This window comes from Streptomyces ferrugineus (assembly GCF_015160855.1).
Lineage (GTDB): Bacteria > Actinomycetota > Actinomycetes > Streptomycetales > Streptomycetaceae > Streptomyces > Streptomyces ferrugineus.
Map to the genome: position 1 here is coordinate 8991195 of NZ_CP063373.1, position 230686 is coordinate 9221880.

At 70.6% G+C, this 230686-nt stretch carries 193 protein-coding genes, 1 tRNA gene, 1 pseudogene and 1 riboswitch (2 of these 196 only partly in view); of the genes and pseudogenes, 53 read left to right on the forward strand and 142 right to left on the reverse strand.

Features of this window, described 5'->3' with window-relative positions; all coding sequences use genetic code 11:
• Positions 1 to 1873, forward strand: the 3' portion of a protein-coding gene (locus IM697_RS39915) for an SAV_2336 N-terminal domain-related protein (protein WP_194041741.1). The gene continues 1472 nt to the left of window position 1, outside the view; only the last 1873 of its 3345 coding nucleotides appear in the window; its start codon lies off the left edge, out of view; its stop codon occupies positions 1871 to 1873.
• Between the two features lie 65 nt (positions 1874 to 1938).
• Here the strand turns inward: IM697_RS39915 and IM697_RS39920 are convergent, their stop codons facing one another.
• The 5 genes from IM697_RS39920 to IM697_RS39940 form a co-directional block, all read right to left on the reverse strand.
• Positions 1939 to 2928, reverse strand: a complete 990-nt coding sequence (locus IM697_RS39920; RefSeq protein ID WP_194041743.1) for a malate dehydrogenase — start codon at positions 2926 to 2928, stop codon at positions 1939 to 1941.
• Between the two features lie 346 nt (positions 2929 to 3274).
• Positions 3275 to 4519, reverse strand: coding sequence for a helix-turn-helix domain-containing protein (locus IM697_RS39925; RefSeq protein ID WP_407699579.1), 1245 nt, complete (start codon positions 4517 to 4519; stop codon positions 3275 to 3277).
• Positions 4520 to 4926: 407 nt separating this feature from the next.
• Complete coding sequence (locus tag IM697_RS39930; protein WP_194041748.1) at positions 4927 to 5400, reverse strand: helix-turn-helix domain-containing protein; 474 nt, start codon at positions 5398 to 5400, stop codon at positions 4927 to 4929.
• A 207-nt stretch (positions 5401 to 5607) separates the two neighbouring features.
• Entirely contained in the window at positions 5608 to 6093 is a 486-nt protein-coding gene (locus IM697_RS39935) for a DUF3017 domain-containing protein (protein WP_194041749.1), read from the reverse strand.
• Positions 6083 to 6937: a bifunctional methylenetetrahydrofolate dehydrogenase/methenyltetrahydrofolate cyclohydrolase gene (locus IM697_RS39940; RefSeq protein ID WP_194041751.1), complete on the reverse strand. Its 855-nt coding sequence runs from the start codon at positions 6935 to 6937 to the stop codon at positions 6083 to 6085. Before IM697_RS39940 ends, IM697_RS39935 begins: the two co-directional genes overlap by 11 nt.
• A 269-nt stretch (positions 6938 to 7206) precedes the next feature.
• On the opposite strand from IM697_RS39940, the gene IM697_RS39945 reads away from it, so the two are divergent.
• The 5 genes from IM697_RS39945 to IM697_RS39965 all read left to right on the forward strand — a co-directional run bounded on the left by IM697_RS39945 (position 7207) and on the right by IM697_RS39965 (position 12515).
• A complete protein-coding gene (locus IM697_RS39945) occupies positions 7207 to 7842 on the forward strand; it encodes a hypothetical protein (RefSeq protein ID WP_194041753.1) in 636 nt (211 codons plus the stop codon).
• Positions 7843 to 7995: 153 nt separating this feature from the next.
• A complete protein-coding gene (locus IM697_RS39950) occupies positions 7996 to 8745 on the forward strand; it encodes an FHA domain-containing protein (RefSeq protein ID WP_194041755.1) in 750 nt (249 codons plus the stop codon).
• A complete protein-coding gene (locus tag IM697_RS39955) occupies positions 8742 to 10301 on the forward strand; it encodes a protein kinase domain-containing protein (RefSeq protein ID WP_194041757.1) in 1560 nt (519 codons plus the stop codon). Before IM697_RS39950 ends, IM697_RS39955 begins: the two co-directional genes overlap by 4 nt.
• A gap of 133 nt (positions 10302 to 10434) precedes the next feature.
• The gene (locus IM697_RS39960; RefSeq protein WP_194041759.1) at positions 10435 to 11175 is read left to right on the forward strand and encodes a helix-turn-helix domain-containing protein; all 741 of its coding nucleotides are present in this window, start codon (positions 10435 to 10437) and stop codon (positions 11173 to 11175) included.
• Complete coding sequence (locus IM697_RS39965) at positions 11172 to 12515, forward strand: serine/threonine-protein kinase (protein ID WP_194041761.1); 1344 nt, start codon at positions 11172 to 11174, stop codon at positions 12513 to 12515. The genes IM697_RS39960 and IM697_RS39965 overlap by 4 nt, the downstream gene beginning before the upstream one ends.
• 15 nt (positions 12516 to 12530) lie before the next feature.
• On the opposite strand, the gene IM697_RS39970 is transcribed toward IM697_RS39965, so the two are convergent.
• Positions 12531 to 13199, reverse strand: coding sequence for a hypothetical protein (locus IM697_RS39970; RefSeq protein WP_194041763.1), 669 nt, complete (start codon positions 13197 to 13199; stop codon positions 12531 to 12533).
• Positions 13200 to 13391: 192 nt separating this feature from the next.
• Here IM697_RS39970 and IM697_RS39975 point away from each other — a divergent pair, with 192 nt between their 5' ends.
• Positions 13392 to 14111 carry an ALF repeat-containing protein gene (locus IM697_RS39975; protein ID WP_228044360.1) on the forward strand — a complete coding sequence of 240 codons (720 nt, stop codon included), beginning with the start codon at positions 13392 to 13394 and terminating at the stop codon, positions 14109 to 14111.
• Positions 14112 to 14176: 65 nt separating this feature from the next.
• On the opposite strand, the gene IM697_RS39980 is transcribed toward IM697_RS39975, so the two are convergent.
• Positions 14177 to 14605, reverse strand: coding sequence for a hypothetical protein (locus IM697_RS39980; RefSeq protein ID WP_194041767.1), 429 nt, complete (start codon positions 14603 to 14605; stop codon positions 14177 to 14179).
• A gap of 156 nt (positions 14606 to 14761) precedes the next feature.
• On the opposite strand from IM697_RS39980, the gene IM697_RS39985 reads away from it, so the two are divergent.
• The 8 genes from IM697_RS39985 (at position 14762) to IM697_RS40020 (ending at position 23720) form a co-directional block, all read left to right on the forward strand.
• Positions 14762 to 16948 carry a glycoside hydrolase domain-containing protein gene (locus IM697_RS39985; protein WP_194041769.1) on the forward strand — a complete coding sequence of 729 codons (2187 nt, stop codon included), beginning with the start codon at positions 14762 to 14764 and terminating at the stop codon, positions 16946 to 16948.
• An 11-nt stretch (positions 16949 to 16959) separates the two neighbouring features.
• The gene (locus IM697_RS39990) at positions 16960 to 17577 is read left to right on the forward strand and encodes a hypothetical protein (protein ID WP_194041771.1); all 618 of its coding nucleotides are present in this window, start codon (positions 16960 to 16962) and stop codon (positions 17575 to 17577) included.
• Between the two features lie 136 nt (positions 17578 to 17713).
• Positions 17714 to 18091: a peptidase inhibitor family I36 protein gene (locus IM697_RS39995; protein WP_194041773.1), complete on the forward strand. Its 378-nt coding sequence runs from the start codon at positions 17714 to 17716 to the stop codon at positions 18089 to 18091.
• Between the two features lie 4 nt (positions 18092 to 18095).
• Positions 18096 to 19001: a hypothetical protein gene (locus tag IM697_RS40000; RefSeq protein WP_194041775.1), complete on the forward strand. Its 906-nt coding sequence runs from the start codon at positions 18096 to 18098 to the stop codon at positions 18999 to 19001.
• A gap of 237 nt (positions 19002 to 19238) precedes the next feature.
• Positions 19239 to 21089: a serine/threonine-protein kinase gene (locus IM697_RS40005; protein WP_194041777.1), complete on the forward strand. Its 1851-nt coding sequence runs from the start codon at positions 19239 to 19241 to the stop codon at positions 21087 to 21089.
• 121 nt (positions 21090 to 21210) lie between these two features.
• Positions 21211 to 21966: an FHA domain-containing protein gene (locus IM697_RS40010; RefSeq protein ID WP_194041779.1), complete on the forward strand. Its 756-nt coding sequence runs from the start codon at positions 21211 to 21213 to the stop codon at positions 21964 to 21966.
• Entirely contained in the window at positions 21963 to 23390 is a 1428-nt protein-coding gene (locus tag IM697_RS40015; RefSeq protein WP_194041781.1) for a serine/threonine-protein kinase, read from the forward strand. Before IM697_RS40010 ends, IM697_RS40015 begins: the two co-directional genes overlap by 4 nt.
• A gap of 192 nt (positions 23391 to 23582) precedes the next feature.
• Positions 23583 to 23720 carry a hypothetical protein gene (locus IM697_RS40020; protein ID WP_194041783.1) on the forward strand — a complete coding sequence of 46 codons (138 nt, stop codon included), beginning with the start codon at positions 23583 to 23585 and terminating at the stop codon, positions 23718 to 23720.
• A 48-nt stretch (positions 23721 to 23768) separates the two neighbouring features.
• Here the strand turns inward: IM697_RS40020 and purH are convergent, their stop codons facing one another.
• Complete coding sequence (gene purH, locus IM697_RS40025; RefSeq protein ID WP_194041785.1) at positions 23769 to 25346, reverse strand: bifunctional phosphoribosylaminoimidazolecarboxamide formyltransferase/IMP cyclohydrolase; 1578 nt, start codon at positions 25344 to 25346, stop codon at positions 23769 to 23771.
• Positions 25343 to 25957, reverse strand: coding sequence for a phosphoribosylglycinamide formyltransferase (gene purN, locus IM697_RS40030; protein ID WP_194041787.1), 615 nt, complete (start codon positions 25955 to 25957; stop codon positions 25343 to 25345). The genes purH and purN overlap by 4 nt, the downstream gene beginning before the upstream one ends.
• A gap of 291 nt (positions 25958 to 26248) precedes the next feature.
• On the opposite strand from purN, the gene IM697_RS40035 reads away from it, so the two are divergent.
• Positions 26249 to 27061, forward strand: coding sequence for a hypothetical protein (locus IM697_RS40035; protein ID WP_194041789.1), 813 nt, complete (start codon positions 26249 to 26251; stop codon positions 27059 to 27061).
• Between the two features lie 12 nt (positions 27062 to 27073).
• Here the strand turns inward: IM697_RS40035 and IM697_RS40040 are convergent, their stop codons facing one another.
• Positions 27074 to 28918, reverse strand: a complete 1845-nt coding sequence (locus IM697_RS40040) for a cell division protein PerM (protein ID WP_194041791.1) — start codon at positions 28916 to 28918, stop codon at positions 27074 to 27076.
• Positions 28919 to 28963: 45 nt separating this feature from the next.
• Between IM697_RS40040 and IM697_RS40045 the strand changes: the two genes are divergently transcribed.
• The gene (locus IM697_RS40045) at positions 28964 to 29893 is read left to right on the forward strand and encodes a SigE family RNA polymerase sigma factor (RefSeq protein ID WP_194041793.1); all 930 of its coding nucleotides are present in this window, start codon (positions 28964 to 28966) and stop codon (positions 29891 to 29893) included.
• A gap of 114 nt (positions 29894 to 30007) precedes the next feature.
• On the opposite strand, the gene sucD is transcribed toward IM697_RS40045, so the two are convergent.
• From sucD to IM697_RS40080, 7 genes are all read right to left on the reverse strand, one after another.
• Positions 30008 to 30892: a succinate--CoA ligase subunit alpha gene (gene sucD, locus IM697_RS40050; RefSeq protein WP_194041795.1), complete on the reverse strand. Its 885-nt coding sequence runs from the start codon at positions 30890 to 30892 to the stop codon at positions 30008 to 30010.
• A gap of 27 nt (positions 30893 to 30919) precedes the next feature.
• The gene (gene sucC / locus IM697_RS40055) at positions 30920 to 32098 is read right to left on the reverse strand and encodes an ADP-forming succinate--CoA ligase subunit beta (protein ID WP_194041797.1); all 1179 of its coding nucleotides are present in this window, start codon (positions 32096 to 32098) and stop codon (positions 30920 to 30922) included.
• A gap of 501 nt (positions 32099 to 32599) precedes the next feature.
• Positions 32600 to 34867, reverse strand: a complete 2268-nt coding sequence (locus IM697_RS45260) for a hypothetical protein (RefSeq protein ID WP_228044361.1) — start codon at positions 34865 to 34867, stop codon at positions 32600 to 32602.
• Between the two features lie 287 nt (positions 34868 to 35154).
• The gene (locus IM697_RS40065) at positions 35155 to 36264 is read right to left on the reverse strand and encodes a hypothetical protein (protein ID WP_194041799.1); all 1110 of its coding nucleotides are present in this window, start codon (positions 36262 to 36264) and stop codon (positions 35155 to 35157) included.
• Between the two features lie 272 nt (positions 36265 to 36536).
• Positions 36537 to 37700 carry a vWA domain-containing protein gene (locus IM697_RS40070; RefSeq protein WP_194041801.1) on the reverse strand — a complete coding sequence of 388 codons (1164 nt, stop codon included), beginning with the start codon at positions 37698 to 37700 and terminating at the stop codon, positions 36537 to 36539.
• A gap of 151 nt (positions 37701 to 37851) precedes the next feature.
• A complete protein-coding gene (locus IM697_RS40075) occupies positions 37852 to 40545 on the reverse strand; it encodes a DUF5682 family protein (protein WP_407699580.1) in 2694 nt (897 codons plus the stop codon).
• A 191-nt stretch (positions 40546 to 40736) separates the two neighbouring features.
• Positions 40737 to 41867, reverse strand: coding sequence for an ATP-binding protein (locus tag IM697_RS40080; RefSeq protein WP_194041803.1), 1131 nt, complete (start codon positions 41865 to 41867; stop codon positions 40737 to 40739).
• Between the two features lie 155 nt (positions 41868 to 42022).
• On the opposite strand from IM697_RS40080, the gene IM697_RS40085 reads away from it, so the two are divergent.
• The gene (locus tag IM697_RS40085) at positions 42023 to 43378 is read left to right on the forward strand and encodes an SWIM zinc finger family protein (RefSeq protein WP_194041805.1); all 1356 of its coding nucleotides are present in this window, start codon (positions 42023 to 42025) and stop codon (positions 43376 to 43378) included.
• An 84-nt stretch (positions 43379 to 43462) separates the two neighbouring features.
• Positions 43463 to 45100, forward strand: coding sequence for a DUF5691 domain-containing protein (locus IM697_RS40090; protein ID WP_194041807.1), 1638 nt, complete (start codon positions 43463 to 43465; stop codon positions 45098 to 45100).
• 17 nt (positions 45101 to 45117) lie between these two features.
• Here the strand turns inward: IM697_RS40090 and IM697_RS40095 are convergent, their stop codons facing one another.
• A complete protein-coding gene (locus IM697_RS40095) occupies positions 45118 to 45534 on the reverse strand; it encodes a coenzyme B12-dependent isobutyryl CoA mutase small subunit (RefSeq protein WP_194041809.1) in 417 nt (138 codons plus the stop codon).
• Positions 45535 to 46117: 583 nt separating this feature from the next.
• Here IM697_RS40095 and IM697_RS40100 point away from each other — a divergent pair.
• Together IM697_RS40100 and IM697_RS40105 are read left to right on the forward strand one after the other, a co-directional pair.
• Entirely contained in the window at positions 46118 to 46978 is an 861-nt protein-coding gene (locus IM697_RS40100) for an esterase/lipase family protein (RefSeq protein WP_194041811.1), read from the forward strand.
• A 236-nt stretch (positions 46979 to 47214) separates the two neighbouring features.
• On the forward strand, positions 47215 to 48717 hold the full coding sequence (locus IM697_RS40105) for a M23 family metallopeptidase (RefSeq protein WP_228044362.1): 1503 nt from the start codon (positions 47215 to 47217) through the stop codon (positions 48715 to 48717).
• A gap of 69 nt (positions 48718 to 48786) precedes the next feature.
• Here the strand turns inward: IM697_RS40105 and pcrA are convergent, their stop codons facing one another.
• Entirely contained in the window at positions 48787 to 51273 is a 2487-nt protein-coding gene (pcrA, locus tag IM697_RS40110; protein WP_194041815.1) for a DNA helicase PcrA, read from the reverse strand.
• 313 nt (positions 51274 to 51586) lie between these two features.
• Positions 51587 to 51753: riboswitch (cyclic di-AMP (ydaO/yuaA leader) on the forward strand.
• A gap of 8 nt (positions 51754 to 51761) precedes the next feature.
• Here pcrA and IM697_RS40115 point away from each other — a divergent pair.
• Both IM697_RS40115 and IM697_RS40120 read left to right on the forward strand, forming a co-directional pair.
• Positions 51762 to 52946: a C40 family peptidase gene (locus tag IM697_RS40115; protein ID WP_194041817.1), complete on the forward strand. Its 1185-nt coding sequence runs from the start codon at positions 51762 to 51764 to the stop codon at positions 52944 to 52946.
• Between the two features lie 167 nt (positions 52947 to 53113).
• Positions 53114 to 54142, forward strand: coding sequence for a tellurite resistance/C4-dicarboxylate transporter family protein (locus tag IM697_RS40120; RefSeq protein ID WP_194041819.1), 1029 nt, complete (start codon positions 53114 to 53116; stop codon positions 54140 to 54142).
• On the opposite strand, the gene IM697_RS40125 is transcribed toward IM697_RS40120, so the two are convergent.
• Entirely contained in the window at positions 54120 to 54473 is a 354-nt protein-coding gene (locus IM697_RS40125; RefSeq protein WP_194041821.1) for a hypothetical protein, read from the reverse strand. The two genes, IM697_RS40120 and IM697_RS40125, sit on opposite strands and share 23 nt — an antisense overlap.
• 489 nt (positions 54474 to 54962) lie before the next feature.
• On the opposite strand from IM697_RS40125, the gene IM697_RS40130 reads away from it, so the two are divergent.
• Positions 54963 to 56033 carry a C40 family peptidase gene (locus IM697_RS40130; RefSeq protein WP_194041823.1) on the forward strand — a complete coding sequence of 357 codons (1071 nt, stop codon included), beginning with the start codon at positions 54963 to 54965 and terminating at the stop codon, positions 56031 to 56033.
• Positions 56034 to 56072: 39 nt separating this feature from the next.
• Here IM697_RS40130 and IM697_RS40135 read toward each other — a convergent pair whose 3' ends face one another.
• Both IM697_RS40135 and IM697_RS40140 read right to left on the reverse strand, forming a co-directional pair.
• The gene (locus IM697_RS40135) at positions 56073 to 56792 is read right to left on the reverse strand and encodes a LuxR C-terminal-related transcriptional regulator (protein ID WP_194041824.1); all 720 of its coding nucleotides are present in this window, start codon (positions 56790 to 56792) and stop codon (positions 56073 to 56075) included.
• A complete protein-coding gene (locus IM697_RS40140; protein WP_194041826.1) occupies positions 56789 to 58114 on the reverse strand; it encodes an ATP-binding protein in 1326 nt (441 codons plus the stop codon). Before IM697_RS40140 ends, IM697_RS40135 begins: the two co-directional genes overlap by 4 nt.
• Positions 58115 to 58257: 143 nt before the next feature.
• Here IM697_RS40140 and IM697_RS40145 point away from each other — a divergent pair, with 143 nt between their 5' ends.
• Together IM697_RS40145 and IM697_RS40150 are read left to right on the forward strand one after the other, a co-directional pair.
• The gene (locus tag IM697_RS40145; RefSeq protein ID WP_194041828.1) at positions 58258 to 59691 is read left to right on the forward strand and encodes a PspC domain-containing protein; all 1434 of its coding nucleotides are present in this window, start codon (positions 58258 to 58260) and stop codon (positions 59689 to 59691) included.
• A complete protein-coding gene (locus tag IM697_RS40150) occupies positions 59678 to 59929 on the forward strand; it encodes a hypothetical protein (RefSeq protein WP_194041830.1) in 252 nt (83 codons plus the stop codon). The genes IM697_RS40145 and IM697_RS40150 overlap by 14 nt, the downstream gene beginning before the upstream one ends.
• Before the next feature lie 12 nt (positions 59930 to 59941).
• Here the strand turns inward: IM697_RS40150 and IM697_RS40155 are convergent, their stop codons facing one another.
• Positions 59942 to 60472 carry a DoxX family protein gene (locus IM697_RS40155; protein ID WP_194041832.1) on the reverse strand — a complete coding sequence of 177 codons (531 nt, stop codon included), beginning with the start codon at positions 60470 to 60472 and terminating at the stop codon, positions 59942 to 59944.
• A 272-nt stretch (positions 60473 to 60744) separates the two neighbouring features.
• On the reverse strand, positions 60745 to 62025 hold the full coding sequence (locus IM697_RS40160; RefSeq protein WP_194041834.1) for a hypothetical protein: 1281 nt from the start codon (positions 62023 to 62025) through the stop codon (positions 60745 to 60747).
• 299 nt (positions 62026 to 62324) lie between these two features.
• On the opposite strand from IM697_RS40160, the gene IM697_RS40165 reads away from it, so the two are divergent.
• Positions 62325 to 63209, forward strand: coding sequence for a DUF4429 domain-containing protein (locus IM697_RS40165; protein ID WP_194041836.1), 885 nt, complete (start codon positions 62325 to 62327; stop codon positions 63207 to 63209).
• 24 nt (positions 63210 to 63233) lie between these two features.
• Here the strand turns inward: IM697_RS40165 and IM697_RS40170 are convergent, their stop codons facing one another.
• Positions 63234 to 64040 carry a class II aldolase/adducin family protein gene (locus IM697_RS40170; protein ID WP_194041838.1) on the reverse strand — a complete coding sequence of 269 codons (807 nt, stop codon included), beginning with the start codon at positions 64038 to 64040 and terminating at the stop codon, positions 63234 to 63236.
• Positions 64041 to 64192: 152 nt separating this feature from the next.
• Between IM697_RS40170 and IM697_RS40175 the strand changes: the two genes are divergently transcribed.
• The gene (locus IM697_RS40175; protein WP_194041840.1) at positions 64193 to 64666 is read left to right on the forward strand and encodes a pyridoxamine 5'-phosphate oxidase family protein; all 474 of its coding nucleotides are present in this window, start codon (positions 64193 to 64195) and stop codon (positions 64664 to 64666) included.
• A 21-nt stretch (positions 64667 to 64687) separates the two neighbouring features.
• On the opposite strand, the gene guaA is transcribed toward IM697_RS40175, so the two are convergent.
• On the reverse strand, positions 64688 to 66265 hold the full coding sequence (guaA, locus tag IM697_RS40180) for a glutamine-hydrolyzing GMP synthase (RefSeq protein ID WP_194041842.1): 1578 nt from the start codon (positions 66263 to 66265) through the stop codon (positions 64688 to 64690).
• Between the two features lie 332 nt (positions 66266 to 66597).
• On the opposite strand from guaA, the gene IM697_RS40185 reads away from it, so the two are divergent.
• Positions 66598 to 66885, forward strand: a complete 288-nt coding sequence (locus IM697_RS40185; RefSeq protein WP_194041844.1) for a chorismate mutase — start codon at positions 66598 to 66600, stop codon at positions 66883 to 66885.
• A gap of 535 nt (positions 66886 to 67420) precedes the next feature.
• On the opposite strand, the gene IM697_RS40190 is transcribed toward IM697_RS40185, so the two are convergent.
• The 3 genes from IM697_RS40190 to IM697_RS40200 form a co-directional block, all read right to left on the reverse strand.
• Complete coding sequence (locus IM697_RS40190; RefSeq protein ID WP_194041846.1) at positions 67421 to 68602, reverse strand: hypothetical protein; 1182 nt, start codon at positions 68600 to 68602, stop codon at positions 67421 to 67423.
• Positions 68603 to 68694: 92 nt separating this feature from the next.
• The gene (locus tag IM697_RS40195; RefSeq protein WP_194041848.1) at positions 68695 to 69249 is read right to left on the reverse strand and encodes an SMI1/KNR4 family protein; all 555 of its coding nucleotides are present in this window, start codon (positions 69247 to 69249) and stop codon (positions 68695 to 68697) included.
• Positions 69197 to 79792, reverse strand: a complete 10596-nt coding sequence (locus tag IM697_RS40200) for a LamG-like jellyroll fold domain-containing protein (RefSeq protein WP_228044363.1) — start codon at positions 79790 to 79792, stop codon at positions 69197 to 69199. Before IM697_RS40200 ends, IM697_RS40195 begins: the two co-directional genes overlap by 53 nt.
• Positions 79793 to 80097: 305 nt before the next feature.
• Between IM697_RS40200 and IM697_RS40205 the strand changes: the two genes are divergently transcribed.
• Complete coding sequence (locus tag IM697_RS40205; RefSeq protein WP_194041853.1) at positions 80098 to 81111, forward strand: LPXTG cell wall anchor domain-containing protein; 1014 nt, start codon at positions 80098 to 80100, stop codon at positions 81109 to 81111.
• An 87-nt stretch (positions 81112 to 81198) separates the two neighbouring features.
• On the opposite strand, the gene IM697_RS40210 is transcribed toward IM697_RS40205, so the two are convergent.
• The 8 genes from IM697_RS40210 to IM697_RS40245 form a co-directional block, all read right to left on the reverse strand.
• Positions 81199 to 82989, reverse strand: a complete 1791-nt coding sequence (locus IM697_RS40210) for a GMC oxidoreductase (protein ID WP_194041855.1) — start codon at positions 82987 to 82989, stop codon at positions 81199 to 81201.
• A 69-nt stretch (positions 82990 to 83058) separates the two neighbouring features.
• Entirely contained in the window at positions 83059 to 84672 is a 1614-nt protein-coding gene (locus IM697_RS40215) for a succinic semialdehyde dehydrogenase (RefSeq protein WP_194041857.1), read from the reverse strand.
• Positions 84673 to 84803: 131 nt separating this feature from the next.
• Positions 84804 to 86981: a protein kinase domain-containing protein gene (locus IM697_RS45265; RefSeq protein ID WP_228044364.1), complete on the reverse strand. Its 2178-nt coding sequence runs from the start codon at positions 86979 to 86981 to the stop codon at positions 84804 to 84806.
• 38 nt (positions 86982 to 87019) lie between these two features.
• Positions 87020 to 88699, reverse strand: a complete 1680-nt coding sequence (locus tag IM697_RS40225; protein WP_194041859.1) for a serine/threonine-protein kinase — start codon at positions 88697 to 88699, stop codon at positions 87020 to 87022.
• Between the two features lie 92 nt (positions 88700 to 88791).
• Positions 88792 to 89955 (reverse strand): serine/threonine-protein kinase, encoded by a 1164-nt coding sequence (locus IM697_RS40230; RefSeq protein ID WP_194041861.1) that lies wholly within the window; start codon positions 89953 to 89955, stop codon positions 88792 to 88794.
• Positions 89956 to 90049: 94 nt separating this feature from the next.
• The gene (locus IM697_RS40235) at positions 90050 to 91753 is read right to left on the reverse strand and encodes a serine/threonine-protein kinase (protein ID WP_194041863.1); all 1704 of its coding nucleotides are present in this window, start codon (positions 91751 to 91753) and stop codon (positions 90050 to 90052) included.
• 162 nt (positions 91754 to 91915) lie between these two features.
• Positions 91916 to 94801 (reverse strand): protein kinase, encoded by a 2886-nt coding sequence (locus IM697_RS40240; RefSeq protein WP_228045131.1) that lies wholly within the window; start codon positions 94799 to 94801, stop codon positions 91916 to 91918.
• Between the two features lie 164 nt (positions 94802 to 94965).
• Entirely contained in the window at positions 94966 to 97101 is a 2136-nt protein-coding gene (locus tag IM697_RS40245) for a serine/threonine-protein kinase (RefSeq protein WP_194041865.1), read from the reverse strand.
• 209 nt (positions 97102 to 97310) lie between these two features.
• Between IM697_RS40245 and IM697_RS40250 the strand changes: the two genes are divergently transcribed.
• Positions 97311 to 98396, forward strand: a complete 1086-nt coding sequence (locus IM697_RS40250; RefSeq protein ID WP_194050081.1) for a serine hydrolase domain-containing protein — start codon at positions 97311 to 97313, stop codon at positions 98394 to 98396.
• Between the two features lie 61 nt (positions 98397 to 98457).
• Here the strand turns inward: IM697_RS40250 and IM697_RS40255 are convergent, their stop codons facing one another.
• A complete protein-coding gene (locus IM697_RS40255) occupies positions 98458 to 100164 on the reverse strand; it encodes a glycerol-3-phosphate dehydrogenase/oxidase (protein ID WP_194041867.1) in 1707 nt (568 codons plus the stop codon).
• Between the two features lie 263 nt (positions 100165 to 100427).
• Here IM697_RS40255 and IM697_RS40260 point away from each other — a divergent pair, with 263 nt between their 5' ends.
• Positions 100428 to 101636: a nucleotide sugar dehydrogenase gene (locus IM697_RS40260; RefSeq protein WP_194041869.1), complete on the forward strand. Its 1209-nt coding sequence runs from the start codon at positions 100428 to 100430 to the stop codon at positions 101634 to 101636.
• A 680-nt stretch (positions 101637 to 102316) separates the two neighbouring features.
• On the opposite strand, the gene IM697_RS40265 is transcribed toward IM697_RS40260, so the two are convergent.
• The 4 genes from IM697_RS40265 to IM697_RS40280 all read right to left on the reverse strand — a co-directional run bounded on the left by IM697_RS40265 (position 102317) and on the right by IM697_RS40280 (position 106738).
• A complete protein-coding gene (locus IM697_RS40265) occupies positions 102317 to 103441 on the reverse strand; it encodes a GuaB3 family IMP dehydrogenase-related protein (protein ID WP_194041871.1) in 1125 nt (374 codons plus the stop codon).
• Positions 103442 to 103546: 105 nt separating this feature from the next.
• On the reverse strand, positions 103547 to 105055 hold the full coding sequence (gene guaB, locus IM697_RS40270; protein WP_194041873.1) for an IMP dehydrogenase: 1509 nt from the start codon (positions 105053 to 105055) through the stop codon (positions 103547 to 103549).
• 154 nt (positions 105056 to 105209) lie between these two features.
• Positions 105210 to 105797, reverse strand: a complete 588-nt coding sequence (locus tag IM697_RS40275) for a sigma-70 family RNA polymerase sigma factor (RefSeq protein ID WP_190072542.1) — start codon at positions 105795 to 105797, stop codon at positions 105210 to 105212.
• 329 nt (positions 105798 to 106126) lie between these two features.
• Positions 106127 to 106738: a response regulator transcription factor gene (locus tag IM697_RS40280; RefSeq protein ID WP_003948568.1), complete on the reverse strand. Its 612-nt coding sequence runs from the start codon at positions 106736 to 106738 to the stop codon at positions 106127 to 106129.
• Between the two features lie 382 nt (positions 106739 to 107120).
• Between IM697_RS40280 and IM697_RS40285 the strand changes: the two genes are divergently transcribed.
• Positions 107121 to 107450, forward strand: a complete 330-nt coding sequence (locus tag IM697_RS40285; RefSeq protein ID WP_194041875.1) for a WhiB family transcriptional regulator — start codon at positions 107121 to 107123, stop codon at positions 107448 to 107450.
• 68 nt (positions 107451 to 107518) lie between these two features.
• Here the strand turns inward: IM697_RS40285 and IM697_RS40290 are convergent, their stop codons facing one another.
• Positions 107519 to 108415: a LysR family transcriptional regulator gene (locus tag IM697_RS40290; protein WP_194041877.1), complete on the reverse strand. Its 897-nt coding sequence runs from the start codon at positions 108413 to 108415 to the stop codon at positions 107519 to 107521.
• Positions 108416 to 108495: 80 nt separating this feature from the next.
• Here IM697_RS40290 and IM697_RS40295 point away from each other — a divergent pair, with 80 nt between their 5' ends.
• The 4 genes from IM697_RS40295 to IM697_RS40310 all read left to right on the forward strand — a co-directional run bounded on the left by IM697_RS40295 (position 108496) and on the right by IM697_RS40310 (position 112416).
• A complete protein-coding gene (locus tag IM697_RS40295; protein WP_194041879.1) occupies positions 108496 to 109164 on the forward strand; it encodes an MOSC domain-containing protein in 669 nt (222 codons plus the stop codon).
• Positions 109165 to 109312: 148 nt separating this feature from the next.
• Positions 109313 to 110809, forward strand: a complete 1497-nt coding sequence (locus IM697_RS40300; RefSeq protein WP_194041881.1) for a multicopper oxidase family protein — start codon at positions 109313 to 109315, stop codon at positions 110807 to 110809.
• 43 nt (positions 110810 to 110852) lie between these two features.
• Complete coding sequence (locus IM697_RS40305; RefSeq protein WP_194041883.1) at positions 110853 to 111626, forward strand: SDR family NAD(P)-dependent oxidoreductase; 774 nt, start codon at positions 110853 to 110855, stop codon at positions 111624 to 111626.
• A gap of 82 nt (positions 111627 to 111708) precedes the next feature.
• Positions 111709 to 112416, forward strand: a complete 708-nt coding sequence (locus IM697_RS40310; RefSeq protein WP_194041885.1) for an ester cyclase — start codon at positions 111709 to 111711, stop codon at positions 112414 to 112416.
• A gap of 67 nt (positions 112417 to 112483) precedes the next feature.
• Here IM697_RS40310 and groL read toward each other — a convergent pair whose 3' ends face one another.
• The 4 genes from groL to IM697_RS40330 form a co-directional block, all read right to left on the reverse strand.
• Positions 112484 to 114112 (reverse strand): chaperonin GroEL, encoded by a 1629-nt coding sequence (groL, locus tag IM697_RS40315; protein WP_194041887.1) that lies wholly within the window; start codon positions 114110 to 114112, stop codon positions 112484 to 112486.
• A 120-nt stretch (positions 114113 to 114232) separates the two neighbouring features.
• Positions 114233 to 114541 (reverse strand): co-chaperone GroES, encoded by a 309-nt coding sequence (groES, locus tag IM697_RS40320; protein ID WP_055493212.1) that lies wholly within the window; start codon positions 114539 to 114541, stop codon positions 114233 to 114235.
• Positions 114542 to 114741: 200 nt separating this feature from the next.
• The gene (locus tag IM697_RS40325) at positions 114742 to 115557 is read right to left on the reverse strand and encodes a polysaccharide deacetylase family protein (RefSeq protein ID WP_228044365.1); all 816 of its coding nucleotides are present in this window, start codon (positions 115555 to 115557) and stop codon (positions 114742 to 114744) included.
• Complete coding sequence (locus IM697_RS40330; protein ID WP_194041889.1) at positions 115554 to 116561, reverse strand: polysaccharide deacetylase family protein; 1008 nt, start codon at positions 116559 to 116561, stop codon at positions 115554 to 115556. Before IM697_RS40330 ends, IM697_RS40325 begins: the two co-directional genes overlap by 4 nt.
• 90 nt (positions 116562 to 116651) lie before the next feature.
• On the opposite strand from IM697_RS40330, the gene IM697_RS40335 reads away from it, so the two are divergent.
• Positions 116652 to 117815, forward strand: a complete 1164-nt coding sequence (locus IM697_RS40335) for a class I SAM-dependent methyltransferase (protein ID WP_194041891.1) — start codon at positions 116652 to 116654, stop codon at positions 117813 to 117815.
• On the opposite strand, the gene IM697_RS40340 is transcribed toward IM697_RS40335, so the two are convergent.
• Both IM697_RS40340 and IM697_RS40345 read right to left on the reverse strand, forming a co-directional pair.
• On the reverse strand, positions 117812 to 119092 hold the full coding sequence (locus IM697_RS40340) for an RNA polymerase sigma factor (protein WP_194041893.1): 1281 nt from the start codon (positions 119090 to 119092) through the stop codon (positions 117812 to 117814). The genes IM697_RS40335 and IM697_RS40340 overlap by 4 nt on opposite strands.
• Positions 119093 to 119138: 46 nt before the next feature.
• Complete coding sequence (locus tag IM697_RS40345) at positions 119139 to 119492, reverse strand: YciI family protein (protein ID WP_194041895.1); 354 nt, start codon at positions 119490 to 119492, stop codon at positions 119139 to 119141.
• Positions 119493 to 119599: 107 nt separating this feature from the next.
• Here IM697_RS40345 and IM697_RS46120 point away from each other — a divergent pair.
• A pseudogene (locus IM697_RS46120) lies at positions 119600 to 119745 on the forward strand (DUF6624 domain-containing protein); the annotation flags it as partial.
• An 11-nt stretch (positions 119746 to 119756) separates the two neighbouring features.
• Here IM697_RS46120 and IM697_RS40350 read toward each other — a convergent pair.
• Positions 119757 to 120806 (reverse strand): LCP family protein, encoded by a 1050-nt coding sequence (locus IM697_RS40350; protein ID WP_194041897.1) that lies wholly within the window; start codon positions 120804 to 120806, stop codon positions 119757 to 119759.
• A 160-nt stretch (positions 120807 to 120966) separates the two neighbouring features.
• Positions 120967 to 122109: a LacI family DNA-binding transcriptional regulator gene (locus IM697_RS40355; protein ID WP_194041899.1), complete on the reverse strand. Its 1143-nt coding sequence runs from the start codon at positions 122107 to 122109 to the stop codon at positions 120967 to 120969.
• A 122-nt stretch (positions 122110 to 122231) separates the two neighbouring features.
• Between IM697_RS40355 and IM697_RS40360 the strand changes: the two genes are divergently transcribed.
• Positions 122232 to 124547: a beta-xylosidase/alpha-l-arabinosidase gene (locus IM697_RS40360; RefSeq protein ID WP_194041901.1), complete on the forward strand. Its 2316-nt coding sequence runs from the start codon at positions 122232 to 122234 to the stop codon at positions 124545 to 124547.
• On the opposite strand, the gene IM697_RS40365 is transcribed toward IM697_RS40360, so the two are convergent.
• From IM697_RS40365 to tsaB, 4 genes are read right to left on the reverse strand one after another with little or no spacing between them, the layout of a single operon-like run.
• The gene (locus IM697_RS40365; protein ID WP_194041903.1) at positions 124541 to 124795 is read right to left on the reverse strand and encodes a hypothetical protein; all 255 of its coding nucleotides are present in this window, start codon (positions 124793 to 124795) and stop codon (positions 124541 to 124543) included. The two genes, IM697_RS40360 and IM697_RS40365, sit on opposite strands and share 7 nt — an antisense overlap.
• On the reverse strand, positions 124792 to 125889 hold the full coding sequence (gene tsaD, locus IM697_RS40370; RefSeq protein ID WP_194041905.1) for a tRNA (adenosine(37)-N6)-threonylcarbamoyltransferase complex transferase subunit TsaD: 1098 nt from the start codon (positions 125887 to 125889) through the stop codon (positions 124792 to 124794). The genes IM697_RS40365 and tsaD overlap by 4 nt, the downstream gene beginning before the upstream one ends.
• A complete protein-coding gene (gene rimI / locus IM697_RS40375; protein WP_228045134.1) occupies positions 125882 to 126376 on the reverse strand; it encodes a ribosomal protein S18-alanine N-acetyltransferase in 495 nt (164 codons plus the stop codon). Before rimI ends, tsaD begins: the two co-directional genes overlap by 8 nt.
• 5 nt (positions 126377 to 126381) lie before the next feature.
• Complete coding sequence (gene tsaB, locus IM697_RS40380) at positions 126382 to 127038, reverse strand: tRNA (adenosine(37)-N6)-threonylcarbamoyltransferase complex dimerization subunit type 1 TsaB (RefSeq protein WP_194041907.1); 657 nt, start codon at positions 127036 to 127038, stop codon at positions 126382 to 126384.
• Positions 127039 to 127168: 130 nt separating this feature from the next.
• Here tsaB and IM697_RS40385 point away from each other — a divergent pair, with 130 nt between their 5' ends.
• Positions 127169 to 127723 (forward strand): L,D-transpeptidase, encoded by a 555-nt coding sequence (locus tag IM697_RS40385; protein WP_194041909.1) that lies wholly within the window; start codon positions 127169 to 127171, stop codon positions 127721 to 127723.
• A 144-nt stretch (positions 127724 to 127867) separates the two neighbouring features.
• Here IM697_RS40385 and IM697_RS40390 read toward each other — a convergent pair whose 3' ends face one another.
• From IM697_RS40390 to IM697_RS40410, 5 genes are all read right to left on the reverse strand, one after another.
• Positions 127868 to 128053: a hypothetical protein gene (locus IM697_RS40390; RefSeq protein WP_194041911.1), complete on the reverse strand. Its 186-nt coding sequence runs from the start codon at positions 128051 to 128053 to the stop codon at positions 127868 to 127870.
• 152 nt (positions 128054 to 128205) lie between these two features.
• Positions 128206 to 128721: a tRNA (adenosine(37)-N6)-threonylcarbamoyltransferase complex ATPase subunit type 1 TsaE gene (gene tsaE, locus IM697_RS40395; RefSeq protein ID WP_194041913.1), complete on the reverse strand. Its 516-nt coding sequence runs from the start codon at positions 128719 to 128721 to the stop codon at positions 128206 to 128208.
• The gene (locus IM697_RS40400; protein ID WP_194041915.1) at positions 128693 to 129928 is read right to left on the reverse strand and encodes an alpha/beta fold hydrolase; all 1236 of its coding nucleotides are present in this window, start codon (positions 129926 to 129928) and stop codon (positions 128693 to 128695) included. The genes tsaE and IM697_RS40400 overlap by 29 nt, the downstream gene beginning before the upstream one ends.
• Positions 129929 to 130115: 187 nt before the next feature.
• The gene (alr, locus tag IM697_RS40405) at positions 130116 to 131318 is read right to left on the reverse strand and encodes an alanine racemase (RefSeq protein WP_194041917.1); all 1203 of its coding nucleotides are present in this window, start codon (positions 131316 to 131318) and stop codon (positions 130116 to 130118) included.
• Positions 131319 to 131391: 73 nt separating this feature from the next.
• Complete coding sequence (locus tag IM697_RS40410; RefSeq protein ID WP_194041920.1) at positions 131392 to 132300, reverse strand: L,D-transpeptidase family protein; 909 nt, start codon at positions 132298 to 132300, stop codon at positions 131392 to 131394.
• A gap of 127 nt (positions 132301 to 132427) precedes the next feature.
• Here IM697_RS40410 and IM697_RS40415 point away from each other — a divergent pair, with 127 nt between their 5' ends.
• Entirely contained in the window at positions 132428 to 132799 is a 372-nt protein-coding gene (locus IM697_RS40415) for a holo-ACP synthase (protein ID WP_194041921.1), read from the forward strand.
• Between the two features lie 31 nt (positions 132800 to 132830).
• Here the strand turns inward: IM697_RS40415 and IM697_RS40420 are convergent, their stop codons facing one another.
• Positions 132831 to 133994, reverse strand: a complete 1164-nt coding sequence (locus tag IM697_RS40420) for a hypothetical protein (protein WP_194041923.1) — start codon at positions 133992 to 133994, stop codon at positions 132831 to 132833.
• A gap of 142 nt (positions 133995 to 134136) precedes the next feature.
• Between IM697_RS40420 and IM697_RS40425 the strand changes: the two genes are divergently transcribed.
• Complete coding sequence (locus tag IM697_RS40425; RefSeq protein WP_194041925.1) at positions 134137 to 135573, forward strand: NAD(P)H-hydrate dehydratase; 1437 nt, start codon at positions 134137 to 134139, stop codon at positions 135571 to 135573.
• Positions 135574 to 135608: 35 nt separating this feature from the next.
• Here the strand turns inward: IM697_RS40425 and IM697_RS40430 are convergent, their stop codons facing one another.
• Both IM697_RS40430 and IM697_RS40435 read right to left on the reverse strand, forming a co-directional pair.
• Positions 135609 to 136520, reverse strand: a complete 912-nt coding sequence (locus IM697_RS40430) for a hypothetical protein (RefSeq protein ID WP_194050084.1) — start codon at positions 136518 to 136520, stop codon at positions 135609 to 135611.
• Between the two features lie 104 nt (positions 136521 to 136624).
• Positions 136625 to 137035 carry an ATP-binding protein gene (locus IM697_RS40435; protein ID WP_194041927.1) on the reverse strand — a complete coding sequence of 137 codons (411 nt, stop codon included), beginning with the start codon at positions 137033 to 137035 and terminating at the stop codon, positions 136625 to 136627.
• A gap of 200 nt (positions 137036 to 137235) precedes the next feature.
• On the opposite strand from IM697_RS40435, the gene IM697_RS40440 reads away from it, so the two are divergent.
• Together IM697_RS40440 and IM697_RS40445 are read left to right on the forward strand one after the other, a co-directional pair.
• Entirely contained in the window at positions 137236 to 138090 is an 855-nt protein-coding gene (locus IM697_RS40440; RefSeq protein ID WP_194041929.1) for a helix-turn-helix domain-containing protein, read from the forward strand.
• Positions 138091 to 138100: 10 nt separating this feature from the next.
• The gene (locus tag IM697_RS40445) at positions 138101 to 138322 is read left to right on the forward strand and encodes a DUF397 domain-containing protein (RefSeq protein WP_194041931.1); all 222 of its coding nucleotides are present in this window, start codon (positions 138101 to 138103) and stop codon (positions 138320 to 138322) included.
• On the opposite strand, the gene glmS is transcribed toward IM697_RS40445, so the two are convergent.
• The 5 genes from glmS to IM697_RS40470 all read right to left on the reverse strand — a co-directional run bounded on the left by glmS (position 138283) and on the right by IM697_RS40470 (position 148032).
• On the reverse strand, positions 138283 to 140130 hold the full coding sequence (gene glmS, locus IM697_RS40450; RefSeq protein ID WP_194041933.1) for a glutamine--fructose-6-phosphate transaminase (isomerizing): 1848 nt from the start codon (positions 140128 to 140130) through the stop codon (positions 138283 to 138285). The genes IM697_RS40445 and glmS overlap by 40 nt on opposite strands.
• 135 nt (positions 140131 to 140265) lie before the next feature.
• The gene (locus IM697_RS40455; RefSeq protein ID WP_194041935.1) at positions 140266 to 140946 is read right to left on the reverse strand and encodes a hypothetical protein; all 681 of its coding nucleotides are present in this window, start codon (positions 140944 to 140946) and stop codon (positions 140266 to 140268) included.
• A 10-nt stretch (positions 140947 to 140956) separates the two neighbouring features.
• Complete coding sequence (locus tag IM697_RS40460) at positions 140957 to 145603, reverse strand: RICIN domain-containing protein (RefSeq protein ID WP_407699667.1); 4647 nt, start codon at positions 145601 to 145603, stop codon at positions 140957 to 140959.
• A gap of 603 nt (positions 145604 to 146206) precedes the next feature.
• Positions 146207 to 147022 (reverse strand): ABC transporter permease, encoded by an 816-nt coding sequence (locus IM697_RS40465; protein ID WP_194041939.1) that lies wholly within the window; start codon positions 147020 to 147022, stop codon positions 146207 to 146209.
• On the reverse strand, positions 147019 to 148032 hold the full coding sequence (locus IM697_RS40470; protein WP_194041941.1) for an ATP-binding cassette domain-containing protein: 1014 nt from the start codon (positions 148030 to 148032) through the stop codon (positions 147019 to 147021). Before IM697_RS40470 ends, IM697_RS40465 begins: the two co-directional genes overlap by 4 nt.
• Positions 148033 to 148244: 212 nt before the next feature.
• On the opposite strand from IM697_RS40470, the gene coaA reads away from it, so the two are divergent.
• Complete coding sequence (coaA, locus tag IM697_RS40475; protein ID WP_194041943.1) at positions 148245 to 149213, forward strand: type I pantothenate kinase; 969 nt, start codon at positions 148245 to 148247, stop codon at positions 149211 to 149213.
• Between the two features lie 204 nt (positions 149214 to 149417).
• Positions 149418 to 151088, forward strand: a complete 1671-nt coding sequence (locus IM697_RS40480) for a hypothetical protein (protein ID WP_194050085.1) — start codon at positions 149418 to 149420, stop codon at positions 151086 to 151088.
• A gap of 78 nt (positions 151089 to 151166) precedes the next feature.
• Here IM697_RS40480 and IM697_RS40485 read toward each other — a convergent pair whose 3' ends face one another.
• From IM697_RS40485 to rplM, 9 genes are all read right to left on the reverse strand, one after another.
• A complete protein-coding gene (locus tag IM697_RS40485) occupies positions 151167 to 151808 on the reverse strand; it encodes a cutinase family protein (protein WP_194041945.1) in 642 nt (213 codons plus the stop codon).
• A gap of 132 nt (positions 151809 to 151940) precedes the next feature.
• Positions 151941 to 153149 (reverse strand): PucR family transcriptional regulator, encoded by a 1209-nt coding sequence (locus IM697_RS40490; protein WP_194041947.1) that lies wholly within the window; start codon positions 153147 to 153149, stop codon positions 151941 to 151943.
• A gap of 122 nt (positions 153150 to 153271) precedes the next feature.
• Positions 153272 to 154234, reverse strand: coding sequence for an alpha/beta hydrolase (locus IM697_RS40495; RefSeq protein ID WP_194041949.1), 963 nt, complete (start codon positions 154232 to 154234; stop codon positions 153272 to 153274).
• A 22-nt stretch (positions 154235 to 154256) separates the two neighbouring features.
• Positions 154257 to 158282, reverse strand: coding sequence for a type I polyketide synthase (locus IM697_RS40500; RefSeq protein WP_194041951.1), 4026 nt, complete (start codon positions 158280 to 158282; stop codon positions 154257 to 154259).
• Positions 158279 to 160258, reverse strand: a complete 1980-nt coding sequence (locus tag IM697_RS40505; protein ID WP_228044367.1) for a fatty acyl-AMP ligase — start codon at positions 160256 to 160258, stop codon at positions 158279 to 158281. The genes IM697_RS40500 and IM697_RS40505 overlap by 4 nt, the downstream gene beginning before the upstream one ends.
• Before the next feature lie 158 nt (positions 160259 to 160416).
• Positions 160417 to 161943: an acyl-CoA carboxylase subunit beta gene (locus IM697_RS40510; protein ID WP_194041953.1), complete on the reverse strand. Its 1527-nt coding sequence runs from the start codon at positions 161941 to 161943 to the stop codon at positions 160417 to 160419.
• Positions 161944 to 162125: 182 nt separating this feature from the next.
• On the reverse strand, positions 162126 to 163484 hold the full coding sequence (gene glmM, locus IM697_RS40515) for a phosphoglucosamine mutase (protein ID WP_194041955.1): 1359 nt from the start codon (positions 163482 to 163484) through the stop codon (positions 162126 to 162128).
• 261 nt (positions 163485 to 163745) lie between these two features.
• Positions 163746 to 164258, reverse strand: coding sequence for a 30S ribosomal protein S9 (gene rpsI, locus IM697_RS40520; RefSeq protein WP_194041957.1), 513 nt, complete (start codon positions 164256 to 164258; stop codon positions 163746 to 163748).
• Between the two features lie 42 nt (positions 164259 to 164300).
• Entirely contained in the window at positions 164301 to 164744 is a 444-nt protein-coding gene (rplM, locus tag IM697_RS40525; protein ID WP_010036634.1) for a 50S ribosomal protein L13, read from the reverse strand.
• Positions 164745 to 165794: 1050 nt separating this feature from the next.
• Here rplM and IM697_RS40530 point away from each other — a divergent pair.
• Positions 165795 to 166679: a hypothetical protein gene (locus IM697_RS40530; RefSeq protein ID WP_194041959.1), complete on the forward strand. Its 885-nt coding sequence runs from the start codon at positions 165795 to 165797 to the stop codon at positions 166677 to 166679.
• A 70-nt stretch (positions 166680 to 166749) separates the two neighbouring features.
• Here the strand turns inward: IM697_RS40530 and IM697_RS40535 are convergent, their stop codons facing one another.
• From IM697_RS40535 to IM697_RS40555, 5 genes are all read right to left on the reverse strand, one after another.
• Positions 166750 to 167826, reverse strand: coding sequence for an NlpC/P60 family protein (locus IM697_RS40535; protein WP_194041961.1), 1077 nt, complete (start codon positions 167824 to 167826; stop codon positions 166750 to 166752).
• Between the two features lie 17 nt (positions 167827 to 167843).
• Positions 167844 to 168326, reverse strand: a complete 483-nt coding sequence (locus IM697_RS40540) for a poly-gamma-glutamate biosynthesis protein PgsC/CapC (protein ID WP_019753111.1) — start codon at positions 168324 to 168326, stop codon at positions 167844 to 167846.
• Between the two features lie 69 nt (positions 168327 to 168395).
• Positions 168396 to 169955: a poly-gamma-glutamate synthase PgsB gene (pgsB, locus tag IM697_RS40545; protein WP_194041963.1), complete on the reverse strand. Its 1560-nt coding sequence runs from the start codon at positions 169953 to 169955 to the stop codon at positions 168396 to 168398.
• A 6-nt stretch (positions 169956 to 169961) separates the two neighbouring features.
• Entirely contained in the window at positions 169962 to 172229 is a 2268-nt protein-coding gene (locus tag IM697_RS40550) for a HAMP domain-containing protein (RefSeq protein WP_194050086.1), read from the reverse strand.
• A 208-nt stretch (positions 172230 to 172437) separates the two neighbouring features.
• A complete protein-coding gene (locus IM697_RS40555; RefSeq protein ID WP_407699581.1) occupies positions 172438 to 173607 on the reverse strand; it encodes a CapA family protein in 1170 nt (389 codons plus the stop codon).
• Positions 173608 to 173810: 203 nt separating this feature from the next.
• Between IM697_RS40555 and IM697_RS40560 the strand changes: the two genes are divergently transcribed.
• Entirely contained in the window at positions 173811 to 174623 is an 813-nt protein-coding gene (locus tag IM697_RS40560; protein ID WP_322734539.1) for a hypothetical protein, read from the forward strand.
• A 3-nt stretch (positions 174624 to 174626) separates the two neighbouring features.
• Here the strand turns inward: IM697_RS40560 and truA are convergent, their stop codons facing one another.
• From truA to IM697_RS40770, 42 genes are all read right to left on the reverse strand, one after another.
• Positions 174627 to 175487, reverse strand: a complete 861-nt coding sequence (truA, locus tag IM697_RS40565; protein WP_194041965.1) for a tRNA pseudouridine(38-40) synthase TruA — start codon at positions 175485 to 175487, stop codon at positions 174627 to 174629.
• Between the two features lie 167 nt (positions 175488 to 175654).
• Positions 175655 to 176149, reverse strand: coding sequence for a 50S ribosomal protein L17 (gene rplQ / locus IM697_RS40570; RefSeq protein WP_194041967.1), 495 nt, complete (start codon positions 176147 to 176149; stop codon positions 175655 to 175657).
• A 97-nt stretch (positions 176150 to 176246) separates the two neighbouring features.
• Positions 176247 to 177269, reverse strand: a complete 1023-nt coding sequence (locus tag IM697_RS40575) for a DNA-directed RNA polymerase subunit alpha (RefSeq protein WP_003966937.1) — start codon at positions 177267 to 177269, stop codon at positions 176247 to 176249.
• A gap of 145 nt (positions 177270 to 177414) precedes the next feature.
• Positions 177415 to 177819: a 30S ribosomal protein S11 gene (rpsK, locus tag IM697_RS40580; RefSeq protein ID WP_017949643.1), complete on the reverse strand. Its 405-nt coding sequence runs from the start codon at positions 177817 to 177819 to the stop codon at positions 177415 to 177417.
• A 65-nt stretch (positions 177820 to 177884) separates the two neighbouring features.
• The gene (gene rpsM / locus IM697_RS40585; protein ID WP_194041968.1) at positions 177885 to 178265 is read right to left on the reverse strand and encodes a 30S ribosomal protein S13; all 381 of its coding nucleotides are present in this window, start codon (positions 178263 to 178265) and stop codon (positions 177885 to 177887) included.
• Positions 178266 to 178453: 188 nt separating this feature from the next.
• On the reverse strand, positions 178454 to 178567 hold the full coding sequence (gene rpmJ / locus IM697_RS40590; protein ID WP_003998809.1) for a 50S ribosomal protein L36: 114 nt from the start codon (positions 178565 to 178567) through the stop codon (positions 178454 to 178456).
• 29 nt (positions 178568 to 178596) lie between these two features.
• Positions 178597 to 178818 (reverse strand): translation initiation factor IF-1, encoded by a 222-nt coding sequence (gene infA, locus IM697_RS40595; protein WP_003948620.1) that lies wholly within the window; start codon positions 178816 to 178818, stop codon positions 178597 to 178599.
• A gap of 164 nt (positions 178819 to 178982) precedes the next feature.
• Positions 178983 to 179819 carry a type I methionyl aminopeptidase gene (gene map / locus IM697_RS40600; RefSeq protein WP_194041971.1) on the reverse strand — a complete coding sequence of 279 codons (837 nt, stop codon included), beginning with the start codon at positions 179817 to 179819 and terminating at the stop codon, positions 178983 to 178985.
• Positions 179820 to 179970: 151 nt separating this feature from the next.
• Positions 179971 to 180633, reverse strand: coding sequence for an adenylate kinase (locus IM697_RS40605; protein WP_194041973.1), 663 nt, complete (start codon positions 180631 to 180633; stop codon positions 179971 to 179973).
• A complete protein-coding gene (gene secY / locus IM697_RS40610; protein WP_194041975.1) occupies positions 180633 to 181946 on the reverse strand; it encodes a preprotein translocase subunit SecY in 1314 nt (437 codons plus the stop codon). The genes IM697_RS40605 and secY overlap by 1 nt, the downstream gene beginning before the upstream one ends.
• Before the next feature lie 245 nt (positions 181947 to 182191).
• Positions 182192 to 182647, reverse strand: a complete 456-nt coding sequence (rplO, locus tag IM697_RS40615) for a 50S ribosomal protein L15 (protein WP_194041977.1) — start codon at positions 182645 to 182647, stop codon at positions 182192 to 182194.
• A 2-nt stretch (positions 182648 to 182649) separates the two neighbouring features.
• Positions 182650 to 182832, reverse strand: coding sequence for a 50S ribosomal protein L30 (gene rpmD / locus IM697_RS40620; RefSeq protein WP_003974250.1), 183 nt, complete (start codon positions 182830 to 182832; stop codon positions 182650 to 182652).
• Between the two features lie 2 nt (positions 182833 to 182834).
• Positions 182835 to 183440, reverse strand: coding sequence for a 30S ribosomal protein S5 (rpsE, locus tag IM697_RS40625; RefSeq protein WP_009190144.1), 606 nt, complete (start codon positions 183438 to 183440; stop codon positions 182835 to 182837).
• 40 nt (positions 183441 to 183480) lie between these two features.
• On the reverse strand, positions 183481 to 183864 hold the full coding sequence (gene rplR, locus IM697_RS40630) for a 50S ribosomal protein L18 (protein WP_071364959.1): 384 nt from the start codon (positions 183862 to 183864) through the stop codon (positions 183481 to 183483).
• 3 nt (positions 183865 to 183867) lie between these two features.
• Positions 183868 to 184407 carry a 50S ribosomal protein L6 gene (gene rplF / locus IM697_RS40635; protein WP_194041979.1) on the reverse strand — a complete coding sequence of 180 codons (540 nt, stop codon included), beginning with the start codon at positions 184405 to 184407 and terminating at the stop codon, positions 183868 to 183870.
• A gap of 24 nt (positions 184408 to 184431) precedes the next feature.
• Entirely contained in the window at positions 184432 to 184830 is a 399-nt protein-coding gene (gene rpsH, locus IM697_RS40640) for a 30S ribosomal protein S8 (RefSeq protein WP_129799270.1), read from the reverse strand.
• Positions 184831 to 185042: 212 nt separating this feature from the next.
• Positions 185043 to 185228 (reverse strand): type Z 30S ribosomal protein S14, encoded by a 186-nt coding sequence (locus tag IM697_RS40645; RefSeq protein WP_003948630.1) that lies wholly within the window; start codon positions 185226 to 185228, stop codon positions 185043 to 185045.
• A gap of 5 nt (positions 185229 to 185233) precedes the next feature.
• A complete protein-coding gene (gene rplE / locus IM697_RS40650; protein WP_016434630.1) occupies positions 185234 to 185791 on the reverse strand; it encodes a 50S ribosomal protein L5 in 558 nt (185 codons plus the stop codon).
• Complete coding sequence (rplX, locus tag IM697_RS40655) at positions 185791 to 186114, reverse strand: 50S ribosomal protein L24 (protein WP_053674523.1); 324 nt, start codon at positions 186112 to 186114, stop codon at positions 185791 to 185793. The genes rplE and rplX overlap by 1 nt, the downstream gene beginning before the upstream one ends.
• A gap of 2 nt (positions 186115 to 186116) precedes the next feature.
• Entirely contained in the window at positions 186117 to 186485 is a 369-nt protein-coding gene (gene rplN / locus IM697_RS40660) for a 50S ribosomal protein L14 (RefSeq protein WP_003998823.1), read from the reverse strand.
• Positions 186486 to 186752: 267 nt separating this feature from the next.
• Positions 186753 to 187040: a 30S ribosomal protein S17 gene (gene rpsQ / locus IM697_RS40665; protein WP_194041981.1), complete on the reverse strand. Its 288-nt coding sequence runs from the start codon at positions 187038 to 187040 to the stop codon at positions 186753 to 186755.
• A complete protein-coding gene (gene rpmC, locus IM697_RS40670; protein ID WP_007494763.1) occupies positions 187040 to 187264 on the reverse strand; it encodes a 50S ribosomal protein L29 in 225 nt (74 codons plus the stop codon). Before rpmC ends, rpsQ begins: the two co-directional genes overlap by 1 nt.
• A complete protein-coding gene (gene rplP / locus IM697_RS40675) occupies positions 187264 to 187683 on the reverse strand; it encodes a 50S ribosomal protein L16 (RefSeq protein WP_030967307.1) in 420 nt (139 codons plus the stop codon). Before rplP ends, rpmC begins: the two co-directional genes overlap by 1 nt.
• Before the next feature lie 5 nt (positions 187684 to 187688).
• Positions 187689 to 188510, reverse strand: a complete 822-nt coding sequence (gene rpsC / locus IM697_RS40680; protein ID WP_194041983.1) for a 30S ribosomal protein S3 — start codon at positions 188508 to 188510, stop codon at positions 187689 to 187691.
• Entirely contained in the window at positions 188510 to 188857 is a 348-nt protein-coding gene (rplV, locus tag IM697_RS40685; RefSeq protein WP_019753093.1) for a 50S ribosomal protein L22, read from the reverse strand. Before rplV ends, rpsC begins: the two co-directional genes overlap by 1 nt.
• A gap of 43 nt (positions 188858 to 188900) precedes the next feature.
• A complete protein-coding gene (gene rpsS / locus IM697_RS40690) occupies positions 188901 to 189182 on the reverse strand; it encodes a 30S ribosomal protein S19 (RefSeq protein WP_019753092.1) in 282 nt (93 codons plus the stop codon).
• A gap of 12 nt (positions 189183 to 189194) precedes the next feature.
• Positions 189195 to 190031 (reverse strand): 50S ribosomal protein L2, encoded by an 837-nt coding sequence (gene rplB / locus IM697_RS40695; protein WP_189933359.1) that lies wholly within the window; start codon positions 190029 to 190031, stop codon positions 189195 to 189197.
• A 40-nt stretch (positions 190032 to 190071) separates the two neighbouring features.
• A complete protein-coding gene (rplW, locus tag IM697_RS40700) occupies positions 190072 to 190491 on the reverse strand; it encodes a 50S ribosomal protein L23 (RefSeq protein ID WP_194041985.1) in 420 nt (139 codons plus the stop codon).
• A complete protein-coding gene (gene rplD, locus IM697_RS40705; protein WP_062706770.1) occupies positions 190491 to 191147 on the reverse strand; it encodes a 50S ribosomal protein L4 in 657 nt (218 codons plus the stop codon). Before rplD ends, rplW begins: the two co-directional genes overlap by 1 nt.
• 8 nt (positions 191148 to 191155) lie before the next feature.
• Positions 191156 to 191800: a 50S ribosomal protein L3 gene (gene rplC, locus IM697_RS40710; protein WP_194041987.1), complete on the reverse strand. Its 645-nt coding sequence runs from the start codon at positions 191798 to 191800 to the stop codon at positions 191156 to 191158.
• A gap of 17 nt (positions 191801 to 191817) precedes the next feature.
• Positions 191818 to 192126, reverse strand: coding sequence for a 30S ribosomal protein S10 (gene rpsJ, locus IM697_RS40715; RefSeq protein ID WP_003948644.1), 309 nt, complete (start codon positions 192124 to 192126; stop codon positions 191818 to 191820).
• A gap of 430 nt (positions 192127 to 192556) precedes the next feature.
• Positions 192557 to 193000, reverse strand: a complete 444-nt coding sequence (locus IM697_RS40720) for an FAD synthase family protein (protein WP_194041989.1) — start codon at positions 192998 to 193000, stop codon at positions 192557 to 192559.
• Positions 193000 to 194517 carry a fibronectin type III domain-containing protein gene (locus tag IM697_RS40725; RefSeq protein ID WP_228044368.1) on the reverse strand — a complete coding sequence of 506 codons (1518 nt, stop codon included), beginning with the start codon at positions 194515 to 194517 and terminating at the stop codon, positions 193000 to 193002. Before IM697_RS40725 ends, IM697_RS40720 begins: the two co-directional genes overlap by 1 nt.
• A gap of 94 nt (positions 194518 to 194611) precedes the next feature.
• Complete coding sequence (locus IM697_RS40730; RefSeq protein WP_194041993.1) at positions 194612 to 196156, reverse strand: oligosaccharide flippase family protein; 1545 nt, start codon at positions 196154 to 196156, stop codon at positions 194612 to 194614.
• Positions 196153 to 197736 (reverse strand): hypothetical protein, encoded by a 1584-nt coding sequence (locus IM697_RS40735; protein ID WP_194041995.1) that lies wholly within the window; start codon positions 197734 to 197736, stop codon positions 196153 to 196155. The genes IM697_RS40730 and IM697_RS40735 overlap by 4 nt, the downstream gene beginning before the upstream one ends.
• Positions 197711 to 199171, reverse strand: coding sequence for a hypothetical protein (locus tag IM697_RS40740; RefSeq protein WP_228044369.1), 1461 nt, complete (start codon positions 199169 to 199171; stop codon positions 197711 to 197713). Before IM697_RS40740 ends, IM697_RS40735 begins: the two co-directional genes overlap by 26 nt.
• Before the next feature lie 7 nt (positions 199172 to 199178).
• The gene (locus IM697_RS40745; RefSeq protein WP_194041997.1) at positions 199179 to 200387 is read right to left on the reverse strand and encodes a glycosyltransferase family 4 protein; all 1209 of its coding nucleotides are present in this window, start codon (positions 200385 to 200387) and stop codon (positions 199179 to 199181) included.
• A 28-nt stretch (positions 200388 to 200415) separates the two neighbouring features.
• Positions 200416 to 201396: an NAD-dependent epimerase/dehydratase family protein gene (locus IM697_RS40750; protein ID WP_194041999.1), complete on the reverse strand. Its 981-nt coding sequence runs from the start codon at positions 201394 to 201396 to the stop codon at positions 200416 to 200418.
• Between the two features lie 108 nt (positions 201397 to 201504).
• On the reverse strand, positions 201505 to 202617 hold the full coding sequence (locus tag IM697_RS40755; protein WP_194042001.1) for a glycosyltransferase: 1113 nt from the start codon (positions 202615 to 202617) through the stop codon (positions 201505 to 201507).
• On the reverse strand, positions 202614 to 203162 hold the full coding sequence (locus IM697_RS40760; RefSeq protein WP_228044370.1) for an LbetaH domain-containing protein: 549 nt from the start codon (positions 203160 to 203162) through the stop codon (positions 202614 to 202616). Before IM697_RS40760 ends, IM697_RS40755 begins: the two co-directional genes overlap by 4 nt.
• Positions 203163 to 203198: 36 nt before the next feature.
• Positions 203199 to 203903 carry a CDP-alcohol phosphatidyltransferase family protein gene (locus IM697_RS40765; RefSeq protein ID WP_194042003.1) on the reverse strand — a complete coding sequence of 235 codons (705 nt, stop codon included), beginning with the start codon at positions 203901 to 203903 and terminating at the stop codon, positions 203199 to 203201.
• 159 nt (positions 203904 to 204062) lie between these two features.
• Positions 204063 to 205535, reverse strand: coding sequence for an exopolysaccharide biosynthesis polyprenyl glycosylphosphotransferase (locus IM697_RS40770; RefSeq protein ID WP_228044371.1), 1473 nt, complete (start codon positions 205533 to 205535; stop codon positions 204063 to 204065).
• A 520-nt stretch (positions 205536 to 206055) separates the two neighbouring features.
• On the opposite strand from IM697_RS40770, the gene IM697_RS40775 reads away from it, so the two are divergent.
• Positions 206056 to 206457 carry a hypothetical protein gene (locus tag IM697_RS40775; protein ID WP_194042005.1) on the forward strand — a complete coding sequence of 134 codons (402 nt, stop codon included), beginning with the start codon at positions 206056 to 206058 and terminating at the stop codon, positions 206455 to 206457.
• Between the two features lie 98 nt (positions 206458 to 206555).
• On the opposite strand, the gene tuf is transcribed toward IM697_RS40775, so the two are convergent.
• From tuf to IM697_RS40855, 16 genes are all read right to left on the reverse strand, one after another.
• The gene (tuf, locus tag IM697_RS40780; RefSeq protein WP_194042007.1) at positions 206556 to 207749 is read right to left on the reverse strand and encodes an elongation factor Tu; all 1194 of its coding nucleotides are present in this window, start codon (positions 207747 to 207749) and stop codon (positions 206556 to 206558) included.
• Between the two features lie 154 nt (positions 207750 to 207903).
• On the reverse strand, positions 207904 to 210030 hold the full coding sequence (gene fusA, locus IM697_RS40785) for an elongation factor G (protein WP_194042009.1): 2127 nt from the start codon (positions 210028 to 210030) through the stop codon (positions 207904 to 207906).
• Positions 210031 to 210069: 39 nt separating this feature from the next.
• Positions 210070 to 210540, reverse strand: a complete 471-nt coding sequence (gene rpsG, locus IM697_RS40790) for a 30S ribosomal protein S7 (RefSeq protein ID WP_003998848.1) — start codon at positions 210538 to 210540, stop codon at positions 210070 to 210072.
• A 2-nt stretch (positions 210541 to 210542) separates the two neighbouring features.
• Positions 210543 to 210914, reverse strand: coding sequence for a 30S ribosomal protein S12 (rpsL, locus tag IM697_RS40795; RefSeq protein ID WP_003948652.1), 372 nt, complete (start codon positions 210912 to 210914; stop codon positions 210543 to 210545).
• Positions 210915 to 211242: 328 nt separating this feature from the next.
• On the reverse strand, positions 211243 to 211794 hold the full coding sequence (locus IM697_RS40800) for a DUF1707 and DUF4190 domain-containing protein (RefSeq protein WP_194042011.1): 552 nt from the start codon (positions 211792 to 211794) through the stop codon (positions 211243 to 211245).
• A 307-nt stretch (positions 211795 to 212101) separates the two neighbouring features.
• Entirely contained in the window at positions 212102 to 216001 is a 3900-nt protein-coding gene (locus IM697_RS40805; protein WP_194042013.1) for a DNA-directed RNA polymerase subunit beta', read from the reverse strand.
• A 98-nt stretch (positions 216002 to 216099) separates the two neighbouring features.
• Positions 216100 to 219585: a DNA-directed RNA polymerase subunit beta gene (gene rpoB / locus IM697_RS40810; RefSeq protein ID WP_194042015.1), complete on the reverse strand. Its 3486-nt coding sequence runs from the start codon at positions 219583 to 219585 to the stop codon at positions 216100 to 216102.
• A 584-nt stretch (positions 219586 to 220169) separates the two neighbouring features.
• Positions 220170 to 220511 carry a 50S ribosomal protein L7/L12 gene (gene rplL / locus IM697_RS40815; RefSeq protein ID WP_265582759.1) on the reverse strand — a complete coding sequence of 114 codons (342 nt, stop codon included), beginning with the start codon at positions 220509 to 220511 and terminating at the stop codon, positions 220170 to 220172.
• A 152-nt stretch (positions 220512 to 220663) separates the two neighbouring features.
• Entirely contained in the window at positions 220664 to 221194 is a 531-nt protein-coding gene (gene rplJ / locus IM697_RS40820; RefSeq protein WP_194042017.1) for a 50S ribosomal protein L10, read from the reverse strand.
• Between the two features lie 279 nt (positions 221195 to 221473).
• On the reverse strand, positions 221474 to 222286 hold the full coding sequence (locus IM697_RS40825) for an SCO4651 family lipoprotein (protein ID WP_194042020.1): 813 nt from the start codon (positions 222284 to 222286) through the stop codon (positions 221474 to 221476).
• Positions 222287 to 222416: 130 nt separating this feature from the next.
• A complete protein-coding gene (gene rplA, locus IM697_RS40830; RefSeq protein WP_194042022.1) occupies positions 222417 to 223142 on the reverse strand; it encodes a 50S ribosomal protein L1 in 726 nt (241 codons plus the stop codon).
• 78 nt (positions 223143 to 223220) lie between these two features.
• Positions 223221 to 223655, reverse strand: coding sequence for a 50S ribosomal protein L11 (rplK, locus tag IM697_RS40835; protein WP_028805116.1), 435 nt, complete (start codon positions 223653 to 223655; stop codon positions 223221 to 223223).
• A gap of 226 nt (positions 223656 to 223881) precedes the next feature.
• Entirely contained in the window at positions 223882 to 224409 is a 528-nt protein-coding gene (locus IM697_RS40840; RefSeq protein WP_194042024.1) for a hypothetical protein, read from the reverse strand.
• Between the two features lie 285 nt (positions 224410 to 224694).
• Positions 224695 to 225546 carry a transcription termination/antitermination protein NusG gene (gene nusG / locus IM697_RS40845; protein WP_194042026.1) on the reverse strand — a complete coding sequence of 284 codons (852 nt, stop codon included), beginning with the start codon at positions 225544 to 225546 and terminating at the stop codon, positions 224695 to 224697.
• Between the two features lie 81 nt (positions 225547 to 225627).
• Positions 225628 to 225915, reverse strand: a complete 288-nt coding sequence (gene secE / locus IM697_RS40850) for a preprotein translocase subunit SecE (RefSeq protein ID WP_062706824.1) — start codon at positions 225913 to 225915, stop codon at positions 225628 to 225630.
• A 109-nt stretch (positions 225916 to 226024) separates the two neighbouring features.
• Positions 226025 to 226097 (reverse strand) — tRNA-Trp (locus IM697_RS40855).
• 284 nt (positions 226098 to 226381) lie between these two features.
• Between IM697_RS40855 and IM697_RS40860 the strand changes: the two genes are divergently transcribed.
• Both IM697_RS40860 and IM697_RS40865 read left to right on the forward strand, forming a co-directional pair.
• Positions 226382 to 227608 carry a pyridoxal phosphate-dependent aminotransferase gene (locus tag IM697_RS40860; protein WP_194042028.1) on the forward strand — a complete coding sequence of 409 codons (1227 nt, stop codon included), beginning with the start codon at positions 226382 to 226384 and terminating at the stop codon, positions 227606 to 227608.
• A 136-nt stretch (positions 227609 to 227744) separates the two neighbouring features.
• The gene (locus IM697_RS40865; protein ID WP_194042030.1) at positions 227745 to 228773 is read left to right on the forward strand and encodes an adenosine deaminase; all 1029 of its coding nucleotides are present in this window, start codon (positions 227745 to 227747) and stop codon (positions 228771 to 228773) included.
• Between the two features lie 13 nt (positions 228774 to 228786).
• Here the strand turns inward: IM697_RS40865 and IM697_RS40870 are convergent, their stop codons facing one another.
• Positions 228787 to 229383: a TetR/AcrR family transcriptional regulator gene (locus IM697_RS40870; RefSeq protein ID WP_194042032.1), complete on the reverse strand. Its 597-nt coding sequence runs from the start codon at positions 229381 to 229383 to the stop codon at positions 228787 to 228789.
• Between the two features lie 118 nt (positions 229384 to 229501).
• On the opposite strand from IM697_RS40870, the gene IM697_RS40875 reads away from it, so the two are divergent.
• Positions 229502 to 230137, forward strand: a complete 636-nt coding sequence (locus IM697_RS40875) for an NAD(P)-dependent oxidoreductase (RefSeq protein ID WP_194042034.1) — start codon at positions 229502 to 229504, stop codon at positions 230135 to 230137.
• Positions 230138 to 230159: 22 nt separating this feature from the next.
• Here the strand turns inward: IM697_RS40875 and IM697_RS40880 are convergent, their stop codons facing one another.
• Positions 230160 to 230686, reverse strand: the end of a protein-coding gene (locus IM697_RS40880) for a UDP-N-acetylmuramate dehydrogenase (RefSeq protein ID WP_194042036.1). It continues 529 nt past the right edge of the window; the window shows 527 of its 1056 coding nt (coding positions 530-1056); its start codon lies beyond the right edge, outside the window; it ends in the stop codon at positions 230160 to 230162.

Sequence of the window (230686 nt, forward strand, 5' to 3'; positions counted from 1 at the left end):
ACAACTCGCGGGCAACTCGCCCGACTTCCCGGCCTGGCTGGCGCATCCGGACGGATCCGCTCAGCTTCCCGGCTCGCACCGTCCGTTCACCAGCGTGGAACGACGGCTCCTGACCCGGTTCGGGGTGTCGTTCGACCCGGAGGTGCACGGGCTGGAACGCGGACCGGAGCAGAGCGCCGCCGCCGCGGACGGCTGGCAGCCACTGACCGACGACGACCCCCGGCAGCTCGGCCCGTACCGGCTCCGCGCCCGGCGACGGCTGCGGCGGACGGTGGAGTACGACGGCGTCGGCCGACGGGGCCTGGCGGCCCGGGTCCGCGTCGCGCGCTCCGATCTCCTCTTCGACACCTCCGAGTTGATCACGCTGGAGGCCGAGGCGCTGCGCCGACTGGACGGACAGTACGCGCCCGCCCTGCTCGCCGAGGAGCGCGGCGCCGACAGCGGCGGACACGGGCAGTGGGTGGCGACGGCTCCGGTCCACGACGGCTCCGGGCAGCCGACGCCGCCCCGGCTCGCCGAGATCTTCAACCAGGCCCACCGCACCGGCACCGCCCCCTTCGACAAACTCACCGCGCTGGTCGTCGGCTGGCATCTGGCGAGCGCGCTGGCCCTGTGCCACCTCCACGAGATCGTTCCCGTGGACCTCAGCGCCGAGAACGTCTTCGTGCTGCGCCGCACCGTGATGCTCGCCGACCTGTCCGACTGCGCGGTGGCCGGCCAGTACGTGGGCGCGGGCCCCATGCCGACCTCCGAGGACAACGTGCGCGCGCTGGGCGAACTGCTCCAGCTCGCCAGCAGCAAGGCGGGCTGGGAACTGCCCGGCCAGCCGGAGGGCATGCACCTGTGGCAGGGCGACACGTGGGCACGGCTGCGCCGGATCGTGCTGCGCTGCCTCGACCCGGACCCGGCCGAGCGCCCGACCGCCGGCGAGGTCGCGGACTCCTTGGCCCACTACATCGCCCACGAGCACGTCCCCACGCGGCGGCCCAAGTCCACCGTCGAGCGGCCGGCGCGGGCGCGACTCGTGCTCCCGGCGACTGCCGTGCCGCCCACCACCGGCCCGCCGATCCGCCCGCCCCGGTTCCCCGCCGCCCGCCGCGAGCGGGAGGCCCGGCTGGCCCGCCTGCGGCGACCACTGCGGCACGCCCGGCGCGTCACCCTGGTCGGTGCCTACCACTACAGCGGCCGGGCCACCACGACGGTGGCGCTCGGCTCGCTGCTGGCCGCCGTCCGGGGCGAGCCCGTACTCGCCCTCGACGGAGCGGCCGACGAGGGTGCCCTCGGCGCCTTCCTCACCGACCGGAACCCGGCCACCGTGCGCGATCTGGCCGACCTGCCGGCCGACGCCTCGTACCAGGAGGTCAGCGCCCGCACCACGCGCCTGTCGTCGGGCCTGGAAGTGGCGGCGCACCCGCCGGGCCACGTCCCGCCGAACCCCGCCCACGCCGAGGCGTACGCGCAGGCGCTGGCGCGCACCGAGCCCTACTACTCCTTCGTCCTCACCGACTGGGCCCCGCTGCGGTTCGACCGCTCGGCGGACACCGTCCTCGATCTGACCGACCGGCTGATCCTGTGCTGCGGCAGCGCCGGCTGGTTCCTCGACGCCGCGTGGCGGGTGCTGGACCGGCTGCGCGGGAGTGGACGCCGACGGCTGGCGGACGAGGCGATCGTCGTGGTGGCCCCGGTGGACGGGGTCACCGGCCGGCCCGTGCCGGACGGCCTGCCGGCGCGCTTCGACATCGGCGCGGACCAGGTGGTCGCCGTCCCCTTCGACAGGTCCCTGCACTTCCCGGGCTTCCGGGGGCTGGACCAGCTGCGGACGCGGACGCTGAACGCGTTCGTGGACCTGGCCGAGCTGCTCGTGAGGGAGTGAAACGCACCGATCCCCGGGCGGCTGCCGCCGCCCGGGGATCACGGGTGAGAGCCAGATCGGATCCGTCAGATCAGGCCGAGGGAGCGGACCGCCTCGCGCTCCTCCTCGAGCTCCTTGACGGAGGCGTCGATACGGGCGCGGGAGAACTCGTTGATCTCCAGGCCCTGGACGATCTCGTACTTGCCGTCCTTGGTGGTGACCGGGAAGGAGGAGATCAGGCCCTCCGGGACGCCGTACGAGCCGTCGGACGGGATGCCCATGGAGACCCAGTCGCCGTCGGCGGTGCCGTTGACCCAGGTGTGGACGTGGTCGATGGCGGCGTTGGCGGCGGAGGCCGCCGAGGAGGCGCCGCGGGCCTCGATGATCGCCGCGCCGCGCTTGGCGACGGTCGGGATGAAGTCCTCGGCGAGCCACTTCTCATCGTTGACGACCTCGGCGGCGTTCTTGCCGGCGATGCTGGCGTGGAAGATGTCCGGGTACTGGGTGGCGGAGTGGTTGCCCCAGATGGTCAGCCGCTTGATGTCGGAGACGGTCGAGCCCGTCTTCTTCGCGAGCTGGGTCAGCGCGCGGTTGTGGTCGAGGCGGGTCATCGCGGTGAAGCGCTCGGCCGGTACGTCCGGCGCGGCGGCCTGCGCGATCAGCGCGTTGGTGTTGGCCGGGTTGCCGACGACCAGGATCTTGACGTCGTCCGCGGCGTGGTCGTTGATGGCCTTGCCCTGCGGCTTGAAGATGCCGCCGTTGGCCTCCAGGAGGTCACCGCGCTCCATGCCCTTGGTGCGCGGGCGGGCGCCGACGAGCAGGCCGACGTTGGCGCCGTCGAAGGCGACGTTCGGGTCGTCGGTGATGTCGATGCCCTGAAGGAGGGGGAAGGCGCAGTCGTCGAGCTCCATGGCCGTGCCCTCTGCGGCCTTCAGCGCCGGCGTGATCTCCAGGAGTCGCAGCTTGACCGGCACGTCCGCGCCGAGCAGCTGGCCGGAGGCGATGCGGAAGAGCAGGGCGTAACCGATCTGGCCGGCCGCGCCGGTGACGGTGACGTTCACGGGAGTGCGGGTCATGGCGTTCTCCGTATGACAGCTGGCGGTGGGGCGTCTCTGCCCCCGGGGTGCGGGACGCAGAGATGATCCGTCTCGTGGTGCCGAGATGATCGATCTCTTGGCGTCGAGAGATCCACCGGTCAGGCTATCGCGCATCCGGGATCTCGCACGGCCGGGTCCGTGTGGCCCACCCCACAGAATGACCACGAGTACGGCGAAAGGGGGCGGCCGCCCGGTCCGGGAGAGGGAAACTGGGCGGCCGCCTGGTGGGGGTACCGATGCCGGACTCCCGTGGGGGTACCGGTGCGCGTGCCCATTCTGCGGCCGCCCATTCATCACCGTCGGGATTCTTTGCCCGAGGCTGTCGCTACTGCGTGCAGCCCTCCTGGCCCGCGGCCAGCGTCGCGCAGGCGATGGCCTCGCCGGCGTCCTTCACGGCCACCATCGGCGTGTAGGCGATCGTGTCGCCGGCCGCGGTGATCGGCCCGGACTCCTCCTTGGCCTTGCCGGCCGTCACGACGACCTCGTCGCCCTGGGCGGCCTGTGTGACCCGTCCCCACGCGGCCCCGCAGGTCTCGCTGTAGCGCACCTCGACCACGGCCGTGCCGACGGTCGCGGTCTTGGCGGTCGTCACGAGGTCACCGCTGCACCCCATGGCCTCCGCGTCCTTGCCGGTGCAGGAGTCGCCGCTGCACTTCACGCCGGCCGGCAGATCGGGGTCGGTCGAAGCGGTCGGCGAGGGCGACTTGGCGACGTCGTCGCCCTTCTTGTCGCCGCCGGGGTCGATGAGGAAGAACACCGCCGCGATCACGACCAGCACACCGACGACGCCCGCGAGGAACATCGTCAGCCGCCGCTTCGCACCCCCGCCGCCCGTGGCGCCGGCGCCCGGACGGGGCCCCTGCGGGGGTTCGCCGTACGGACCGGGCGTCCCCGGCGACCACGCCGGCCCCGGCTCCGCCCCGGAAGCCCGCGGCACACCTGGCGTCTCCGCCGTACGCCCCCCTGCCGGCGACGGCCCCCGGTACCCCGCCAGCCCCCACGAGTTGCCCTCGGAGGTCCCGCTCTCGCGGACGTCACCCCCGTCGGCTCCCCGTACCGGAGCGTCCTGGACCGTCGCGTCCCGTACCTCCGGCGCCTTCGGCTGGACCGGCACCGCCGGCGGCACGGTGGGTGCCACGCCCGCCGGGCCCGCGACGCCGGGCGTGGGCGCCGCCGTGGCGCTGCCGCCGCGGCGCGAGCCCTTGCCCGTCCTGGCGCCGCCGCCCTTGGCGTTGGCCGGCGGCGCGCCGAACTCGCTCAGCGCCGCGCGGGCCTGGGAGATCCGGATCGCCTCCATGGTCATGTCGTGACGCATCTCCGAACGGCTCCACGCCCGTTCGGCGAGCTCCCACATGGTCGTCAGGTGGACCGGATTGGTGCCCGTGACCTCGGCGAGCGCCACGATCGCGCCCTTGGGCGCGAGCAGTCGCCCGTTCAGATACCGCTCCCAGGACGTCTTGCTGTATCCCGTGCGGTCGGCCAGCGCCGCGACGCTCAGGCCGCTGCGGTCCACGAGCCGACGCAACTGGCTCGCGAACTCCCTGACCTGCGGATCGAGTTCATCCGGCAAGGCCCTCCAACGAGGCATTGCTTCCCCCCTCTTCCCCCCGGTTCGTGCTGGTGTTTCTCGCGTTCCCCCGCGCGTGACGCCCGCTGCCGAGTCCCCGATGTGGCTACCCACAGGGATGCGCCCAGTAAGGATCTCAGTTCCCGGGGTGGGGGCGCACGGGAGCATCGGGACCGCGTCCAGTGTTCCACCAGCCTCCGGCTACCGCCGACACAACCCTGGCAGTAAGCCCTTGCAGAAAAAGCGGGACGCCCCGGACGTCCCGATCGGCCACGCTAGCCCGCTTACCGAACGACTTCCTTGCAAATCCGCGAACTTGTCAACACATCGACACACAGAACGCACATAAATGATCACTGGTGTCACACATGCTCTATCCGGGCAAGTCAGACACGGCGGTCACCATGACCTCATCCCAGCGCAACGGCCCCGACCACCGCCGCCAGCACCAGCGTCACGGCGAGCACCACGGCCACGACCAGCAGCCGGCGCGACGGCGGCCCCGGCTTCCTCGGCGGCGCGTCCCACCAGGGCAACGTGGGATCGTCCTCGTACTCCTCGCCCTCGGCCGGCGCCGCGCCCTCCGGCTTCCCCGGCACCGTGACCGGCTTCGGCCAGGCCCGCACCGCGAGTTCCCACCGCACCTCGAAGCGCTCGGCCTCCTCCTTCTCCACCCCCGCGACGCGGCACAGCGCGGCCACCGCCTGGCGGGGCGGGGGCTGGGTGGCGTTGAGGTAACGCTGCCAGGAGGACTTGCTGTACGCGGTGCGCGCGCCCAGCGCGACCAGACTCAGGCCCGTACGGTCCTTGAGCTGCCGCAACTGCTCCACGAAGTGCCGCACCTCCAGCGGCAGATCGCCGGGCAGCGGCTGCCACGCACCCATCGCTCACCTCCGAACCAGACCCGATCGGGTGACGACACGACACGGCGCGTCGGTTCCACGACGTGCGCGACGTAGCGGAACGGTCACCTCCGTGCCACAGCGCACTGACAGCCGTTGAACAGCCCCTTCACCGTGCCCGAGGGTTGACGCGGACGGCGGTCCGTCCTTCCTCGGGGGAGAGGACGGGCCGCCGTCAGGTGCGGTGCCTCAGCTCTCCACCGTGAAGTGCAGCGCGTCCTTCAGGAACGGGAGTTTCAACAGCGGGTCCGGCTGCGCCATCAGCGCCAGCAGCACGATCGTGAGGCCCAGTACGCCGTACGTCACTATGTCGGTGAAGCGGGAGCGCACCGCGAGCATGCCGACGCTCGGCAGCAGCCAGCGCATCACCGCGCCGGCCAGCAGGGCGCCGCCGATCAGCAGGATGCCGACCCGGAACACGTCGAGCGCGGTGACCAGCAGACCGACCCCGACCAGCCCGAGGACCACCAGGACCGGCCACTGCCGGGCCGGGGCCGGCAGGTCGCCGGGCGCCGCGCGGCCGCCGCCCTCGGGGCGCGCGGTGTCCTTCGTGAACAGCGGGAAGCGGCGGGTGGTGCGCCGGGGCGTGCCCTCCGCGTCCGGCGCGCTCACCGGATCCCGGACCTCGATGTCCTCGATCTCCTCCGCCTTCTCGGAGCCCGCCTCAGCCGACACTGCGCTCCGCCGCCTCGACCACGTTGACCAGCAGCTGCGCCCGGGTCATCGGGCCCACGCCACCGGGGTTCGGGGAGATCCAGCCGGCCACCTCGGCGACGCCGGGGTGGACGTCGCCCACGATCTTGCCCTCGGCGTTGCGCGAGACACCGACGTCGAGGACGGCCGCGCCCGGCTTCACGTCCTCGGGACGGACCAGATGGGCGGAGCCCGCGGCGGCGACGATGATGTCGGCGCGGCGCAGGTGCGAGGCCAGATCGCGGGTGCCGGTGTGGCACTGGGTCACGGTCGCGTTCTCGCTGCGCCGGGTCAGCAGCAGCGGCATCGGCCGGCCGATGGTGACGCCGCGGCCGACGACCACGACCTCGGCGCCCTTGATCTCGACGCCGTGCTGACGCAGCAGGGTGAGCACGCCGTTGGGGGTGCAGGGCAGGGGCGCCGGCTCGTTGAGGACCAGGCGGCCCAGGTTCATCGGATGGAGCCCGTCCGCGTCCTTGGCCGGGTCCATCAGCTCCAGGATGCGGTTCTCGTCGATGCCCCTGGGCAGCGGCAGCTGGACGATGTAACCGGTGCAGGCCGGGTCCTCGTTCAGCTCGCGGACGACGGCCTCGATCTCCTCCTGGGTCGCGGTGGCGGGCAGTTCGCGCTGGATGGAGGCGATACCGACCTGGGCGCAGTCGCGGTGCTTGCCGACGACGTACTTCTGGCTGCCGGGGTCGTCCCCGACCAGGATCGTGCCGAGGCCGGGCGTGACGCCCTTCTCCTTCAGCGCCGCCACGCGGGCGGTCAGGTCGGACTTGATCGCGGCTGCGGTGGCCTTGCCATCGAGAATCTGGGCGGTCATGACTCCCATCTTCCTGGATGACGCCCTCGCGGTTCCAATCCGGGTCGGCCATGGGCCCACGGCAGCTGATCTACGCCCGTATCCGCCCATGATCAGCGATGTTGCACTTGCACAACACATAGGGAACGCGGCTGGACAAGTAAGAGCTGATTAAAGAACGATGTGACGGCAGTGCCGCGGGCAGTACCGGGGGGACAAACCGCATCAGTAGACCTTCCTCCGAACCGTGCCGCGCGTCCCCGCACTCGGACAACGGAGGAAAGACCGCCATGAGTTTCGGCGACCCGAACAACCCCTACGGCCCGCCGCCCCAGGGCCAGCAGCCCGGCTACCCGCCCCAACAGCCGCAGGGCCAGCCGGGCTACGGCTACCCGCAGCAGCCCCAGCAGGGGCAGCCCGGTTACGGCTACCCCGCGGCCCCGCCGATGCAGCAGCCGTACGGCGGCTACCCGGCCGGACCGACGCAGATGCCGGGCGGTGTGAAGGCCGCGCGGGTGATGCTGTTCATCCTGGGCGGCTTCCAGGCGCTCGGCGGTGTGCTGATGATGGTGGCCAGCGCCTGGTTCGCCGACCTGATCTCGGAGGCCGCCGAGTCCGACAGCAGCGTCTCCTCGCAGGACGCGGACACCATCGCCGACGTCGGCGCGGGCGTCATGATCGTGCTCGGCGTCATTGTGCTGGCCTTCGCGGCCTGGGCCATCCTCACCGGCATGAAGTTCGCCTCCGGCCGCGGCGGCGTGCGGGTCTCCGCGATCATCTACGGCTCGGTCGTCACGCTGTTCAGCGTCATCAATCTGCTCGGCGCCAACATCTTCGCCTTGATCAGCCTGGTCCTCGGCATCCTGATCATCGTCTTCTGCGCCAACAGGAACGGCGGCGCGTGGTTCAACCGCCCCCGCTACTGACGCACACCGGACCTTCACCGAAAACGCGGTAGTCAGGGTCCGGTTCACGCCAATAACTGCCGAGGGCCGTGTCTCACCTGTTCGAGGGGGACACGGCCCGGCCGCGTCGCCCTACTCTGGCGTGGGTAGCCGTCAGGCACGGGGAGACGCACCTTGTACAGCATCATCGTGGTACCTCCGCCGACCACGGAGGACGAGAACCATCCCACCCAGATCCGGCTGGCGCCCGGCGAGCGGCTCGGCTTCGGGCGGTCCGTTTCCGACAACGGCCTCGCCATCGGGCACGACGGGGTGTCCCGCAGAGCCGGTGAGATCACCGCGCAGGGCGCCTTCTGGATACTGAGCAACCTCAGCCGGGAGCAGACGTACGTCGTCGAGAACCCGGAGGGTGCGGGCGAGCACATCAAGGTCGGGCCGGGGCGGCTGGACGCGCCGATCCCGTTCGAGTTCTCGCGGATCGTGCTGCCCGCGGCCGGCGATCTGCTGGCGATCCAGGTGTGGGCGCCGCGCCACGACTACCTCAGCTCCGAGGGCAGCCTGGACGGGGCGACGACCGCGCCGGCCTTCTCGGTGGACCGTACGAAGCGGTACTTCGCGGTGCTGGCCGCCCTGTGCGAGCCCCGGCTGCGCGGCGAACCGCACGCCCCACTGCCCACCGTCGACCAGGTCGTGGACCGGCTGCGCCCGACATGGCCCGCGGCCTCGCGCACCTCGGTGCAGTGGAACATCGACTACCTCGCCGTGAAACTGCGCCTCAAGCCCGGCCCGGAGACCGCGGACACCGGCCCACGGCTCAACGGCAAGAAGGAGTCCCTGGTGTCGCTGGCGCTCCGCTTCGACCTCGTACGGGAGGACGACCTCGTCGTCCTCCGGGAGCCCGCCGCCGGCCGGGTCGCGCGGTGACCGAGCCGTACGCCGTGCCGGTGCCCCGGGGGTACCGGGTGGGCGCCTGGGAGGTGCGGGAGCCGATCGCCACGGGGGCGTTCGGGAGCGTGTACGAGGCGCGGCGCGTCGAAGGGGACGCCCTCCCCGGGTCCGCGGCCCTGAAGTTCCTGCCCACCGGCACCGGAACCCCGCGCCAACTCACCCACCTGCGCGAACTCATCGAGCGCGAGGTCGAGTTGCACCGCCGGCTCAAGCAGCCGCGGCTGATCCGGATGTACGACACCCTCGTCGTCGACGACCCGGCCAGCCCCACCCTCGACGGCGCCACCGTCCTCGTACTGGAGAAAGCGGAGGGCTCCCTGTCGACGCTGCTGGCGGCGGACCCGCGCCCCGACGCCGGTCCCGCGCTGCTCGCGCAGATCTGCGAGGGGCTGGCGCAACTGCACCACGCGGGCTGGGTGCACGGCGACCTCAAGCCGGCCAACGTGCTGCTGATGGCGGACGGTTCGGCCCGGCTGGCCGACTTCAACATGGCGGCGGAACTGGAGGGCACGCACGCGTACACGCCCGCCTTCTCCACGCCCGACTACACGCCGCCGGAGCTGCTGTGGTCGGAGATCGGCGAGCGGGGCCGACGTATCCGGCCCTCGGCGGACGTCTGGGCGTTCGGCGTCCTGGCCCATCTGGTCCTCACCGACTCCTTCCCGCTGCCCGGCGCCACGCCGACGGCCCGCCGCGACGCGGCCGCCGCCTATGCGCGCGGCACCGACGAGCTGCGGCTGTCGCCCGAACTCCCGGACGTCTGGCGGGAGATCGTCCGCGACTGTCTGACCCGTACGCACGAGGACCGCGTCTCCACCCAGGACCTGCTGCGCCGGGTGGAGGCCGCGGCCGGCACGGGTCGCTCGCCGCGGCTGCCTCGGGCCCTGCTCCCCCGCCGCCGCTCGCGCCGTACGACGGTGCTGGCCGCCGCGACCGCCGTGGTGGCGGTGTCCTCGCTCGGCTACGGCATCAGCACCTGGGCCGACGGCGGTGGCACCGGCGGCCGCGAGAGGGAGAAGGTCACGGCCGCCACCTACGGCGCCGCCGAACTCCGCACCGACAAGGGCGTCCCGGTGGCCTACCGCCGGCTCATCGTGGACTCCGCCCACGACTGCGTCCACGCCGAGGTCACGCCCGCGCTGATCGCCGCCCTGCTGAAGGCGGAGAGCAACTTCGACCCGGACCTCTCCGACCCGGGCGCGGGCGGGGAGGGCGAGTACGGCATCGCCCGCTGGACGCCGAGCATCCTGCGCTGGTACATCCGCGCGGACGGCCTTCCCGCGTCGGAGACCCCCAGGCCTCCCCTCACCCCCGAAGAGTCCATCCCGGCCGTCGGCCGCTACCTGTGCTTCATGGAACCCCGCCTGAACAAGACCGGACTGGCAGGCGACCGCCGGGTCCTGCTGGCGGCCGCCTACCGCACCTCGACCAAGGTCGTGAACAACGCGGGCGGTGTTCCCCCGAAGTACCGCGACTACGCCACCCGCGTCGCCCACTACCTCAAGGAGTACACCCCTGCGGGCAAGAGGTGACCCTGTGACTTCACAGGTACCGTTCGAGGCCGCGACGCGCCATGGCGGCCGAAAGCTTCGGAGTCGGGCTCAGGCGCCCCTTAATCTGCCGATGTTGAGCGTTGAACTGGGGATATGGAGGGGGACCGACTCCATGTACAGCGTCATCGTCGTACCGCCGTCGTGCGCACGTGTGGACGACCAGATCCGGATCGCCGTCGGCGAGCGGCTGATGTTCGGCAGGGCCACGCCGGACGGCGGCCTGGCCATCGCGCATCAGGGGGTGCCCCGGGTCGCCGGGGAGATCACCGCACACCGCTCCTTCTGGCTGCTGAGCAACCTCAGTGAGGACCAGACCTACGTCGTGGAGAACCCGGAGGGCGCGGGCGAGCATCTCAAGGTCGCGCCGGGCCGTCTGGAGGCTCCCGTGCCGTTCGAGTTCGCGCGGGTGGTGCTGCCCGCCGCCGGAGACCTGCTCACCTTCGACGTCTGGGCGCCGCGCCACGCCTTCCGCAGCGCCGACCGCCGGGGACTGCCCGGCCCCGCGACGGCACCGGCGTTCGCCCTGGACCGCACCAGCCGCTACTTCGCGGTGCTGACCGCCCTGTGCGAGCCCCGGCTGCGCGGCGAACCGCACGCCCCGCTGCCCACGGTGGAGCAGCTGGTGGAGCGACTGCGCCCGTCCTGGCCGACGGTCAGCCGCTCGACCGTCTACTGGAACATCGACTACCTGGCCCTCAAGCTGCGGCTGCGCCCCGGCCCGGACACCGCCGAGCCCGGCCGGCGCGTCAACGGCAAGAAGGAGTCGCTGGTCTCACTGGCGCTGCGTTTCGACCTGGTGTGCGAGGACGACCTGACGGTGCTGGCCGCGGCCACGAGCGGGGCGCTGCGGTGACCGGGGGGACGCCGTGCCCGGTTCCGGTCCCGAAGGGCTACCGGATCGGCCCGTGGGAGGTGCGCGAGCCCCTCGGCTCCGGCGCGTTCGCCACGGTCTACGCGGCCCGGCGCACGCAGGCACAGGACCCGGAGCTGCCGCCCGTGGCCGCCCTGAAGTTCCTGGCCACCGGCACCCGCACCCCACGCCAGCTGCGCCACCTGCGCGATCTGGCCGAAAGGGAGGTGGAGCTGCTGGGGCGGCTGCGCGCACCCCGGCTGATCCGGATGTACGACACCCTGACGGTCGACGACCCCGGGCACCCGGAGCTCGACGGCGCCACCGTCCTCGTACTGGAGCGGGCGGAGGGATCTCTGGACGCCGTGCTGGAGCACAGCCCGAAGCCCGAGTCGGGCCCGGCCCTGCTGGCGCAGATCTGCGAGGGCATGCACCAGCTGCATCACGCGGGCTGGCTGCACGGCGACCTGAAGCCGGCCAACGTGCTGCTGCTGAAGGACGGTTCGGTACGGCTGGCCGACTTCAACATGGCCGCGGAGCTGGAGGGAACCCACGCCTACGCCCCCGCCTTCGCCACGCCCGACTACACCCCGCCGGAGCTGCTGTGGCCGGAGGTCGACGAGCGCGGCACGCGGATCCGCCCGACCGCCGACATCTGGGCCTACGGCGTCCTGGCGCACGTCGTCCTCACCGGGACCTTTCCCCTCCCGGGCAGCTCGGCGGAGGCCCGCGCGGACGCCGCGACGCGCTACGCCAGGGGCACGGAGGAGCTGCGCCTGTCCCCCGAACTCCCGGCGGCCTGGCGGGAGATCGTGACGGACTGTCTGTCCCGCACCCACCGGGACCGCATCGCCCACGACACGTCATCACTCCTGCGCCGTGTGGAGGAGGCGGCGGGCACCTCCCGCTCCGCCCGGCTGCCGAGGCTGCGGCCCCGGCGGTGGCGTCCGGCGCTGGTCGCCGCGATGGTGGCGGCGACGGTACTCGGCGGCACGGCGGTGACGTACGCACTCCGCGACTCGCCTCCCGCCGCCTCCGCACCTCCCACCTGCAAGAAGCCCGTGGTGTACGAGGACCAGACCCACGGCCGCGGTTACACCGCCGGTTCGAGCGGCACCTGGGACTTCGTCATCAAGCGGGGTGACGGCGGCAGCCAGGTCCGCGAGGCGCAGTGCCTGCTGCGCTATCTGCACGGCATCACGGAAGTCGGCGAGGTGGACGGCGACTTCGGCCCGCTCACGCACGGTGCCGTGGTGACGTTCCAGAAGCGGACGGGACTGGACGCGGACGGGGTCGTGGGGCCGGGGACGTGGAGCGCGCTGCGCAAGGGCGGGCAGTTGTGAGCGGGCAGGGCCCCGCTAGGAGCCGGACGGGGCGGCCTGAATATCGGCGAACAGGTCCGCGTACGCTTCCCATTGAGGATCGGTGTAGAAAGGCCCCGTCTCTTTCGCTCCGATGACGTATGGGCACTCCATGTCACCCCTCACCGTGTCCCTGCCGACCAGGTCGCCGGTGCGTGCTTCGACAACGGTGACGGTGTAGACGCCCCGGGAGAACTCGACCGGGCCCACCATGCTGTACGAGCAGGTGAACTCCGTACCCGGCACCGATCCGGTCGGCTCCGTACACGCCACCAACTCCACTGTGTCCGGGTCCGGTTCCTCTTCGATCGACTCTGACTCCTTCGTCTCCGTGCCCTGGGCGGAGGACAGAGCCCCGCCGTTGTGTATCGCCACCCACGGATGCGGCCCGGGCCCCGGCTCGTAGGAGGCCGCGCGTGGGAACGGCTCGCCATTGCGGTCGTCCTCGCAGATGCGCTCGAAGTCCCATATGTTGCGCGGCAGATCGCCGAGGACGGCATCGTTGACGGGCGGCAGCAGCATCAGCCCCCACGACACCAGGCCGACCGCCGCCATGGTGCCGACGAGCCGCAGTGCGATCCGGCCCGGCTCCACCGGGCCGTACAGCAGGACCCGGCGCACGGCGACCACCGCGCCCACCAGCACACACCCGACGATCAGCGTCATGCCGGCGAATCTACGGCCGGGCCGACGGGACCCCTCCCGCACGTGAGCCAAGACGCGCACGCAACGACGGACGGCCGAAAACTGCTGGGTTCCGGCAGTGAACTCCGGTGCGACGTAAGGGAACATGTGTTCACTGGTAATCCTGGGAAGAAAGGCTCACCCGTGAGACCGACCCGTGCTGCCCTGGCCCTCGTGGCAACCGCCCTGACCCCGGCCCTTCTGCTGGCCACCCCGGCCGTAGCCGCGTCCTCGGCCACCACCGTGGCGACCGCGTCCGACGCGACCACCTCGAACGTCGACGAGATGTCCGACGACGACGTCCGCGTCGCGATCATGCGCATCATCGCCGACCCGAGCACCGGCAAGGCCGTCTACGCCGCCGCGCAGAAGGCCATGGACGGCACCATCGAGGACCAGCGGTACTTCCTGGAGACGGGTCGCTGGATCGCCCAGTTCGAGGACGACATGGTCGCCACCGCCCGCATCCTCCATATCGCCACACAGAACGGCGACAAGGCGGTCATCCGGGAGGCCAACAAGGCCCTCGACGCGGCTACTCCGGAGGCGGTGCGCGCCTTCCTGGAGACCGGCTACCGCCTCGCCCAGTTCGAGGACGACCGCGTCGCCACCTTCCGGATCCTGCACATCGGCCAGGAGAACGACTACAAGGCGGTCGTCCGGGAAGCCACGAAGGCCCTTGAGGTCGGCACCCCGGAAGCCCTGCGGGCCTTCCGCGAGACCGGCTACCGCCTCGCCCAGGCCGAGGACGACCGCGTCGCCACGTTCCGCATCCTGGCCGACCCGGACATCAGCGACGCGCTGCGGGCAGCGGCGGAGGCCGCCCTTGAGGACGGCACGCCCGAGGCACTGCGGCACTTCATCGAGGTGGGGCAGTACGAGGTGGACGGCTAGGCGCTGTCCTCAGTCGTGATCAAAGGCCGCGGTGGCCCCGCTGCAGTCGGGGCCACCGCGGTGCGTCAGTCGACCTTCGGGTTGTCGATGAAGCCGGAGCGGCTGCAGGAGTCGCTGCCCGCATCATCGACACACGCGTACACGCGTATGCCGGTGATGTGGTTGCTGGCATCGAACCTGAGGTCCTTGTAGTCCACGGCGGTGCCGCAGCCGGCGGAGTTGTAGCGCTTCGAGGTGTCGGTCCCGTCCTGGTTGAGCTTGGTGTAGACGCGCATCCTCGCGTACACGTCGTTGGCGTCGCAGCGCGTGTCCTTGACGGAGTAGTCCACGTCCTTGAGCGAGTTCGCCGACCAGTCCCAGCTCGCCGACACACTGACGCCCGTGCGGCTGACGCTCTTGCTCGCCGCGTGCGCCGCGCCCGCCGTGGCGACGATGAGCACCCCGCTCGCCGCCACCCCCATGGCCGCCGTGGTCAGCCGTCTCTTCAGCTTCATGAATCGTCCTTTCCCCCAGCTCGGCATGGGCGGTCTGCCATGCACGGCCAGTCTGGGGAGCGAGCGCAGCTGGGGGTACCTGCAAATCTTGAGGTACCGCCGCGCTCGGCCCCCGGCCACGGTGAGCCTCCCTACCCCTCCGGAAAGGGACGTCACGTGGCAGACGAGATGGTCCGCAGGGCCCAGAGATTCGTGAACACCGTCTACGGCGAAGACAAGATCGGTATGGAGGTCGAGACGGACGGCATCACCAGCTGGCAGCTGATGTATGCCCTGACCCGCGCCCTCCAGTACGAGCTCGGTATCACCGGCCTGTCGAACAACTTCGGTCCGACGACGCTGTCCAGGCTGGAGTCGGCCTGGCCGAGCATCGGCTTCGGCGACACCCCCGCCAACGTCACCATGATCATCCAGTCCGCGCTCTACGCCAAGGGCTACGACGGAAGCGGCATCAACGGAATCTACGACGAGCGCACCGCCGACGCGGTCGCCCTCATGAAGGCGCGGATGGGCGTCGGCGGCGCCTACCCCGGTTCGGACCTCGTCCCCAAGGTCTTCAAGGCCCTGCTGACCATGGACGCCTACGTGGTGGTGAACAACGGATCAGAGACGATCTGTGACATCCAGCGGTGGCTCAACGGCCGCTACGTCAAGCGCCGCGACTTCTTCATCATGCCGTGCGACGGCCACTACTCCCGCACCGTCGCCACCGCCATGATCTACGCCGTCCAGTACGAACTGGGCATGGCCGACGGCGTCGCCACCGGCTGGTTCGGTCCGAAGACACTGAATGGGCTGAAGGACCACACCCTGGCCGTCGGATCCACGGGAAACTGGGTACGCCTGTTCTCCGCAGCCCTCTGCTTCACCAAGCGCTCCACCACGTTCACCGAGACCTACGGCCCCAGCACGGCCGAGGCCGTCCGCGCCTTCCAGCGGTTCGTCGCGCTCGACGAAACCGGCAGGGCGGACGCCTCGACCTGGGCATCACTGCTGGTCTCCTTCGGCGACCAGACCCGCAAGGGAGCCGGCTGCGACGGCGTCACCAAGATCACCAACGCCCGCGCCGCGACCCTCGAGTCCGAGGGCATCGAGATCGTCGGCCGCTATCTCAACCCTGGGGGAAGCGCGCTGCCGGAAAAGCAGATCCAGCCCGGCGAACTGGAGACCATCGCCGCCAACGGCCTGCGCTGTTTCCCGATCTACCAGACGTGGAACCGCGCCGTGGGCGACTTCTCCTACGATGCGGGGGTGCGCGCCGCGCTGTCGGCCATCGAGTGGGCGAAGCGCCACGGCTTCAAGAACGGCACCACCATCTACTTCGCCGTCGACTACGACGCCGTCGACTGGGAAGTCACCGAGCACATCATCCCGCACTTCAAGGGCGTGCACGGGACAGTCGGCGAGAACTCCTCCTACAACGTGGGCATTTACGGCGCCCGGAACGTGTGTCAGCGCGTCTCCGACCAGGGGTACGCCGTCACGAGCTTCGTGTCCGACATGTCGGCCGGATTCTCCGGGAACATCGGTTATCCCCTCCCCCGCAACTGGGCCTTCGACCAGATCGTCACCAAGACCATCGGCTCCGGGGACGGACGGATCGAGATCGACGTCAACATCGTTTCCGGCCGCGACCGGGGCCAGAACTCCTTCGCCCCGGCCCTGGACACCTCCGGTCTCGACACCGACTTCGACACCAGCCTCCGCAGCACCGCCCTCGATGAGGTCCAGAGGTACCTGGAGGAGATCGGGGTTCCCGAGACGGGCGGCGACGGCTGGACCGACGACGACTGGGCCACCATAGGCGGCAACTCCACCACCGACGCCTTCGACGACGTTCTCAGCATGGACTGGCTGTTCACCGACCTCGCCAGGCTTCTCCGCCTCCGCAAAGCCCTGGTGCAGGCTCCCGTGCTGTGGGAGCTGCGCAAGTGGAACGTCCTGGACAAGGTCGCCGACGAAGAGGTCAAAGCCGGCCGCAGGGACGACTCCAGCACCGGCTGGGGGCAGATCTTCGCCTGGGTGGCCATCGCGGCCCGCAACTACTGCATCGACAAGGGGATCATCAACGGCGACCGCCTCACCGAGGACGACAGGCGGGACGTGTGGAATCGCCTGCACGACGACCCGATGTACAACATCACCACCGCGGCCTACCTCACCATCTTCAACGCGTACCAAACCAACGTCCCGCGCCCCGGCCTCAATACGAGCGACAGCGACACCCAGGAGATCCTCGCCCGCTACAACGGCGTTGACGAGGGGGCTCAGAAGTACGGGCGCGAGCTGATCGGCCTGTACCAGGTACTGGAGCGGTACAACCGGATCAGCCGGACGAACTGAAGGGCTTCGACATGAACGGACACCTCAACCGACGTACCGTCCTGGCCGTCGGCACCGCGGCCGCGGCCGCGCATCTCCTTCCGTCCGGCACGGCCACGGCAGCCGACCGCACCGCGCCGAAGTCCGGCCCACGGCCGACGAAGATCCCGCTGTCGCAGAACGGCTGGGAGATCCAGCACCAGGCCAACCACGTCTCGACGGTCTGGACCCGCTCCGTGTCCGGAACCGGGCTCAGCGTGGAGGTACGGATCGGGCTGCCGGAACTCCTTCTCCTCCACATAGCGCGCCGGTTCCACTACGAGGTCCAGGAACTCCGCGCCGGCGACATCCTGGGCTGGAGCGGAATCGGCCGCACGCCGTTGACGAGCCCCGCCTCCAACCTGTCGTCCGGCACCGCCCTGCGGATCGTCCCGGGCGCCAGATCCCGGGGCAGCTACTTCCCGCAGCAGGTTCACAGAATCCGGGACATCGTCGCGGACTGCGCGGGAACGGTCCGCTGGGGCGGCGACGACGACTCCGTGGACGAGTCCCTCTACTACCTGGCGACCGGGCCGGACAGCGCAGGGCTGACGCGCGTCGCCCCGAAGTTCCAGGAGTGGTCCGGGCGACTGGGAGCCGCTACGCGTTGAGTCCGATCCACTCATCCTGTGACGCGGAGCAGCCAAGGCGAACCTGGAACATTTCAGGTACCGCTCCTCCTTCGCCGCACCCAGGGTGATGGGTGAGCCGTCAGGGAAGGCGGTCATCGCACGAGGAGGACGTCACATGATCAGGAAGAAGATCGCGGCCGTGGTCGGTACGGCGATGCTCGCGGGACTGGGCATTGCCGCCACCGCCACGCCGGCCAACGCCGCGTGGAGCGACTGCAGCTCCGGCGCGCTGTGCGCGTACCTCTCCGACAACGGTGCGGGGGACCCGGGCGAGGTGTTCGGCGACAACAGCAACCTGCTCCAGTACCACAAGTTCGACAACGCGGAGTCGGTCTACAACAACGGCAACAACTGCAACGTCCGCATCCACGACGGACTGAACTACACGGGCGACTCGTTCGTCCTGCCGCGCGGCGCCAGGGTCTCCAACCTGGACGGATTCCGCAACGGCGACTTCGCCGACGACCTCGCGTCCAACAACTGGTGCGTGTGACGCGATGCGCAGGCTGCTGTGGCTGACCGCCGCAGCGCTCCTCGTGGCCGGGTGCTCCACGTCACCCGGCCACGAGGCCGCGGCGGAGGACCAGCCCGACCCTCACCCCCTGGGCGGCGCGCTCCGCTACACCGCGGCCGAGTCCGCCGCGCTGCACCGTGCCGAAGAACGAGAAGTCCGGAAATGCATGGCGGACCGGGGATTCGGCTACAGCGTGGTGCCGGTCGGCGACACCCGGGGGACGACGGCGGCAAGTCCTTATGGTCTGCTGACGCGAAGCCAGGCGGCCCAGAACGGCTACGGCCTGACCGTGCAGCGGTTGCGGGAGCCGCCCGCCGACCCGAACGCCCAGCGCCTGTCAGCACTGTCCGAGCGCGATCGCCGTGCTTGGGAAGAAGCGCTCAAGGGGACGGCGGACGGGCCACGCGAGGAGATCGAACTGCAGGACGGGCCGACCGTGTCGATTCCGACCGATGCCTGTGTGTACGTCGCGCGCAAGGCGCTGTACGGCACTTCCTGGGATCGGAACTACTACACCCTGCAGCACCTCCGCGGCTCCATCGTGAAGGACACGCTCGATCACGCCCTCGTAAAGGCGGCAGAGCGGAAATGGGCTACGTGCATGCGGGACGAGGGCTTCCGGTATCAGGGCCGCAAGGATCCGCTCAAGGCGGTGAAGAAGCGGCTCGACTCCGCGAGGTCGGACAGGGCCGCCCTCCGCGCAACGGGGAAAGAGGAGCTGAGGATCGCCGTGCGAGACGCCGCGTGCCAGGCCGAGGTCGGTCTTGCCGAGCAGATCGCCCGAGCCCAGAAACGGGTGGAGAAGGCGCTTCCGCAGGCTGGCACTTCCATGCTGAAGGACTTCCGCGGGGCGCGGCAGGCCGCGTTGAAGCGCGCCCGAGCGCGGTAGACCACCATGGCCCCGTGCCGTCCCCGGGGGGAGGCGGCACGGCCGGCGGAGGAGACCGCTCAACAGGGATGGGCGGTCGATCCCGTACGCGGCCGCGGTGAGCGTCAGGTTTCCCCCGCTCACCGCGGCCGTCCCGATTCCGGCGCCGCCGGACCCCTCCCCCGCCCCGGACGATAGCGTTGTGCCAACCGACGTGAGCCAAGAGTTCGTTGGGTCAGAAAGGCACTCGGGGGATCCATGACAGACCAGCCGCAGCCCCGTCCGTCCTACACTCCGGCGTCCGGCGAAGCCGCGCTGAGGCAGGCGGGCGCGAGGCCGCTGCGGGCCGCCGACCCCACGCGGATCGGACCGTACGTCCCGCTCGGGCTGCTCGGCAGCGGCGGCATGGGCCATGTCTACCTGGCCCGCCCCGCCGACGACAGCCCCGGCCTCGCCGCCGTCAAGGTCATCCGGCCCGAGTACGCCGAAGACCCCCGGTTCCGGCGGCGGTTCGAGCGCGAGGCCGCCGTACACGCCCAGGTGCACACCCCGCGCGCGCCCCAGCTGCTGGGCACCGGGTTCGACGACTCGCTGCTGTGGATGGCCACGCAGTACCTGCCCGGCCTCGACCTCGCCGAAGCCGTCCGCGAGTGCGGCGTCCTGGGCCCGGCCGGGGTGTGGCGGCTGGTCGCCGACCTCGGACAGGCCCTGTCGGCGATGGCCGCCGCCGGGGTCGTACACCGTGATCTCAAGCCGTCCAACGTGATCCTGTCCCTCCAGGGCGCACACGTCATCGACTTCGGCATCTCGCAGGCCGCGGACAGCAGCGCCATCACCACGACCGGCTCCCGGGTCGGCACCCCCGCCTACATGTCGCCCGAGTATCTGCGCGAGGGCCGCTGCGACACCGCCTCCGACGTCTTCTCGCTCGCCTGCAGCCTCGTCTACGCCAGCACCGGCAACGCCCCCTTCGGCGACGGAACCGGCGTGGACGTGATGCACCGGGTCGCCTTCGAGGAGCCGAAGCCGGAGGTCATGACCGAACTCTCGGCGGCCGACCCCGGGTTGGCCGCACTCCTGTCGGCCTGCCTCGCCAAGGACCCGGCCGCGCGGCCCACCCCGCGGCAGCTGATCGACGCGGCCACGGCCGCCGGGCACGGTCACGCACCCTCCTGGCAGGAGCCCCTGGGCGGCCGGCTGCGCTCCCGGCAGCAGGCCTGCGAGGTGCTGGAGAGCGCCTCCGTGGAGCAGACCGTCCACCTCCGGGCCCCCACGGAGCGCGGGGTCTCCCCTGCTCCCGGCCCGTACGGCACCCCGTCGTCGACCCCGCCAGGTGCGTACGGCACCGCCACGCCGCCAGCGCCGTACGGCATGGTCCCGCAGGGCCCGCCCGCCACCGGGAACGGCGAGAGCGGCACGCGACGGTCGCGACGGAAGCCGTACCTCGCAGCCGTCGCGGGCATCGCCGTGGTCGCCGTGGCCGTCGGCGCCTTCCTCCTCACCCGCCCCGAGCTCGGCGAAACGGCCTCCGCCCTCCCGACGACCTCCAGCACCTCCAGCGGCACCGCCTCCGAGGACGAGCCGGCGTCGGCCTCTCCCAGCCCCTCCGCCTCTCCCTCCGACGAGGAGAAGGAGACGGAGAAGGACAATGAGCCGGACAAGGAGAAGGGCGAGAACCGGGGCGAGGACGGACAGACCACGGGCGGAGCGGCCGTCGACGGCGGCGATGCGTCCGGGTCCGGCGGCGGCGCGGGCGGCGCGCAGCCCACGGTCACCGTCACCGCCACCTCCGGCGACGCAAGCGGCGGCGGCGGCACCGGCACCTCCCCGACCGAGACCCCCACGACGCCCGCCGAACCACCGTGGAACGCCCAGTGCACGTACTACTCCGGCACCGAGCTGACCCGGCACGGTGACAAGAACCGCCGCGTCACACAGGTGCAGTGCATGCTGGACAAGCGCGGTTACAGCCTCGGCGGCGCGGGCGTGGACGGCCAGTTCGGCGACGCCACCCTGGCCGCGGTCAAGAAGTTCCAGAGCGCCAAGGGCCTGGACGTCGACGGTCTCGTGGGCCCCGACACCTGGGCCGCGCTGCGCAGTTCCACATGACGGCGCGCCGCTCAAAGGCTGAGTTCCCGGCTGCTGCGCCCATTACCCTGACCGTCAGCCGGAGGAATCGGAACGACACGGGACGGTCCAGGACGGCTCCGGCGTGGGGAGGGGGGACTCCATGCACACCATCATCGTCGTGCCGCCGGACGCGCGCGGCACCGAGGACCACAGCAGGCTCGCATCCGGTGAGAAGCTCGCCTTCGGCAGGAGTGCGGCGGGCGGCGGTCTGACGATCGCCCACGAAGGAGTGTCCCGCGCCGCCGGTGTGATCACCGCGCACGGTGCCTTCTGGACGCTCAGCAACCTCAGTGCCCACCAGACCTACGTCGTGGAGAACCCGGAGGGCGCGGGCGAGCACATCAAGGTCGTGCCCGGCCGGGTGGACGCCCCGGTCCCCTTCGAGTTCTCCCGAGTGGTGCTGCCTGCCGCGGGCGACCTGCTCGCCTTCGATGTCTGGGCCCCGCACCAGGAGATCCTCGACACCAGCGGCTGGTCCGGCGGCGGCGCCCTGACCGGAACGACCACGGCACCGGCGTTCTCCCTGGACCACACCAAGCGGTACTTCGCCGTGCTGGTCGCCCTGTGCGAACCCCGCCTGCGCGGCGTGCCGCACGCCCCGCCGCCCACCGCCGAAGCGCTGGTGGAGCGCCTGCGCGCCACCTGGCCCACGGTGACCAGAGCCACTGTGCAGTGGAACATCAACTACCTCGCGGTCAAGCTGCGGCTGAAGCCGGACCCGGACACCACCGCCGTCCCGGCGGCACGCCTCAACGGCAAGAAGGAGTTGCTGGTCTCGCTCGCGCTGCGGTTCGACCTCGTACGGGAGGACGACCTGGTCGTGCTCGCCGCCGCTCCCAGCCGGGTGACGTCATGACGGGGCGGCCGCACGCCGTTCAGGTGCCGGCCGGCTACCGCGTCGGCACCTGGGAGGTCCGTGAGCCGATCGCCTCGGGTGGCTTCAGCACCGTCTACGCGGCCCGCGCCACGTCCGGGAACGCCGCGCGGCCGCAGAGCGTGGCCCTGAAGTTCCTGCCCACCGGCACCCACACCCCACGACAACTCGCCCACTTACGCGACCTCGCCGAACGTGAGGTGGACCTGCTCAAGCGGCTGCGCGCACCACGCCTCATTCGGATGTACGAGGCCCTCACCGTCGACGACCCCGGCCACCCCGAACTCGATGGCGCCACCGTCCTCGTACTGGAGCTGGCGCGGGGCTCACTGGACACGCTGCTGTCGCGGCGCCCGGCGTTCGACGCAGTGTCCGCGCTGCTCCTACAGGTCTGCGAGGGCCTCGACCAACTGCACCGGGCCGGCTGGGTGCACGGCGACCTCAAACCCGCCAACGTCCTGCTCATGGACGACGGCACCGTACGCCTCGCCGACTTCAACACCGCCGCGGAACTCCACGGCACCCACGCCTACGCCCCCGCCTTCTCCACCCCCGACCACACCCCGCCCGAACTCCTCTTCCCGGAGTTCGGCGCCCGCGGCCTGCTGATCCGCCCCACCGCGGACATCTGGGCCTTCGGCATCCTCGCCCACCTCGCCCTCACCGGCACGCACCCACTGCCAGGCGCCAGCCCGGCCACTCGCCGGGACTCGGCGGTGCGCTACGCACGCGGCGCCGAGGAACTGCGCCTGAGCGCCGAACTGCCGCCCGTCTGGCGACAGATCATCACCGACTGTCTCGCCCGTACGCACGAAGAACGCGTCGCCCACGACACGGCGGCCTTGCTGCGCCGCGTGGCCCGGGCCACGGGCACCGATCGCGCCCCCCGCCTGCCGCGGCTGCGCCCTCGCCCGCGGGGCCGCGTCATGCTGGCCACCACCACGGCGACGGCACTGCTCGCGGGCCTCGGCCTCGGCATCACGGCCCTGGTGGAAGACGGCCGGTCACCGGGGCCCGGTCTCCAGGCGGACACCGCCGCCGACGCCGCACCCACCTCCGCCGGCGCGTCCGCCACGGCCACCGGCTACGGTCGCTGCCCGCCCGGCGACATCTGCTTCTTCACCGAGCCTGCCGGTCAGGGCGACATGTGCTCCTGGTGGGGTGACGACGTCGACTGGGCGCGGGGCGAGAACGTCTGCAGTTGGGCCGGCCGCGCGGACGCCCGGTCGGTCTTCAACAACGGGCTCGACACCGACGCGGGCGAGACGTTCGTGAACGTCGTCTACTACGGACAGCGTGCCCTGCGGGACCGCCAGGGCTGTGTGGAGGTCGGCACGAGGCGCGACCTGCCCGCGGGCGTCCGCCCCCTGTCCCACACATGGGCGCAGGCCTGCCCTCTCACGTGAGAGGTTCCGCCGCGCCACGCCGGAAGCCATGGTGAGTGCGCCGCCGAACGGCGGGGCTCGACCGCCATGACCGGCTGCGCACAGCAGCAACACGGGGCAGCCCCGCGACCACGGGCCCACGCGGGCCCGGGCGACTGGAATGACAGCAGTGGCGCCTTCCGGGGCTCCGACACCAACAGGGCCTCGTCCGTCATGAACAGCGGGTACATCGGCGGCCTCGGCATCGTCGCCTTCTACAACGCGTACAACTACCGCGGCGGCTACTCCTGCCTGGCGCCGGGCGAGTACTACGCGGACAACCTCAGCGACAACACCTTCACGAGCGCCTGAGCCCATCCCCGCAGCGGTGCCCCCTCGGAGGGGGCACCGCTGCACGGCTCAGTGGAAGAAGTGCCGCGTCCCCGTGAAGTACATCGTGACGCCGGCCTTCTTCGCCGCCTCGACCACCAGCTCGTCGCGGACCGAACCGCCGGGCTGGACCACGGCCTTCACGCCGGCCTGGGTCAGGATCTCCAGGCCGTCGGGGAAGGGGAAGAAGGCGTCGGAGGCGGCGTAGGCACCCTGCGCGCGCTCGGCGCCGGCCCGCTCGACGGCCAGCTTCGCGGAGTCGACACGGTTGACCTGCCCCATGCCGACCCCGACCGACGCGCCGTCCTTGGCGAGCAGGATGGCGTTGGACTTGACGGCCCGGCAGGCACGCCAGGCGAAGGCCAGCTCGGCGAGTTCGGCGGCGGACAGCGCTTCGCCGGTGGCCAGCGTCCAGTCCGCCGGGTCGTCGCCCTCGGCTTGGAACACGTCGGTGATCTGGGCGAGCCCGCCGCCGTCGATCGGCTTGAACTCCGCGGACGCCTCGGGCGCCTCGGGGCAGCGCAGTACGCGGATGTTCTTCTTCTTCGCGAGGACATCGACAGCGCCCGGCTCGTAGTCGGGGGCGACGATGACCTCCGTGAAGATCTCGGCGACCTGCTCGGCCATCTCCTTGCTGACCGGGCGGTTGACGGCGATCACCCCGCCGAAGGCCGACAGCGGGTCACAGGCGTGCGCCTTGCGGTGCGCCTCGGCGACATCGGCACCGATCGCGATGCCGCACGGATTGGCGTGCTTGATGATCGCGACGCAGGGCTCGTCGTGGTCGTACGCGGCACGGCGGGCGGCATCCGTGTCGGTGTAGTTGTTGTACGACATCTCCTTGCCGTGCAGCTGCTCGGCCTGGGCCAGACCGCCGCAGCCACCCGTGTAGAGGGCGGCGGGCTGGTGCGGGTTCTCGCCGTAGCGCAGGACCTGCTTGCGCTGGTACGTCACACCGAGGAACTCGGGGAACTCCGCGCCGTCGCCCGCGTAGTCCGCGGCGAACCAGGCGGCGACCGCCACGTCGTACTCGGCGGTGTGCCGGAACGCCTCGGCGGCGAGCTTCTTGCGGGCGCCCAGGTCGAACCCGCCGGAGGCGACCGCGGTGAGGACGTCGGCGTAACGGTCGGGGCTGGTCACGACCGCCACGGACGGGTGGTTCTTGGCGGCGGCGCGCACCATGGAGGGGCCGCCGATGTCGATCTGCTCGACGCACTCGTCGGGTGAGGCACCGGAGGCGACGGTCGCCTCGAACGGATAGAGGTTCACGACGACGAGGTCGAACGGCTCGACCCCCAGCTCGGCGAGCTGCCGCTGGTGGTCCTCCAGGCGCAGATCGGCGAGGATGCCGGCGTGCACGCGCGGGTGCAGGGTCTTGACGCGGCCGTCCAGGCACTCGGGGAAGCCGGTGAGCTCCTCGACCTTGGTGACGGGGACGCCGGCCTCGGCGATCCTCGCGGCCGTGGAGCCGGTGGAGACGAGTTCGACGCCCGCCTCGTGCAGGCCGCGCGCGAGGTCTTCGAGACCGGTCTTGTCGTAGACGCTGACGAGCGCGCGACGGATGACCCGCTTGGTGCTCTCGGCCGTGACATTGCTGTCGGCGGTCACTGGATAACTACCTTTCGTCCCTCAATGCGATAGCCGTTGCGGGCGAGCCGCCCCACGACCTCGACGAGCAGCCTTCGCTCGACTTCCTTGATGCGCTCGTGCAGAGCGCTCTCGTCGTCCTCGTCCCGGACCTCGACCACGCCCTGAGCGATGATCGGCCCGGTGTCGACGCCGTCGTCGACGAAGTGGACGGTGCAGCCGGTGACCCTGGCTCCGTACGCGAGGGCGTCACGGACGCCGTGGGCGCCGGGAAAACTGGGGAGCAGGGCCGGGTGGGTGTTCACGAAACGGCCGCCGAAGCGGGCGAGGAACTCCTTGCCGACGATCTTCATGAACCCGGCGGACACCACGAGGTCGGGCTCGTAGGAGGCGACGGCCTCGGCGAGCGAGGCGTCCCACTCCTCACGTGTCGCGAAGTCCTTGACCCGCCGTACGAAGGTCGGCAGCCCGGCGCGCTCGGCGCGGGCGAGCCCCTCGATGTTCTCGCGGTCGGCGCCGACCGCGACGATCTCGGCGCCGTACGCCGCGCTGCCGGTGGCGGCGATCTCGTCGAGCAGCGCCTGCAGATTGGTGCCGGATCCGGAGACCAGCACGACGAGGCGCTTGGCCACGGTGGTGCCCTTTCTCGGGTGAACGACTCTGGAACGACTTTGTATGGTCGTACGAATGCTTCGCGCCCCCGGATACGGGGAAGTCTACGAAGCGGCCGACCGTCAGCAACGATACCGGCACACCGGGCGGCCCCCACGGGACGGGGGCGTGGCCGGAAGGTAGCGTCTGGGAGGGGCGGACTCGGGAACGCGGGTGGTGTGCGGTGCGTTCACGAGATGACGGCTCACACCAGAACAGTCGTAATCCAACTCGTAATCCGATTCGGAATCCAAGGGGAAGACGCTCACTTGATGTCGGACCGCAGCCTGCGACTCCTCACGCTCCCCCCGCAGTCCCTGCCGGGAGGGGTGCACAGCGGCATGCTGCTGCGGGAGCGCCCCGCCTCGCCGCCCGACGCCCCCTCGGGCGGGCAGCACGGCGACCAGCGGGGCGGTGACGGCAAGGGGCAGGAGGACAACCCGTTCGCCCCGCCGCCGGAGGGCACACCGGACCGCCCGTGGCAGCCCCGGCGCCCGTCGGACGACGACGGCTCGCAGGGTTCCGACCAGGGCGGCGGCCCGAGCGGCGGTCAGGGTGGTGGCCCGTCGCCCTGGGGCAACCAGTGGAGCGACCGCCAGCCGGGCCGCTCCAGCGGCGGCTTCGGCGAGCAGCCCCGAAGCGGCCAGAACGGCCCCGGAAGCGGCGGCCCCGGCACGAACATGCGCTGGGACCCGACCGACCCCGCCCAGCGCCGGGCCCGTTACGCCCTGCTGTCCGGCATGTGGGCCTTCTTCTTCGCCCTGTTCAGCTGGCCGTACGTGGCACTGCTGCTCGGCGCGCTGGCCCTCTACTGGGGCATCGGCAGCCTGCGCACCAAGCCCCGCACCGCCGACCCCGACACCCCGGCCCCGCAGAACTCCGGCCGCCCCCAGACGACGGCGGCGGTGAGCGGTCTGGTCACGGCGTCCCTCGCGATCGCGGTGGTCGCGGCCGGGTTCGCCGCGAAGGTGGTCTACAGCGAGTACTACACGTGCCGCAGCGACGCCCTGACGAACGCGGCGAAGCAGTCCTGCGAGCGGCATCTGCCGGAGGAGCTGCGGGGCGTTCTGGGCGAGGACGGCTGAGGGGCGTTCCGGTCAGGTCGGGGGCTGTGGTTCTTCGGGCGGGTTCGGTGGGGGCGGTGCCTCGGGGTCGTCCGGTGCGTCGAGGGTGAGCTGCGCGTGCGCGGCATCGGAATCCGCATCGTCATCGGCGTCGGCATCGGCATCGGCATCGGACGAGGCGCCGGTGCTCGGTGATTCCGTGGCGGCCGGCGGGTCCGGTGGCTCCGGCGTCGGGGCGGTGGGTGAGAAGTCGTCCGGCTCGAAGGTCGTGTCGTGGTCGTACGTCCCGTACGGAACGGCCGGATCGTAGGACGCGTACTGAGGGTCCTCGCCGTACGCCGTCACCGCGGCGCCCTCGACGTCGGCCTGCGGCGCGGTGTCCGTCGCCCCGGCACCGCCCGCTCCCGCCTCCGCGGGCTCGCCCGACTCCGCCACCGCCGGGCCGTCCTCCCCCGGCCCCGCCACCCGGGGCTTGCCGATCCGCGCCCCCCGCGTATCGCTCACCGGTTCCGCCCGGCGCCCCCCCATCCAGCACCGCCAGCCCCGTACCACCACCGCCACCGGAACCGCCACGAACGCGACCCACCCCAGCGTCGCCGCCCCCGTCTGCCACCACACCGGCCCGAACCGAGCGAGCAGCCCCACCCCCAACGGCCCACCCGACAGCGTGGCCAGCACGGCGACCAGGACCGCGCAGAACACGGCGGCGAGTACGGCGGTCCCGGCGGTCCGCCCGGGCGACCAGGTCACGGGAGCCACCGGCCGGGGTTCGGACCGGGGTTCGGACCGGGGTTCGGACCAGATCGTCGCGCCCGCCTCCCCGCCCCCCAGCCCATCCCCCCACCTCGCCGCGAACCACCCCACCACCATCCCCACCACAACCGGCAGCACCCCGACCACCCACCGCAGCGGCCCCGCGACCGCCGTCTCCGGCACGGCCTCCAGCAGGGGAAACGGCGGGAGCAAGGGGGCCGGTGCCGAGGACAGCGGCCCCACCACATGTCCCGTCCCGAGCACGAACCCGGGACCGAGGGCATAGGACGCCGCCCACATCGCCGCGTTCGGCACGAGCGCCGCGCACAGCAGCAGTACCGCGAACCGCCCCGACCACCCCTGGGTCAGCTCCAGGAAGGACGTCCGTACCGCCCCGCCGTGCCACACCAGCGACCCGGCCACCAGCAGCGCCCCACCCCCGGCCAGCGCAGCCACCCCGGCCCCCGCCGCCCGCGCCGCCGCGCCGACCCGGGCCCGTCCCTCCACCCCGGGCACCAGCCGCCGCACCCGCGCCGGCAGTACGACCAGCAGACCGTCCACCGTCTCGGGCCGCCGTTCGCACGCCGCCCACACCCCCACCCCGGCGGCCCCCATCGCGACCAGCGGCACCCGCACCGCCGTCCACCACCACGCCGGCCGCAGCTCACCCCCGGCCGCGTACACCGCGGCGGCCGCGCCGACCGCGAGGTAGCCGAGCACGACGCCCGCCCACGCCGTACGGATCGACGCCAGCGGCACCCCCTCGCCGCCGTCCGCCGCCGCGTCCCGCGCCGCCCGGTGCACCAGCCACACCGGCAGCGCGAGCAGCAGCAGCGGGGTGACACCGACCGGCGCGGGGACGCCGGAAAGCGTGTCGGTGCGGACCAGTTCGGCGCCGTGCGCCAACAGCCACAGCACGGAGGCGATCCGCAGCGCCCCGCCCGGTCCGCTGTCCGGGTACGGCGAGCTGATCCACAGCACGATCACCACCACGGCGAACACACCGAGCCCCAGCCCGGCCGCCACCGCACCGCTGAAGAGGCTGGCGCCCAGCCCGGGCGTCCGGCGGCGCACGCGTGTGAGCAGGGACGTTCTGCGAGCGGTCATCTCGATCACACGCGCCATGCTCCCAACGACACGCGCTTTTGCCTCGTAACAGGCGAACCTCCGATGTGTCGCTCAATATATGTTTATGTTCTTTTTCGTACGAAAGGGTGTCACGTGTACCTGGTCGAGGAGACGGAGGTTCAGAACCCCGCAGAGGAGCCCGAGGTGACGGCAGATCAGCCCGTCGAGCGGACCCGCCTGACACCCGCCCAGGCCTTCGACGCGCTCTACGCGTTCTGCGCCCCGGCCCTCGTACGGCAGACCTATCTGCTCACCGGGCGCCGTGAACTCGCCCGCGAGTCGGTCGAGCGGGCCTTCCAACTCGCCTGGCAGCGCTGGCCGGAGGTGGCCCGCGACCCGGATCCGGCGGGCTGGGTGCGGGCGACGGCGTACGACTTCGCGCTCTCCCCCTGGCACCGGTTCCGCCCCCGCTACCGGCACCCCGAACCGCCGCCCTCGGACGCCTTGAACCGCGCCCTGCTGGACGTACTGCTCCAACTGCCGGCAGCCCAGCGCCGCACGCTCGTCCTCTACGACGGTGTGGGCCTCGACCTGCCCGAGACGGCGGCCGAGACGGAGGCGAGCACCCCGGCCACCGCCAACCGCCTGATGCACGCCCGCACCGCGGTCGCCACCCGCCTGCCGGACCTGTCCGACCCCACGGAACTCCACCGCCGCCTGGCCGAACTGGCCGCGACGGAACGTCTGCGCGCCGCCAAGCCGACGACGGTCCGCGAGGGCAGCGAACACCGGGCCCGCTTCTGGACCCGCGCCGCCATCGCGTTCACGGTGACCCTCATCGGCACGACGGCGCTGACCCTGCGGACCGCGCCGACGCAGTACGAGGCACCGGTGCCGCCGGGGTCGACGGTGCGGGGGGTGCCGCCGAGGATGGCGCCGGGGCCGCTGTCGGACAAGGAGCTGAAGCTCCGGGAGAAACTCCGCGCGGAGATCGCCCACGGCCCGGAGCGGCTGAGCCCGCGGGCCGGCTAGCGACAGCCCGGCGCCGGAGACAACGCCGTGGGCCCGCGCCCGCACGACAACGCCGTGGGCCCGCCCCCACGCGGGGGACGGGCCCATCAACGTTCAGCCGAGTGCCGTAGAGACTCAGCCGCCCAGGATCTCGCGCGCCAGCTTCGCCGTCTCGGTCGGCGTCTTGCCGACCTTGACGCCCGCGGCCTCGAGGGCCTCCTTCTTCGCCTGGGCGGTGCCCGACGAACCGGAGACGATGGCGCCGGCGTGACCCATGGTCTTGCCCTCCGGCGCGGTGAAGCCCGCGACGTAGCCGACGACCGGCTTGGTCACGTTCTCCTTGATGAAGGCCGCGGCCCGCTCCTCGGCGTCGCCGCCGATCTCACCGATCATCACGATCAGGTCGGTGTCGGGGTCGGCCTGGAACGCGGCGAGCGCGTCGATGTGCGTGGTGCCGATGATCGGGTCGCCACCGATGCCGACGGCGGTCGAGAAGCCGATGTCGCGCAGCTCGTACATCATCTGGTACGTCAGCGTGCCGGACTTCGAGACCAGGCCGATACGGCCCGGCTTGGTGATGTCGCCCGGGATGATGCCGACGTTCGAGCCGCCCGGGGTGATGATGCCGGGGCAGTTCGGGCCGATGATGCGGGTCTTGTTGCCCTTCTTGCCGGCGTACGCCCAGAAGGCGGCCGAGTCGTGCACGGCGATGCCCTCGGTGATCACGACGGCCAGCGGGATCTCGGCGTCGATGGCCTCGACGACCGCGTCCTTGGTGAACTTCTCCGGCACGAAGATGACGGAGACGTTGGCGCCGGTCTTCTCGATGGCGTCCTTGACGGTCCCGAAGACGGGTACCTCGGTGCCGTCGAAGTCCACGGTCTGACCCGCCTTGCGCGGGTTGACGCCGCCCACGACGTTGGTGCCGTCACCGAGCATGAGCTTGGTGTGCTTCATGCCGGTGGCGCCCGTCATGCCCTGGACGATGACCTTGCTGTCCTTGTTGAGCCAGATAGCCATGGTGTTTGGTGTCCTCGTCCTGAGTGCTTACTTGGCGGCGTGGGCCAGCTCGGCGGCCTTGTCGGCCGCGCCGTCCATGGTGTCGACGCGCTGGACCAGCGGGTGGTTGGCGTCGGTGAGGATCTGTCGGCCGAGCTCGGCGTTGTTGCCGTCGAGACGGACGACGAGCGGCTTGGTGACCTCCTCGCCGCGGTCCTCCAGCAGCTTCAGGGCCTGGACGATGCCGTTGGCGACCTCGTCACAGGCGGTGATGCCACCGAAGACGTTGACGAACACGGACTTGACGTCCGGGTCGCCGAGGATGATCTCCAGACCGTTGGCCATGACCTGGGCGGAGGCGCCACCGCCGATGTCCAGGAAGTTGGCCGGCTTGACGTTGCCGTGGTTCTCACCGGCGTACGCGACGACGTCCAGGGTCGACATGACCAGACCCGCGCCGTTGCCGATGATGCCGACCTCGCCGTCGAGCTTGACGTAGTTGAGGTTCTTCTCCTTGGCGGCGGCCTCGAGCGGGTTGGCCGCGGCCTTGTCGTGCAGCTCGTCCCAGTCGTGGCGGAACTCGGCGTTGTCGTCGAGCGACACCTTGCCGTCCAGGGCGATGACGTCACCGGAGGCGACCTTCGCGAGCGGGTTGACCTCGACGAGGAGGGCGTCCGACTTGATGAAGGTGTCCCACAGCGTGACGAGGACGTTCACGACCTTGTCGGCGACCTCGGCCGGGAACTTGGCGGCCTCGACGATCTCGCGGGCCTTGGCCTCGTCCACGCCGTCGATGGCGTCGATCGCGATCTTGGCGACGGCCTCCGGACGGGTGGCCGCCACCTCCTCGATCTCCACGCCGCCCTCGACGGAGGCGATGGAGAGGAAGGTGCGGTTGGCACGGTCGAGGAGGAAGGAGACGTAGTACTCCTCCAGGATCTCCGGGGCCGTCTCGGCGATCATGACCTTGTGGACCGTGTGGCCCTTGATGTCCATGCCGAGGATGTCGGTCGCCCGGGCGACGGCCTCGTCCGCGCTCGCGGCGAGCTTGACGCCGCCGGCCTTGCCGCGGCCGCCGACCTTCACCTGTGCCTTGACGACGGACTTGCCACCGAGGCGCTCAGTGGCTGCGCGGGCCGCCTCAGGCGTGTCGATGACTTCACCGGCCAGCACCGGTACATCGTGCTTGGCGAAGAGGTCCCTCGCCTGGTACTCGAACAGGTCCACGCGCTTCCGTCCCTATCAGTGATCTCGCGGTTCGTTGTCTGCGTGGGCGTGCCGCGAGGGCAACGTGACGTCCGCTGTCTGTCACAAGGGAGGCGCACACGGTGTCCGAGCGCGCGGCATGTCCGTCTCGCAGGTTATCGCTGCTTGCGGGGGGCCTCTAAATCGCGGGTCACACCTGAGCGGTGATACCTGTCACACGATGCCGCCAGCAGCGGGGATCACTGGCACGGCGTGCCGACTGTGAGGTGTCCGGAGGGCGACATGGCAGGACCTCACCGGGTTGGGGTTGACCCGGTGAGGTCCTTTGAACAGCCCTGAGGGGCACGAATGGGCCGCCCCTTCGGGCTCTGGGCGGGCGATCCCCACCCCAATGGGGATCACCGCGCCCTTCCGCGGGGTTCCGGCCGGAGCGGCCGACGGCTTTCGGCCGCCCGGGGTCGTCTGCCCCGCGGAGTCGGCTGGCCTCACCCAGTGGCCCGGGTGGCGTGGGTGAGGTGGGAATCAGATGCCGTGGGTGCCACCTTGGTGGAGGTCCTGCGCGTAGCCCGGGGTGGCCGAGTGGGCCACGCCCCGCACGCCCGCGGCGGCGTTGCCCGCCAGCGGGCCGGCCGAGCCCTGGACCGTGCCGGTCACGTCCGCGGCGAAGGGCGCGGCCTGCCCGGCGACCCCGTGCACGAAGGGGTCGACCTCGCCGACGACCCCGCCCGCGAACGGCTGCACATCACCGGTCACGCCGTACGCCAGGGCGGTGGCGCTGCCGCCGACGCCCTGCGCGACCGGCTGGACGGTGTCCACGACCGCGTCGACGACGGGCCGCACAGCGCCGGTGACGCCGTACTCGAACGGCTGCACCTGCGCGGCGACCCCCTCGGCGAAGGGAACGGCCTGCCCGGCCACCCCCTGCGCGAACGGGTCGACCTCGCCGACGACCCCACCCGCGAACGGCTGCGCATCACCGGTCACGCCGTACGCCAGGGCCGTGGCGTCCGCGCCGGCCTGCCCGGCGACCGGCACGACGCCGTGCACGGCGGTGTCGACGACGGGCGGCAGGACCGTGCCGGTGCCCTCCGCGGCGACCTGGCCGACCAGACCGGTGGCGTAGGACGGCACATCGGCGGCGAGGCCCTGCGCGACCGGCTGTACGTCGGCGACGGTGCCGGAGGCGATGGGCTGTACGTCGGCGACGGTGCCGTGGGCGATGGGCTGTGCGTCCGTGACGGTGCCGTGAGTGAAGTGGTGTACGTCCGCGACGGTGCCGGAGGCGAAGTGGTGTACGTCACCGACCGCGCCGTGGGCCACCGGCTGCACGCCCTGCACGGCCCCGCCGGCGACCGGCTGGACGCCGGCGATGGCACCGGTGGCCACGGGCTGGACATCGGCGACGACGCCGTACGCCAGCCCGGTCGCGGCGCCGACCGTGTGCCCGGCGGTCCGGGCGACCCCGCCCACGGCGCCGTGCGCGACCGGAACCACACCGTCCACCGCCTGGCCGACGACGGGCCGCACACCGGTCACCGCACCGCCGGCCGCGGACTGAACGCTGTCCACCGCGTTCACGGCGACCGGGGTCACCCCGGCCACGGTGTCGTCGGCGACGAGGCCGACACCGGCGACGGCGTGCCCGGCGGCCGGGACCACACCCTCGACCGCATGCCCGGCAACCGGGACGACGCCGTGCACGGCCTCGGTGGCGAGGGGCGGGACGACCGCGTCGGTGGTCTGCTGCACGACGGGGGTGATTGTGCCGGGGACGGAGGCGACCGTGCGAGTGACGTGCTGCTGGGCGCCGGTGACTGCGTCGGTGGCGTGCTGGTGGACTCCGGTGACCGTGCCGGTGACCTGCTGCTCCACGCCGCCCACCGTGCCCACGACCCGCTGCTCCACGCCGCCCACCGTGCCGGTGACATGGCTCGGGACGGCGGAGACGGAGGCCTCGGCGGCCGATGTGACGGCGGTGGCCCGGTCGGTGGCGAGGGACTGGGCGGTCGATGCCGCGTGCCCGGTCCTGCCGTCGGCGTGGGCGACCGCGGCATGCGCGACGTCACCGACGCCCGCCGCGGTACGCCCCGCACCGGCCACGGCGTACTGCGCCTTCGTCCGTACGACGCCCTCCACGCCCTGCGCCTGCGAACGCGCCGCCGCCTCCGTGCCCTGCAGCTTCGTCTGGGCCGCGGCGAGCGCCTGCTCCAGCTCGGGGGCGAAGGCGGCGAGGGGGCCGAAGAGGTAGTCGACGGTGCCGGGGGTCTCGGGGGCGTCCTGAGGGAGCCGGGCCGTGTCCCCGGCGTGGGCGGCGGCATCGGCGGCCGCGGAGACGTCGGCCTCGGCGTGCGCGCCGGCCTGCGCCGCCGCCTTGTCCGCGCGGGCGGCCTTGGCGCCCTGGATGACCTGGGCCGCGCCCTTGGCCTTGGCGGCCTTCGCGGCGGAGGGCACCGTGACCTTGGCGTCGACGTAACTCCGGGCCTGGTCGGCGGTGTTCGCGGGCGTGGTCTTGGCCGTACGGGTGGTGTCGTCGACCGTGTCGGTGACGCCGGCGACGGTGTCCGTCACCCCGGAGACGACGCCGTTGACGGTGTCGGTGACGCCGCCGAGGAGGCCGGAGGCATCGGCGCTGTCGGCCGCGTCGGTCACTTCGGTCCCGTCAGTGGGCTGGTCCGGTACGGAGAGGGTGGAGGCGGGCAGCTCGTCCGCGCTGGCGGCGGCCGAACCGAGCGCCCACGCGCCGGTGACGCCGGCGGCTATGACGATCGAGCGGCGGATGTTCTTGTTCATGCGTGCGTCGGATCCCTAGATCTTGGGGCTCCGAAGGTCCCGGAGCGTCGGAGAAGGAAAGCTCCGGGACTTCGGATGGTTTGGGGACATTCCGGCGCCGTTTCCGGTCGCGGTCCGGGGAGTTGGGGACCAGCGGACCGGAAACGACCCCAGCGGCGTCCATCCGGGACCGGGAAGGCGTTCGGACGGACGGGCGGACCTGTTTCCGCCCCCGCGCGGCAGGTCGGCGGCGGGGAGGGCGGCCCGATGACCCAATGACGTCGGGCCTCGGGCCTCGGGCCCGCTCCCTACGCGGGGGAAACCGGAATGTCCCGGTGCCGGTCCTTGATCTCGTCCGCTTCGACACGCGCCGGGGCGCCGGGCACCAGTCCCAACGCCACCCGCCGGCTCAACGAGACCGCGTGCGCGTCCCCGTGCCTCGGCCCACCGTTGTCACCCGCCGCGTGGTTGCCCAGCACACCGCCCGGGTTTTCGGACGGCGCCTGGTAGGCGGGGGCGGAACCGGAGGGCGCGGTGCGGTGTGCTCCGCCGAGCGCCGGGGTGTGGGACGCGGTGGCGTCGGCGATGAAGTGGGGGCCGTGGGCGAGGGCTGTCTCCTTGCCGGTACGCCCCGTGGCGGCGGGTTCGTCACCGGACCCGGGCAGGTCCGGCCCCGGCTGCGGCGTCCCGGTGACGGGAGCCGGCAACGTGTGCCCGGGCAGCGCGGGAACCTCGGCGCCCGGAAAGTCCGGGAACCCGGGAAGCACGGGAAGCTCGAACCCGGGCCAGCTCGGCCAGTCTCCGGGCGACTCGGGCGCCGTCGGCAGCACGGGCAAGGACGCCAACGGCGGCACCTTCGCCCGCACCTCGGCCAGCCCCTCGGCAAGCCCCTCGGTCACCGTCCGCACGACATCGCCGACCGGCCGCACGACGTGGGTGCGGATGGGCTGGGTGCCGTGGTCGGTCACGGGGTCGAGGAGCCGACCGCCGTTGGGCTGGGGGTCCTGGGGCTGAGGAGCCGGGTCCTGGGGTGCCTCGGGCTGAGGAGCTCGGTCCTCGTGGTTCGGGGGAACCGCCGGCTTGGCCGACGGCCCCGCCGACTCACCCTGCGCCCCGGGCTGGGCGGGCGGGCTCAGGAGCCGCTCGACCGTGCCCTCCGCCGACGACCGGAGCACGCCCGACGCTTTGGCCGCCGTGTCCGAGGCAGCCGAGGTAGCCGACGCAGCCGACGTGATCGACTTTCCCGACGCGGACGAAGCCCCCGCCGACACCCCGTCCGCCGCATACGCCCGTTCCCCGCAAAGGAACCCAAGAGCGAGCAGACCACCCACCACCAGCGCCAGTCGCAGCGCACGCCGCCCGGCCGCGATGCGCAGGACGCGCACGGCGGCACCGGGCGAGGTGGCTGGCCAGGTCAAGACGGGGTGGTCCTCCCATGCGGCGGAACGAAGTACAGGTGACGAGCGGCGAGTCGGCTGGACACGCTCGGTACGGGCGGCGCGACGGCGCACCGTTGAAGAGACATCGATCCTTGCACGCCCCTCCTGCGGTCGCGCAAGCCCCCCGCTACCGATGCGTACTCATGTCCGTTTTGCTGGCGCAAGTCGGTCGTCACCACGTCGACAAATCACCGGTAATTCCTGGCCAATCCCCCTCGCCGTCGCCTCGCCATCGCCTCGCCGCTCCCTCGTCACACCGCGTCCGGCACCGGGATCGGCCGCTTCTCGATGGCCGCCGCCATCACCTCCGGGAACAGGTCGGGCGTACACGCGAAGGCCGGTGCCCCCAGCGCGGCGAGCGCGGCCGCGTGATCCCGGTCGTATGCCGGCGCCCCCTCGTCCGACAGCGCCAGCAGGGCCACGAACTGCACCCCCGACGCCTTCATCGCGGCCACCCGCTTGAGCATCTCGTTCCGTATACCGCCCTCGTACAGATCACTGATCAGCACCACCACCGTCTCCGCGGGCCGGGTGATCTGCGACTGGCAGTACGCGAGCGCCCGGTTGATGTCCGTGCCGCCGCCGAGCTGTGTGCCGAAGAGCACGTCGACCGGGTCGTCGAGCTGGTCGGTGAGGTCGACGACCGAGGTGTCGAAGACGACGAGCCGCGTGTTGATGGACCGCATGGACGCGAGCACCGCCCCGAACACCGAGGCGTACACCACGGACGCCGCCATCGACCCCGACTGGTCGATACAGAGGACGACTTCCTTCTTCACCGACTGCGACGCCCGCCCGTACCCGATGAGCCGCTCCGGCACGACCGTCCGGTACTCCGGCAGATAGTGCTTGAGGTTGGCCGCGATCGTGCGGTTCCAGTCGATGTCGTGGTGGCGCGGCCGGCTGATGCGGGCACTGCGGTCCAGGGCTCCGGTGAGCGTGGCCCGGGTGCGGGTGGCGAGCCGCTTCTCCAGGTCCTCGACGACCTTGCGCACGACGGCCCGCGCCGTCTCCTTCGTGCTCTCCGGCATCGCCTTGTTGAGCGACAGCAGCGTGCCGACGAGATGCACGTCCGCCTCGACCGCCTCCAGCATCTCCGGCTCCAGCAGCAATGTGTTCAGCCCGAGCCGGTCGATGGCGTCCCGCTGCATGACCTGGACGACGGACGAGGGGAAGTACGTCCGGATGTCCCCGAGCCACCGCGCCACGGACGGCGCCGACGCCCCGAGCCCCGCCGAACGGTCCTTCCCCGACTGCCCCTTGTCCCCCTTCCCGTAGAGCGCGGTCAGCGCCCCGTCCATCGCGGCGTCCTTCCCGGAGAGCGCGCACCCGGTGCCGTCGGCGTCGTCGCCACCCAGCACCATCCGCCACCGCCGCAGCCGCTCCCCGGCCGGATCCATCGCCTCGGTCGTCATCGGCACGCTCCCTCTCGAGGCCGCTCCCACAGCGGGATCACCGGCACGGTCGTGGTCGTCTGCCGCCCCCGCGCCGCGAACCCGTGCGGCTGTCTCCCGGCACTCACCACTCCGGCCCGCTGCTTGCTCGACTCCCTCACTCCACCTGTCGTCATCCCGCCGCCCCCACAAGGCCGTTGTCCGCGAGGCCGCTTGCCGCGTCCTCTCCCACTTCCACCGGGTCCAGCCCCAACAGCAGCCGCACCACCGGCAGCACCGCGTCCGCCCGCTCGAGGTCGACCTCGGCCCCGAATCCGGGTATGCCGGAACCGCCGACCGCCGCACGCCCCCGCTCCCCCGGCCCACGCCGAACCAGTTCCCCCAAGGTCCGGCGCACCCCCGGCTCATACGCCGAGAAGGTCCGCCGCAGCAGTGGCAGCACGTCCGTGAACGCCTCCGCCGGCACCCCCGTCAGCCACGCGTCGACCAACCCGAGCAGCCGCTCGTCGTGCACGAGCAGCATCCCGCCGCCCGAACCCCCACCGACGAACCCCTCGATCCACGCGGCCGCCTCCCCCGGCGGCGTCCCCGGCGACAACGCGAGTCCCATCAGCCGCGCCGCCTCGTCCTGCGCCAACTCCCCGTCATCCAGCAGCAACCGCACGGCCCGCCCCCTGATGACACCGGGCACGCTGTCCCGCACGGACAGCACTCGAAGCACCACATGCCAGCGCTTGCGCAGGTCGCCGTGGCCGAGGGCGGTGGGCGTGCTGCCGGGGGCGCCGTGCCCAAGAGACTCCGACGGGCTGCCCTCATCCCCCTGCCCGGGCGCGAGACCCGCCTCCCGCGTGTCGGCCCCCGAACTCACCGCATCGCCCAGCAACCCCACCGCCCCATGCACCGCATCCACATGGCGCCGCATCTCCTCGGCCGCGTCCGCGTCCAGCGAGGCGCAGGCCGGTGGCAGGCCGACGAAGACGCGCTCGGCGAGCCCCGCGGCGACCTCGGCGAGCGCCCCGGTGTCCGTGCCCCGCACATCTCCGTACCGCAGGGAGCGGACCAGCGCGGGCAGCGCCTGGGCGAGGTGGCCGACGTCGGCGTCGAGGGCGGCCCGGTCGGCGAGGACCCGCATCACCGTGGGCAACGCGTCCGGCAGTTCGGCCAGCAGGCAGCGCTCGGCCAGGGCGGTGACGTCGGCGAGGCCCTGAGCGGCGACGGCATCGGACTCCGCCTTGGCGGTCGCCGCGGCGTACACCGTGGTCCCCCACACCCCGGCCTCCGCGACCCGCACGGACAGCTCGGGCTCCCACCGCAACCGCCACGTCTCCCGGAACGTCCCCGTGCTCCCCCGTGACGCCACCGGCTCGCCCCACTCCACGCGCAGCAGCCGCAGCCGATGCAGCAGCCTGCTGCGCTCGGCGTCGTTGTCCTTGCGCAGGTCGAGCTCCAACTCCCGCTCCAGCGCCTCCGGCTTGAGCCGCAGCCGACGCTGGATCCGGTCGAGGTCCCGCTGCAACGGCACCGCCGGCGCCGACCGCGGCACCTCCCCCAGCACGTCCCCCACGACCAGCCGGTCCCTCACCAGCGCCAGCGGCACGTCGGAGCCCTCGCACATCACCGCCCGCACCGCGTCGGTCGTCTCGCTCAGCCCCGGCAACGGCCGCCCGCGCATCGCCGCCAGCGTCTCCGCCAGCCGCACCGCCTCGATGACATGCGCCGAGGACACGATCCGGTCCTCGTCCCGCAGCAGCCCGGCCACCTTGGTCATCCACCGCTCGACCGGCCGGTCCGGCGCGCCGAACAGATGCCCGTACCACCCCGGCGAGTCGATCCCCGCCCCGTACCCGCTGACCCGGGCCAGCCGGCGGTATGTCCACGGCACCCAGGTCATGTCGGCCTTGACCTTGGGCAGCCCCTTCAGCAGCGCCTTGTCGGCGGCCACGGTGCTCTTCTGCCGGAGCGCGGGCACGTGCCACGCCCCGCACACCACGGCCACGTCGTCCCCGAACTCCCGCTGCGCGGCCCGCACCTGGAGCCGCATATGGGCCTCCCGCACCAGATCCCGCTCATGTCCCCCGCACCCATATGCCTCCCGCAACGCCCCCATGGCCTCTTCAAGCCCGAGAAACGGCGCGAACACGTCCCCGTCCCCGACCCCCCGGTGCTCGACGACGTCCTCCCACCACCGCTCGGGATCGTCATAACCGGCGACATCGGCGAGCACGGCGAGGGGATCCACCCAGACGTCGGCGCGAGGCCCGCTCGCATCGCCCGCGTCGGCATCGGCGTCTGCGTCTGCGTGGCCCTCCTCACCACCTCCGCTTCCCTCGGTCCCGGGCTGGGCCTCGTCCTGCTTGCCCCACGCCAACGTGTGCGTGGCCGGCAGGTCGATGAAGCGGGCCGGGACCCGGTGCTCCACGGCCCAGCGGATCGCGACCCACTCCGGGGAGAACTCGGCCAGCGGCCAGAAGGCCGAGCGGCCGGGCTCGTCCACGGCATGGGCGAGGAGGGCGACCGGCGGCCGCATCGCCTCGTCACCGGCGAGCGGGATCAGGGCATCGGCCTCCGGCGGCCCCTCGATCAGCACGGTCCGCGGCCGAGCCGCGTCCAACGCCGCCCGCACGGCCCGCGCCGACCCGGGCCCGTGATGCCGCACCCCGAGCAACAACGGCCCCGACGGCTTCACAGCCGGGGCGGAGACGGTCGACGGGTCCGACCCCGCCCGTCCCTCCACCGGCCCCGCACCCGCCCGCACCGCGCCGACGTCAGCCGACGGTCCCTCGACGACGCCCGCGTCCAGTCCCCGGCTCACAGCCGCGTCAACGCCTGTCACTTCGGCCCCCTCGCCTTCGCCGCCATCACACATCGCCCCGCTCACACCGTCCGCGCTCACACCGTCCCCGCTCACACCGTCCGCGCGGCCCACACGTCCGCGTCAGCTCCGCGGCCACCCCGAGTCGTCACCCGTCACCGCCCCGACCGCATGGCCCACCGCCGCCACCGATCCCCTCGCCGTCGACCCGCCACGCGGGCGCCCCCACCCGAGGTCGTCGTCGTTCACGCGCTCACCTCCCGGCACGCGCGGTAGAAGTCCGTCCAGCCGTCGCGCTCGCGCACGACCGCCTCCAGGTACTCCTGCCAGATGACACGGTCGGCCGCCGGGTCGCGGACGACGGCGCCGAGGATGCCCGCGGCGACGTCCCCGGGGCGCAGGACTCCGTCGCCGAAGTGCGCGGCCAGAGCGAGGCCGTTGGTGACGACGGAGATCGCCTCCGCCGTCGAGAGCGTGCCGCTCGGCGACTTCAGCTTGGTGCGGCCGTCGGCGGTGACCCCGTCGCGCAGCTCACGGAAGACCGTGACGACCCGGCGGATCTCGTCGATGCCGTCGGGCGCCGCCGGCAGGTCGAGGGAGCGGCCGATCTGGTCGACGCGGCGGGAGACGATGTCCACCTCGGCCTCCGCGCTCTCCGGCAGCGGCAGCACGACCGTGTTGAAGCGGCGGCGCAGGGCGCTGGAGAGGTCGTTGACGCCCCGGTCGCGGTCGTTGGCCGTGGCGATCAGGTTGAAGCCGCGGACCGCCTGCACCTCCTGCCCCAGTTCCGGTATCGGCAGCGTCTTCTCCGACAGGATCGTGATCAACGTGTCCTGCACATCGGCCGGAATACGGGTCAGCTCCTCGACACGGGCCGTCATGCCCTCCGCCATGGCCCGCATGACGGGGCTGGGCACGAGGGCGTCGCGGCTCGGCCCGTGGGCGAGCAGCCGCGCGTAGTTCCAGCCGTACCGGATCGCCTCCTCCGGTGTGCCCGCGGTGCCCTGCACCAGCAGCGTCGAGTCGCCGCTGACCGCCGCGGCCAGGTGTTCGGACACCCAGGTCTTGGCGGTGCCGGGCACGCCGAGCAGGAGCAGGGCGCGGTCGGTGGCAAGGGTGGTGACGGCGACCTCGACGATGCGGCGCGGGCCGACGTACTTCGGTGTGATCACCGTGCCGTCCGGCAGTGTGCCGCCGAACAGATATGTGGCCACGGCCCACGGCGACAGCTTCCAGCGGGCCGGTCGCGGACGGTCGTCCTGCGCCGCCAGCGCCGCGAGTTCATGGGCGAACGCGTCCTCGGCATGCGGCCGCAACGCCTCGGTCGATTCCGTCCCGCCCGCTTCGACGGGCTTCGGCTCTACGGATACAGGCATGGCAAAGTCCCCCTCCAGCTCGGCCGGTTCAGCCGTTCTCGGATCTGGCACCAACCGTGCACCACGCCACTGACAACGCGCTCCGACCTGCACAAATGCCCTCGCGGGAGCGTCCGCCGGACCGATTGTCAGTGGTGGGACCTACCTTCGATGGCATGACTCAGCAGGGGGTGCGCTGGACCGCGGATCAGGTGCTGGCACTGGCGCCTGACGCCGCGTCGCGCAAAGCGGGAAGCAAACTCGGGGCGGCGGGGCCGTGGTCCGAGGCGGGCAGTGCCGACGAAGGGACGGTGTGGGGGCTGTGCAAGGGCAGTGGCAGCAAGCCGTATCAGACGGTCATCGACATCGCGGACGCGTCCGGGCCCGCGTACAAGTGCAGTTGCCCGAGCCGGAAGTTCCCGTGCAAGCACGCTCTCGGGCTGCTGCTGCTCTGGGCGGGCGGGGACGGTGCGGTGCCGCCGGGGCAGCCGCCGGACTGGGCGGAAGAGTGGATAAAGGGGAGAAGGCAGCGCGCCGAGGACAAGCGGTCGGCGGACGCGTCCGGTTCCTCGACGGGCTCCGCTGATCCGGAGGCGGCACGGCGCAGGGCCGAGCGCCGGGCGGTGCGGGTCACGGCAGGGGCCACGGAGCTGGAGCAGCGTCTGACGGATCTGCTGCGCGGCGGTCTGGCCGGCGCGGAACAGTCGGGGTACGGGCTGTGGGAGGAGACGGCGGCCCGCATGGTCGACGCCCAGGCACCGGGACTGGCCGCGCGGGTCCGGGAGTTGGGTGCGATCCCGGCGTCCGGCCCCGGCTGGCCGGTCCGTCTGCTGGAGGAGTGCGCCCTGCTCCACCTCCTCGACCAGGGCTGGCTGCGCCGCGAGCGCCTGCCCGCCGGTCTGGCGGACACGGTCCGCTCCCGTATCGGCCTGCCCGCCTCGGCGGACGGCCCACCCGTGCGGGACCGCTGGCTGGTCCTCGCCCAGTACGACACGGCCGACGTGAAACTGACGACCCGCCGGATCTGGCTGCACGGCGCGGACTCGGGCCGCACCGCGCTGCTCCTCTCCTACGGCGCCGCCGGCCGCGCCCCCGAGCTGACGCTGCCGGTGGGGCTGGCCCTGGACGCGGAGCTGACGGCGTACCCGGGTGCCGGCCAGCTCCGAGCGGCCCTGGGCGAGCAGTTCGCAGCGCCTGCTCCCGCGGCGATACGGCCACCGGGCCTGACCACGGCCGAGGCGACCGCCCGCTACGGCGTGGCGCTCCGCGACGACCCGTGGCTGGACTCCGTCCCGGTGACCCTGGACCGGGTCATACCGACCCCGGACGGCACCTCGTGGCAGCTCGCGGACGCCGACGCGGACACGGCCCTGCCGCTCACCCCGGCCGCCCGCGCCCGCCCGGGCCTGTGGCGTCTGGTCGCGCTGTCCGGTGGTGCGCCGGTGAAGGTGTTCGGCGAGTGCGGCCACCGCGGCTTCACCCCGCTGACGGCCTGGCCACAGGGCGCGGGCGACGCCGTACAGCTGTACTGAGCGACCACCCGGCCCACCCATGCCGCCCATCCCCCACCCCTTCCCACGGCGGCATCCAGCACTGAGAAAGAGAGGAATGACCCCATGAACAGTCCCTCCGTTCCCGTGGATTCGCCGGCGGCCAGCGCCTGGGAGGAGCTCGTCACGGCGGCGCTGCTCGGGACGGACCGGCGTACGCCACCGGGCTGTGCGCCGGGCCGGGAGGCGCCGGTGGCCCTGCTGGACGCGGCGGCCGCGGAGACCGTGCGGCGGCGGGCCGGGCTGCGGCCGGCGCCGGCGGCACAGCGTCCGCAGCCGGCGCCCGAGGATCCGCGCCCGGCGCTGCCCCCGGCGGCGGCCCGCCGGCTGGCGATGCTGCTGGCCGACCGTCCCGGCGCGGCCGGCGGCGGCCGCAGAGGCACCTCGCCCGACCTGGTGGAGCTGCTGCCGGAGTGGCTCGCGAGGGCGAACGACCGGGGCCTCGCCCCACCCCCCGAGGTGCTGCCCGCGTTGCTGGACGCGGCACGAGGGCGTACGGACCTGCGCCCGGCGGCGCTGACCTTCGCGGGCCCGCGCGCGGTGTGGCTCGCCCGGCTCAACCCGGACTGGCGGTTCGCCCTGCGCGCGACTCCGGGAGGCGGCGCGGCGCTGCCGCGTCTCGACGACTCGGCCAAGGTCCGACAGTTGTGGCAGGAGGGGCTGTTCGCGGAGCGGGTCGCCCTGCTGTCCGCGATACGCGCACGCGAGCCCGGCGCCGCGCGCGAGCTGCTGACCACGACGTGGGCGACGGAGCGGGCCGAGGACCGGTTGATGTTCCTCGACTCGCTGCGGACCGGGCTGGGCCCGGAGGACGAGCCGTTCCTGGAGCAGGCGCTGGCCGACCGGAGCCGCAACGTCCGGGCGACGGCGGCGGAGCTGCTGTCGGCCCTGCCGGGTTCGGCGCTCGCGGCACGGATGGCGGTGCGGGCCGGGGCCTGCGTTGCGCTGGATCACACGGGGGACGGGCCGGCGATCGGCGTCGAGGCGCCGCACGAGTGCGACGCGTCCATGGAGCGCGACGGGGTCGTGGCCAAGGCTCCGGCGGGCCGGGGTGAACGGTCGTGGTGGTTCGGTCAGTTGGTGGAGGCGGCGCCGCTGAGCACCTGGCCGGGCCGGCTGGGCGGGCGTACGCCCCGGGAGATCGTGGCGCTGCCGGTGACGGACGACTGGCGGGGCGAGTTGCACGCGGCGTGGTGCCGGGCGGCGGTGCGGCAGCGGGACGCCGAGTGGGCCAGGGCGCTGCTCGGTTCGCCCTCGGCCCCCGAGGCCGGCGGTCCGGGGGCGGTGTCGCTGGCCGAGCGAGCGAAGCTGCTGGGCACGCTGGGCCCGGCGGAGCGGGCCGAGTGGGTCGCGGGGTTCATCGCGACGCACGGTCTGTCGGAGGCGTTTCAGCTGCTCGGGGTGTGTGCGGCGCCGTGGGCCGCGCCGCTCGGGCGGGCGGTGGTCGACGCGCTCAACATCGCGCGGGACGCGGGGAGTTATCCATGGAGTTTCAGTGGAGTGATGGGCCTGGCCGAGCGCTGTCTGGACCCGGCCGAGGCGAGCCGCCTGGACGGCCTGCTGGCCGTGCCGGACGAGCCGGAGGACGCGTCGCCGGGGGCCGGCGGGTACTGGGCGGAGGCGTTCCAGCGGCTGGTCACGACGTTGCGCCTGCGAGGGGCCATGATCAAAGAGCTGGAACCACCCGGTCCGGCCGGCTTCTGAGGGCGAGCCCTGTCGGCCTAGGCTCCCGCCGGCTGACGCACATTCGCCCGCACCCAGTCCACGATCGACTGAGTGGTGGCCCCGGGCGTGAAGATCTCCGCGACGCCCTTCTCCTTCAGCGGGGAGATGTCGTCCTCGGGGATGATCCCGCCGCCGAAGACGAGGATGTCCTCGGCCTCACGCTCCTTGAGGAGGTCGATCACCGCGGCGAAGAGGGTGTTGTGGGCCCCGGAGAGGATGGACAGGCCGATCGCGTCGGCATCCTCCTGGATCGCGGTGTCGACGATCTGCTCGGGGGTCTGGTGAAGCCCGGTGTAGATGACCTCCATACCGGCGTCGCGCAGCGCTCGCGCGATCACCTTGGCCCCACGATCGTGGCCGTCGAGTCCAGGCTTGGCCACCACCACGCGGATCGGACCGGCTGCCACACCCATCACTGCCTCCATGAAGCGACTACATCCATCCGCACCGACGAGCACCGCTCATATCCGAGTATTGCGCCGCCGCGGCACGGACGCCCCGGGCCACGCTGCCCGAAGAAGTGAACGAACGTTATCGCCAGCATCCCGCAACCGGCAGTTTCGCGGTGCAGACAGAGGGGGAAATCACACGGTGGGACACGTTCGCCGCGCACCGTTCCACATCTCTGCGGCACACGGGCCGCAGCAGTCCGCGGCACGCGCGTCACAGCGGGACCAAGCGCAACGGGAGCCGCAACGAGGTCGCCGCACCACCGCGCCGCAGGGCCGCGCGACGTGGGGGTGCGGCGCATCGACGGTGGCACGAAGGGCACGTAGGGCAGGTAAGGCACGACAGCGGGGAAGCCTCGTCGCCACACCGGCAGGGAGCCCCGCCAGGTCATGGGCGCACCAAGGCCACCAGGGCCGGCTCACGCAGCGCGCGCCTCGCTTGCCCCACGCGCCCTCTTCATGCCCCCGCCGGCACCTCCGCCGCGACTTCCCACGAGGGCACACGGGGGCCGGAGCCGTCCTCCTACGTGCCGCAAGGAGGTCGGCCATGAAGGTCACCGGGGCAGCACTCCCCTTTCTCCCGCTCTACCGGCGCCTGCTCCCGAGCAGGCTCGCCGGCCTCTCCCTGGCCCTGCTGAAGGCGACCGCCCTGGAGATCGCGATCCTCGCCGGCCATCTCCTCCTCTACCCCTCCGGCATCACCCAGGAGCGCCGGACCACCCCCGCGCTCCCCCCACCGGACGCCACTCAGCTGCCGACCGAGACCAAACCCCCCGTCGTCCTGCTGCACGGCTTCATCGACAACCGCTCGGTCTTCGTCCTGCTGCGCCGCAGCCTGGCCCAGCACGGCAGGCACCAGGTCGAGTCGCTCAACTACTCCCCGCTGACCTGCGACATCCGCACCGCCGCCGAACTGCTCGGCCGGCACATAGAGGGGATCTGCGAGCGCACCGGCAGCCGGCAGGTCGACGTCGTCGGGCACAGCCTCGGCGGGCTGATAGCGCGCTACTACGTGCAGCGCCTCGGCGGTGACCGCAGGGTCCGCACGCTTGTCACGCTCGGCACCCCGCACTCCGGCACCCGTGTCGTCCCACTGGCCAACGCGCACCCCATCGTGCGCCAGATGCGCCCCGGCTCACCGATCCTCGAGGAGCTGGCCCGCCCCGCGCCCGGCTGCCGTACGCGTTTCGTGAGCTTCTGGAGCGACCTCGACCATCTGATGGACCCGCTGGAGACGGCCTGCGTCGACCACCCGGACCTGCTGGCGCAGAACGTCCGCGTGAGCGGCGTCGGCCATCTCGCCCTGCCGGTGCACCCCGCCGTCGCCACCGGAATCCGGCAGGCCCTCGACACCACCGGAACCGGAGCCGAGACCGCCGCCAAGGCCGACGGACTGACCGTGGCGTAGCCACCGATCACACGAGCCCCGACGGCCGTCCAACTTCGAACAATCTTCGAACACAAGACCAAACTCGCGCCCGCAGTCCGCCAAAACACGGCCGAATGCCCGTTTCCTGCGCGCGCGAAACCTGCCGAAGATTGTCGTGCCCGCGTACCGCCGGGTACAGTCGCCGCACTGCTCTGGCAGCCCCTGTTGTCGAGGCGAGAGAGAAGTTGGTGAACGATCGTCACCCGTCGGGGACCATGACGTCTCCGGCTTCGGCTTCCGATGCCGCCCAGGCGCACTACGCGTCGTACGGCGCCCAGGAAGCCCACTACGGTGACTCCACCACGTACGCCGGCTACGACTCCAACGGTTTTGCCACCGCCGGCCACGCCGCCCCCACCTTCGACGCGGACCCCCTGTTCGGCAGTCTCCCCGGCGAGAGCACGGGCGCGTACGACGCCACGCAGTGGTCCACGGGCAACCACCACACCCCGAACTACGACGCCTACGCGGCCCAGCACCACGCCGGCTACGACAGCGGCGCGTACGACACCGCGGCCTGGACGACCGACCACGAGCGCCTGGCCTTCGTTCCGCAGCAGGCCAACGGCCATGACGTCTCCGGCCAGTGGGACGCGAACGCCTGGCTCCAGACGGACCAGTCCGGCGCCCCGGCCGACCGGACCCAGCACTGGGAATGGGGCACGCAGACCTTCGACACCGGGGCGTACGACGCCACGCAGTGGAACTCCGACGGCGCCACCGGGCACACGACCGGCGACTACGAGCAGCCAGCAGAATCCTTCGACCAGCAGGCCACCGCGCACTTCGAGCAGATCGAGCACACCGGCCCCACGGGCTACGACGACCCGTCGCCGTACGACGATCCCGCCGCGTACGACCACCCGGCCCAGCACGACGCCGAGTTGACCACCACCGGCGAACTCCCCGCCCCGGCTCCCCTCCTCGACGGCCAGGAGGAGTCCACCCCGGCCCCCTCGCCGCGCGCCGCCTCCCGCAGCGGGGCACGTTCCCGTCGCCGTACGCCCCCCAAGCGCTCCGCGCTGCTGACGGTCGCCGTGCCCTCGGCGTGCGTGATGGGCGTCGCGGGCATCGCCGCCGCCTCCGTCGGCAGCCTGACCGACGACAAGGACGCGTCCACGCTGGCCTCGGACGGCGAGGCCGTGAAGCCGTCCACCGCGAACAACAAGCTGGACACCCAGCTCGAGAGCCTCTCCGCCGGCGCCGACGACTTCGCCGACCGTGCCAGCCGTACCCAGGAGCGCATCGACCTCAAGGCCCAGCAGGCGGCCGAGAAGCGCAAGGCCGCCGAGGAGGCGGCCCGCAAGGAGCGGCTGCGCCCCAAGTTCGCGATCCCGGTCGCGAACCACGGCCTGAGCGCCTATTTCGGGCAGTCCGGAATCAACTGGATGTCCGTGCACACCGGCATCGACTTCCCCGTCTCGTACGGCACGACCGTGATGGCCGCGACCGACGGCACCGTGCGGACGCAGTGGAACAGCGCCTACGGCAACATGATGATCGTGACCGCGAAGGACGGCACGGAGACGTGGTACTGCCACCTCTCCAGCTACCGTGTCGCCTCCGGTACGACGGTCAAGGCCGGCGACCCGATCGCGTACTCCGGCAACTCCGGCAACTCGACGGGCCCGCACCTGCACTTCGAGGTCCGGCCCGGCGGCGGCTCGGCGATAGACCCACTGCCCTGGCTCCGCAGCCACGGCCTCGACCCGACGTGAGCCACCTCAGCGACGCGTGACCACGACCTTGTGCGCCCCGCCCTCGGCAGGGGCGCACAGTCGTGAGTGCTACAGCTTCTCCACCGGCGCATACCGCAGCAGCAGCCGCTTGGGCTTGGTGTCCCCGAAGTCGATCGTCGCCTCGGCGCCCGCACCCGAGCCCTTCACCGCCGTCACCGTGCCCAGCCCGAACTGGTCGTGCGTGACCCGGTCCCCGACCGCGAGCTGCACCACCGGCTTCTCCGAGGTGCGGCGCGTGGCGAAGCCGGACGCGCCCGAGGCCGAGGAGCGCGAGCGGGACGAGGACAGCGAGGCGGCCACCCCGGACGCCGGACCGGAGGAGACCGGCGCGGCGGCGCCCGTGCGCTTCCAGTCCACGTGCTGTGTCGGGATCTCCTCCAGGAAGCGGGACGGCGGGTTGTACGACGGCTGGCCCCACGCGCTGCGCATCGCGGACCGCGTCAGATACAGCCGCTCACGCGCGCGCGTGATGCCGACGTAGGCGAGCCGCCGCTCCTCCTCCAGCTCCTTGGTCTGGCCGAGGGCGCGCATGTGCGGGAAGACGCCGTCCTCCATGCCGGTGAGGAAGACGACCGGGAACTCCAGGCCCTTGGCGGTGTGCAGGGTCATCAGGGTGATGACGCCGGCGCCTTCCTCGTCCTCGTCGGGGATCTGGTCGGAGTCGGCGACGAGCGCGACCCGCTCCAGGAAGTCCGCGAGCCCGCCGGCGGCCTCGCCCTCGCCCGACTCCTGCTCGAACTCCAGGGCGACGGCGGCGAGTTCCTGGAGGTTCTCGATCCGGGTCTCGTCCTGGGGGTCGGTGGACGCCTGCAACTCGGCGAGATAGCCGGTCCGCTCGAGCACCGCCTCCAGGACGGTCGCCGGTCCCGCGCCGGACTCGACGATCGTACGGAGCTCCTCCATCAGCGTGTTGAACCGCTTGACGGCGTTGGCCGACCGCGCGGCCATGCCGTACGCCTCGTCGACCCGCCGCAGCGCCTGCGGGAAGCTGATCTTCTCCCGCTGCGCGAGGGCGTCGATCATCGCCTCGGCGCGGTCGCCGATGCCCCGCTTGGGCACGTTCAGGATCCGCCGCAGCGGCACCGAGTCCTCGGCGTTGGCCAGCACCCGCAGGTAGGCCAGGACGTCCCGGACCTCCTTGCGCTCGTAGAACCGAACCCCGCCGACGACCTTGTAGGGCAGGCCGACGCGGATGAAGACTTCCTCGAAGACACGGGACTGGGCGTTCGTACGGTAGAAGACGGCCACGTCGCCGGCCTTCGCGTCCCCCGCGTCCGTCAGTCGGTCTATCTCGTCGGCGACGAACTGCGCCTCGTCGTGCTCGGTGTCGGCGACATAGCCGGTGATGCGCGCGCCCGCGCCCGCGTTGGTCCACAGGTTCTTGGGACGGCGGGACTCGTTGCGCTCGATGACGGCGTTGGCGGCGCTCAGGATCGTCTGGCTGGAGCGGTAGTTCTGCTCCAGCAGGATCGTCGTCGCGTCCGGGTAGTCCTCCTCGAACTGCAGGATGTTGCGGATGGTGGCGCCCCGGAAGGCGTAGATCGACTGGTCGGCGTCACCCACGACACACAGCTCGGCGGGCGGGATGTCGTACTCGCTCGGCGGCACGTCGACGGGGTGCTCGCGGGTGCCGACGAGCTCGCGCACCAGCGCGTACTGGGCGTGGTTGGTGTCCTGGTACTCGTCCACGAGGACGTGCCGGAAGCGGCGGCGGTAGTGCTCGGCGACGTCCGGGAAGGCGCGCAGCAGATTGACCGTCGTCATGATCAGGTCGTCGAAGTCGAGGGCGTTGGCCTCCCGCAACCGCGACTGGTACAGGGCGTAGGCCTGGGCGAGGGTCTTCTCGAAGCCGTCCGTGGCCTGGGCGGCGAAGTCCTCCTCGTCGATCAGCTCGTTCTTCAGGTTGCTGATCTTGGCGCTGAAGGACTTGGGCGGGAACCGCTTGGGGTCGAGGTCCAGATCGCGGCAGACCAGCGCCATCAGCCGCTTGCTGTCGGCGGCGTCGTAGATCGAGAAGGAGGAGGTGAACCCGAGCTTCTTGCTCTCCCGCCGCAGGATGCGCACGCAGGCGCTGTGGAAGGTCATCACCCACATCGCGTTCGCCCGCGGCCCGACGAGCTGCTCGACGCGCTCCTTCATCTCGCCCGCGGCCTTGTTGGTGAAGGTGATCGCGAGGATCTGCCCCGGGTGCACGCTGCGCTCGGCGAGCAGATGGGCGATGCGATGGGTGAGCACCCGGGTCTTGCCGGATCCGGCGCCGGCCACGATGAGCAGCGGGGTGCCGGAGTGGACGACGGCCGCGCGCTGGTTCTCGTTCAGCCCGTCCAGCAGTGCCGCGGCGTCGATGGCCGGGCGTGGGGCGCCGTCGCGGTAGTAGGCGTCCCGGTCCGGCGGCACGTCGAACTTCCCACCGAACAGATCGTCCGGAACCGGCTCCGGAGCGTGATCGTCCTCGGGCGGCGGCGGGGGCTCTTCCTCGTGGGCCCGAGGGGCCTGGAGGTCCGCCAGGAAGCTGTCGTCAAAGAGGCTGCTCATCGCTCTCCGAGTCTAGGCCGCCCCACTGACAGCCCGCGGCCACCCCGAGAACATCGCCTGTTTCGTCGCCCGATGATCTTCCGGACCGCCTCACCCGAACCGCCTCTCACCCTCCGCAACGGCACCCTCACGACCTGCGAGACACGTGCAAGCCGTCACAGACCCTCCCAGACCGACCCCCTTCCACAGCCCTTCGCCCCAAGGTCACGAAAATGTATCGGGCATATCGAACATCAACCTTCACAGGGGCCACACGAGTTGGCTACGGTGCCGGACAGGCCGTACGACCTCCACCGGCGAACGACGCCGGGCCGCACGGCCTCCGCTGAGTCCGGCACGCCATGGCGACCGGAGCCGGGGACCCAACGACCTTGGGGTGAATCGGCCGAACTCCCCTCCCGGGAAAGGCCGTAGGGCAACCCTTCCGAAGCACCCGCCCGAACCCGACAGCTAACTCGGTAGGCGGAGCATGGAAGGAGTCGCCTCCCTTGGCGTCGCACCGCAAGTCGCGTCCCGCGAGTACGCGCGTAGCCGGCATACGGACCCCCGCCCTCGCCACGGCGGCCCTCACGTCCGTGGCCCTGCTGTCCCAGACGGCCGACGCGAGCCCCTCCACGGACGACAAGCCCAGCCTCGAAGAGGTCGAGAAGAAAGTCGACGACCTCTACCGCCAGGCGGAGTCGGCGACGGAGAAGTACAACGCGGCCAAGGAGAAGACCGCGAAGCAGCGCAAGCGCGTCGACACCCTCCTCGACGACGTCGCCCAGCGCACCCAGAAGCTCAACGACGCGCGCGAGGAGTTCGGCCGCTCCGCCGCCGCCCAGTACCGCACCGGAGCCACCGCGCCCGACACGGCGACCTTCCTCCTGGCGGACACCCCGCAGGACTACTTCGACCAGAACCAGCTGATGGGTCGCATGACGGCCCGTCAACAGGAGTCGGTCGACGAGTACTTCACCCAGCAGTCCGCGACGATGAAGAAGCGCCAGGAGGCCACCCAGAGCCTCCAGACGCTCACGGAGTCGCAGAACGACCTGCAGACCGCCAAGACCACGGTCCAGCAGAAGCTCTCCGACGCACGCGAACTTCTCTCGAAGCTGACGGCGGAGGAAAAGGCCCGCCTCGCCGCGATCGAGAAGCGCAAGCAGGAGGAGGCGGCGCGCAAGGCCGCCGAGCTGGCCCGACAGCAGGCGGAGGCCGAGGCCGAGCGCGAGCGCCAGGAGGCCGCCGCCCAGCAGCAGGAGACCACCGAGCCCCCGGCCGACTCCGGCACCTCGGACTCGTCCTCCTCGTCCTCCTCGGACTCCTCGTACGCCACCAAGGCCGAGAAGGCCCTGGCCTTCGCCCGCTCCCAGATGGGCAAGCCGTACGTCTGGGGCGCCACCGGCCCCGACTCCTACGACTGCTCCGGCCTCACCCAGGCCGCCTGGAAGGCCGCCGGCGTGGACATCCCCCGCGTCACCTACGACCAGGTCAACGCAGGCACCACGGTCTCCCTGGCCAATGCCCGACCCGGCGACCTGATCTTCTTCTACGACGACGTCACCCACGTGGGCATCTACATCGGCAACGGCATGATGATCCACGCCCCGAAGCCCGGCACCTACGTCCGCGAGGAGTCGATCTACTACGACGGCGAGTCGTCGATCCACAGCGTGGTCCGCCCCGCTTGACGCTCACGCACGCGCGCGTGGCCGTCTCTCGGGCACGCGCGCGTGAAACGCTACGCCGCGCAGGCTGCGGGTGAACGCACCCGTATGCGCTACACGCACCCCCACTCAGCCCCACAGGCCGCCGCAGGCACCCCTCACAGCCCCACCACGCCCATAGCATCGGCCCCATGCCCGCCAGCACCACCCCCACCTCCCCCCTGCACACCTGGTGGTCGCAGCGACCCCCCACAGCCGGCGCCGCCGTCATGGCCACCGGCGTCATCTCGGTAGCCCTGCACCAGTCGGGCTACGAAACCCTGTCCCGAATCGCCCTCGGCCTGGCCTGCGTGGCCTGGCTCGCCCTCGCCGGGGACTTCATCGCCCGCCTCCTGTGGGACCGCCCCCGATGGCTCAAGGAGGCGGCCACCCCCGCCGCCCTGACCGGCATCGCCGCGACCGCGGTCCTCGGCACCCGCTTCACCTCCCTCGGCTGGGAGCCCCTCGCCGAGGCGCTCCTGGCGCTGGCGGCCCTGTTCTGGCCCGGCCTCCTCCTGACCGTCGTACGCCGCTGGAACCACCGCATGCCCGGCGCGGTCTTCCTGGGCTGCGTGGCCACCCAAGGGCTCGCCGTCCTGGCCGCGACAGTCGCCGCCGCCGAGAAGACGGCCTGGCCGGCCCACATGGCTCTGGCCCTCTTCTGGCTCGGCCTGGTCCTCTACGCCGTCGCCCTGGCCCGCTTCGACCTGCGCCAGATCGCCCGAGGCGCCGGCGACCACTGGGTGGCGGGCGGCGCCATGGCCATCTCCGCCCTCGCCGGCTCGAAGCTCCTCGGCGCCGAGAGCCCCGACCTGTACCTCTGGAACAACGACGACACCGACATCCTGCGCAAGGTGACCGCCGCCCTGCTCGTCCTCGACCTGACCTGGTACGCCGTCCTGCTCATCGCCGAGTTCCTGTGGCCACGCCCGCGCTACGACGTACGCCGCTGGGCGACCGTGTTCCCCATGGCAATGACGGCCGCGGCGACGCTCTCCGTCGCCACCGCCTTGGACGTCCCATGGCTCGAGACCCCGGGCGAGGCACTGACGTGGATCGCCGTGGCGGCATGGCTCGCGGCCACCGCAGCCGCCGTACGGAGCTACACCCGCCGCCCATCCGGGGACGGCACCGGAGCACCGCCTCCCGAGACCGGCGTCAGGTCCACAGCACGGCGATGAAGACGTTCGCCATGGTCAGCAGCCCGACCGCCCCGAAGAGCCGCTTGTCCACCGTCTCCTCGTCCCGCTTCACATAGACGAGCCCGAGAATCACGATCAGCAGCGCCAGCTTCACGCCGATCTTGATGTTGTTGACGGACTGGTCGTCCGCCTGGTTGAGGCCGACGAGGATCACCCCGGTGACCAGCATGGTCAGCGCGCCGTGCAGCATCGCGGGCACGAACCGGGCGGTGCCCTGCCCCATCGCCTTCATCTGGGTGAAGAAGCCACCGAGCAGCGCGGCGATGCCGATGATGTGCAGACCGACGAACAGGTGGATGAGTACGTCCATGGAGCCGGAGCCTAGCCACCACGGAGAGTCCACCCGACACCGCCCTGTACGTGCCCGCCCCACCCTCGGTCCCGCATATATGCGCGCCATAGCACCCCGCGGCCCCCACGCACCCGCTGAACCGCCACATCGGTCAGCACTCAGCGTGAACACGACGCCCTCTTCTCGGGATCAAGCTCACTTACGGTCACCCGCGGTCCGCTCCCAGCAGTTCCGCACAACCCGTCACCGACCCGACACGGCGAGGTTTAGCGTCCTCCACCAGGTGACCGGCTCCCCACCGCCGCCCGGGCCAGGGGCGGCAGTCGGACACCACCGCCGAAAAAGGTCCGGCGGCGGCCTGCTCCCCCTGTGCCGGCCGCCGCCGGACGCGTCACCCGCCCCCGGGCGGTCGTACGTCCGCTCCCCCCAGGCGCTCGTACACCCGCCGCTCCCGCGGGGCGGGCGTACGCGGGGCGAGGCGGTCGTACGAAAGGACGTGCAGTCCACGTGGCAGCGCACCGAAAGCCCCGTCGGCGCTCGGCCGGCGGTATCGGCAGTGTCGGCGGCAGTACGGCCCGCACGGCATGGACGATCGCACTCGCGGGCGCGGCGACGGCGACGGGCTTCGACGGGACCGGGCACGCCGACCCGCAGCTCACACCGGCGCAGGTGAAGGCGAAGGTGGACAAGCTGTACCAGGAGGCGGAGGTCGCCACCGAGAAGTACAACGGGGCGAAGGAGAAGGCGGACGCGGCCGAGCAGCGCGTCAGGGCGCTCCAGGACGAGGCCGCCCGCAGGACGGACGAGCTCAACTCGGCTCGGGACGCACTCGGTTCGATGGCCGCGGCACACTACCGCGACGGCGGCCTCGACCCGGCCCTCCAGCTCGCGCTCTCCGAGGACCCCGACCGCTATCTCGACGGCGCGGAGTTCGCCGAACGCGCCGGCAACCGCCAGGCGGCCTCCGTGGCGAGCGTCCGCAGGCAACTACGCGAGATCGAGCAGTTGCGCGGCGCCGCCCACATCGAACTGACCTCGCTGAAGTCCCGCCAGGCCGAGCTGAAACGCCACAAGAAGACGATCACCGGCAAGCTGGACACCGCCCGCACCCTGCTGGCGCGGCTGACCGCCGAGGAGCGGGCCCGGCTCCAGCACAGCGGCACGGACCGCGCCGCCCGCTCCTCGACAAGCGCCCGCGACGCCCTGACCGCCACCGTCCAGGCGCCCAACTCCCGGGCGGCGGACGCCATTTCCTACGCCTACGCCAAACTCGGCAGCCCTTACGTCTGGGGCGCGACCGGCCCGAACGCCTTCGACTGCTCCGGCCTCACCCAGGCCGCCTACCGCTCGGCGGGCATCTCCCTGCCCCGCACGACCTACTCCCAGATCGACGCCGGCCGCCGTGTCTCCCGCTCCGAACTGCTCCCGGGCGACCTGGTGTTCTTCTACTCCAGCATCAGCCACGTCGGCCTGTACATCGGCAACGGCCAGATGATCCACGCCCCGAACCCCTCGGCCCCGGTCCGGGTGGCCCCGCTGGACGAGATGCCGTTCGCGGGGGCGACGCGGGTGGTGTGAGCCGGCACCCCGGCATCGCGCCCCGCGCCGGGCCCCGGCTCACACCAGACGCCGCGCCGTGGCCCACCGGGTCAGCTCGTGCCGGTTCGAGAGCTGGAGCTTGCGGAGCACCGCCGAGACATGGGACTCGACCGTCTTCACGGAGATGAAGAGCTGCTTGGCGATCTCCTTGTACGCGTACCCCCGCGCGATCAGCCGCAGCACCTCCCGCTCGCGCTGGGTGAGCCGGTCCAGGTCCTCGTCGACCGGCGGCGCGTCCGTCGACGCGAACGCGTCCAGCACGAACCCGGCGAGGCGTGGCGAGAACACCGCGTCGCCGTCCTGGACCCGGAAGATGGAGTCGACCAGGTCCGTGCCGGTGATCGTCTTCGTCACATAGCCGCGCGCACCGCCGCGGATCACCCCGATGACGTCCTCCGCCGCGTCCGAGACGGACAGCGCGAGAAAGCGCACGGGCTGCTCTGCGTCGGCCATCAACGGGGCGCAGCGGCGCAGGACTTCGACCCCGCCGCCGCCCGGGAGGTGCACATCGAGAAGGACCACCTCGGGCCGGGTCGCGGTGATGACCGTGACCGCCTGGTCGACGTCCGCGGCCTCGCCGACGACCTCGACTCCGGTCTGCTCGGTGCGGCCGATCTCGGCCTGGACTCCGGTACGGAACATCCGGTGGTCGTCGACGAGGACCACGCGCACATGCCGCTCGCCCGTGCTCCCGCCGGTCGGCTCCACCGGCTCGTTCGCCTCGGTCGGCTCGCTCATGACGTCTTCTCCGCCCTCTCCATCTCCAGCTCGACCTCCGTGCCGCCGTCGGGCACCGCCCGCAGTCGGGCCGTACCGCCGTTGCGCTCCATGCGGCCGATGATCGATTCTCTAACGCCCATGCGGTCGGCGGGTATCGAGTCGAGGTCGAAGCCCGGACCGCGGTCCCGGACGGACACGAAGACGGTCTTTCCCTCCACCTCGGCGTAGACCTGCACGGCGCCGCCCTCGCCACCGTACTTCGCGGCGTTCACCATCGCCTCGCGCGCGGCCTGCATCTGTGCGCCGATTCTCTCGTCGAGCGGGCAGTCGCCGACGACCACCACCTCTATGGGGACGCCGTGCTTGTCCTCCACCTCGGCGGCGTTGCGCCGCACGGCGTCGGCGAGGTTCGCCGGCTCGTCCGCCTCGTCCTTGCCGGTGCCCTCGGGCTTGTAGAGCCAGGTGCGCAGGTCGCGCTCCTGGGCGCGGGCGAGGCGGCGGACCTCGTTCGCGTTCTCCGCGTTGCGCTGGATCAGGGTCAGGGTGTGCAGCACCGAGTCATGGACGTGCGCGGCGACCTCGGCGCGCTCCTGGGCGCGGATGCGCATCAGGCGTTCCTCGGAGAGGTCCTGGGTCATCCGGACCAGATACGGCCCCGCGAGGAGCGTTATGCCGACGAGGACCGCGAGGGCCGCTTGCAGGACGGAGCCGAGGTGGGCGGCGGAGCCCTGGAGGACGAAGATGCCGGAGACGCCGGCCGTGACCAGCACGACGCCGCCCGCGGCCCGCAGCAGGGTGAGGGTGCGCCGATGCCGGCCGACCTCCATCCAGCGGGCCCGGCGGGCGTTGTCCGCCTGGCGCCAGACCAGGGCGACGCCGGCGCCGACCAGTACGGCGGGCAGCAGATAGGCCTTGGCGCCGTTGCCCAGATCCACGCTGCCGACGAAGACCATCGCCACGGCCACCATCAGCAGCAGCGCGACGATCTGTCCCTTGTCCGGCTTGCGGGCTACGAGTCTGCGGCGGCCGTCGGCCGCGGTCTCGGTGGCGAAGGGGGAAGGCCGCTGCGCGTCGACACCGCCGACGCCGAGCGGCACGAAGAACCAGAACGCGGCATACAGCAGCGCGCCGAGGCCGTCCGCCATGAACAGGCCGACGAAGACGAGCCGCACCCAGATGACGGGCAGGCCGAGATGCCCGGCCAGCCCCCGCGCCACGCCCCCGAGCCAGCGTCCGTCACTGCTGCGGTAGAGCTTGCGCGGCGGCCGCGGTTCGGCGAGTGGCGGTGCTGCGGCTTCCGGCATGCCATCGATGTTCACACGCCCGGCCGAGCGGGGCATCAGGGTCGACCCCCTAGACTCCCCTGATCTTCGGGGCCGCCCGCCTCGAACGCTTCCCCGGTCCCCGCCTCAGGGCGGATATCAGGGTCCGACCAGGGTCATTCCCACTCCCGCCGGGCCGACCCGCCCGTCACCATGGACACATGACTGATCACCAGCACGCCGCGGACTCCGTGCCCGGGCCGGACGCCGTGCCCCCCGCGGGCACGCCGTCCGGTCCGGCACCCGCGAGCGCCGCGGGTGAGGAGCCGCGCGCACCCGCGGGCGCGGAAGCAGCGGCATCCCCGGAAGCGGCCCCGCTCGCCCCGCCGCACAGGTTCCGGCGCGACCGGCGGCACAAGATGCTGGCCGGCGTGTGCGCCGGGCTCGGGCGGCAGTGCGACATGGACCCGGTGTTCTTCCGGATCACCCTCGCCGTGCTCTCCGCGACCGGCGGCCTCGGCCTCATCTTCTACGGCTTCGCCTGGCTCTTCGTCCCGTACGACGACGAGGACGAGAACGAGGTGCGCAAGCTGCTGACCGGCCGCGTCGACGGCCAGGCGCTGACGGCCGTGCTGTTCGCGCTGGTCGGCTGCGGGGTCCTCCTGACGATGCTGAGCAACGGCGGCGTGCTGGCCTTCGCCGTGGTGCTCTCCCTCCTCGTCGCCGGCGCCGGCTACTGGTCACGGCACCGCGGCACCCCCGACCCCGACCCCCTCGCCGCCCAGGCGGTCGCCGACGCCCCACCGGAGGCCCAGGCCCCGCCGGTCCCCGCCGCCTACCCCTCCTGGTGGCGCGACCCCATCGTCAAGGACGGCACCCACGAGGGCGGCACGGGCTATCTCTGGGGTCCCCGCGACTCCCGCGACCGCGACATCGCGGCGGCGGTCAACATCGGTCTCGGCGCCACATGGGCCAGCCGCCAGGACATAGGGGCCCGACGCCCGCCCCAGCCCAAGCCTCGCGGCCCTCGCTGGATCGGCGGCTGGGTGTTCCTGCTGGCCATCCTCGCGGGCGCGCTGGGCACGGGCGGGACCTGGGAGGACCACTCCCTCAGCGCCAGCCTCCAGACCGGCCTGGCGTGCGCGCTGCTGGTGATAGGGCTGGGCATCGCGATCAGCGCGTTCCTGGGCCGCACGGGGGCGGGCTCGGTCTTCCTGGCGATCATCACCGCGGGCCTGCTGGCGGCCTCGGCCGCCCTCCCCAAGGACATAGGCACCCGGTGGGTCGAACGGGACTGGCGCCCGGCAGCAGTGGCGGACGTACGGAACCAGTACGACCTGGGGACCGGGGTCGGCACCCTGGACCTGACCGGACTGGAGTTCGCCAAGGGCCAGACGGTGACGACGAGAGCCGACGTGGGTGTCGGCCAGCTCAAGGTGATCGTCCCCAAGGACGCGACCGTGAAGGTGAGCATCGACGTGGGCGTCGGAGACATCCAGCTGCCGGGCGACGACGAACAGGACGTGGACGTGGCTCCGGGCAAGCACAAGGAACTGACCCTGCCCCCGCCCACGGGCACCAAGAGCGCGGGCATTCTGGACCTCGACCTGAGCGTCGGGGTCGGACAGGCGGAGGTGAGCCGTGCTGCGTCATGAGTTCCAGCCCGGAAGGCTGGTCGCCGGCTCCTTCCTGACCGTCGCGGGCATCGCCTACATCGGGGACGCGAACGACGCCTGGGAGACACCGTGGTTCGCGGTGATCCCCCTGGTCGTCTTCGGCCTGCTCCTGGCCGGCGTGACAGCACTGCTGACCCGGGCGATACGCAAGCGCCGCCGCTCAGCGGGCACCCAGCAGACGCCCACCCCACCCCCACGAGCGACGACACACGACTGACGGCCGGCGGTGCTAGCGGTACCCACCCAGCCGCTGTCGTCGCCGAGCCCGCAGCGCCGCATCCAGCGACAGCATGGGGGCACCCGCGAGCACGAGCGGCAGCCAGGCCATCAGGTAGGCGAGGTCATTGCCGTAGTAGTAGGGATCGGAGGCCCAGCTCACCGTCAACCACAGACTCAGCGAGATGAGTGCCCCGCCGAGCGCCGCCAGACGGGCGAACAGGCCGATGAGGGTGCCGATGCCGACGGCCAGTTCGCCGCAGGCGATGGCGTAGCCGAAGGCCACCGGGTTGTCCAGGGCCAGGTCCACCATGGCCGGGATGGCCGACGAGTCCCGAACGGCCCGCATCATGTCGCCGATCGAGCCCGCCCCGGAGTCCTTCATGAAGGCGCTGTCGGTGAGCTTGTCCAGGCCGGCGTAGATGAAGGTGACGCCGAGGAAGACGCGGAGCGGGAGCAGTGCGTAACGGGTAGCGGTGTCCCGCCAGTTCCGGCCGCCGTCGAGGTAAGGGGTGTACGTGTCCGTATGCATACCGTGAGTCATCGCCCGTAGCCGCCTCTCGCCCGCCGTGCCGTGACCCCTCAAAAAACGATACGTACGCGACGGCTGCGCCGCTCAACCGTGCGCGACCAGTTTCCTACCCACCGAAGCGGAGCCCACGCGGCCGACACCGGTACCGCCTGAAGGGGCCCGCAGCCCCACGCACCCCCCGCCACGGCCCCGACCCACAACGCACCCGCAGGCGCCAGGCGCACCCCCACCGGACAGCAACGGGCCGCCGCAGGCATCCCCGGCCCCACCGCCGGAGGCAACCGTCAATCGGTCACATCAATCAAGTACCGATTGGTCTCCACCCCTACTGCGGTGACCACCTGCACCCCCACCCGCCCCGGCTCCACATCCGCCGGCACCGGCACGGTCAGCACCGCGTCCGTCGGGTTGCTGAACCCCCCGGCCACCGGCACCAACGGAACATGCACATGCACCGTCCCGATCCGCACCACCATCCGCGACAGCCGGTCCGCTCCCTGCGCCCCGGGCGGCACAAATCCGGCCCCCCGGATCTCGATGTCGTCGCCCGTCCGGATCGGCGCGTCCAGATCGCCGGCCTCGCGCGCCCGCACCACCGACAGAATCACCGGCCGGCCTCCCTCCGCGTACTTCCCGGCCAGATAGGTCGCCGCCGAGACCAGCACCACCACCGCCAGCCCCCACGGCAGATCCGGCAGTTGGTCCGGCCGCCGCCCCAACCGCACCGCCGCGAACAGCAGCGCGACCCCGCCGATCACGACGTACTGGATGTCCGTGAACGTCCCCCGCCCGGCGTCGTCCGTCAGCAGATCCGCCGCCCGAGGCCGATGCGCCCGCACCTTCTGCAGCCGCTGCCCGAGCACCCGCATCCCGACGACCCGCCGCACCAGTACCGCGATCGCGCACACCACGGCCAGCACGGTCACCACACCCGCACCCCGCCGAAGCTCGAGCCCGGCGATCAACGCATCGCGCTCCGCGTGCCCGGACGCCGCCGCCAGCCGCCCCACCAGCACCAACACCGCGTAGGCCAGGAACAGCACCCACGCCCCGGCCACCGCCCGCGACGTGGACAGCCGGTTGTCCTCACCGATGACCGGCGCCAGCGCCCCGCCCCGCGCCCGATGGAACCACGACGCCGCCGTGAGCACCCCGGCCGTCACGACCGCCGCCAGCAGCCCGGCCGTACGCGCGGCCGTCCACCCCGTGCCGATCGCCGTGAGCGCCTGCACCAGCAGCAGCGCCACGACCAGTCCCCAGACCGTGCACGCCGTACGCCACCACAGCCGCGTGAGCCATGCCTCGCCCTCGGCCCGCCCTCGCTCGGCGACGGCCTCCGCCGACTGCGTCAGCTCCTCGGAGACCCACTGCCGGGAGGCCGACGCCGAGTGGGCCACCGCCGCCGGCAGCCCCTGCCCGGCGGCGAACTCGTCCCGCTTCAGCAGAAATTCGGCGACCGCCCGCCGATGCCCCGCACGCGCCCCGTGCGGACAGTCCCCGCAGGCGCAGCCGCCTCCGTGCGCGCCCATCACCGCGCCGCCCTGCCCAGCCTCCTGCACCGCCACGCCCGACGCCCGCCTTCCTCAGACCTCACGCCCACCGACCCACCGACCCACCGGCCATGTGCCCAGATCACCGAATGACCTCATGGCCTTATAACCCACCGCCCGACCCCCGGCAGCCGGATCTCACATACCGACCACCGCGGATTTCGGCCACGGCCCGCACCACACACCACGCCGCGCACAACTCCCCTGCGACGACAGCGAATTGTGCCGTAGGCCGCTCGCGCCGCATTCGCCAGGTCCGCCCGGCGCGGGTGATGACCGCACCCTTGTGTTGACCCGGCTGCGAGAATTTCCCCATGGCCGAGATCATCCAGCGCGACGGGACCTGGGCCTTCGACGGCACAACGGTCCGGATCACGCCGGGACTCCACCGCTCCGTGCCGCTGTTCCGGCAGACGTACGGGGAGATCGCCGTACCCCTCGAGGCCGTCGCGAGCATCGTCTTCGAGCCCGAACGCAAGCGCGGCCGGCTGCGCATCCGGCTGCGCGAGGGCGCCGACCCGCTGCTCCAGGCGACCGGCGGCAGGCTGCCCGACTCGGCGGATCCGTACCGGCTGGCGGTGGACATCGACCGTGCGGGGGTCGCCGAGTACGTCGCCGAGGAGATCCGCCAGGCGCTGCTGCTGGACCAGATCCCCCAGGAACCGACCAAGGCGTATCTGCTCCCCGGACCGCCGGTCCCGGTCTCCGTCCGCTCCTCCGACGGCATGGTCTCCTTCGACGGCGCCCAGGTGCGCATCGACTGGTCCGACACCTCCGACCGCGTGAAACGGGCGACCGGCCCGAGGATCATCAACGTGGGCGACCTGGTCCAGGTGGAGTGGCTGCCCAACTCCGGCTACGAGGACGGCTTCCTGCGCTTCGTGACCCGGGAGACGGTGTTCTCGAAACTGCCGCCGGAAAAGGACCCGTACGCCCTGGACCTGTGGGGCAGCGCCCGCCGTGACCTGCTCACGGCCCTGGTCGCCACCGCGGTCACCGCCCGTCTGCCGCACCCCTCCACCCGCGCCGGCATCGACGCCGCCGACCGCCCCCAGCCGACGGCGTCCCTCCCGCCCCCGGCCGACCACCACGACGTACTCCTGCGCAGGCTGCGCGAGTTGGGTGAGCTGCACCGCGACGGCGTCCTCACGGACGAGGAGTTCGCGATGACGAAGGCGGTCGTCCTACGGGGCTTCTAGCCGCACCCGCAGAACCCCGTCGGGTCAGCTCAGCAGATCCGGCTCACTGCGGCTGACGTCCTGCCACAACGGCTGATAGTTGATCCACGCCACCAGATCCCCGCCCAACTGCTCCCGCGTGGCCACCGCCTGCCGATGCTCGATCAGCACCGGACGCCCCGCCGCCCGGGCGGTGAGCTGCACCTGGCAGGACCGTTCCATCGACAGGAACCACCAGGCCGCCGCGTCCACCGAGTCGCCGACCGTCAGCAGCCCGTGGTTGCGCAGCACGAGCGCCTTGTGGGAGCCGAGCGCGTCCGCGATCCGGCGGCCCTCCACAGCGTCGACGACGACGCCCGAGTAGGCGTCGTAGAGCGCGTGGTCCTCGTAGAAGGCGCAGCTCTCCTGGGTGATCGGATCCAGCAGTTCCCCGAGCGCCGCGAGGGCGCGCCCGTGCACCGAGTGGCAGTGGGCGACCGCGACGACGTCCGGGCGGGCGGCGTGGACCTGGGAGTGCACGGTGAACGCCGCCTGGTTGACGTGGTAGCGGCCGTCGATCACCTGCCCCTCGGAGTTGGCGAGGACCAGATCGCTGACGGTGACGTGCTTGAACGGCATCCCGAACGGGTTGACCCAGAAGCAGTCGCTGAACTCCGGATCGCGCGCGGTGATGTGCCCCGAGACCCCGTCCTCGAACCCGAGCCGCCCGAAGATCCGCAGCGCGCCCGCGAGCCGCTCCTTGCGATGCCGGCGTTCGTCCTCGACCGACTCGTGCATCGGCGGCATCGCGAACCGCAGCTGGTCGGTCGGCAGCGGCGAGGGCGGAGTGGGCCCGAGGGGCGTCCCGTGCATGTGTCCTCCAGCACTGGGTTGCTTACGGGGCGGAAGTTACCGCCGGTCAGTGCAGGAGAACAGAGATGTTCTGTAAAGATCCCGCTCGCACGGCCGTCTCGGGGAGCGCAATCCAGACAGCGGATGTCGGGTATCGGCGCCACACTCCCCGTATGACAGCGAACTGGGCAGCCTTCTCCGCCGCCGAACCCGATCTGGCCCGCACCACCGAGGAACGCTTCGGCGCCTTCACCCACCACACCCTCGCCACCCTCCGCAAGGACGGCTCCCCCCGCACCACCGGCCTGGAGGTCCGCTTCCTGAACGGCGAGCTCTGGCTCGGCATGATGCCGGACTCCCTCAAGGCCCTCGACCTGCGCCGCGACCCACGCTTCGCGCTCCAGGCGAACCCCGGCGAGGGGCAGTCCATGGGCGGCGGTGACGTACGGATCTCCGGCCGGGCGATCGAGGTGGAGGACCCGGAGCAGAAGGCCGCATACGGCGAAGAGGTGGAACCGCCGGAGCCGTTCCACCTCTTCCGCACCGAGCTCACGGAGGTCGTGCGGACCTACGTCGAGGACGACAAGTACCTCGTCGTCCAGGTCTGGAAGCCCGGCGAGCCCCTGCGCACGATCAAGCGCACCTAGGGCCCGTGAAGCCCACGGGGCTCACTCCCACTCGATCGTCCCCGGCGGCTTCGACGTCACGTCGAGAACCACGCGGTTCACGTCCCGCACCTCGTTGGTGATCCGCGTCGAGATCCTCGCCAGGACGTCGTACGGCAGTCGCGACCAGTCGGCGGTCATGGCGTCCTCGCTCGACACCGGGCGCAGGACGATCGGGTGACCGTACGTCCGTCCGTCGCCCTGCACGCCCACGCTGCGGACGTCCGCGAGCAGGACCACCGGGCACTGCCAGATGTCCCGGTCGAGGCCGGCCGCGGTCAGCTCCTCGCGGGCGATGGCGTCGGCCTCGCGGAGCAGGTCGAGCCGCTCCTTCGTCACCTCGCCGACGATCCGGATGCCCAGGCCCGGGCCCGGGAACGGCTGGCGCTGGACGATCTCGTCCGGCAGGCCGAGCTCCTGGCCGACCATTCGGACCTCGTCCTTGAACAGCTTGCGCAGCGGCTCGATCAGCTTGAACTCGAGGTCTTCCGGCAGGCCGCCGACGTTGTGGTGGGACTTGATGTTGGCGGTGCCGGTGCCGCCACCGGACTCGACCACGTCGGGGTACAGGGTGCCCTGGACGAGGAACTCCACCGCCGGGCCCTGGTCCGCGATGATCTCGGCCTGGGCCTGCTCGAAGACCCGGATGAACTCACGGCCGATGATCTTCCGCTTCTCCTCGGGGTCCGAGACACCCTTCAGAGCGGTCAGGAACCGCTCCTCCGCGTCCACGACCTTCAGCTGAACACCGGTCGCGGCCACGAAGTCCTTCTCGACCTGCTCGGTCTCGCCCTTGCGCATCAGTCCGTGGTCGACGTACACGCAGGTCAGCTGGGAGCCGATGGCCTTCTGCACCAGCGCCGCCGCCACGGCGGAGTCGACGCCGCCGGACAGGCCGCAGATGGCGCGCCGGTCGCCGACCTGCTCACGGATCGCGGCGACCTGCTCCTCGATGACGTTGCCGGTGGTCCAGTCCGGCTTCAGGCCCGCGCCCCGGTACAGGAAGTGCTCCAGCACCTGCTGGCCGTGCGTGGAGTGCATGACCTCGGGGTGGTACTGGACGCCGTAGAGCTTCTGCTCGTCGTTCTCGAAGGCGGCGACCGGGACGACGTCCGTGGAGGCCGTCACCGTGAAGCCCTCGGGGGCGGCGGAGCAGGCGTCGCCGTGCGACATCCACACGTGCTGCTCGGCCGGGGTGCCCTCGAAGAGGGTGGAGGACGACTTCGAGACGTGCAGATCGGTGCGGCCGTACTCGCGGGCGCCGGTGTTGTCGACCGTGCCGCCCAGGCTCTGCGCCATGAGCTGGAAGCCGTAGCACATGCCGAAGACGGGGACGCCGGCCTCGAACAGCGCGCGGTCGATGCGGGGGGCGCCCTCCTCGTACACGGACGAGGGGCCGCCGGAGAGGACGATCGCCGCCGGGTTCTTGGCGAGCATCTCCTGGACCGGCATGGTGCTCGGCACGATCTCGCTGTAGACCCGGGCCTCGCGGACGCGACGGGCGATGAGCTGGGCGTACTGCGCGCCGAAGTCGACGACCAGGACGGTGTCGGGGGCGGCGGCGGGGTTCGCTGATGACACGGGTTGCCTTCCGGCGGTGAGCGAGGTGTGTGTGGGGCCGAGTCTACCGGGATCCGCGGGGCCCTCTCCGGGCCGAGCCCCGTCTCAGCCCTGTCTCAGGATGCGAACCGGCTTGGAAGCCTCCGCGAGGCCCTGCATACTGGCCCCATGCTCACGCACCCGACCTTCCTCTTTACCTATGGCACCCGGCCCGCCGGCTGCCATGGTCGTGCTGCTTGAGCAACTGACAAGCGACTTCCCAGGCGCCCCGGGCCGACAAGGTCCGGGGCGTCTGACGTTTCCGGGTCCTGTCGCTCCGGGGCATCGCGCCCATCCGACGAGGAGCCCCCGAGATGACCACCACAGCAGCAGAGCAGACCGGCGCCCACACCCCCGAGGCGGCCGATGTGATCACCGGCGCCCGAGAGCGCATCGACGCGCTGGACGACCGGATCATCGGTCTGATCCAGGAACGCATGGCCGTGTCGGCCGTGATCCAGGAGGCGCGGATCTCCTCCGGCGGCCGGCGCGTGAACCTCTCCCGGGAGATGGATGTCCTCGGCCACTACCGGGACGCGCTGGGCAAGCCGGGCACGTCCCTGGCCATGACGCTGCTCGAACTGTGCCGGGGTCGCATCTGAGTTCGGTGCCCGTCTCACCCGTACGGAGCGTGACGCCTCCTGCACCGCTTCGTTGGAACCGGTGTCCGTGCCAGCCAGGGGCGGGCCCGAAAGAACCACGCGTGGCTCGCTGGAGCGATGAGGCGGACGGATCACACCGTGCGCCGTGGGACCTCGCTCCGGAAGAGTGACCGGACGGCAGGGGACAGCAGCCCGGTCACCCAGAGAACGGTCGGCTCCGGGGACGCCCGGGGCCGACCGGCGGAAAGGGCGAGAAGGAGTACAAGGCCGGTCCGAAAGGTTGCGAAGGCCGGGTCCTTCCAGCACGATGCGTAGCAAAGCCCGAGTCCCACCGCCCCAGTCCCGCGATGTCTCCGGCCCGGCCGTGCCTCGCCGCACTGCCAGAGGTCGAGACCACCGATGGACCATGAAAAGCGGCGCAACCCCCCGGCGCCGCTTCCCCAGGCACCGACGCTGCCCTGACGTCGGTGCTGACGATAGAAGGGCCCCGCGGCTCCGCCCTGCGGGGCCCTTCTCATGCCGGTCGCCCCACGCGTCAGGTGCGGGAGACGGTGCCGCATCCCTCCGCGCGGTCCGCGTCGAGGTCCTTGCTGCGGTCGTACGGGTCCGTCGTCGGGCCGGTGGGGGGTGCGCCGGTGGGTGCCGACGAGTCGAACTGCGGATGCAGATAGCCGTCGTACACGTCGCAGGCCGAGTTGCCGATCTCCTGGTCGTAGCGCACTACGGCGACCTTCCCCGGAGTGACCTGGTACTTCGCCGGGTCGGAGAGCTCGACGTCGACGACCCGGCGGACGATGGTGCGGGCCACCTCGGTCGAGCCCTCGCGGACGAGTGGATAGACGAAGGTGTAGTCGGCGTGCACGACGACGGAGGCGTGCTCACCCGCCTTGAACGTCATGCGCCCGCGCGTCTTGACGACGTCGCCGGCGAGCCGCACCTCGTCGGGGTCGAAGCGGGAGAACATCAACAGCGGGTCGTGGTCCTTGTCCGGCTTGCGCAGCGAGCGGGTCAGCAGGTCGAGCAGTTCCGTCTGGCGGGGCTCGATGACGCCGAGGGCGGTCTCCGGGCGCTCGCCGCGGAGCGTGGCCGGGTCGAGGTTGGCGTCGACCAGGAGCTTTCTGGTCTGCCGCAGCGCCTGCTCCACCTGCGCCTTGGACAGGGTCCCGACCGGGGTGGCCTTCGGCAGTGCGATGCCGGCCTCGCCGTCGGCCCAGCGCTCGGCCGGCGAGCCGGCGAACGGCCGGGCCACGGTGGGGACTGCGGGATCGGCGGCTCCGGGCGCGGCCGTCGGGGCGGCGGTCTCCTGCGGGAGCGGCGACGCGGCTGGGCCCTCCGGGGACGAGGTGGTGGTGCTGGTGGTGCCGAACGGGTCGCCGGGTATCAGCGAGGGCCGTATCGCCACGACGGCGACGGCCACGGCGAGCGGTACTCCGACGATCGCCCACCGCCGCCGGCGCCGGGCGGCCCGCCCGTCCATCTCCTGCCAGGCGGGCCCGGTACGCCACCCCGGGGGCAACTCGCCCCGCGCGTCCTGCTGCCGGAGCCGCTCGGTGACCATGCGGGCACGGGCGGAGGGTTCCTTCGGCGCCGGAGCACCCGCACCCCGCTCGCTGTCCTGGACGAACTTCTCCCACTCGGCGTCGGATATGGACGACGAGGACGGCTCCGCTCCCTCGTCGGATCCTGGTCTGGGACCTTCTGACGGTCTGTCGGTCATGGCTCTGTGCGCCTTCTCTCGAATCCCTGCAAGGCAGCTGAGCGTACGTCAGCCACATCAGCCCTCGGACACGGTTTCGGATTCCCAGCCCGTCACTCCTCCACCACACCCACAGGTTCGAACGTCGGCTCTCCTTCGATCACTGGAATATCAAGCTCCCCCTGAAGCGCCTTCCACAGGAAGTCCGTGAACGACATTCGCAGCTGAATCCATTGCCCCATATCGAGCACCACAGACCAGCCTCCTCCGTCGATTTCCGGGGGAGCCAGCAGGACATGATTTCCCGAGGTCGACCGAGCAATTGGAACACATCCCCCCGGTGCGGGGTGAACAGGATAGGGGTACATCTCTGGCGCATTCCGCGCCAAATCCGAGTACGCGTAGGAAGCCTGGTCCCACAGCGACTCAAGACGAAGTCCCTCGTCTCCGCCTGCTGCTCTCGGATGAAACACATAGAGCTGATCGTTCACGCACCCCGGACCGTAAGCTGTGACGAACTGCTTGTAGTCCTCCGGGAGGATTACACCGGACCGCATCTCGAGCGCCCGCCAGTCACGTTCCACATCACCATTGACCAGCGGCCGGCCCAGAATTTCACGGAACCGAGAGATTTCCACCAGATGACCTTTCAGAGCAGGAGTAACCACCGGACGGCCGATTGTAGACGGTGCAGTTCAGGCGATATCCGCCATCCCCCACCACACGCATCCGTATCTCGGTTGGGATCGCCGGGTCAGTACCGTTATACACAGGGAGTACACCAAGCGCCACGTGCTGCCCCGATTTCACCGCGCGCGTGACGTCATCCTCCAGCGATCGCATGTGCGGAGAGTTCGCCGGAGTCTGGTAACCAGCCACAAAGTTGCGCAGTGTGTCATTGGCGCCGCCCATCTGATTGCCAATCAAATGCAGTGCGGCACGGTTTCCGACCGGCAGACGGTCGTAGCCCGCAGGCTTCCATTTCGGGTCCAGCCGCCAAGGCCGCAGATCGTAGGAGTCGATGTGGGCGACAGCTCCCGTGGCGCGGCAGTCATCAGGTCCGGGACCGAACCGGGTCATCGGGGCGTAGTAGAACGACGGGTCCGTGGACGGGAAGTCCCGGGAGCACTTGTCGCGTGTGCGTCGGGCGTTCGGGTTGGCTCCCGACTGTCCGTAGCCGAGGTCCGGATCGATGTCCTCGTCTGGGAACAGGTCCTGGAGGGCGTCAAGACTCCTACGGTCCTCAGGGGTGTACGTCTCCTCGTCGTCGGCGAGGCCAAGCATCTTGAGAGCGCCGACGACCAGGCCTACGGCATCACCGAGCTTCCACTTGCCGTTGTTCGGGTCCCAGTCCGGCTTGGGGTCCGGACGGGTGGGCGCCGGGTTGGGGCGCGAACCGTTGTTGGGATTCTGGTCGATCGGCGGGCGCACCGGGCGCACGATGGTCCTCACTAGGTTGCCCACAGCGGCTGACACCCCGGGGTCCGAAGGCCCGCTGGGGCCACCCTTACCGGGTCCCTTGGCGGCAGCCGCCGCCTGGGCAGCGGCCTGGGCGGCGATGACGTCGGCCAGATCGCCCCCGTACGAATAGGACAGCGTGCTGGAGCCGGCGTCGCTGTAGGTGCCGGTCGTCGTACCCGAGTCGGCGTTCCACCATTCCCACGCGCCGTAGCCGACACCGACACCGGCAATCCCGATGGCCGTGCTGTATCCCAGAGCCTCCGCCCCAATCACCAGACCGCCGATAACGATGGGCACGAAGTGCCCGGTCGGGTCGGTGGCGTTGAGCGGGGTGGCGTTGCCGTAGGTGTAGCGGTTGGCCTGTACCGACGGGCTCGGGGCGAGCTGCCAGGTGTCGCGTGAGGCGAAGGCGCCGGTGCCGGGCTGGTACCAGCGGGCGGCCATGTTGACGTCCCCGTTGTCCGGGTCGGTCCAGCCGGACTGGTAGCCGAGGGCCGGGGTGCTGCCGGCGGTGGCGGTGGCGGTGCCGAAGGGGTCGTAGGCAGTGGATCCGGTGACCTGCATACCGTCAATGGACAGGCCCGCGACCAGGTCCGTGTGCTGGTCGGTGACGGACCACTGGGTGTTGGTGCCGTCGGTGCTGGCCAGCAGGGAGCCGTACGGGGTGCGGCTGTAGTCGGTGGTGCCGTCGCCGAGGAGGTTGTTGGAGCCGCCGTCGTACCGGAACGCTGTGGTGCCGTGCCTGGCGACGCGGTCCAGGGAGTCGTACGTGTAGGTCGACGCACCGTCGGTCACCTTGCGTTCGAAGGCGTCGAAGGTGAGGGAGCGGGAGTCCGACCCGGTTTCGACCGCCGCGAGCGTGCCGCGCGCTGTGTAGGTGTACGTCGATGTGCCGTCGGTCAGCAGGCGGTTGCGCTCGTCGTACGTCGCCGCGGCCGAACCGGCCTTCACACGGTTGCCGGCCGCATCCCACGCGTACGAGGTGGTCGTGCCGTCGTGAGTCCAGTAGGCGAGGCGGCCGGCCTGGTCGTAGCCGTAGACATGTTCGCCCGCGCCTGCCGTGCCGCTGGTCTGCTTCCAGGTCAGGCGGTCGTCGAGGTCGTAGGCGTAGGTGGTGGACGCGATCTCGGTCGCCTCGTCCGGGGTGGTGATGATGTCGTCGGTGAGGCGGCCCAGGCTGTCGTAGCCGTAGGAGCGGCGCGCCGACTCCACCCACTCGCTCGAGCCGTCCGGCTGGATGGCGTACTGCTCCATGACCGGGCGACCGGCGGCGTCGAAGTCGTACCAGATGTCCGCGCCGGTCATCTCGTTCCACACCCACTCCGGGCGGCCCGCGGAGTCGTAACCGTAGGAGGTGGTGTACTTCCCGTCCGTCCGCTCGGTCATGTGGCCGTCGGCGTCGTAGGTGTAGTCCACCGTGCCGCCGGGGCCGGACGCGGTCAGCAGCTGGCCGCGGTCGTTGTAGGTGTAGGTGTTCGGCGTGAGCGGGTCGTCGGTGCCGGCGGAGGTCATGCGGCCCGCCAGGTCGTAGGACAGCGTGCGGTCTGCGGTGGTCGCCTCCGCGCCGGTGCCCGTCTCGTGGGTCAGGCGGCCGAGGCCGTCGTAGGTGCGCTCGCGCTTGACTCCGCCAGGAAGCAGTTCCGTGACGGCCTGGCCTGACTTGTCGTAGATCGTGGTCCAGGTGCGGTCGGCCGCGTTCGGGTGGGCGGTCGTGGACGGTTCGATCGTCGACTCGGGCAGGCCCCAGCTGTTGAAGGTGTAGACGGTCTTGTTGCCGCGTCCGTCGGTCAGCCGGGTGCGGTTGCCCGCCGCGTCGTAGCCGAAGGTGGTGGTGATGGACTCGGTGGCAAAGACCGGCTCCACTTGCTTCTCCATGCGGCCCAGGGCGTCGTATGCGTACGTCGTGCGGGCCTGCGTCTCCGGAGAGATCACTGCCGTGCGGTTGCCGTCCGCGTCGAACTCGGCGATGAGTGTGCGCAGCGCCGTCGTGCCCGTGCCGTAGTCGGTCGATGCCTTGACGTTGCCTAGGGCGTCGTACGTGGTCGTCGTACGGCGGTTCGTGGCGTCCGTCGTCTCTGTCCGGCGGCCGAGGCCGTCATAGTCGAACCTGGTGGTTCCGGCCGGGTCCGTCACGGACTTGGCCTCGCCGACCGGGTTGTACGCGACGGTCGTGGTGATGCCGCCCGGCGTCTTCGACGCGGTCTGGTTGCCCGCGTCGTCCCAGGTGTAGCGGGTGGTCAGGTTCTGCAGGGTCGGGTGGCGCTCGATGGTGGTCGCGGTGAGCCGTCGGCCCAGTTCGTCGTAGGTCGCCTCGGTGCGGGCGCCCGTCGGATCGGTGGCCGAGAGCTGATGGCCCGTCGGCGTCCAGGTATAGCGGGTGACTCCGCCGCCTTCCGCGCCCGCGGAGTTGAGCAGGTCGGGGTCGCTGTTCTCGGCCGCTGCCAGGGCGGCGGCCGCGTCGGCCACCGGGTCCGTCTTGCTGGTGAGCTGTCCGAACTGGTCGTAGCCGAAGCGCGTGACGCGGCCCAGCGGGTCGGTGACCGTGAGGGGGAGGCCCAGCGCGGTGTACGTGGTGCGGGTCGTCGCCGTCAGCGGGGCGGCGGCGCCCGGCGGGGTGTAGTCGGGGCGGGTCACGGCCGTGGTGCGGCCGAGGCGGTCGGTCTCGGTGCGGGTGACCTCGCCGCGGGCGTCCTTGGTCTCGGTGGCCTCGCCGAAGGTGTTGTAGCCGGAGAAGGTGGCCGGCTCGATCGTCGTCGCCGCGGCGCCGTTCTCCTCGGCCTGCACCGATGGCGCGGTCTGCTGCACGAGACGGCCCAGGGCGTCGTAGCGGTACGTCGTGGTGTGCGCGGCCGCGTCCGCGCCGGGGACGTTGCCGCGCGGGCTGACCGAGGTCAGGGGCAGGCCGCGGTCGTCGAAGGTGGCCGTGGTGGTGTGGGTGCTGGTGCCGTCGGTGACGGTCCGCCTGGTGACGTTGCCGGCGCTGTCGTAGTCCGAGGACGTGGTGAGCTTCTTCGTCCCGGAGATGGTCCGCGTCTGCTCCTTCACGCGGTCGTCGCCGTCGTAGGCGTAGGTGGTGGTGCGGTTCAGGCCGGCCGGGTCGAGGACGGTGGCCGTGGTGCGGCCGAGCGCGTCGACCGCGAACGTCCGCGTGGTCCTGCCGCCGCCGGTGACCTGCTTGGTCAGGTGACCTGCCGGGTCGTAGGTGTTGGCCTCCAGGACGATGTCGTGCTTCGTGCCGTCCGCCTGGGTGACCTGCTTGGCGGTGGTGGTGGCCGGCAGTCCGTCGTCGAAGTAGGTGTACGCGGTCGTCGCGCCCATCGCGTCGGTGGTCGAGGCCAGCCGGCCGGCCGGGTCGTAGGCGTTGGAGACGACCGTCAGGTCGCGGACCGTGCCGGACGGGTCGCCCGTCCAGTCGTCCAGGACCGTCGTGGCGTGCCGGCCCCGGGGCGTGTAGGTGTACGTGACGTGCGTACCGGCCGGGTCCGTCATGGCGCTGACGCGGCCCAGCTCGTCGTGTTCGAACAGGGTGGTGTTCTGCTCGGCGTCGGTGACGCTGTCGTTCAGGCCGTGCGCGTTGTAGTGGTACGTCGTGGTGCGGGCGGTGTCGCCTCCGGTGGTGTCCGCCGTCGTCTCGGACAGCAGGTTGCCGTCCTCGTCGTAGGCACGGGTGATCTTCGCGGTGTGGGTGGTGCCGGTGATCTCGTTGCGCACGCCCGCGCCGGTCTCGGTGACCACGTGGGAGGCCGTGTCGTAGGCGTAGGTGGTGGTCACGCCGTTCGGGAAGGTGTCGGAGACCTGGGTCTCGCTCGCCTTGCGGCCCAGCCCGTCGTACGTGTACTTCGTGACCAGGCCGGACGGGGACGTCACCTCGGCGAGGTCGCCGTTGGCGTAGTAGCGGTACGACGTCTTCGCGCCGGTCGGCGTGGTCTGCGTCGCCACCAGGGCGGGCGGGGTGGTGCCGCCGCCGACCGCGGCCTCGGTGCCCGCGGTGTACGCGGTGGCGGCGGTGCTGTTGTCCGGGCGGACCGCGGTGAGGGGGAGGCCCAGGGTGTTGTACGTGTACGCGGTGCGGTAGCGGTCGTCCCGGTAGTCGGTCGAGCGCTGGTCGCGGTGGGTCAGCGGCTTGTCGTTGCGGGGGTCGAGAGGGTCGCTCGCGTTGAGGTGGTAGCTGTTGAAGCTCGTCCAGCAGGAGTCGGCGTCCCGGCAGGTCGTCGTCGACACGACGTTGCCGCGTGCGTCGTGGCCGGTCACCGTGGCGTGGCCGTTGGGGTCGGTGACCGTGTGCAGGTTGCCGGCCGTGTCGTAGGCGTACGTCGTGACCGCGCCGGTCTCGTCGGTGCGGGACAGCACGCGCCGGCCGTGGAGCGCGTCGTAGCTCGCCTTGCTCGTCTTCTGCTTCGGGTCGGTCACCGTGATGGTGGTGGACAGACCCGATGTCGCGCTTTCGGCCTGCGCCCGGTAGTGGGCGGAGACCTGGTCGGCGGTCAGGGGCTTGCGGTAGAGGGCGACCTCGTCGATGTCGCCGGTGAAGTAGTAGGTGTCCGCGGGCAGGCCCATCCAGCCGGAGCTGCCGTAGCCGCCGCCGATGTAGGCGTAGGTGCGTGACTGGTCGACGATGGCGCCGTCCAGCGAGCCGACCTTGACGCCGTCCAGGTAGAGGGACTGCGTGGTGCCGTCGGCGGAGAGCACGACGTGATGCCACTCGTTGTCCGTCACGGCCTGCGGCGACACGATGGGGGTCGCCCCGCTGACACCCGAGAGGTAGAACTCGCCGCGCAGCCTGCCCGATCCGTCGATGTTCAGCACCGGACGCCACGAGGTCGGGGTCTGGCCGAGGGGGGCGTTCTGGAAGCCGAGCAGGACGGCCGATGCCGTGGAGGTGCGGAACCACATCTCGGCCGTGAGCTGGTTGCCGCCGGCGGGGAGGGAGCCGGGTACGGCGATGTGTCCGCCGCTGCTGAGGTGGACCGCCCGGTTGTCGCCGAGGCCGAACACACCGGTCCGGGCGAGTCCGGAGTACTGGACGTCGGGTCCGTCCGGGACGAAGGTGCCCGCCGTCTCCGAGCCGCCGACCTCGCTGGCGAGGGACGTGCCGTCGCCTTCTCCGAGTCTCCAGTACGCGGCGGGCGCGTCCGCGACGGTGACGCCCCGGTACTGGTCGCCGGTGCCCTGGATCAGGTCCTTGCGTGCCTGGACGCGACGCTCGGGTGTGTTCCGGTAGAACCGCAGGTACACCCAGAACTCGCCGCCGGTGATGATGTACTTCCGGAACGTCACCAACTCCTTGTCGTAGAAGGCGACTTCGTCGATCTGTCCGGTGAAGTTGCGATAGCCGGCGGCCTGGCCGTCCCACAGCGGCGAGGAGTAGCCGCCGCCGATGAACACCCGGGAGAAGCGCGTGGTGCCCACGCCGGTCTGCGTGCTGCCCTGGAGGTCACCGTCCACGAACAGTGCCTGAATGCCTTCGTTGCCCGTCAGCATCACGTGGTGCCACTTGTTGTCGGTGACGGCCTGGTCGGACACGAGCGCGTTCGCGTCTCCCGAGAAGCGTCCGCGTACCTTGCCGTCGGAGTCGATCAGCAGCATGGGCCGCCAACTGGTCGGCGTGTCGCCGAACTCGGCGTCCTGGTTGGCCACCAGCACGCCCGACTCGGTGGTCTTGAACCACAGCTCCACGGACATCGCCGTCGCGCTGCCCAGCGAATCGGCCGGCACCTCGACCGCCCCGTCACCGGCGAAGCTCGCCGCGGTGTCGTCGCCGTCGGCGAAGATGCCCGCACCGCCCAGGCGCACACCGTCCAGGTACTCACCGCTCAGGCTCTCCCCCAGCGGGCTCGCGGCGACGGCGCCGCTGCGCTCGCCCATCCGCCAGTATCCGGTCGGGGTGCTGCGCTGGACCGTGTCCGCGTACGAGGACGACGCGTTCGAGTACGAGGGCGACGACACCTTCCAGGCACCGCCGTTGTCATCGGTGTGCTGGGTCAGACGACCGCTCGCCGGATCGTACGCGGCCATCGCGTGCACCCGCCCGGACGGCAGGGTGACCTTGGTCATCTGCCCGATCGCGGCCCGCGCCGCATAGTGATCGGCGACCGTCGCGGCGTCCAACGGGTGGTCGTAGACAGCGACTTCGTCCATCTGGCCCTTGAAGCGGTACTCGCCGCTCGCCAGCCCCATCCAGCCGGAGCTTCCGTAACCGGCACCGAGGTAGGCGTGGTCACGGGACTGCTCGGTGATGGCGCCGGTCAGCGAACCGACCTTGGCACCGTCGAGGTACAGGGTCTGCGCGGTCGCACCCCCGGACAGCACCACGTGATGCCACCGGCCGTCCGTCACGGCTTGCGACGACACGATCGGCGTCGCCCCGGACGCGCCCGACAGATAGAACTCGCCGCGCAGCTTGCCCGCGCCGTCGATGTTCAGGACAGGACGCCACGAGGTCGGCTTGTCGCCCAACTCGGTGTTCTGGAAGCCCACGAGAACACCGGAGGGCGTGCTGGTCTTGAACCACAGCTCGATCGCCGGGAAGGCCGCGGCCTTCAGCGTGTCGGCGGGCAGCTCGATCACGGAGTCGACGCCGTCGAAGGTGACCGAGGTGTCCGTCGTCCCCGCGACCGCGGAGTCGGTGCCGCCGAGCTGGACGTCCCGGTAGACGGCCTCGTTCAGGCCCGTGCGCGAGACGGCCTCGCTGACCGCCGCGGCTCCCTCGCTCTCGCCCAGCCGCCAGTACGACGTCGGGGCCGCGTCGAGCACGCTGCTGCGGTAGACCGAGCCGTCGCCGTACTCGTAGACCGTGCACTTGGTCGTCGACGAGGGCGGGCACACCTTGGTGAGCCGGTCGCCGGTATAGGTGTACGCCCATGTCAGCCCCGGCGTACCGGAGGCGACCGCGCTCGTGGTCACCGAGGCGACATGGCCGCCCGACCAGGTGAACGTCAGCGAGCGCCCCGACAGGCCGTCGGTCACCTTCTTGACCGGGCCGCCGTCCTCCGACTCGTGTGTGACCGACTGGGTGCGGCCGGCCGCGTCCTTGATCTGGGCGAGGACTCCGCTGGGCATGAAGGAGTACGTCGTGCCCGAACGTTCCCGCAGAGTCCAGCCCTCCCCCGCCTGCTGGACGAGCGTGAGAGAACCGCCCGGCGGACCGGTGTACGTGCCGTCCGCGTTCCGCCCGAAGCGGACCTGTGAGCCGTCAGCCAGCGTCACCAGGACCGTCGACGTGCCCGGTTCCTCCCGCACCCGCATGTCCCAGCGCGTCGACCAGCCGGTGCCGAACGCCCCGTCGGCACGTGGGTCGAGGGAGTTGTAGGTGCGGGTGACGGCCAGCTCGGGGCCGACGGTGCTGATCGCCGCGTCGGTCGCGGCGGTGACGTAGTTGCCCGCGCGCGTTCCGATCTCCTTGCCCTCGTCCGCGCCGCCGAGGTGACTGGTGACGGTCGGCTGCGGCACCTGCGTGGTCAACAGGGCGGGACCGGGGCGGGCCGAGGTCGCGGCGCCGTCATAGACGTACGCGTACCAGGCGTACGGCTTCCCCCACGACAGCCAGCCGGAGGGCACCGCCCACTGCTGCTCGCTACTGCGGGTGCCCTTCCTGCAGTTCTTGCGCAGGTTGCTGCCCTCGACCTCGCAGACCTCGAAGGTGTACTCCAGCGTCGACTTCGGGTACCGGTCGGCGTCCGCGCCCTTCGCCCACAGGGTCGGGGTCAGCGAGTCGGCGGTGATCCCGCTGCCCGGTGACTCGGCGGTGAGCTGCGGCGGGATGTTCACGGAGGCGATCTTCACGGCGGGGCCGGGCACTCCGGCGCTCGTGAATCGGCTGACGCCGACGTCGTCCATCGTCCACTGCACGGTGTACGTGGCGGGCGTCAGCGGCGCGATCTTCGCGTCCAGTGTCACGCTCTCGCCGGGCGACACCGCCTCCGGCATCGACGTCCAGCGGATCTTCGCGCTGTCGGTGATCTCCTTGCCGGAGGAGTCGAACAGGTTGTAGCGCAGCTTGTAGTTGCCGCCGGCGGGCCAGGTCTCCTGGCCGCGGTTGGTGACGGTGACCTTCTCCACGCCCTCGGTGGTGGCGGTCACGGGCGCGGTGAAGTCGCCGAGCTTGTAGGTGGCGCCGTACTTGGTCCAGGTGATGTCCAGGCTGGGCTTGCCGTTCGGGTAGTCGTCGGAGCCGAACTGCTTCCAGCCCTTGGAGTCGGTGGTGGAGGCCTTGACCGCGAGGCCGTAGTTCTTCTTGCGGCCGTGGGTCCAGTCGTCGACCAGCTTGCGGCCGGCGGAGCCGAGCTTGATGCTCTCCCAGGCCGGTCCGCACGACCAGTTCGTCGTGCCCTCCGGGCGCCACCCGTGCGCGAAGCTCTTCGACGCCAGGGAGGAACCGGTCGCCGGGCCCGGGTACTTGGTGGTCGTGGACTCCGACCAGCTCGACGTGACGGGGTGCACGGTCACGGGGCGCGCGGTGCACGACTGCGACCAGGTGTTGTAGAGGGCCAGGTTGGCGCCGAGCACCCAGGCGTTCTTCAGCGTGGTCTCCACGCCGCTGAACCGCAGGAAGGCCGCGGCCTTGTGGCTGCCGCCGTCGTAGGTGCCGACCTTCAGCACCGTGTCCGAGGCGAAGTTCTGGTTGTACGGGTACTCGACGTAGGTTCCGGAGGTGGAGTCGAAGGACTTGACCGAGGGGTCGACCCGCACGGGGTACACGCGCTCGGGCGCGGCGAGCCACTCCTTGTCGAGCTCGACGACCAGGATCTGACGGCCGTTCTCCTCGGCCAGGCTGTAGGTGACCCCGGACGAGATCGCGCCCTCGTTGGAGTCGGGGGCGAGGTGGGAGTCCTGCATCCAGCCGGCCGGCGTCCAGGCGCGCACCGTGTCATCGGCGTCGGTGAACGCGATGCCGCCGTGGTCGTCGAGGCGGGCGGTCAGGCCCTCCAGGTCCAGCGGGAAGCGCCATTCGGTGGGCGCGGAGGCGTCGTTGAGGACCAGGGTCTCCTTCACGGAGTCGCTGCCCGCGAGGAACTCCAGGTCGGAGTGCGGGCGTACGTCCGGGTAGGTGACCTTGCTGCCGTCGGCCCGCCCGCCGGAGGCGCTCGCCCCTTCGACGCCGTACCCGATCGACAGTCCCTCGCCGACCTGCATACGCACCACGGACGGGGCGTCCGCCGACCCTGCGAACGCGATGGGCGACCGTGTGGAGCGGGTCTGCCAGCCGTCGTCGCCCGCGTTCATCGTGCTCGGGCCCGGCTCGTCCGACGGGATGAGGGAGGTGTCGATCGTCTTCCAGCTGCCGTCCTTGGCGCGGAAGTTGACCGGCTCGGTGTAGAAGCGGGTGGTGTAGGTGCCGTCCGGGTTCCGGTACGTGCGCCGCCGTTCCTCGCGCTGTCCGGTGATCTCCTTGCTGCGCTTGGCGTCGAAGCCCTCGGGCGTGGTCGCGTCGGGGGCCTTCGTCGGGCTCACCGGCCCCGGCTTCGGTGTCCTCGCGGCGCTGGGGAGCCTGGTGACGCCGGCCGTCACGTCGGCGGGGAGTTCGCCGCGACCGGTGAGCGGTCCGTCGTGACCGCCCTTCGCGGAGGCGTCGGTCGCGTCGGTGGACGCGGTGTGGCGGCGGCCGGCCGCCGAACCCCATGGCTGATCAGGCGCGTCTGCGGCGGAGGAACCGCCTGTCGACGGGCCGACAGCCAGTGCGGCCTGCTCGGTTCCGGCTATGACGGCCAGAACGAAGGCGACAGCGACAACAAGCGGACGTGCCGAGCGCACGGTTCCCCCCACCTCAGGTGAACAAGTGGGGGATTTCCTAAAACGATCGATCTAAGTCGCACAGGGTCTCCACAGAGGTAGACATCCCCGATGTGGTGACCGTCACATGACAAGAGTGGCTAAATCAGGATCATCAGTTATGTGACGCAGGCCACATAAGAAATCTGTTAGTCAAGGCACAACCATTCACAGGTGTCACCGATCCAACCGTGCGAAACAAGGGCCACACCCGCGCCCCACACGCGGAGGCCTCCCTTTCAGCGTGTGCCGCGACATCGCGGCACACCGGACTTTCCGAGGTCTTCATGAAGCTTCGCCGTGCACTGGCCGCCGCGGCCACGACGGCCGTCATAGCGCCGATCGCGTTGCTGTCCGCGCCGGTCGCGTTCGCCACGGGCGAGACCACCCCGACGCCGACGGCATCGGAAGAGAGCACGACCGCCACGGAGGAACCCCCCACGGAGGAGCCCGCGCCCACCGAGGAGGAGCCGACTCCGACGGAGGAAGAGACCACGCCCGAGGAGGACGAGACCTCCCCGGAGACCGAGGAGCCCACCTCGGACCCGAAGCCGAGTTCGTCCGCCACCGAACCCTCGAAGCCGTCGCCGAGCGCCTCCGCTCCCGAGGAGTCGGAGGACCCGGAGCCGGAACCGTCCATCTGTGAAGACACCAAGATCGACGTCAGCATCAAGGGACTGCCGGGCAAGATCGCTGCCGGCAGCGGGTGGCACAAGTTCTCTCTGAACTTCTACAACCCCTCCGACTCCACGCTGAACGACCTGTTCTTCTTCGCCGGCACCGCCGCCGACAAGGAAGGTCTCCAGCTCTTCAAGACCAAGCAGGTGCACCTCCAGGCCTACAACCCGGTGGGCAAGGCTTGGGAGGACGTCGACATCGAGGGCTACTCCGTCGGCGGGGTCGGCTGGACCGACGAGCTCCAGGCCGACTACGAGGTCAACATCCCGATGCGCCTCAACGTGTCGTCCAGCGCCCCGGTCGGCGCGGGCTTCACCCTTGGCGGCGGCGCCTACACCGACAGCGACGCCGACTGCGACGGCTGGGGCGAGACCTCGTACAAGTTCCAGATCGTCGCGGCCGGAACGGACACGGACGACACCAAGCCGCAGACGGGCGGGAAGCTCCCCGTCCCGTCCAAGGCTCCGGCCAAGAGCGACAGCACCCAGGTCACCGGCAGCCTCGCCGAGACCGGTTCCAGCTCCAACCTCCCGGTCATCGGCACCATCGGCGGAGTCGCCATCGTCGCCGGCGCCGGTGTCGTGTTCGCGATGAAGCGCCGCAAGGTCGGTGCCGAGGCCTGAGGCCTGGCTGAAGCACCACGCAAGACAGAGAAAGGACCTGCGCTCGGAGGGGGGCGCAGGTCCTTTCTCTGTGCCTGGGTGCGTTGCCTACTTCTTGGGCGGCATCGCCGGCATCCCCAGGAACGGCAGCTTCAGCGCCCCGAACGCCTCCGCCGGAACCGCCGGCGACATCGGCTCGACCGGCTTCAGGCGTTCGTACGCCGCCCCCTGTGCCGGACGCGGGTCGGCCTCGCCCTTGTTGGGCCAGTACGACATCGCCCGCTCGGCCTGCGCGGTGATCGTCAGGGACGGGTTCACGCCCAGGTTGGCCGACACCGCCGCGCCGTCGACGACCGAGATGCCGGGGTGGCCGTACAGCCGGTGGTACGGGTCGAGCACACCGGTCTCGGGCGAGTCGCCGATGGGGCAGCCGCCGAGGAAGTGGGCGGTGAGCGGGGTGCCCATCAGCTCACCGACGTTGGAGCCGGCGAAGCCGTTGATGTCGTCGGCGATCGCCGACGCGGCCTCCGAAGCCGCCCTGATCTGCTTGGGGTTGGGGGACCCGTGCCCCTGGCGTGCCGTGAGCAGGCCCTTGCCGACGCCGTCCGGTTTCAGATACGTCGTCAGCGAGTTGTCCAGCGACTGCATCACCAGGCCGATGATGGTCCGCTCCGACCAGCGGCGGTTGGACAGGGAGCGCAGGATGAGCAGGGGGTGGCGGGCCGCGTTCGCCAGCCAGGCCGCGATCCGCGACGAGCCCTCCGCGTACGGCACCTGAAGGATCGACAGGCCGCCCATCGAGTTGGAGCCCTTGCCGTAGCGGACCGGCTCGATGTGGGTGTTCTCGTCCGGGTGGATCGAGGAGGTGATGGCGACTCCTCGCGTGAAGTCGACCTTGGACTCGCCCGTCGCCTTGCGGTAGCGCCGGTTGTCGGTCTGCGCGCCGACCAGGGCCTCGGAGTTGGTGCGGGTCAGCTCGCCCAGCCTCGGGGAGAGGTACGGCAGCTGCCCGCCCGCCTTCATGCGGTGCAGCAGGGTCTGGGTGCCGTACGTGCCGGCGGCTATCACCACCCGGCGGGCCGTGAACAGCCGGCCCTTCCCCTTCTTCCTCCGGTCGCCCTTGCGGTCGGTCGGCAGCGTCGCCACCGCGTACCCGCCCCGCGAGTCGTCCGTGACCGACACGACCGTCGTCAGGGGGTGCACGACCGCGCCCGCCTTCTCGGCCAGGTAGAGGTAGTTCTCGTTCAGGGTGTTCTTCGCGCCGTGCCGGCACCCCGTCATGCACTCGCCGCACTCGGTGCACGCCCTGCGTGCCGGGCCCGCCCCGCCGAAGTACGGGTCGGCCACCTCCTGACCCGGCTTGGCGCGGGCCTCTCCCTCGGCGTCCTCGCCGTCCCCGAAGAAGACTCCGACCGGCGCCATGTGGAAGGTGTCGCCCACGCCCATCCGCTCGGCCGCCGCCTTCAGATGGACGTCGGACGGGGTCATCGTCGGGTTGAGCCGTACGCCGAGCATGCGCTGGGCCTGGTCGTAGTACGGCTTCAGCTCCTCCTGCCAGTCGGTGATGTCCCGCCACTGGGGGTCGTCGAAGAAGGCCTTCGGCGGTACGTAGAGGGTGTTGGCGTAGTTGAGGGAGCCGCCGCCCACACCGGCGCCTGCCAGGACCATGACGTTGCCGAGCAGGTGGATGCGCTGGATGCCGTACATGCCGAGCCTGGGGGCCCAGAGGTAGTTCCTCAGGTCCCAGGAGTTCCTCGGCAGGCTCTCGCGGGTCCAGCGGCGGCCGGCTTCCAGGACGCCTACGCGGTAGCCCTTCTCCGTGAGACGAAGGGCTGTGACGGAGCCGCCGAAGCCTGATCCGACGACGATCACGTCGTAGTCGTAGGTGTCCTGTGACACGTGCTCTCCTCGTTGAGAACGGTGGTCCTGAACGGTTGGTCCTGAACAGGTGGTCCTGAACGGGTGGTCCTATTTGAAGCGCAAGGCCTTCATCAGCCGCAGGCTCCTGCTCATGAACTGCGCGTACTTCTCGTCGTCCATGCCCAGCGACGGCGCCATCGGCAGCAGCCGCTGCTGGGCGACCGTCTGGGCCTCCGTGTACTTGAGGATGCCCTCGGAGCCGTGCCGGCGGCCGAGGCCGGAGTCCTTCATGCCGCCCATGGGCGACTGGACGCTGCCGTACGCGGGGGCGTAGCCCTCGTTGACGTTGACCGTGCCGGTGCGCAGTCGGGCGGCGACCGCGCGGCCGCGGCCGCCGTCCTTCGTCCAGACCGACGAGTTGAGGCCGTACGGCGTGGAGTTGGCGTGCTCGATCGCCTCGTCCTCGGTCTTGAAGCGGTAGATGGAGACGACCGGGCCGAAGGTCTCCTCGGCGCAGACGGTCATCTCCGGCTCGACGCCGTCGAGGATCGTCGGCTCGAAGAAGTACGGGCCGATGTCGGGCCTGGCCACACCGCCCGCGACGAGCCTGGCGCCCTTCCCGACCGCCTCCTCCACATGCCGGGTGACCGTCTCCAGCTGCCGCTCGCCGACCAGCGAGCCCATGTCCGCGCCGTAGGCGAGGGACTTGCCCAGCCGCATCGCCTTGGTGCGGGCGGCGAAGCGCTCGACGAAGGCGTCGGCGATCGACTCGTGGACGTACAGCCGCTCGATGGAGATGCACAGCTGGCCGGCGGAGGAGAAGCAGGCGCGGACGGCGCCCGCGGCGGCCTTCTCGACGTCGGCGTCCTGGAGGACCAGCATGGCGTTCTTGCCGCCGAGTTCGAGGGAGACGCCGACCAGCCGGGCGGCGGCGCCCTGGGCGACCTCGCGGCCGGTGCGGGTGGAGCCGGTGAAGGAGACGTAGTCGGCGTGCCGGACGACCTCGGGACCGACGACCGGGCCCTCGCCGAGGACGATCTGGAAGACCTCGGCGGGCATACCGGCCTCGATGAGCAGGTCACGGGCCCACAGGGCGGTCAGGCAGGTCTCCGTGTCCGGCTTCATGACGACGGCGTTGCCCGCGACGAAGGCGGGGAGCGCGTCGCCGACGGACAGCTCGAGGGGGTAGTTCCAGGGGGCGATCTGGCCCACGACGCCGCGCGGGTGGCGCAGTTCGGTGACGCGGGTGAGGGTCGGCATGGCGCCCGCGTGCCGCTTGGGCTTCAGATACGCCGGTGCCTTACGGCCGTAGTGGCGGGCCGCGACGGCGACGGCCTGCACCTCTTCGTGCGCGTGCAGCCGGGCCTTGCCGGTCTCCAGCTGGATGAGGTCGAGGACCTCCGCCTGGCGTTCGAGCACCAGGTCGTGGAAGCGGAGCAGTACGGCGGCGCGCTGCCGCACGGGGACCTGCTCCCAGACGGCCTGCGCCGTGCGGGCCGACTCGAAGGCCTTCGCCACGTCCTCGGGCGTCGACTCCGGCAGGTCGGCCAGCTTCTCGCCGGTGAACGGCGTGTGGTTCGCGGTCCGGCCGGAGCCGACCACGCCCTTGGTGAGCTGGGCCACCAGCTCGGGGGTGACCACGTCGGCGGCGGTACGGGCGCCCTGCGGGGCGGGGGCGAGGGGGTTGGTGCCGGTCTTGGCCGGGGCCTGCGCGTCCGTCATGAGGCGCAGGGTATGCCGGAGCGGGGGCTTTGTGTACCCGTCGGTAACGGGGATTCACCGAGTGCTCACACAACGCCAGTGTCCACTGGCAACAAACCCGCTGATCAGGGCGTCGCCGGGTCGGCGCCACCTCACTCGATCTCGAGTCGGTCACGAGCGCCCTTGAAGACCGCGGTTCCTTTCTTCTCCGTCGGCGTGCCCTTGGGCATGTCGACGCGCAGCTCGTACATACGGTCGTCGCCGGTGACCACGATGAGCTGCATGACGCGGGTCGGGGACTCCTCCATGTCGTACGTCGTGTCGGAGAGGACGGCGTCGTAGCCCTTGAAGGTGGTGCGGGTGGCCTGGGTGCTGGCGTCGTGGTTGTAGCGGTCCCAGGTGTCGTGCGCCTCCTGCGCCTGGTCGAGGAGCGGGCGCGGCGCCTTGTCCCACTGGGTGAGGCGGACCTGGACGAGGCCGATGTCGTAGACGACGAGCCGGGGCTGATCGGTGGCGTCGCCCTCCCGCGCGGCCTCCTTGTACTCGGCGGGGAGGAAGAGCACGGCGTCCATGTCCTGCTCACGGTGCTCGGTCCAGGTACCGGGGCTGGCCGGAGTGGGAGCGGTGGGGGCCGGGGTGGCTGTGGCGGTGGCGGTCACCTCCTTGACGCCGTCGCCCTGGTCCGTGTCCTTGTCCCTGCCGACGAGGAAGGAGGTGGTGGTGAACCAGGTGGCGGCGACGAGGAGGACACCGAGGGCGGCCAGGGGTGCGGGGCGCAGCCAGGAGCGGCCCCTGGGCTTCGGGCGTTCCGTGGGGACGGTCGTGGGTTCGGGCGTGGTTCCCGTGGCCGGTTCGGGGGTGGTTCCCGTGGCCGGTTCGGGTGCGGGGTCGGGCCGGGGCCGGGGCTCGCGCTGGGACTCGGGCAGGGGCCCGGACTCGGGCAGGGACTCGGGCTCGCGCTGGGACTCGGGCAGGGGCCCGGACTCGGGCAGGGACTCGGGCTCGCGCTGGGACTCGGGCAGGGGCCCGGACTCGCGCTGGGGCTGGGGCTCGCGCTGGGACTCGGGCAGGGGCCCGGACTCGCGCTGGGGCTGGGGCTCGCGCTGGGACTCGGGCAGGGGCCCGGACTCGCGCTGGGGCTGGGGCTCGCGCTGGGACTCGGGCAGGGGCCCGGACTCGCGCTGGGACTCGGGCAGGGGCCCGGACTCGGGCTCGGGCTCGGGTCGGGGCAGGGGCTCGGGTCGGGGCCCCGGTCCGGCCTCCGGCTCACCCACGCCCACGCCCACGCCACCGCGCTCACCCGCGCCCGCCCCACCGCGCCCACCCACGCCCGCGCCACCGCGCTCACCCGCGCCCGCCCCACCGCGCTCCGCCCGACCGGACTCCGCCCCACCGGTCAGCCGTACCGTCCCCGAGTCCTCCGCGAACTCCCGTAGCCCCGAAGCGTCCTGAGGCCCCGTCCCCGCCGCGTCCCCGAAGGGCTCCGGGAGCGGCCAGCCCTCCGTCACCGCCTCCAGCGCCGCCGCGACCTGGTCCGCGCCGGGCCGCCGCTCGGGGTCCTTCAGCAGCAGCCGCACGATCAGCGACCCCAGCGGCCCCGCCTGTTTCGGCTCGGGCGGGTCGGCGGCGAGGATCGCGGCGAGCGTGGACTCCAGGGTCGTACGGCGAAAGGGCGACCAGCCCTCCACGGCGGCGTACAGCAGGACGCCCAGCGACCACAGGTCGGAGGCGGGTCCCGCACCCCGTCCGGACATCCGCTCGGGCGCGATGAACTCCAGCGAGCCGACGAACTCGCCGCTCACGGTGAGGGATTCCTCGCCCTGGATGTGGGCGATGCCGAAGTCGGTGAGGACGACGCGGTCATGGCGGCCCAGCAGTACGTTGGCCGGCTTGACGTCGCGGTGGACGATGCCGACGGCGTGCGCGGCGCGCAGGGCGCCGAGGACGGCGACGCCGATGCGGGCGGCCTCGGTCGCCTCGACGGGGCCGCGCTGGAGGACCTCGTGCAGGGACTCGCCGCGGACCAGCTCCATGACGATCCAGGGCAGGGTGTCCTCCACGACGACGTCATGGATGGACACGGCGGCCGGATGGTCGACGCGGGCGGCAGCGCGGGCCTCGCGGTAGAGCCGGTGGGCGGCGCGCTGATGGCCCGCGTCCTCCGGATCGCCGGGCAGCCTCGGCTGTTTGACGGCGACTTCACGGCCCACCAGTTCGTCGACCGCGCGCCAGACGGTGCCCATGCCGCCGGAGCCGATGCGCTCGACCAGGCGGTAACGCCCGCCGATCACACGCCCGTTGGGTCCGGCGCCGCCACCGTCGTCGCTCATGCCCCATGCCTACCTTGCGGGGCGGGCACCGCGCCAGTTCAGAGCTTGCCGATATCCAGGTTCGCGATGGCCGTCCGCGCCACCTCACGACCGCGGTCGGTGAAGTCACCCTTGCCGGGATAGTCGATGGTGAGCTTGTACATGTCTCCGGCGGAGGTCTTGTAGTAGAAGATCCTCATCTCGCGCGGGCGCTGGTTCTGGCTGTCGGTCGTGGTGTAGACGACGGTGTTCTCGGCGGCCGGCCTGTCCCGGTACGTGGTCTCGCCCTCGGGCTCGGTCGTCGCGCCCTCGGACATGCTGAGATCGTAGGCGCCGCCATCCTTGAAGTCGCTGTTGTCGTCATACATCTCGGCGGCCGCGGAGTCGGCGATGTTCTTGCCGGTGTCCTCGGCCTTCTTGTCGAGCGTCAGGCCGATCCAGACGGCGCCGCTCGCATCGGTGTACGACACCCAGTGGTCGTCGTCCGACTTCTCGGGCACGGCCCGCTTGTAGCCGTCGGGCACCGCCAGCGTCGCGCCGAGCGCCTTCTCCTCGCGGGTCGTCCAGCGGTCCGGCAGCGGTCCCGCGAACGGGTCGGCGATCACCAGGTACGCCGTCACCGCCGCCGCGACGACCGCCGCGCCGAGTCCCAGCAGCGCCTTGGGGCCCAGCCGGATGCCCGCCTTGACGCCCTCGGGTATCCGCACGACCTGCGTGGCGGCCTGGGCCGGCGGATCGGCCGCCTTCTCCAGCAGCGCACGCGTCTGCACGGCGTTCGGGCGGCGCGCCGGGTCCTTGTGGAGCAGGCCGTTGATGGCCTCGGCGAGCGGGCCCTGGGCGGCGGCGGGCGGCGCGGGCGCGGCGTTGAGGACGGACTGGAGCGTCGCGGGCGTGTTGCTGCGGCGGAACGGCGAGACGCCCTCCGTCGCCGCGTACAGGACGACGCCCAGGGACCACAGGTCGCTGGCCGGTCCCGGGCGCTGGCCCAGCACCCGCTCGGGCGCGATGTACTCGGGCGAGCCGACGAAGCCGCCGGTGTCGGTCAGATTGGTCTCGCCCTCGATCTGGGCGATGCCGAAGTCGGTGAGGACGACGCGGTCGTGCCGGCCGAGGAGGACGTTGTCCGGCTTCACGTCGCGGTGCAGGATGCCCGCCGCGTGCGCGGCCTCCAGCGCACCGAGCACCTGAAGGCCGATTCTCGCCGCGTCCCGGGCGCCGAGCGTGCCCTCCTGCAACGCGTCGCCCAGCGAACGGCCCTGCACCAGCTCCATCACGATCCACGGCCGGCCGTCCACGACGGCCACGTCATGCACGTTCACCACCGCGGGATGGTCGAGCCGGGCCGCGGCGCGTGCCTCGCGGCGCATCCGCTCGAAGGCGTTGTCCCGTTCGCGTTCGGGAAGGTGATCCGGTACCCGGGGCTCCTTGACGGCGACCTCGCGGTCCACCGTCTCGTCCTTGGCGCGCCAGACCGTGCCCATCCCGCCGTGCCCGAGCTTGGCGAGCAGCCGGTAGCGGCCGGCGATCAACCGACCGGTGCCGGGGTCGGGCGCGGGCGGGGCGGTTGGGGCGGGGGTCGCGGGCCGGCCGGGCGCCATCTGCTGCGGTACGGCCCCGGCGGGCGCCGCGTACGGGTTGTCCGGGTGCGGGACGGGCCCGGGCGGGTTCGGCTGCGGCGGTTGCAGTTCGAAACTCGTCGGCTCGTCGGACCGGTAAGGGGCTCCCCCGTTGCTGCTCATGGCTCCATCCATATCGTGGCGGGCGGTTCGGGAGCCAGCGAGATCGCTTTCCGGTCACAGAGCCGTGACTCAGGTCGCTACTTATCTCCCTTTTATTCGGAGTTGGTGGGCGCGGGCCGCTCCGGCTCGGTGGCCGCGGGAGCCGACGTGCCCGTGGGGCCCGAAGTGCTCGGCGACGGAGACGGGCTGAGTGAGGGAGTCGGGCTGGGCGTACCGGAGACACTCGCCGTACTCGGCCGCCCGAGCGACGTGCCCGGCACCGAACTGGTCGGCACCACGCCCCCGTCCCCACCCCCTCTCACCAGCAGCGCCGCCGCCGACACCCCCGCCACCGCCACCGCCGCGACCAGCACGACCGCGGCCAGCACACTGCGGGGGGAGTACGGGCGCTCCGCTCTGCTGAACCGTTTCGGCACGGGGGTGAGCCCCGTCTCCAGGAACTCCCGCAGCATCCGCTCCGCCGCCACCGCGTCCAGCCGCAGCCCCGGGTCCCGCTCCAGCAGCCCCTGTACGACGGAAAGGATCGGCGTCGCCTGCGCGGGCGGACGTATGTCCTCGGACACCACGGCGAGCACGACGCCGCTGAGCGAGTCGCGCCGGAACGGCGACTCACCGGTCAGCGCCGCGCACAGCAGCGCCCCCACCGACCACAGGTCGGAGGCGGGGCCGGTGCCGCCGCCGGACATCCGCTCGGGCGCGGTGTACTCGGGCGAGCCGACGAAGGACCCGGACTCGGTGAGCGTGCTGGCGCCCGGCATCTGGGCGATGCCGAAGTCGCTGAGCACGACCCGGTCGGTGCCGTTCTCGATGAGCACGTTGTCCGGTTTGACGTCCCGGTGCAGCACCCCGGCCGCATGCGCCGTGCGCAGCGCGCTCAGCAGGTCGGCGCCGATCCGGGCGGCCTCGTGCGCGTCGACGGGCCCGTGTGCGGCGATGCGGTCGGCGAGCGAGTCGCCGTCGATCAGCTCCATGACGATGTACGGGCGTTCGCCGTCCTCGACGACGTCATGGACGACGAGGACGTGCGGGTGGCTGAGCTGCGCCACCGCCTGTGCCTCGCGCAACGTGCGTTCGCGCTGCCGTCGGGCCTCGGCCGCGGAGAGGGTCTCGTCGAGGGGGAGTTCCTTGACGGCCACCCTGCGCCCGAGCAACTGGTCGGTCGCCTGCCATACGACGCCCATGCCGCCGCGACCGAGCCTCGCCTCCAGACGGTAACGCCCCGCGATCACACGGAAGTTGGCGCCCTCGGTCCCCATGCGCCCCATCATGCCGCACCGGACCGATCAGCTCCGGGGCGCCGATCGGCCAACTATGCAAACCGGCAAAGGCTCCGCAACGCGGCAAAGGCCGTCAGGAGCCGCTCGACCGCCAGCTCTTCAGCACCGCCGTGAACTGCTCGCGCGTGGTTGTCCAGTCCGACTCGGGCGAGGACATGTAGATCGCGTACTCCGTGCCGTCGCGGTCGATGTACGCCTGGTCGATGGCGTGGCGCGGCCCGGCGACATAGGGCGGGTCCTTGGCCAGCGCGGTCCACGTGTACTCCCACAGGGAGCCCTCGCGGTCGCGGTAGAGGTTCTCCTCCAGGGACACCGTCTTGTAGTCGACCAGCTTCTCCCCCACCTGGTACTCCAGGTCGCGCTGGTGGTCGTAGGCGTTCGCGAACTGGGGCGAGGTGTCGACGGCGATACGGACGAAGTGCTTGCCGCCGTCGGGCGTGTAGTCGACCTGCTGGAGGCCGTCGATCTCCTTGCCGACCACCTTCCGCTTCCAGCCCTTGGGCAGATGGAGGCTGAAGCCGAGCGGGTCCTCGACACGGACCCAGGAGGCGGGCACGCCGCCCTGCGGCTCCTGGTCGTCCGTCGCCGAGGCGCTCGGCGGGGGCGTGGTCGTCGAGGCGGACGCCCCGGGACTGTCCGGCCCCCACCGCTGCAGCACCACCGCGGTGCCCCCGCCGACGATCGCGGCGAGCGCGACGACGAGGGCGAATGTGCGCAGCCGACGGCGTTTGGACGGCCGGGCGGGCGCGACGCCGGTGCCCGAACCGGTGCCCGTCGTGTCGTACGGCCGCCCGATCGTCGTCGGACCGGTCATCGGGGGATACGGCGTGCCGGTGGGCGTCGGCTGCCCGGTGTACCCCGTGGCCCCGGCGTACTCCGGCCCGATGTACTCCGGCCCGGTGTGCGCCGGCTCGTACCGGGTGTGCTGCGTCGGCACATACGCCTGCGCCGTGCCCGGCCTGCGTCCCTCCGCCGCCTCGGCCAGCATCTGCTCGGTCTCGGCCGCGCCGGGCCGGGTGGCCGGATCCTTGCGCAGCAGGGCGGTGATCACGGGCCCGAGCGAGCCGGCGTGCTGCGGATCGGCGGCCTCCTCCTCGACGACCGCCTGCATGGTGCCCAGCGGTGAGGTGCGGCGGAACGGCGAGCGGCCCTCCACCGCCGTGTACAGCGTCGCGCCGAGCGCCCACAGGTCGGAGGCGGGGCCCGGGTCGTGGCCGCGGACCCGCTCGGGGGCGAGGTAGTCGACCGAGCCGACGACCTCTCCGGTGCGGGTGATGGTGGTGTCGCCCTCGATCTGGGCGATACCGAAGTCGGTCAGCAGGACGCGGCCGTCGTCGGCGGAGAGCAGCACGTTGCCGGGCTTGATGTCGCGGTGCAGGACCCCGGCGGAGTGCGCGGCGCGCAGGGCCCGCAGCACCCACAGGCCGATCCGGGCCGCCTCGGCGGGCTCCACGCGGCCGCGCTCCTTGACCGCGTCGGCCAGCGAGTGGCCCTCGACCAGCTCCATCACGATCCAGGGCCGGCCGTCGTGCTCCAGCACGTCGTGCACGGTGACGACGGCCGAGTGGTTGATGCGCGCGGCGGCGCGGGCCTCCGCGCGCGTGCGCGCGAGCAACCGCTCGCGGTCGCTCTCGGAGACGTAGAGCGCGGCGGTCAGCTCCTTGATCGCCACGGCCCGATGCAACACCTCGTCGTGGGCACGCCAGACACGGCCCATACCGCCGCTGCCGATCGCGTCGGCGAGCCGGTAGCGACCCGAAACGAGCTGGCCCTGCATCTGATTCACGTTGCCCCGCAATGGTCTTGACAGGGTCAGGGTAAGGACCGGCCGACCCGACCGGAACCACGGGGGTGCCAAGGAGACCGCACTGTGATGGTTGTCGCTTTCGGCTCCGGGAAGCAACCTGGAACGGCTGTCACCGAGGGTTTGCGGACGAAATCATCCCGTGACCTGATACGTCGCCGACGCCTGCTCGAACAGCCGGGTCACCTCGTCCCGCTCGGCGTCCGGGCCGCGTAGCTGCACCACGTGGTACCGCCCGTCGATCAGGATCGCGAGATTGCGCACGAACAGGTCGCGTCCCTGGTCGTCGGTCCAGGTGAACTGCCCCTCGGCCATGACCCGCTCGCCGACCTGAATGGTCTTCAGCCCACCGGAGGAGGCCCAGCTGGAGTCGCGGTAGGGCTGCAACTCCCGCTCGTGCTCCCGCTGGTAGACCATCGGATCGCTGCCGTACCGGTCCGTGGTGTCCCGCCCCGGTACGACGATGAGGTCGAAGTCGCCGTGCGAGTACACGACCTGCCCGCTTCCGTTCTTCGGCGTGCGGTTCCATCCGTTGGCCACCGCGACCTGGAAGCCCGCGTCGTCCTTGCGCAGGGTGAAGCCGTCGGGGACCTCGGGGCCGTTGGTCTGCGGCTCGGTGGAACCGGCCGACTCCGTGGGGCCGTTGCCGGACTCCGGGGAGGTCTGGTCGGGCCGCGGCTCACTGCTCGCCTCGGCGGAGCCCTCGGGCTCGGCCCGGTCGGCCTGACCCGCGGCGCCGGTACGGCCGGCGTCCGCCGTGGCGCCGTCGCCCTGGTCGGCCTTCGGCATGAACATCATGGCGTACGCGATCGCCGCGGCCATGCCCAGCAGCACGAGCACCAGCAACGTACGCCCCAGTCTGCGGGGCGAGGGCGCCGCCTCCCGCTTGGCCCGCTTGTGCCGCCCGTGATGCGCGGGCAGCCCGGCCCGCCGCCGGCGCACCAGCTCCCCCCGGCGCCGCACGATCGGCAGCCGGTTCGGATCGACGGGCGGGGCGGCGACGACATACGTACCGGCCTCCGGCTCGGGCGCCGACCGTACCAGCGACCGCAGCCAGCCCCGCAGCTCCTCGAAGTCGAGGCGCTCGGTGGGGTCCTGCCGCAGCAGCGACTCCACGACCGGCCTGAGCGGCCCGCACTCCTCGGCGAAGGCGGGCGGCTCCGCGCACACCATCTGCACCAGCTCGGCCGTCGACTCCTCCGGATACGGCGCGTGCCCCTGCACGGCCCGGAAGAGCAGTGCCCCCAGCGCCCACAGGTCGGTCGCGGGCCCGATCGGCGCGGCGAGCTGCCAGTTCTCATGCACGGGCCCGGCCTGCTCCGGCGCCCACCGCTCGGTCACGGGCCCGACGACAGCCATCCGAGCCTGCCGCGCCCGCTCCGCGGCGAGCGCGGTGGTGGGACCCCGGGTGCCTCGGTGGGCGGGGGTGCCGGCCACGAGGTCGTTCCAGCGGGCCGGGGGCGGGGTGGGGGCGCCCGGTGCGGGGGAGGCTGTGGGGCCGGCCTCGGGCAGCCCGCGCTCGGGAAGGCCATCGGGTCCCGGAGCGAGGGCGCCGGGCACCGCGAAGCCCGGAACGCCGGGGCCGGACGGGCCCGCCGCGCGCTCAGGGGCAGGAATGCCACCGGCGGGAGGCCCGCCGAAGCCGGGAGCGGGCAGACCGCCCTCGGAGAAGCCACTCGGCGGCCCGCCGAAGCCCGAGGCAGGCGGCCCCTCGTCGGGAGGTGTGCGGAACCCCGGCGGGGTGCCCTGTCCCGCCGGCGGCAGTGCCGTGCGCTCGGGGCCCTGTTCCGTCGGTGTGCCACCGACTCCGATACGCGGCGCGGCGCCGTGCCAGGGCGTGGCCTCCACCCCGTACGGGTCGGCGATCTGCCCCGGGGGCGTCGTGCCACCGTCGCCGGCGGCGTACGGCTGCTGCGCCACGCCGTTGGTCTGGGACGCGGGGCCGCCTTCGGGCGCCGGGCGGGTGCCGGGCAACGCGACGCGTCCGTTCTGCTGGCCTTCCTGCACCCGGGCGGCGGCACGGGCGCCCGCCCGGTACGCGGCGATCGCCCCGGCCCGCGCGGCCCTGATGTCCCCGCCGGTCTCCAGCGCACCGCCCGGCGCCGGCCCCGGGGCCCCGGCCCCGTTGCCCTCATCGGCCGCGGCCACCGGCAGCCCACCGGCCGCACGCGCCTCGATCGCGGCACGCCGGGCGGCCTCCGGATCCGTACCGTCGATCCCGGGCCCACTCACCGAGGCCGCACCCGCGCGCTGTCCGGACGGCCCGACACCGCCCGCGCCACCGAAGCCGCCGCCAGGAGCCGACCCGCCACCCGGGGCCACGCCGCCCCCGATCTGCACGGCCCCGCCGCCCTCGCCCCCGTCACCGTCCTCCGGCGGCACCGGGTCGTACCCGCACAGCGCCTCCTCCGCGGCCCCGACCGCGAGCCCGGTCAGCATGACCCGGCCGTCGTCGCAGACGAGGACCGTGCGGGCGGTGATGTTGCGGTGGACCCAGCCATGCGCGTGCAGCACCCGCAGCGCCATGAGCACGTCGGAGGCGACCTCGGCAGCCCGATACGGCGTCAACGGCTGCTCGGCGAGCAGTGCGGCCAGCGGACGCGCGGCCACCAACTCGCTCACTATCCACAACGAGCCGCCCTCGGCGAACACGTCGAAGACCTGGTCCAGCCGGGGGTGGTCGGGGATCCGCGCCGCGGCCTGCGCCGCCTCGACCGCCCGCCGCACGGCGGGGTCACTGGGCCGGCGTGTGCTCGAACGCGCCGAGGGCCGTCGCCCCGCCCCGCGCTCCCTGGCGTCCCGCGCGGTGAAACCGTCGGGCAGCCCTTCGGCGTCGAGCACCTCCGCCTCGACGACCTCGGGCAACGGCACCTGCCGGACGAGGACTTCCTGCCCGCTGTAGGTGTCGAAGGCGCGGGTCTCGGTGAGTTCGTACTCGTCGGAGGGCGGCAGCGGCAGGCGGTAGCGGTCGGCGAGCACGCGACCCGCGTAGTCCTCCACGTTGCCTCCCCCGGCCGCCATGTTGGTCAATTCCGTTCGCCTTGCGTCCCGTTCCGGACGTCCGACTGGATGCGCACGGTCCGCAAGCTTTCACGATACGTGCCGGAGGCAACCCGCAAAGAGGGGTTGCCGGATCTCACGGCCCAATCCCCGCCTCCACGAGCCCAAACCCACGGCGGCTCACTTCACGACTTCGGCTTGAACGAAGCGGTCAGCGTCTTCCAGGTGTCCTTGCGAAGATCACTGTCCCAGTCGGCATCCTTCGCGGTGTACATCAGCGCATAACCGAGCTGGTCGTTCACGACGAACCCACGGTCGATCGTCCGGTACTTCGTCCCGCCCTCGACATAGGTGAACTCCCAGTCGGCAGTGTTCCAGCCGTTGAAGTCCACCGCCTCTATGCGGATCCTCTTGTACTGCGAGCGCGTCATGTACTGCTCCTGGTTCTTCCAGTCCGCCACCGGCTCTTCCTGCGGCGCGGACGTCCAGGCGACGAGCAGCTTCTGCCCGTCAGGACCCGTGAACCGGTCCCCCGCATCGTCCGTCGACCGGTACTTCCACCCCTCGGGCAGCCCGATCGAGTACCCCTGGCTGCCGTCGTGGGTCGAGGCGGCCCCACTGCCGCTCCCGGACCCCGCCTCGGCACCGCTCCCACCGGTCGCGCTCGCCTCGGCGCTCGGCGTCTTCCCCGCGCCGGAACCGGACCCCGACCCGGAGCCGCTCGTCGCGGACTCCTCGCCGTCCGTACGAGTACCGTCCTCCTCGTCCTTCTTGGTGTCGGCACTCTCGCTCGCCTTGGTGGAGGGCTTGCCCCCGCCACCGCTCGCCGCCCCCGTCGAGTCACCGCCGTCACGCAACGCGATGGCCAGCACCACACCGATCACGGCGAGCGCCACGACCACCGCGATGATCACCAGCGTCCGCTTCGGCACCACATCCGTGAGCGGAGCTCTCGGCACCGGCCGCGGCGGCAGATCCGGCGGCGGCACCACGGGCCACCCCGAACTACGACCCCCGCTCTGCGCATCCCGCTCACCGGCGCTGGACGATGCCTTGGCACCGGCACTCGACGCGGAGCCGGAACCGGCAGCCGCCCCGTTCCCACCCCCGTCACCGGAGGCACGACCCGCCCCCTCGGCCGGCGACGAGGCCCCGGCCCCGTCCGTCGCCGTGGACGATCCTCCGGACGCCGTACCGCCCGACTCCGAAGCGGCCTTCTCGCCCCCGGACTTGCTCCGAGCGGCGGCCGCCCCGGCCGCCCCCGCACTGACCGCGGCCTTCCGCACGGAACGCAGCGCCCCGCGCAGCCGCTCCCCGGCCTCCTCACCCCGCTTGCCCGCGCCACCCGACCCGGCGTCGGCACCCGAACGTCCCTTGCCCTTGGACCCGTCGGGCTGCGGAGGCAGCGGCACGACCTTCGTCGCGTCCACCGGCTCCGGCTCGGCCTTGGGCTCGGGCCTGTGGATGACGGCGTTGAGCATCGCCCGCGCACCGGCGTCGTCCAGCCGCTTCTCGGGGTCCTTGGTGAGCAGGCCGTAGATGACGTCCTTCAGCGGCCCCGCGTTCTTCGGCTCCTCCAGCGGCTCGGTCATCACCGCCGTGAGCGTGGCGATCGCGGAGCCCTTGTCGTACGGCGGCACACCCTCGACCGACGCGTACAACAGCCCGCCCAGCGACCACAGGTCGGCCGCGGGGCCCGGCTTGTGGCCACGGGCCCGCTCCGGGGAGATGTAGGAGGGCGCGCCGACGAGCATGCCGGTCGAGGTGATGGACGGGTCGCCCTCGACCTGGGCGATGCCGAAGTCGGTGAGCACGACCCGGTCGGTGTCGGACTCCAGCAGCACGTTCGACGGCTTCACGTCGCGGTGCAGGATGCCCTCGCGGTGCGCGGAGCGCAGCACGTCGAGCACGGCCAGGCCGACCTCGGCCGCCCGCTTGGGCTCCAGCAGGCCGTCCTCCCGGATGACCTCGGCGAGCGACTTGCCCTCGACGAGCTCCATCACGATCCACGGCCGGTCGTCCTCGTCGACCACGTCGAACACCGTCACCGCGCTGTTGTTGCGGATCCGCGCGATCGCCTTGGCCTCACGCAGGGTGCGCGTGATCAGCCGCCGCTTCTCCTCCTCGTCGATGTTCGACGGGAATCGCAGCTCCTTGACGGCGACGGTGCGCCCCAGAGTTTCGTCGACGGCACGCCACACCGTGCCCATACCGCCCCGGCCGAGGACTCCGCCCAGCCGGTACCGCCCCGCGAGGAGACGTTCACGGTCGTCCTGACGAGTGTCCTGACGGGATGTCCCCGCCCGCTCCGCCTCCGACATGCGTCCCCTCATACAACCCGCCCTGACAGAGCCTCCATTGTCTCTCACCCGACAAGTGCCCAGCGCCCAGGGTGCCCCTCGAACCGCCGCCCGACCGCACGACCCGAACGTCCCGGTCCCGCGGCGGCCACGGCCCGCCGAACCGCTCGTTCCGCCACCCGGCATGATGAGCCGCGACAAGGAGAGGAATCCGTATGGCACGACCGGCAATGCCGCTGCCGCGGACACTACTGGCCGTTCCTGTGCTGCTGACCCTCCTCGGCCTCGTGTCCCCGGCGTTCCTCGGCGTGCCTCCCACCGCCTGGCCGACGCTCACCTCCTCCTCGACGTCCGGACCCCCGGCGACGAACACCCTCCTCGCGCGGGTCGTCACCCGGGGCGAGGCGCCCGCGGCGGCCCTGCTGACCCGTGGGCAGTCGGGCAGCCGTTACGTCCGGGCGGGCCACGGCATCGCCCGCACCGACCACTTCCGCGCCGGCAGCATGACGAAGACCTTCATCGCGACGGTCGTGCTGCAACTGGCCGCCGAGCGACGGCTGTCCCTGTCCGACTCGGTGGAGCGGCACCTGCCGCACCTGGTGCGCGGGGCGGGCAACGACGGGCGCGCGCTGACCCTCCGTTCCCTGCTGACCCACACCAGCGGCCTGTACGACTTCACCGCCGCGACCAGGGGTACCGTCCCCGTGACGCCACTTCAGGCCGTACGCATCGCGCTCACCCGCCCTCCGGCCGACTTCGGCCACTTCTCCTACTCGAACACCAACTACGTGTTGCTCGGCCTGGTCATCGAGCGGGTCACCGGCCGCTCGTACGCCGTGGAGGCCGAGCGGCGCATCATCGCTCCGCTGGGTCTGACCGGCACCTCCTTCCCCGGGTCCCGCACCTCGCTTCCCGCTCCGCACGGCCGCGCCTACTCCACCGGCGGGGCCGATGTCACCGAACTCGACCCGCGGGTGGCGGGCGCCGCCGGCGAGTTGGTGACCACACTCGCCGACCTCGACCGCTTCTACGCCGCCCTGCTCGGCGGCCGACTGCTGCCCTCGCACTGGCTGCGCGAGATGCTCGACACCCGTGCCGCACACGGCTCGTACGGCATGGGACTCTTTCCCGTGAAACTGCGCTGCGGCACCGTCGTATGGGGGCACAACGGGCGCATCTCCGGCAGCTACGTGCGCTCCGCGGCCACCGTCGGGGGGCGTCGTGTCCTGACCTTCCGGGTGAACACGACGGCGATCGCAGATCCCGGCCTCGAACCCCGGCTGCCCGCCTCCGAGTTCTGCCCTCGCACCAGGTAGAACGGCCGGGGTTCGAGCAGAGATCCCCACTCCGGCCACCCGTTCGGGTGACGTTCACCTGCTACAACGGCACGATGTCGGGCGCCCCCAACCGCGCCGCGTCCGCCGTCAGGTCGTCCGGCTGGCGTTGCGACTCCCGCTCGGCCTCCACCCGCTTCTGGTAGTGCTCGATCTCGCGCTCGATGTGGTCCTCGTCCCAGCCCAGCACCGGCGCCATCAGCTCGGCCGCCTCATGTGCGCACCGCGTGCCCCGGTCGAACGTCTCGATCGAGATGCGGGTGCGCCGCGTCAGCACGTCGTCCAGATGCCGCGCCCCCTCGTGCGAGGCGGCGTACACGACCTCGGCGCGCAGATAGTCGTCGGCGGAGTGCAGGGGCTCGCCCAGCGACGGGTTCGCGGTGATGAGTTCGAGCACCTCCTCCGCGAGCGCCCCGTACCGGTTCAACAGATGCTCCACGCGGACCACATGAAGCCCCGTCCGCGCCGCGATCCGGGCCCGCGCGTTCCACAGCGCCCGGTACCCCTCCGCCCCCACCAGCGGAATGTCCTCCGTGACGCACTCGGCGACCCGCATGTCGAGCCCGTGCACCGCCGCGTCCACCGCGTCCTTGGCCATCACCCGGTATGTCGTGTACTTGCCGCCGGCCACGACGACGAGCCCGGGCACGGGGTGCGCCACGGTGTGCTCGCGCGAGAGCTTGCTGGTGGCGTCCGACTCCCCGGCGAGCAGCGGCCGCAGTCCCGCGTACACACCCTCCACGTCGTCCCGGGTCAGCGGCACCGCGAGTACCGAGTTCACGTGTTCCAGCAGGTAGTCGATGTCCGCGCTGGACGCGGCCGGGTGGGCCTTGTCGAGGTCCCAGTCGGTGTCGGTGGTGCCGATGATCCAGTGCCGGCCCCAGGGGATGACGAACAGCACGGACTTCTCGGTGCGCAGGATCAGCCCCGTGGAGGAGTGGATGCGGTCCTTGGGCACGACCAGGTGGATGCCCTTGGAGGCGCGTACATGGAACTGCCCACGCTCTCCCACCATCGACTGGGTGTCGTCGGTCCACACGCCGGTCGCGTTGACGATCTGCTTGGCGCGGACCTCGTACTCCCCGCCCGCCTCGACGTCCTGCACCCGGGCCCCGACGACACGCTCGCCCTCGCGCAGAAACGCGGTCACCCGCGCGCGGTTGGCGACCTGCGCGCCGTAGGCCGCCGCCGTGCGCACGAGCGTGGCCACGTAGCGCGCGTCGTCCATCTGGGCGTCGTAGTACTGCAAGGCTCCGACCAGCGCGTCCTTCTTCAGGGCGGGCGCGATGCGCAGGGCGTGACGGCGGCTCAGGTGGCGGTGCAGGGGCATGCCCCGACCGTGGGTACGGGCCATCGACATGACGTCGTAGAGCAGGACGCCCGAACCGGCGTACAGGCGCTCCCAGCCCTTGTACTGCAGCGGATACAGAAAGGGCACCGGCTTCACCAGATGTGGGGCCAGTCGCGACACCAACAGCCCGCGTTCCTTCAGCGCCTCCCGTACGAGCGTGAAGTCGAGCATCTCCAGATAGCGCAGGCCGCCGTGGATCAGCTTGCTGGACCTGCTGGACGTGCCCGAGGCCCAGTCACGCGCCTCGACCAGGCCGGTGGACAGTCCGCGCGTCGCCGCGTCGAGCGCCGTGCCCGCGCCCACGACGCCGCCGCCCACGACCAGTAGGTCCAGCTCGCGCTCGGCCATTGCCGCCAGTGACTCGGCGCGTTCCGCCGGCCCCAGTGTCGCTGTCCTCACCGCTGCCTCCCGCTCATCGGTCGGTCAGGCCGCACCCGTCGGGCGAAGCCCGGTTCGAACCCCCCATGCCCAGAATTCTGACCGGGTTGCCCGACTTCAGCCACCACGTACCCCCAGCCTGTGGACAACACTCACGGAAACGCGATCATTCAATGCCGCAAATCGGTCATATTTACTCCTAGTCTGACATTGCGCTCCCTCGTCCTGTCCACAGGGGTTGCGCACCTGCCCCGCTTCGGTTACTGGGAAGGACGGCCCACGCCATGCCCGCAGATCTCGCCGTCATCGGACTAGGCCCGTACGGCCTGCCCCTGGCCAAGGCCGCCGTCGCCGCCGGCATCCCCACGCTCGGCTACCGGACCGGGCCCGAGTCCGGCTCCCTCAGTCCCGCCGAACTGCGCCGGATGCTCTCGGGGGGCTTCCGGCACGCCACCAACCCCGCCGAACTCGGCCGCGTGCGCACGGCCGTCATCTGCCCGCCCACCCCACGCGGCGCGGACGGCGGGCTCGACCTCGGCCAGTTGGAGTCGGCCGCCCGCACCCTGGCCGCACAGCTTCGCCAGCACACCACCGTCATCCTGGAGTCGCCCGTCCCCCCGGGCACCACCGAGAACGTCCTGCGCCCGCTGCTCGAAGCGGGCTCCGGGATGCGCGCCGGCCGCGACTTCCACCTCGCCTACTCCCCCAGCCGCGTCGACCCCGGCAACCGCCACTTCACGCCCGCCAACACCCCCCAGGTGATCGGCGGCCTCACACCCGCGTGCACCGAGTCGGCGGCCGCATTCTACGGTCGGCTCACCGACAAGGTGGTACGCGCGCGTGGCCCGCGCGAGGCGGAGACCGTACAGGTCCTGGAGACCAACTTCCGGCACGTCAACATCGCCCTCGTCAACGAAATGGCCGTCCTCTGCCACGACTTGGGCGTCGACCTGTGGGACGTCATCCGCTGCGCCGAGACCAAGCCGTTCGGCTTCCACGCCTTCCGCCCCGGCCCCGGCGTCGGCGGCCACGCCGTCCCGCAGGACCTCACCGGCCCCGCCGGCCGCACCCTGCGCATGGTCGAACTGGCCCAGCAGGTCAACAGCCAGATGCCGCGCTACGTCATCCAGCGCGCGGCGACTCTGCTGAACGAGCACGGCAAGTCGGCCCGCGGCGCCCGCATCCTCCTGCTCGGCGTCACCTACAAACCCGACCTCTCCGACCAGCAGTCCACACCCGCCGAGGAGGTCGCGGTGCGCCTGCTGCAGCTGGGCGCCTCCATCAGCTACCACGACCCGTACGTCCCGTCCTGGAGCGTCCTGGACCGTCCGGTGCCGCGCGCGGACGCGCTGTACGAGGCTGTCGCGGAGGCCGACCTGACGATTCTGCTGCAGCAGCATCGGACGTATGACCTTCAGGGGCTGTCGGTCAAAGCGCAGCTGTTGCTGGATACGCGGGGGGCGGCGCCTACGGGGGCGGCGCATCGGTTGTGAAGGGGGGCGCGCGGGGTGCGTGGGCCGCCGGGGTTAGTGGCGTGGGGGATTCTGCGCCGGTACCGTGGGGAGCAGGTGGAGCCCCATGCAGCGGGTAATGCAGTACTGCGGAGGCTCCTGGCTGGTGATCGGGTGTCCGTCCCTAGTCGTTGTGGGGGCGGCCGCTCATCATCCACCAACAAGGTGGAGCCCACCGCAGTGGGTGCTGCAGCGGGCTCCTGGCCGTTAAGCAGAGTGTCCACCCCTATGTCTCTTAGGGGTGGCCGCTCAGCGGCCGTAAATCCACAAGACGCACCTCCTCCGGAACTTCACCAGCCGAAGCCAAGTGCGATCCCAGCGGGTGGGCTTGCGGTGACGGCCTATGGGCACGCCCCCTTCCACGATGCCGCCCATACCCGGTAGGCGGTCCGTTTGGAGTTCGGGCCGGGCCCCGAGGGCCGGGGTCCGGAACATCTCCTTGGAAGGGGGCGCCCCAGAGAGCTTGGGTCGCCGATCACCGACACTACCGCCCCCCTTCGCCCGTTCAGCCCACATTCGCCCCAAACGCAACCACGCGCCCCCACCCCCACAACGCGCCCCCACCCAGCCCCACTTGGGCACACAAAAGGGCCGGTCACCCCACCCGGAGTGACCGGCCCTTCCCTGACGTATCTGCGACGTACCTGCCGTAGACGTACCGGCTACCGCTGGTGCTGCGAGTCCGCCACCGCGACCTCGACCCGCTGGAACTCCTTCAGCTCGCTGTACCCGGTCGTGGCCATCGCCCGCCGCAGCGCCCCGAAGAAGTTCATCGAACCGTCCGGCGTGTGCGACGGCCCCGTCAGCACCTCCTCGACGGTGCCGACCGTGCCCAGGTGCACCTTCTTGCCGCGCGGCAGTTCCTCGTTCACGGCCTCCATGCCCCAGTGGTGCCCCTTACCGGGCGCATCCGTGGCACGCGCGAGCGGCGAGCCCATCATCACCGCGTCCGCGCCGCAGGCGATCGCCTTCGGCAGGTCCCCGGACCAGCCCACACCACCGTCCGCGATCACATGCACATACCGGCCGCCGGACTCGTCCATGTAGTCACGGCGAGCCGCGGCCACATCGGCCACCGCCGTGGCCATCGGCACCCGGATGCCCAGCACATTGCGCGTGGTGTGCGCCGCGCCGCCGCCGAAGCCGACCAGGACGCCCGCGGCACCCGTCCGCATCAGGTGCAGGGCGGCGGTGTACGTGGCGCAGCCGCCGACGATCACCGGGACGTCGAGCTCGTAGATGAACTGCTTCAGGTTCAGCGGCTCGTGCGAGGACGAGACGTGCTCCGCCGAGACCGTCGTGCCGCGGATGACGAAGATGTCCACGCCGGCGTCGACGACCGCCTTGGAGAACTGCGCCGTGCGCTGCGGGGAGAGCGCGGCGGCCGTGACCACGCCCGAGTCGCGCACCTCCTTGATGCGCGCGCCGATCAGCTCCTCCTTGATCGGGGCGGCGTAGATCTCCTGGAGGCGGCGCGTGGCGGCCTCGGTGGGCAGCTCGGCGATCTCGTCGAGCAGCGGCTGTGGGTCCTCGTACCGCGTCCACAGGCCCTCGAGGTTCAGCACGCCGAGGCCGCCGAGCTCGCCGATGCGGATCGCGGTGGCCGGGGAGACGACCGAGTCCATGGGGGCGGCCAGGAACGGCAGCTCGAAGCGGTAGGCGTCGATCTGCCAGGCGATGGAGACCTCCTTCGGGTCCCGCGTACGGCGGCTGGGGACGACGGCGATGTCGTCGAAGGCGTACGCCCGGCGGCCGCGCTTGCCGCGCCCGATCTCGATCTCAGTCACGTCTGTGGCCTTTCCCTGATGCGTTGCAGCGTCTTCCAGTATCGCCGACGGGTACGACAAGGGCGGCCCCGGAGGTTCCGGGGCCGCCCTCGGGAAGCCTGGTGGCTACTTGCTACGGCTGTAGTTCGGCGCCTCGACCGTCATCTGGATGTCGTGCGGGTGGCTCTCCTTCAGGCCCGCCGAGGTGATCCGGACGAACCGGCCCTTGTCCTGGAGGTCGGGGACCGTCCTGCCGCCGACGTAGAACATCGACTGGCGCAGGCCGCCGACGAGCTGGTGGACGACCGAGTGCAGCGGGCCGCGGTAGGGCACCTGGCCCTCGATGCCCTCGGGGACGAGCTGCTCGTCGGAGGCGACGCCCTCCTGGAAGTAGCGGTCCTTGGAGAACGACTTGCGGTCACCGCGGGTCTGCATGGCGCCGAGCGAGCCCATGCCGCGGTACGACTTGAACTGCTTGCCGTTGATGAACAGCAGCTCGCCCGGGGACTCCTCGCAGCCCGCGAGCAGCGAGCCCAGCATCACGGTGTCGGCGCCCGCGACCAGGGCCTTGGCGATGTCGCCGGAGTACTGCAGGCCGCCGTCGCCGATGACCGGGATGCCGGCCTCCTTGGCGGCGAGCGAGGCCTCGTAGATGGCGGTGACCTGCGGGACGCCGATGCCGGCGACGACCCGGGTCGTACAGATGGAGCCGGGGCCGACGCCGACCTTGATGCCGTCCACGCCGGAGTCGATGAGCGCCTGGGCGCCGTCCTTGGTGGCGATGTTGCCGCCGATGACGTCGACGCCGGACGAGTTGGACTTGATCTTGGCGACCATGTCGCCGACCAGGCGGGAGTGGCCGTGCGCGGTGTCCACGACGATGAAGTCGACGCCGGCCTCGATGAGCGCCTGGGCGCGCTCGAAGGAGTCACCGGCGACGCCCACCGCGGCGCCGACGAGCAGGCGGCCCTCGGCGTCCTTGGCGGCGTTCGGGTACTTCTCCGCCTTGACGAAGTCCTTGACCGTGATCAGGCCCTTGAGGACGCCCTGGTCGTCGACCAGCGGCAGCTTCTCGATCTTGTGCTTGCGCAGCAGCTCCATGGCCTCGACGCCGGAGATGCCGACCTTGCCGGTGACCAGCGGCATCGGCGTCATGACCTCGCGCACCCGGCGCGTGCGGTCGCTCTCGAAGGCCATGTCACGGTTGGTGACGATGCCGAGCAGCTTGCCCGCGGGGTCGGTGACCGGGATGCCGCTGATGCGGAACTTGCCGCACATCGCGTCGGCCTCGCCGAGCGTGGCGTCCGGGTGGATGGTGATCGGGTTGGCCACCATGCCGGACTCGGAGCGCTTCACCAGGTCGACCTGGTTGGCCTGGTCCTCGATGGAGAGGTTGCGGTGCAGTACGCCGACGCCGCCCTGGCGGGCCATCGCGATCGCCATGCGCGACTCGGTGACCTTGTCCATGGCGGCGGACAGCAGCGGGATGTTGACCCGCACGTTCTTGGAGACGTACGAGGCGGTGTCGATCTCGTCGGGTGCCATGTCCGACGGGCCCGGCAGCAGCAGCACGTCGTCGTAGGTCAGCCCGAGGGTTGCGAATTTGCCGGGCACTCCGTCGACGTTGGCAGTCATGACACCTTCCCCAAATGGCCTTGATCGGTGCGGATGTCCATGCTAACGGGAAGCACGGGTGTCACATTCCACGGTTCGGTACGGCTGCGGGCTTCGTATGTTCGTACGGAACCGAGGAGAAGCCTGTTCATTCCGGGGCGCACACAAGGGAGCGCTACTGCTCGGCCAGTGCGCGCAGCCTGCTCAGCGCCCGGTGCTGGGCCACCCGGACCGCTCCGGGTGACATTCCCAACATCTGCCCCGTCTCCTCGGCCGTCAAGCCGACGGCGATCCTCAGCAGCAGCAGCTCCCGCTGGTTCTCGGGCAGGTTGGCCAGGAGTTTCTTGGCCCACTCGGCGTCGCTGCTGAGCAGCGCCCGCTCCTCCGGGCCGAGGGAGTCGTCCGGGCGCTCGGGCATCTCGTCCGAGGGGACGGCCGTGGAACCGGGGTGCCGCATCGCCGCCCGCTGCAGGTCCGCGACCTTGTGCGCGGCGATGGCGAAGACGAACGCCTCGAAGGGGCGCCCGGTGTCCCGGTAGCGCGGCAGCGCGAGCAGGACGGCGACGCAGACCTCCTGGGCGAGGTCCTCGACGAAGTGGCGGGCGTCGCCCGGAAGGCGGGACAGCCTGGTGCGGCAGTAGCGCAGGGCCAGGGGGTGGACATGCGCGAGCAGATCGTGCGTGGCCTGCTCGTCGCCGTCCACGGCGCGATGGACGAGTGCACCGATCGCCCCTGCGGCTTTGGCCGCCTCGTCGTCGCGCATCGGTCCATGGTGCCCTGCGCCCGTACGGTCCGTGGCATCGCGCCCGATGTTGTGCACCGAAGCGTTATGAGCAGGTGCGCCGGAACTCATCCCCTGCGCCCTCCCCTTCCGCTCGACCGACTCGTCCCCGAGAGACTCCACACCTCAAGGATGCGGCATCCGCGGCGAAACGAGCACCGGGCACCGGGGGAGCCGCTTGACCAACCTCGTACCCGCGCCCCTTCAGGGGCGCGGGACTGCATCGATGTGCGGCTACCGCCGCGCGCGCGACCAGCCACGAAGGACCCGCAGCCGCCGGACAGCACAACGCGGCACCCACAGTGGCGCGACTAGCGAACCAGCCCCCACCGGAACCCGAGCGCCACCGCATGCGCCCGGTCCGAAGCACCGAGCTTCTTGAACAACCGCCGGGCGTGCGTCTTGACCGTGTCCTCGGAGAGGAACAGCTCACGGCCGATCTCCGCGTTGGAACGGCCGTGGCTCATACCTTCGAGCACCTGGATCTCACGCGCCGTGAGCGTCGGCGCGGCGCCCATCTCGGCGGACCGCAGCCGCCGCGGGGCGAGCCGCCAGGTCGGATCGGCGAGGGCCTGCGTGACGGTCGCCCGCAACTCCGCGCGCGACGCGTCCTTGTGCAGATACCCACGCGCGCCGGCGGCCACCGCGAGAGCGACCCCGTCCAGGTCCTCGGCGACCGTGAGCATGATGATGCGCGCACCGGGGTCGGCGGACAGCAGCCGCCGCACGGTCTCGACGCCGCCCAGGCCGGGCATGCGTACGTCCATCAGGATCAGGTCCGAGCGGTCGGCGCCCCAGCGGCGGAGGACTTCCTCGCCGTTGGCCGCCGTCGTCACGCGCTCGACGCCGGGCACGGTCGCGACCGCGCGGCGAAGCGCCTCTCGGGCAAGCGGGGAGTCGTCGCAGACGAGGACGGATGTCATGGCCGCCCTCCGCAGCTGATGCACGTCACCTTGAGCCTCCAGGCTGGTACGAAATCGTCACCTGTGCGGTCGACCGGCTCGGACGCCTGCCCGAGCGCTTGTTGCTTTCAACCGCCTCCGCCCTCTCAACGACGGTCACTCGAAAGAGTTACGGGGGCATGTGCCGTCTTCGGCACTCTACGTGAGGGGACGGACACGGGGCAGACATGCACGGCGGACCCTCAACGTTTCATCACAACCCATGCCCCATTCAGCCCTTTTTCTTCCTGTTTCTTGGCGTTTGGGGCTAGATTCGCAATGAGTCATATTTTCATCTCCTTAGATCGTAGATGTACGGTCGTAGACACTGTATCCGCCCATAACGGCTGCAAGGGGTCACGCAATGGCAGATTTCTCCCGCCTTCCCGGACCGAACGCGGACCTGTGGGACTGGCAGCTGCTGGCTGCCTGCCGCGGGGTGGACAGCTCGCTCTTCTTTCATCCGGAGGGCGAGCGCGGTGCGGCTCGGAGCGCTCGAGAGAACTCGGCCAAGGAGGTCTGCATGAGGTGCCCCGTGCGCGCGCAGTGCGCCGCGCACGCGCTGGCGGTACGCGAACCGTACGGCGTCTGGGGCGGCTTGACCGAGGACGAGCGCGAGGAGCTCATGGGGCGGGCACGCAACCGGCTGGTGTCGGCATCGACGACCAGCGGCGAGGCCGGTCCGAACACCTGAAGGAACGTTTCTGCACTCAGGGCACGCGCGTGCGTGCCCTTCCTTCTGCGCTGTCTGACGGCGCGGCCCTAGCGGGCAGCGGCCCGTGCCAGTTGCTCCAGCGTCGCCGCGACGGCCGGGACCTGTGCGAGGTCGGGCAGGGTGAGCGCGACGATCTCCCGGCGGACGGCCGGTTCCAGCGTCAGCACGCGCGCACCCCGTGGCCGTACGGACTCGACGGCGAGCTGGGGCAGGACGGCCACGCCCAGGCCGGCGCCCACCAGGCCGACGACCGCCGGATAGTCGTCGGTGGCGAAGTCGATGCGGGGAGTGAAGCCGGCGCCCTCGCACACCTCGACCAACTGTCCCCGGCAGCGCGGGCACCCGGCGATCCACGGCTCGGCCGCGAGCTCCCCGATGGCGACGGACCCCGCGCGCGCGAGCCGGTGCCGTTCCGGTACGAGGCCGACGAGACGGTCCGTCAGCAGGGGACGGACGACGAGGTCGTCCCACTCCCCCTCCTGGGCCGCGCCCTCGTACCGGAAGGCGAGCGCCACGTCGCAGTCGCCCTCGCGCAGCAGTTCGACGGACTTCGGCGGCTCGGCCTCCTCCAGGGAGACACGGGTGCCGGGGTGCGCGGCGCGCAGGGCGGCGAGGGCGGTCGGGACGAGGGTGGAGCTGCCGCTGGGGAAGGAGACGAGGCGTACCCGTCCGGCGCGCAGGCCGGCGATGGCGGCGACCTCCTCCTCGGCGGCGGTGAGCCCGGCCAGGATCCCGGCGGCGTGCCGCACCAGGGCCTCGCCGGCCTGGGTCAGCCGCATCTCACGCCCGCTGCGGACCAGCAGGGGTGTGCCGACGGACGCCTCCAGGGCCTTCATCTGCTGGCTCACGGCGGGCTGGGTGCAGCCCAGCTCGCGCCCCGCCGCGGAGAAGGAACCGGTGGCGGCGACGGCGCGCAGCACGCGGAGATGACGGGCCTCGATCACAGGTAGAGCATAAGCGAGCCTTGGGTATGCCGCGGGATAATGCATGGACGCTTTGACTGCTGGTCGCCTACCGTGCCGTCATGAAGCTTCTGTCTGTGAACCTGGGCCGCCGTAAGCATGTGCCGTACACGGACCACCCGGAGGGCGTGACCGGCATCGACAAGCAGCCGGTGGAGGGGCCGGTGCGGCTGGCGGCGCCCGGGCCCAAGGGGACCGGTGGGAGCGGTGTGGCCGGGGACGAGGTGTGCAGCCTGCGCCATCACGGCGGGGACGACCAGGCCGTGTACGCGGTGGCGCGCGAGGACCTCGACGACTGGGAGCGCGAGCTGGGGCGCCCGCTGGCGAACGGCGGCTTCGGCGAGAACCTCACGACCTCCGGGCTGGACGTCTCCGGCGCGCTGATCGGCGAGCGCTGGCGGATCGGGTCGGCGGTGGTGCTGGAGGTGACGTCCGGCCGGATTCCCTGTCTCACCTTCCAGGGCCATGTGGGTGAGAAGCAGTGGGTGAAGCGGTTCACGGCGAAGGGCGCGCCGGGCGCGTATCTGCGGGTGATCGAGCCGGGCGAGATCAAGGCGGGCGACGCGCTGGAGATCATCCACCGGCCGGACCACGACGTCACGGTGGCGCTTCAGTTCCGGGCGGTGACGACGCACCGCAAGCTGCTGCCGCGGCTGCTGGCGGCGGGTGAGGCACTGCACCCCGAGTCGCTGGAGGCGGCGCGGAAGTATGTGGCGCAGCACGGAGCCTGACGGTACGACAGCTAGAGCTCTTCGGCCGGTCGACCGTACGCCGCACGGCTCCTAGGGGGAAACCCCGTAAGCGCGGCGGGGGTTGGCTCGGGGTGGGCCGGGGGACGACCCGGATGTTCGGTGGGCGGTGGTCGAGGACGCTCGAAGCATGTCCCGCGTCAAGCGTGTCCTCATCGTTCTCGGCTCCGTCGTCACCGTCTTCGCGCTGACGGTCGGCGGCCTGTTCGCCTGGCTGTGGACCGGCGCCGACGTCAGCACGGTCGGCAAGGCGTCGTTCGACAACGCGCTGGCGATACCGCCGCTGGCCGCCTCGACCGTCGACAAGGACGGCACGCGCGTCTTCGACCTGCGGATGCGCGCGGGTGAGACGGAGTTCAAGGACGGGCTGAGGACTCCGACATGGGGGTTCAACGGCTCCTATCTCGGCCCGACGCTCCGCGCGGCGCGTGGCGAGAAGGTCCGCGTGCGCATAGCGAACGGGCTCGACGAGGCATCCAGCGTGCACTGGCACGGCATGCACCTGCCCGCGCGGATGGACGGCGGCCCGCACCAGATGATCGCCGCCGGTGGCACCTGGGCTCCGCACTGGACCGTGGACCAACCGGCCGCGACGCTCTGGTACCACCCGCACCCGCACGGTGCGACCGAACGGCATGTGCGCAAGGGCCTGGCCGGCATGTTCATCCTCGACGACGAGAAGTCCGGGGAACTGGCCCTGCCGAAGCGGTACGGAGTCGACGACCTGCCCGTCATCGTGCAGGACGTGCGCTTCGACGGCGCGAAGCTCGACGGCGGCCGCAGGATGATGCAGAACGTGGGCTTCCTCGGCGACCGGACGATGGTCAACGGCACACTGCGCCCCTACCGGGAGATCGGCGACGAGCTCATACGGCTGCGGCTGCTCAACGCCTCGACCGCGCGGACGTACTCCTTCGGCTTCCCGGACGACCGCGCCTTCTCCCTGATAGCCACCGACGGAGGTCTGCTGGAGCGGCCGGAGCCCATGGACCGCGTCCAACTGTCACCGGGTGAGCGCGCCGAGATCGTCGTACGGATGCGGGCGGGTGAGCGCGCGATGCTGCGCAGCTTCCCGCAGGACGACTACGGGGACGGCTGGCAGCGGCGGTTCGGCGGGGGCGACGACTCCTTCGACGTGCTGGAGCTGCGGGCGGCGGAGGAGCTCCGCCCCTCACCCGCGATACCGGCCGCGCTGGGCGAGCTGGAGACACCGGACGGCTCGGACGCGGTGCGTGGGCGGCACTTCGACCTGAAACGGTCCGGTATCAACGGGCGCGCGATGGACATGGGCCGCGTCGACGAGACGGTCACGCGGGGGACGACGGAGGTGTGGACGGTCCGCAACGGCAACGGCATGCCGCACAACTTCCATGTGCACGACGTGCAGTTCCGAGTGCTGGAGGTGAACGGCGAGGCGCCGCCGGCCGCGCTGCGCGGTCCGAAGGACACGGTGTTCGTGCCGCACGGGACGACCATGAGGCTGGCGCTGCGCTTCACCGGGCCCGCGGACCCGGAGACGCCGTACATGTACCACTGCCATCTGCTGTACCACGAGGACGAAGGGATGATGGGTCAGTTCGTGGTGGTCGACAAGGGACAGCGGGCGTCGGGGCACCGGCACGGCTGAGCGGGGAGCGGAAGCGTCCGGTCCGGGTCACTAATCTTGCGCCATGACAACGGCATTGATTACGGGATCGACCGCGGGTATCGGCGCCGCGTTCGCGCGGCGGCTGGCCGCTGACGGACACGACCTCGTCCTGGTGGCCCGGGACACCAAGCGGCTGCGCGAGCAGGCGACCGAGTTGCACGACCGGCACGGCATCGAGGCCGAGGTGCTGACCGCCGACCTTGCGCAGGACAGCGGCATCGAGTCGGTCGCCGCCCGCCTCGGCGACCGCAGGAACCCCGTCGACCTGCTGATCAACAACGCCGGCTTCGGCAACAAGGGCCGCTATCTCGACGTCTCCATGGCCGACGAGCTGAAGATGCTCAAGGTGCACTGCGAGGCGGTGCTGCGCCTGACGTCGGCGGCTGCGGAGGCGATGCGGGAGCGGGGGCGCGGGGGTGTCGTCAATGTGGCGTCGGTCGCGGCCTTCGTGCCGCGCGGGACGTACGGCGCGTCCAAGGCGTGGGTCGTGCAGTTCACGCAGGGGGCGGCGCGGGACCTGGCCGGGAGCGGGGTGCGGTTGATGGCGCTGTGCCCGGGGTTCGTGCGGACCGAGTTCCATGAGCGGGCCGGGATGGGGACGGACAACATTCCCGGGTGGATGTGGCTGGACGCGGACAAGCTGGTGGCGGCGGCGCTAGCGGATCTGGCGCGGGGGAAGGCGGTGTCGATTCCGGACCCCCGGTACAAGGTGCTCCTGGGGGCGGCGAAGCTGGTGCCTCGGGGGATGCTCGGTGGGATCAGTTCGAGGACGGGGCGGAAGTACGGGCCGCAGTGAGCCGAGCGGAGGAACAAGCAGCCGAAACGCCATAAAATCTTGCATGTCGGTCGTACCGGACTCGGGCGTCGGGAGGTGCCCCATGACCTTCGTGCAGCTCATCGATTGCAGGACCAGCCGTTTCGACGAGATGAACCGGCTGATGGACAGGTGGGTCGAGCAGACCAAGGGGAAGCGGACGGCGACGCACGACATCATCGGGAGCGACCGGTCCGACGCGTCGCACTTCATCGAGATCGTGGAGTTCCCGTCGTACGAGGAGGCGATGCGCAATTCCCATCTCCCGGAGACCGACCGGATCTTCCAGGAGATGGTCGCGCTCTGCGACGAGACGCCGACCTTCACGGATCTGGACGTGGTGCGGGACGAGCAGCTGTACGACGCCTCCGCGCGCAGGTTCTTCGAGACGCTGGGCGGCAAGGGCGAGCTGCCGCCGCTCAACGATCTGCTCGTGGAGGACTACCACGACCACGATCCGTCCAACCCGCAGGACGCCATCGGCATGGACGCGATCAGGCGCGAGCTCGAGATGTGGCGGAGCGCTTTCGACTTCTCGTTCACGATCGAGGACCAGGTGGCCCAGGGTGACCGGGTGTGCACCCGGTGGACGTGGAACGGGACGCACAAGGGCGACTTCCTCGGGATCGCCGCCACCGGCAAGAAGGTCTCCATGACCGGGACGACCGTCCAGCGGTTCAGTGCGGAGGGGAAGATCGTCGAGGGATGGTGGCAGTACGACCGGCTCGGGCTGATGGCCCAACTCGGGGCTCTGGAGGGGCTGGAGCGGTAGCCGACGGCAACGGCGGAGGCCCGGCACCCCAAGGGTGCCGGGCCTCAGTGCTGACGTGTGTCAGTCGTCAGTGGGCGTGCCCGTGGCCGTGGCCACCGGCGGCCGCCGGCTCCTCCTCTTCCTTCTTCTCGACGACCAGGGTCTCGGTCGTCAGAAGCAGGGAGGCGATGGAGGCGGCGTTCTCCAGGGCGGAGCGGGTGACCTTGACCGGGTCGATGACACCGGCCTTGACCAGGTCGCCGTACTCGCCGGTCGCGGCGTTGTAGCCGTTGCCCTTGTCGAGCTCGGCCACCTTGGAGACGATCACGTAGCCCTCGAGGCCGGCGTTCTCGGCGATCCAGCGCAGCGGCTCGACGGCGGCGCGGCGGACGACCGCGACACCCGTGGCCTCGTCGCCGGTCTTGTCGAGGTTGCCCTCCAGGACCTTCACCGCGTGGACGAGCGCGGAGCCACCACCGGAGACGATGCCCTCCTCGACCGCGGCGCGGGTCGCGGAGATGGCGTCCTCCAGACGGTGCTTCTTCTCCTTCAGCTCCACCTCGGTGGCGGCGCCGACCTTGATCACGCACACGCCGCCGGCCAGCTTCGCGAGGCGCTCCTGGAGCTTCTCGCGGTCCCAGTCGGAGTCGGTGTTCTCGATCTCGGCCTTGATCTGGGCGACGCGGCCCTGGACGTCGTCGGACTTGCCGGCGCCGTCGACGAGGGTCGTGTCGTCCTTGGTGACCGTGACGCGGCGGGCGGTGCCCAGCACGTCCAGGCCGGCCTGGTCGAGCTTGAGGCCGACCTCCTCGGAGATGACCGTGGCGCCGGTGAGGACAGCCATGTCCTGCAGCATCGCCTTGCGGCGGTCGCCGAAGCCGGGGGCCTTGACCGCGACCGCGTTGAAGGTGCCGCGGATCTTGTTGACGACCAGGGTCGACAGGGCCTCGCCCTCGACGTCCTCGGCGATGATCAGCAGCGGCTTGGAGGAGCCGGCCTGAATGACCTTCTCCAGCAGCGGCAGCAGGTCCTGGATGGAGGAGATCTTGCCCTGGTTGATGAGGATGTACGGGTCCTCCAGGACGGCCTCCATGCGCTCCTGGTCCGTCACGAAGTACGGCGACAGGTAGCCCTTGTCGAAGGCCATGCCCTCGGTGAAGTCCAGCTCCAGACCGAAGGTGTTGGACTCCTCGACGGTGATGACACCGTCCTTGCCGACCTTGTCCATCGCCTCGGCGATGAGCTCGCCGACCTGCTGGTCCTGGGCGGACAGCGCGGCCACGGCGGCGATGTCGGACTTCTCGTCGATCGGGCGGGCGGAGGCGAGGAGGTCCTCGGAGACCGCGGCGACCGCGGCGTCGATGCCCTTCTTCAGCAGCGCCGGGGAGGCACCCGCGGCGACGTTCTTCAGGCCCTCGCGCACCAGCGCCTGGGCGAGCACGGTGGCGGTGGTCGTACCGTCACCCGCGATGTCGTTGGTCTTGGTCGCCACCTCCTTCACCAGCTGGGCGCCGAGGTTCTCGTACGGGTCCTCGACCTCGACCTCGCGGGCGATGGTGACGCCGTCGTTGGTGATGGTGGGCGCGCCGAACTTCTTGTCGATGACGACGTTGCGGCCCTTGGGGCCGATCGTCACCTTGACCGTGTCGGCCAGCTTGTTGACGCCGCGCTCGAGGGCGCGACGGGCGTCCTCGTCGAACTTCAGGATCTTCGCCATGACAGCGGGAGCCCTCTCGAAATCTGTGGGTTCAAAAGACACTGCGCCCCGGGCGCCCGGCTTCTTGTGTGGTCGCGGGGGCCAGGGGCGCAGCTGGAAGCAGAATGCTTCGAGGTGGTCTTACTTCTCGATGATCGCGAGCACGTCGCGAGCCGAGAGGACGAGGTACTCCTCGCCGTTGTACTTCACCTCGGTGCCGCCGTACTTGCTGTACAGCACGATGTCGCCGGTCTTGACGTCGAGCGGCAGGCGCTCGCCGTTCTCGAAGCGGCCCGGGCCCACGGCCAGGACGACGCCCTCCTGGGGCTTCTCCTTGGCAGTGTCCGGGATGACCAGGCCAGAGGCCGTGGTCTGCTCGGCGTCCAGCGGCTGGACCACGATGCGGTCCTCGAGCGGCTTGATGGCAACCTTGGAGCTGGCGGTCGTCACGATCCGACCTCCCCCTTCGGAGATCTCACGGGGTTAACTGTCTGAGGTGGCGACCAGGTCGATCCGTCGTCGCGGGTGCCGGACCTGCCCGTCGCGTAGTTGGCACTCTCCAGGGGGGAGTGCCAAAGCCGAGACTATGACCGTGATTAGCACTCGGTCAAGCGGACTGCTAATTCACTGCGCTGACCGAGCCGCTCCCGCTACACGTAGTCCTCCAGCCGGCCCACCGTCAGCCCTCTCGCCTGGATCTCCCGCAGCAGCCTCGTCGTCCGCTCCCGCAGGCTCAGCCCGGTCGGCTCGCTCGACGGGACGGAGACGATGTCGCCGGCGCGCAGTCGGCGGGGGCCCTTCGCGTACGTCAGTTCGCCGTCGCCCTCCATCGCCGCCCGCCACAGCACGACCGCCGTCACGCCGCAGTGGGCCGCGGCGCGGAGCGTGGTGGTGTCGTACGTGCCGTAGGGCGGGCGGAAGAGGCGGGGACGGACGCCGAAGCGGGCGCGGAGTTTGCTCTGCTGGCCGCAGATCTCGGCGCGCTGGCCGGCGTACGGCAGACCGCGCAGGGCGGCGTGGTCGAGGGTGTGGTTCTGGATCGAGGCGCCGACCGCGCGCAGCCGCGCGAAGTGGCCGTAGCCCGGGCCGACCACGCTGTCCGTGAGGAACATGCTGACGGGCAGCCGTAGCTCTCGGACCATGTCGACGAAGCGAGGGTCCTTCTCGGCGCCGTCGTCGTAGGTGAGGAAGATGACCCTGTCGCGGGTGGGGACGCGGTGCACGACCGGCAGCGGCTCCCCGGTCGAGCGCACCGGCCGGTGGGCGGGCGGGGGCGGCGGTGCGGGCAGCGGGGCGGTCAGGCCCCAGTGGCGGTACGGCCGGGGCGAGTGCGCCGCGTTCTTCGCCGAGCGCTCCGTGTGCCCGGCCGGTTCGCCGCGCGGGTCGGCCGGGCCGGCGCACCCGGCGAGCAGGGCGGACGCCAGGGCCGTGGCGGCCAGCGCCCGCGCCCCGGGCACCGACCTCACAGGTAGTCCTCCAGCCGGGCCACCGCGTACCCCTCGGCCGTCACCTTGTTCAGGAACCGGCGGATCATGTCGGGCATTGTGCCCTTCCAGTCGTCCCGGCCCCGGAAATGAGTGAGCACGATGTCACCCGGTCGGATCTTCCGGTCCCACTCGCGGTAGTCCCAGTGGTCGACGAAGACCTCCTCGTTCCACAGCGGGACGTACTTGATGCCGCAGGACTTCGCGGCGCGCAGGCTGTCCCGGTTGTAGTTGCCGAAGGGCGGGCGGAAGAGCAGCGGACGCTTGCCGTAACGCTCCTCGATGACCTCCTGCATGCCGCAGATCTCGATCTGCTGGCGGCGGAAGGACAGGGCCGGGAGGTAGGGGTGGTGCAGGGTGTGGTTGTTCAGGACCACGCCACTGCGCTGCATCCGCCCGAAGTAGCCGTAGTCCTCCTTGATCAGGTAGTTGCTGAGGAAGGCGGTGTACGGCACTTGCAGGTCGTCCATCATCCGCAGGAACGTCGGGTCCTTCTCGGCGCCGTCGTCGATGGTGAGGAAGACGACGCGCTGCTTGGTCGGGATGGTCGTGAAGACGGGGGGCAGGCCGAGTTCCTCGTGGCCGGCGACCTCGAAGCCCTTGCGGGTGGTGATCCGCGGCTTCTTGGCCGGGGGCGGCGGTGGCGTGAGCGGGACACCGTCCAGGCGCCAGCGTCTGGCGGCGGCGATGCGGGCGGCGCGGGCCTCTTGGGCGGACCGGAACTTCCTGGCCGGTGGTTCCGGGGTGGCGGCAGGGGGCGGTGCCTTGAGGGGGTGACGGCCCGGAGTGGGGCCCTCGGCCGCGCCGCCGGGGCCGGCCACGCCGCCCTGCGCACAGCCGGAGGCGATGGCCGCGACGGTGAGCACGGCGAGAACGCCGTGGACGCGGGATCGCAGGACCGTCCGGGGGCGACGCGCTGCCGGCCCACGATGCCCTGCCGCCGCCCGACTTCCGATGTTTTTGTCATTTTGTACTACTAGTCGCATGGAGCCGGATCTTGGCAGGCCGCCGCCCCGAAGCCGGTCCGACACCGCCGCAGGAGGCGGACCATCCACCGACTGGCCGACAATGACCCGGTGAACGACCACCTCGCCCCCCTCCTCACCCCCGAGGGCCGCGCCCTCCTCGACGCCGTCCGGGACACCGACCCCGCCGACGAGTTGGCCGTCGCCACCAGGCTGCGCCGCGAGCACCCCGCCGAGCTGGTGTCGGCGGCGCTCGGGCAGGCGCGGCTGCGGCAGCGGGCGGTGGCGAAGTTCGGGGCGGCGGACGCGGGGCGGATGTTCTTCACGCCGAACGGGGTCGAGCAGTCCACGCGGGCGAGTGTCGCGGCGTACCGGGCGGAGCGCCTGAGGGATCTCGGCGTCACCTCCGTCGCCGACCTGTGCTGCGGGATCGGGGGCGACGCGATCGCGTTGGCGCGGGCCGGGATCCGGGTGCTGGCGGTGGACCGGGATCCGGTGACGGCGGCGGTGGCGCGGGCGAACATGGCCGGCCTCGGGCTCGCCGGGCTCGTCGAGGTGCGGGAGGCGGACGTCACCGAGGTGGACACCGCCGGCTATGACGCCGTGTTCGTCGACCCCGCCCGGCGGGGAGGCCGCGGCAGGATCTTCGATCCCGAGGCGTACTCGCCGCCGCTGTCGTGGGCCGTGGAGGCCGCCCGCAGGGCGCCGCGTGCCGCGCTGAAGATCGCGCCCGGGATCCCCCACGAGATGGTCCCGGACGACGCCGAGGCCGAGTGGATCTCGGACGGCGGGGACGTGAAGGAGGCGGTGCTGTGGTTCGGCACCGACCCCGGCGCGGTGCGGGCCACCCTGCTGCCGGGCCCGCGCTCGCTGCTCTCCCGCGGTCTTCCCGACCCGCGAGTCCGGCCCGTCGGACGGTACTTGTACGAGCCCGACGGCGCCGTCATCCGCGCCCATCTGGTCGCCGAGGTCGCCGACCGGCTCGACGGCGGGCTGATCGACGCGACCATCGCGTACGTCACGGCGGACGAGCTGCGGCCGACGCGGTACGCGACGGCGTACGAGATCACCGATCAGCTCCCCTTCAACGTCAAGAAGTTGAAGGCGCTGCTGCGGGAGCGGGAGGTGGGTGTGCTCACCGTCAAGAAGCGGGGCTCCGCCGTCGAGCCGGAGGAGCTGCGCCGGAAGGTCAAGCCGCGGGGGCCGGGCTCGGCGACGGTGTTCCTGACCCGGGTGGCGGGGGCACCGACGATGCTGGTCGGCCGCCCCGCCTAGGGCGCCGCCCGCTTCAGCAGCATCTGCCGTTCGCGCACGTTGCGGGTCAGCGCCGCCGCCCGCTCGAACTCCGCGCGCGCCTCCGCCGTACGGCCGAGACGCAGCAGCAGGTCGCCGCGCACGCTCGGCAGCAAGTGGTAGTCCCGCAGGGCAGGTTCGGCGGCGACCGCGTCGACGATCTCCAGGGCGGGCTCCGGGCCCTCGGCCATCGACACGGCGACGGCGCGGTTCAGCTCGACCACCGGGGAGGGGGATCGGGCGGCCAGGAGGCCGTACAGCGTCGCGATGGCCTTCCAGTCGGTCTCCTCGTACGTGTACGCGTGCGCGTGGCAGGCGGCGATCGCGGCCTGGAGGGCGTACGGGCCCGGGGCGCCCGTGGCCGTGGCGTCGGCGCGGGACAGGGCCTTGATGCCGCGGGCGATGAGCATGCGGTTCCAGCGGCTGCGGTGCTGGTCCTCGAGGAGGACCGGTTCGCCCGACGGGCCGGTGCGGGCCGCCGTGCGGGAGGCCTGGAACTCCAGCAGGGCCGTCAGACCGTGCACCTCCGGCTCCTTCGGCATCAGTCCCGACAGCACGCGGGCCAGGCGCAGCGCGTCCTCGCACAGGGCCGGGCGCAGCAGGTCGTCGCCGGCCGTGGCGGCGTAGCCCTCGTTGAAGATCAGGTAGATGACGTCGAGGACCGAGCCGAGACGGGCCTCGCGGTCGGGGCCGTAGGGGACCTCGAAGGCGACGTTCCGGGTGGCGAGCGTGCGCTTGGCACGCACGATGCGCTGGGCGACGGTCGCCTCCGGCACCAGGAAGGCGCGGGCGATCTCCGGTGTGGTCAGGCCGCCGAGCAGGCGCAGGGTGAGGGCGATGCGGGCCTGCGGCGACAGCACCGGGTGGCAGGTGGTGAAGACCAGGCGGAGCAGGTCGTCGTCGATGTCGTCCGGGTCGTAGCGGGCCGACGGCTCCTCGGGCGGTGCCGCCGTCTCCAGGTCGCGGCCGATCTCGGCGAGCTTGCGGGCGTAGTTCTCACGGCGGCGGATCAGGTCCACGGCACGGTGCTTGGCGGCGGCCGTGAGCCAGGCGCCGGGGTTGTCCGGGACGCCGTCCCGGGGCCACTGCTCCAGGGCGGCGACCAGCGCGTCCTGCGCGAGTTCCTCGGCGATGCCGACGTCGCGGACCATGCGGGTGACGGTGGCGATGACGCGCGGGAACTCGATGCGGAAGACGGTCTCGACGGTGGCGGCCAGAGAGCGGCCGGGGTCTGGGGTGGGCTGGGGCTGCGGTTCCACAGCCCACCATCAGACACCCGTACGCCGACGGAGCCAAGGAACCGGCTCAGCCCTCGACGATCTCGCGCACCTCGCAGGTCATGGTCCAGTGGTCTTCGTGGATCTTCAGGAACCGCTTGGTCCACTCGATCGCCTCGGCCCGGTCCTTGCACTGCATGAGCGCGTATCCGCCGATGACCTCCTTGGCCTCGGTGAACGGCCCGTCGGTCACGGAGAGCTGTCCGCCCTCGTAGTGCACCCGGGTGCCCTGGGCGGTCGGGGTCAGCCCGGCGGTGTCGAGCAGGACACCCGCCTTCGTCATCTCCTCGATCAGCTCGCCCATGCGCTGCATCAGCGCGTCGCTGGGGCCCTCGGCGGCGGCCGACTCGTCGACACGGATCATGGAGAGATAGCGCGGCATGGTGACTCCTCGGATTCGGTGACCGGTCCTGCCCGGCCTCTCACCCCCGCGTCGAACGGGAGGCACCCGAATCGACACGCTCCCCGGATTTCTTTCGATGAATTCTGCATGCCGACCGGCAACTCGACGTCCAGCGCCACGCGTCGCGCCTCCTGGAACAGGCTTCCTTCGCGACCGCACCCTCGTCAACGAGGGCCGCGAGCAGGTCTACGGCACCCGCATGGACGAACGGCGCGCGCAGGCCGGCATCGAGGAGCTGGCCCGTCAGCGCAGCGACTCCCACAGTTCGCTCGCCTCGGGCTCGTTCGCGACCACACGGTTGCGGTCCGACGGGGCCGGCAGCACCGGCATGGTCACCGTCCTCGCCGTGTCCGACGACAGCCCGTCCAGGCTCTGCCCGAGCCTCATCAGCTCGCTCAGGGAGTCCAGGCCCGTGTCGGTGGTGAGGCTGCTCGTCACCGCGTCGGCGACGCGGTAGAGCCGGGCGGGGTCGGTGCGGAGGCCGGCGGCGGAGATCTGGTCCAGCAGGGCCTTCACCAGCCTCTGTTGCAGACCTATGCGGCCGAGGTCGCTGCCGTCGCCTATGCCGTGCCGGGTGCGGGCCAGCGCCAGGGCCTGCTCGCCGTCCAGGTGGTGGGTGCCGGCCGCGAGACGGAGGTGGCTGTCCTCGTCGTCGATGTCCTCGTCCGTCGTGACGGTGACGCCGCCCAGCGCGTCCACCAGCTTCGCGAAGCCCGCGAAGTCGATCTCGATGTAGTGGTCCATGCGGATGTTCGTGAGCGACTCGACCGTCTTCACCGCGCACACGGGCCCGCCGACGGCGTACGCGCTGTTGAACATCGCGCCGTACGCCACCCGCGTCGAACCACCCGACGGCAGCGGGCAGGACGGGCGGGTGACGAGGGTGTCGCGCGGGATGCTGACGATCGTCGCCCCGGCGCGACCGGCGTCGAGATGGACCACCATCGCCGTGTCCGAGCGGGCGCCGGTACTGCTGCCGCCGCCGAGCTCCTGGTTCTCCTCGCCGCTGCGCGAGTCGGAGCCCAGGACCAGGATGTTCAGGGACTCCGTGGGCAGCGGGGACGCGGAGGCCGACGGCGACGGCGTCGTGACCGCCTTCGCGGGGCGGTCGTCGCCGAGCGCGTTGTCGATGTCGACGCTCTTGATGTTGGCGTTCAGCTGCCAGAAGGCCCAGCCGGCCGCGCCCGCACCCAGCACCAGCGCGCCCGCGAGGACGAGGCCGGCGGTCTTCAGCGCTGCCGACCGCCGGCCCACCCGTCTGCCGTCGTCCCCGTTCTCGTCTCGTCCGGTCACGGGAAGGAACGTAAGTCCGAATTATTACGGGCAGGAACAGCAGACCGGCTTTTCTTCGGAAAATCTCAGACTTCTGCCGCCCGAGCAGACGAGCCGGACTCATCCGGCGGGGATCCGAAAGTTTCGGTCGACCAACCGATTGACTTCGGCGAGCCTTCCGCTAAACCGCCGGAGGCTCCGCCGTACTGCTGCGCACCACCAGGCTCGTGGCCAGCTCCACCCGCGTGGCCGCCGGCGTCCCCTCCTCCCGCGCCAGATCCAGGACCAGCTTCGCCGCCGCCTCCGCCATCTCCGTCAGCGGCTGCCGTACGGTCGTCAGCGGCGGCCCCACCCAGCGCGCGATCGGCAGATCGTCGAAGCCGACCACGCTCACGTCCTCCGGGATCCGCAGCCCCAGCTCGCGCGCGGCCTCGTACAGCCCGAGCGCCTGGAGGTCGTTGCCGGCGAAGACGGCGGTGGGCCGGTCCGGCCGGCGCAGCAGCTCGAGGCCCTGCCGGTAGCCGGTCTCGTGGTGGAAGTCGCCGGGCCGCACGAGGTCGGGGTCGGCCGGGAGCCCGGCGGTCTCCAGGGCGGCGCGGTAGCCGTCGATGCGGGCGCGGCTGCACATCATGCGGGACGGGCCGGTGATCGCGCCGATCCTGCGGTGGCCCAGCTCGACCAGGTGCCGGGTGGCGGCGAGTCCGCCCTGCCAGTTGGTCGCGCCGATGGACGGCACGTCGGCGCCCGGGTCGCCCGCCGGGTCCATCACCACGAACGGGATCGACCGGCTGGTCAGCAGCGCACGCTGGGACTCGTCGAGCCCGGACAGCACGAGGACCACCCCGTGCGGTCGCCGCGCCGCGACCTGGTCGGCCCAGGTCCGGCCCGGGGTCAGCCGCCCCGCGCTCTCGCTGAGCACCACGCTCAGCCCGGCGTCCCGGGCGACGTTCTCCACCCCCCGGATGACCTCCATCGCCCACGCGCTCTCCAGCTCGTGGAAGACCAGGTCGATCAGCGGCGAGCGGCTGGCCTCGGCACGCCGTCGGCGGTAGCCGTGGGCGCGCAGCAGCTCCTCGACGCGGGTGCGGGTGGCCGGGGCGACGTCGGCGCGTCCGTTGAGGACCTTCGAAACAGTCGGTGCGGAGACGCCCGCCTCACGGGCGATCTCGGCGAGTGTCGCGGTCTGCGCGGACCGGCCGGTGGCCGGCGCCGTCGTCGTGGTGGTGGTCGTGCGGGTCTGCGACGTCGCCGACCGGTTCGCCGACTCTGTCGACCGGGTTTCCGACTCTGTCGTCCGGGTTTCAGCGGGCTCACGGGCTGTCATGGCGGCGATCGTATCCCTGCGCGACCTCTTGACGAACCCTTCTCACCGGCCCTAGGTTCCCGGAACATTCGAGGTGAATAACGAAACATTCGCGAGTGGGCCATCGCCCCGACAGGAGTTTCATGACCACCGCCCCCTGGCGCGACCCCGCCCTGCCCGCCGCCGCCCGCGTCGACGACCTCCTCTCCCGGATGACCCTTCAGGAGAAGACCGCCCAGCTCTACGGCGTGTGGGTGGGCGCCGCCACGGACGGCGAGGGAGTCGCCCCGCACCAGCAGGACATGACCGCCGACTACGACTGGGACGAGCTGATCACCCACGGCCTGGGCCAGCTCACCCGCTCCTTCGGCACCGCCCCCGTGGACCCGGCGCTGGGCGCGCTGGCACTGGCCCGCGCCCAGCGCCGTATCGTCGAGGCGGGCCGTTTCGGCATTCCCGCGGTCGCCCACGAGGAGTGCCTGGCCGGCTTCACGGCCTGGCAGGCCACGGCCTACCCGGTCCCGCTGGCGTGGGGTGCCACCTTCGATCCCCCGCTGGTCGAGGAGATGGCCCGGCGCATCGGCGAGGACCTGCGCTCGGTCGGCGTCCACCAGGGTCTGGCGCCGGTCCTGGACGTCGTACGCGATCCGCGCTGGGGCCGGGTCGAGGAGACCGTCGGCGAGGATCCGTACCTGACCGGCACCATCGCCGCGGCCTACGTCCGGGGCCTCGAATCGGCCGGGGTCATCGCCACGCTCAAGCACTTCGCCGGATACGCCTCGTCGGCGGGCGCACGCAACCTCGCGCCGGTGCGGGCGGGCGTACGGGAGCTCGCGGACATCACGCTCCCGCCGTTCGAGATGGCGCTGCGCGAGGGCGGGGCGCGGTCGGTGATGGCGGCGTACAACGAGACGGACGGCGTGCCGGCCTCCGCCGACCCGGCCCTGCTCACCGAACTCCTGCGCGAGCAGTGGGGCTTCACGGGAACGGTCGTGTCCGACTACTTCGGCGTCGACTTCCTCCAGACCCTGCACCGCGTCGCCGGTACCCCCGCCGGGGCCGCGCACGCGGCGCTGGCCGCCGGTCTCGACGTGGAGCTGCCGACGCTGAAGTGCTACGGGAAACCGCTGCTGGAGGCGGTGCGGGCGGGTGAGGTACCGGAGGAGCTGGTGGACCGCGCGGCCCGCCGGGTCCTGCTCCAGAAGTGCGAGCTGGGCCTGCTGGACGAGAACTGGGCCCCGCAGCCGCCGACGGCACCCGTCGACCTGGACTCCCCCGCGAACCGCGCGCTGGCCCGCCGTCTGGCCGAGGAGTCCGTGGTGCTGCTGGACAACCCGGACGGCGTGCTGCCGCTGCCCCCGGACGCCCGTGTCGCGGTCGTGGGCCCGCGTGCGGCGGACGCCCTGGCGATGCTCGGCTGCTACTCCTTCCCGTCCCACGTCCTCACGCACCACCCCGAGGTGCCGATGGGCATCGAGATCCCCACGGTCCTGGAATCGCTTCGCGCCGAACTCCCCGACGCCAAGGTGACGTTCGCCGAGGGCTGCGGAGTCTCGGACCCGGACACGGCCGGCTTCGATGAGGCGGTGGCGCGCACGTCGGAGGCGGACGTGTGCCTGGCGGTACTGGGCGACCGGGCGGGCCTGTTCGGCCGGGGCACGTCGGGCGAGGGCTGCGATGTGACGGACCTGCGGCTGCCCGGCGTCCAGGCCGATCTGCTGGACGCCCTGGTCGCGACCGGCGTCCCCGTCGTCCTGGTCCTGCTGACCGGCCGCCCGTACGCCCTGGGCCGCTGGCACGGACGGCTGGCCGCGGTGGTCCAGGCCTTCTTCCCGGGTGAGGAGGGCGGCCCGGCGGTGGCGGGAGTGCTGTCGGGCCGTGTGAACCCCTCGGGGCGGTTGCCGGTGAGTGTGCCGCGGGTGCCCGGGGGGCAGCCGTGGACGTATCTGCAGCCGCCGTTGGGGCTGGCCGGGGAGGTCAGCAACCTGGATCCGACGCCGTCGTACGCGTTCGGACATGGGCACTCCTACACGACGTTCGCATGGGAGAACGCCACGGGCGGCGAGGACCCGGCCGAGATCGGCACCGACGGCTCGTACGACGTGTCGGTCACGGTCCGCAACACGGGCGACCGGGCGGGCGCGGAGGTCGTCCAGCTGTACCTGCACGACCCGGTGGCATCGGTGACCCGGCCCGATGTGCGGCTGATCGGGTACCGACGGGTGGAGTTGGCACCGGGTGAGGCAAGCCGGGTGACCTTCCGCTTCCACGCGGACCTGTCGTCGTTCACGGACCGCACGGGGCGGCGCGTCGTCGAACCGGGCGTACTGGAGCTGCGGTTGGCGGCGTCCAGCCGGGACGTACGGCACACGGCGCGGCTGACACTCACCGGGCCGGTACGGGAGCTCGGCTCCGGGCGACGGTTGCTGTGTGACTCAGAGGTGTCGGAGCGTCAGTGACCCACCGACTCGAACCGCCACCGATGCACCGCCCGGCTAACCAACGCGCCGTCGGGCTCGGGCAGTTCGGGCAGCTCCGCGTCGAACTCCGCATCCCACCACGTGATGACGAGCACCCGGTCCCCCGGCGCCCGAAACGCCTCCCGCCGCAGCGGCCGTACCGCGAACTCCTGCGCCCGGGCCCACGCGAGCAGTTCCTCCCCCCGCCCGGGAACCGCCCGCGCCTCCCACATCAACGCGACCGTCACGAGTACAGGTTCTCCTTGCTGACCTCGTGCACATGGTCGTGGCTGCCCGGCACATGAGGGTCCGTCACCGGCAGTGAGGAGTCCGCCGACAGGTCCCAGCTCGACGCCGGCCGGCCCCGCGCCACCATCTCCGCGCCCAGCGCCGCCACCATCGCCCCGTTGTCCGTGCACAGCTTCGGCCGCGGCACCCGCAGCCGGATCCCCGCCGTCTCGCACCGCTCCTGGGCCAGCGCCCGCAGCCGGGAGTTGGCGGCGACGCCGCCGCCGATCATGAGGTGGTCGACGCCCTCGTCCTTGCAGGCGCGCACCGCCTTGCGGGTGAGGACGTCGACGACCGCCTCCTGGAAGGAGGCCGCGACATCGCGCACCGGAACGTCCTCGCCCGCCGCCCGCTTGGCCTCGATCCAGCGGGCCACCGCAGTCTTCAGGCCGGAGAAGGAGAAGTCGTACGCCGGATCGCGCGGGCCGGTCAGACCGCGCGGAAACGCGATCGCCTCCGCGTCACCCTCCTTCGCGTAGCGGTCGATGACCGGACCGCCGGGGAAGCCCAGGTTCAGCACCCGGGCGATCTTGTCGAAGGCCTCGCCCGCCGCGTCGTCGATGGTGGCGCCCATCGGGCGGACGTCGGAGGTGATGTCCGACGAGAGCAGCAGCGAGGAGTGGCCGCCGCTGACCAGCAGCGCCATCGTCGGCTCCGGCAGCGCGCCGTGTTCGAGCTGGTCCACACAGATGTGGGAGGCGAGGTGGTTGACGCCGTAGAGCGGCTTGCCCAGCGCGTAGGCGTACGCCTTCGCCGCCGACACGCCGACCAGCAGCGCGCCCGCGAGGCCCGGGCCGGCGGTCACCGCGATGCCGTCGAGGTCGCGGGCGCTCACCCCGGCCTCCTTCAGCGCGCGGTCGATGGTCGGCACCATCGCCTCCAGGTGCGCCCGGGAGGCGACCTCCGGCACCACACCGCCGAAGCGGGCGTGCTCGTCGACGCTGGAGGCGACGGCGTCGGCGAGCAGCGTGGTGCCGCGGACGATGCCGACGCCGGTCTCGTCACAGGAGGTCTCGATGCCCAGGACGAGGGGAACGTCTCGCGAGTCAGCCATTGATCTCGGTTCCTTGTACGGAGTTTTCAGGGGCGGTCAGTCGCATCACCAGGGCGTCCACGTTCCCCGGCTGGTAGTAGCCGCGCCGGAAGCCGATGGCCTCGAAGCCGAAGCGCTCGTACAGCTTCTGCGCGCGGACGTTGTCCACGCGGCACTCCAGCATCACCTCGGCGCACTCGAAGTCGGTCGCAGCGCGCAGCAGTTCGGTCAGGAGGCGGCCGCCGAGTCCCGTGCCCCAGTGGTCGCGGGCGACGGCGATGGTCTGGATGTCGGCCAGGTCGCCGGAGGAGGCGAGGCCGGCGTAGCCGACGATCCGCCCGCCGTCCTCGGCCACCACATAACGCCGGGTCGCCCCGGGCCCCCGGGAGTGAGCCAGCTCGGACCAGAACATGCCCCGGGACCAGGCGTCCTCGGGGAAGAGGTCCTTCTCCAGCTCCAGCACGGCGTCGATGTCCCACCAGCGCAGCTCGCGCAGCACCGCTTGCACCTGTGTCACTTGGGGGTGACCACCTTGTAGTTCTTGGGGACCTGGGCGTCGGGGCGGCGCAGGTACAGCGGCCGGGGCGCGGGCAGTTCCTCGCCCGCGGCCAGTCTCTCGGCGGCCAGTCCCGCGAGCGCCGCCGCCGAGACGTGCTCGGGCTCGTGGGCGTGCGGGAAGGTGTCGGGGTAGAGCAGCGCGCCCGCGCCGACGGCCGGCAGTCCGGCGACCTGGTCGGCGATGTCGGCGGGCCGGTCGACGGCCGGGTCGGTCAGGCGGGTGCGGGAGTCGGCGTACCGCGCCCAGTAGACCTCCTTGCGCCGGGCGTCGGTCGCCACGACGAACGGGCCCTTCTCGATGTCGGCGGCGTAGGCGAGTGCGTCCAGCGTGCACAGGCCGTGCACGGGGACGCCGAGGGCGAGGCCGAAGGTGTCGGCGGTCATCAGGCCGACGCGCAGCCCGGTGTAGGGGCCGGGTCCGATGCCTACGACGATGCCGGTGACGGCGTCGAGTTTCACACCGGCCTCGGTGAGGACGCGGTCGACGGCCGGCAGCAGCAACTCGCCGTGGCGGCGCGCGTCCACCTGGCTCGACGAGGCGATGACGTCCGTGCCGTCGTGCAGCGCGACGGTGACGGCGGGGGTGGCGGTATCCAGAGCGAGCAAGAGCACGCAAACAGCCTACGGCGCCCGCGCCCCGGGAAGCGCCGCCCCGGTCGGGCGCCGGACGGCTGCTACGGTCGGCCTTGATCACGGCATACGACGATCACGGCATATGACACGAACGCTGAGGTGGGCGACGGTGGCAGGCAGCAGCTCCGGTTTTGTGGTGGGGCTGACCACGGCCGCCCTCGCGACCGTCGGCTTCCTCGCCTTCCAGGCCTCGGCGAGCGTCCCGGCCGACCTGGCCAGGCAGCGCGCCGACCGCTCACCCGAGGTGAGTACGTCCAAGGCGCCCCGCGACCAGAAGGACCCCGACGCGCTGCCGGCCGGGTCCGGCACCGGGCGGCGGGTCGTGTACTCCGTTGACGACGACCGGGTGTGGCTGGTCGACGAGGGCGGCAAGGTCAAGCGGACGTTCCGCGTCGCCCCCGGATCGGTCGACCCGCTGCCCGGCGCGTACGCGGTCACCTCCCGCTCCAACGCGGTCATCGGCACCGACGGCATGCCCGTGGAGCACGTCGTCCGCTTCGCCACGGTGGACGGCGTCACCATCGGCTTCAGCGCCCCCGCCAAGGGTGCGACGCCGAACCCCGACCCGAGCATGCGGACGGGCGGCATCCGCGAGTCCCGCCCGGACGGCGACGCGATGTGGGACTTCGCGACGATCGGCCGGTCCATCGTGGTGATCCGCTAGGGCCTGATGCGAAAGTCCCGTCGTCCACACGAAGGACGGGCCCCGCGGCGTCAAGTGCGTGCTCTCGGCGTGCCTCCCACGCCCTTAAGGCAGTGGGGGAGCGTGCATGGCGTCGCGAGGCGGACGGGACTCTCGCAACAGGCCCTAGGCAGCCTCGCGCCGCCTGTCCACCGGCTGTCCGGCCTCCGGCGCGCGTGGCGGGGTGGAGATCATGTTCGCGGCGGCACCGGCCGCCAGCAGATCACGCATGGACACCCCGGCGACCACCCGGGGCCGCTGCGGGTCCTTGTGCTGCGATGCGTTCTCCGACGCGTTCCCCGATGCCGACATGGACGCCTCCTGGGAGCCGGGGGCGGACGTAGTTAGGTACACCTAACTACGGACTGGGTACCATGTGACCACGCGCAAGACCGCGAACGCAACATCTTGCCGACGCCTTGTCGGAATGTTCCTCCTGCTCGGGCCGAGCCGTTCGTCCGGGCTCAGGCCGACAGCACGCTCAGGTCCGCCGCCGCCCAGCGGTCCCCGAGCCCGGTCACCGTCACCTGCCGTACCTCGTCCGTGGTGTCCCCGACGGCCCGGTGGATGACGAGCTGGAGCCGCTCCTCCGTCAGCTCCTCGACCTTGCCCTCGCCCCACTCCACGACGATCACCGAGTCGGGCAGCGAGACGTCGAGGTCCAGGTCCTCCATCTCGTCGAGGCCGCCGGACAGCCGGTAGGCGTCGACGTGGACGAGCGGCGGGCCGTCGCCGAGGGACGGGTGCACGCGGGCGATCACGAACGTCGGGGACGTGACCGCGCCCCGGACCCCCAGCCCCTTGCCGAGCCCGCGCGTCAGCGTCGTCTTGCCGGCGCCGAGCTCCCCGCTGAGCATCACGAGGTCGCCGGCGCGCAGCAGCTTGGCCAGCCGGCGGCCCAGCTCCCGCATCTGTTCGGGAGAGGTGATGGTCAGCTCGACGGTCATGGGGTCACCCGGGTTGTGCGGTACTGCTTCCATAGCCGATAACCGTAGCCCCTGCGGGCACGGCACCCGCGCGGGTGAGCAGGTCGGCGAGACGGTCGGTGACCACTTCCGGGTGCTCCAGCATCACCAGGTGCCCGGCGTCCGGCACCAGGACCAGCTCGGCGTCCGGCAGCAGATCGGCGATGGCCTCACTGTGCTCACTGGGGGTGACGAGGTCGCCCACGCCGGCCAGGACCAGCACCGGCATGTCGGCGAAGAGGGCGAGCGCCTCGGTCTTGTCGTGGTCGGTGAAGGCCGGATAGAACTCGGCGACCACGTCGATCGGCGTCCCCTCGATCATCCGCTCGGCGAACCGGGCGACGGCCGGGTCGACGTCCCGGGACGAGAACGAGTACCGCTTGATGATCCCGGCGAACAGGTCGGCGGTGGCCCGGCGCCCCTTCTCCACCAGCTCGGCCCGCTGGCCCAGCGCCTTGAGCACGCCCGGCAGCACCCGCCGTACCGCGTTCACCCCCGCGACGGGCAGCCCGAAGTTGACCTCGCCGAGCTTCCCGGACGACGTACCGACGAACGCGGTGGCGACGACCCGGTCGCGGATCAGCTCCGGGTACTGGTCGGCCAGCGCCATGACCGTCATGCCGCCCATGGAGTGCCCGACCAGCACGAGCGGCCCCTCGGGCGCGGCCGCGTCGATGACGGCCTTCAGATCGCGCCCGAGCTGCTCGATGTCGACGTGCTTGCCTTCCTCCGTCTGGGCGACGCCCCGCCCGGAGCGGCCGTGGCTGCGCTGGTCCCAGTGCACCGTGCGCACGACGCCCCTGAGCGCGGCGCGCTGGAAGTGCCAGGAGTCCTGGCTCAGGCAGTAGCCATGGCTGAAGACGACGGTGACGGGGGCCGGGGCCTTGCGCCCGAAGAGCCGTCGCCGGCGCGGGGTGAGGGCGGGCGCGGCCTCCGGGTCGATGTCGTCGACCTCGTAGTACAGCTCGGTGCCGTCGTCGGAGTACGCCTTGCCGGGTGTGCCGCGCAGCGAGCCGTACGGGCCCGCCGAGTCGAGGGCGAGGCGGGCCTTCTGGCGCATGCCGCGGCCCACCGTCATCCGCTCTATGGCGACGCCCGCGGCCGCGCCGGCCGCGATCACGCCTATCGCCGCACCGGCGATACCGGTCGCCCTGCGCCAGTTCGCGGCCGCCCCCGTGGCGGAGGCGACGGCCGCGACGGCCTCCGCGCTGCTCTCGCTCACGTACCGCTCCTCTTCGCTGGGTGATCCCGGTGTGCCGGTGGTGCGGGATGGTGCGGGTGGTGCCCCGCTACGGGTTACCCGTCTACTTCCTCATTCACATAACCGCATTCGGACGGACGCATCACATTGCCCGCGTCACATAGCCGCATCACGAAGACGCATCACATCGACGCGTCACACGTGACCGTCACACGGCCGCGTCCCCGTCCGTATCCCCGTCCGTATCCACGTCCGCGTTTCTATAGACGCGTGGAACGCGCGTTCCGATCCGGGTGACGATCTCGTACGCGATGGTCCCCGCCGCCTGCGCCCAGTCCTCGGCGGTGGGCTCACCGCGGTCGCCCGGCCCGAACAGCACGGCCTCGGCACCGGGGCTCGGCTCGTCCCCGCCCAGGTCGACGACGAACTGGTCCATCGCGATCCGGCCGGCGACCGTCCGCCACTTGCCGCCGACCAGCACGGGTCCGGCGCCCGAGGCGTGCCGCGGGATGCCGTCGGCGTAGCCGAGGGGGACGAGGCCCAGGGTGGTCTCGCCCGGGGTGACGTAGCTGTGGCCGTAGCTGACGCCATGGCCGCCCGGCACATGCTTGACCAGCGCGAGGGACGCCGAGAGCGTCATCACGGGCCGCAGCCCGAAGTCGGCCGGGCTGCCCAGCTCGGGGCTGGGCGAGATGCCGTACGTGGCGACCCCGGTGCGCACCAGGTCGAAGTGGCTCTCCGGGAGGGTGAGCGTGGCGGGCGAGTTGGCGATGTGCCGCACCTCGGGCCGGACGCCCTGCTCCTCGGCGTACGAGACCATCTCGCGGAACCGGTCGAGCTGGGCGGCGATGGAGGGGTGACCGGGCTCGTCGGCGCAGGCGAAGTGCGACCAGAGCCCGGTGATGCGGATCAGCCCGTCGGCCTCGGCGCTCAGGGCCTCGCCAACCAGCTCGGCCCAGTCCGCGCCCGGCTGGCAGCCGCCCCGCCCGAGCCCGGTGTCGGCCTTGAGCTGCACGCGCGCGGGGGCGCCGGCCTGCCGGGCGGCCTCGGTGACCTCCCGCAGCGCCCACATCCCGGCGACGCAGACGTCCAGGTCGGCCTCGATGGCCTCCCGCCAGGGCCCGCCCGGCGTCCACAGCCAGCACATGATCCGCATGCCGCGCAGCCCGGCGGACCGCAGCGCCAGGGCCTCCTCGGGCGTCGCCGTGCCCAGCCAGGTCGCGCCCGCCTCGACGGCCGCGCGGGCACACGGCACCGCCCCGTGGCCGTACGCGTCCGACTTCACGACGGCCATCAGGGCCGCGCCCGGCGCGAGGGCGCGCAGGGTCCGCACATTGGCCCGCAGGGCGGCCAGGTCGATCTCGGCGCGGGCTCGCAGGGGCGCGGTCCGCGGGGCTGTTGTCTCTGTCATCGCGCCCCCAGTGTCTCAGAGGGGTCCGACAGCGCCGCCGCGCCGGGAGCCGTGACCGAGGGCGTGCCTCGCCCTACTTCTCCGGCCGGTGCCCCCACACGTACACCCGGTCGCCCTTCTTCAGCACCCCCCACAGCTTGCGGGCCTCCTTCAGGCCCATATTGACGCAGCCCATCGAGCCGACGGGGGTGAAGATGCTGCCGTAGACACCGTGGAAGGCCTGGCCCCCGCTGAAGAACTGGGAGTACGGCATGGGGCTCTTGTACAGCGAGGACACGTGGTTCTTGTGCCGCCAGTAGACCTTGTGCCAGCCGTTCCGCGTCCCGTACCCCTCCCGTCCGCTCCGGATGGGCACCGGCCCGAACACGACGTCCTTGCCGGTCTGCACCCAGACGAGCTGCCGGTCGAGGTCGACACAGGCGACCCGGTACGTGCGCACCGGGCACTTCCGTTCCGCGTTGGGGTTGTCGCGGGCGGAGACCAGCTGCATGGTGGCCCATGTCGTGGGCCCGGCGTACCCGATGGCGGGCTTGATCCGGTGCTTCTTCTGGAAGGCGCGGATGGCCCGGCAGTCGGCGGCCGACTGCTCCCCGTCCACCGGCCGCTTCAGCCACCGCTCGACCTCCCGCTGCCGTACGCCCGTCTCCTCGCTGCACGTCGAGTCCCCGAAGGAGTCCATGGGATCGACGTACTCCACGGCGTCGTACGCCTCCTCCGGCGCGTCCCGCGGCTCGACGGCCTCCTCCGTGTCGCTGGGCGTGTACACCTTCGGCTCCAGCGCCTGGTCGGGGGTGTCCATCCGGGAGAGCGGAAGCAGGGTCACGGGGACCCCCGGCACGAGTTCGGCGGACTGCGGTCCGGCGGCCGGCGGCACGGGGTCCACGGATTCCCCGGGGTCCGCCGAGGCACTGCCGACGGGCAACAGGACCGCCCCGGCGAGCAGCACGGCGACGCTCCGGCCTGCGATACGACTGCTGATCATGCGCACAGGGAAGCGTGCGGGCCCGCCCGCGTGGGGACGCCGCGCGGGCGGTCACTCATTTGAGGTCCTTTGAGGACCATTGAGGGCCATTGAGGACCATTTTCCGGGGCCCCATAGGGTGCTCTGCATGAGCATCATCGGGGTCGGCATCGACGTGGCCGAGATCGACAGATTCGAGGCGGCGCTGGAACGCACCCCCGGGCTGGCCGAACGGCTGTTCCTGGAGAGCGAGTTGCTGCTGCCCGGCGGCGACCGCCGGGGCGTCGCCTCGCTGGCGGCCCGCTTCGCGGCGAAGGAGGCCCTGGCCAAGGCGCTGGGTGCTCCGGCGGGTCTGCTCTGGACGGACGCCGAGGTCTACGTCGAGGACAGCGGCCGGCCGCGTCTGCGGGTGCGGGGGACGGTGGCGGCCCGGGCGGCCGAGCTGGGCGTACGGTCCTGGCACGTGTCGCTGAGCCATGACGCCGGGGTGGCGTCGGCGGTGGTGGTGGCGGAGGGCTGAGCCTCCGCCACCTGTCCGGTCCTCTCTCGCGTCAGCAGATGGACTGGCTGGTGTTCACCCGGGTGATGTTGCGGAAGGTCGTGTTCTCACCGCAGGGGCTCTCCCTGATGGCCGAGTTGGTCACGGTCAGGTTCTGCACGGTGATGTCCCGGTTGTTCGGGAACTCGGACCGCGCCGCCAGCCGCAGCTCGCCGCCCCCGGTGATCGTGCCGCTCTGGGCGGCGAGATTGACGTTGTAGCAGTTCTCGATCAGGACCGAGTTGTTGCCGGTGTTGGACAGCGAGACCCGGTCGATGACGGCCCCGCCGCTCTCCGACACACAGAACACCCCGCGCCCGCCGCCGCGCGCGATGACCTCACCGACCCGGACGTTGGTCGGGTAGGAACTCCCGACCCGCCCGTTGCGGTTGGCCATGCGGAAGGCGGCGTATCCCGTGCCCGTCCCCGCGTTCTCCGCGTCCACCTTGCCGACGGTGGCGTTGATGGTCTGGTTGAGCAGCAGCCCCGACTCGCCGACGTTCCGCGCGGTCACGGTGCCGATGGTGATGCCGTCGACGCCGTACGTCTCCACGGCGTGACTGGAGGCCCCGGAGACGTAGACGTTGTCGATCCGGACATTCCGCGTCCACTCGCTGGTGTTCCCGCGGTTGTCGATCCGCACGCCAAGGCCGCGGGACAGCCGCATGTCGATCTGCCCGAGGACGACGTTCTGCACGTTGCGCATGAAGATCCCGTACAGCGGACCGCCGGTGAGGTTGAGATGCTGGACCTCGACGTCGCGGGTGCCGCGCGAGTAGACGGGCGCCTGGTCGCCGGAGCCGCTGCCGGTGACGTTGATGGTGCCGCAGACGTCGAGCACGGTGTAGCTGGGCAGGGAGATGCGCGACCCGGCGGACATCGACCCCGAACCCCGCACCACCACCCGCTCCTTGGCGGTACGCCCGGAGGTCAGACTGCCGACGGCGGCCTGCACGGCGGCCCGCATGTCACTGCCCGTATAAACGGTGCTGCTGCCGCGCCGGGCGGTCCAGGTGCCGCCGTTGAGGACGGCTTCGGCCTGGTACGCGCCTTCACCGCAGGCGGCGGCAGCGGCCTGCGGCGCGGGCACGGTCAGGGTGCCGACGGCGGTGAGGAGAGCGGTGGCACCGACGGTGGCGAGGAGGGAGGCTCTGCGTCCCGAGGCTCTGCGTCCCATGGGGGTTCCTCTCATCGAACCGATCTCGTCGAACACATTTCGACTGAATCGATTCATCCTGTGGGGGCCGGGAGTTTGGCAAAGGCACGGCAAAGCGTCAATGGATGCGACGCGCTCGGCGACGTACGGGAGACTCGATCGCATGCGGACTGCGTACAGCGTGGAGACGGTAAGGGCGGCCGAACGGGAGCTGATGGCACGGCTCCCGGACGGCGCGCTGATGCAGCGGGCGGCGGCCGGACTCGCCGCGGCCTGCGCGGATCTGCTGGGCCGGGTGTACGGCAGCCGGGTCGTGCTGCTGATCGGCAGCGGCGACAACGGCGGCGACGCCCTGTACGCCGGCGCCCGGCTGGCGGGGCGCGGCGCGGGAGTGACGGCGGTGCTGCTGTCACCGGAGCGGGCGCACGCCGCGGGCCTGGCGGCGCTGCGCCGGGCGGGCGGCCGGGCTGTCGGCACGGACATCGCCGAGGAGTTGATCGAGCGCGCGGACCTGATCGTGGACGGCATCGTCGGCATCGGCGGCAAGGGCGGGCTACGGCCGGAGGCGGCGCCGCTGGCCGACGCGGCGGCGCGGTCGAGGGCCGCGGTCGTCGCCGTGGACCTGCCGAGCGGCGTGGACGTGGACACGGGCGAGGTGCGCGGCACGGCGATCCGGGCCGACCTGACGGTCACCTTCGGCACGCACAAGCCGGGCCTGCTGATCGATCCGGCGCGGGAGTACGCCGGTGTGGTGCGCCTGGTGGACATCGGACTGGCGCTGCCGGGCGACGCGGTGGAGCTGGAGGCGCTGCAACACGCGGACGTGGCGGCGCTGTTGCCGCTGCCGGCGGCGGAGACGGACAAGTACCGCCGAGGGGTCGTGGGCGTCGCGGCGGGGTCAGGGAGGTACCCGGGCGCGGCGGTGCTCGCGGTCGCGGGGGCGCTGCGCGGCGGCGCGGGAGCCGTACGGTACGTCGGCCCGGCCGCGGACGCGGTGATCGCCCGGTTCCCCGAGACGCTGGTGTCGGACCGGGGCCCGAAGAAGGCGGGGCGCGTCCAGGCCTGGGTGGTGGGCCCGGGCGCCGGTGACGACGCGGCGACGGTGGCGGAGGTGCTGGCGACGGACGTACCGGTACTGCTTGACGCGGACGGCCTGCGACTGGCGGACGCGGAGGCGGTACGCGGCCGTACCGCACCGACCCTGATGACCCCGCACGCCGGGGAGGCGGCGGCACTGCTCGGTGTCTCCCGGGAGGAGGTCGAGGGGGCTCGGCTTGCTTCGGTACGGGAGTTGGCGGGGCGGTATGCGGCGACGGTGCTGCTGAAGGGTTCGACGACGCTGGTGGCGGAGGCGGGGGGCGCGGGCGCCGTGCGGGTGAATCCGACGGGAACGGGCTGGCTGGCCACGGCGGGCAGCGGGGATGTGCTGTCGGGGTTGGCGGGATCCCTGCTGGCGGCGGGCCTCTCGCCGGTGGACGCGGCGAGCGTGGCGGCGTATCTGCACGGCCTGTCGGCGAGGTTCGCGGCGGATGGGGCGCCGGTGGGGGCGCACGATGTGGCGGAGGGGATTCCGGGGGCTTGGCGGGATGTGCGGGGGTGAGGCGATGCAGCGGCGGGCCGCTTCTCCGCCGCAGCTCAGGGTTCCCCCGAAGGGCCCTCGGCGAACAGGTCCTCGGCCCGCTCGACCGTACGGGAACGCTCCAGCCAGGCATCCATGCGATCGAGGTCGGTACAGGAGGTGATGCGCTCACGCACACTGTCCGGCACGGGGATGCCACGCACCTCCAGCACGGACAGGATCCCCTTGGCCTCGCCTTTGGCCTCTCTGGCCTCGCCTTTGGCCTCGCCGTCGGCCAGGCCTTTCAGGTAGGCCGTCTCACGGACCGTCCCCCGGCCGGGGAAGTAGCTGACGAACGTCGACATGATTTCCATCCATTTCTCTCCGGCTGGAGTCTTACCCAGGGTGACGTCCAGGAAGTCGAAGACGTACTCGGCGCTGTCAGGATCGGTTTGCTGGATCTCCAGAAGGGCGCTGCTGATGGCCTCCAGTATGGCGCCGCACTCAGAGCTGCGGGCGTGTGCCAGGGCGGAGAACGCAGCCAGTGCGAGATTCTTCGCCGCGGTCCTGGCATCGGTGATCTTCGGCAGGTTGTCCGGCCCGGCGACCAGCGGATACGTCCGCTGAGCCGTCCAGCCGCGCGTGCTGCAGTCGAAGGGACCGGCCGCCCATTTGGCCGTGGCTCTGTCCTGACAGACCACGAGCAGCAGCACGGGCAGCTCGAACTTCGCTTGGAGGTAGGAGATGTAGTACGCCCAACTCGCCTCCTTGCCCGGGACCTTGCCCGACTGCGCCTCAACAGCAAGCAGGAAGTCCTCACCGTCGGACGGACCGACGCGCAGCACGGTGTCCACGCGTCGCTCCAACGGCCGGCTCTCCGTCACATCCGTGGTGACGGCGTCCACGGTCGCCTTCGCGGATAACGGAACCCCCAGCACCCCGAAGACGGGAGCCAGGATCTCGGGCCGCTCCTGGAAGATGCGGTGCATGCCCTCGTGAGCTGATGTGACCAAGTGCGCAACCTTGATGGCGTGTTGGACCGAAGATCCAGATGATCGGGATACGTTCACTCTTTCGAGCGGCGAGTAAACGTTCACGCCGCCGAGGTCAGCTCGCACCACACGTACTTGCCCCGATTGCCGTTCCTGGTCAGCGGCTGCCAGCCCCACAGATCGGAACAGGCCCGGACCAGCGCCAGCCCTCGCCCCTCCTCGGCCTCCCCGAGCTTCGCCAACTCCTGAGGCGGCTCGGGCGGTTCCGGATCCGCATCCCACGCCCCGATCCGCAGCACCCCACCCGCCCACCGCACCCGCAGCGCCGCCGGCCCCTTGGTATGGCGTACGGCGTTGGCGACCAGCTCGGTCGCGAGGAGTTCGGCGGTGTCGGCGAGGTTGATGAGGCCGTGCATGGTGAGGATGAGCCGGAGGGTGCGGCGGGAGACGGTGACGGCTCGGACGTCGTTCGGGATGTAGAGCGTGTACTCCCAGGGTTCGGTTTCGGGCATGGGTGAACTCCGTTCGGGTGGTGGGGAGTTGTCGCGGTGTCATTACCGCAGCCGTCATGGCAGGACGAAGCGGTGCGCTTCCGCAGTGCTTACGGCACATCACCGACGGTAGACCTCAATTTATACGTCCAGCAAGCCGATCGCGTAATCTGCCCCTGAACGAGTCGCGCTCACAGGCGCGTTGAACCGGGGAGCAGTTCATGGCGGGGTTGAGGCGCGAGCCAACAGCACGACAGCTTCGCTTGGGCGTCGAACTGCGCAGGCTTCGTGACGCAGCAGGCCTCACGGGCCGCGAAGCGGCAGCATCGCTCGGGGTGAGCTCCGCTCAGATCAACCACATCGAGTCCGGCCTCACCGGCGTGAGCGAGGAGCGCCTGCGCCGCCTGACCGCGAACTACGCCTGCACCGACGAGGAGCTGATCTCGGCGCTGGCGGCCATCGCGACCAACCGGGCCAAGGGCTGGTGGGAGGAATTCCGAGGGTCGCTGCCCACCCCCTTCCTCGACCTGGCGGAGCTGGAGCACCACGCCACGTTCCTACGAGAGATCCAGTTCCTGCACATCCCCGGCCCGCTCCAGACGGAGGACTACGCCCGCTCGGTCTTCTCCGACCGGATTCCCGAACTCCCCTACGAGGAACTGGAGTTGCGGGTGAGACACCGCATGCAGCGCAAGACGATCCTCGAAGGCCCCGACCCCACACCGTACGAAGCGGTCATCCACGAGGCGGCGCTGCGTATCCGCGTCGGTGACCGTGCTGCCTCCCGTGTCCAACTCGCCACGCTGCTCGACCTCTCCGAGGCGGACCACGTCACCGTACGGGTCATCCCCTTCGACCTGGACGGCTTCGGTGGATCCTGGACGGCCATGATGCTGGCGGGCGGCGCTGTGCCCAGATTGGACACCGCCGTGCGCGACGCGCCTCACACCGCGGCCTTCATCGACTCGGAGGCCCAGCTGGGCGTCATTCGAACGCTCTTCCGTAGGGTAGAAGCGGCGTCGCTCGAACCCGAGCGGTCGCGCGACTTCATCCACAGGCTGGCCAAAGAGCTGTGAGGCACCCCTCATGACCGTTCCCAACAATTGGCGGAAGTCGTCCTACTCCGGTGCCGGGGATGGCAATTCCTGCGTAGAGGTGGCGAACACCGACACCCACATAGCCATCCGCGACTCAAAGGCCCCGGCCTACGGAACCCTCACCCTCCCGGCCGGAGCCTTCGCAGCCTTCCTCGACGGTGTGAAGGACGACTACTCCACGGTCACCGACTTCGCCAGGTTCCGAGGCTGATCCACCTCGTTCCCCCGGGCGGTGGCCAGCTCACACGCGAAGACCTGCAGCGGCACCGTGGCCACCATCGGCTGAAGCAGAGTCGGAGTCGCCGGAATCCGGATCAGGTGATCCGCATACGGCACCACCGCCTCGTCCCCCTCCTCCGCGATCACGATGGTCCGCGCACCCCGCGCCCGGATCTCCTGCATGTTGGACACGATCTTGTCGTGCAGAACCGACCGCCCCCGAGGCGAAGGCACGACCACGACCACCGGCAGATCGTCCTCGATGAGAGCGATCGGCCCATGCTTCAACTCCCCCGCCGCAAACCCCTCGGCATGCATATAGGCGAGTTCCTTGAGCTTGAGCGCACCTTCAAGGGCAACGGGATACCCCACATGCCGCCCGAGGAAGAGCACCGTGTTCTTGCCGGCCAGGCTCCGCGCCAGCTCCCGCACCGGCTCCATAGTCTCCAGCACCCGCTCGACCTCGTTCGAGATCCGCGACAGATCCCGGATGACCGCCCCGATCTCGTCACCCCACTTGGTGCCGCGAACCTGCCCCAGATACAACGCCACCAGATAGCAGGCGACCAACTGCGTCAGAAACGCCTTGGTCGAGGCGACCGCAACCTCCGGCCCGGCATGCGTGTACAGCACCGCATCCGACTCACGCGGAATCGTCGACCCGTTCGTGTTGCAGATCGCCAGCACCCGGGCCCCCTGCTCACGGGCATGCCGTAGCGCCATGAGCGTGTCCATGGTCTCGCCGGACTGGGAGATCGCGATGACGAGGGTCTGCTGATCGAGAATCGGATCCCGGTACCGGAACTCACTCGCCAGCTCCACCTCGCACGGGATCCGCGTCCAGTGCTCGATGGCGTACTTGGCGATCAACCCGGCGTGAAAGGCCGTACCGCAGGCGATGATGACGACCTTGTCGACCTCCCGCAGCTCGGAGGCGCTGATCCGGACCTCGTCCAGGGTCAGTGAGCCGGCGGCGTCGATGCGCCCCAGCAACGTATCGGCGACCGCCTTGGGCTGCTCGGCGATCTCCTTGAGCATGAAGTAGTCGTAGCCGCCCTTTTCCGCGGCGGCGGCATCCCAGTCCACGCGATACGGCCGCACATCCGCCGGGCGCCCGTCGAACCCGGTGACGGTCACCCCGTCCCGCCGCAGCTCCACGACCTGGTCCTGCCCCAGCTCGATCGCGGACCGCGTGTGGTCGATGAACGCGGCGACGTCCGAGGCGAGAAAGGCCTCGCCCTCCCCGACACCCACCACAAGCGGCGAGTTCCGCCGTGCCCCGACGACCACATCGGGCTCATCCGCATGCACCGCGACCAGCGTGAAGGCCCCCTCCAGCCGCCGGCACACCAGCCGCATGGCCTCGGCGAGATCGGCACAGCCCGAGAACTCCTCGGCCAGCAGGTGAGCGACCACCTCGGTGTCGGTCTCGGAGGCCAGCCCGTGCCCCCGCTCCTCCAACTCGGCCCGCAGACCGGCGAAGTTCTCGATGATCCCGTTGTGCACGACGGCGACGCGCCCGGCGTTGTCGAGATGCGGATGGGCATTGGCATCGGTCGGCCCGCCGTGCGTGGCCCACCGCGTGTGCCCGATCCCGGTGGTTCCCGTCGGCAGGGGCCGCTCGGTCAGCTCCTTCTCCAGATTGACGAGCTTGCCCGCCTTCTTGGCGGCCGCCAGCCCGCCATCCGCCAGGACGGCGACCCCCGCCGAGTCATACCCCCGGTACTCCAGCCGCTTCAGCCCGGCCGTGACAATCTCGAGCGCCGACTGCGACCCCACGTATCCCACGATTCCGCACATGCGCGGCAGCCTACGGCCGAAACAGCGCCCGAAAGGGCCGTAGCGTGCCCGATTTCGGAAATTCCCACGGGGGTACGAAGCCCCGCCAGGGAGGAGGTGTCCTGGCGGGGCTTCGATTTCATAGATCCGTCGAGATCACTGTTGGTGCAGAGCGGCTCGCAGGTAGGCGATCAGATCACCGGTCGGCACGTCGATCCAGGAGGCCCCTGGTACCCCAGGACGAATGACCTCATAGCGCTCCTCATCCGGCTCATGCACCAGGACCTGACGGCTCGTTCCGTCGAACAGATCCACACACAGCCGGACGGCACCGTGCGAGATCGTCGGGAACATGTTCCGCAGCACCTCATCCGCATGGAGGCGACGGAGAAGGTTCCATTGCCTCCGGTGGAAGTCGGACGACAGAAGGTCGGCCCACTGCGCAGAAGTGGGCTCTCCCCTCTCGATCGCCCCCGCGAATTCGTCGAGCTCCAGGAACGTGTATCTCGCCGCCAACTCGTCGAACGGCACACCGTCCCGCCACGCGGCGACTGCCTCCACGAGCAACCCGAGATCGTCCGTCGAGCCGATCTCCCAGGTGAACCCGGGATCGTCCCAGGTGAACCCCGGAATGAGGACACGTACCCGGAACAGACGCTCCTCGGCTGCGGGAACGACCGACACGAGACCCCTCGCCGTCTCGACAATGATGCCGTCGGCCGTCGATGGCATCGGCCAAATTTCGCCTCTGCGCAGCTTCGCGGCCTCTTTCATCGCCGCCAGAAGGCCGCCCGCAGCGGTCACGTCCGGGTACAGGTCTTTCCAGTGGGTATCCATGGTCGATTCCTCAGCAGTGGCAGTATCCGATGACCGAACCCTTCACGGGGTCGAGGTCCCCCTTCAGCACCGATAGATCCGGCATATGTGTCGGGGGATCCAGTCGCATGGCTCCACCCGGACCCGACGGGGAATAGAACTTGACCGAACTCCACGAACGCTGACCATTGGCGAGTGCCCTCGCGATCATGGACATCTCGTAGTCCGTCGCCCGTCCGGCTTCTCCGGCCGTCAGGCCACGCTGGGCAGCATCCATGAAAGTTCCCTTGTCGGCCAGTCCCGTCATGTTGATGTGCAGCGTCACGTTCGGGTCGGCGATGGCCATTTCCGCGATTCGGGCGAAGTCCCTCGGAGACACGTTGGAGAAGGTCTGGAACTTGTTCTCGGGCAGCGCCGCCCACTCGTCCAGCTTCCCACCCCTCTGCCATCCCAACGCCACCTTGCAGTTGTGGACAAGGACCGGAGTGGCGCCTGCCAGCACGAAGAACGTGTGCAGGTCATCGACCGTGAGGTCGTAGACCGTGCGCGGAGCCAAGCCCGAGCGGTCGTGGAGGGCGGTCACCGCGCGGACGGAACCGTCCGAGGTCCGCAGGCGGTCACCGACGCGCAGGTCGGAGACCAGCGTCCACCCGCGGTCCACCACGTAGAACTTGTGACCGGCGGTGCTCTCCAGCCTCCCCCCGTCGGCGACGACGATATCCACCAGCCGCCGGGTGTCGTGCCTGAAGGTGTCGGTGACCTGCCGGGCCCGCAACTGGCCGGTAGCCGGATCCGTGGCCTTGACGAGGTCCCCCACAGCCAACTGGCTGATGGGCCGGTGTGAGCCGTCCGCCATCAGTACCTGGGTGGTACCAGGGAAGCTGTTCACCTTGCAGGCGGTGTACAGGTCCTCGTGGGCGTTGACGATGGCGTTGAGCTTGGCGAGGGTCCCCGGGTCCAGGTCGAGCGCCTTGAGGGCATGGAACGCGTCACGGACCCCGACGCCGGTCTTCATGGCGGCGTCCAGAGCCCGGATCCCGTCGAAGACCGTGCCCAACGCCTTGCCGGGGATGAAGTTGCTCGCCGCCCAGGCGCAGCCGCTGGCGCTGCCGTGCCAGCAGTCGACGAAGTCCTGGACCAGGACCGCCTTCAAGAGCTTGTAGGTGAGGGTCTGCTGAATGAGCTCCAGCTTGGAGAAGTACCTGGTGACATCCTTCTTCAGACCTGGGATGCGCTTGCTCTCGACGAGCAGCGTGTCCTGCGACGGACATCTGCCGGCGCCGGCCGTTGTGTCGGGGTTGGTGCAAAGGAAGAAGTCGACCGTCGCGCTGAAGGTCACCGTGAAGGTGACGGTGCACCCCTCGAAGCCGACCTCGATGACGCAGTCGTTCTGCTGCTTGGCATCGGTGATCTCGATGCTGTCCTCGTCGACGACGTACCACGTGCCACCGACGCCGGTGCCCGCGCCGCTGTTGACCTGCTGGTTTGCCTGCTTCCGCGCCGCGGACTCCGCGGCTTCCTGCGCCTCCTTGGCGTACTTCAGCGCGTCCTTGGCAGCCTTTTCGGCTTCGGTGGCTGCGGCGTCGGCCCGGTCGGCGGCTGCCCGTGCGTCCTTGGCGGCCTGCTCGGCCGCTGTTGCGGCCTCGCGTGCGGCCTGGGCGTCGAGGGCGGCCTGGTCGGCGGAGGCGCGGGCGTCCTTGGCGTGGCCTTCGGCGCGGCCTGCGGCCTTGTCGGCTGCCGCCGCGTCCGCTGCGGCTTGACGGTCGTATTCGATCGTCCGCGCCAGCGACTTCGCGGCCTGCTTCGCGTAGTCAGCCGCCTCGGCGGAGTATCCGAGGGCTTCCTTGGCGTAGGTGCGGGCAGTGGCCGCATAGCCGGCGGCGTGCGCCGCGTGGACGTACGCCTGCTTTGAGTCGCCTACGGCCTGGTCCGCGATGTTCTTCGCGGCTTCGGCTTCCGCCTTGGCGTTTTTGGCGTGGGCGTCGGCTACGGCCTGCTGCTGTTCGGCGATCGTCTTCGATGCCTGCCCGGTCAGGACGATCAGGTCGGCGGCCTGGTCGGTGTCGGCGTAGGGGGCGCCGGTCTCGATGGCGTCGTTCGCCGGCTTCGCGACCTGCCTCGCGGCTGCCGTCGCATCAGCGGCGGCCTGTGCGGTGATGTACGCGAACCCGGTCGACTTCGCCGCCGCCGCCAGGGCCTTCCCGGCCTCCTTCGAGGAGAGGTCGGCCTGGGCTTTGGCGTTCTTGGCCTCGGCTTCGGCGTCGTCTGCGGCCTTCACCGCGGCTTTCGCTTCGGCGGCTGCGTGGTCGGATGCCTTGATCGCATCCGCCACAGCCGACGTAGCGGTCCGGACGGCTGCGTCGGCCTTCAGCTTCGCGGCCTGCGCGGCGTCGGCGTTGGCCCTCGACCGCTTCGCAGCGGCTTCCGCACGGGTCGCTGCCGCGTCCGCCTCCACAGCCGCCGCAGAGGCAGCGTTCGCCTCCGAACGGGCCCGTGAGGCGGCGTTCTCCGCGTTCGTCGCGTACGTGTCGGCCTTGTTCGCCTCCGCGCGCGCTGCCTCGGCGGCGTCATCCGCGTCCAGCGAATCGGCGTAGGCGGCCTTCGCATCAGCCTTCGCACGGGCCGCGTCCGCCTTCTGCTCGGCGTCCCACGCGTCGTCACGCATCTCCTTGGCATGATCACGCGCCTTCACGGCGTCATCACGATGCCTGGATGCGTTCTTCTCGGCGGTCTCCGCCTTCTCCTTCGCGCTCTGTGCGTTCGCGGCTTCGGCCTGTGCGTTCTTCTTGTGCTGGTTGGCTTCGGCCTGCTTCGCGGCGGCGGTGTCCTTCTCCGCCTTCGCGGTCTTCTCCTCCGCCTCCGCAGCGAGCCGCTTGGCGTGCGCGTCAGCGGCAGCCTTCTTGGCGTCGGCTTCGGCCTTCAAAGCGTCGCCGAGCTTGGACTTCGCCGTGGCGGCGTCCTTCTTGGCGTTGTCCCGGTGCAGCTTCGCCGCATCCCGCGAGGCCTTCGCCTGCGCCTCAGCAGTCGCAGCGGCCTTCCTGCGGAACTCGGCCTGCACCTGCGCGGACTGCGCCCTCGCACGCTGGGCGATCGTGTCCGAGTCGGCAGCGGACGCACGTGTGGCGGCCTCAGCGGTCTCGCCGGCCTTCACCATCGCTTCGAGCGCGGCGACGGCGCCCTGGGTGACCTGGTCCTTCTGCTGCCCGACGATCAAACCCCGGCCCCGAGGGGCACCGTTCTTGTCGGCGATCTCGTAGGCGGCCTCGATGGCGCTGGACGAGGTGGTGGCGGCCTTCTTCGCTGTGTCGAGCCGGGCCTTCAGCACAGCGAGCTGTTTCTTCGCCTCGGCCTGCGCAGCAGCACGGCTCTTCTTGGCCTTGTCGAACTCGGACTTGTCCGGGGTGTCCCCGTTATGCCCCAACGGCTTGACGCGGAACTGCTGTGCCTTGGTGCCGTTGCACGTGTACAGCCACGAGTTCTGGCCGTTGTTGAAGGTGTGCAGGTCGAGGCACTTGTTCGTGGCGACGTTGCGCAGTTCACCGGTGGCTCGGACGTTGAATTTCCACTGCTGTGCCGGACTCGAGTTGCACGTCCAGATCTGGATCTTCGTCTTGTTCGCGGAGTTGGCCCCCGCCACATCCAGGCACTTGCCGGAGTTGACATTCTCCAGCGCCCCGTCAGCCCGGAGCTTCCACTTCTGCGCCGGACTGTTGTTGCAGGTGTAGGTCTGCACGGGGGTGCCGTTGGTCTTCCCGGCGGACTGCACGTCGAGGCACTTGCCGTTGGCGGCGGCGACTTCGACGACCGTGTCGGCGTCGCCGATCCATCCGATGCCGCCCGGCGCCCAGTAGTCCTGCCAGCGAGTGGTGTAGTCGGCGATCCACGACTGACCCAACAGTTGACCGAGGGCCCAGGTGCCGTCCTGCAATGCCTTCGACGCCGTACCCGAGGCTTCGAGGATCTTCTGACGCTGCGATGCTTGCGCCGAGATCTCCTCCTGCCACTCCTGGGAAGCGGTAGCAGTGGTCTTTCCGAGGACCTTGTTCGGGTCGATCGGCGTGTGCCAGTCACAGGACGCGAAACGGGCCTTCAGGTCCTCGACCGCGACCCGGAACTCGGGTGTGTCCTTCTCGGGTTCGCGGGTGGGGAAGCCGCCGGAGGCGAGGAAGATCCGGGCGTCATCGGAGGACAGGCGGGGGACGAAGATCTCGTCGGGGACGATCGGCCCGGAGTTCTTCTTCCACAGCTTCCAGGCTTCCTGCTCTGCCGGCGTGCCCTTGCCGTTGTAGAGCTGGTCGCCGATGGCGAGGGCGGCCTTCTTCGTCTTCTCGTCCGCCTGCGGGGAAGGCTCGTAGAACGGTGAGAACAACTCGACCGGCTTCATGTACGAGCGCCACAGCCACGGCAGGAGACCGGTCTTCTCCCAGATCTCGTCCTCGCCCTTGGGCGCGTCAGGGAACCATTCGAGGCCGCTCGTTGCCCTGGACCAGGTCAGCCACGCGTCCCGGGCCTTCTCCTGTGTCGCGCCGGCTGCTTTGTCGTCCTCGGCGTGGGCCTGGTAGAGAGGGGCGCCGTAGGCTCGTCCGGCCTTCTCGTGCAACTGGGAGGCCGGAAGGGGAAGGGAGTCTTCGGCGTACGCGTAGAGGCTGTTGCCGCCCTTACGCAACGCGTCGGCCATCACGCACTGGTCCAGGCGGAGCTGCTCGGCGGCCTTGGCATCGAAGCCGTCGTACGAGTCACTCGTCGCGGCCACAGGCTGTTCGGCGCCCAGGCCGGGCTGGACGACCAGCCCACCGAGGACGGCCAGGGCGGCGACGGACGTGACGGCAGAGCTGAACCCTGCGGATGTTCGTGATCTGGGATTGAACAACCCCGGTCTGAGTCGCAAAGAGGCATCCTTCGTTGCGAGCGAGGGCATGCGGGGGCGACCGTCCGAAGAGGCGATGGGATGCGCGGGTGGTCAGCCCGTCGGCCCAGCATGCCGAACCATTCCTCCAGGTGACGGCACCGTTCCCCCGGCCGCCGAATGACGTGCGCGCGTCACATCGGGATTGGTCAAGATCCCTCGGGGCGCGCGGCAGTCAACTTAGCCACAGGACGACAGGGCGCGGCAAGGACCGACCTCGGGGCCCGGACCGCAGAACGGAAAAACCACTTGCGCGTCTCCTCGCGGTACAGGAGGTGCAAACGCCATGCTCACACCGGGAGTTACATGTGTGAGACATGTGAAGAAAGAGCGCAGGAAGCGAACATTCTCCGTCACAAGTTGACCGAAAATCGCTTACGCCTTGGCTCGATAGGCCCGCATAGCCAACGGATAGAACACCACCGCAATCCCCGCAGCCCACACCAACGACCACATCACCGGCTCAGCCACGGCCCCGCCCAGCAGCAACCCCCGGAACGCATCCGACAGATGCGACACCGGATTCACGTCGCTCCACGCCTGCAACCACCCCGGCATCGTTTCCACCCTCACGAACGCGCTGCTGGTAAAGGTGATCGGGAAGATGAGGGTGAAGGCGAAGGCCTGCACCTTCTCCGCGTCCCCCGCCAGCATCCCGATCAGCACCGCGCTCCACGACACCGCCGCCGCGAAGAGCACCACCAGCAGCGTTCCGAGCAGGAAGCCGTCCAGCCCGCCGGTGATCCGGAAGCCGAGCAGCAGGCCCAGGCCGATCATCAGGAGCAGGGCCCAGACGTGCTTGGCGAGGTCCGCGGTGATGCGGCCGATGAGAGGGGCCGAGCGGGCGATCGGCAGGCTGCGCAGGCGGTCGAAGACGCCCTTGGTGAGGTCGGTGTTCAGGGCCATGGCCGTGTACATCGTCATGAACAGGGTGTTCTGGACGATGATCCCGGGCAGCGCGTACTTCAGGTACGCCTCGGGCGAGCCGGCCATCTGCCCGCCCAGTACATACGTGAAGAGGAACACGAACATGATCGGCGTGATGCTGTAGTCGACCAGCTCCAGCGGGTTGTGCTTGACCGCCACCAGGCTGCGCCACGCCATGGTGAACGTCTGCCGCAGCCCGTCCAGCGGTCGCACCCGCCCCGATTTGGTGATCGGCGCGGTGATGGTCGTGGTCGTGGCGGTCATGACCGGCTCACCGCCCTCTCCAGCTCACTCTCGTCCTCCCGTACGGCCGCCCCGCCGTCCCCCTCCGGTTCGCCGGGCTCGGCCCGGTGCCCGGTCAGGGCCAGGAACACCTCGTCCAGGGAGGAGCGGCGCAGCGCCAGCTCGCCCACCGCGATGCCCTCCCGGTCCAGCGTGCGCACGACGGACGGCATCAGCTCGGTGTCCTTCACCGGCGCGGTGATCGTCTCGCCCTCGATCTGGGTCTGTGGACCCGCCGCCTCGGTCACGAGCGCATGCACCCGCACAAGATCCTCGGCCAGCACCGGCCGCAGCTCCAGCACCTGCCCGCCGACCTGCGACTTCAGCTGGTCGGGCGTGCCCTCGGCGATTACCCGGCCCTTGTCGATCACCACGATGTCGTCGGCGAGCACATCGGCCTCGTTCAGATACTGCGTGGTCAGCAGGGCCGTCGCACCGTCCGCGACCAGGCCCCGCAGCAGGTCCCACAGCTCGCCGCGACTGTGCGGGTCGAGGCCGGTGGTGGGCTCGTCGAGGAAGAGGATGCTGGGCCGGCCGACCAGGCTGGCCGCGAGGTCCAGGCGCCTGCGCATGCCGCCGGAGTACGTCTTCGTGGCCCGGCCGGCCGCGTCCGCGAGCTGGAAGCGCTCCAGCAGCTCGGCCGCGCGCGCCTTCGCCGCCCGCCGGGGCAGCCCCAGCAGACGCCCGATGAGCAGCAGGTTCTCGGTGCCGGTCAGGTTCTCGTCCACCGCCGCGTACTGCCCGGTCAGCCCCACCATGGCCCGTACGACACCGGCCTCCCGCACCACGTCGTGACCGGCCACGTGGGCCCTGCCCCCGTCGGGCCGCAGCAGTGTCGCGAAGATCCGTACCGCGGTCGTCTTCCCCGCGCCGTTGGGACCCAGCAGTCCCAGCACCGTGCCCTTGCGGGCCCCCAGATCGACCCCGGCCAGCGCCTCGGTCTCCTTGAACCGCTTGACCAGGCCTTCCGCCTCTATCGCATACGTCGTCATGGGTCACCCCTCGTCACCCCTGATTACCCTGCTTGCTCACCCCTCGGGGTTCGTGGACCCGGCCTGGCCCACCTCTCCCACAACTGTGACGCACGCCACTGACATTCCCCGACTTGCCCGGATTTCTCCCGCCCGCCGCCGCGTGACGGATCCCACCTCACCGTCCGTTCGTCCTGCCGTAACAATGGACTGTGATCTCTCCGGTCTCCCCGATGCCCCGGAGCGCCCACCGGCAGCGGCCGGAGGCGACTCCCTACGTCGACCTCACCCGCTCGGAGTGGAGCGCGCTGCGTGACAAGACTCCGCTGCCGCTCACCGCGGAGGAGGTCGAGAAGCTGCGCGGCCTCGGCGACGTCATCGACCTCGACGAGGTGCGGGACATCTACCTCCCGCTCTCCCGCCTGCTCAACCTCTACGTCGGCGCCACCGACGGCCTCAGAGGCGCCCTGAACACCTTCCTCGGCGAACAGGGCTCCCAGTCCGGCACCCCGTTCGTCATAGGCGTCGCCGGCTCGGTCGCCGTGGGGAAGTCCACGGTCGCCCGGCTTCTGCAGGCGCTGCTCTCCCGCTGGCCCGAGCACCCGCGCGTCGAGCTGGTCACCACCGACGGCTTCCTGCTGCCCACCAAGGAGCTCCAGGCCCGCGGCCTGATGTCGCGCAAGGGCTTCCCCGAGTCCTACGACCGCCGCGCGCTCACCCGCTTCGTCGCCGACATCAAGGCGGGCAAGGACGAGGTCACCGCCCCCGTCTACTCCCACCTGATCTACGACATCGTCCCGGACCAGCGGCTCATGGTCCGCCGGCCCGACATCCTGATCGTCGAGGGCCTCAACGTCCTCCAGCCCGCCCTGCCCGGCAAGGACGGCCGCACCCGGGTCGGTCTCGCCGACTACTTCGACTTCAGCGTGTACGTCGACGCCAGCGCCCAGGACATCGAGCGCTGGTACCTCAACCGCTTCAAGAAGCTGCGCCAGACCGCCTTCCAGAACCCGAACTCGTACTTCCGCAAGTACACCCAGGTCTCCGAGGACGAGGCCCTCGACTACGCGCGCACCCTCTGGCGCACCATCAACAAGCCCAACCTGGTGGAGAACATCGCCCCCACCCGCGGCCGCGCCACCCTGATCCTCCGCAAGGGCCCGGACCACAAGGTGCGGCGGCTGAGCCTGCGCAAGCTGTAGCCCCGCCGTGACGCGGGTCTGTCCGCCCGTGACAAGGCCGAACCGGAAATCTGAGTTCCTGTCAGCACCCGCTGAGCGGGGCGGGGCCCGGCCTCTAGCGTCCGTGACATGGACACGATTTGCAGCAGGAAAAGCAGGGAGAACAGGGAGAACAGGAAGAGCGGGAAGCGTGGGAAAGGAACGTGGCGCGGTGGCGCGCTCGCGGTGCTGCTGACCGCGGGGACGCTCACGGCGGCGGCCCCCGGTGCCCGCGCGGACGGGGCGCGGACCGAGACACCGGTGGCGGTGGGGTCCGCGGTCGCCGGGGTGCGCGAGTCCGTGGTGCGGGTGAAGGCGCCGTTGCCCGAGTCGGCGGGGCCCCGCCCGGCCGCGTGCGACTGGCTGTCGTATCTGCGCTACCGCGCCGCCGACGGTCCGGCCGCCTCCGCCGACGCGGACCGGATCCTCGTCGCCCAGCCGGGCATCCTGGAGGGCGCCGGGGCCTTCGACAGCGTCGCCCGCAACACCGTGGCGGCAGCCGCCGAGCAGGGCCGGCACATCGAGTTCTGGGCGCTGGACCGGCGCTCCAACTGCCTGGAGGACCGCACCGGCATCGCCTCCGGCGACCAGCACACGGCCGTCGACTACTACTACCGCGGCAAGCAGGTCGACGGCCGGACCTTCGAGGGCTTCGCCGGCAACGAGAAGCTGGGGTGGATGGCACGGCTCGGCATCGAGCGGACCGTCCGGGACCAGTACGACCTGCTCACCGCCGAGTTGCCCGACCAGGCACTGCGCAAGCGCAAGGTGCTGTGCGGCGGGCACTCGCTGGGCGGCGTCGTCACCGGCTACTTCGCCACCGCCGACTTCGACGGCGACCCGGCGACCACGGCCGACGCCGGGTACAACCAGTGCGCCGGCTACTTCGCCCTCGACACCACCGTCTCCACCTCGCTCGCCGACCTCAGCGGCAGCATCCCCGACGACACCAACCTGCCGGACATCGGCCTCGGCCACGGCGTCGTACAGGCCGGCCTCGACAGCGGAGTGCTGCCACGGTCGCTGTCCGCGCCGGTGCTACTCAACCCCGAGACCATGACGCTGCTCGCGATCGCCGGGATGGGCGCCGTACGCGATCCCGGCGCCGAGGCCGACCTGCCCCGCTATCTGCCGTCCAACCTCAACATCGAGGCCACCAACCGCTTCCTGTTCTCCAAGGACACCGCCGCCTTCCTCACCGGCTCCCCCGGCGTGAAGGACTTCCGGCTCACCAACGAGGCGGTCCTGGGCGCCCTGCTGGACGACCACTCCGTACCGCTCGCCTTCCTGCAGAGCAGCGTCGGGTTCTTCGACGGCGGGCCGGTCGCCGACAAGAACTTCCCCGCCGCCAACGGCTCCCAGGAGCAGCCCGGCCTGTTCGGCACGGAGTACAAGGCGATCCCGGACCGGCCCGAGGGGCCGCTGTACACCTGGCGCGATTACGACCGTGTCGGTGACGCCGACGACCCCGGATACCGGTCGGCCGACGGCACGCCCTTCACCGACGCGGGCAAGGAGGTCACCGACATCCAGGAGCTGGCCCGGAGCCTGGCCCAGCAGCCGCTGGACTTCACCGAGCAGTACTTCCCGACCAAGCTGGTCACCGATCTGGAGCTGGCCACCTCACCGCAGGTGAAGCGGCTCGTCGTGCATCCCGGCGGGCTCACCGCCAACCCCACCCTGACCGTGCTCGCGGGCGACGGACTCCTGGCCGGCCGCGTCCCGGCCGACCTGCACCCCGTGGTCGCCGACGGCTACCAGCACCTCGACGTGCTGACCGCGGCGCCGGTGCAGAACGACGGCCGGCCCGAGCCGGTCTCCACCAACCTCGCGCGGTTCGCCGGGGACCCGCGATAGCCGTACGACAGCCATGTGCACAGGTAGGGCGGCCCGGGAAGTCGAACCTCCCCGGGCCGCCCTCGTGCGCCGTACGGCTCAGACCTTGCCCGCCGCGAACGTGGCGGCGGCGTCCGCGTCGGCCGTGTAGCCGAGGTGTGCGCCCACGTCGTTCCCGCCGTTCTCACAGATGGGGTCGCCCTTGGCGCAGAAGTCGATCGTGCGGCTCTGGTAGACGCCGGTGACGCTCTTGCCGATGGCCCGGATCGGGTTGCCGAACAGCAGCACCGCGGCGACCTTCGGCTCGACCGCGGCCGGCAGGGTGGCCACGATGGGGCTGCCGACCACCGCGCCGGCGCTGCTGATGCCGATCGAGTTGTCGACGACGTTCGCGCCCTGCGAATAGCCCACGAGAATGAACCGCTGGTTCGGGCACGCGGATGCCTGCCCGTTGACGTGATTCACCAGATCCGCGTTTCCCTGTGCGGCCGACGTGGGGGAAAGATCCGCCGGGTAATTCACCTTGTAGCTGGAAAGGCTTTTGCCGGTCAGTTTCTTCTGGAGTGCGGAGTACACCGGATCGCCGACGATGAAGCCGAGCGTGCCCGGCTCGAAGGTGCCACGAGCAGCGACGACCTCGATGTCCGAGCAGGCCGCGGCCGACGCCGAGGGCGCCGTGAGGGTGGCGACCGAGGCCCCGCCGAGCAGTGCGAGCGCGGCGAGACACGAACGAATACGCATGGGCCTTCCTCCATGTGGGGAGCGCATGACGCGCCTGCGGGAAAGGAGGCCCCGAAGGTATTCGCCCGGCTCTGCCGGGTGTTATGGACGGGAGAAAGAAAAGCGGCAGCTTTTTCTTCGCTCAATGAGTAGTCACTGAAGAGATTCCGCGCGCAGCGCGAGCACGAGGTCGAGGCGGCTCCCCGGGTCGTGCAGGGTGTCGCCGAACAGCTTGTCCAGCTGGCGCAGGCGGTAGCGGACCGTCTGCGGGTGGATGTGCAGCCGGGCGGCGACATCGGGCACGTTGCTGCCGCTGAGCAGCCAGGCCAGCAGCGTCTCGGCGAGCCGGGCACGCTGTCCGGCGGAGACCTCGTCGAGCGGGGCAAGGGCGGTGGCGCGGAGTTCGGCGAGCAGTGGTTCGTCGGCGTGCAGCAGCAGGGTCGACAGGTGGTCGGCGCACCGCACCACACCCTGCCGGGGCAGGATTCCGCGCCCCATCAGGCCCAGCGCCCGGGTGGCCCAGCGCAGCGACTGCGCGGCCTCGGTGAGCGGGACCGTCGGCCCGATCGCGGCGGGACGGCCGCGCAGCGCGAGCGTGAAACCGCGGCCGGCCCACCGCCCGGATCGGTCGGGGTCGGGCACCAGCATGCGCGGCGGCCGGGACTCCATGTCCACCAGGGCCCCCGCCATGGACAACGGCCGCTCCTCCTCGCCCTGTTCGGCGGCGGCCGCGAGCGCGACGACGGCGACCTGCCGCGGCACCGGCCACCGGGCCTGGTGCGCCAGGTCCTGCACGGCCTCCACGGCCACCGGGCCCTCGCTCAGCAGCAGGCCAAGGAGCCGTCTGCGGCGGCGCTCCAGCTCGTCCGTACTGCGCAGCTGAGCCTCCGCGTGGCCGGCGGCGGCCGCCTCAGCGACCTCGTGCACCGTGCGGAAGGCGAGCTCGCCCAGCGCGGCCACGACCGTCGAGTCCAGCCCCAGTTCCTCCGCGGTGCGGCCCAGCAGCCGCCAGGCGTGCATGCCGCCGACGCGCAGCGCGGACTGCAAGGGGTCCAGTCCGCGGCCCTCCAGGGCCTCGCCGCGCCCGAGTTCGTAGTACGTCGCCGCGATCGACTCCCCGTTGTCGCGCGGGTCGGCGATGTGGTCGACGAACAGGGTGAGCGCCTGCACCACCCCGTCCCGCAGCCGCTTGCGGTAGAGGTCGTCCCCGGGCCGCGCGTACTCGGGAACGCGGCTGCGGACCTCCGCCTCCACCTCGTCGGCCACGCCCTCCAGCCGGGCGCGCAACAGCTCCGCGAGGCCGGGCGGCAGGGGCACGGCCCCGCGGGCCTCCGGCACCTCGTGCGGGGTGGGAACAGCCATCGGGGACACTCCTTTCGCCCGGAAGCGACCCGCCCGCGCGCTGTTGCCCGTGGGACGAGTGGGACGTCCTGGGTTGGACGGACGTCCCCTCCGCTCCGTTCCGTGCCCCCACGGCACCGACATCACTCCGGCACACCCAGAGCGTCGGCGAGGATCGGCCACGACGCCGTGAACTCCCCCTTCCAGTACGCCCAGTCGTGTCCCCCTCCCGGGTAGAAGTGAGTGGTGGCCGGGATGCCCCTGCGCGCGAGCGCGGCGGCGAAGCCGCGGGCCGAGGGCCACAGGGCGCTCTCCAGCGCCTCGGGCAGCCAGTCGCCGATGCCGCCGGCCAGTCCGCTGCCCTGCGAGACGTACAGGGCCGTGCCGCGCAGCCCCTCGGCGCGGGCGCGCGGGTTGAAGTCCCGCCAGGTGAGGAGGTTGAGGAACGGGTTGCCCCACAGGGAGGCCGGTGACAGTCCCTCGCGGGCGACGATCGCGTCCACGATGGTCGGCACGCCGGGCGCGGTGGTGTCGAGGACGCCGCTGTAGGAGGCGGCGGCGGTGAAGGCGCCCGGGTGGCGGGCCGCGTGCGCCATCGCCCCGTAGCCGCCCGTCGACACGCCGGCGACGGCCCGTACGCCGGAGGCCCGGTAGTCCCGCGCGAGCAGCGCCGGCACCTCCTCGACCTGGAACGTCTCGTAGTCCAGGCCGTCGCGCCAGGCGGTGGGAATGCCCGTGGGGCCCGCGTCCGGCATCGCCACGATCAGGTCCCGGCCCTCGGTGAAGGACTCGATGTCCGTCTCCCGGGTCCAGGAGGTGTAGTCGTCGTGGGCGCCGTGCAGCAGATACAGCACGGGGTACGTCCGCCCGGCGGCCGTGTCGAAGCCGGACGGCAGGATCAGCCGCACCGGCGCGCTGCGGCCCAGGGCGGCGGAGGGCACGGCGAGGTCCAGGGTGCGCGGGCCCAGCCGGGTGGCCGCCCGGGCGCGGGTCGTGCCGGTCGTGGCGCCGAACAGGACGGCCAGTCCGGCGGCGGCCGTGGCCTTGGCGGCGGTGCGCCGGGATACTCCGGTGGCTCCGATGACTCTCGTGGTGCGGCGGGGCATGGCGGCTCCTCGGGGTTCCGGTTCAGGGGGATGGGGCGTGCGGGTCGAGCACCCGGCCCAGATGGGCGGCGATCTCGTCGACGTACGGCGGGTCGAGCAGCGCCAGATGGTGGCCGGGCACCCGGACGACCTCCAGGTCCGGGCACACCTCGTCCCAGCCCAGCGCCTCGTCGTCCCGCTCGTAGGCGGGGTCGCGCACGGTGTGCGGGGCGGGGTCGGTCGCCCGGTAGAGGACCACGCGCCCGTCGTACCGGCCGGGGCGGTGCGCCTCGCCGATCCGCAGGTCCAGGTAGGAGGCGCGCTGGTGCTCCAACGCGGCGCCCGGCACGTCGGCGGCCGCGCTCAGCGCCTTCAGCACGGCGTCGATACGGTGCTCGTCGTCGTCCATGGCCACGAGGTCGTCGTACGGCAGCTCCAGCCGGACCCCGTAGGCGTCGGCCACGTGGGCGGCGAAGCCCTCGAAGTGCGCCCGGACCCGGTCCGCCGGCGCCGGGCCGGGGTCGACGAGCGGGCGTACGGAGTCGATGAGCACCAGCAGCCGTACGTCCCGTCCCGCCTCGGCGAGCTGCCGGGCGGTCTCCTGGGCGACGAAGCCGCCGAAGGACCAGCCGCCCAGCAGGACGGGCCCGTCGGGGTGCGCGGCGGTGACAGCCTCGGCGTACCGCCGCGCCTTGTCCGGCACGGTGCGGGCCTGCTCGATCCGGTCGAGTCCGAACACCGGCTGGTCGGCGCCGAGTCGCTCGGTGAGCGTCCGGTACACGGTGGTCGGTCCCCCGGCGGCGTGCACGAGGAACAGGGGAGGACGGGAGCCGGTGGCGCGTAGGGGACGCGGGCACACGCCACCGGCCGACTGGGGAAGCGCCCGCTCGACGCGGTCGGCGGCGTCGGCGACGGTGGCGGCGCCGAGCAGGTCGCGCAGGGGCAGCTCGATACGGAACTCGCGCTCCAGGGCCGTACGGACGCGGACCGCCATCAGCGAGTCGAGGCCGAGGTCGGCGAGGGCGGTGTCCGGCGTGACGCGGGCCGGCGGATGGCCGCTGACGGCGGCGATGTGGTGGCTGAGGCGGGCCAGGAGCGGGGAGGGATCCGGACCTGGATGCGCGGTGCCCTCGGTGGCGCTCGCCTGGTCCGCGAGGCCGCCGGCCCGGGCACCCGTCAGCCCCGCAGCCGACGCGGTTCCCGCCCACGTCCTCCCGTCCGTCCACCAGTACCGCGCGTGACGCCAGCGCGGCCCGGGTACGTCGACGACCCGGCCGGGCGGCAGTGGCAGGCGCTGTCCGGCCGCGTACAGCGCGCCCAGTTGTGCGGCGAACGCGGCCGATCCGTCGGCGTCGCGGCGCAGTGTGGCCAGGGCGAGGGAGCCGGGCGCGGAGTCGGTGACGGCGCCCGCGAGGACGGGGTGCGGGGAGATCTCCAGGAAGGCGGTGTGACCGTCGGCCGCTGCCGCCGCGACGGCCCGGTCCAGGCGAACCGGCCGCCGCAGGTTGGCGACCCAGTGGGCGGCGTCGAAGGTGCTCGTACCGCGCGGGTCGTCCAGGACGGTGGAGTACACGGGCAGCCGCGGCCGGCGTCCCGTCACACCGGCCAGCCCGTCGGCGAGTTCCGGCAGCAGCGCGTCGACCTGCGGGGAGTGCCCGGCGCCGACGACCCGCATGGACCGGGCGGCCCGGCCCTCCTTCTCCAGCCGCCGCACCAGCCGGCCCACCGCCGCCTCCTCCCCGGTGACGACCTTCTGCCGGGGAGAGGAGTGCACGGCGACGTGGACCCCCGGGAAGTCCTCTTCGAGGCGCCCGAGTTCGGAGTCGTCGAGGTCGACGACGGCCATCGCCCCGCCCCGCAGTCCGCTCAGCAGCCGGGCGCGTACGGCGATGACGCGCGCGCCGTCCGACACGTCGAGGGCGCCCGCGCACACGGCGGCGGCCACCTCGCCCATGGAGTGACCGATCACGGCCGCGGGCTCGACACCGTACGAACGCCACAGTTCCGCGAGCGCCAACTGGACCCCGAACAGCAGAGGCTGGGCGGTCTCCAAGCGGTCCAGGCCGGTGCCGGACGTCAGGTGGTCGTACAGGGACAGTCCGCCGCACTCGGCGGCGAGCTGCGGGTCGAGCTTCTCCACGGCGGCGGCGAACGCGGGCTCCTCCTCCAGGAGCCGGCGCCCCATGCCGGGCCACTGGCAGCCGTAGCCGGAGAAGACCCACACCGTGCCGCCCCGGCCGACGAGGTCACGGTCGCCGGTGACGACCCGCCCGTCCGGCCGCCCGGCCGCCAGTGCACGCAGCGCGTCGGCGAGTTCGGCCCGGTCGCGGGCGGCCACGGCGGCGCGTACGGGTCCCCGGCCGGTGCGTCCGGCGAGGGTGCGGGCGATGTCGGCCGGGTGCGCGGCGCTGGTGTCCAGCCAGTCGGCGACCCGGGCGGCGGTGTCGCGCACCCGCTCGGCGTCGGCGTCGGAGAGGAGGTGCAGCCGGACGGCGGGCTCGTCGGCCGACGTCGGCGAGGGGCCGACGGGACGCCATTCCTCCAGGACGGCGTGGGCGTTGGTGCCGCCGAAGCCGAACCCGGAGACCCCGGCGGTGGCCGTGCCGCCGTAACGGGGCCACGGCTCGGGCTCGGTCACCACCCGCAGCCGGTCGTCGCCGAGCGCGCTGCCGTCCGCGCAGTGCGGGGAGGGCGGGATGACGTCGTGGTGGAGGGCGAGCACCGTCTTGACCAGGCCGGCGATGCCCGCGGCCGACTCCAGGTGACCGAGGTTGCCCTTGACGGAGCCGAGCAGCAGCGGCTGGTCGGGGTCGCGGCCGCCGCCGAGCACCGAGGCGAGCGCACCCGCCTCGATCGGGTCGCCGAGCGGGGTGCCGGTGCCGTGCGCCTCGACGAAGTCGACGTGCGCCGGGGTGAGCCCGGCCCGCGCGTAGGCGGTCTCCAACAGGGCCCGCTGCGCTGCCGGATTGGGGGCCATCAGCCCGTTGGACCGCCCGTCGGAGTTGACGGCCGTCGTACGGATCACCGCGAGCACCCGGTCACCGTCCCGCTCGGCGTGCGACAGCCGCTTCAGGACCACGGCCGCGCAGCCCTCGCCGCGCCCGATGCCGTCGGCGGCGGCCGAGAACGGCTTGCAGCGCCCGTCGGGCGCGAGGACGCCCGCCCGCTCGAAGGCGACGGTGACGGCCGGCGACAGCAGCAGGTTGACCCCGGCCGCGATCGCCGTCTCGCTCTCGCCGGCCCGCAGGCTGACGCAGGCGTGGTGCACGGCGACCAGCGAGGAGGAGCACGCGGTGTCCACGGCCAGGCAGGGCCCGCGCGTGTCCAGGACGTACGCCAGCCGGCCCGCGGTGACGCTGAGGGCCGCGCCGGCCGGCGCCCACGGGTCGACGGCGGCCGGGTCGGCGCCGGTGAGCTGGCCGTACTCCGGCGCGGAGACGCCGACGAAGACGCCCGTGGCCGTTCCCGCGAGGGACGCGGCCGGGACGGCGGCGTGGTCGAGCGCCTCGTGGACGACCTCCAGCAGGATCCGCTGCTGGGGGTCCATCACCGCGGCCTCGCGCGGCGTGATGCGGAAGAAGTCCGCGTCGAACCCGGCGATGTCGTCGAGATAGCCGCCGTACGGATGCGCGTCGGCGGGCGGAAAGGCGGTGAAGTCGCGCCAACGGTCCTCCGGCACCCGCCGAACGGCATCCCCGCCCTGGCACAGCAGCCGCCAGTAGTCGCCCGGCCCGTGCACCCCGCCGGGCAGCCGGCAGCCGACGCCGACGACCGCGACGGGCTCTCCCGGCGCGCCGGGCGCCATGACGAGCGGCGCGGGTCCGGGGGCCGTACCGCACAGCCGCGCCACCAGCGCCTCACCGGTCGGCGCCTCCCACAGCAGCGTCGGCGGCAGCTCGCACCCCGTGACCCGGGACAGCTCCCCGGCCAGCGCGACCGCGTCCCGCGACGACATGCCGAGCTCCGCGAGCTGCCGGTCCATCGGAACGTCCTCGGCCGCCGAACCGTGCCACGAGGCCACCCGCTCGGCGATCACCCGCCGCAGCACGTCCGCGTCGACGGCCCTCATCCTGCGGCCTCCGCGGTGTCGTCGGCGGCGGAGGAGGGTAGTGCGGCGTGCCGCGTGGCCCGGTCGGTGGCAGGGGTGTGCCGCGTGGCCGGGTCGGTCGGTGACGTCCGCCGCGTGCTCGTCTCGGTGACAGGCAGGTCGTTGGGTCGTGCGTCGGTGCGGGACGTCTCGCCCGCCGTCGTGCCGTCCAGCGGCGCGCCGCCCGCCCCCACCTCGGCACCCCCCGTATACGCCCCCTCCAGATACCGCCCCCGCGTCAACGCACGCGACACCTTGCCGCTGGAGGTGCGGGCGACCGTCCCCGGTGGGACGAGTACGACGTCGTCCAGCCGCAGGCCGTGCCGGGCGGAGACGGCGCCGCGTACGGCGCGGGCCACAGCCGGTACGTCCAGGGCGGTCAGGGTCGCGGTGCGCACGTGCTCGGCCACGATCACGACCCGCTCCCCCGCGGCCCCGGGCACGGCGAACGCGGCGAGCCGGTCCCGTCGTACGGCCGGGTGCGCGTCCTGAGCCGTGGCCTCCAGGTCCTGCGGGTAGTGGTTGCGGCCGTCGACGATGACGAGGTCCTTGAGGCGGCCGGTGACGAGCAGTTGCCCGTCCAGCACCGCGCCCAGGTCACCCGTGCGCAGCCAACGGCCGTCCGGCGCGTCCCCGGTGTCCGCGAACCCGGCCCCGAAGACCCGCTCGCTCTCCTCCGCCCGGTTCCAGTAACCGCGCCCGACGTTGGGACCCTGCACCCATATCTCGCCGACCTCGCCCTCGGGCAGGACGGCCCGACCGGCGGGGTCGGCGATGCGGACGCGCTGCCCCGCCGGGGTCCCGCAGCCGGCCAGCAGCACGGCCCTGGGGTCGTCGGGCCGCGCGGGCAACGCCTTCCCGGCGGCGAGCGCGTCGCGGTCCAGGGCGAAACGGCCGAGCGGTGCGCCGGGCCGGGCGGCGCTGACGAAGACGGTGGCCTCGGCGAGCCCGTACGAGGGGCAGTGCGTCGTGGGCGCGAGCCCCTGGTCGGCGAAGGCGGCGTGGAAGCGGTCGGCCGTGCCGGGGCGCACCGGCTCGCTGCCGTTGATCAGCGCGGTGACCCCGTCGAGCCGGAGGTCCGCCTTCTGGGCGTCGGTGACGGCGGACGCGCAGTAGTCGTACGCGAAGTTGGGCGCGGCGCTCACGGCACGCGGATGCGCGCCGAGCAGCCTCAGCCAGCGCACGGGCTCGTGCAGAAAGGCGGCCGGGTCCATCAGCACCGACAGCAGCCCGCGCACCACCGGCGCGGCCACGCTGAGCACCAGCCCCATGTCGTGGTAGAGCGGCAGCCAGCCCACGCACGTCACGGGGTGGGCGTCGGCGCCGTACGCGGTCAGCGCCTGGCGGGCGTTGGCGACGACGTTGGCGTGGGTGATCTCCACTCCGGCCGGGGCGCGGGTCGAACCGGAGGTGTACTGGAGATAGGCGGTGGTCGCGGCGTCGTCCGGGTCGGCCGGGCGCCATCCCCGGGCGTCGTCGTCGGCCACCTCGTCGACGCAGACGACCGGCGTCCGGTCCCGTCCGCCCGCCACCCCCGCCAGGAAGTCCCGCACCTCCTGCCGGGCCCGGCTCGTGGTCACGACGGCCGCCGGGCGCGCGTCGGCCAGGACTCCCGCCAGCCGGTCCGCGTGCCCCGGCAGGCCCGGCGGATACAGCGGTACGGCCACCATCCCGGCGGCCAGCACCCCGAGGAACCCGGTGACGTACTCCACCCCCTGCGGACACGGCAACGCGATCCGCGCCCCCGGCTCCGCGACCTCGGCGAGCCGGGCGGCGAGCGCGCGCACGCGCAGGTCCAGGCGCCGCCAGGTCAGCGTGCGGTGGACGCCGCGCGAGTGCGGCGCGGGGTGGTCGACGAAGGTGAACGCCCGGCGTTCCGGGGCGACTTCGGCCCAGTGCCGCACGCACTGGGGCAGGGTCTGGCAGGCGGGCGTGAGCGGGGGGCGGCGACTGTCCATCTGGCGTGGCTCCTCACGTCCGGGATCGGCTGGGCGAGCGACTGCCGGTCCAGGCGGGTCAGATGCGTGGGGGATGCGTGGGGGACTGTGCGGGCGGGCGGGCGGGCGGACCGTCGCGGGGCGTTGCACACGCCCTCGGGCCCCTCCCCTCCCTCCGGTCAGAGCGGGATGTTGCCGTGCCTGCGCTGCGGCAGGGGCGCGCGTTTGCCGCGCAGGGCGCGCAGCGCGCGGCTGATGTGGTCGCGGGTGTCGCGGGGCGCGATGACGCCGTCGACGTAGCCGCGTTCGGCGGCGAGGTAGGGCGTGCCGTGGGTCTCTTCGTACGCGGCGACCAGTCGGGTCCGCAGCGCCTCGGGATCGTCGGCGGCGGCCAGTTCACGTCGGTGCAGGACGCCCACCGCGCCCTCGGCGCCCATCACCGCGATACGGGCGGTGGGCCAGGCGAGGTTGATGTCGGCGCCCAGGTGCTTGGAGCCCATCACGGCGTACCCGCCGCCGTACGCCTTGCGCACCACGACCGTGACCTTGGGGACGGTCGCCTCGGCGTAGGCGTACAGCAGTTTGGCGCCGCGCCGGATGATGCCGCCCCGCTCCTGCCGTACGCCGGACAGATAGCCCGGCACGTCGGCGAAGGTCAGCAGCGGGATCCCGAACGCGTCGCAGAACCGCACGAAGCGCGCGGCCTTCTCGGAGGCGTCGATGTCGAGGACGCCGGCGGCGTGCAGCGGCTGGTTCGCGACGACGCCGACCGACTGCCCCTCGACGCGGGCCAGGGCACAGATGATGTTCGGCGCGAACAGCTCCTGCACGTCGAGGAGTTCACCGTCGTCGACGACCGCCCGCAGGATCTCCCGCATGTCGTAGGCCTGCCCGATCCGGTCCGGGACGACCGAGTCGAGCAGGGCCCCGTCCGGGGCGCCCCCGGGCGCGTACTCCGGGGGCCGCTCCAGGTTGTTCGCGGGCAGATACGACAGCAGATCGCGTACGACGTCCAGGGCGTCCTGCTCGTCGGCGGCGAGGAAGTGCGCGTTGCCGTTGACGGCGTTGCTGGTGCGGGCGCCGCCCAGTTCCTCGGCGGTGGCCCGCTCGCCGGTGACGGCTTCGATGACGTCGGGGCCGGTGACGAACATGTGCGAGGCGCCGTCGACCATCACCGTGAAGTCGGTGATCGCGGGCGAGTAGGCGGCTCCGCCCGCGCACGGCCCCAGCACCACGGAGATCTGCGGGATCACCCCGGACGCCTGCACATTGCGGCGCACCAGCTCGGCGTAGAGGGCGAGCGAGGCGACGCCCTCCTGGATGCGGGCGCCGCCGGAGTCGTTGAGCCCGACGACCGGGCAGCCGGTCTTCAGGGCGAGGTCCATCAGGGCGACGGTCTTCTCGCCGAACGCCTCGCCCATGCTCCCGCCGAACACGGAGGAGTCCTGGGCGAAGACGCACACCCGGCGCCCGTCGACGGTGCCGTACCCGGTGACGACACCGTCGCCGTAGGGGCGCCGGCCGCCGTCGCCGGTCGGCCGGGCCCGCACGAACAGCCCGGTCTCGCTGAAGGACCCCTTGTCGACCAGCCGCTCGATCCGCTCCCGGGCGCCGAACTCCCCCCGCCTGCTGGTCCCGCCGCCCCGTACCGCCCGCTCCTCGCGGCAGCCCAGATCGGCGATGCGCCCGGCGGTGCCTCCGGCCACGTGCGCAACCTCATTCGTCACAACCACCTCCGAAGTGGTTGTCGAATATGGCAGCGCGAGCGCGGGCGGCTGGGCGAATCAGGGTGGCGTGTGGGGGATTTGAGTCCTCGGCAAGACCTTTTCATCCGGTCGTGACAAGGGACGACCGGAACCTCGACACCACAAGGGGCGCTCCCCGGGGACTACCCGAGCGCGGACTTCACCGAGTCGGCCAGCCGCCCCGCCACCGACCGGGCCTGATCGATGTCCGCGGCCTCGACCATGACCCGCACCAGCGGCTCGGTACCGGAGGGCCGGAGCAGCACCCGGCCGGTCTCCCCCAGCTCCCGCTCCGCCTCGGCGACGGCGGCGGCGAGCTCGGCCGAGCTCGCGACCCGCGACCTGTCCACGTCCGGCACATTGATCAGCACCTGCGGCAGCCGCTCCATGACGGACGCCAGCTCCCGAAGCGTCCGTCCGGTCTCCGCGACCCGCGCCGCCAGCAGCAGCCCGGTCAGGGTGCCGTCACCGGTCGTGGCGTGATCGAGGATGATGACATGCCCGGACTGCTCGCCGCCGAGGGCGTAGCCGTGCTCCTTCATCTCCTCCAGCACATACCGGTCACCGACCGCGGTCTGCACCAGCTTCAGGCCCTCGCGCTCCAGCGCCAGCTTGAACCCGAGGTTGGACATCACGGTCGCCACGACGGTGTCGGCCCGCAGCGCGGACCGCTCCCGCATGGCCAGCGCGAGGACGGCCAGGATCTGGTCGCCGTCCACCTCCTCGCCGGTGTGGTCCACGGCGAGGCACCGGTCGGCGTCCCCGTCGTGCGCGACGCCGAAGTCGGCACGGTGTTCGAGGACCGCGGCCTTGAGCTTGTCGAGGTGCGTGGATCCGCAGCCGTCGTTGATGTTGAGCCCGTCCGGCTCGGCACCGATGGTGACGATCTCGGCCCCGGCCCGGGTGAACGCCTCCGGCGACACCCCCGCCGCCGCGCCGTGCGCCTCGTCGAGGACGACCTTCAGCCCGTCCAGCCGGTTGGGCAGGACGCCGACGAGATGGCCGACGTACTCGTCGAAGCCCTCGTCGTACGACCGCACGCGCCCGACGCCCGAGCCCGTCGGCCGCTCCCAGGGCTCACCGTGGCGGTGGGCCTCGTACACGGCCTCAATCCTGTCCTCCAGCTCGTCGGCGAGCTTGTGGCCGCCGCGGGCGAAGAACTTGATGCCGTTGTCGGGCATGGCGTTGTGGCTGGCGGAGAGCATGACGCCGAGGTCGGCGCCGAGCGAGCCGGTGAGGTGGGCGACGGCGGGCGTCGGCAGCACGCCGACCCGCAGCACATCGACACCCGCGCTCGCCAGACCGGCCACCACGGCGGCCTCCAGGAACTCCCCGGACGCGCGCGGGTCCCGTCCGACCACCGCAGTCGGCCGATGGCCCTCGAAGGTGCCCGCCTCGGCCAGTACGTGCGCCGCCGCCACGGACAGACCGAGCGCCATCTCGGCCGTCAGATCCGCGTTGGCGACGCCACGCACGCCGTCCGTGCCGAAGAGTCGTCCCACTTGTCCTCCTGAGGAAACATCAGTTCCGAAAGCGGAGCCGGCGCTCGCTGTGTCGCACACCGCCGGTGGCTCCCGCTTCCAGGCATTCCATGCCTGGGCATCGGATCACACAAGCCTTTGAACTTCTGAACATCTGAACGTCTTGTGCCGTTATACGCCCGAGCCCGGGGATAAGACGAACGCCCCGGCGGCACTGTGGCGTGCCGCCGGGGCGTTCGGAGTACCGCGGTGTACCGGAGTACGAGCAGAGGCAGCCTGCGCTTAGCGCTTGCTGTACTGCGGGGCCTTGCGGGCCTTCTTCAGACCGGCCTTCTTGCGCTCGACCGCACGGTCGTCGCGCTTGAGGAAGCCGGCCTTCTTCAGCGGGCCGCGGTTGTTGTCGATGTCGGCCTCGTTCAGCGCGCGGGCGACACCGAGACGGAGCGCACCGGCCTGACCGGAGACACCGCCACCGGCGATACGGGCGACGACGTCGTAGCGACCCTCGAGCTCAAGAACCTTGAACGGCTCGTTGACCTCCTGCTGGTGCACCTTGTTCGGGAAGTAGTCCTCGAGCGTCCGCCCGTTGATCTTCCACTTGCCGGAACCCGGCACGATGCGAACGCGCGCGATGGCGTTCTTACGACGACCCAGGCCGGCGGCGGGCTGGGGCTCACCGAAGCGCGAGCCGAGGGACTCGGAGGTGTACTCACCCTCCACCGGAACCTCGGACTCGGTGGTGTAGCTGTCGATGTCAAGCTCTTCGAGCGGCTGCTCGGCAGTGGTCTCGGCCACGATTCTCCTCAGATTCTCTTCAGTCTTAGGGGGTGGCCGGACTTACTGCGCGACCTGGGTGATCTCGTACGGCTGCGGCTGCTGCGCGCCGTGCGGGTGCTGGTCACCCTTGTAGACCTTCAGCTTCGAGAGCATCTGACGGCCCAGAGTGTTCTTGGGGAGCATGCCCTTGACGGCCTTCTCGATGGCCTTCTCGGGGTTCTTGTCGAGGAGCTCGTCGTAACGGACGGAGCGCAGACCACCCGGGTAGCCGGAGTGGCGGTACGCCATCTTCTGGGTCCGCTTGTTGCCGGAGAGGTGCACCTTGTCGGCGTTGATGATGATGACGAAGTCACCAGCGTCGACGTGCGGGGCGTAGATCGGCTTGTGCTTGCCCCGGAGGAGCGTCGCAGCAGTGGTGGCGAGACGACCCAGGACAACGTCCTGGGCGTCGATGACGTGCCACTGGCGCGTCACATCGCCGGGCTTGGGGCTGTACGTACGCACGGTTCGTAGCCTTCGCTTCGAGTGAATGGTCCTGAACAGGTCACCGAAACGATCACGACAGCCTGGACCGCACGGCGGCGACGCATACCGCGTAGTGGGGTCGCTGGTCATCGGCCCGGTGGACCGGTGTAAGGGCCCGTCCCGTGAGAATGAGCAAGCCAATACACAACGAACATGCAGGATACCTGCGGCGCCACGGCCGGGTCAAAACGGGCCCTCACCCACCGGGGCCAAGCCATACGAACCGACACCGAGCGACCCCACCGCCGCGACCGCCCCGCTCCACTCCAGGAAACACCCACACGACAACAGCCCCACCCCGACCCCACCAGCACCACTTACCGGCGCCCCACTTCCCCACTGCTCCCCCGCCGGCACCACAGCCACCCCACCCCCGAACACCACCCACCAGTCACCCAGCCCCCTCCGCCCCTCCCCGCACCAGCACCAGCACCAGCACCAGCACCAGCACCAGCACCAAAGCCACCCCGCACCACCCCGAACGGCCCACCAGCCACCCCGTCCCCGAACACCGCCCACCAGCCGCCCAGCCGCCCAGCCGCCCTCCCCGCCCCACCACCCGCCCGCACCACAGCCGCGCCCCGCCCCGGCCGCACCGTCACTCCCTCACCCCGCCCACCCCAACGCCCCCAGAGCCCAGCCTCGCGGCCGACCGAGTCGGGTGGTGGGTGGGCGAGGCCGGGGGTCCAGGGGGCGGAGCCCCCTGGCGGGGTCGAAGGGGCGGAGCCCCTGGAGGACGGGACGGGTAGGGGCGGCGGGGGCGAAATCCACCCCCGGTACGCCGACACCACACCCGCCACCGTTACCACCGAACCACACAGCGTCACCGCACTCGGCATATGGAGGAAGTGTGAGACGTCATACGACGGACCCCCGGCCGGCCGCACCACCGCACCCCCACACCACGCAGCACATCGCACCAACCACCCCCAGATGTCGCTTTTGCACCCGCTCACTACGTGAACGCCAGGTGCCCATGCGCCCCTTGAGGCGGACCGGCACACCCCACGGCCGTCTAAGATGCGCCCCATGAGCTACGGGCAGCAGGGGGGACCCCAGTCCCAGTGGGATCCCTGGAAACCGCATTCCCAGCAGCCGTGGAACGACGGCGCCGATCAGACCCCGGACTGGGCCGCGCTCGCCGAGGCCTCCGAGACCCGCAACAAGCGGCGCCGGCTGCTGTTCATCGGCGGCGGCGCGCTCGCCACCGTCGCCATCGGTGCCGCCGTCGCCGTGGCCGTGGTGTCCGCGAACGACAGCAACTCCGCCTCGAACAAGCCGGCTTCGGACCTGCCCGGAACCGCGACCCTGCCGGGCGAGTCCGCCGCGGCCCCGTCCTTCGCGCCGACCAGCGCCCCGCCGCCGCTGGACCCGAAGGACTTCGTGTCCAGCAAGAACAAGGACACCGCCCCGCTCGGCGCGCAGATCCTCTTCCCGGGCACACAGCTCACCATGGGCGACACGGTGTACAAGAAGGGCGCGACGGACGACACCAAGAGCTGCTCCGCGGTCACCAGGGGCGGCCTCCCGAAGATCCTCACCAACAGCGACTGCACCCGCTTCATGCGCGTCTCGTACGTAAAGGACGGCATCGCGGTGACGGTCGGCGTGGCGGTCTTCGACAACGCGGCGCAGGCCACCAAGGTCAAGGGCCAGGTCAACACCCAGAAGGACATCATCAGGTCGCTGTCCGGCAAGGGCATCAAGGACTTCTGCACCTCGTCCATCTGCCTGTCGACCGCCAACTCCTACGGCCGTTACGCCTACTTCACCATCTCCGGCTTCACCAGCGGCCGGGACGTGACGGAGAAGGACACGAAGGTCTACCAGACCGGCGACGACCTGGCCGAGTTCACGTTCCGCCAGATCCGCAGGCGGGGCGAGGCACAGGCGTCGGCCGCGGCCAACGAGTAGCGGCGCCCGAACGAGTAGCGGCGGTCGACGAGAAGTCGACCGCCGCTCGCGTACTCGCCCGCGCTGACGCCTACAGGCGCTTCGCGCTCCGCAGCGTCTTCGCGTAGTAGCCGTTGCCGTCGAGCCGGGACACGCCGCCGACGTCGCCGATGGTGGGCCCGTTGACCTCCTCGCGGCTCGACACGAAGATCAGGTGCCCCTCGGTGTCATGGCCGAGGACCATGCCGACGTGGTCGAGCCGCTCGCCGGTGCGGGTGTCGAGCTTGAAGAAGGCGAGGTCACCCGGCTGGAGCTGGTCGATGGCGGACGGCCGGTCCTTCGCCGTGACGCCGGCGAGCGGCAGGATGTCGACGCCCACCTTGGAGCGGGCCATGCCGTTGGCGGTGCGCGGCAGCCCGTCGCCGGAGTTGTCCGAGGACATCAGGGGGAAGCGGGCCCGGTAGCCCAGCACCATGCGGATGAAGCCCGAGCAGTCGATGGAACGGGCCCGCGCACCCTCCGGCTGCCCCACGACACCGTCCCGGAAGGGGTACTGCACCCCGAGGTAGTCGTAGAAGTCGGACTGCTCCAGACGCAGGTCGCCACCCTCGGCCCCGCTCGTGTTCAGCGGACCGAAGTTCGCGTCACCGGCGTAGACGGTGCCCTGCGCGTCCTTCTTCTCCGGCGCGCCGGCCACGTACTGGAAGGCGAACGCGAAGACGTCGTCCTCCTTGCTGTCCTTGTACTCGGCGTACCAGTCCTTGAACCACTTCTGCCCCTCCGCGCCCTTCTTCCAGGGCTCCGGCATCAGCCGCACCCAGTCGGTGGTGCTGACCTTGGAGGCGGTCGAGGTCGGCTCCTGGAAGGTGCGGGCCGGACCGGTCAGCGTCGCGGTGCGCGCGCCGTCCGTGAACACGGCCTTGATCTGGCCGTCGGACCCGCGCAGCACGGACCGCTCCGGGTTCTCCAGGCGGGACCAGGTCTCCTTGCCGGTGGCCGTCGAGCCGCCGGTGCTGCGGCCGCCCTCCAGGACGCCGACGTTGCGCACCTCGGTGACGCCCTGTTCGTCCTGCTTGCGCAGCTCCAGCGTGAGGTAGCCGGAGGTACCGACGAGTGCCAGCAGTACCAGGCCCGTGACGACGGGCCGCGACTTCTTCTTCCCTGCCATCGTTTGCTCCTGGGTTCTCAGACGGTCGGCATGACGCCGAGCAGCAGGCCGGCGGCGACGACGATGTAGGCCATGAGGGAGACGGTGCCGGTGGCCAGCAGCGTGGCCCCCTTGGGCTGGCGCACCATCTGGTAGGCGATCAGGCCCGGCACGATGAAGCCGAGCGTCTGGTTGCCGTACAGCAGCGGGAACTCGATCGAGAGCACGATCATCACCGTGGCCTGCAACAGCACGCCCAGCAGCACCACCGCGGCGAACAGCCGCTTGCCGTAGAGGATCACCAGCCGCTGCATGATCTTGGTGCCGCCGTAGGTCAGGGCGGTGACGCCCACCACCATCGCCGCGCGCTGCAGGTCCTCGATGAGGGTGAGCGCCAGCCAGCCGGGCGTGATCATGCCGCCGGGCGACAGGTTGGTCGTCAGGTAGCACAGCAGCGAGAAGAACAGGCCTATGGCGATGCCCAGGGCGGCCATCTCGGGGGTCAGGGCAGCGGTGGTCAACGGGGTCTCCGGACGAAGGGGTACGGGTGCGGGTGCGGGTGCGGGACGGGCGGTGGCCGACGGGCCGGGTCAGGCGCGCGGCGGGTGTCCCCCTCCGTCGTCGTACGGCTGCTGCTCCGGTCCGGCGTCGTAGCCGTAGCCGTACGGCTGCTGCTCATCGGGCCCGTGCGAGGGCTGGCGCGGGGCACGGAACCACTCCGAGGCCACCGGTTGCCCGCCGTGGCCGTACTGCTGTGCCTCGCCGTGGTACTGGCCCTCGCCGTAGGCACCGGCCGCCCCGGCGTACGCCCCCGGCGCCTGGGCCGGGATGGTGATCACCGGGATCTCCTGGGTCTGCGAGGCCTGGTACCGCTCCTCGTAGGCCATGGGGTACGAGGCGTACGGGTCCAGGCGCTGCGGCTGGTGCGGCGCGGCGGCGACCGTGGCGTCGGCCTCGTCCGTGTCGCTCTCGTCCGCGGGGAGCTCGGCGAGGTACTCCAGGAGTTCCTCGCCCTGGCCGTGGATGTTGCCGATGGCGACCAGGGAGGAGCCGTCGGACATCCGGCCGAGCAGGGCCGGCATGAACTCGTCCGCCGAGCGGCGCTCGCCGCCCAGGTCGACGGCGCGGTCCCGCCAGTCGGCGGGGATGGCGTCGATGGCGCTCTTGGACGGGTGGCCGATGACGAAGACATTGTCCGGCCGCAGATCGGGGATGATCTCGCCCATCTGCCCGTTGCGCTCCACTCGGTCCGGGCGGCAGTTGATCACCACGTTCAGCGGGCGGCGGATCGCGCCGAGGTCGAGGAGCTGGTTGATGTTCATCAGCGTCGACTCGGGGTCGTTGGCCGCGAACACGTTGGCGAAGGCGAGCCGCCGGCCCTCGGGCGTGACGTACTTCTCCACGGACAGCACACCGGGGTCCGGCGGGGCGTCGTACATGCCCTGGAGCGCGACCTTGCGCTCGACGCCGAGCAGGTCGGCCACGACCAGGGCGATGGCGACGTTCTCCTTGAAGGTGAACCAGCTGAAGCCGCGCAGCTCCTCGTCGGTGACCGTCTCCGGGTCGGCGTAGACCAACTGGCAGTTCCGGGCGTCCGCCTCCTCCTGGAGGATGTGGAAGCGCTCCTTCTCGGCGGTGACGCAGATGCCGTCCTCCGGCATCGAGCGGCACAGCGAGCGGGCCACGTCGTCCAGGGTGGGTCCCATCTCGGCGAGGTGGTCCTCGCGGACGTTGCACAGCACGCCGATCGTCGAGCGGATCAGCTTGCTCTGGTTGACCTCCTGGAGGGCCGGCATGACCGCCATGCACTCGATGACGAGGGCGTCGGGGCGGTAGGTGGCGGCCCGGCGGACGATGCCGATCTGCTCCACCACGTTGGCGATGCCGAACTTGCGGTAGACCGGCTCCTCCGTGGCGTCCGGGTGGATGAAGCGGGCCGCGGTGCCCGTCGTCTTGGCCACGGTGACCAGGTCGCCGCCGCGCAGCGCGCCCGCGCACAGCCGGGTGATGGAGGACTTGCCGCGGATGCCGTTGACCAGCACCCGGGAGGGGATGGTGTGCAGGGCGGCGTAGTGCCTGCGCTGCTCGATGATGCCCGCGATCAGCAGGCTCACCCCGCCGATCAGCAGCACGAAGTAGAGGTACAGCACAGCCGGTCACCTTCCTCCGGCGCCGAGCCGGGGCTCGGCACTCCGGCGCGCCTGGTTCTGCCTGCGGGCCTGCAACTGCTGGCGGACCAGTTCCAGGCTGCGGACGACGGCCCCGACCTCGTCGTGGTAGCGGGGGTACAGCACGGTCTTGAGGTCGCCGTCGGCCAGCTTCTCGGCGCTGGCCGCGAGGGCGCGCAGCGGCCGGACCACGACCAGGTGGATCCAGCCCAGGCAGACCACGATCAGCGCGAGCCCGAGCATTCCGGCGAGCACGCTGCGGTCCTCGCGCTCGTACGGGGCGATCTCGAAGTGCTTGGCGTTCTGCCAGCTCACGACGGTCCAGCCGATGTCGGCGGCCACACCGCCGCCGGAGAAGGGCGCCGCGGCGGCGACGGTGACCGAGCGCCCCTCGCGGATCAGCAGCCCGTTCTCCACAGGGCCCGCGCCGACCCGCACGCCGCCCGCCCGCACGAGGTCGGTGAGCGAGTCGCGCGGCAGTCCCTCGAAGGCGAGGAAGCCGTCGCTGGCGGCGATCGTCCTGGCCTTGGTGTCGACCACGCGTACCTCGCCGAGCCCGGGCCGGTTCAGCAGCGAGTTCAGGAACTCCACCCGTACCTCGCCGACCAGGGTCATGCCCTTCTTGTCCGGTACGGCGGCCCCGGCCTGGATGACCGGCTTCTTGCCGCCCTCGCCGGCCACCCGGACGAGCGAGGCGCCCGCTTCCCCGGCCTCCTCGCCGGTGCTCCAGTCGGCGTTCGGCTCGGCACCGGCGCGGGCGAGGACGTCGCCGCCCTCGTCGACGACGTACAGGGAGCCGTAGCGGGTGTGCTTGCGCAGGGCGTCGTCGAGCACGCCCGTGGTGGCGTCGGGGTCGTCGGCGTCGATCAGCCGGGAGATGGAGGCGAGGTCGGCCTGGGCCTCGTTGAGGGCTCGGCGCACCCGGTCGGCGACGAGGTCGGTGCGGTCGCGCTGGTCGTTGACCATGGTGCTGGGCACGCTCACCGAGGCGTCCGTGCGGTTGAGCAGCAGACCGACCGGCACGCACCACAGCAACAGCAGCACGGCGGTCAGCGCCAGCGGCACCCGCAGCCCGAGCCGGCCCCTGCGGCCCCGGCCGTCCTTGGCGCTGGTCTCGGCTCCGCCGCCGGAGAGCTGCGTGCGCAGCCGCTCCAGGGCGGCGCCGATACGGGCGGCCTCGCCCCAGCGGGGTACGGCGACGGGGCGGGTCAGATCGCCGCGGGCCAGCCGGCGGGACTCCAGGAAGAGCGCCAGCAGGGGGCGCTGCACGGCCATCCACAGCAGGGCCGCCGCCAGCAGTCCGAAGACCACCAGGACGCCGGCCACCACCAGCCCGTACAGCTCCCGCTCCTGTCCGACGGCCTTCTCCTGCACCACGGGCAGCAGGGCGACGACGGTCAGCCCGAGGCCCGCGCCGACGCTCTGGCGCTGCTCGGGGTCGGAGGAGGCGAGGGAGGCGTATCCGACGGTGGCGATACGGCCGTTGTAGGTGTCGCCGAGCAGGGTCCCGCTGACGCCGGGGTAGCCGCGGGAGCCGGGCTCCCGGGCGCTGATGGGGTCCTGCTCGGTCTCCTTGGCGGCCCGGTCGGCGAGCCGAGTCATCTGCTTGCGCAGGTGGTCCAGTTCCTCACGCGCCGTGTCCGAGGTGAGTGCTTCCGCCTGCGCAAACCCGGCCGTGGCGAGGACCTCGCCGTCCCGGGTCACGACCGCCATGGAGCGGTCGACCCCCAGGTTCAACGGGGGCACGGCCAGGCTGTTGGACGCGATCAGCAGCTGCTGCGGCCGGTCCTTCCAGTCGAGGACCACCATGGTCATCAGCCGTACGTCACCGGTCTTCAGCCGCACCATACGGGGCTTCAGCGCGTTCTCGCCGGTGAGGACGTCCCTGTCCAGCCAGGCAAGCGGAATCGATTCGCCACGGGCGGCGAGCACGGCCCCGCTCTCCAGGTCCAGCACCGTGGTGCCGGTCCACTTCTGATACGTCCGGCTCAGATCCGACAGCACGCGCTCCGGATCCGTAGGCTCTCCGGCCTTCAACGCGTCCGCCATGCGGTTCAGATCGGTGACCCGCTCGTCGATGGACGCACGCAGCGCAATGGCACCGTCCTGGGCGAAGTACTGCTGCGAGTTCAGCACCGCCTTGGGCACGGCCGGCTCGCCGGCGGGACCGAGCACCTTGGCAGTCAGCGCGGCCAGGGCCAGGATCAGCAGGCACAGCAGCGCGATCGGCGGTCGTATACCGCCCAGCAGCGGCATGTCCGCGCGTCTGCGCAGGCGTCGCCGACCGCCCCGTCCGGGACGCGGCGTGCCTTGGGTTGAAGTCACCGGTGGTTTCCTTCGCCTCTTCCTACTCAGGCGCTCGCAGGAGCCACCGCTGACGCGGCCATGAGACGCCGTCACTTTAAAGGACTGTTAACGCGCGCCGGGGTTGGGTTCGGAGCGCAACAACTGACTGTGTCTCTCGTCACGTCCCCAACGAGAGCTGCTCCAGGCCGTCGCCACCCGGGGCTCCCCGGTTGTAGAGGAACCCGCGCGTGCGGTCCTCGGCCAGCCGGTAGCGGGCGAGCCGGTCGTCGGACAGCTCGTCGGCGCTGTCGAGCACCTCTTGCACGTCCACCACCCGGTGGTCCTCGACCGCGCCCTCAGGGAGGTCCTCGCCGGGCTCCACCTCCGGCGGGATGTCGACCAGCGTGGTCCGATAGCGGGCGCTGACGTCCCAGTCCCCGTCGGTCGTCTCCCGGAACTCGAACCAGCCGATCGTGCCTTCCTCGGTGAGGCCCGTGGGCACGGAGTGGCGGGCCACGTGGTTACCGAGGCTGTAGGCGACCCAGGTGCCGTTCACCTTCTGGATCGGCTGCACCACATGGGAGTGGTGCCCGATCACCAGGTCGATCCCGGTCTCCTCGGCGAGCCGTTCCGCCAGCCGCAGCTGCGGCAGGGTCGGCTCGTTGTAGTGCTCGTTGCCCCAGTGGAGCGACAGGATCACCACCTCGGCACCCTTCTTACGAGCCCGCGCCTCGGCGTCCTTGATCTCGCCCGTGCTGATCTTGTTGAACGCCCACTTCTGCTTCTCGGGTGTCGGGTGGACGAAGGACTCCCAGGAGAAGGAGAGATGGGCGACCTTGACGCCGTTGACGTCCCGGATATTGATCTGCTCTGCTTCCTCGGGCGTACGCGCGGACCCGGTGTGGCCGAGGCCCACCTTGTCCATCGTGTCCAGGGTGCGCTTCACGGCCTTGAGGCCGTGGTCGTAGGTGTGATTGGAGGCCGTCGAGCAGGTGTCGTACCCCACGTCCTTGAGAGTCGTGAGGATCTGCGGTGGAACGAGGAACTCCGGGTATCCCTCGAAGGGGCCCTTGGGCGTGCCGACCGGAGTCTCCATGTGACAGATGGCCAGATCGGCCTTGCTGATGACCGGCTTCACACCGGCCATGAGCGGTCCGAAGTCCAGCCCGGCCTGCCCCTTACCGGTCTTCTTGGCGTCCTTGGCCGCCTGTTCGACCAGCTCGGGGTGGATGAGCACATCACCCGAGGCGGCGACGGTGAACGAGCGCCCGCCCGGCTTCACCTGCGCCCCGGACGGTTCGGAGGTACAGGCGGCCACCAGGCCGGCCAAAGCCCCCAGAACTGCCACCGAGCGACCTATACGGAGAGACTTACGGAATGTCACCGCGCAATATTCACACGCGACCCACAACTCAACAGGTCTCTCCCGTCACAAGACAGTCACGTTTCGCTCGCATTTTGACTCAAACGGTTTTGATCCTGGCGTTGGCCGGTTGTGACACAACATCCCCCACAGGTCCGGAACATACGGTTCCGCAGGCCCGGGAACTCGTGGACCTCCGCAGCCGGATCCTCATGTACACCGCCGGCTTCGAGCCCGACGGCCCTTACACACCACCCGGCGACGACGAACGCGAGCGGCTCGCGGACGGCGTCGGCCGGCTCCTGGACGGCGACGCGGCTCAGGCGGAGCGCCTGCTCGCCCCGCTCGGCCTGGGCGTCACCCGCCTGACCGACACCGACTCCGGCCGCCGCTACGACGAGATCGCCGCCCTGCGGCCGAACGGCGAGGCCGCCCGCTGGGGCCGCCTGTATCTGACCGCGGACTCCCCGGTGCGCTGGAACGTCCAGGTGCCGCACCCGGTCTCCGACCGCGACACCGAGGCACTCGGCGTCCGGCTGCTGGAGGACACCCCCTCGGGCGCCCTCGTCGTCGCCGGCGCCCACCGCCGCGCCGGCCGGGGGGACGCCGCGGACGTCGCCCACCGCGAGGACAGCGCCTTCCACTCCATCGTCGTGGAACTCCAGAAGCGCGGGGTGCCCGGTCTCCAACTGCACGGCTTCGCCGAGTCCTCCGAGCGCCCCTATGAGGCCATCGTCTCCGGCGGCGCGGCGCAGAGCACGTCCGGCGAGGCCACCGCGCTGGCCGACCGTCTGGAGGCGGACGGTCTGCGGGTCTGCCGAGGCTGGCAGGCGCGCTGCCCGCTGGAGGGCACGGCGAACGTCCAGGGCAGGTCCGCCGAGCGCCGGCACGCCGGCTTCCTGCACGTGGAACTGGCCCCCGATGCCCGGGACGACGGCCCCGACGCCGACGAGACCTCGGACGCCCTCGCCGACCTCCTCAGGACCTGGGCGGACGACTGAGGCTCAGCAGCAGCCGGCCCGCCCCGGCAACGACCGCCTGTTCCGCGCCTCCTTGTTCCGCGCCGCGAGCAACTCGTCGGCGGGGTACCCGACCTCTTCGAGCGTCAGCCCGTGCGGCCGTACGACATGCACGGCGGAGTCCCTGACACCGGCGGCGAGCACCTTGCCCGGCCAGTCGACGGGCCGGTGTCCGTCCCCCACGAACAACAGCGCCCCGATGAGCGAGCGCACCATGTTGTGGCAGAAGGCATCGGCGCGGACGGTCGCGGTGACGATCCCGTCGTCCCCCCGCTCCAGACTGAGCTCCTGCAGCGTACGGATCGTCGTGGCCCCCTCCCGCCTCTTGCAGTAGGCGGCGAAGTCGTGCTCCCCGAGCAGCCGCCGCGCGGCCTCGTTCATGGCGTCGACGTCAAGGGGCCAGTCATGCCACAGCACATGACCGCGCAGCAGCGGATCGACCCCGCCCGGATTGTCGGTGACCCGATAGGCGTACCGCCGCCACACCGCCGAGAACCGCGCGTTGAACCCACTGGGCGCCTCCCGCAGGGCCCACACCCGGACATCCTTGGGCAGCCGCCCGGCGAGCCGCTTGAGCAGCTTCTCGTGATGCTCGCGCCAGACGGACTCCGGCAGATCGACATGCGCGACCTGCCCCCGGGCATGCACCCCGGCATCGGTCCGCCCGGCCACGGTCAGCTCATACGTCGTCCCGCCCGACCGCGTGACGGTCCGCAACGCATCCTCGATCTCCCCCTGCACGGTCCGCTTACCACCGGCCTGCTTGGCCCACCCGTGGAACTCGGAGCCGTCGTAGGACAGGTCGAGACGGATACGGACGCAACCGGATGCGACTTCATCACTCACAAGCAGATCCTCTCAGGAACACAAAGGCGGGCCCGCTCCTGAAAAGGAACGGACCCGCCAACGCCCTAAAGGGGCGCGGGACTGTACTCGATATGCGGCTCCGCCGCGTGTGCGCGACCGGCCACGACGGCGCCGCAGCCGCAAACCGAACAGCCCCCGGCAGACGCTTACGCGTCCTTCGACTCCTCGGCGGGAGCCTCCTCGGCCTTGGTCACATCGACCTTGGCCTCAGCGGCAACCTCGGCGTCCTTAGCGGCACGCTTCGTCGCCGCCTCGGCCTCACCCGTGGCCTCCTGCGCGACCGTCAGCGCCTCGACCAGCTCGATGACAGCCATGGGCGCGTTGTCGCCACGGCGGTTACCGATCTTGGTGATACGGGTGTAACCACCCGGACGGTTCTCGTACCGCGGGCCGATCTCGGTGAAGAGCGTGTGGACGATGCCCTTGTCCGTGATGACCTGGAGCACCTGACGGCGGTTGTGAAGGTCGCCCTTCTTCGCCTTGGTGATCAGACGCTCGGCGTACGGCCGCAGACGGCGGGCCTTCGCCTCAGTGGTGGTGATACGGCCGTGCTCGAAGAGGTTCTTCGCGAGGTTCGCGAGGAGCAGCTTCTCGTGCGCGGCACTGCCGCCCAGACGGGCACCCTTGGTGGGCTTCGGCATGGTTCTTCTCCTGTGTGTCTGCCCCGGCCGTGTCAGGTACCGGGGTCAGGAACCCGATGAGCGGATGCTCACCGGCAAACGACCGATCAAGTACCGATCAGTACTGCTCGGTCTCCACGAAACCCGCGTCCGCGTCGTCGTCGGCGCCGAAGGCGTCGGCGGCGGCCGTGGGGTCGAATCCGGGCGGGCTGTCCTTCAGGGCCAGGCCCATGCCGGCCAGCTTCGCCTTGACCTCGTCGATGGACTTCGCACCGAAGTTGCGGATGTCCAGCAGGTCGGCCTCGGAGCGAGCGACGAGTTCACCCACGGAGTGGATGCCCTCACGCTTGAGGCAGTTGTAGGAGCGGACCGTGAGCTCCAGCTCCTCGATCGGCAGCGCCAGGTCGGCGGCAAGGGCGGCGTCCGTCGGGGACGGGCCCATGTCGATGCCCTCGGCGTCGATGTTCAGCTCACGGGCCAGACCGAACAGCTCGACCAGCGTCTTGCCCGCCGACGCCATGGCGTCACGCGGACGCATCGCCTGCTTGGTCTCGACATCGACGATCAGCTTGTCGAAGTCGGTGCGCTGCTCGACACGCGTGGCCTCGACCTTGTACGTGACCTTCAGAACCGGCGAGTAGATCGAGTCGACCGGAATACGGCCGATCTCCTGACCCACCTGCTTGTTCTGCACCGCCGAGACATAACCGCGGCCACGCTCGACCGTCAGCTCCATCTCCAGCTTGCCCTTGCCGTTGAGCGTGGCCAGGACCAGGTCGGGATTGTGCACCTCGACACCGGCCGGCGGCGCGATGTCGGCGGCGGTGACCAGACCCGGACCCTGCTTGCGCAGGTACATCACGACCGGCTCGTCGTGCTCCGAGGAGACGACCAGCTGCTTGATGTTGAGGATCAGGTCGGTGACGTCCTCCTTGACGCCCGGCACGGTGGTGAACTCGTGCAGCACGCCGTCGATACGGATGGACGTGACCGCCGCACCCGGGATCGAGGACAGGAGGGTCCGGCGAAGGGAGTTGCCGAGGGTGTAGCCGAAGCCCGGCTCCAGCGGCTCGATCACGAACCGGGACCGGAACTCGTCGACGACCTCTTCGGTCAACGAGGGACGCTGAGCAATCAGCATGTGTGGATCAGATCCTTCTTTCGTGGACGCCCGCTATTTGACGTCCGACGGAAACCGCACCCGTGAAAAGTGCGGGTACTGCAAGGGTACGGGCGGTAAGCCCCTTACGGAGCCATACCGCCCGGACCCTCAAGTCAACCGTGCGTCAGACGCGGCGACGCTTCGGCGGACGGCAGCCGTTGTGCGGGGTCGGGGTGACGTCCTGGATGGAGCCGACCTCGAGACCGGTCGCCTGAAGCGAACGGATCGCGGTCTCACGACCGGAACCCGGGCCCTTCACGAACACATCGACCTTGCGCATGCCGTGCTCCTGGGCGCGGCGGGCAGCCGACTCGGCGGCCATCTGCGCGGCGAACGGCGTGGACTTCCGGGAGCCCTTGAAGCCGACGTGGCCGGCGGAGGCCCAGGAGATCACGTTGCCGGACGGGTCCGTGATGGAGACGATCGTGTTGTTGAACGTGCTCTTGATGTGCGCGTGGCCGTGAGCGACGTTCTTCTTTTCCTTGCGGCGCACCTTCTTGACGGCGCCCTGACGTCCCTTGGGGGGCATCTGCTAACTCCTACGGGAGGTGGTCGGTCCTACAGCGAAGACCGTGGACAGGTATCCGCTGCGGACTACTTCTTGCCCGGCTTCTTCTTGCCGGCGATGGCGCGACGCGGGCCCTTGCGGGTGCGGGCGTTGGTGCTGGTGCGCTGACCGCGGACGGGCAGACCGCGACGGTGCCGCAGACCCTGGTAGCAGCCGATCTCGACCTTGCGGCGGATGTCGGCCTGGATCTCGCGACGGAGGTCACCCTCGGTCTTGAGGTTGTTGTCGACGTACTCACGAATCGCGACGAGCTGCTCCTCGGAGAGGTCGCGAACGCGGGTGTTCGGGTCGACGCCGGTCTCAGCCAGCGTCGCCTTCGAGAGGGTCCGGCCGATGCCGAACACGTAGGTGAGGGCGACCTCCACGCGCTTGTCGCGCGGGATGTCAACACCGGAAACGCGTGCCATTCAATGGCTCCTGGTGATCTTCGGAGGTCTTCCGCAGAACCGGTTCCCGGCCGCCGTATCAGGTACGAACCGGGTCCCCGGCCTCCGAACCGGGGGTGTCAGGCGCCGAAGCGCCCGGGTCCTGCGTATGAACATATTCAGCTCGCGTCGCGCGAAGCCCTGCGAAACCGCAGAGGGAGGTCGATACGTCAGCCCTGGCGCTGCTTGTGGCGCGGGTTCTCGCAGATGACCATGACCCGACCGTGACGGCGGATCACCCTGCACTTGTCGCAGATCTTCTTGACGCTCGGCTTGACCTTCATGGGATTGAGGTTCTCCGAGTCAGAGGGATCTACTTGTACCGGTAGACGATCCGGCCACGCGTCAGGTCGTACGGAGACAGCTCCACCACGACCCGGTCGTCAGGGAGGATGCGGATGTAGTGCATACGCATCTTGCCGCTGATGTGTGCCAGGACCTGGTGGCCGTTCTGGAGCTCGACCTTGAACATGGCGTTCGGCAGAGACTCGACGACAGTGCCCTCGATCTCGATGGCACCTTGCTTCTTGGCCACGCTTCGCCCTTCGGAATCGACTACCTTGATCGACCCGTGCACCTTCCTGCTTCTCAGAGAGACAGGCGCATGCAGACATGCGGGTACACAAGAGCCGACGAGTCAGTCTACGTCAGGGCACCCGGAAAGACGAATCGAGGGAGTCTGCCCCGCCCGGCAGATCATTAAGCGAGCGGATCCGGAGCGGCCGTGATCCCGTACTCGGAGAGCTTCGCCTTGCCTCCGTCGGGCGCGGTGAGCACCAGCGGGCCCTGTTCGGTGAGCGCGACGGAGTGCTCCCAGTGCGACGACCATGTGCCGTCGGTGGTGATGACGGTCCAGTCGTCCGACAGGACCTCCGTCTTGGGTGTGCCCAACGACACCATCGGCTCGATCGCGAGGCAGAACCCGGGCACCAGCTTCGGGCCCTTCCCTCGCCGCCGGTCGACGTAGTTCAGCAGATGCGGGTCCATGTGCATCTCGGTGCCGATGCCGTGGCCGCCGTAGTCCTCGATGATCCCGTACCGGCCGCCGCCCGGCTTCGGCTGCCGGCGGATGTACGTCTCGATGGCCCGCGAGACGTCGACCAGCCGGTTGCCCTGCTTCATCGCCGCGATGCCGGCCCACATCGACTCCTCGGTCACCCGGGAGAGCTCGATCAGCTCCGGAGCGTGGCCGGAGCCCACGAACGCGGTGTACGCGGCGTCGCCGTGCCAGCCGTCGATGACGGCGCCGCAGTCGATGGAGATGATGTCGCCGTCCTTGAGCACGACGTCCTCGGACGGGATGCCGTGGACGACGACCTCGTTCGCGGAGGTGCAGATCGTCGCGGGGAAGCCGCCGTAGCCGAGGAAGTTCGACTTGGCGCCGTGCTCCGCGAGCACCTTGCGGGCGACCTCGTCCAGATCCTTGGTGCTGGCCCCGGGCACCGCGGCCTCACGCGTGGCCGCGTGAATCGCGGCGACGACCAGTCCCGCCTCACGCATCTTGGCGATCTGCTCGGGGCTCTTGATCTGCACCATGGGGACGGGCGCCTTTCGTGGACGGGACGGAGAGGACTGGAGTGGACTGCTTCAACCATAAGGGCGGAGCCGGGGCGCCCCGCCCCACGCAGCAGCCGCGGCCCCCGCACCGGGAACCGCGGCCTGAGCTACGTACGAGCCGAGAACGCTGCTACTTGCCGTCCTCGTCGCTCTGAAGCGCCTCCATGGCGCGCGCCGTCACCTCTTCGACCTTGCCCAGCGCGGAGATGGTGACGACCAGTCCCTGCGCCTTGTAGTAGTCGATGATCGGCTCGGTCTGCGTGTGGTAGACCTCCAGCCGCTTGCGGACGGTCTCCTCGGAGTCGTCGTCGCGCTGGTACAGCTCGCCGCCGCAGGCGTCGCAGACGCCCTCCTTCTTCGGTCGGCTGTACGTCACGTGGAAGACGTGGCTGGAGTCCTTGCGGCAGATCCGCCGCCCGGCGATCCGCTTGACGACCTCTTCCTCGGGGACCTCGAGGTCCAGCACCGCGTCCAGCTTCATGCTCTCGGACTGGAGCATCTCGTCGAGCGCCTCGGCCTGGGACACATTGCGCGGGAAGCCGTCCAGCAGGAAGCCGTTCTCGGCGTCCGGCTTCTCCATGCGGTCCTTGGCCATCCCGATGGTGACCTCGTCCGGCACCAGGTTGCCCGCGTCCATGTAGGACTTCGCGAGCTTCCCGAGCTCCGTCTGCTGGCTGATGTTGGCCCGGAACAGGTCGCCCGTGGAGATGTGCGGGATCGACAGGTTCTTGGCCAGGAACGCGGCCTGCGTTCCCTTACCGGCACCCGGCGGCCCGACGAGGACGATACGCATCAGCGGAGGAACCCTTCGTAATTGCGCTGCTGGAGCTGGCTCTCGATCTGCTTCACCGTTTCGAGGCCGACACCCACAATGATCAGGATGCTGGTGCCACCGAACGGGAAGTTTTGGTTTGCCCCGAAACCAGCCAACGCCATCGTCGGCACGAGAGCGATCAGACCCAAGTACAGCGAGCCCGGCCAGGTGATCCGGTTGAGCACATAGGAAAGGTACTCAGCGGTCGGTCGGCCAGCCCGGATGCCCGGGATGAAGCCACCATACTTCTTCATGTTGTCCGCGACTTCCTCGGGGTTGAACGAGATGGCCACGTAGAAGAAGGCGAAGAAGACGATCAGAAGGAAGTACGACGCGATGTAGTACGGGTGATCGCCCTTGACGAAGTGCGCTTCGATCCACCTCTTCCAGGCGGAGTCGCCACCGGAGAACTGGGCGATCAGCGCCGGGATGTAGAGCAGCGACGACGCGAAGATGACAGGGATCACACCTGCCTGGTTCACCTTCAGCGGGATGTAGGTGGACGTACCGCCGTAGGAACGGCGGCCGATCATGCGCTTCGCGTACTGCACCGGGATACGGCGCTGGGCCTGCTCGACGAAGACCACCAGGCCGACCATGACCAGGCCGACGAGGATGACCGTGCCGAACTCGATCCAGCCGTCGGCCAGCGAGCCCTGCTTCTTGATGGCCCACAGCGCGGACGGGAAGGTCGCGGCGATCGAGATGAACATCAGGATCGACATGCCGTTGCCGATGCCGCGGTCGGTGATGAGCTCACCGAGCCACATGACGGTGGCCGTACCGGCGGTCATGGTGATGACCATGACGATGGTGGTGAAGATCGAGCGGTCCGGCACGATCTGGCCGGCCGTCTGGCAGCCCTGGAAGAGCGCGCCGCTGCGGGCGGTGGCCACCAGGCCGGTGCCCTGGAGGATGGCGAGGGCCACGGTCAGGTAACGGGTGTACTGCGTGATCTTCGCCGTGCCTGCCTGGCCCTCCTTCTTGAGGGCTTCCAGGCGCGGGATCACCACGGTCAGCAGCTGAAGGATGATGCTCGCCGTGATGTAGGGCATGATGCCGAGCGCGAAGATCGTGATCTGAAGCAGCGCGCCGCCACTGAACATGTTCACCAGGCCGAAGAGGCCCTGGTTGGCGTTCGCCTGGTCGAGGCAGACCTGGACGGCCCTGTAGTCGACGCCGGGGATCGGGATGTGTGTACCGATCCGGTAGATCACGATGATGCCGAGCGTGAAGAGCAGCTTCTTGCGCAGGTCGGGCGTCTTGAACGCCCGGGCGAACGCGGTGAGCACGGTGCCTCCTGCGACCCCCGCGCTACTGCGTCAAGGGTGACGGTCTTGAGGATCGACTAATAGGAACGACTTAGCTAACGGTCAACTGCCGCTCAGAGTGCCCCACGAGGAGCACTCCGTAAAAGTGGGCAGTGCAGGCCACCTTACCGGCGAGACCGCCCCCCTTGGAACGACCAACCGGGGATACCCCATTTGTGGGGTATCCCCGGTCGGGATCGCTCAAGTCATCGAGACGCCTGTTGCGTTCAGACGAGCTCGGTGACGCTACCGCCGGCGGCGGTGATCTTCTCCTTGGCGGAGCCGGAGACGGCGTCCACCGTCACCTGCAGCGCCACGGAGATCTCGCCCTGGCCGAGCACCTTGACGAGGCTGTTCTTGCGAACGGCACCCTTGGCGACCAGGTCCGCGACCGTGACCTCCCCACCCTCGGGGTAGAGGGCGGCGAGCTTGTCCAGGTTCACGACCTGGTACTCGGTCTTGAACGGGTTCTTGAAGCCCTTCAGCTTCGGGAGGCGCATGTGCAGCGGCATCTGGCCGCCCTCGAAGCGCTCCGGAACCTGGTAACGGGCCTTGGTGCCCTTGGTACCACGACCGGCCGTCTTACCCTTCGACGCCTCACCACGACCGACACGGGTCTTGGCGGTCTTGGCGCCGGGGGCGGGACGGAGGTTGTGGATCTTGAGCGGGTTCTGCTCCGCCATGATCAGTCGACCTCCTCGACCGTCACGAGGTGGCGGACGGTGTGCACCATGCCGCGGAACTCGGGGCGGTCCTCCTTGACGACCTGCGTGTTGATGCCCTTGAGACCAAGGGAGCGCAGGGTGTCACGGTGGTTCTGCTTGCTGCCGATGTAGGACTTGACCTGCGTAATCTTGAGCTGCGCCATGATTACGCACCCGCCCCGGCACGCGCACGGAGAAGAGCCGCGGGGGCGACGTCCTCGAGCGGCAGACCACGGCGGGCCGCGATCTCCTCGGGACGCTGCAGGCCCTTCAGGGCCTCCACGGTCGCGTGCACGATGTTGATCGCGTTGTCGGAGCCGAGCGACTTCGACAGCACGTCGTGGATACCGGCGCACTCCAGGACGGCACGCACGGGACCACCGGCGATAACACCGGTACCCGGCGAAGCCGGCTTGAGGAGAACGACACCGGCAGCCTTCTCACCCTGGATGGGGTGCGGGATGGTGCCCTGGATCCGGGGGACCTTGAAGAAGTGCTTCTTGGCCTCCTCAACGCCCTTGGCGATGGCGGCCGGCACCTCCTTGGCCTTGCCGTAACCGACACCCACGGTGCCGTCACCGTCGCCCACCACGACCAGCGCGGTGAAGCTGAAGCGACGACCACCCTTCACAACCTTGGCGACGCGGTTGATCGCGACAACGCGCTCAACGTACGCGGTCTTCTCGGCGGCAGCTGCGCCGCCGTCACGGCCCTTCCGGTCCCGCCGCTCGCCGCCACCGGCACCGCCACCGCGGCGCTGGGGTCCAGCCATTGGAATTACCTCTCTCTGTTTCCGCTTGGTCGGAACCGGCTCAGAACTTGAGCCCGGCCTCGCGGGCGGCGTCCGCCAGAGCGGCGATGCGCCCGGCGTACTGGTTACCACCACGGTCGAATACGACGGCCTCGACACCGGCGGCCTTGGCGCGCTCGGCGACCAGGGCGCCGACCTGCTTGGCCTGCGCGGACTTGTCGCCCTCGCCACCGCGGATCGAGGTGTCCAGGGTGGACGCCGACGCAAGGGTGTGACCCTTGAGGTCGTCGATCACCTGGGCCACGATGTGGCGGTTGGAGCGGGTGACGACCAGACGGGGACGCTCCGCCGTACCGTTGATCCGCTTGCGGATCCGGATGTGACGGCGCTTGATCGCGGCGCGCTTGTAGGCGTCGCCCTTAAGGATCTTCTGCCCGTATGCCATGGCTTACTTACCCGCCTTTCCGACCTTGCGGCGGATGACTTCGCCCTCGTACTTGACGCCCTTGGCCTTGTACGGGTCGGGCTTGCGCAGCTTGCGGATGTTGGCCGCGACCTCGCCGACCTTCTGCTTGTCGATGCCCTCGACCGAGAAACGCGTGGGCGCCTCGACCTTGAAGGTGATGCCCTCGGGGGCCTCGACCAGAATCGGGTGGCTGTAGCCGAGCGCGAACTCGAGGTTCGAGCCCTTGGCGGTCACGCGGTAACCGACACCGCTGATCTCGAGCTTCTTCACGTAACCCTGGGTCACGCCGGTGATCATGTTCGCCACCAGCGTGCGGGACAGGCCGTGCAGGGCCTTGTTCTGACGCTCGTCGTTGGGGCGGGTCACCTGCAGGGTGCCGTCCTCGCCCTTGGCGATCTCGATCGGCGCCGAGACGGTGTGGGTCAGCGCGCCCTTGGGGCCCTTGACCGAGACCGTACGGCCGTCGATGGTGACGTCCACGCCGGCGGGAACCGCGATGGGGAGCTTGCCGATGCGCGACATAGCTGTTTCCTCCGTTCCCTTCTGCTACCAGACGTAGGCGAGGACTTCCCCACCCACGCCCTTCTTGCCGGCCTGCTTGTCGGTGAGGAGCCCGTGGGACGTGGAGATGATCGCCACGCCGAGGCCGCCGAGCACCTTCGGCAGGTTGGTGGACTTCGCGTAAACCCGCAGACCGGGCTTGGAGATCCGCTTGATGCCCGCGATGGAGCGCTCACGGTTCGGGCCGAACTTCAGCTCGAGGACGAGGTTCTTGCCGACCTCGGCGTCCTCGACACGCCAGCCCGTGATGAAGCCCTCCTGCTGGAGGATCTCCGCGATGTGCGACTTGATCTTCGAGTGCGGCATCGCCACGGTGTCGTGGTACGCCGAGTTCGCGTTCCGCAGACGCGTAAGCATGTCTGCGATCGGATCAGTCATGGTCATGAATTGGCCTTCGGCCTCTCTCGCCGGGGTTTCCTGATGCGCCATCCCTCTCCCCGATCCGAGACGGGACGGGTGCGGCGCGGTGGACCTACGGCGTAGTAAGTCGTACGGGCGCGACAGGCGCCCAACCCCACAAGCCTAAGCCATGCGGGGGTGGGCCCCTGTCCACCCAGATGCTTACCGAGAGACTCCGGAATCCCCTATTACGGGAATTACCAGGAGCTCTTGGTCACGCCCGGCAGCTCGCCACGGTGAGCCATCTCACGAAGGCACACGCGGCACAGGCCGAACTTGCGGTACACGGAGTGGGGACGGCCGCAGCGCTGGCAGCGCGTGTAGCCACGCACGCCGAACTTGGGCTTGCGAGCAGCCTTCGCGATCAGAGCCTTCTTCGCCATCTCGCTCACGCCTCCTTGAAGGGGAAGCCGAGGTGACGAAGGAGCGCGCGGCCCTCAGCGTCGTTGGTCGCCGTGGTGACCACGGTGATGTCCATACCCCGGACGCGGTCGATCTTGTCCTGGTCGATCTCGTGGAACATGACCTGCTCCGTGAGACCGAAGGTGTAGTTGCCACGGCCGTCGAACTGCTTGGGGGACAGACCGCGGAAGTCGCGGATGCGCGGCAGCGCGAGCGACAGGGTGCGGTCCAGGAACTCCCACATGCGGTCGCCACGGAGCGTGACGTGGGCACCGATCGGCTGGCCCTCACGCAGCTTGAACTGCGCGATGGACTTGCGTGCCTTGGTGACGGCCGGCTTCTGACCGGTGATCGTGGTGAGGTCGCGGATGGCGCCCTCGATCAGCTTGGAGTCGCGGGCGGCGTCGCCCACACCCATGTTGACCACGATCTTGACGAGGCCGGGGATCTGCATGACGTTCTCGTACTTGAACTCGTCACGCAGCTTGCCCGCGATCTCCTCGCGGTACTTCTGCTTCAGACGCGGAGTGGTGGTGGTAGCCATCAGATGTCCTCACCCGTCCGCTTGGCAACGCGGATCTTGTTGCCTTCGTCGTCGAAGCGGTAGCCGACACGCGTGACGACCTTGTTGCCGTCCTTCTCAACGACCAGCTGGACGTTGGAGACGTGGATCGGCGCCTCGGTCGTGACGATGCCGCCGGCCTGCGAACCGCGAGCGGTCGGACCGGCCTTGGTGTGCTTCTTGACCCGGTTGACACCCTCGACCAGGACGCGCTCGTCGCGCGGGTAAGCGGCAATGACCTTGCCCTGCTTGCCCTTGTCCTTGCCGGTGATGACCTGGACCAGGTCGCCCTTCTTGATCTTCATGCTTACAGCACCTCCGGCGCGAGCGAGATGATCTTCATGAACTTCTTCTCGCGCAGCTCACGGCCGACCGGGCCGAAGATGCGGGTGCCGCGAGGGTCGCCGTCGTTCTTCAGAATGACGGCGGCGTTCTCGTCGAAGCGGATGTACGAGCCGTCCGGACGGCGGCGCTCCTTGACGGTGCGAACGATGACCGCCTTGACGACGTCACCCTTCTTCACGTTGCCACCGGGGATCGCGTCCTTGACGGTGGCGACGATGACGTCACCGATGCCCGCGTAGCGGCGACCGGAGCCACCGAGCACACGGATGCAAAGGATTTCCTTCGCACCAGTGTTGTCGGCGACGCGCAGTCGCGACTCCTGCTGGATCACGTCTATCTCCTGTGTGTCTGCCGGTTCCCTCCGGGGGTTGAACCGGAGAGCCTGGCGGAACCGTCCTGCGGGGATTGCCCCGCAGGAATTACTTGCCCGACCCGGCCGGGCCGCGGAGCCGTCTCGCGACGAGCGCGAGTGCCTCACGCACCTCGGCCGGGCGGCGGTCTTTCTTCGGTCTGGCGAAACCCGCGCCGGGAGCGCCGCCGGACCAGGGGTCCGGGGCGGAAGCCCCCGGCGGGGCAGCGGGGCCGGAGCCCCGCTTGATTACTTCGCCTTCTCGAGGATCTCGACGACGCGCCAGCGCTTCGTCGCGGACAGCGGCCGGGTCTCCATGAGGAGGACGCGGTCGCCGACACCCGCGGCGTTCTGCTCGTCGTGCGCCTTGAGCTTGTTCGTACGGCGGATGACCTTGCCGTACAGCGCGTGCTTCACACGGTCCTCGACGGCGACGACGACGGTCTTGTCCATCTTGTCGCTGACGACGAGACCCTCGCGGGTCTTGCGGAAGCCGCGCGCTTCAGCAGTCTTCTCAGTCACGTTGTTCTCGCTCATCAGGCGTTCTCCACCGTTTCGATGCCCAGCTCACGCTCGCGCATCAGGGTGTAGATCCGCGCGATGTCCTTGCGGACCGCCTTGAGACGGCCGTGGTTCTCGAGCTGACCGGTCGCCGCCTGGAAGCGGAGGTTGAACAGCTCTTCCTTGGCCTCGCGAAGCTTCGCCAGAAGCTCCTCGTTGCCCAGCTCGCGCAGCTCGGACGCCTTGGTACCGGCCGACATCACGCTTCACCTGCCTCGCGCTTGACGATCCGGCACTTCATCGGCAGCTTGTGGGCCGCACGGGTCAGCGCCTCACGGGCGATCTTCTCGTTGGGGTACGACAGCTCGAACATCACGCGTCCGGGCTTGACGTTGGCGATCCACCACTCCGGAGAACCCTTACCGGAACCCATGCGGGTCTCGGCGGGCTTCTTGGTGAGCGGACGGTCCGGGTAGATGTTGATCCAGACCTTGCCACCACGCTTGATGTGACGCGTCATGGCGATACGAGCGGCCTCGATCTGACGGTTCGTCACGTACGCCGGGGTGAGCGCCTGGATGCCGTACTCGCCGAACGCAACCGTCGTGCCACCCTTGGCAGCGCCGGAGCGCTTCGGGTGGTGCTGCTTGCGGTGCTTGACCCTACGGGGGATCAGCATGTCGGTCAGGCCTCCGTTCCGGTGCTCTCAGCCGGAGCGGACGCGGGAGCCTCGGCCTTGGGGGCCTCGGAACCGGCAGCCTGCTGCGGCTTGCGACCGCGCCGCTCGCCACCGCGGCCACCACGGGCCGGGCGGTCGGAACCACCGCGGGCCGGGCGGTTGCCCGCACGGGCGGCGGCGTTCTCGGCGCGGACCTCGGCGATGTTCTTGACGTCGCCCTTGTAGATCCAGACCTTCACACCGATGCGGCCGAAGGTCGTCTTGGCCTCGAAGAAGCCGTAGTCCACGTTCGCGCGGAGCGTGTGCAGGGGCACACGGCCCTCGCGGTAGAACTCCGAGCGGGACATCTCGGCGCCGCCGAGGCGGCCACCGCACTGGATCTTGATGCCCTTGGCGCCGGCCTTCATGGCGGACTGCATGCTCTTGCGCATGGCCCGACGGAAGGAGACGCGGGAGGAGAGCTGCTCGGCAACGGCCTGGGCCACGAGCTGAGCGTCCGTCTCGGGGTTCTTGACCTCGAGGATGTTCAGCTGGACCTGCTTGCCCGTGAGCTTCTCGAGGTCACCGCGGATGCGGTCGGCCTCGGCGCCACGGCGGCCGATGACGATGCCGGGACGAGCGGTGTGGATGTCCACACGCACGCGGTCACGGGTGCGCTCGATCTCCACCTTCGAGATACCGGCGCGCTCCATGCCGGACGTCATCATCCGACGGATGGCGACGTCTTCCTTGACGTAGTCCTTGTACAGCTTGTCGGCGTACCACCGGGACTTGAAGTCCGTGGTGACACCGAGCCGGAACCCATGCGGGTTAACCTTCTGGCCCATTACCGGGTTCCTTCCTTGCTGGCGACGACCACGGTGATGTGGCTGGTCCGCTTGCGGATCCGGTAGGCACGGCCCTGGGCGCGCGGACGGAACCGCTTCAGGGTCGGGCCCTCGTCGACGTACGCCTCGCTGATGAACAGCGAGGAGGCGTCCGGGTGGTCGTAGTTGTGCGCGGCGTTGGCGATGGCGCTGTCGAGCACCTTGCCGACCGGCACGGAGGCAGCCTGCGGAGCGAATCGCAGGACCGCCTGGGCCTCCGTGGCGTCCATGCCACGGATGAGGTCCACCACACGGCGGGCCTTCATGGGCGTGACGCGGATGTACCGCGCCTGGGCCCTGGCTTCCATGGTTGTCCCTTCAGTTTCTTACGTGTCTGAATGCGATCCGCTACTAGCGGCGCTTCGACTTCCGGTCGTCCTTGACGTGGCCCCGGAAGGTGCGCGTCGGCGAGAACTCGCCGAGCTTGTGGCCGACCATCGACTCGGTGACGAACACCGGGATGTGGGTCTTGCCGTTGTGCACCGCGAGCGTGTGGCCGAGCATGGCCGGCACGATCATGGAGCGACGGGACCAGGTCTTGATGACGTTCTTGGTGCCGGCTTCGTTCTGGGCTTCCACCTTCTTGATCAGGTGGTCGTCGACGAAGGGCCCCTTCTTGAGACTGCGCGGCATCTAAACCCGCTCCTAGCGCTTCTTGTTCGTCTTGCGGCGGCGGACGATGTACTTGTTCGAAGCCTTCTTCGGCGAACGAGTACGACCCTCCTTCTGACCCCAGGGGCTGACCGGGTGGCGACCACCGGAGGTCTTGCCCTCACCACCACCGTGGGGGTGGTCAACCGGGTTCATCGCCACACCGCGAACGGTCGGGCGGACGCCCAGCCAGCGCTTGCGGCCGGCCTTGCCCCAGTTGATGTTGGACTGCTCGGCGTTGCCGACCTCGCCGACGGTGGCGCGGCAGCGCACGTCGACCAGGCGGATCTCACCGGACGGCATACGGAGGTGGGCCATGGAGCCCTCCTTCGCGAGCAGCTGCACGGAGGCACCGGCGGAGCGGGCGAACTTGGCGCCGCCACCGGGACGGAGCTCGATCGCGTGGATCGTGGTACCGACCGGGATGTTGCGCAGCGCCAGGTTGTTGCCCGGCTTGATGTCGGCCCCGGGACCGTTCTCGACGCGGTCACCCTGCTGCAGGTTGCGCGGGGCGAGGATGTAGCGCTTCTCGCCGTCGGCGTAGTGCAGCAGCGCGATGCGCGCGGTGCGGTTGGGGTCGTACTCGATGTGCGCGACCTTCGCCGGCACGCCGTCCTTGTCGTGACGACGGAAGTCGATCACGCGGTAGGCGCGCTTGTGGCCACCGCCCTGGTGGCGGACGGTCACACGACCGGAGTTGTTACGGCCACCCTTGCTGTGCAGGGGGCGGACCAACGACTTCTCCGGCGTGGACCGCGTGACCTCGACGAAGTCGGCGACGCTGGAACCACGACGGCCCGGCGTAGTCGGCTTGTACTTGCGGATTCCCATTTCTCAGTCCTCGTCCGATATCGGACGATCCGGACCGCCCTCAGGCGGTCGGACCGCCGAAGATGTCGATACGGTCGCCCTCGGCGAGGGTCACGATCGCGCGCTTGGTGCCGGCACGCTGGCCGAAGCCGGTGCGGGTCCGCTTGCGCTTGCCCTGGCGGTTGATCGTGTTGACCCCGGTGACCTTGACCTCGAAGACCGTCTCGACGGCCTGCTTGATCTGGGTCTTGTTGGAGCCCGGCGCGACGATGAACGTGTACTTGTTCTCGTCCAGGAGCGCGTAGCTCTTCTCGGACACGACCGGCTTCAGCAGCACGTCACGGGGGTCCGTGAACGCCTTGCTGACCGGGGTGACGACGGTGTTCTTGCCCTCGGCGGCGTGGCGACGCGCCTTGGCGACGCGCGCGGCCTTGGCCTTCTTGGCGGCCTTCGAGGCAATGGCGGGGTGACGGATAGCCATCAGGCCTCGCTCCCTTCGGTGTCATTGGCCTTCGGGCCCGACACGAAGGACTCGAAAGCGGCCTGGGTGAAGACCACGTCGTCCGAGACGAGAACGTCGTACGTGTTCAGCTGGCCCGGCTCCAGGATGTGGACCTGGGGCAGGTTGCGGGCGGACAGCCACGCGGCCTCGTCGGCGCGCTCGACGACCAGGAGCAGGTTCTTGCGCTCGCTGATCTTGCCGAACAGGCTCTTCGCGGCCTTGGTGGAGGGGGTCTCGCCCTCGATCACGCCGGAGACGACGTGAATGCGGTTGTTGCGGGCCCGGTCGGTGAGGGCGTGGCGCAGGGCCGCGGCCTTCATCTTCTTGGGGGTCCGCTGCGAGTAGTCACGCGGCACGGGACCGTGCACGACGCCACCACCGGCGAACTGCGGCGCGCGGGTCGAACCCTGGCGGGCGCGACCGGTGCCCTTCTGGCGGTAAGGCTTCTTGCCACCACCACGGACTTCACCGCGGGTCTTGGTCTTGTGCGTGCCCTGGCGGGCAGCGGCCAGCTGCGCGACGACGACCTGGTGAAGCAGCGGAACGCTGATCTTCTCTACGTCGAAGATCTCCGCGGGGAGCTCGACGGTACCGGCCTTGTCGCCCGCCGGCGAAAGGATGTCAACAGTGCTCATCGGTTACCTCAGGCCCCCTTGGCCGCGGTGCGGACCAGGACGAGGCCGCCGTTCGGACCGGGAACCGCGCCCTTGATGAGCAGCAGACCCTTCTCCGCGTCAACGGCGTGGACGGTCAGGTTCTGGGTGGTGACCCGCTCGTTGCCCATGCGACCCGCCATGCGGAGGCCCTTGAACACACGGCCCGGGGTGGCGCAGCCACCGATGGAACCGGGAGAGCGGTGCTTGCGCTGGGTGCCGTGACCGGCGCCGAGGCCACCGAAGTTGTGGCGCTTCATGACACCGGCGAAGCCCTTGCCCTTGCTCTTGCCGGTGACGTCGACCTTCACGCCGGCCTCGAACACCTCGGCGGTGATCTCCTGGCCCAGCGTGTACTCGGAGGCGTCCGCGGTGCGGATCTCGACGAGGTGACGACGGGGGGTGACGTCGGCCTTGGCGAAGTGGCCCTTGAGGGGCTTGTTCACCTTGCGCGGGTCGATCTCGCCGAAGGCGATCTGGACCGACTCGTAGCCGTCGACGTCGTTGGTACGAACCTGGGTCACGACGTTGGGGCCGGCCTTGACGACGGTGACCGGGACGACGCGGTTGTTCGCGTCCCACACCTGCGTCATGCCGAGCTTCTCGCCCAGGATGCCCTTGATCTGCTTAGCCATCTCTCAGATCACCGGCCTCAGAGCTTGATCTCGATGTCGACACCGGCCGGGAGGTCGAGTCGCATCAGAGAGTCAACGGTCTTGGGGGTCGGGTCGAGGATGTCGATCAGGCGCTTGTGCGTGCGCATCTCGAAGTGCTCGCGCGAGTCCTTGTACTTGTGCGGCGACTTGATGACGCAGTACACGTTCTTCTCAGTGGGCAGCGGCACCGGGCCCGCGACCGACGCACCAGTGCGGGTCACCGTCTCGACGATCTTCTTCGCCGAGGAGTCGATGACCTCGTGGTCGTAGGCCTTGAGCCGGATGCGGATCTTCTGTCCCGCCATGGCTACTCAGTAGTCCTGTCTCTCTACAGCTCTGGAACCCGGTGTTCCTTTGACTTCCTCCGACCCACGCGGTCGGGCGTGTCGCCCTCCCGCTGACACAGATGTCCCTTGTTCGAACATCCCTTGCCTGGGAAAGAGGTGCACCGGGTGCCTGGCCAGTGCCGCACCACACTTCCCGGAAGATTCCCGTACGTCCGCCCCAGCGCTGCCTTACGGCAGTTAGGGCGACGAGTACTGTGGGACTCGCTTCCAGTCCTCCCGGCGGGAGGCGCGCAGCATCAACACTCGACCGAGCAACTCGGACAGTCTGCCATATGGGCCAGGGGCTCCGCCAATCGAGCCGGAGAGAATACCCCGAGCGTGACGCAGGTCAAACCTGGAGTGAGCCGCGGGGAGGCGAGACCCCCGCGGCCCCTGCGTCAGCCCTCCGTCACCCGTCCGTCACGCTCCGGCGTGGCCCCGCGAGCTGCAGCGCTTCCCGTAGCAACGTGCTCGAGGTGTGCACGGTGTACGGGAAGTAGACGACCTCCACGCCCACTCTCGCGAACTCGGTCTCGTACGTCGTCCAGACGTCCGTGCCGAGCCAGTCGTCGCCTTTGAAGATGACGTCGAAGCCGACTTCCTTCCAGATCTCGATCTTGTCGTCCACGGTCGCGACGAAGGTCTCGTCCACGTGGCGCACACTGCGGACGATCTGCAGCCGCTCGGAGAGCGGTACGACGGGCGGCCTGCCTTTCAGGCGCACCACGAGTTCGTCGGAGCAGACGCCGGCGACGAGCCGGTCGCAGTGCGTGCGCGCCCGGCGCAGGATGTTCAGATGGCCCACGTGGAAGAGGTCGAAGACCCCCGGCGCGTAGCCGAGACGTTCTCCCATCAGCGCTTGTCCTTCGGACGCTCGACCGCGGCGACGACGAGCGCGTCCGACCTGGGCGAGGCGTTCGTGCCGTCGGTGACGGCGATCCGGTACTGGTGGCGCGAGCCGGGGGCGACGGAGTCGGTGTACGTCATCGTGGGGCGCCGCCACTCCGCGGACCGCCCCGTCGGCGAGGCCACGAGCCGGCCGTCCCGGTAGATCAGATACGTGAGCTTCGCGTCGTCCCGGTCCCACGAGGCACGCCAGGTGAGCTTGACGCGGCCGCCTGCCGTGGCCGACGCCTTGAGCCGGGGCACCGCTTCCGGGGTCCCGGTGTCGGGCCCGGGCGAGAAGCGGGTCAGGCTCTGCTGCGGCCTGCCGTTGACCTTGGTGAACTCGCCGCCCGCCCACAGGACTCCACCGGCCATCTCCAGCGCGCGGGGGCCGTTGCCCTCGCCGGTCCCCCCGTTGGTGTCGGGGAACCAGTGCAGGATGTGCTTGTCGCGGACCGACTGGGCCAGGAAGTGCTGGCGGGCGTGGATCTCGGGGAAACCGCCGGGGGTGTCACGGCAGTTGTGGGCGTGGGACCCGCTGTAGAGAACTCCCTTGTGCACGGCGAGGGCCTGGGTCGCGCCCAGGCAGGTGTCCTTCCACACCCTCTTGCCGGTGCCGAGGCGGCCGGCGAGACGGCCGTCGAAGATGCCCGTCCCGGTGCCCTCGGCCGCGGCGTAGAAGTTGGTCCTGTCGCGGGCCAGCGCCTTCACGGACGATCTCGGCGGCACCCAGTCCCCGTACGAGGCCACCGTCTTGCCCGTGACGGGATGCAGGGCGACGAGCGACTTCTCCAGGTCGCCGTTGACCATGTAGAAGTCACCGCCGACGAGGACCTTGCCGTGCTCCGGCGCGGCGAGGACGGCCCGCACGGGAGCCTCGATCTCCGCCTTGAACCGCAGCAGCTTCCCGCTGGGGGTGAACGCCGCGATGCGCTCCCTGTCCCGGCCGTTGACGACCGTGAAGCCGCCGCCCAGATAGACCGCCTTGTTCGTGACGTCGATGGCGTGCACGTACGAAGACATGCGCGGGCGGAAGTCCTTGCGCACCGAGCAGCCGGCCGTGTTGAGGGCGACCGCGCCGGCCGCCCGGACCTTGTCGGCCCTGGTGAACGAGCCGCCGATGTACAGCACCCTGCCGCTCGGCGACGCCTTCAGCGCCCGCACCGTGTTGCCGCCGCCGGAGAGCCGCGGGGCGCACGGCAGGAGCCTGCCGGTGGCGGCGTCGAACGCGGCGAAGTTCTTGCGCGCGACCTCCCTTTCGCCGGGCTCCGCGCCCGGCGGGCGGACGTTGGCGAAGGTCCCGCCGACGTACACGACACCGTCTGCGTACTCGATCGACCAGACGATTCCGTCGGTCTGCCAGGTCGCCATGGTGTCGGCGGTGAGGGTCTTCTCGTGGCCGGCGGCCACCGAGGCCGAAGCGGTGACGAGCGAGGCAGCCGCGAGGAGGGCCACGGCCGAAGCCGTGGTGGCCCCCCACTTCATGCTTTTTCTGAGGCGCATCGAACTTCCCGGGTTGCAGCGAGTACGAGTGATGAGAAGGGGAGAGGGGTGTGGCCGGCTCGACTCCGAGACGGCCTCATGTGGCGCGTTCGCGCAGCACACCGACGAGTTCACGCACTCCCAGGGGTGTGCGAAATCGCCACAAACTTATACCGAATAGTGAAAATCCTGTGGTCATTGCGACGGCAAGTCCTACGGTCGTGTCACCTGCGAGGAGCCTCGCGGGGAGGACCAGGGCCGCCATGAGCAGCAGGCCGGTGCCGGTCGCCAGGAGGTACCCGCCGTCGAGGACGGAGAAGCCCGGGTGCCGGCGCACCAGTACGGCCGCGGCGACGTTCTCGACGACGATCGCCGCTCCCCAGGACAGGGCGGCTCCCAGCACGCCCCAACGGGGCACGGCGAGCAGGCCGACACCCAGCTGCACCGCGAACGCGGCGCCGGTGACCGCGAGATGCCATGAGCTCTTGCCGGACATCAGCAGCACCGTCTGGGCGTTGCCCACCCCGACATTGACCGCCGCGGCGGCACAGAGCACGACCAGCGCGTCCGACCCCGCCACGAACTCGGGTCCGAACAGGGACAGGACGGTGCCGGGGAAGCTCACCAGGAACACCAGCAGCGGCCAGGAGAACAGCACGATCCAGCGCGTCGAGATGCGATGCAGATCGCAGGCCGACTGGTGCTGCTCCATGGCGAGGAGGCGGCTGATCTCCGGAGCGACGGCCAGGCGGATGGCGAGTTGCAGGAGCGTCGCGGCGGTGATGACCCGGCCGACGGCCGTGTAGATGCCCGCCTCTTCGCTGGTGGCCAGGCTCGACAGCAGGATGACGCCCACCCAGATCGCGCCGATGTCGAACACGCAGGAGATCGCCCGGGGTGCGGCGAACGCCCAGAATCCGTGCCGTGTGACGCCCGCATCGGGTGCGGGAGGCTGTCCGGGCCGGGTACGGCGGCACCGGCGCACCGCGTACCAGGCGACGAGGGCGCCGCCCAGGGCGGGAACGAGCCAGGCGGCGGCCAGACTCAGCACACCGGGCGCCAGCAGCGCGACGGGTACGGCGATCAGGACGCGCAGCACCGGCTTGCCGATCTGCTCGACACCGACCAGCGGAATCACGGTGCCGTAGCCCTGGGTCGCGCCGAGCAGGATCAGGGTGACCGTGGCCAGGGGGAGGAACAGGGCGAAGAGCCGGACCAGGGTGACCGCGTCCTGCGCGGCGAGGTTCGGCAGCAGTGAGGTGGCCGTCGAGGGCGACAGGAACAGCAGCGCGGCGGCCCCGGTGCTCAGCACCGCTCCCGGTACGACCGCCGTGCGCAGCAGTGCGCCCACCTGCCGGCCGCCGCCCGTGGCCACGTCACGGGAGACGAAGCGCACCAGCCCGGTGTCGGCGCCGAGCTTGCAGGCGTTGCTGAGGATGGTGAAGACGGCGACGCCTGTGAACACCGCTCCCGAGCCGTGTGCGCCCAGGGCACGGGTGACCAGCATGACGAGGGCGTAGCCGGAGACGGCGTTGGTCGTCGCCCCGAGGAAGCCCCACCATCCGCCGCGCGCGGTGGCGGCGACCCCGCTCCGGGCGGCCTTCGCGCCGACGGCGGGGAGGGTCGTACCGGAGGCGCTCATCCTGTGGAGGCGGTGAGCGAGTCGTCCTGCGCGGCCCGGGCTCCGTCGGCACGGGCGGCCGGCAGCGCGGACGGGCCCCGCTCGGCCGGGCGGCGGGCAGCGGTGAGCAGTCCGCGCCGGGCGCGCGTGCACAGCACGGCTCCCACGATGCGCCCGCCCGAGCAGCCGATCAGCTCGCGCACCCGCCTGAGGTCCTCGCGCCTGGTGTGCTCCAGTCCGCCCACGACGAGGACTGCGTCGGCACGCTGGGCGACGGCGAGTCCGTCGGCGTGTTCGAGCAGCGCCCGCGTGACGACCACCGCGGTCCTCGCGGAACCGGCGGCCGACACGACGCGCGCCACCATGGGGGACATCGGGATGTCGCCGGTGCCGGTGGAGCGCCGGTCGGGGCAGAGGGTGATGCGCCCCGCCGTGCCCGCGTCGACGACGACCTGGCCGTCCAGGAGCCGGAGCCCGTCGGTGTCGGCGCCCGGGTCCTCGGTCAGCAGCGGCAGCCGTGCGGCGAGGCCCGGGGTGCTCGCGGTGGCGTCCACCAGCAGGACGTCCTCACCGGACTCGGCGAGCGCGGCGGCGAGGTTGACGGCGGCCGCCTCGGCGTGGCGGTCCTGCTTCGGCGCCACGACCAGCAGGGTGCCGCCGGCCGTACCGGCGGCGCCGTGCCGCAGGTGGAAGGCGACCGTGCGGTACAGCTCCGCGCGGCTGCCGGCGACCCGGCCGACCTCCAGCGGATCGCTGCCCGGGGCGGTGCCCGGGACGACGGCCAGCACGGGGGCGCCCAGCGCGTCCTGGGCCTCGCCGACCGAGCGCACCCGTGGTTCGAGGGCGGACCGCAGCCAGGCGAGCACGATGGCCAGGACCAGACCGCCCACCAGGCCGAGTGCGATGAGCGCCGACACTCCCGGCCCCGCCGGGTGCTTCGGGGGCTCGGGCTCGCGTACGACGTCGCCTCCGGTGGTGTCGCGGACCTCGAGGTCGGAGATCCGCTTCTGCAGCGAGTCGATCCGCTCCCGCAGTGCCGCGCTCCCCTTGCCGCCGGCAGCGGCGGAGTTCTTCGCGATCAGCGGGGCGACCTGGTGCTTCAGCCGGCTCGACATCCGCGCGACCGTGGCGTCGGCCCGCTCCTTGCGGTCGGCGAGGTAGGCGTCGACGAACGCGTCGGTGACCCGGGCCGCCCGCCGCGCGGTGCCGGCCGTGTACTCGAACCTGAGGATCTGGGTGTCCGGCGGATTGCTGACCCGCAGTTCCTCCAGCAGCGCGTCGGCGCGGGACGGTTCACGCAGCGCTGTCGCCGCACGGGCCGCGACGGTGGCGCTGAGCGCGATCTGCCGCTCGGTGCCCATGCTCACCTGGTTGTCGACGGACACGCCGTGGGTGCTGAACGGGTCCACCGTGGAGCGGACGAGAACCTCGCCGGTGGAGGTGTAGCTGCCGGCCCGGAGCAGCATCAGCAGCAGTGCCCCGAGCAGCCCGAGGACGAGGCCCAGCGCGATCGTCACGCGGTACCTCAACAGCCGGCGCAACTGCTCGCGGAGCTGGTCCGGTTCGTCGTACCGGTCATCGGAGCTGGCGGAGCTGGTCACGGATGCCTCCTGTTCCGGGGATGAGTACGGGGCCGGCGGTCGCGGGCGGCAGCGCCGGTGCGGGAAGTCGGGGTGACCGGGCGGTGCGGCGGGTGATGAACAGCGGGGTGATCAGGAGCAGCAGCATCGGGCCCACGATGGCCAGGAGGCTGCCGCGCAGGAAGATCAGCTGGTAGAAGGCGAAGGCGGGGACCAGCAGGTACGCCAGCGTGGCCGGACTGCCTCTGAGCCGTTCCCGGATGTCGTCCACGCGGCGTCCGGCCGCGCCCAGCAGACAGAAGACGGCCACCACAGCGGGATAGCCGGCCCATGTGTAGCTCTCGATCCACAGCGGCGCGGAGAGATTCCAGAACTCGTAGCCCGCGTGCTGGGCGAGGGTGATGCCGAGGGCCTGCGGCTTCTCGGGCCATACGGAGCGCGGCACCATGAACACCAGGGGGCCGAGCGCCCCCGACGGCGAGTGCCCGTTCTCCGCCACATGGTCGACTCCCGTCTGCATCTGCTGGAAGGAGTCGTAGTCCATGTTCGAGGTGAGTTGTTCCGTCAGGCTCACCACTTGGACGGCTTCGCGTTGGCTGTAGCGGAAGTAGTCGCTGTACGGAAAGACGAGCAGCACCGCCGCCGTGATCGCCGCGGCGGTGATGCGGAAGGCCCGCGGACGGTTGAACCGGCCCCAGGAGAACAGCAGGGCCAGCAGGACCGTCCCGGCCCAGAAGCGCGGCTTGCTGATCGGGTTGTTGACGACCACGTTGAGCGCGAGCAGCAGCGGGAGCAGCGCCCAGCGCACGCCGCGCAGCAGCCGGTCGCCCGTGGTCCGGCGGGGCAGGTGGAGCAGGCCCATCAGCGCCCAGAAGGCGGGTACGGCGAGGACCCAGGTACGCAGTGTCCGCTCCGTGTCCGTCGCGGCTTCCGACTGCCACAGGGCCTGTCTGCTGGTGAAGAAGGCGCCCGCTCCGCCCATCGGGGGAACGAGTACGACCGCGAGGACGAGCGAGAGGCCGCACAGGACGAGCACGGGCAGGGGTGCCAGGCTGCGGGAGAGCAGCGGTTCGAGAACGGCCGAGCGTCCGCGGGCGCGCCTGGCGGCCAGTACCGCTCCGGCGCTGTAGGCGAGGAGCCCGACCTCGACCAGGACGGTGACGGAGAAGGCGTTGGCCTCGTCGGTCCGGTATCCGAGGGGGTAGCTGTCGGTGGCGAGCATGGCGAGCGGCGCCAGCCCGAGCCATACGTAGGAGAAGAGCCAGAAACCGAAGGCGACGAGCCGTACCGACGTGCCGGTGAGCACCCACGCGAGCGCGCTGCCGGTGTGCACCACGACGGCGCACTGCACGACGAGTGCGGCGCCGACGTGCCCCTCGCAGGTCTGCAGGACCAGCCCCGGCAGCAGGCCGATGAGTACGGCGGCCCAGGCGAACACCGCGGCCACGGAACGCACAGCCGATTCACCCTTTCGCATGCGCCCGGGAACGCAGGGCAGTCAGGATGTCCTCGAATCGCGAGGCGCAGGTCTGCAGGGCGAACTCGCGCTCGGCCAGCGCCCTGCTCTCCTTGCCGAGGACCTCCGCGCGGGCCGGGTCGTTCAGGACCTCGCGGACCCAGGTGGCCGCGTCGGCCAGCGAGGACTCCTCGGGGGCGAAGACCGCCGAGCCGGCCTGCGTGAGCAGCTTCGCCGCCAGGTTGTCCGCCGGCATCAGGCCCAGCACCGGGCGTCCGGCGCACAGATAGGACAGCGTCTTGGAGGGGACCGAGAATTCTCCGGCGTCCGCCGCCAGCAGCACGACCAGCACATCGCCCGTGGCCAGCACCTCGGGCAGCCGGTCGTAGGGCTGGAAGGGCAGCAGGGTCAGATCGACGCCGCGGGCGGCGGCGGCCTCCTTGACGACCGGGACGGCCGGGCCGTCGTTGACGACGACCAGGCGGACCCGTTCGCCCTGTTCCCGCAGTGTCTCGGCGAGCCGCACCAGGAGGACGGGGTTGTGCTTGAGGCCGATCGTGCCGGAGTACAGCAGGGTCCTGACGCCGGTGAGACCGTGCTCCGCCGACCAGGCGTTGGCACGGGGCTCGGGACGGATCTCGTCCAGCGGCGCCCAGTTGGGAATGACGGTGACCTTGCCGGCGGTCCCCCACTCCCGGTGGATCCTCACGAAGGAGTCGGCGATCACCACGATCGCCGAGGCACGGCGCGCCGACCACCTCTCGCCCCGTTCGAAGACTCCGGCGGCTACGCCCATCAGCCTCGACACTCCGGCGGCGGCGAAGCTCTTCAGCGCGACGGCGGTGATGTCCTGGTGCCACAGCACCCAGGGGATGCGCAGCGCCCGCAGCGCCGACGCGGCCACGACCAGGGCCGGGATCGGCAGGTTCCCCAGCATCGCCACGTCCGGCTGCTCGCGCCGTACCTGCCGGGCCAGTTCCAGACCCAGCCGGGTCTCCTGGAAGAGGCGTCGGACGTAGGCACCCTTGTCGAGCACGACATGGTCGCCGATGGTGACGAAGCGCAGGCCGGCGACCGCGTCCCGCTCCAGGTTGCCCTTCCCGGAGACATAGGCCGGGCAGGTGGAGTGGACGACGTCATGGCCGCGACGCGCCAGCTCCCGGCTGAGCTGGGCCTGGAACGGGTGCCCGCTGTAGTCGTGGACGAGGATCCTCATCGGCTGCCTTCCCGGCCCGTACGAGAGGTCAGGAACCGGCGAGCTTGACCTGGTCGTAGACCCAGGCGTAGGTCTTCTCCAGGCCTTCGGCCAGGGGGATCGACGGCTCCCAGCCGTACAGCTCGCGGATCAGGGCGTTGTCGGAGTTGCGGCCGCGCACGCCCTGGGGGGCGTCCAGTTGGTACTTGCGCTCGCAGCGGATGCCCGCGATGTCCTCGACGATGTCCACGAGCTGGTTGATGGTGACCAGTTCGCGGGAGCCGAGGTTGACGGGCATGCTGCTGGTCCCGTTCATGAGCAGCTGGGTGCCGTGCACGCAGTCGTCGATGTACATGAAGGAACGGGTCTGCCGGCCGTCGCCCCAGATGTCGATGCGGTGGTCGCCGGAGACGGCCGCCTCGGCGATCTTGCGGCACACGGCCGCGGGCGCCTTCTCGCGGCCTCCGGTCCAGGTGCCCGCGGGGCCGTACACGTTGTGGTAGCGCGCGACACGGCAGGCGAGGCCGTAGTCCTCCTCGAAGTGGCGGCACATGCGCTCGGAGAAGAGTTTCTCCCAGCCGTAGCCGTCCTCGGGCTGGGCGGGGTACGCGTCCTGCTCCTTCAGCGCGGTGGCGTTGGAGGCGGTCTGCTTGCCCGCGGCGTACACACAGGCGGACGAGGAGTAGAAGTAGCGCTCGACGCCGGCCTCCTGCGCGGCCTGGAGCATATGGGTGCTGATCAGCACCGACATCATGCAGGCGGCCTTGTGGTTCTCGATGAATCCCATGCCGCCCATGTCGGCGGCGAGCATGTACACCCGGCCGGCGTCCCGGACGGCGTCGCGGGCGTTCTCGACCAGCGACAGATCGGCGACGACGTTCTCGGCCTCGCCGTGCAGTTGGTGCCATTCGTGCGGCGGCTTGATGTCGACGCAACGGACCGTCAGACCCTGTGACAGCAGGTCGGCGGCGAGGTGCCCACCGATGAATCCGCCGGCTCCGGCGACAACGACGTCCACCTGCTTGGTCATGGCAGCTCCCTCACAGAAACCAAAGATCTGATGTCGGATCTGCCTGGTAGGTTATGCGTGAATTATCCGAATTAGTGCAATATGCCACGCGCTTCGGCGCCGCAAGTTTCAGAGATTCCGGTAAATCTCTTCCAGCCGGTCCGCCACCGCGTGGATGGAGAAGGATTCCGCCACCGCGCGCCGGCCGGCTCGCACCAGCCCGGCCCGCCGATTCTCGTCGGTGAGCACCTCGCAGACCGCGTCGGCCATGGCCCGCGGACTGCCGTCCGTGACGACCGCCGCTCCGCGGCGCGCGAGTTCGTCCGCCATGCCGCAGGTGTCGGTGCACACCACGGGCGTCCCCGCGGACAGGGCTTCGATCACGGTCATGGGGAACGGCTCGTCCACGCTCGGCAGCACATACACCGCCGCTCTCGCCTGGGCACGCAGCGCCTCGGCGTACGACAGCGCCCCGCCGTAGGAGACGACGCCCCAGAGCCGATGGGCCGCGATGAGCCGACGCACCGTCGGCAGTTCGCCCTCGTCCGCCCCGTGCAGGGTGAAGCGCACGCCGGGCAGCTTCCGGTGCACCAGCGCGGCCGTCTCGACGAACGCGTCCGGGCGCTTGCGCGGGTGCAACCGCGCCATGAAGAGCACCTCCGGGGCGCGCGGCCCGCGCTCCACCTCGGCGTCGTGCTCGGGCCGCACCCCGTTGGGCAGGGTGAGCAGCGGCGGCCCCTGCGGTCCGATGACCTCGGAGACGGCCCGCCGCTCCCGCTCGGTGAGCACGAGGCAGCCGCGTGCGCGGCGCAGCAGCGGTACGTACAGACGGTCGAAGAGTCTGGCGACGAGCCTGTGACGCGGCTCGACCATTCCGTGGGTCTGGGTGAAGAACCGCTTGCGCCGCAGCGTGGCCACGGCCAGCGCGGTGAGGGAGACCAGGTCGCGCCCCGCGTGGATGTGCACGACATCGGCCCGGCCCATGGAACGCCACATGTCCCCGACCAGCAGCGGGTGCATGATCCCGGTGAAGCGGCCGGGGAGCAGGGCGCGCGCCGGACGCGTGCGCAGCGGCACCGAGCCGATGTGCGCCGGAGCCCGGGATCCGCCTCGCCACAAGGACAGCAGCGTGACCTCGTGACCGCGCGTGGCGCACTCCTCCAACTGCCCGGTCGCCACGCTCGTAGGACCGCCGTACGCTCCGTCCTCGCTGACGAGGGTCACCACGTGAACGAGCCTCATCGCGCGCCCCTCGCCGTGACGACCTCGCCCGGGGCGAGGTCACGACGGGCGACCGCCGAGGCCCCCACCACCGCGCCACGGCCGACGGTGACCCCGCGCAGCACGACGGCCCGCGCCGCGACCCAGGCTCCGGGCAGCAGGTGGATGGGCCCGTTGTCGAACTCGAAGGTGGGAGTACGGCGCTGATGGCTCCCGGTACACAGCAGCGCGTCCTGGGACACGCAGACGTCGCTGCCGATGCTGATCCGCTCGAGGTTCAGCAGCCAGGCGCCCTCGCCGATCCACACGTCGTCGCCGACCTCCAGCCGCCACGGCCAGTGCACGCGCACCCGGTGACGGATCAGGACCCGCTGCCCGATCCGCGCGCCGAAGGCCCGCAGCACGGCGGGCCGCCAGCGGGCCGGAAACCACCACTTGACGAAGACGAGGTTGAGAACGGCGAACCAGGCGGCCTGGACGAGCAGGGGGCGTCCCTTGTCGTAACCGGCTCCGGTGAAGCCTCGCAAGGAGCGTTCCACGGCGGTCGGCGCGGCGGTGTCTGCCACGGGTCGGGCCTTCCTTGTCACGGGCGCGAATCGGGGTCAGGAAAGCTCTCGGAACCACTTGGCGAAGAACGCGGGCACGAGCATCAAGTGGGCCGCGAGCAGGGCGACATACAGCGCGAAGAACAGCCTCTGATTCCCCAGGAACAGGAAGATCAGGCACAGCAGGCCGAAATCCACGGGCAGCAGCGCCATGCCGCGAGCCGTGGAGGGCGGGCGCGTCGGGCCGGCCTGCGCATCGCTCCCCCGCCGTCTGAGCTGTTCCGTCAGGATCCCGCCGAAGAACAGCAGGACGGCGGTGAGTTGGAACACGAGCGGAACGAGCAGCAGGACGGGGCGCGGCAGGTCGAAGAAGCGGTAGAACGAGACCAGGACCGCAGCGTGCAGGCTCAGGAGCTTCGCGCAGTCCGTCACGTGGTCGAGCCACGCCCCGGCGGGGCCGGCCGCCCCGTGCAGCCGGGCCAGTTGGCCGTCCGCGGAATCCAGCGCGAAGCCCACGAGCAGGGCGAGCGCGACGCATCCGCCGAGCATGTGCGAGGGGGAGCACAGGGCGATCGCGGCAATGGCGGGAAAGGTGACCAGTCCGCTCGCGGCCGTCACATGGTTGGCCGAAAGCCCGATGCGATGAGCCGCGGCCGCGAGCAGCCGGCCGGCCGGCCGATTGACGAATCGCGAGTAGCCGGGCACCCCACGGGCGGGCTTTTGCACCTTCGAGAGCCGGCTCAGTGTGCTGGGGAATTCCACGCTCTCAACCCCGAGAATTCCGAAACGCGTCCTGAGTGCCCACGGATGACCGTCCGACCATGATCGTCATACCGCGAACGTAGAGGCCCGGATCCGGCGCATCCGATGCGACAAGCCGACTTATCCCGAGATCCACCTGATTGGCGCCGCGCGGGCAGGTCAGTAGGCCCCGCGCCCGTCCAGCACGGCACGGACCGTACGGGCCATGACCGTCAGGTCCCAGGCCCACGACCAGTTGTCGACGTACCGCAGATCGAGCGAGACGGTCTCGTGCCAGGACAGGTCGGACCTGCCGCTCACCTGCCACAGTCCGGTGAGGCCGGGTTTGACGCTCAGCCGGCGCATCTCCACCTGGTCATAGCGGGCGACTTCCTCGGGCAGCGGCGGGCGCGGGCCCACCAGCGACATGTGTCCGAGCAGGACATTGACCAACTGGGGCAGCTCGTCCAGCGAAGAGCGCCGCAGAAAGCGCCCGACGGGTGTGACCCGCGGATCCCGGCGCAGCTTGAACATATGGCCGTCGTGTTCGTTGACCGCCGCCAGTTCGCCTTTCAACCGGTCCGCGTCCACGATTATGGTCCGGAACTTCCACATGGGGAAACGTGTCCCGTTCCGGCCGACGCGGTCCTGGCGGTAGATGACCGGCCCGGGCGAACTCATCCGCACGGCCAGCGCCAGCAGCGCGAACACCGGAGCCAGTGCCAGGAGCAGGACGAGCGAGCCCGCCCGGTCCGTGGCGGCCTTCAGCAGCGTCGGCAGGCCGCGGCGCGCCGGCGGTGCGATGTCCAGCAGGGTGAGCCCGGCCGCCGAGGTGATCCGGACCCTGCGCCGGGCCACCTCGACGACGCCGGGCAGCACCATCAGCCGGTGGCCCCGGTCGTGCAGGGCCCAGGACAACCGGCGCAGCCGGTCCCCGGACAGGTGCCTGCCGGTGGCGACGAAGACCAGGTCGGCGTCGAGCAGGTCGGCCGCGTCCGCCACGGGCGCGGCCCCCTCGTCCGAAGCGGTCCGCGCGCCGGCCGGCAGCCGGGCGGACACCGGCACACCGGACAGCACCTCGCCCTCGCCCAGCACACAGGCCCCGACCACCACGTACCCGTGGTCGGTGCGCTCGGCCAGCTGTCCGACGACGGCGTCCACGGCGTCGGCCTCGCCGATGACGAGGACGCGTCGAAGGCTTCGGGCGCGTCGGCGTACGGCCAGGACGTGGCGGTGGATCGCCTTGCGGCAGAGCACGGTGACCGCCAACGACGGACACAGCGCGGCGAGCACCGCCGGGGAGGCCTCGCCCAGCCCGGATACGGCACGCAGCACGGCCAGCGCGCCGAGCAGCACCAGCCAGTCCCGCACGAGCGGTCCGACGGGGGCGCCTTCGTCCCAGGTCCAGGGTGCGTAGCGGCCGGCGGCGAGGCCCACGAGGACCCAGAGGGCGGTGACCGCCACCGCCTGGTGCACGGGCCGGCCCACGCCGATCGAGGAGAGGGCCACCGCCGCCGGAAGGACCATGCCCGCGGCGTCGACACAGATCGCGACCGGTGCGTGCCACCTGTCGGCGGGGCCACTGCGTGTGAGGGTCCGATGCGGTGTGAGGGGCACCGCCTGCTCTGGCACCGTGCTGGTGGACTGCCGCATGGTTCTCCCTGTGACCCCGGCCCTCGGCGAAGGCGTGGGCGCGGCTGCGTCGGGTGCAGCTCACGCCCCGCGTAAGGGTTATATCAACCTTTTTGCATTCATGTCCTACTTACATGACTTACTGCCCGGCGTGGCTCATCCGCCGGGCGGCACTCCCACGGACAACGGAAAGCAGCAGGTCACACGGGACCGATGGCCTCGCACCCATGGCCCGCGACACCCCTCGCCACTCGGCCTTTCTGGTGCTCTGGAACCCGGACGGCCTAGGTGGAGGAAACCTCGAAGAGTGCCGCCGGTCTGATTGTGCAATTGATCAGACTGCCCGCCGGTCGACGGGCCGGATCCGCACATCCAGAACAAAGGAGCACTCGTCGTGCGAGTAATCACTCGAGCAACCACAGGGTCGACAACTGCGAGATGGGGAGCGCGCTGCGTCGGCGTCTGCCTGGCCACGGCACTGGCGGTCACCTTCGGGGCGGGCCCCGCGTCCGCCGACCCAGGGCCGCAGCTGGGGGCCGCCGTGGCACCCGAAGAGGTCGACGACAACCCGGGCTGCGACGACATCGATGGGCTGCCCATGAACACTCGGGAACTCGACACGGAGAACGCCCCGGTGGACGGGGAGGAGCTGGCCATCAACGGGCAGGGAACGATCACCCTCACCGTCGACGACAGAACGGAGGAGCCGGACGGGCAGTTGCTGGGGTTCAGCATCGACGGCCCCTTCGCCGCCGTGGCAGTCATCGTCAAGGGCGGTCCGGCAAACGAAGGAGGAGCCAACCTCTACGACTACACCAGCACGCCGGCCGGCCAGATCGAGGCCGACCAAGAGCTGCACGCCCAGCTCAACGCTCAGGGTAATGCCCTCGCCGACATCAGCCACGTGACGTTCTGCATCGTTCCGGACGGCGCCAACACCTGACGAAGTCCCCGCCCGCACAGCAAAGGGGCCCGCACGACCGAAGTCGTGCGGGCCCCTTCAGGAGCTCGCGCTGGAGCTACCAGGTCAAGTCAACAAGCTCACTTGTTGATCTTGGTGACCTGGCCGGCGCCCACGGTCCGGCCACCCTCACGGATGGCGAACTTCAGGCCCTCCTCCATGGCGACGGGCTGGATGAGCTCCACCTTCATCTCGGTGTTGTCACCCGGCATGACCATCTCGGTGCCCTCGGGGAGGGTCACCACGCCGGTCACGTCCGTCGTACGGAAGTAGAACTGCGGACGGTAGTTGTTGAAGAACGGCGTGTGGCGGCCACCCTCGTCCTTGGACAGGATGTAGGCCTGCGCCTCGAACTCGGTGTGCGGGGTGACCGAGCCCGGCTTGATGATGACCTGGCCGCGCTCGACGTCCTCGCGCTTGATGCCGCGGAGCAGCAGACCGACGTTCTCACCGGCCTGGCCCTCGTCGAGCAGCTTGCGGAACATCTCGATGCCGGTGACCGTGGTGGAGGTCTTCTCCTGCTTGATACCGATGATGTCCACGGTCTCGTTGACCTTGAGGACACCACGCTCGATACGGCCGGTGACGACCGTACCGCGACCGGTGATCGTGAAGACGTCCTCGATCGGCATCAGGAACGGCTTGTCGACGTCACGCTCCGGCTCCGGGATGGCGGAGTCGACGGCGTTCATGAGCTCGAGGACGGAGTCGCCCCACTCCTTGTCGCCCTCGAGCGCCTTGAGCGCCGAGACCTTGACGACCGGAACGTCGTCGCCCGGGAACTCGTACTCGGAGAGGAGCTCACGCACCTCGAGCTCGACGAGCTCCAGGATCTCCTCGTCGTCCACCATGTCGGCCTTGTTCAGGGCGACGACGATGTACGGAACGCCGACCTGGCGGGCCAGGAGCACGTGCTCCTTGGTCTGCGGCATCGGACCGTCGGTCGCGGCGACCACGAGGATCGCGCCGTCCATCTGGGCGGCACCGGTGATCATGTTCTTGATGTAGTCCGCGTGACCCGGGCAGTCGACGTGGGCGTAGTGACGCGCCTCGGTCTGGTACTCGACGTGCGCGATGGAGATGGTGATACCGCGCTGGCGCTCCTCAGGAGCCTTGTCGATCTGGTCGAAGGCCGAGGCCTCGTTCAGGTCCGGGTACTTGTCGTGCAGCACCTTGGTAATGGCGGCCGTGAGGGTCGTCTTACCGTGGTCGATGTGACCGATGGTGCCGATGTTGACGTGGGGCTTAGTCCGCTCGAACTTCGCCTTCGCCACGGGGTCCTCCTGTGGAGTGGTTCTGAACGCCTTGCTTCATCGGCGCCAGGTGATCTTTGCTGGAAAGCCCGGGCCCGGGGGCATTCCCCCACGAATGCGGGTGAATACCCCTGCAGGCTCCGGAGTCAAGCCTAAAGCGTGTGAACGCGGTGCGTTACTCGCCCTTGGCCTTCGCGATGATCTCCTCGGCGACGTTCCGCGGAACCTCGGCGTAGGAGTCGAACTGCATGGAGTAGCTGGCCCGGCCGGACGTCTTGCTGCGCAGGTCGCCGACGTAACCGAACATCTCCGAGAGAGGCACGAGGCCCTTCACGACGCGGGCACCCGCCCGCTCCTCCATGGCCTGGATCTGGCCACGGCGGGAGTTGATGTCGCCGATGACCTCACCCATGTAGTCCTCGGGCGTGGTGACCTCGACGGCCATCATCGGCTCAAGGAGAACGGGGCTGGCCTTGCGCGCGGCCTCCTTGAAGGCCTGCGAACCGGCGATCTTGAACGCGAGCTCGGAGGAGTCGACCTCGTGGTAGGCACCGTCGAGAAGCGTGACGCGGACGCCCGTCATCTCGTACCCGGCGAGGATGCCGAACTGCATGGCCTCCTGCGCACCGGCGTCGACCGAAGGGATGTACTCCTTCGGGATACGACCACCGGTCACCTTGTTCACGAACTCGTACGAGGTGTCGCCGCTCTCGAGGGGCTCGATCGCGATCTGCACCTTGGCGAACTGGCCGGTACCACCGGTCTGCTTCTTGTGCGTGAAGTCGACGCGCTCGACGGCCTTGCGGATCGTCTCGCGGTACGCGACCTGCGGCTTGCCGACGTTGGCCTCGACCTTGAACTCACGGCGCATACGGTCGACCAGCACCTCGAGGTGCAGCTCGCCCATACCACCGATGATGGTCTGGCCGGTCTCCTCGTCCGAGTGGACCTGGAAGGACGGGTCCTCCTCGGCCAGGCGCTGGATCGCGACGCCGAGCTTCTCCTGGTCACCCTTCGACTTGGGCTCGATGGCGACCTGGATGACCGGCGCCGGGAAGTCCATGGACTCCAGGATCACCGGGTTCTTGTCGTCGCTCAGCGTCTCACCGGTCGTGGTCTGCTTCAGACCCATGACGGCGATGATGTCGCCGGCGCCCACCGACGCGATCTCCTCACGCTTGTTCGCGTGCATGCGGTAGATCTTGCCGATGCGCTCCTTCTTGCCCTTGACGGAGTTCAGCACCTGGGTGCCGGACTCCAGGCGACCGGAGTACACGCGGACGAAGGTGAGCTTGCCGAGGTGCGGGTCGCTCATGATCTTGAACGCCAGCGCCGACAGCGGCTCCTCGTCGGAGGGCTTGCGCTTGACGACGACCTCGGGGTCCTTGACGTCGTGGCCCTCGATGGCCTCGATGTCGAGCGGCGAGGGCAGGTAGCGCACCACCGCGTCGAGCAGGGGCTGAACGCCCTTGTTCTTGAACGCGGTACCGCAGAACACCGGGGTGACCGTGGTGTCGCTGGACTTGCCGGAGGCGATCGTGATGCGGCGGATGGCCGCCATCAGCTGCTCCTCGGAGGGCTCCTCGCCCTCCAGGTACAGCTCCATGATCTCCTCGTCGTTCTCCGCGACGGCCTCGAGCAGCTTGCCGCGCCACTCCTCGGCCGCCTCGGTGTGCGTGGCCGGGATGTCGACGGTGTCGTACATCTCGCCCTTGGTCGCCTCGGCGGACCAGACGAGCGCCTTCATGCGGACCAGGTCCACGACGCCCTTGAAGTCGGCCTCGGCACCGATCGGGAGCTGCATGACGAGCGGCTGGGCACCCAGACGGTCGCTGATCATGTCGACGCAGCGGTGGAACTCCGCGCCGGTACGGTCCAGCTTGTTGACGAAGCAGATACGCGGAACGCGGTAGCGGTCCGCCTGACGCCACACCGTCTCGGACTGCGGCTCAACGCCGGCGACGCCGTCGAACACCGTCACGGCACCGTCGAGCACGCGCAGGGAGCGCTCCACCTCGACGGTGAAGTCGACGTGGCCCGGGGTGTCGATGATGTTGATGGTGTGGTCGACGTCTTCCAGCGGCCAGTGACAGGTGGTGGCAGCAGAGGTGATCGTGATGCCACGCTCCTGCTCCTGCTCCATCCAGTCCATGGTGGCAGCGCCGTCGTGGACCTCACCGATCTTGTAGGACACACCGGTGTAGAACAGGATCCGCTCGGTGGTGGTCGTCTTGCCCGCGTCGATGTGGGCCATGATCCCGATATTGCGGACCTTGGCCAGGTCAAGTGAAGTGGTAGCCATAAGGCTTCAGTCTTCTCTCGGTCTCGATGTGGGTAGCGACTACCAGCGGTAGTGCGCGAAGGCCTTGTTGGACTCGGCCATCTTGTGCGTGTCCTCGCGCTTCTTCACAGCGGCACCGAGGCCGTTGCTGGCGTCGAGGAGCTCGTTGAGCAGACGCTCGGTCATGGTCTTCTCGCGACGGGCGCGGGAGTAGCCCACGAGCCAGCGCAGCGCCAGGGTGTTGGCACGGCCGGGCTTGACCTCGACCGGGACCTGGTAGGTGGCGCCACCGACACGGCGGGACTTGACCTCGAGGGTCGGCTTGATGTTCTCGAGAGCGCGCTTCAGCGTGATGACCGGGTCGTTGCCGGTCTTCTCGCGCAGGCCCTCCATGGCGCCGTAGACGATGCGCTCGGCGGTGGAGCGCTTGCCGTTCAGCAGCACCTTGTTGATGAGCGACGTGACCAGAGGAGAACCGTAGACCGGGTCGATGATGACCGGGCGCTTCGGGGCGGGGCCCTTACGAGGCATTCTTACTTCTCCTTCTTGGCGCCGTAGCGGGAACGGGCCTGCTTGCGGTTCTTGACACCCTGGGTGTCGAGGGAGCCACGGATGATCTTGTAGCGAACACCCGGCAGGTCCTTCACACGGCCGCCGCGCACGAGCACGATGGAGTGCTCCTGCAGGTTGTGTCCCTCACCCGGAATGTAAGCGGTGACCTCGATCCCGCTGGTCAGACGCACACGCGCGACCTTACGCAGGGCCGAGTTCGGCTTCTTCGGGGTGGTCGTGAACACACGCGTGCAGACGCCGCGACGCTGAGGGGAACCCTCGAGTGCGGGCGTCTTGTTCTTCTCGACCTTGTCCTGCCGGCCCTTGCGGACCAGCTGCTGGATCGTAGGCACTACTTCTCCGGTTTCTGTGTGCCGATGGGTACAGCTAACCTGGAACGTCGCCGACCCACGCGGTCGGGTGTGTCGAATCCGGCGGACTCCCGCCGCAAGGCGAAAAGAGCACAGATTACGGTGGCGCTCACGGCTCGCTATGCGGTTGAAGGCACGCACGAGAGCCAGGGCACACCCCAGGCACAAGGTCTGAGCGTACCTACCTCATTCGCTGCGGTCAAAACAAATGGGCCTCGCCCGCATCCCTATACGGCCGATGTCAAGACCGCGCGACGGGTTTGATCTTCGAATCGCCGATTCGGGCATGTCGTACCGACTCCTTCCGTGCTCAGGCGGACACGGCGGCGGCCACCATCATCAGGGTCACCAGGACCGCCCAGGCGGCGTTCGACAGCCACCCGAGCACCAGCCCGGTCAGGGCGAGCGCGTCACCGCTCTCCCCGGTGCGCCGTATCTCGGAACGCGCGGCGTGCCCGAGCACCACGGCCGGGATGCCGGTCAGCCCGAAACTCACCAGGCACAGCACACCGCACACGGCGGAGCCCACCGCCTTGCCGTTGGTCTGCGGCCGCGACACCGGCAGAAAGGTCCGCGGCACGGGCGTGACGGGCGCCGGCTGCGGCATCGGCCCCTGGGGCAGGTCGGCGACGAGCAGGGCCAGCTCGCCCACCGTGCGGGCCGTGTAGGCCCGCGCGACCCGCTTCTCGAACTCGGGCTGCTCCAGCCGTCCCTCCCCGAACCCCGCCCTGAGCACGTCCACGGCCCGCTCACGGTCGGCGTGCGAGGCGAGCATCGCCGGAGCACCGGGGCCGGTCCACGGCTGCGGCGCGCCGCCGTGCCCCTGCCAGGGCTGCCACGGCTGCCACGACGGGTGCGTCATGGAGCACCACCCCCGTACATGTCGGAGTCCCTCCATCATGCGCCGAACCGGCACTCCAGGCATCGGGGTCCCCCCGGAGAAAACCCGGAGACATCCACCACCGTCACCTCCCCTGCCGTACCCCGGAAAGTTCGATCCCCCCAAAACAGCCGACCCAGACACCTGTCTGCCCGCGCCCCTTTGGGACGCTGCCGAACCGCAGGGGCCTGCTCGCCGAGGGCCAGGGCGCTGTGGGCGCCTGAGTGAACGCTGAAGGGCGGCCACCCCGAGGGGTGACCGCCCTTCATTGCGTCAAGCGGACGCTCGCTTACTGGTTGTACGGACCATAGTCGTAGTCCTCCAGCGGAACGGCCTGGCCGGAACCGGTGCCGAACGGCGAGTAGTCGATGTCGTCGTAGCCGACGGCCGAGTACATCGCGGCCTTGGCCTCCTCGGTCGGCTCGACCCGGATGTTGCGGTAGCGGGACAGACCCGTACCGGCCGGGATGAGCTTACCGATGATGACGTTCTCCTTGAGGCCGATGAGCGAGTCGGACTTGGCGTTGATCGCCGCGTCCGTGAGGACTCGCGTCGTCTCCTGGAAGGACGCCGCCGACAGCCAGGACTCCGTGGCCAGCGAGGCCTTGGTGATACCCATGAGCTGCGGACGACCGGAGGCCGGGTGACCGCCCTCCTGGACCACACGACGGTTCTCGTGCTCGAACTTCGAGCGCTCGACCAGCTCACCGGGCAGCAGCTCGGCGTCGCCGGACTCGATGATCGTCACACGGCGCAGCATCTGCCGGATGATGATCTCGATGTGCTTGTCGTGGATCGACACACCCTGCGAGTTGTAGACCTTCTGGACCTCGCCGACCAGGTGGACCTGGACGGCACGCTGGCCCAGGATGCGCAGCACGTCGTGCGGGTTGGTGGCACCCACGGTGAGCTTCTGGCCCACCTCGACGTGCTCGCCCTCGCTGACCAGGAGTCGGGCGCGCTTCGAGATCGGGAACGCCGTCTCGTCGCTGCCGTCGTCCGGGGTGACGACGATCTTCTTGGTCTTCTCGGTCTCCTCGATCCGGACGCGGCCCTGGGCCTCGGAGATCGGGGCGACACCCTTCGGGGTACGGGCCTCGAAGAGCTCGACGACACGCGGCAGACCCTGGGTGATGTCGTCACCGGCCACACCACCGGTGTGGAAGGTACGCATCGTCAGCTGGGTGCCGGGCTCACCGATGGACTGGGCGGCGATGATGCCGACCGCCTCACCGATGTCGACCAGCTTGCCGGTGGCCAGCGAGCGGCCGTAGCACATGGCGCAGGTGCCGACGGCGGACTCGCAGGTCAGGACCGAGCGGGTCTTGACCGTCTCGATGCCGGCGGCGACCAGCTGGTCGATGAGGACGTCACCGAGGTCGACGCCCGCCGGGGCGAGCACCTTGCCGTCCACGACGATGTCCTCGGCGAGGCAGCGCGCGTACACGGACGTCTCGGCGTTGTCCGCCTTGCGCAGGACGCCGTCGGCGCCGCGCTCCGCGATGGCCAGCTTGAGGCCGCGGTCGGTGCCGCAGTCCTCCTCGCGGATGATGACGTCCTGCGACACGTCGACCAGACGACGGGTCAGGTAACCCGAGTCGGCGGTACGCAGGGCGGTGTCCGCCAGACCCTTACGGGCACCGTGCGTGGAGATGAAGTACTCCAGCACGGACAGGCCCTCACGGAACGACGCCTTGATCGGACGCGGGATCGTCTCGTTCTTCGCGTTCGACACCAGACCACGCATACCGGCGATCTGACGCATCTGCATCATGTTGCCTCGTGCACCCGAGTTCACCATCATGAAGATCGGGTTGGTCTTCGGGAAGTTGTCGTTCATCGCCTCGGCGACCTCGTTGGTCGCCTTGGTCCAGATCGCGATGAGCTCCTGCGTGCGCTCGTCCTTGGTGATCAGACCGCGCTCGTACTGCTTCTGGACCTTCTCGTCCTGTGCCTCGTAGCCCTTGACGATCTCCTTCTTCGCCTCGGGAACGACGACGTCGGAGATGGCGACGGTGACACCGGAACGGGTCGCCCAGTAGAAGCCGGCCGCCTTCAGGTTGTCGAGCGTCGCCGCCACGATGACCTTCGGGTAGCGCTCGGCGAGGTCGTTGACGATCTCGGAGAGCTGCTTCTTGCCGACCTCGTAGTCGACGAACGGGTAGTCCTCGGGCAGCAGCTCGTTGAAGAGCGCGCGGCCCAGGGTCGTCCGCAGCCGGAACGAGTCACCCTGCTGCCACTCCGGCTCACCCTCCTCCTGCGCCGGCGGGGTCCAGCCGCGCGGCGGGATGGTGCCGACCGGGAAGCGGATGTCGATCTTCGACTGGAGCGAGAGCTCGCCCGCGTCGAAGGCCATGATCGCCTCGGCCACGGACGCGAAGGAGCGGTCCTCGCCCTTCACGTTCCGCATCTCGGAGTCCGTGGTGAGGAAGAACAGACCGAGGACCATGTCCTGGGTCGGCATCGTCACCGGACGACCGTCGGCCGGCTTGAGGATGTTGTTCGAGGACAGCATCAGGATGCGGGCCTCGGCCTGCGCCTCCGCGGACAGCGGCAGGTGCACGGCCATCTGGTCACCGTCGAAGTCCGCGTTGAACGCGGTGCACACGAGCGGGTGGATCTGGATGGCCTTGCCCTCGACCAGCTGCGGCTCGAAGGCCTGGATGCCAAGGCGGTGCAGGGTGGGAGCACGGTTCAGCAGCACCGGGTGCTCGGCGATGACCTCTTCGAGGACGTCGTACACGACGGTGCGGCCGCGCTCCACCATGCGCTTGGCGCTCTTGATGTTCTGCGCGTGGTTCAGGTCGACCAGGCGCTTCATCACGAACGGCTTGAAGAGCTCCAGCGCCATCGCCTTGGGCAGACCGCACTGGTGCAGCTTCAGCTGCGGACCGACGACGATCACGGAACGCGCGGAGTAGTCCACACGCTTACCGAGCAGGTTCTGACGGAATCGACCCTGCTTACCCTTCAGCATGTCGCTGAGGGACTTCAGCGGGCGGTTACCGGGACCGGTGACCGGACGGCCACGACGGCCGTTGTCGAACAGCGCGTCGACGGCCTCCTGGAGCATGCGCTTCTCGTTGTTCACGATGATCTCGGGCGCACCGAGGTCGAGAAGGCGCTTCAGTCGGTTGTTCCGGTTGATCACACGGCGGTACAGGTCGTTCAGGTCGGAGGTCGCGAAGCGGCCACCGTCCAGCTGCACCATCGGGCGAAGGTCCGGCGGGATGACCGGCACGCAGTCCAGCACCATGCCCTTGGGGCTGTTGCTGGTCTGCAGGAACGCGGAGACGACCTTCAGGCGCTTGAGCGCACGGGTCTTCTTCTGGCCCTTGCCGGTACGGATGATCTCGCGGAGCTTCTCGGCCTCCTCGTCGAGGTCGAAGGACTCCAGGCGCTTCTGCAGCGCCGCGGCACCCATCGAACCGTCGAAGTACGTGCCGAAGCGGTCCCGCAGCTCGCGGTAGAGCAGCTCGTCGCCCTCGAGGTCCTGGACCTTGAGGTTCTTGAAGCGGGTCCACACCTCGTCGAGGCGGTCGATCTCGCGCTGCGCACGGTCACGCAGCTGCTTCATCTCGCGCTCGGCACCCTCGCGCACCTTGCGGCGCACGTCGGCCTTGGCGCCCTCGGCCTCCAGCTCGGCCAGGTCGGTCTCGAGCTTCTTGGCGCGGGCCTCCAGGTCGGCGTCCCGGCGGTTCTCGATCTGCTGGCGCTCGACCGAGACGTGCGCCTCCAGGGAGGGCAGGTCGCGGGTACGGCGCTCCTCGTCGACGTACGTGATCATGTACGCCGCGAAGTAGATGACCTTCTCGAGGTCCTTGGGAGCCAGGTCGAGCAGGTAGCCCAGCCGGCTGGGGACACCCTTGAAGTACCAGATGTGCGTGACGGGCGCGGCCAGCTCGATGTGGCCCATCCGCTCACGACGCACCTTGGCGCGAGTCACCTCGACGCCGCAGCGCTCACAGATGATGCCCTTGAACCGGACACGCTTGTACTTGCCGCAGTAGCACTCCCAGTCCCGGGTCGGACCGAAGATCTTCTCGCAGAAGAGTCCGTCCTTTTCGGGCTTGAGGGTGCGGTAGTTGATGGTCTCGGGCTTCTTGACCTCGCCGTGGCTCCACTGACGGATGTCGTCAGCGGTGGCCAGACCGATCCGGAGCTCATCGAAGAAGTTGACGTCGAGCACTATGCGTCAATCCCTCTCAGGGTTGTAAGTCTTGGGGTCTGAAACGGGGGCCTGGGGGTCGGCGGGGCCCTGTGGGTGAGGGCCCCGCCGGACTCCCGTCAGACCTCTTCGACGCTGCTCGGCTCGCGCCGGGACAGGTCGATGCCGAGCTCCTCCGCAGCGCGGAAGACGTCCTCGTCGGTGTCACGCATCTCGATGGACATACCGTCGCTGGACAGCACCTCCACGTTCAGGCAGAGCGACTGCATCTCCTTGATGAGCACCTTGAAGGACTCGGGGATGCCGGGCTCGGGGATGTTCTCGCCCTTGACGATGGCCTCGTAGACCTTCACGCGGCCGGTGACGTCGTCGGACTTGATGGTCAGCAGCTCCTGGAGGGCGTACGCGGCGCCGTAGGCCTCGAGGGCCCACACCTCCATCTCACCGAACCGCTGGCCACCGAACTGGGCCTTACCACCCAGCGGCTGCTGGGTGATCATGCTGTACGGGCCGGTCGAACGGGCGTGCAGCTTGTCGTCGACCAGGTGGTGCAGCTTCAGGATGTACATGTAGCCGACCGAGATCGGGTCCGGGAACGGCTCACCGCTACGGCCGTCGAACAGCCGCGCCTTGCCGGACGGGAGGACCATGCGGTCACCGTCGCGGTTCGGGATGGTGTGCTCCAGCAGACCCGCCAGCTCGTCCTCGCGGGCACCGTCGAAGACCGGGGTGGCGACGTTGGTGCGCGGGGCGACCTGGTCGGCCTCGATGGCCTGCAGGCGCTGCGCCCACTCGTCCGCGAGGCCGGAGACGTCCCAGCCCTGGCTGGCGAGCCAGCCGAGGTGGATCTCCAGAACCTGTCCCGGGTTCATTCGGGACGGCACACCCAGCGGGTTGAGGATGATGTCGACCGGGGTGCCGTCCTCCAGGAACGGCATGTCCTCGATCGGCAGGATCTTGGAGATGACACCCTTGTTGCCGTGTCGGCCGGCGAGCTTGTCACCGTCGGTGATCTTGCGCTTCTGCGCCACGTACACGCGCACCAGCTGGTTCACACCGGGGGGAAGCTCGTCGCCCTCCTCGCGGTCGAAGACGCGGACGCCGATGACCTTGCCGGTCTCGCCGTGCGGCACCTTCAGCGAGGTGTCACGGACCTCACGGGCCTTCTCACCGAAGATCGCGCGCAGCAGGCGCTCCTCGGGGGTCAGCTCGGTCTCACCCTTCGGGGTCACCTTGCCGACGAGGATGTCGCCGGCGATGACCTCGGCACCGATACGGATGATGCCGCGCTCGTCGAGGTCGGCGAGGACCTCCTCGGAGACGTTCGGGATGTCCCGGGTGATCTCCTCCGGGCCGAGCTTGGTGTCACGGGCGTCGACCTCGTGCTCCTCGATGTGGATCGAGGAGAGGACGTCGTCCTGCACGAGGCGCTGCGACAGGATGATCGCGTCCTCGTAGTTGTGACCCTCCCACGGCATGAACGCCACGAGCAGGTTCTTGCCCAGCGCCATCTCGCCGTTCTGGGTGGCCGGACCGTCGGCCAGGACCTGGCCCTCGATGATCCGGTCGCCCTCGTGGACGATGACCTTCTGGTTGACCGAGGTGCCCTGGTTGGAGCGGGCGAACTTGGCCAGGCGGTACGTGATGTACGTGCCGTCGTCGTTGGCGGTGGTGATGTAGTCCGCGGAGACCTCCTGGACCACACCGGCCTTCTCGGCCTTGACGACGTCGCCGGCGTCGACGGCGGAGCGGTACTCCATGCCGGTGCCGACGAGCGGGGCCTCCGCCTTGATGAGCGGAACGGCCTGGCGCATCATGTTCGCGCCCATGAGGGCACGGTTGGCGTCGTCGTGCTCGAGGAACGGGATCATGGCGGTCGCGACCGACACCATCTGGCGCGGCGAGACGTCCATGTAGTCGACGTCCTCGCCGGTGACGTAGTCGACCTCGCCGCCACGCCGGCGGACGAGTACGCGGGCCTCCTCGAAGCGGAGGTCGCTCGTCAGCGGCGCGTTGGCCTGCGCGATGACGAAGCGGTCCTCTTCGTCGGCGGTCAGGTAGTCGACCTCGTCGGTGACCTGGCCGTCGTTCACCTTGCGGTACGGGGTCTCGACGAAGCCGAACGCGTTGACCCGGCCGTACGAGGCGAGCGAACCGATCAGACCGATGTTCGGGCCTTCGGGCGTCTCAATGGGGCACATACGGCCGTAGTGAGACGGGTGCACGTCACGGACCTCGAAGCCGGCCCGCTCACGGGACAGACCACCCGGGCCGAGCGCGGACAGACGACGCTTGTGCGTCAGCCCGGACAGCGGGTTGTTCTGGTCCATGAACTGGGACAGCTGGCTGGTGCCGAAGAACTCCTTGATGGAGGCGACGACCGGCCGGATGTTGATCAGGGTCTGCGGCGTGATCGCCTCGACGTCCTGGGTCGTCATGCGCTCACGGACGACGCGCTCCATACGAGCCAGACCGGTGCGGACCTGGTTCTGGATGAGCTCGCCGACGCTGCGCAGACGACGGTTGCCGAAGTGGTCGATGTCGTCGGTCTCGACGACGATGCTCTGACCGCTGTCGCCGACCGTCTCGGTCTCGCCCGCGTGCAGCTTCACCAGGTACTTGATCGACGAGATGATGTCCTCGACGGTCAGGATGCCCGCGTCCAGCGGAGCGTCCGCACCCAGCTTCTTGTTGACCTTGTAGCGGCCGACCTTGGCGAGGTCGTAGCGCTTCGGGTTGAAGTACAGGTTCTCGAGAAGCGTCTGCGCGGCCTCACGCGTGGGGGGCTCGCCCGGACGCAGCTTGCGGTAGATGTCGAGCAGCGCGTCGTCCTGGCCCTGGGTGTGGTCCTTCTCCAGGGTGGCGCGCATCGACTCGTAGTCGCCGAACTCCTCGAGGATCTGCTCGGTGGTCCAGCCGAGCGCCTTCAGAAGGACGGTGACGGACTGCTTGCGCTTGCGGTCGATGCGGACACCGACCATGTCGCGCTTGTCGATCTCCATCTCCAGCCAGGCACCCCGGGACGGGATGATCTTGGCCGAGAAGATGTCCTTGTCGGACGTCTTGTCGATGGTGGAGTCGAAGTAGACACCCGGCGAACGGACCAGCTGCGACACGACGACACGCTCGGTGCCGTTGATGACGAAGGTGCCCTTGTTCGTCATGAGCGGGAAGTCGCCCATGAAGACCGTCTGGGACTTGATCTCACCGGTCTCGTTGTTGGTGAACTCCGCCGTCACGAAGAGCGGGGCGGCGTAGGTGAAGTCGCGCTCCTTGCACTCGTCGATCGAGTTCTTCGGCGGCTCGAAGCGGTGGTCGCGGAACGTCAGCGACATCGACCCGGAGAAGTCCTCGATCGGGGAGATCTCCTCGAAGATCTCCTCGAGGCCGGACTTGGTGGGGACGTCCTGACCGGACTCCAGAGCCTCCTCGACCCGACTCTGCCAGGCGGTGTTGCCGAGCAGCCAGTCAAAGCTCTCGGTCTGCAGCGCGAGCAGGTTCGGAACCTCGAGGGGCTCCTTGATCTTTGCAAAGGAGATGCGCAGCGGGGCGGTGCTGGCGCCGTTGTTCAAATTCGCGGTCGAGGCATTGCGCGAGGCGGCCAAGAGGGGGTCCTTCCGAGGGCTCGGACTCACTACGCGCGTACCGGCCCCTCACCCGGGCACAGAGACAGGGGTTTCCTTCTCCAACCACAGTATGGCCAGGTCAGGGACGGTCCGGTCATCGATGCTCAAGCGAGGGCATGCCCCTGGTGACGGGCAGGGGACAGCTAACAGGCAGCGCAAAGGGTCAGTGTAGCCACTTGGCACACTGATGTCCAGTGCGGGTTTTTCGCGACCCTCGTTGTTCTCAACGCCCTCGGCATGCCTGCTGCCCTCAATGCACGTTGATACTGCCCTCTTCGTCGCCGATCCATGCCTCGGATTCGGATCCTTGTGACGACGCGTCCTGAGAATTGCGCGCTGCGTGCGGTTCGTCAAGGCCCCCATGCCCGAACCCAGGACGGCCCGGAGACACGACGAAGATCACCATACCCCCCGCCGAAGCGGGCGCAAGGCAACCGTGGCCGCGCCCCCTGGAACGCCGAAGAGCGACCACCCGAATGGATGATCGCTCCTCGGTGCGACTGCGTTACAGCCTCAGCGGGCTGCGTTCAGCACGCGACGGTCGTACCCGACCGCGAAAGGTCTTACTTGACCTCGACGGAGGCGCCGGCGCCCTTGAGGGACTCGGCGGCCTTCTCGGCGGCGTCCTTGGCGACCTTCTCGAGAACGGGCTTCGGGGCGCCGTCCACGAGGTCCTTGGCCTCCTTCAGACCCAGCGAGGTCAGCTCACGCACGACCTTGATGACCTGGATCTTCTTGTCGCCGGCGCCGGTGAGGATGACGTCGAACTCGTCCTTCTCCTCGGCGGCCTCGGCCGGGGCGCCCGGGACGCCCGCAGCGGGGACGGCGACCGCGGCAGCGGCGGCGGTGACGTCGAACTTCTCCTCGAACGCCTTCACGAACTCGGAGAGCTGGATGAGGGTCATGCCCTCGAACTCGGCGAGCAGTTCGTCCTGGGTGAGAGCCACGATGGCTTTCCTTCCACTAATTCGGCAGGTGCCGGATGTACATGTCTGGCGGGCGTACGTTCGGCCCGCTACGACCGTCGCCTCAGGCGGCGGTCATCGTGCGAGCCGAATTACTCGGCACCGCCCTGCTCGTCCTGCTTGGCGCGAAGCGCGTCCACGGTGCGGACGAGCTTCGACGGGAGCGCCTGGAAGACCTGAGCAGCCTGCGTCTGCTTGCCCTTCAGGGCGCCCGCCAGCTTGGCGAGCAGAACCTCGCGGGACTCGAGGTCCGCAAGCTTCTTGATCTCGTCGGCGGACAGCGCCTTGCCATCAAGGACACCGCCCTTGATGACGAGACTCGGGTTGTCCTTGGCGAAGTCACGAAGACCCTTCGCCGCCTCGACCGGGTCACCGGTCACGAAGGCGACGGCCGACGAACCCGAGAAGAGATCGTCGATCGCGGTGATCCCGGCCTCGTTGGCCGCAATCTTGGTCAGGGTGTTCTTCGCCACACGGTAATGAGCGTTCTCACCGAGTGAACGACGCAGCTGCTGGAGCTGCGCCACGGTGAGACCGGTGTACGCGGTGATGACGGCGCCGTTGGAGTTGCGGAACTTGTCCCGCATCTCCTCAACGGCATCGACCTTGTCAGGCCTCGCCATGAGCCTCGGCCTCCTTCCGGGTGATTCGGACCGCGCGGACCCGAAGGAGGACTGGGGAAAACGAAACGCCCCGGCGCAGGCGCTCGGGGCGGACTCGACCGGTCGCGCGTACGTGGACGTACGCACTCCGGGAGCTCTTCCACTGTTACCTGCGCGGGTCGTCCGCGTTGTCAGCGGATCCTTCGGCCACCGCACCCTCTCTCGAGCGCACGGCAACGACCAGCGGTCTTTGGCTTCTGTAGAGAGTACGGGACGCTGTCACCGTCAAGCAAATCGGCCCTACGTGCCGTCGAGCGCCCCCCGCTTCAGCAGGTCCTTGAGGTCCGCCGTGTCCCCCTCCGGGGGCTTGTGGACCGCGGCCTGCACGCCGTAGTCGCTGTAGTACGCGGTCTGGGTCAGCGCTCCGGTGGCCGTACGGCCCTTCTCGACCTTCTTGACCAGCAGGTCCCGGTCGTCCACCCATATGTCGACGGTCTGTGTGGTGGCGCCCTCCACCCGCACGGTGCCGGAGTAGCGCGTGGTGCGCACGCCGCTCACCGTCTCCTCGCCGACCTTGCGCACGTCCGTGGAGGACAGCAGCAGCTTCACCGATGTGTGCGGGGCGTTGCCGCGCATCTGCTCGGCGAGATCGGCTCCGGAGCTGCCGGCGAGGTTCTTCAGGTCGTCGTAGGCGTACTTGATCCAGTGCTTGCCGTCGGCCTTCTCGGCGAAGGCCTCGCCCATGCGGGCGTAGTAGGCGTCGGGGAGGTAGCGCGCCTCCATCGACGTGGTGCCGAGCCGGCGCATCGTCTCGGCCGTGGTGCCGCCCGTGTAGGTGATCGTCAGGGTGCCGGTGAGGCCGTCGCCCCAGGCGAGGGTGCCGTGCGCCTTCATGGACAGCGCGGAGCCGACGGTGGTCGTGGACTTCACCCGGGCGGAGTCGGCCCGGTCGGTGGAGCGCTCCACGGTGCGCAGGGCGGCCGTCACGGCGCGGGAGGGCGTAGGGCGGTCCTCCTCGTCGGGGCGGTCGGAGGAGGTGCAGGCGGCCAGGGCCGTCAGCGCGGTCAGCAGCGCGATCCAGAACGCCGACCGGCGCGCCCTCGTGCTCGTCATTCGTCCCCCCTGTGCGAATCCCGTGAATGCACGCTAACCCAGGGGACCGACAAACGGAGGAGAGAAGGGGACGGGCCCCGCACCCGGGAAGGGGTGCGGGGCCCGTCGTCGAGCCTGGTGAGCCGTGGGCTCAGACCGCGGCCGGGTCCTCCTCGACGAGGAGGTTGCGGGTGCGGTTCGGGTCGACCGGGATGCCGGGGCCCATCGTGGTGGTGATGGCGGCCTTCTTGATGTAGCGACCCTTGGCGGCGGACGGCTTCAGACGGAGGATCTCCTCCAGCGCGGCGCCGTAGTTCTCCACCAGCTTGGTGTCGTCGAAGGACGCCTTGCCGATGATGAAGTGCAGGTTCGAGTGCTTGTCGACGCGGAACTCGATCTTGCCGCCCTTGATCTCGGTCACGGCCTTGGCCACGTCCGGGGTCACGGTGCCGGTCTTCGGGTTCGGCATCAGACCACGCGGGCCGAGGACACGGCCGAGGCGGCCGACCTTGCCCATGAGGTCCGGGGTGGCGACGACGGCGTCGAAGTCCAGGCGGCCCTTCGAGACCTCGTCGATCAGCTCGTCGGCGCCGACGATGTCGGCGCCCGCGGCACGCGCGGCCTCGGCACGGTCACCGGTCGCGAAGACCAGGACCCGGGCGGTCTTACCGGTGCCGTGCGGAAGGTTCACGGTGCCACGGACCATCTGGTCGGCCTTACGCGGGTCGACACCCAGACGGAAGGCGACCTCGACGGTGCCGTCGAACTTGGTCGTGGACGTCTCCTTGGCGAGACGGACGGCCTCGAGCGGGGCGTAGAGCTTGTCCCGGTCGACCTTGGCGTCCGCAGCGCGGAGAGACTTGCTGCGCTTGCTCACTACTGCTCCTGTGGTGTCTTAGGAGTTGTGGTCCGGGCCGAGCAGGCCCCGCCACTCACTTCTGCTCGGGGGTTGAGGTCAGCCCTCGACCGTGATGCCCATGGAACGGGCGGTGCCGGCGATGATCTTCGCGGCGGCGTCCAGGTCGTTGGCGTTGAGGTCGGGCATCTTGGTGGTGGCGATCTCGCGGACCTGCGCCTCGGTGATCTTGGCGACCTTGGTCTTGTGCGGCTCGCCGGAGCCCTTCTCCACGCCCGCGGCCTTGAGGATCATCTTGGCGGCCGGCGGCGTCTTGGTGATGAAGGTGAAGGAACGGTCCTCGTAGACCGTGATCTCCACCGGGATGACCCAACCGCGCTGCGACTCGGTCGCGGCGTTGTAGGCCTTGCAGAACTCCATGATGTTGACGCCGTGCTGACCCAGCGCGGGGCCGACCGGCGGAGCCGGGTTGGCGGCACCGGCCTGGATCTGGAGCTTGATGAGCCCCGTGACCTTCTTCTTCTTGGGAGGCATGCTCTCTCCGGGTCCTTAGTGAGAGGTGTTCCGCCGCCATCCGTACCGCTGGCCACCTGGAACGGTGAGCTTCCGGATCATCCGGATGGAGGCATACCGCACAACGATAACGGGTAACGCGTCAGGGCCAAAACCGGCAGCTCAGGCGCCCGGCCGGCCACCGCCCGGACAGGGGCCGGCCCCGGCCGTCGCGCGTCGGCCGGGGCTCGGAGGGGGTGGGGCGAGGTCAGCAGCGCTTGGCCGTGGTGGCCTGGCCCGGCACCGGGTCGCCGGGGGCACGCAGCGTGCCGATGGCCGAGGTGCACTCCTTGACCGTGTCGGCGGGGAAGGACCAGAACTCCTGGCTGTTGGTGGCGTTCCACCAGTCCTGGCCCACGACCTCGTCACGGGCGTAGCTGTAGACACCGGTGCTGACGTCGTAGTCCTTGACCTTGTCGCGGAAGCTCTGCCAGACCCAGAGGTAGCCGTAGTTGGCCTGGCACCTGGGCGAGTAGAACTGCTTCACCGAGGCCACGTGCGCACCGCCCCGGTTGATGTAGGCGGTGGCGCCGATCTGGTAGGCGTCCGAGCAGACGCCGGCCGCCCGTGCCTTGGTGCTCAGCGGGTTGCCGGCCTCGGACGGGGCGGTCGAGCGGGCGGTCGTGTTCTGCTTGCCGGGCGACGGGGCCGGGCCGGTGCCGGCGAACGCGGAGGTCGCCGGCAGCAGGACGCAGGCGGATGCCGCCGCTGTGACCAGGATGGATCGAGCACGCATGAGGAAGTTCCCCCACTTCTTGTGTGTGACTCGCGGGTGTCGAAGGCTGACGCGGGCAGCACACAGCTCAGGGCAAAGCGCCACAAAGAGCTGGAGAACACCATGAAGAACGCTGTCCGCGCGTTTCGGTCATCAAGTCAGACCAGCGGATGCGCCGGATGGTTGTGGTGCAGCACACATTTATCGGGGACCCGTTCGCGCACGCGCGGCGCCACACACGGCGAAAGGGCCTTCGACCAGCGGAAACCGCCGGTGGAAGGCCCTTTGCGAAGGCTGCTGCAGCGCTTAGTTCTTCTGGATCTGGTCGAAGGACAGCTCGACCGGGGTCTCGCGGCCGAAGATCTCCACCAGGCCCTTGACCTTCTTGGAGTCGGCGTTGATCTCGTTGATGGTGGCCTGGAGCGTGGCGAACGGGCCGTCGGTGACGGTGACCGAGTCGCCGACCTCGAAGTCCAGCACCTGGACCTCGACCTTGCGGGCCGGAGCCGGCTTGCCCTCGGCCTCGGCGGCCTCGCGGGCGGCCTTCTCCTCGGCCTCCGGGGCGAGCATCTTGACGATCTCGTCCAGGGTCAGCGGGTAGGGGTCGTAGGCGTTGCCCACGAAGCCGGTGACACCGGGGGTGTTGCGGACGACGCCCCAGGACTCGTTGGTCAGGTCCATGCGGACCAGGACGTAACCCGGCAGCTTGTTCTGCTTGATCGTCTTGCGGTCGCCGTTCTTGATCTGGACGACCTCTTCCTGCGGCACCTCGGCCTGGAAGATGTAGTCCTCGACGTTCAGCGAGACGGCGCGCTGCTCCAGGTTGGTCTTCACGCGGTTCTCGTAACCGGCGTAGGTGTGGATGACGTACCACTCGCCGGGCAGCGTGCGCAGCTCCTCGCGCAGGGCGGCGACCGGGTCGACGGGCTCGGCCTCCTCCTCGGGGGCCTCTTCCTCGGAGGCCTCTTCCTCGAGGGCCTCTTCCTCGCCCTCGACGTGCAGCGCGGCCTCCTCGGCCGACTCGCCCGCCTCGGCGTCGGCAGCCTCGACCTCGTCCTGGTCCTCGTCCGCGCCCTCGACGATGTCGAGCTCGTCTTCCATGGACTCGGCGTCCTGTCCGAGCTGCTCGATGGCGTCGTTCAGGTTCTGGTCAGACACGGTGGCTGCTTCTTCCTGGATACATAGGGGTGGAACATGCGAAAAGGGGCGCCGGTAACCGCGGCGCCCTTCGCTCTTGGCTCAGCCGAAGACGTACTTGGCGGCGTGGTCGAGCCCATAGTCAATCACGGTCACCAGGCCGATCATGATGACGACGAAGATGATCACCACAGTGGTGTACGTCGTCAGCTGGTTGCGCGTCGGCCAGACGACCTTGCGGAGTTCCGCGACGATCTGGCGATAGAAGAGCGCGAGTCGCTTCAGCGGGCCCTTCTTGGCGCGCTTGCCACCCTTTCGGGTCTTCTTCTTGGACTCCGGCGCCTCGTCCTGGGCATCAGGCATGTCGATGGAGCCCACGGCGTCCGTCACTCGTCCTCACCTGATTCCGGGTCGTGGCCGTGCCGCGCCCGGTCTGAGCCGCACGGCGGTGCAATAGCTGTACGTACATGCGCACACATCCTGGCGAAGGTGTGTGTAGCAGGGCCGGAGGGACTTGAACCCCCAACCGCTGGTTTTGGAGACCAGTGCTCTACCAATTGAGCTACGACCCTTTGTGTGTCCCCCAACGTACCGCATCCGGACGAGTGCTCGCTGTGCACCGTGCGACCGCAGCATGCTGAAGGCCAACGAGGTGAGAGTGTACGTGGTCCTGGGCGCGCCGTCGAACAGAAAGTGGCCGATGGGGGCTTGATACCCGAAAGATCGTCAGGGGACCGGCGGTGCGACGGCACAAGATCGTGCAGGCCGCGGGCCCGATCCGGACGGATGTTCAACCGATGTTCAGTCCGTGAAACCCGCGTGCCGCCCGCGTTTCCGGTCTGAAACGATGGGCCCCATGAGCGCTGCAACCCCACCCACCGAGCGCCGGGTCTCCGCCCGAGTCGGCGCGATCTCCGAGTCCGCCACCCTCGCCGTGGACGCCAAGGCCAAGGCTCTCAAGGCCGCCGGGCGTCCGGTGATCGGCTTCGGCGCCGGTGAGCCCGACTTCCCGACCCCGGACTACATCGTCGAGGCCGCCATCGAGGCGTGCAAGAACCCGAAGTACCACCGCTACACCCCGGCCGGCGGGCTGCCGGAGCTGAAGGCCGCCATCGCCACGAAGACGCTGCGCGACTCCGGCTACGAGCCCGACGTCTCGCAGATCCTCGTCACCAACGGCGGCAAGCAGGCCATCTACGAGGCCTTCGCCGCGATCCTCGACCCGGGCGACGAGGTCATCGTCCCGGCGCCGTACTGGACGACGTACCCGGAGTCGATCCGTCTGGCGGGCGGTGTCCCGGTCGAGGTCGTCGCCGACGAGACGACCGGCTACCGCGTCTCGGTGGAGCAGCTCGAGGCGGCCCGCACGGAGAAGACGAAGGTCGTCCTCTTCGTGTCGCCGTCCAACCCGACGGGCGCCGTCTACACCGAGACCGAGACCGAGGCGATCGGCCGCTGGGCCGTCGAGCACGGCCTGTGGGTGATGACGGACGAGATCTACGAGCACCTGGTGTATGGCGAGGCCGCCTCGGTCTCCCTGCCGGCGCTGTTCCCCGAGCTGCGCGACAAGTGCGTCGTGGTCAACGGTGTCGCCAAGACGTACGCCATGACGGGCTGGCGGGTCGGCTGGATCATCGGCCCGAAGGACGTGGTGAAGGCCGCGACCAACCTCCAGTCCCACGCGACGTCGAACGTCTCGAACGTGGCGCAGGCGGCCGCCATCGCCGCCGTCTCCGGTGACCTGGACGCCGTCGCGAGGATGCGCGAGGCCTTCGACCGCCGCCGCAGGACGATCGTGCGGATGCTCAACGAGATCGACGGCGTGGTCTGCCCGGAGCCCGAGGGCGCCTTCTACGCGTACCCGTCGGTGAATGCCCTGCTCGGCAAGGAGATCCGCGGCAAGCGCCCGCAGAGCAGCGTCGAGCTGGCCGAGCTGATCCTGGAGGAGGCCGAGGTCGCGGTCGTCCCGGGCGAGGCCTTCGGCACGCCGGGCTATCTGCGGCTGTCGTACGCGCTGGGTGACGAGGATCTCGTCGAGGGCGTGAGCCGGATCCAGAAGCTGCTGGCGGAGGCCAGGGACTGACCTAGCCACTCACGTGAGTAGGTTGGCGGGCCGCTCCCCTCGGGGAGCGGCCCGCTTTGTCGTGTGCGCGTGCGAGCAAGACCACGTTCGGGGAAAGCGCTACCGGGACGGGCGGGGCGTGCGGCAGGATCCTGGAATGGAGCGTGTACGTGATGTCTCTGAACTGCCGAAAGCCCATCTGCACCTGCACTTCACCGGCTCGATGCGGCCGACGACCCTGCTGGAACTGGCCGACACCCACGGGGTGCGGCTGCCCGAGGCGCTGACGGACGCGCTGACCAGTGGGGAGCCGCCGAGACTGCGGGCGACGGACGAGCGCGGCTGGTTCCGCTTCCAGCGCCTGTACGACGCGGCGCGCTCGTGCCTGCGGCGGCCGGAGGACATCCAGCGGCTGGTCAGGGAGGCCGCGCAGGAGGATCTGAGGGACGGCTCCGGCTGGCTGGAGATCCAGGTCGACCCGACGTCGTACGCGCCCCGGCTGGGCGGGCTGATCCCGGCGCTGGAGATCATCCTGGACGCGGTGGAGACGGCGTCGCGGGACACGGGGCTCGGGATGCGCGTCCTGGTCGCCGCGAACCGGATGAAGCACCCCCTGGACGCCCGCACGCTGGCGCGGCTCGCGGTGCGGTACGCCGACCGGGGCGTGGTCGGCTTCGGGCTGTCGAACGACGAACGCCGGGGCATGGCGCGGGACTTCGACCGCGCCTTCCACATCGCCCGCGAGGGCGGCCTGCTGTCGGCCCCGCACGGCGGCGAGCTGACCGGCCCCTCCTCGGTCCGGGACTGCCTGGACGACCTGGACGCGCACCGGATCGGGCACGGGGTGCGGGCGGCGGAGGACCCGCGGCTGCTCAAGCGCCTCGCCGACAGGGGCGTGACCTGCGAGGTGTGCCCCGCGTCGAACGTCGCCCTCGGCGTCTACGAGAAGCCCGAGGACGTCCCGCTGCGCACGCTGTACGAGGCGGGCGTCCCGATGGCCCTCGGCGCCGACGACCCCCTGCTCTTCGGCTCCCGCCTCGCCGCCCAGTACGACATCGCGCGGCACCACCACGCCTTCACGGACGAGGAGTTGGCGGAGCTGGCCCGCCAGTCGGTGCGTGCGTCGGCGGCGCCGGAGGAGATGAAGGGCAAGCTGCTGGCGGGGGTGGACGACTGGCTCGCCTAGCCACCGGCCGACGTCAGTCGGCGATGCCGGCGAGCAGCGTGCGGGCCAGCCGGGCGGCGAACTCGTCCACCGGCGGCCGTACCGCCTCCTTGGTGGCGTCATAGGCGAACGCCCGCTGCGCACAGGCCCCCATCAGCAGCGACGCCGCCGCGAAGGTGTCCGCGTCCGTGCGGACCCGGCCCATCTCCTGCTCGGCCCGCAGATAGGTGTCGAGCTCCTGGATGGGCATGTGCGGGCCCGCCCCCATCTGCCGTACGGCGTCGTCGTGCCGCCGCTTGAGCTCGGTCTGCGCGTACAGCGACGCGGCGATCGGGAAGCTCTGCTCGTAGAACAGCGCCGCCTGGCGGGCGATCTCGGTGAGGTTGGCCTCCAGGGGCTGTCTGCCGGGCTCGGCGGTGAGGCCGCTGAGCAGCGGGCGGAGCGGGGGCAGTCGCTCGGTGAGCACCTGGATGAAGAGCTCCTCCTTGCTGTCGAAGTACTTGTACAGCGCCGCCTCGGAGCACCCGGCCGCCCGCGCGATCTCCTTCGTGGTGGCCCGCGCCAGCCCGACCGTGAGCATCAACTCGTGTGCGGCGTCGAGGAGTCGAGCCCGGGTCGGTTTGGTCTCCATGCCGTGTCCAATCGCCCTTGACGGGTGGGTGAGTGCTTACCCACCCTAGAGGAGACGGTAGGTGAGTGAATACTCACCCACCCGCGCCCACTCATCTCTCATGCGGACGGGAGCCCTCATGAAACTCACCGTTTTCGGCGCCACCGGAGGCATCGGCAAGGAGATCGTCCGCCAGGCCCTGGACGCCGGCCACGAGGTCACGGCCGTCGTACGGGACCCCGCGCGCCTCCCCCTCACGGGTGAGCGGCTGGAGGTGTTCCGCGCCGATCTCACCGATCCCGCCGCGCTGCGGCCCGCCGTCTCCGGACGGGACGCGGTGCTGTCCGGCCTCGGTGCGCGCGGGCGCTCGGACGCGGGTGTCGCAGTACGGCTGACCCGTACGGTGCTGGCGGCTCTGGAGGCCGAGAAGGTGCGGCGGCTGCTGCTGGTGAGCGCGGCGCCGGTCGGGCCCGAGCCGGAGGAGGACGGCTTCCTGGACCGTGCCATGCGCGGCGTCGTCTCGGCGGTCCTCAAGGACGTCTACACCGACCTGCGGGAGATGGAGGCCGAGGTGGCGGCCCGCAGCGGCGTGGACTGGACGGTCGTACGGCCCCCGCGTCTGCGGGACAAGCCGCTCACCGGCGGCTACCGCACGGCCGTGGGCGGGTTTCCGCCCAAGGGGCGCTTCATCGGGCGGGCGGATGTGGCGCACGCGATGCTGGCGATGGTCGACGACCCGGCGACGCTGCGGCAGGGGGTGGGCGTGGCCTACTGAGTGCCCCGGCCGCCGGCCTGGCCTAGAGGCTGACTCCGACCGTCACCGGCTCGTTGACCAGCGTGATGCCGAAGGCCTCGCGCACGCCGGCCACGACCTCGCGGGCGAGCGCGAGGAGGTCCTCGGTGGTCGCTTCGCCGCGGTTGGTGAGCGCGAGGGTGTGCTTGGTGGAGATGCGGGCGGGGCCGGTGCCATAGCCCTTGGTGAAGCCGGCCTTGTCGATGAGCCAGGCCGCGGAGGTCTTGGTGTGCCCCTCCCCCGCCGGGTAGGCGGGCGGCTCCACGCCGTCGCCGAGCCGCTCACGCACGCGCGCGTGGAAGACCGCGAACTGCTCGTCGGTGAGGATCGGGTTGGTGAAGAAGGATCCCGCCGACCAGGTGTCGTGGTCCTCTGGGTCCAGGACCATGCCCTTCCCGGTACGCAGCTTCAGCACGGTCTCGCGAGCGGCGGCCAGGGGCACGCGGTCGCCGACCTCGACGCCGAGGGCGCGGGCGGTCTCGGCGTACTTGACGGGAGCCGAGAGCCCGCCCGCGTCCTCCAGCCGGAAGC

Excerpts from the sequence above, each read along its gene's own strand:
- IM697_RS40165 (WP_194041836.1), top strand. The coding sequence starts at position 62,325 with ATGGCCGAGATCATCCAGCGCGACGGGACCTGGGCCTTCGACGGCACA.
- rplD (WP_062706770.1), bottom strand. The coding sequence starts at position 191,147 with ATGAGCACTGTTGACATCCTTTCGCCGGCGGGCGACAAGGCCGGTACC.
- IM697_RS40360 (WP_194041901.1), top strand. The coding sequence starts at position 122,232 with ATGACCACCGCCCCCTGGCGCGACCCCGCCCTGCCCGCCGCCGCCCGC.
- IM697_RS40435 (WP_194041927.1), bottom strand. The coding sequence starts at position 137,035 with ATGCCCGAAACCGAACCCTGGGAGTACACGCTCTACATCCCGAACGAC.
- rplK (WP_028805116.1), bottom strand. The coding sequence starts at position 223,655 with ATGCCTCCCAAGAAGAAGAAGGTCACGGGGCTCATCAAGCTCCAGATC.
- IM697_RS40085 (WP_194041805.1), top strand. The coding sequence starts at position 42,023 with ATGACTCAGCAGGGGGTGCGCTGGACCGCGGATCAGGTGCTGGCACTG.
- IM697_RS40430 (WP_194050084.1), bottom strand. The coding sequence starts at position 136,520 with ATGCACCGCATCTTCCAGGAGCGGCCCGAGATCCTGGCTCCCGTCTTC.
- IM697_RS40440 (WP_194041929.1), top strand. The coding sequence starts at position 137,236 with ATGGCGGGGTTGAGGCGCGAGCCAACAGCACGACAGCTTCGCTTGGGC.
- IM697_RS39980 (WP_194041767.1), bottom strand. The coding sequence starts at position 14,605 with ATGAAGCTGAAGAGACGGCTGACCACGGCGGCCATGGGGGTGGCGGCG.
- IM697_RS40005 (WP_194041777.1), top strand. The coding sequence starts at position 19,239 with ATGACAGACCAGCCGCAGCCCCGTCCGTCCTACACTCCGGCGTCCGGC.
- IM697_RS39995 (WP_194041773.1), top strand. The coding sequence starts at position 17,714 with ATGATCAGGAAGAAGATCGCGGCCGTGGTCGGTACGGCGATGCTCGCG.
- rpsM (WP_194041968.1), bottom strand. The coding sequence starts at position 178,265 with ATGGCACGCGTTTCCGGTGTTGACATCCCGCGCGACAAGCGCGTGGAG.
- IM697_RS40185 (WP_194041844.1), top strand. The coding sequence starts at position 66,598 with ATGACCACCACAGCAGCAGAGCAGACCGGCGCCCACACCCCCGAGGCG.
- IM697_RS40190 (WP_194041846.1), bottom strand. The coding sequence starts at position 68,602 with ATGACCGACAGACCGTCAGAAGGTCCCAGACCAGGATCCGACGAGGGA.
- rplL (WP_265582759.1), bottom strand. The coding sequence starts at position 220,511 with ATGACCCTCATCCAGCTCTCCGAGTTCGTGAAGGCGTTCGAGGAGAAG.
- rpsS (WP_019753092.1), bottom strand. The coding sequence starts at position 189,182 with ATGCCGCGCAGTCTCAAGAAGGGGCCCTTCGTCGACGACCACCTGATC.
- IM697_RS40410 (WP_194041920.1), bottom strand. The coding sequence starts at position 132,300 with ATGATCAGCAGTCGTATCGCAGGCCGGAGCGTCGCCGTGCTGCTCGCC.
- IM697_RS40530 (WP_194041959.1), top strand. The coding sequence starts at position 165,795 with ATGAGCTACGGGCAGCAGGGGGGACCCCAGTCCCAGTGGGATCCCTGG.
- IM697_RS40035 (WP_194041789.1), top strand. The coding sequence starts at position 26,249 with ATGTCGGACCGCAGCCTGCGACTCCTCACGCTCCCCCCGCAGTCCCTG.
- IM697_RS40310 (WP_194041885.1), top strand. The coding sequence starts at position 111,709 with ATGACCTTCGTGCAGCTCATCGATTGCAGGACCAGCCGTTTCGACGAG.
- rplP (WP_030967307.1), bottom strand. The coding sequence starts at position 187,683 with ATGCTGATCCCCCGTAGGGTCAAGCACCGCAAGCAGCACCACCCGAAG.
- rplW (WP_194041985.1), bottom strand. The coding sequence starts at position 190,491 with ATGGCTATCCGTCACCCCGCCATTGCCTCGAAGGCCGCCAAGAAGGCC.
- rpmJ (WP_003998809.1), bottom strand. The coding sequence starts at position 178,567 with ATGAAGGTCAAGCCGAGCGTCAAGAAGATCTGCGACAAGTGCAGGGTG.
- IM697_RS40295 (WP_194041879.1), top strand. The coding sequence starts at position 108,496 with ATGAAGCTTCTGTCTGTGAACCTGGGCCGCCGTAAGCATGTGCCGTAC.
- IM697_RS40105 (WP_228044362.1), top strand. The coding sequence starts at position 47,215 with ATGACGTCTCCGGCTTCGGCTTCCGATGCCGCCCAGGCGCACTACGCG.
- rplC (WP_194041987.1), bottom strand. The coding sequence starts at position 191,800 with ATGGCTAAGCAGATCAAGGGCATCCTGGGCGAGAAGCTCGGCATGACG.
- IM697_RS40020 (WP_194041783.1), top strand. The coding sequence starts at position 23,583 with ATGAACAGCGGGTACATCGGCGGCCTCGGCATCGTCGCCTTCTACAAC.
- IM697_RS39920 (WP_194041743.1), bottom strand. The coding sequence starts at position 2,928 with ATGACCCGCACTCCCGTGAACGTCACCGTCACCGGCGCGGCCGGCCAG.
- IM697_RS40750 (WP_194041999.1), bottom strand. The coding sequence starts at position 201,396 with ATGACCAAGCAGGTGGACGTCGTTGTCGCCGGAGCCGGCGGATTCATC.
- IM697_RS40215 (WP_194041857.1), bottom strand. The coding sequence starts at position 84,672 with ATGACGGACGCGCAGGCCCCGGCCAAGACCGGCACCAACCCCCTCGCC.
- rplF (WP_194041979.1), bottom strand. The coding sequence starts at position 184,407 with ATGTCGCGCATCGGCAAGCTCCCCATCGCGGTTCCCGCCGGCGTGGAC.
- IM697_RS39960 (WP_194041759.1), top strand. The coding sequence starts at position 10,435 with ATGTACAGCGTCATCGTCGTACCGCCGTCGTGCGCACGTGTGGACGAC.
- IM697_RS40240 (WP_228045131.1), bottom strand. The coding sequence starts at position 94,801 with ATGGCGGCCGGGGGAGGCAACGTGGAGGACTACGCGGGTCGCGTGCTC.
- IM697_RS45260 (WP_228044361.1), bottom strand. The coding sequence starts at position 34,867 with ATGAACAAGAACATCCGCCGCTCGATCGTCATAGCCGCCGGCGTCACC.
- IM697_RS40285 (WP_194041875.1), top strand. The coding sequence starts at position 107,121 with ATGGCAGATTTCTCCCGCCTTCCCGGACCGAACGCGGACCTGTGGGAC.
- IM697_RS40175 (WP_194041840.1), top strand. The coding sequence starts at position 64,193 with ATGACAGCGAACTGGGCAGCCTTCTCCGCCGCCGAACCCGATCTGGCC.
- fusA (WP_194042009.1), bottom strand. The coding sequence starts at position 210,030 with ATGGCTACCACTTCACTTGACCTGGCCAAGGTCCGCAATATCGGGATC.
- IM697_RS40875 (WP_194042034.1), top strand. The coding sequence starts at position 229,502 with ATGAAACTCACCGTTTTCGGCGCCACCGGAGGCATCGGCAAGGAGATC.
- IM697_RS40145 (WP_194041828.1), top strand. The coding sequence starts at position 58,258 with ATGACTGATCACCAGCACGCCGCGGACTCCGTGCCCGGGCCGGACGCC.
- IM697_RS39990 (WP_194041771.1), top strand. The coding sequence starts at position 16,960 with ATGAACGGACACCTCAACCGACGTACCGTCCTGGCCGTCGGCACCGCG.
- IM697_RS40800 (WP_194042011.1), bottom strand. The coding sequence starts at position 211,794 with ATGACGCACCCGTCGTGGCAGCCGTGGCAGCCCTGGCAGGGGCACGGC.
- IM697_RS39945 (WP_194041753.1), top strand. The coding sequence starts at position 7,207 with ATGAGTTTCGGCGACCCGAACAACCCCTACGGCCCGCCGCCCCAGGGC.
- tsaD (WP_194041905.1), bottom strand. The coding sequence starts at position 125,889 with ATGGCTGACTCGCGAGACGTTCCCCTCGTCCTGGGCATCGAGACCTCC.
- IM697_RS40460 (WP_407699667.1), bottom strand. The coding sequence starts at position 145,603 with ATGGCCGACGCGTTGCGTAAGGGCGGCAACAGCCTCTACGCGTACGCC.
- glmS (WP_194041933.1), bottom strand. The coding sequence starts at position 140,130 with ATGTGCGGAATCGTGGGATACGTGGGGTCGCAGTCGGCGCTCGAGATT.
- IM697_RS40045 (WP_194041793.1), top strand. The coding sequence starts at position 28,964 with ATGTGTCGCTCAATATATGTTTATGTTCTTTTTCGTACGAAAGGGTGT.
- IM697_RS40100 (WP_194041811.1), top strand. The coding sequence starts at position 46,118 with ATGAAGGTCACCGGGGCAGCACTCCCCTTTCTCCCGCTCTACCGGCGC.
- rplR (WP_071364959.1), bottom strand. The coding sequence starts at position 183,864 with ATGGCATACGGGCAGAAGATCCTTAAGGGCGACGCCTACAAGCGCGCC.
- IM697_RS40230 (WP_194041861.1), bottom strand. The coding sequence starts at position 89,955 with ATGGGGACCGAGGGCGCCAACTTCCGTGTGATCGCGGGGCGTTACCGT.
- rplB (WP_189933359.1), bottom strand. The coding sequence starts at position 190,031 with ATGGGAATCCGCAAGTACAAGCCGACTACGCCGGGCCGTCGTGGTTCC.
- IM697_RS40860 (WP_194042028.1), top strand. The coding sequence starts at position 226,382 with ATGAGCGCTGCAACCCCACCCACCGAGCGCCGGGTCTCCGCCCGAGTC.
- tsaE (WP_194041913.1), bottom strand. The coding sequence starts at position 128,721 with ATGGAAGCAGTACCGCACAACCCGGGTGACCCCATGACCGTCGAGCTG.
- IM697_RS39970 (WP_194041763.1), bottom strand. The coding sequence starts at position 13,199 with ATGACGCTGATCGTCGGGTGTGTGCTGGTGGGCGCGGTGGTCGCCGTG.
- rpsC (WP_194041983.1), bottom strand. The coding sequence starts at position 188,510 with ATGGGCCAGAAGGTTAACCCGCATGGGTTCCGGCTCGGTGTCACCACG.
- IM697_RS40825 (WP_194042020.1), bottom strand. The coding sequence starts at position 222,286 with ATGACGAGCACGAGGGCGCGCCGGTCGGCGTTCTGGATCGCGCTGCTG.
- IM697_RS40095 (WP_194041809.1), bottom strand. The coding sequence starts at position 45,534 with ATGGGTGTGGCAGCCGGTCCGATCCGCGTGGTGGTGGCCAAGCCTGGA.
- IM697_RS40010 (WP_194041779.1), top strand. The coding sequence starts at position 21,211 with ATGCACACCATCATCGTCGTGCCGCCGGACGCGCGCGGCACCGAGGAC.
- IM697_RS40390 (WP_194041911.1), bottom strand. The coding sequence starts at position 128,053 with ATGTCGGCATCGGGGAACGCGTCGGAGAACGCATCGCAGCACAAGGAC.
- IM697_RS40770 (WP_228044371.1), bottom strand. The coding sequence starts at position 205,535 with ATGCGGCAGTCCACCAGCACGGTGCCAGAGCAGGCGGTGCCCCTCACA.
- IM697_RS40725 (WP_228044368.1), bottom strand. The coding sequence starts at position 194,517 with ATGAAGTGGGGGGCCACCACGGCTTCGGCCGTGGCCCTCCTCGCGGCT.
- IM697_RS40865 (WP_194042030.1), top strand. The coding sequence starts at position 227,745 with ATGGAGCGTGTACGTGATGTCTCTGAACTGCCGAAAGCCCATCTGCAC.
- rplV (WP_019753093.1), bottom strand. The coding sequence starts at position 188,857 with ATGGAAGCCAGGGCCCAGGCGCGGTACATCCGCGTCACGCCCATGAAG.
- IM697_RS40575 (WP_003966937.1), bottom strand. The coding sequence starts at position 177,269 with ATGCTGATTGCTCAGCGTCCCTCGTTGACCGAAGAGGTCGTCGACGAG.
- IM697_RS39930 (WP_194041748.1), bottom strand. The coding sequence starts at position 5,400 with ATGGGTGCGTGGCAGCCGCTGCCCGGCGATCTGCCGCTGGAGGTGCGG.
- IM697_RS39940 (WP_194041751.1), bottom strand. The coding sequence starts at position 6,937 with ATGACCGCCCAGATTCTCGATGGCAAGGCCACCGCAGCCGCGATCAAG.
- rplX (WP_053674523.1), bottom strand. The coding sequence starts at position 186,114 with ATGAAGATCAAGAAGGGCGACCTGGTCCAGGTCATCACCGGCAAGGAC.
- rplE (WP_016434630.1), bottom strand. The coding sequence starts at position 185,791 with ATGGCTACCACCACCACTCCGCGTCTGAAGCAGAAGTACCGCGAGGAG.
- IM697_RS40455 (WP_194041935.1), bottom strand. The coding sequence starts at position 140,946 with ATGGATACCCACTGGAAAGACCTGTACCCGGACGTGACCGCTGCGGGC.
- alr (WP_194041917.1), bottom strand. The coding sequence starts at position 131,318 with ATGACAGAGACAACAGCCCCGCGGACCGCGCCCCTGCGAGCCCGCGCC.
- IM697_RS40125 (WP_194041821.1), bottom strand. The coding sequence starts at position 54,473 with ATGGACGTACTCATCCACCTGTTCGTCGGTCTGCACATCATCGGCATC.
- rplJ (WP_194042017.1), bottom strand. The coding sequence starts at position 221,194 with ATGGCGAGGCCTGACAAGGTCGATGCCGTTGAGGAGATGCGGGACAAG.
- IM697_RS40355 (WP_194041899.1), bottom strand. The coding sequence starts at position 122,109 with ATGACAGCCCGTGAGCCCGCTGAAACCCGGACGACAGAGTCGGAAACC.
- sucD (WP_194041795.1), bottom strand. The coding sequence starts at position 30,892 with ATGGCTATCTGGCTCAACAAGGACAGCAAGGTCATCGTCCAGGGCATG.
- rpsJ (WP_003948644.1), bottom strand. The coding sequence starts at position 192,126 with ATGGCGGGACAGAAGATCCGCATCCGGCTCAAGGCCTACGACCACGAG.
- groL (WP_194041887.1), bottom strand. The coding sequence starts at position 114,112 with ATGGCGAAGATCCTGAAGTTCGACGAGGACGCCCGTCGCGCCCTCGAG.
- IM697_RS40840 (WP_194042024.1), bottom strand. The coding sequence starts at position 224,409 with ATGCGTGCTCGATCCATCCTGGTCACAGCGGCGGCATCCGCCTGCGTC.
- rpsG (WP_003998848.1), bottom strand. The coding sequence starts at position 210,540 with ATGCCTCGTAAGGGCCCCGCCCCGAAGCGCCCGGTCATCATCGACCCG.
- IM697_RS40280 (WP_003948568.1), bottom strand. The coding sequence starts at position 106,738 with ATGACATCCGTCCTCGTCTGCGACGACTCCCCGCTTGCCCGAGAGGCG.
- IM697_RS40495 (WP_194041949.1), bottom strand. The coding sequence starts at position 154,234 with ATGCCCCGCCGCACCACGAGAGTCATCGGAGCCACCGGAGTATCCCGG.
- IM697_RS45265 (WP_228044364.1), bottom strand. The coding sequence starts at position 86,981 with ATGAGCGACGACGGTGGCGGCGCCGGACCCAACGGGCGTGTGATCGGC.
- IM697_RS40415 (WP_194041921.1), top strand. The coding sequence starts at position 132,428 with ATGAGCATCATCGGGGTCGGCATCGACGTGGCCGAGATCGACAGATTC.
- IM697_RS40305 (WP_194041883.1), top strand. The coding sequence starts at position 110,853 with ATGACAACGGCATTGATTACGGGATCGACCGCGGGTATCGGCGCCGCG.
- IM697_RS40745 (WP_194041997.1), bottom strand. The coding sequence starts at position 200,387 with ATGAGGATCCTCGTCCACGACTACAGCGGGCACCCGTTCCAGGCCCAG.
- rplQ (WP_194041967.1), bottom strand. The coding sequence starts at position 176,149 with ATGCCGAAGCCCACCAAGGGTGCCCGTCTGGGCGGCAGTGCCGCGCAC.
- IM697_RS40015 (WP_194041781.1), top strand. The coding sequence starts at position 21,963 with ATGACGGGGCGGCCGCACGCCGTTCAGGTGCCGGCCGGCTACCGCGTC.
- IM697_RS40720 (WP_194041989.1), bottom strand. The coding sequence starts at position 193,000 with ATGGGAGAACGTCTCGGCTACGCGCCGGGGGTCTTCGACCTCTTCCAC.
- IM697_RS40490 (WP_194041947.1), bottom strand. The coding sequence starts at position 153,149 with ATGGCTGTTCCCACCCCGCACGAGGTGCCGGAGGCCCGCGGGGCCGTG.
- IM697_RS40155 (WP_194041832.1), bottom strand. The coding sequence starts at position 60,472 with ATGACTCACGGTATGCATACGGACACGTACACCCCTTACCTCGACGGC.
- IM697_RS40120 (WP_194041819.1), top strand. The coding sequence starts at position 53,114 with ATGCCCGCCAGCACCACCCCCACCTCCCCCCTGCACACCTGGTGGTCG.
- IM697_RS40225 (WP_194041859.1), bottom strand. The coding sequence starts at position 88,699 with ATGAGCAGCAACGGGGGAGCCCCTTACCGGTCCGACGAGCCGACGAGT.
- IM697_RS40730 (WP_194041993.1), bottom strand. The coding sequence starts at position 196,156 with ATGAGCGCCTCCGGTACGACCCTCCCCGCCGTCGGCGCGAAGGCCGCC.
- IM697_RS40135 (WP_194041824.1), bottom strand. The coding sequence starts at position 56,792 with ATGAGCGAGCCGACCGAGGCGAACGAGCCGGTGGAGCCGACCGGCGGG.
- rpsQ (WP_194041981.1), bottom strand. The coding sequence starts at position 187,040 with ATGAGCGAGAACAACGTGACTGAGAAGACTGCTGAAGCGCGCGGCTTC.
- rpmD (WP_003974250.1), bottom strand. The coding sequence starts at position 182,832 with ATGGCGCAGCTCAAGATTACGCAGGTCAAGTCCTACATCGGCAGCAAG.
- IM697_RS40275 (WP_190072542.1), bottom strand. The coding sequence starts at position 105,797 with ATGCGCGACGACGAGGCGGCCAAAGCCGCAGGGGCGATCGGTGCACTC.
- IM697_RS40000 (WP_194041775.1), top strand. The coding sequence starts at position 18,096 with ATGCGCAGGCTGCTGTGGCTGACCGCCGCAGCGCTCCTCGTGGCCGGG.
- rpmC (WP_007494763.1), bottom strand. The coding sequence starts at position 187,264 with ATGTCGGCCGGTACCAAGGCGTCCGAGCTGCGCGAGCTGGGCAACGAG.
- IM697_RS40075 (WP_407699580.1), bottom strand. The coding sequence starts at position 40,545 with ATGTGTGATGGCGGCGAAGGCGAGGGGGCCGAAGTGACAGGCGTTGAC.
- IM697_RS40250 (WP_194050081.1), top strand. The coding sequence starts at position 97,311 with ATGCCGCTGCCGCGGACACTACTGGCCGTTCCTGTGCTGCTGACCCTC.
- pcrA (WP_194041815.1), bottom strand. The coding sequence starts at position 51,273 with ATGAGCAGCCTCTTTGACGACAGCTTCCTGGCGGACCTCCAGGCCCCT.
- IM697_RS40260 (WP_194041869.1), top strand. The coding sequence starts at position 100,428 with ATGCCCGCAGATCTCGCCGTCATCGGACTAGGCCCGTACGGCCTGCCC.
- IM697_RS40550 (WP_194050086.1), bottom strand. The coding sequence starts at position 172,229 with ATGCCGCTGCTGGGCGGTATACGACCGCCGATCGCGCTGCTGTGCCTG.
- rpsK (WP_017949643.1), bottom strand. The coding sequence starts at position 177,819 with ATGCCCCCCAAGGGACGTCAGGGCGCCGTCAAGAAGGTGCGCCGCAAG.
- IM697_RS40645 (WP_003948630.1), bottom strand. The coding sequence starts at position 185,228 with ATGGCGAAGAAGGCTCTGATCGCGAAGGCTGCTCGCAAGCCCAAGTTC.
- IM697_RS40445 (WP_194041931.1), top strand. The coding sequence starts at position 138,101 with ATGACCGTTCCCAACAATTGGCGGAAGTCGTCCTACTCCGGTGCCGGG.
- IM697_RS40140 (WP_194041826.1), bottom strand. The coding sequence starts at position 58,114 with ATGCCCCGCTCGGCCGGGCGTGTGAACATCGATGGCATGCCGGAAGCC.
- IM697_RS40235 (WP_194041863.1), bottom strand. The coding sequence starts at position 91,753 with ATGCAGGGCCAGCTCGTTTCGGGTCGCTACCGGCTCGCCGACGCGATC.
- guaB (WP_194041873.1), bottom strand. The coding sequence starts at position 105,055 with ATGACTGCCAACGTCGACGGAGTGCCCGGCAAATTCGCAACCCTCGGG.
- IM697_RS40170 (WP_194041838.1), bottom strand. The coding sequence starts at position 64,040 with ATGCACGGGACGCCCCTCGGGCCCACTCCGCCCTCGCCGCTGCCGACC.
- IM697_RS40755 (WP_194042001.1), bottom strand. The coding sequence starts at position 202,617 with ATGAGGCTCGTTCACGTGGTGACCCTCGTCAGCGAGGACGGAGCGTAC.
- rplO (WP_194041977.1), bottom strand. The coding sequence starts at position 182,647 with ATGGCGGAGCAGAACCCGCTCAAGATCCACAACCTCCGTCCCGCCCCC.
- IM697_RS40205 (WP_194041853.1), top strand. The coding sequence starts at position 80,098 with ATGAAGCTTCGCCGTGCACTGGCCGCCGCGGCCACGACGGCCGTCATA.
- IM697_RS40605 (WP_194041973.1), bottom strand. The coding sequence starts at position 180,633 with ATGCGTATCGTCCTCGTCGGGCCGCCGGGTGCCGGTAAGGGAACGCAG.
- IM697_RS40330 (WP_194041889.1), bottom strand. The coding sequence starts at position 116,561 with ATGCGACTAGTAGTACAAAATGACAAAAACATCGGAAGTCGGGCGGCG.
- IM697_RS40245 (WP_194041865.1), bottom strand. The coding sequence starts at position 97,101 with ATGTCGGAGGCGGAGCGGGCGGGGACATCCCGTCAGGACACTCGTCAG.
- IM697_RS40870 (WP_194042032.1), bottom strand. The coding sequence starts at position 229,383 with ATGGAGACCAAACCGACCCGGGCTCGACTCCTCGACGCCGCACACGAG.
- IM697_RS40485 (WP_194041945.1), bottom strand. The coding sequence starts at position 151,808 with ATGCGTATTCGTTCGTGTCTCGCCGCGCTCGCACTGCTCGGCGGGGCC.
- IM697_RS40425 (WP_194041925.1), top strand. The coding sequence starts at position 134,137 with ATGCGGACTGCGTACAGCGTGGAGACGGTAAGGGCGGCCGAACGGGAG.
- IM697_RS40505 (WP_228044367.1), bottom strand. The coding sequence starts at position 160,258 with ATGGACAGTCGCCGCCCCCCGCTCACGCCCGCCTGCCAGACCCTGCCC.
- IM697_RS40465 (WP_194041939.1), bottom strand. The coding sequence starts at position 147,022 with ATGACCGCCACGACCACGACCATCACCGCGCCGATCACCAAATCGGGG.
- IM697_RS40500 (WP_194041951.1), bottom strand. The coding sequence starts at position 158,282 with ATGAGGGCCGTCGACGCGGACGTGCTGCGGCGGGTGATCGCCGAGCGG.
- IM697_RS40080 (WP_194041803.1), bottom strand. The coding sequence starts at position 41,867 with ATGCCTGTATCCGTAGAGCCGAAGCCCGTCGAAGCGGGCGGGACGGAA.
- IM697_RS40420 (WP_194041923.1), bottom strand. The coding sequence starts at position 133,994 with ATGGGACGCAGAGCCTCGGGACGCAGAGCCTCCCTCCTCGCCACCGTC.
- map (WP_194041971.1), bottom strand. The coding sequence starts at position 179,819 with ATGGTGCAGATCAAGAGCCCCGAGCAGATCGCCAAGATGCGTGAGGCG.
- IM697_RS40040 (WP_194041791.1), bottom strand. The coding sequence starts at position 28,918 with ATGGCGCGTGTGATCGAGATGACCGCTCGCAGAACGTCCCTGCTCACA.
- IM697_RS40070 (WP_194041801.1), bottom strand. The coding sequence starts at position 37,700 with ATGACGACCGAGGCGATGGATCCGGCCGGGGAGCGGCTGCGGCGGTGG.
- coaA (WP_194041943.1), top strand. The coding sequence starts at position 148,245 with ATGCCCCGGAGCGCCCACCGGCAGCGGCCGGAGGCGACTCCCTACGTC.
- IM697_RS40535 (WP_194041961.1), bottom strand. The coding sequence starts at position 167,826 with ATGGCAGGGAAGAAGAAGTCGCGGCCCGTCGTCACGGGCCTGGTACTG.
- IM697_RS40090 (WP_194041807.1), top strand. The coding sequence starts at position 43,463 with ATGAACAGTCCCTCCGTTCCCGTGGATTCGCCGGCGGCCAGCGCCTGG.
- IM697_RS40470 (WP_194041941.1), bottom strand. The coding sequence starts at position 148,032 with ATGACGACGTATGCGATAGAGGCGGAAGGCCTGGTCAAGCGGTTCAAG.
- IM697_RS40300 (WP_194041881.1), top strand. The coding sequence starts at position 109,313 with ATGTCCCGCGTCAAGCGTGTCCTCATCGTTCTCGGCTCCGTCGTCACC.
- rpsE (WP_009190144.1), bottom strand. The coding sequence starts at position 183,440 with ATGGCTGGACCCCAGCGCCGCGGTGGCGGTGCCGGTGGCGGCGAGCGG.
- rpsH (WP_129799270.1), bottom strand. The coding sequence starts at position 184,830 with ATGACCATGACTGATCCGATCGCAGACATGCTTACGCGTCTGCGGAAC.
- IM697_RS40345 (WP_194041895.1), bottom strand. The coding sequence starts at position 119,492 with ATGCCGCGCTATCTCTCCATGATCCGTGTCGACGAGTCGGCCGCCGCC.